Genomic DNA, 230,686 nt, shown 5'->3' on the forward strand with positions numbered 1-230,686 from the left:
ATCTTTTGATACAACTACAAAAGATGTGCCATTACTTTGATGTTCATGAGCGTATTTCAAAAATAGCAAAATATTTTTGTTAGAGGCATTAAATTGCTCTGAAATTACAAGAATCAGGTTTTTTCCTGTAAGAGTAACATATTCTTTTTCAAAGTTTTCTAAGAAATCTGTAAAGGAATTTTCATCAGAAGTTATTAATGTGTAATCTGTTTTTTGCTCTGCTTTCATGTTTACCTTTTTATTTGTTGTGCTAACAAATAAATTACTGCCATACGTACAGCAACTCCGTTTTCTACCTGATTTAAAATAATAGACTGGCTACTGTCGGCAACATCACTTGTTAGTTCTACACCACGGTTTATTGGTTCAGGGTGCATGATAACAATCTTTTTATCAAGGTTGTCTAAAATTTCTTTATTAATACCAAAAAGCTGTGTGTACTCTCTTGTTGATGGAAAATATTTAATATCCATACGTTCGTGCTGTACACGTAGTACATTGGCAACATCACACCACTCTAAAGCTTTTTTAAGATTGGTTTCTACTTCAACTCCTAAGCTAGAAATATAACGAGGAATTAAAGTGGTAGGCCCACAAACTTTTACCTTAGCACCTTGTAATTGTAGTGCAAAAATATTTGATAAGGCTACACGTGAGTGTAATACATCACCAACAATTAAAATCTTTTTACCTTTTAAATCGCTATTTAAAGCTTCACGCATTGAAAAACTATCTAACAAGGCTTGTGTTGGATGTTCATGCGTACCATCGCCAGCATTGATAATTTTAGCATCTACGTGTTTTGATAAGAAAATTCCAGCACCAACATTTGAATGACGCATCACAACAATATCAACTTTCATTGATAAAATGTTATTAACGGTATCAATTAGTGTTTCTCCTTTCTTTACAGATGATTGACCAGCAGAGAAATTAATAACATCTGCAGATAGACGTTTTTCAGCTAACTCAAAAGAAAGTTTTGTACGCGTACTATTTTCAAAAAATAAGTTGGCAATAGTAATATCGCGTAATGAAGGAACTTTTTTTATAGGTCTGTTAATGACTTCTTTAAAATGAGCAGCGGTTTCAAAAATAAGCTCAAGGTCATTTTTGTTAAGGTATTTAATTCCTAATAAATGTTCAACGCTTAACTGCTTCATCTTAGTTTGTTTTTTTAATCATAACTAATCAAGCTTTGAGGGCTTGGGTTCAAGGTAAATTGTATCTTCTTTATGAGTTTCTTGCCAACAAACAACTACTTTTTCTTCGTTGATGGCATCTACTTGTCTTCCACGGTAATTAGGTTGAATTGGTAAATGACGACTAAAACGGCGATCAATTAACACCAATAATTCGATGTTGTCAGGTCTTCCGTACGATTGTAATGCCGTTAAAGCACTTCGTACGCTTCTTCCTGAGTACAAAACATCGTCAATAATTACCACTTTTTTGTCTTCAATTAAAAAGTCTATTTGAGTTGAAGTGGCTTCTAATGGTTCTTGTCTTCTGCGAAAATCATCACGATAAAAAGTAATATCTAAAAGACCTAATTGTAAGTCCTTTATATTGTATTCCTCTCTTAATAATTTAGCTAATCGATTAGCTAAATAAGTACCTCTAGGCTGTAATCCTATTAAAACGGTATTAGAAAAATCGTTGTGATTCTCGATTAACTGACACGCTAATCGATGCAGAATGATTTCAATTTCTTTCGAAGTAAGTAGTGTTTTTCTGCTCATTTGTTGCTACCAAATTGGTTTGATAGTTCAACGTTCAAAATTACGGCAAAAAATTACGCTGACAAAATTAAACTTAATGAAACCCCTAATAAATTTTAATCGTAAAATAAGGAATTAATTAAGGTGTTCCATGTGACCTTTAAAGGAATAATTAATAATTAACACATGAAACGTAAAACTTGGTCTATAAAATTATTTTTACATTTGCCCACTTTTACTCACTAAGTGAGACTTGAAAGTTACTAGGTTTCTTTGTTTTATAAATAGGCTCTAGTGAACTTTCTTAAATGTAGCTTATAAAAGACGTTTAAAATTATGATGAAATACATTAAAGGTAAGAAGATTAACATTAAAGATGATTCGTTAGCAGGTATAACAGTGTCGTTAGCCATGATACCAGAAGTAGTGGCTTTTGCTTTCGTGGCTCAAATAAGCCCTATTGTAGCGTTGTTTGGTGCTTTTGTTATAGGAATCATTTCTGCAGTTTTTGGAGGTAGACCAGGGTTAATTTCTGGAGCAGCAGGAGCTGTAGCTGTAATTTTTGTTACGATGATACAAGAAGGACATGCAAAAGGGTTATTATTTGATACACCTGTTGAAAATATGGGGTATTTCTATTTATTAGCTGCTGTAGTTTTAATGGGAATCATTCAGGTTTTAGCAGGAGTATTTAAGTTAGGAAAGTTAGTTAGATTAATTCCACACCCTGTAATGATGGGGTTCGTAAACGGTTTAGCAATCGTTATTTTTATAGCGCAATTAGGAATGTTCAAAGAAAATAAGAAAGATATTTTCGGACAAAATATGCGTAAGACCGAATCGAAAGAATTGGTATATAAAGTAGCAGACAATGAAGTGCAAGATTTAGTATCTAATGCGGCTTTGTTTTCAATCAAAGGAAACTCAATTATCAACAATCAAACAAACCAAGAAGTCTTTGTAAAGTCAGATACACAGGTTTTTGATGCGAAAACTCAGAAAGTTGTTTATAACATAGAACAAGATGGATTCTATTCCGTAAAAGATAGTGGAGTGGTAAAATCTACTTTACAAGGAACAAAGTTGTATACTATGGTTGGACTAGTGTTGTTAACGATGTTAATTATATGGTTACTTCCTAAAGTAACAACGAAAGTACCAGCGGCATTAACGGCTATTTTAATTGTAACATTTGTGTCTATTATTGGAGGATTAGAGTCTATAAATGTTGGAGATTTTATTAGAGATGGTGGAGGAGCTGGTTTAAATGGTTTTGACGAAATTTCTAAGAAAATGAATTTAGCAGAGCTTTGGAGTCATTTACCATTCAATTTAGATACGCTGAAATTTATTGCACCATATGCCTTTTTAGCAGCTTCAGTTGGATTGATTGAAACCTTAATGACGATGAATTTAGTGGATGAATTAACAGATTCGAGAGGAGATGGTAATAAAGAATGTATAGCACAAGGAGCAGGAAACATGTTAAGCGGAATGTTTGGAGGAACTGGCGGTTGTGGTATGATTGGACAAACAGTAATTAACATTAATGCAGGCGGTAGAGGACGCTTATCAGGAGTTATGATGGCGGTTACTTTGTTAATTTTTATCCTTTTTGCTGATAAATACATTGAGCAAGTACCTATTGCTGCTTTAGTAGGAGTAATGTTTATGATGGTGATCGATACGTTTGCGTGGTCAAGTTTTAGAATTATGAATAAAATTCCAAAATCGGATGCGATTGTATTAATTACAGTGTCAGCAGTAACAGTAATTTTTGACTTGGCAATTGCTGTATTTATTGGAGTTATTATTTCAGCATTAGTTTTTGCATGGGAAAATGCCAAGAAAATTAGAGCGAGAAAACGTTATAAAGAAGATGGAACCAAGATTTATGAAATTTGGGGACCTTTATTCTTCGGAAGCATCACCGCTTTTAATGAAAAGTTTGATATAAAGAATGACCCAAAAAATATAGAGATTGATTTTGTTGAGTCTCGTATTTCAGATCACTCAGCTATTGAAGCTATTTTTATACTAGTTGAAAAATATCAAAAGGCAGGAAAAAAGGTAACGTTAAAACATTTAAGTGAAGATTGTAAGGTATTGCTGTATAAAGCAAGCCCGATTTTTGCAGATGTTATTGAAGAGGCGGTAGATGATCCTCGTTATCATTTAGCTGCAAATCCAGAAGATTTTCCAAAGCCTTTATCAGAATATAGTTTTTAAATAAAAAATCCCGCAATTGCGGGATTTTTTATTTTGTGTTTGTCTGTATTTTAGCAGCGAAGCGTTCTTTAGTCTTTTCTCTATAAGAAAACTAGTTTTTTTGAAGGGGACTTATAATTTCTACATCACTAAAAGCAATAGCACCTCTAATAACACTATCAATAGTGTTTTTTAAAGCTTCAATCAGTTGCATTTTTAATTGCGATTTATGATAAATTAAACTTACTTCACGTGCAGGAGGTGGAGTTTCAAATTCTCTTAAATGAGCTTTATCTCTATCATTTAAATCTAGGGTGTTTAAATAAGGAAGCAAGGTCATTCCCAATCCATCTTTAGATAATTTGATAAGTGTATCAAAGCTTCCGCTCTCTAGTTGAAAATGATGTGTAGCACTTCTTTTATTTGTTCTACAAAGGTTAATTACGCTATCTTTAAAACAGTGTCCATCTTCAAGTAATAATATATCGTCGACTTCTAAATCGTCTACCTTTAGTTTCTTTTGCTTGTATAAGCGATGTTCACTAGGAACTAAACCAACAAAAGGTTCATAATATAAAACACGTTCTTTAATAGCTTCATTTTCTAGCGGAGTGGCAGCAATGGCAGCATCGATATATCCATCCATTAACTTTCTAACTATTTCTTCAGTAGTTAACTCTTCAATAACTAACTGTACTTTAGGGTAGTTTTTACTAAAGGTTTTTAAGAACATAGGAAGTAAAGTAGGCATAATGGTAGGGATGATTCCTACTCTAAACTCTCCTCCAATATATCCTTTTTGTTGGTGAACGATATCTATAATTCGGTTACTTTCATCAACAATAACTTTGGCTTGCTCTACAATACGTTTTCCTAATTCTGTTAATTCTATAGGTTTTTTTGAACGATTAAAAATTTTAGCATCTAACTCTTCTTCTAACTTTTGAATTTGCATACTAAGTGTTGGTTGTGTTACAAAACAATGTTCAGCAGCAATCGTAAAGTTTTTATATTCAGCAACAGCAAGTGTATATTTTAATTGCGTTATAGTCATTTGTATAATAATTTTCGATAAAGATATTAAAACAATCAATAACCTTTATAGTCCAAGTGTGAAAAATTGCACTAAATTTGCTATAGAAAAAGTAAAAAACTTAAAATCAACATACTATGACAACTACAATTTTAGGGTTAGACAAGCAAAAAACGACAACATTAGTAAAAGAGTTAAATACGTTGTTAGCTAACTTTCAAGTATATTATCAAAACGCAAGAGGTTTACACTGGAATATTAAAGGGAAAAACTTTTTTGAGTTACACATGAAATTTGAAGAGTTTTATACCGATGCACAAGAAAAAGTAGATTTAATCGCAGAGCGAATTTTAACGTTACAGGGAACTCCTTTACATACTTTTGATGATTACACAAGTGTGTCTAAAGTTCCTGTAGGAAAAAACATTTCAAACGATGTTGAAGCAGTTAAACTAATTATTAGTTCATTGTCTGAATTATTAAAAATAGAACGTACAATTCTTGATTTGTCTGATGAAGCAGAAGACGAAGGAACAAACTCAATGATGAGCGATTTTATTGCTGAACAAGAGAAAACAATATGGATGATGAATGCTTGGTTAGGCTAAAATTAGCGTTACACAAGTAAATACTTCCATAAAATACGAATACTCACAAAGGCAATCAAAATAGCGGTTGCCTTTTTTAGTTGTGTAGGGGTAAAAAGTTGGTTACTCATTCTGCTACCAATTTGACCTCCAATAAAAACGGTGATTAATAAAATAGAAGTAAGTTTCCAGTCGATAGAAAACTCAGGGTTTGTGTACTGTCCCACTAAACCAGAAATTGAATTTACTAAAATGAAAAAACTTGCTGTAGCTGCTATTTTTTTAGGAGTGTCCCAATTGGTTAAATGAAGTAGCGGAGCTAAGAAAATACCACCACCAATACCTACCATTCCAGAGATAAAACCAATAACTCCGCCATAACCAGCATTTTTTGCAAGGTTTAAGTCGTTGGTGTTGTTGTTATTAGTAACTACTTTGTTAGAAATCCACATAGTAATAGCAGCAAAAAGTAATGTAAAACCTAAGAGAATAAAGAAAAACGTCTGACTTATTCGCAGATATCCCCCTAAAAAAGCTAAAGGAATACTAAATAAAGTAAGCGGAATAACCTTTTTCCAGTTGTATTGCTTTTGTTGTATGTATAGTAAAACATTTCCGGTAACGACCATAACATTACATAGTAAAGCAGTAGCTCTTATTTGTGTAAAAAGTAATCCTGTAAGCGCTAAAACAGCTAAATAACTTGAGCCTCCACCAAAACCAACGGAAGAGTATAGAACAGCTATAATAAAAAAAAGTAAGATTATGTACCAATTAGTACTTAAAATATCTAAAAAAAGCGTGATTACCATAGTAAACAAATGTAATGATAAAAGCTTCTTGAAAAAGAATAGAAGACTTATCCTTTTATAAAAGACTTTTTAAACTGCTGAGGAGTAATCATCTCCATTTTTTTAAACTGTCTGTTAAAATAGCTAATATTATTAAACCCTGATTTGTAGGCTATTTCAGAAATACGTAGGTTTTTAGATTGTTTTATAAGTTTTTTTGAAAATTTAATTTTTTCAGAATTGATATAGTCTATAGGAGAAATACCTAAGGTGTTTTTAAATTTTTTATGAAAATGAGAGGTACTCATACAAGCCTTTTCAGCTAAAAGCTCAACGGTAATATCTTTATTAGTAAGGTTGTTTTTTATAAATTTAATAACCATGCCTATACGCGTATCAGAAAACGTATCTGTAGGGTCATTTAAAATGAATGCTTTAGCTTTGGTCTGTAGTAGTCTAACAATCAGTTCTTGTATCATAAGATCAAGAAGAATGTCTTTAGATTTGTTTTGCTCAGTAAATGTATGAACTAAACGCCCTACTAAGTGATTAATATCTGTATTATGAACTAAGTGTGATGAAGTATCATTCAAATTCCAGTTATTATTTTCACGTTCTATAGCTACGTTGTGGTTGAACTTTTCAACAATTTCTTCTATTTTATGTGAATCGATACCTAGTGCTAAGCATTGAGTAGGGTTATTTTTATCTGCCAAAGGAAAATCAATAATCATTTCTTTGTTTTTAGGCATAACCACAGATTCTCCCGGGAAAAAATCAAAAGAATCCATTCCTTCTAGATGCATTATTTTTTTACCGGTTAGCATACTGGCAATAACAGGAAAGTCAAAAGTTAATGAAATTTGTTCAGCATGCTTATGAGTTTCAAAAATATTTAACTCCGCATATTCAGCATTATAGGTGGTTCTATTTTCAACCAAAGTAGTGAGTTTTCGGCTTTCCTTATGTCGACTTAGTAAATGATTCATAATCAATAGTACAAAATTCTATTTGTGTTTTTTGGGGAATAATAGATATGTGTTACAATTTAATAAATATGTTCAATGTATTGGATATATGATATTATAAATTTACAAAAATTACGAAATATTCATTTTTGCACATGATTAATTAAGGATGTGTTATTTCGTTAGCTAAATTCAAATAAAAACATAAAAATACAAAGTTTATGAGTTATACTAAACCAAAGTTTAAAGACACGTATGCTAATTTTATTAATGGAGAGTTTGTTGCTCCGTTAGGAGGAGAATACTTCGAAAACAGATCTCCAGTAGATAATAGTATCATAGCAAAATATCCAAGATCACAAAAAGAAGATATAGAACTAGCTTTAGATGCAGCCAATGCAGCGAAGGAAAGTTGGGGAAACACTTCAGTAGCAGAAAGAGCTTCTTTATTAAATAAAGTTGCGAATATTATTGAAGCGAATTTAGAAGAGTTTGCATTAGTAGAAACTTGTGATAATGGAAAACCAATACGAGAAACATTAAATGCAGATGTCCCTTTATCGGTAGATCATTGGCGCTATTTTGCGGCTGCCATTAGAGCAGAAGAAGGAAGTGCAACAGAGCTTGATCAAAATACCTTATCAATGAACATTAAAGAACCTTTGGGGGTTGTGGGGCAAATTATTCCTTGGAACTTTCCTCTTTTAATGTTATCGTGGAAGTTGCCACCAGCATTGGCAACAGGGAACTGTGTGGTGTTAAAACCAGCAGAACAAACTCCGTCATCAGCAACATTGTTAATGGAAAAAATAGCAGGTGTTTTTCCTCCAGGAGTTATTAATGTAGTTCATGGTTTTGGTCCAGAAGCAGGAAAACCATTGGCATCAAGCCCAAGAATAGATAAAGTAGCCTTTACAGGTGAAACTACTACAGGACAGTTGATTATGCAGTATGCTTCTAAAAACTTAAATCCTGTTACAATGGAGTTAGGAGGAAAATCTCCAAATATCTTCTTTAATAGTGTAATGGATGAAGATGATGCGTTTTTAGATAAAGCAATTGAAGGAGCTGTTTTATTTGCATTTAATCAAGGAGAAATTTGTACCTGTCCATCACGTATTTTAGTACAAGAAGATATTTACGATAAATTTATGGAACGTGTGGTAGCAAGAACAGAAGCTATTGTACAAAACAATCCGTATGATGTAAATACAATGGTTGGTGCACAGGCATCTAATGACCAATACGAAAAAATTCAAGCATATATAAAAATAGGAAAAGAAGAAGGAGCGAAAGTATTATGTGGTGGAGAAGCTAATAAGCTAGATGGAGATTTAGCAAATGGTTTTTACATCAAGCCAACTATTTTAGAAGGGCATAATAAGATGCGTGTGTTCCAAGAAGAGATTTTGGACCAGTCGTTTGTGTTACAAAGTTTAAAGATGAAGCAGAAGCTTTAGAAATAGCAAATGACACTATGTACGGATTAGGAGCAGGGGTTTGGACACGAGATGCGCATCAGTTATATCAAATTCCAAGAGCGATTAAAGCAGGTAGAGTTTGGGTAAATTGTTATCATGCTTATCCAGCGCACGCACCATTTGGAGGATATAAAAAATCAGGATTTGGTAGGGAGAACCACTTAATGATGATGGATTACTATCGTCAAACTAAAAACATGTTGATATCGTATGATAAAAATAAGTTAGGGTTCTTTTAGTTGTTTGAAAATACTGAGCTTTTTAAAGCTCAGTATTTTATAAAAAAATATAATATGCAAAGAGTAGCAATAACAGATGCAGCAAAAGAAATAGTTAAAAAACTAAAAAAACAACATGGAGATTTGATTTTTCATCAAAGTGGAGGTTGTTGTGATGGATCATCACCAATGATTTTTCCTAAAGATGAAATGTATTTAGATGAAAGTGATATTCTGTTAGGTGTATTAAATGAAGTCCCCTTTTATATGAATAAAGATCAATATGAATATTGGAAGCACACGCATTTAACAATAGATATAACAGAAGGTAGAGGTTCTAGTTTCTCATTAGAAATACCTTTAGGAGTTCGTTTTATTGTGCATTCTCGCTTATTGCAAAATGATGAAGATTAATTTATGTTTTAAGAAGAAGGAATTAATAAGTTGATAAACAATTAAAAATGATTTATTTTAGTGGCTTAAGCTAAAATAAAAAGGTGTATAAGAATGAGTAACTATCACGTAAAAACATTAGAAGAATATTTTCAATTATATAGAAAGTCAGTAAGAAATCCAGAATTATTTTGGGAAGAAATAGCAGAAGAGCACTTCGTTTGGAGGAAAAAATGGGATACAGTTGTAGAGTACGATTTTTCAAAACCAGAGTTTAAATGGTTTGAAGGAGCAAAACTAAATATTACGGAAAACTGTATAGATCGTCACATACATATTAGAGGAGATAAAACAGCTATTTTATTTGAACCTAATAATCCAGATGAAGAAGCAGAACATATTTCTTACAAGGAATTACACAAACGCGTATGTAAGTTTGCGAATGTGTTAAAAGAACAAGGAATAAAAAAAGGAGATAGAGTTTGTATTTATTTACCGATGATTCCTGAGTTAGCAATTTCTATTTTAGCTTGTGCTCGAATAGGAGCAGTACATTCTGTAGTATTTGCAGGATTCTCATCAACAGCGTTAGCTACCAGAATTAATGACTGTGGAGCAAAAATGGTGATTACTTCCGATGGCTCTTACAGAGGTGCGAAAACAATCGATTTAAAAAGTATTGTAGATGAAGCTTTAGAGAGTTGCCCGTCCATAGAAACAGTATTAGTAGCGAAACGAATTAATTCTGATATAGAATTAAAAGAAGGTCGTGATAAATGGTTATCACCTTTGTTAGAAGAAGCTTATCAAGACTGTGTTCCTGAAATTATGGATGCTGAAGATCCATTATTTATTTTATATACCTCTGGTTCAACAGGAAGCCCTAAAGGAATGTTACATACCACAGCAGGGTACATGGTGTACACAGCATATACGTTTAAAAATGTATTCAATTATAAAGAAAACGATATTTATTGGTGTACGGCAGATATTGGTTGGATTACTGGGCATAGTTACATTGTATACGGTCCATTAGCAAACGGAGCTACAACTGTAATGTTTGAAGGGGTTCCTAGTTATCCTGATTTTGGCCGTTTTTGGGAAATTATTGAAAAGCATAAAGTAACTCAGTTTTATACAGCACCTACAGCTATTAGAGCTTTAGCAAAAGAGAACTTAGATTTTGTAGATAGTCACGATTTATCGTCGTTAAAAGTATTAGGTACGGTAGGAGAACCAATTAATGAAGAAGCGTGGCACTGGTATAATGATAATGTAGGAAAAAAGAAAAACCCAATTGTAGATACTTGGTGGCAAACGGAAACAGGAGGAATCATGATTTCACCGTTACCATATTTAACACCAACCAAACCAACGTATGCAACGTTACCACTTCCAGGAATTCAATTAGCGTTAATTGATGAAAACGGAAAAGAGATTAAGGGAAATCAGGTAGATGGTCGTTTGTGTGTAAAATATCCTTGGCCTTCTATGGCAAGATCAATTTGGGGAAATCATCAACGTTATAAAGAAACTTATTTCTCTGCGTATGATAATATGTATTTTACAGGGGATGGAGCACTACGTGACGAAGTTGGGTATTATAGAATTACAGGTCGTGTAGATGATGTAATTATTGTTTCTGGTCATAATTTAGGAACTGCACCTATTGAAGATTCTGTAAATGAGCATCCAGCAGTAGCAGAAAGTGCTATTGTAGGTTTCCCTCACGATGTTAAAGGAAATGCGTTGTATGGTTATGTGATTTTAAAAGAAACCGGAGAAGAAAGAAATCAAGACAATCTTCGAAAGGAAATAAATCAAATAATAACTGAACATATTGGTCCGATAGCAAAATTAGATAAAATTCAGTTTGTTGAAGGATTGCCTAAAACACGTTCAGGAAAAATTATGAGACGTATTTTACGTAAAATAGCACACAACGAATTAAATAATTTAGGAGATGTTTCAACATTATTAAATCCAGAAGTTGTAGAAAACATCATAAAAGAAAGACTTTAGTTGTAGAAAATAAATACTGTATTAAAAATTGTAAAACCAACATATTCGTTAATGTGTTGGTTTTCTTTTGTTTAAGATTTTAGGGTTGAAATTGGTTAAAGATTTGTTAAAGCAGTTAACGTTTTGTTGAGGTAGATTTAAACTGGAGCTAAAATATTCTTAAAGTTAGTGTTGTTGATTTGCGCCTATAAAAACTAAATAAAATTTAACAATGAAAAATTTATTGAAATTAGGATTTTTAGGTGTTTGTACAGCAGTTACATTAACATCTTGTGATTCTGAAAGTGGGTCTAATACACCAGGAAGTGGAGAGTCAGTTGAGTTAAAAGCACACTCTAAAACCCCTAATTTTTTAAAATTAGAGTCTGAGTTTTCAGGAGTAAAAATTTACCCTTTATTATCTTCAGAAGATAAATTAGAAGAAACTCCAAACTTTGTATATGGTTCTATGGCAGATGGTGCTGGATTAATGAAGAATTCAGACGGAACATTTACATTAATCAACAATATTGAAGCGGATTACTCAATCGCTCGTATCAAATTAGATAAAACATTTAAGCCAGTTCATGGTGAATATATTTTAAATGCAAACGCAACTGCAAGTACAGCTCAATGTTCAGGTTCTTTAGTAACTATGGAAGAGCATGGTTTCGGACCATTATACTTATCAGGTGGTGAATGGGGAGGAGCATCTAAAGGTGTTTTCGCAACTGATCCTTTCAAAGAAGCTTCAGCAGCAGGTACTCCAAATATGTTAACTGCAATGGGACAATGGTCTACAGAAAATGCAGTAGTAATTGGTAAAGATGCTTATGCAGATAAAACAGTTTTATTTATTGGTGATGATCACTCTGATAACGAAGTTCCTTCAGGTCAATTAGGAATGTATGTTGGTGAAAGAGGAGATTTAAATGGAGGTAAATTATACGGATTAAAAGTTACTGACGAAGGAGTTACTTACGAAATGGACATGGCTGAAGGTCAAACTTACAACGCTACTTTTGTTGAGTTGAATGAAAAAGATATCGATTTATTAGATGCTGAAGCAAAAGAAAAAGGAGTAATGGGATTCTCTCGTTTAGAAGATATCGACTGGAGAAGAGGTTCTGCTAAGAACAACCGTGAAATCTATTTTTGTGTTACAGGTCGTAAAAAAGATGGTTTAATGGGAAAAGGAACTATTTACGGACGTGTGTATAAAGTAGAATTAAATGAAAATGATCCTACTGGAGCTGCTAAAATTACTTGTGTGTTAGATGGTGATAAATTAGACGGTAAAGCGAAAGATTTCCATAGTCCAGATAACATCGTAGTTACCGATAACTATGCGTATGTTCAAGAAGATCCTAACGGATATTTTGATGGAGATAAAAACCATGCTGCAAGTTTATATCAATATAACTTAAACACAGGTGAGGTTAAAAAAGTATTAGAATGTGATCAAGTAGCTGCTACGGCTGAAGGTTACGGAGCTTCTTATCAAGAAAGTGCTTGGGAAATTACAGGTATGATCGACATTTCTGAAACGATCGGAGTAAACGATACATTCTTATTAATTACTCAAAACCACGGATGGGTTCCTGCTGATGGTGGTGCGTTTACAGATGCTTTAGCAAACGACGCAGCTGAAACTGAAAAAGAAGGAAGTCAATTATATATTGTTCAAGGATTAAACAGATAATGACAAACAGTTTAAGTAAAATAAAAAAGGCACATGTTATCATGTGTCTTTTTCTAGTATCTATAGTTAGCTGTAAACAAGAAAAAACAGCTAGATATGCGAAGGTTGATAATCAAGCTTTGGTGTTGAAAATTCAAGAGTATTACACACAACACATCGATAGTTGTATTGGGTTATTAGAAGAATTAAATACTGTTGAAACAGTTTCAGAAAAAATAAAAAAATACAAATTAGCAAGGAGAGAATTCAAGTTAATAGAACCTATTTTGGCTTTTTCTGATAAAGAAAATTACAAGAGCTTAAACGCTCCTAATATTTTAAAGATTGATGAAGAAGATGCTACGGATGTTAAAATAAGAAACCCTTTCGGATTTCAAGTTATTGAAGAATTATTACACGAAGATGAGGTAGATGCTGCTGAAGTGAATAGCATTGTAAAAACTACAGCAAACAGACTTAAATTAATAGCAGGAAACAACACGCTGTATTTAAAAAAATACCATGCGTTGTGGTTGCTACGCGATCAAATTGCACGAATAGCTTTGGTAGGAATTACAGGTTTTGATTCGCCTGTGTTAGAGCAATCGTTAACTGAGGCTAAAACAAATTATGAAACCATACTTTTCATTATAAATACTTATAAAAATGAATTTTCAAATGAAAACTTATATACTGATTGGTTGAATGAAATAAAAGCTACTCAAAAAGTATTAGAAGAAGGAGAATTTGCTACGTTCAATCGTTTCGATTTTATTCAAAACCATGCGCATAAGCAATTAGAATTGTTAGCAAATACTGCGGAAGACTGGAAAGTAGAGTTTCCGTTAACTTTGGCGTTCAACAACAACATCACTTCGTTGTTTTCAAAAGAAACATTTAATGTGGATTTCTTTAACGATTACCATCAGTTAGAAAATGCAATGTCAGATGAAAAAATAGCGTTGGGGAAGAAGCTGTTCAACGATAAAAGTTTGTCAAAAGACGGAGTAATGAGTTGTGCTACTTGTCACATAAAAGACAAAGCATTTACTGACGGATTAGCAGCTTTCCCGAAGCAGTTAAGAAATACGCCAACATTACCGTATGCAGCCTACCAACAAACTTTTTTCCATGATGGAAGAGCGGGTAGTTTAGAAGGTCAGATTGTGGGCGTTGTTGAAAACAAAAATGAGTTTCATACGAACTTAAAAAATCTAACAGAAACGGTTGAAAAAGATAGTGCGTACACAAAATCGTTTACCGATTTATACGGAAAAGTAAGTGATTTTAACATCCGAAATGCGATGGCAAATTACATTAGAAGTTTAGGTGATTTTAGTTGTAAGTTTGATAAAAATATCAATAAAAAAGAAAACACGTTAACGGCTTCTGAGGTTAACGGATTTAACCTTTTTATGGGTAAAGCAAAATGTGCAACCTGTCATTTTCCACCAGTATTTAACGGAACGGTTCCTCCTAACTTCACAGAAACAGAAGTGGAGTCTATCGGTTTTCCTAATTTAACAGAAACGGAGTTGGATGGTGATTTAGGTGCATACAATGTGTTTAAAACTGAAGAAAGAAAATTCTTTTTTAAAACTACTACCGTTCGTAACATATCAAAAACAGCTCCGTATATGCATAATGGAGTTTATGAAACATTAGAGCAAGTTATTGATTTTTATAATAAAGGTGGTGGAGAAGGTTTAGGATATCACGTTCCAAACCAAACCTTACCTCCAGATGAATTGAATTTATCAGACAAAGAAATTCAAGACTTAATTGCTTTTATGGAAAGCTTAACGGATGAGTAAATTCATTCAGTTTTTATAGTTAACAAAAACGCTCAGAACACTCGTTTTAGAGCGTTTTTATTTCTAAACACAAAAGCAAAAAAAATGAAGATTTAGAAAAACATACCATTTTTTGTTTTTAAAATCTATAAATTGACAGCTCAAACGAATCTAATCAAACAAAGCATGGATAAAAAGTATATATGGAAAAAAGAATACACGGTTGTCTTGGTGGCTAACCTAATTTACATCGTGTTGTTTTACATAATTACTAACCTATATACAAAATAACCATGCAAGATATAGATTGGATTGTTCTTTCGCTTACCTTATTATTTATTGTTTTATACGGAGTTTGGAAAACCAGAGGAAGCAAAAATGTAGAGGATTATATAAAAGGAGGAAATGAAAGTAAATGGTGGACGATTGGTTTGTCAGTAATGGCAACACAAGCCAGTGCAATAACTTTTTTATCAACTCCAGGGCAAGCATTTCATAGCGGAATGGGGTTTGTACAGTTTTATTTCGGATTACCAATCGCAATGGTAATTATTTGCTTGGTGTTTATTCCTATTTACCACAAGTTAAAAGTTTATACAGCCTACGAATATTTAGAAGGAAGGTTTGATCAAAAAACACGAACCTTAACTGCTACTCTGTTTTTAATTCAACGCGGATTAGCAGCAGGAATTACCATTTTTGCCCCAGCTATTATTTTGTCAGCTGTTTTGGGTTGGGATTTAATTACTTTAAATATCATCATTGGGGTTTTGGTAATTATTTATACCGTTTCAGGAGGAACAAAGGCGGTAAGTGTTACACAAAAACAACAAATGGCGGTAATTTTTGCAGGAATGTTTGTTGCATTTTATTTGATATTACAGTATTTACCAGATGATATTACATTTACGAAAGCCTTGGAAATAGCAGGAGCTTCTAATAAAATGCAAGTACTAGATTTTTCTTGGGATTTGAATAATCGATATACTGTTTGGACAGGTGTTTTAGGAGGTACATTTTTAATGTTGTCATATTTTGGAACAGATCAAAGTCAGGTTCAACGTTATTTATCTGGAAAATCATTACGAGAAAGTCAATTAGGATTGATTTTTAACGGGCTGTTAAAAGTACCGATGCAGTTTTTTATTTTGTTAGTGGGAGTGATGGTTTTTGTGTTTTATCAGTTTAATCCGTCACCGTTAAATTTTAATCCAAAAGCAGGAGAAGCAATAGCAAACTCCAACCTTGAAACAATAGAACAATATGTAAAATTAGAAGAACAACATCGTTTTATTGAAGGAAGAAAAAAAGCATTGATTTTTGAAGGATTAACACCTGAGAATGTAGTACAGATTCAAGAGTTTAATGAACAAGATAAGGTACTAAAGGAAGAAGCGAAAAATATTATTTCAAAAGTAGATCCATTGGTAGAAACAAACGATAAAGACTATGTGTTTATTCATTTTATTCTGAATAATTTACCAAAGGGGTTGATAGGGTTATTGTTAGCAGTAATTTTATCTGCAGCAATGTCTTCAACAGCATCCGAATTAAATGCTTTGGGAGGTACTACCGCAATTGATTTATATAAACGAAATACCGCAATAGAATATAGTGAAGAGCATTATGTAAAAATGTCAAAATGGTTTACGTTGGGTTGGGGTATCATGGCAATTTTAGTCGCCTGTGTAGCTAATTTGTTTGATAATTTAATTCAATTGGTAAATATTATCGGCTCTATTTTTTACGGAAACGTGTTGGGAATTTTTTTGTTGGCCTTTTTTATAAAGTTTGTAAAAGGAAATGCAGTATTTATCGCCGCAATAATTACACAAATCATAATTATTGCTGTTTGGTATATTGATTGGTTGCCGTACCTATGGTTAAACGCTTTAGGCTGTGGATTAGTAATGTTGTTAGCAATACTAATCCAAGCATTTTCTAAAGAAAATTAATGTTTTTCTATACGTAAAGCGTCAATAATATCCGAAGCTATTAAAGAATTGTATCCTTTTTTACTAGCAGCTTCGTCTCCTGCTTTTCCGTGGAAATATACTCCTAATAAAGCAGCGTGTAAAGACGAATAATTTTGCGCTAATAAACCTGTGATAATTCCTGTAAGTACGTCGCCACTACCACCAGTTGCCATTCCTTGGTTCCCAGAAGTGTTGAAGTATAAATTTCCTTCAGGAGAAGAAATCACGGTATAGGCATTTTTTAAAACCACTACACATTGGTGTTTTGCAGAAAACTCAAGTTGTTTTTGAAAACGTTCTGTTGAGGTGTCAGATTTTCCTACCAATCTATCAAATTCTTTGATATGTGGAGTTAAAATAGAATTTTTAGGAAGTAACGATTTTAACTCTTCATTTTGTGCGATAATATTAATGGCATCAGCATCAATAACTAGTGGATTCTTACTTTCAGAAAGTAGTTTTTTTAGAACTTGTGCTGTTTTTTTATTGGTATCTAACCCAGGACCTATCGCGAGAATGTCGTATTTGAAAATTTCTGGTAGTTGGGTCACGAATTCTTCATTCTCGTCGGTTAGGCATATTGCTTCTGGAATGGAAGATTGCATAATTTGATACCCGCATTTTGGTACGTAACTAGTTAGCAGACCTACACCACTTCGCAAGCAAGCTTTTGAAGAAAGTACAGCAGCTCCCATTTTTCCATAAGAACCTGCAATTAATAAAGCGTGTCCGTAACTTCCTTTGTGTGATTGACGTAATCGGGGTGTTAAAATTTCAGTAATCTTTTCATTTAAAATAAAATAGTTGCTTTTCTGCTGTTGAATAAAATTTTCATCTAAACCAATATCAACTGTTTTCCAATTTTTTACATGGTTTCCGTTTTCAGGAAAAAAGAATGAAAGTTTTGGTCGTTGAAAGCTAACTACGGTGTCTGCTTGTACGATAGTTTCAGAATCAGGTAGTGTGTCGCAATACAATCCTGAAGGTACATCAACAGCATATACCGTTTTTTTAGCTTTGTTGATGTTTTCTATAACTTGTTTTGTAAAACCAGTAATAGGTCTTGAAAGTCCAAAGCCAAAAATACCATCAATAATTACATCATATTCCGAAAAACTAGGAATTTCGCTAGTTGAATTAATGATAATTGTATCGTGTAGTTTTTCATAATTAATAATACAATCGGGAGTGAGAGTCTCTTTAAATTGAACTAAAAAGGGCTGTATATTGTATTTTTTATTTCTTAAAATTCTGGCGATTGCAAATCCGTCACCTCCATTGTTTCCAACTCCTCCAACAATGGCAATTTTTTGTGAACGTTGTAGTAAAGGTTCAATAGCTTTAACAAAAGCAAGAGACGCTTGCCCCATAAGAGCAAAAGAAGAGATTTCTTCTTTTAAAATAGTGTGATTGTCTGCTTCTCGTGTTTGAGAAACATTAAGGATTTTTTCTAGTATTTTCATGTAGGTAATATACAATTTTATGCATAGTAACCAAAAAAGAACCTTGCAAAAATTTTGCACGGTTCAATGGTATTTTATGTTGTTTTGTGAGTGTTAAATTCTTGCGTTTACAAGACTCATAATACGTTCAAATTGTTCTTTAAGTCCCATGTCTGAATTGTCAAATTCAATAGCATCATTGGCTTTGATTAAAGGAGAATCTTCTCGGGTAGAATCAATTCTATCGCGTTCTTGTACGTTTCGTAAAATTTCTTCATATTTCACTTTATCACCACGATCTAACAATTCTTTGTAGCGACGAGTTGCACGTTTATCGGCAGATGCAGTCATGAATAATTTTAATTCAGCATTAGGAAAAACTACAGTTCCAATGTCACGACCATCCATTACAATTCCTTTGTTTTTTCCCATTTCTTGTTGCTCTTTTACTAACTTTTTACGTATCTCAGAAATGGTAGCAACTTTGCTCACTAGTTTAGAAACTTCAATAGTTCTAATTTCTTTTTCAACATTAGTCCCATTTAAAAACATTTCGGCAAAACCAAGTTGCTCGTTAAAGGTAAAAGATAAAGAAATATTGTCTAAATCAGCGATTAACTCGTTAGAGTTAAAAAAGGTTTCAGAAATATAGTTTTGTTGCATAGCGTACAGTGTAACAGCTCTATACATAGCGCCAGTGTCAACATAAATATATTCTAATTTTTTAGCCAATTGTTTAGCAATAGTGCTTTTTCCTGTTGATGAAAAACCGTCAATAGCGATAGTGATTTTCTTAGTCATAAATTGTAAAATGAATAACAAATATACGTCAGATTTTTAAGATAGTTGTAACGATTTGAATGTTGAAGTTAGAGGGGAAAATAACCTTTTTTTAAGGTGTTGTTAATTAGTTGTTTACGGATTTTATTAGGTGAAGAGAGCAAGGTTTTTTTAGAAGAGAAAAACTTTAGTTGGTCGTTAAAAATAGATTTTATATATTTCGATATTATTTTTGTTATAGAATATATAATTTTTGTTAGAAAAACTATAAATTTGACGACCCCTAAAAATCCCTTAAATGAAAAGAAAAACTAAAAGCATATTAATACTTTTAGCGATATTTCTGTTTTGTGCAACAAGTGCTGTATCTCAGACGCTGCTTAAGCCTGAGATTCAGTTTTCTAATGCTTGTAATGGTGCAGCTACAGATTTTAATGTGGTTTTTAAATACTCGGGTTCAGATTTTAACTCCAATAATGTATTTACGATAGAATTATCTGATGCAGATGGAAATTGGGGAAGTCCGATCAATGTAGGTACAGTAACCACTGAAAATTCTTCATATACTTTTTCTAGAACTTTTCAATTGCCTGATAATACTTACGGAACTAATTACAAGATACGTTTGGTTGCTAGTTCACCAGTAATGACCAGTCCAGATTCAGATTCGTTTGCAGCATATAAATTTTCAACAGATACTTTAGTTTTAAATAATTATGATGATGTTGTACTTTGTGATAGTGGATCAGCAGAACTTATATTAAATACTAATCAGAATGGTAATTACGAATGGTACAAAGATGATGTATTATTTACCACTACAACAGAACCTAAACTAGAGGTCACTTTATCTGGAAAGTATGAAGTGAAAATTGATTATGGAGCTTGTGGGTTTAGAGAGTCTACTATATCTAATGTAATTATCTTAGATAATACAGCCAAACAAATTAAAGGGCCTTCAACCGTAGAAATATGTGGAGATGAGTCACATACTTTTGAAGCTAACACAAATCGTTCAGGTTTAACCTATAATTGGTACTTAGACAATAAATTAGTACAATCATCTAATTCTTCAACCTATACAACACCAACAACAGGGCAGTTTGGAACGTATCATTTGGTAATTGATACAGGAACTTGTACTACCAAGTCAAACGATGTAGTGTTACAACAACAAACTACAGCAGGTTTTACAGTAACGAATGTTGGAGCCTTAGAAAGAATTATTTTGTTTGGTGAAAAAAAAGAATTGTGTATTACACATGATGCTGACCCCTCAGAAGTTACTATAGAATGGTATAGAGATGATGTAACTATGGGAACTGCCGTTAGGAATCAGTTATGCATAGATGCAGCTACAGCAGGGGTATATTATGCAAGAGTAACAAAGAGTACAGGTTCAGCTTGTGATGATATAGTTGATTCTGAAAAGTTTACATTGTTAAACGTGACATCATTTGAACCAACTATTAGAGTGGAAACGAGCTATGAGGAATGTAATACTAGAAGTACAGAGTTAAGTATAGTAGGGGTGAAGGCAGAGGCAGAAAATGGAGATATGTATGATCTAACATCAGATCAAATAGCTTTACTAAGTTTTGAATGGTATAAAAATAATGTATCAACAGGAGGAACAGTAAGCGAATACGAAGTTAATTCGTATTTAGATAATGGGACATATACATTAAAAGCAAGTTTTAATGGTGTAGAGGGGGTGTCTAATGAATTAGATGTTAAGTTGGCTGAAGTACCCGAAATAAGAAGCACATCAACTTCAAACTCACTTTGTGCTGGGTCTTCTATAACTTATACAATAAATAATGTAGTAGCAGGTTATACGTATCAATGGATTAAAGATGGTACGGATGATGTTACCCCAGCAGACCCACAAACATTAACAGTAACAGAGGTAGGCGAGTATGTATTGCGATACTCAGGTTTTGGTTGTGATAAAGAGTTGAACCCTATAACTGTAATTCCGTTTGATGATTCAGCGGTAACGATAACACCTTCAGAAAAAGTTATTATGGAAGAAGGAAGCTCAGCAGTAGTAGTTGCTGCAGGAGGAGAATCTTACGAATGGTATCAAGGTGAAGGTACGTCAGGAATGTTATTATCAACAACAGAAGAGTTAACAGTAACCACTTTAGGGTTTTATACAGTACTGGCTAAAGTAGGAAACTGTTCGGTAGAAAGAACAATAGAAGTAGTTGAACCAGACGATCAAATTATAGTGCCAAATACCTTAACCCCTAACGGAGATGGTAAAAATGACACATGGAAAATATCAAACAAATATGCGTTTCAGCCATTAGTCACCGTAATGTTGTACAACGCGAATGGTAAAGAAATTTTTAAAACAACCGAATACAGAAATGATTGGCCAACAGAAGATTTAGGAAATCAAAAAGTCTTTTATTACAAGATAATAAGAGAAGATAAATTGATTAAAGCTGGAACGATATCTGTTTTACACTAAAAAGTTAGCATGATTAGAAAAATTACCTTACTTATAATACTCGTACTAAATGTGTTTGCTGTGCAAGCGCAAACCTCTGGTAATGAACAGCAATACAATAGCTTCAGTTCTCGTAACTTTATGAAGTTTAATCGCTTTTTAACCGTTCCTACCTTTTCTGCATTGCGTGAAAATAAAACCTCACTTTCAGCTATTGTAAGAAATAGTAATGTAGATTTTGAAGACAATCCTCGTTTGTACGTGCTTGCTTATTCAGGAAAAATGAGAGAAAATGTTGGGGCAGGAGTAGCTGTTTATCAACAAGATGTAGGGTCCGTAAAAGATTTTGGTGCTTTAGCAAATTATGCACATCGTTTGCAATTAAATGAAACCATGGATTTAACCTTTGGTTTTAACTTTTTATACAGTAGAAGAAGTTTAAACTGGGGTAAAGTTTTGGTTGCTGATGATGACGATACTTTTTTAAGTAATTACCAAGATGATCCAGTGGTTAATTTTCAACCAGCGGTAACTTTATCTATTGGAAAATTTGATGTTGGAGTCTTCTTTGAAAATTTAGTAGATTTTAATCTTAAGAGAAGTGAAATGGCTACTTCTTTTGGAGAAAAAACATTTTCGGGGCACTTAATGTATTCTCACGAATTTACGTATGCGTCAGGACTTTTTGAAGGTGCTGATGTTCGATTTTTGGCAACCGCTAGAAAACCAGGAAATGATGATTTTGGTATAGGAGGAAGTGCTATAATAGACTTACCTAAAGCAGGTTGGATAAAAGCGGGTTATGATAATACGTATGGAATTTCTGCAGGAATGGGAATCAATTTATCAGAAAATTTAGCAATAGGAATCAGTTATGAAAAAAGTAGTTTTGCCGCAACAAATGAGGTAGGACTAATTTATAATTTTGGTAAAAAGTCATTTACAAGAGAACGTCCGACAAGAAGAACGGGTAATGTAAAAGTTAATTTACCAGAAAGAACTCCGAAAAAAGAAGTTGAATATAAAAATCCTGAGCATAACGACTTATCAGACGAAATTCAACAAGCGCAAGATTCTATCGATATCTTAAATAAAAAGATAGATGAAGTGTTGAGAATATTAAAAAATCAACCAGCACCAAAAACAATTACGAATACTGTAATTATTAAAGATAGTGCTGAGACAAAAGATACTTCATTACGAAGAAGATCAAACAAACCTTGGCGTAATAGTACCATAACACGTTCTGGTGGTGGAGGTACGATGTATTATGTTATTTCTGACCAGTTTAGAAGTAAGGAAAATGCAGAAGCATTGATAGATAAATGGAAACGTTTAGATATAGAAGCAAAATATGTGTTTGAACCAGAGAAAAAATTATACTACGTGTATTTAGATCGTTTTGCTAAAGAAGAAGATGCACAAGAAAAAGTAGATGATTTTAATGATAAAACACGTTTGTTTGAAAAGAACGATGACAAAAAAGATGACTCTACAATAAAAGTTAATAAAACAACCAAAGATCCTGTTTATGTTGTGAAAATCACTTTAGGTGGAGAGGTTAGGAATTATGAAGAGCCAAAGACTCAACCACCAGCGAGGGTTTATCCAATGCAGGCCGAAGGAGTTGAACCCGGATATTATTTACGAGTATACGTGAATTCTCAGAAAGCATTAGCTGATAGAAATGTAGATGAATTAAGAAACGATGACATAGATGCAGATTATTTTGTAGATCCAAAAACAGGATTTATGCATGTTTACATTTTTAAAACTACCGACAGAGAAGAAGCGATAAAAATGTACAATACAAATTTAAATGGTGCTTTTTATGATCGTAAAGCAATCATTCAAATTAAATAATATAATAAAAGAACTTGATTAATTAATCCCCCAATTGATATTATGAAGAGAATAATTACCCTATTAATTTTGCTGTTTACTATACAAAGTTTTTCACAAGAAGAACCAGAGTCATCTATACGACCAAATGAAGTTGTAGATGAAAGTGTAGGTTATGCAAAACTGAAAGCTTCCTTAATGCAAAGAGCTAATAAAGGAAGTGCCAAACCACCTACAACACAGTTTTCTCCACGAGTAATTAAACCAGACGGTACTACTGGTGGTATGAATATTAAAGGAGATATCACTTTTGTAGCGAATAATATTTTAAGTAGAGACAGAGGTAATCAATACGATCCTGAGTATCCTTATGATGGAGGTCAGCAAAATGGAGGGCTATATATGGATTATATAGATATTGACAATGATAATTCTACGTTCTCTTCAAGTTCTGACATTTTAAGTTTGCCTACTTGTTCAAGAATTGTTTATGCAGGGCTGTATTGGGCGGGGGTGTATCCTTTTGAAACTTGGAGATATGGAGGAAATAGAGCAGGAAATCCTAGTCAAATAAAATTTAAGTTACCAGGTGGGTCATATCAAGATATTGCTGCTGATGAAACCGTTTTTGATGATAATTTTAGTTATGTATACTACAAAAACATAACTACAGATATACAAAACCTAGCAATTGTAAATACAGATGGTCATAATGGTACGTATGTAGCAGCCAATATTAGAGCGGTTAGAGGAAATGACCCTAACAATCTAGGTGGTTCTGCAGGTTGGACTATGGTCATAATTTATGAAAACCAAACCTTGTCAAGCAAGAACATTGCTATTTTTGATGGGTATGCAAATATTGATGGAGACGATGATGTAGAGTTGTCATATTCAGGTTTTACAACAGTACCTGTAGGTCCTAATCCTGCTAGTCCAGCACCTGTAAGAGCAAAATTATTGGCAGCAACCTTAGAAGGAGATAGAGGGATACGAGGAGATAGGTTTCAAATTAACGACGCTGAGGATGGAAGTGGAAATTATATAGATCAATCTACACCAAATACAAATCCTGATAATAACTTTTTTAACGGTAGTATTACAAGGTACGATCAATATGTTACATCACGAACCCCTGATAGTGAAAACACCTTAGGCTTCGATGTAGACTTATATCAGTTAAGTAACCCTAATAACAGTGTTATTACCAACGGGCAAACCTCAGTTCATGTAAAATTTACTACGAGTGGAGATGTATATTGGCCTTTTTTAAATGCCCTAGCTGTTGAAATTATAGAGCCTAAAATACAACTAATAAAAACAATTGAAGATGCTAGCGGAAATGATATACAAGGTACACCTGTAGGTTTAGGGAGTGAATTATTTTATAATATAAGCTTTCAGAATGTAGGAACAGATGATGCTAGAAATACAATAATTACAGATAGATTACCAAAAAATGTAGATTTATTAACAACTACAGCACCAAATGGCTCTGTGGCTCCAGATGGAACACGTTTTGATATCGATTTGCCAACAGGGGTTTCTATAACTGCATATGATCCACCTAGTTCATCAAACGGTTTTAGAGCTGAATTGGAGCTGTCAGTGCCAGATAGTATGGTACTAGAAGGCGGAGCTTTGTACAATATTCGTATGCATGTTCAAGTGGTGACGGATTGTAGTCAGTTAAGAGATGTGTGTTCTAATGTTATTCAAAATCAGGCATTTGCAAGGTATGAAGGTGTTAGAGGAGGAGTTGTAGTTAATAATGAGCCAAGTTATGCAGGTATAGATGATTGTGATTTTGGTATAGTTGGTACTTCAAACTTTCTAGTTGATACAAGTGGGTGTTCTTTTGAAACGACACAAGTAATGTGTGGTTCTAGTATAACATTAACTGCTGGAGCAGGGTTTGAATCATACGAATGGAGAGATGCCTCAGGTACTTTATTAGGAACTACTACAGTACCATCTTTTGATGTAACTAATGAAGGAACTTACACAGTTAATAAGATAGCCTCAGCAGCATCAGGATGTATAAATGCTGAAGAAACCATACATGTTGTAGGATATAATTCAGAACCAAATCCATTGCAACCATTCGCAGACCAAGTATTAACTTGTGCAAGTAATGGAGAAGAGTTAGCTGAAGTTTACTTATGTGGTGATAGTGGTTCTAGAACTATTAATTTACCATTTGATACCTCTTCAGCTACAACAGTACAATGGTTTAAATTGGATGAATCTTCTTGTACCGATGTAACAGAATCAGGATGTCCTAATGTAAATACAGGGTGTACTTGGAATGAAATAGGAAGCGGAGAATTTTCTAGAAACTTTGCAGATGCTGGAGAATATCGTTTAGATGTTTTATATGATGGAAGATGTCCTAAAAGTTATTACTTCAATGTGTACAAAGCAACTTTAAATCCTACTTTTATTACACAGGATATTTTATGTGGTAACAATGGGTCTATTACTGTAAACAATATACCAGCAGGTTATCAATACAGTTTAACAGGTCCTGGAGGTTATAATGCTCCTTTTCAAAACAGTAATGTTTTTTCAAATTTAACAGCTGCAGGAAACTATAACCTTTCAATTCGTGTAAGTAGTGCGTCTGCTGCTTCATGTACATATACTTTTCCTCCTATTAATATTCAGGAAAATGACATAGATATAGACGTCATTACAACACCTATGCAGTGTTTTAATGATTCAGCACAAATAAGAGTTCAGGTAAATAATGTTCCTGGAGATTATACATATGAATTATTACAAGGTGGAAGTGTAGTAGGAACAGAACGAACCAACAGCTAATAACGATTTTACTTTTAATGTTACGGATGGTGGGGCTTACACAGTGAGAGTTACAACACCTCAGTGTACCGCTACAGAAATGATTGTTATTAATGAACCAGATGAGTTAGTACTTACAGCATTAAAAACTAAAGATATAACTTGCGAATCAGGAAGTTCAGATGGAATCATTCAGTTAACAGCAAGTGGAGGAACATTAGACACATCGTCAGGTAATAATTATAATTTTGCTGTATGGACAAGTCAAGGAACAGATTTATATACAAACCCATCAGATATTCCTAATACTGCGTTTTTAATACCAGCAACAAACCCATACACCTACAATGTGCCTGTTGGTAGTGAAGGAATATATAGATTTATTGTTATTGATGATAATAACTGTTATACAATTTCAGACCCAGTAGAAATTACTGTAGAGCCAGAATTAGCTTTTACTCATTCAGAAACAGATGTAACTTGTAACGGTTTAACAGATGGAACCATTAATGTTAGTGTTAATGGAGATAATTTAGGATATGCAGTAGAATATAGCATTGATAATGCTACATGGAACACTACAGGTGCTTTTGATAGTTTAGGTGATGGAACTTATACCATTTATATAAGGGCATCAAAAAATTCTTATCAGTGTTTATATGAAATTCCTAATGTAGTAATAAATGAGCCAGCACCACTTAATGGAGGAAGTGCAACAAAAACTGATTTAGAATGTAACACCCCTGGAGGAACTACCTTTGGTACTATAACCTATACAGCACCAACAGGAGGTACTCCTAATTATACATATTATTATAAGTTAAATAGTGAATCAACTTATACATTAGCAGCAAATAATCCAGTAACAGGGCTCCCTGCAGGAACATACAACACAAGAGCAATAGACGCAAGTGGATGTATAATAGATTTAAATAATGTAACTATAAATGGTTTACCATCAGCACCAAATGTAACAAGTACTGTGGTATATAATTGTGATGGTACAGGAAACGTAACAATAACAGCTACTCCTGCAGGAACATATACTTATACTTTAAATGGAAACTCAAATACTACGGGTGTATTTAATAATGTACCAGTAGGAGGGTATACCGCTGAAGTAACCTATGGAGGTAGTTGCGTAGAAGATATTAGAGTTAGGGTAAATGCAGGAAATGAATTTTCAGGAAGTATCGTAGGCTCTACAGATAGTGAGTGTTATGGTTCAGATAATGGGTCAATCACAATATCAGCAAATAACGTTATAGGAGGAAGTTTTGAGTATTCGACAGATGGTGGAGCAACTTGGTCAATGACAGCCGATAACCCTTATAGAGTTGTAGGTTTAGCAGCGGGAACATATAATGTGTTTATAAGAGAAGGTGATGCAGGAGTTGCAAGTTGTGTAATTGATTTAGGTAATGTTACAATAGGGCAACCAGAAGAATTAACCTTAGCAGCATCGGTAACTCAAGAAGTAACTTGTAATATTGCAACAGGAACTATTACAGCTACTGCTACAGGAGGAATCCCTCCATACGAATATAGTATTGATGGAGGTGCTAGTTGGCATAGTAGCAATGTATTTAATAACGTGCCACCAAGAGCTACGGACTATGTTGTAATGGTTAGAGATAGTAGAAATTGTAACGAATGTGGTTGTACAGCTAAACTATTCCAAAATGGAAGCTTTGAAAGACCAGCAGAAACAACAACAAGATTCAGATTTTATAATGAAGATGATATACCAGGTTGGGATTCTACTGCGTCTGATAATCAAATAGAGCTTTGGCACAATGGATTTAATGGTGTTACCGCTTATGAAGGAAACTCTTTTGCAGAACTAAATGCTAACAGAGTATCATCATTATATCAAGAATACTGTACTCAACCAGGAGATATAATTACTTGGTCTGTAGCGCATAGAGGAAGAAGTGGTTTAGATAGAGCAACAGTGAAAATAGGAGGTGATTTAGCCACAGCCGGAGTTGTTGAAACTATGGAAACAAATAACACCGCTTGGAAAGTTTATACAGGAAGTTATACCGTTCCAGTAGGGCAATCAACCACAATAATTGCTTTTGATGCATTATCAACAGCTGGAGGAAATAACACTGTAGGGAATTTTATAGACGACGTACAAATTAATATTGCGAGTACAACTTGTGTACCTGTAAGTGTACCTGTTATAGAACCAAATACAGTAGATTTTGATTTAACGCCTACATTATGTTATGATGGAAGTGGAAATGGCGAGATTCGTGTAGAAGTTACATCGGGTAATAATGATTACCAGTTTAGGATTGATGGAGGAATTTGGCAAAACCCAGATGTAGCTACACCAGATGAGTTTACTTTCACAGGGTTAACAGATGGTACTTACAGTATTGAAGTAAGAGACGGATTAGGCTGTACAATTCCAGCAAAAGAAGCAACTATTTTACCACAGTTAACAGCAACAATAACAGCAGTAAGTGCAACATGTAACGATGGTCAAATAGTAATTACACCAAACGGAGGAGACGGTAATTATGAATTTATAGTAGAAACAGGAGGGGTGCAAACCTCGTACACTTCTAGTCCAATTGCTGTACCAGCAGGAACTTATACGCTGTATGTAAGAGATAAAAATGGAGGAGCAAATTACTGTGAATATTCAGATACAGTAACAGTTAATCAAATAGCAGCACCAACCGTAAGCAGTACATCAACACAACCAAATTGTAGTACAGATACAGGAACCATTAATGTAACAGTAGGCAGCGGAACCTCACCATATACCGTAACAGTTACAGGACCAGGAATGTCCATTTGTACAAGGACCATCAGCAGATGTTAATTACAGTTTTACAGGATTAGGAGATGGTACTTATCAAATTACAGTAAGTGATGCAAACGGTTGTCCACCAGTAGCCACATCAACAGAAACGATTAATGTTCCAACAGCATTAGCAGGAGGCTCAGCAAGTAAAACAGACTTAATGTGTAGCCCTACAGGCACTATTTTAGGAACGATAAGTTTTACAGCACCAACAGGTGGAACAGCACCTTACATTTATTATTATAGATTAGTAGGAGGAGGAGCTTATACACAAATAGCAGGAACATCAGTATCTAATTTACCAGCAGGAGATTATGAGACAAAAGTAGAAGATTCAAATGGCTGTGAAAGAATTTTAAATACGGTAACAATAGCAGATTTACCAGCAGAACCAACGTTAACAAGTTCAATAACCTATAATTGTGATGGTACAGGAAATATTACGATTGATCCTTTAGATCCAAGTTACATTTATACGTTAGATGGAGATACAGCTAATTCACAAACAGGAAACAATGTATTTAACAATGTAGCAGTAGGTGCACATACTATTTCGGTTGAATACGGAAGTAGTTGTTCTACAGAAATAACAGTAAACGTAGAGCCTAATAATCAATTTACAGCATCGGTTACAGCACAAACAAACCCTAGATGTATTGGAAACTCTGATGGAACCATTACTATTGAAGGAGCGAATTTTACAGGAAATTTAGAATATTCTGTAAATGGAGGAGCTTTTATAGCGGTTGCTACAAATCTATTTACAATAAATAACTTAGGAGCAGGAACACATACAATTGAAGTTCGTCCAGTAGGAGGAATTGCAGCATGTGAGCAAACAGTAAGCGCAACCTTAACAGATCCAAGTGTAGTAACAGTAGTAGCACCCATAACAAAAGAGATTACTTGTAATCCTGCTACAGGAGCTACAATTACTCCAGATGCAAGTGGAGGTAACGGACCAACGTATACTTATGAATTATTAGATAGCTCAAACAATTCTATAGCATTTACAGATGTGCCAGAAGGGACTTACACAGTAGTAGCAACCGATAGGTTAGGATGTACAGGTTCTGTGACTGTGACAGTTGATCCAATAGAGACAGTAACTTTTACTGCTGAAGCTCAGTGTTATGATGGAACAAATGGAGAAATATTAGTAACTGTTTTAACTGGAAATGGGGATTATTCATACAGTTTAAATGGAGGCACAACTTTCACTCCAGTAAGCACAAATCCATTTACTATTTCAGGATTATCACCAGGTAACCATACTGTAAGAGTACAAGATGGAAAAGGTTGTTATTTGGATGATACGGTAACGATTACCCCTCAGTTGTTTGCAACAGCAACACCAACTGATGCTAGTTGTAATGATGGAGAAATTTTAATAAATGCAACGGGAGGAACTGGTGCAGGAACATACGTGTACTCAGTAGTAAACGACGGCTCTCCTGCAGGAACTTTTGATACAACAAACCCTGTTACAAGAGCAGCAGGAACTTATGATGTTTACGTAAGAGATAACAATGGAGTTGCACCGTATTGTGAATATCTTATTGAAGATGTAGTTATTAATACAATAACACCAGTTGATATTACCGCTACTGTGAATGAACCAACATGTAATGGAGACACAGGTAGTGTAGACGGTCAAATAGTAACAAACACAGGTCAAGCTCCTCACACTATTGTTATTAGAGACAGTTCTAATACAATTATTAACACAATTAATAATTTCTCGGGGACTAATTTTAGTTTTAACAATTTAATAGCAGATTCATATACAATTACAATCACAGATGATTTAGGATGTGAGGATACGTTTAGTTTTACATTAACTAATCCTCCTGCTTTGGTTGCAACAATAGTACCAGTAAGACCTATTTGTGGAACTCCTTTTACAGGTAATGAGACATTATTTGGTTATGATTTTACTGGCGTACCACCAGTATCCCCTTCTCAAAAAATTCAATATAGTGTTGATAATGGAGTTACTTGGCAAGATAGCCCTAGTTTTAGAGGTACAACAGGAAATCCAGATTTTAACTATGGTACTGTAAGTTTTCCAGCTATTAGAATAACTGATATAGCCACAGAATCAATAACTTATTGTTTAAATAACTTAGGTTCTTATACAATGCCATATGAGGTGAGCCCTTTAGTTGTAAATGTTACAACTAATTCAGCTGATTGTAGTACAGGTGCAGAAGCAGTAGTAAATGTGACGGGTGGTATTGGTCCATATGAATATACTTATAATACAATACAAAATGCACCAGGACCTGGTGGGTGGGTGCCTGTTGGAGGTACAGCTTCTACAACATATACATTTACTGGTTTAACCCCAGGAAGAACTTATTACTTCTTTGTAAGAGATCTAGGAGATGATGATTGTATTAAAGTTGACGATACTTTTATTATTGACATTGACGTAGTAATAACTCCTTCAATTCTAAGTCAGTCATGTAATGGAGGGGCAACTGGTAGCTTACAGTTTGATATTGATGATACAAAATCTAACTTATTAAATGGAGGTGTACCACCAATTAGTTGGGAACTTTTCAACCTTGACGTTACAACTGGTGCTTCTACTTCAATAGAAACAGGTTCTCAGAGTAATTTAGATCCTATTTTACCAACTTCAAATGGAACTTTAGCACCTGGAACTTATTATTTAGAGATTAAAAATAGTGCAGGAACCTGTACATTTGCTAGTCCAAATATAGAAATATTAGAAACTGCACCTATTAATGCGAATCTTACAGTAGTAGATGATACAATAACATGTAGTAGAAATGGAGTTATACGAGTAGACAATGTAACAGGTGGTACTGCACCATACACTTATTCAGTATCCTCTTCTACTAATTTTAATCCAGGAGATGCAACAATTATAGGAAATACTATTGAATTTGCTTATGGAGATGTAATAAACCCAGCATTAGATGTAACAGGTATTAATATAACTATAACCGATAGTAATGGTAATAGCTGTACAAGAACAGTACGAACCAGAAAGTTTAATGGTAAGTGAAAGACCAACTATAAATTCAGCAATTCCAACAAGTTGTGATGTAAATAAAACAATAGCTATTAATGTTAATAATGGTACAGCTCCATATAGTTATTCTGTAGATGGAGGAACTACATTTACTTCTCCAACGACTAATACGACTTATATAGCAGAAGGATTAACACCGGGTAGTTATGATGTTGTTGTAAGAGATGCAAATGGTTGTACTGACACTCTGAATGGAGTAATAGTTCATCCAGATATAGACTTTGACTTGAGACCAGCAGGAAACGCTACTTGTGTCCCTGGTAATGATGGACAAATAGAAATAAATATCACTTCTGGTACAGGAGGGAATTATGATTATTCATTTGATACTGGTACAACAGGAACTATCATTTCACCGGCAACAACTGTAAATGTAGGATCATTATCACCAGGAGTACATAATGTAACAGTTACTGATGTAACTTCAGGGTGTTCTGAGACGAAACAGATTACTGTAGAGAACCCTGTTATCCCTAGTTTCACGGCAACAGCTACAGTAACAGACATTTGCTTTGGAAGTTCAACAGGAGAAGTTACAGTTTCACCAGTAGATAACGGTATTTTACCATTGACGTATACCATTAGTCCTGATCCAAATGGTGATAGTGGAGTTTCTTCTATTACCAATGTAGTATTTAGTGATTTACCAGCAGGAACTTACACCATTACTGCTCAGGGAATAAATGGATGTACTTTTACGGTTAACAATATTGTAATAGATGAATACGCTCCAATAGTACCGAGTACACCAGTTGTAGATCAATTTGGATGTAGCGCAGGTAATACTGTAGATGTTGCTACGGTAACTATTCCAGCAGGAACAGTAGGAGGTTCAACAAATTATACACGTTATGTATTTGTTTATACCCCAGTAGATGGAAGCGGTCCAATAACCCAAGACGGTCCGAGTACAAGTTTTAGTACAACGAATACCTCAGGGGGTCCAGTACAAATTACTGTTTACGACGATAAAGGATGTTCAGGAGTAGAAAACACTACTATTGATGCTTATGTAGCAATTACAGGTGTAACAATTACCCCACAAAGAACTATTGATTGTAATGAAGGAGAAGATATAGAAGCTACCTATACTATAAATACAGGAGGAGCATTAGCAAATTTTGAATTTAGATTATATGATGATACGAATGCTCTTTTAGAAACTCGAACTAATACAGATGGAGATTTTACAACATTATTAGCAACAGGAACTTATAGAGTAGAGTTAGAAAATAGAGATACCAATTGTGTATATACAGAATATCACACAGTAGAAGCAGAACCTACCTTTGATATTTTAATTACCAATATAGATGATGTAGATTGTAAAGGAGATAATAATGGAAGTGCTGTATTAAGTTTTGTACCAAGTACACCACCATACACAAGTGGTTATAGTTATATTGTTTACGATGCTACTACAGGTACAGCAACGACAGTAACAGGAACAGGAATAGCAGGTACACCAGAAACAATCACAGGATTGGTAGCAGGAGAGTACTATGTACGAATAGATATGGGAACTAACAGTCCATTCTGTGAAGCACAAAGTGCAAACTTTACCATTTCAGAACCAGCAGATTCATTATCAGTAACAGGAGTTACTAATCCAGTAGTAAGCTGTTACAATGGTTCAGATGCTACTATTACAGCCACCGGATCAGGAGGTTGGGGAGATTATGTGTACCAATTAGAAGAAACAGCTACCCCAGGAGTTGCTTATGCAGGTAACACGTTTAGTTCAAACAATATCTTTACGAACTTACCAGCAGGAGATTATACAGTAGTAGTACGAGATAAAAATGGTGCTACAGGATTATATTGTGAGTCAACTGATCAAGTAATTATAGCAAATCCAGCAGCGGTAACATTTACAGTAACTGAGAATGACAATTCATGCGATTCTTCAATAGGAGGAAGTATATCAGTAACAGCAACAGGAGGTACAGGTACATATACTTATACATTATCTAACGGAAGTGGAGTAGTAGAAACGCAAATACTGAATGCTGCAAATTATACATTTACCAATTTAGCAGCAGATGCTTATACAGTAAATGTAGTAGATTCTAATGGATGTACAGAAGGTACCCCAACGAATGTTACAATAACACCAGATTTAGTATTTACATTAACAGAGACTAAGAAGTTAACATGTAATACACCAATGGCAGCAACTGTAGCATTAGAAGTAACTTCAGGATCAGGTAGTTATGCTTATGAAGTTGCAGGACCAAGTATTGCAGCAGGAAGAACGAATTTAGGAGGTACAACATTAACGCTGAATCCTACGGTAGCAGGAGTATATACCGTAACAGTTTACGATGCAGGAGCAACACCAGAATGTTCAGTAGTTAAAACTATTGAAATTCAAGATGCTGAAACTCCTAATTTCACAGCATTAGCCGAGGCTAGTTTATGTTCAGGAGATGATTCTGGTAGGATTACTTTAACAGCTGTAGATAATGGTATTTTACCATTAACGTATAGCATAGCTCCAGTAGCAGGAACGATTACAGGAAATGTGATAACAGATTTACCACCAGGAACATACTCAGTTACAGGAGAGGGAACAAATGGATGTACTTTTACGGTTACCAATATTGTAATAGATGAATATGCTCCAATAGTACCGAGTACACCAGTTGTAGAACAATTTGGATGTAGTACAGGTAACACTGTAGATGTTGCTACGGTAACTATTCCAGCAGGAACAGTAGGAGGTTCAACAAATTATACACGTTATGTATTTGTTTATACGCCAGCAGATGGAAGCGGCCCAATAACCCAAGACGGTCCGAGTACAAGTTTTAGTACAACGAATACCTCAGGTGGTCCAGTACAAATCACTGTTTACGACGATAAAGGATGTTCAGGAGTAGAAAACACTACTATTGATGCTTATGTAGCAATTACAGGTGTAACAATTACCCCACAAAGAACTATTGATTGTAATGAAGGAGAAGATATAGAAGCTACCTATACTATAAATACAGGAGGAGCATTAGCAAATTTTGAATTTAGATTGTATGATGATACGAATGCTCTATTAGAAACTAGAACTAATACAGATGGAGATTTTACAACATTATTAGCAACAGGAACTTATAGAGTAGAGTTAGAAAATAGAGATACCAATTGTATATATACAGAGTATCACACAGTAGAAGCAGAACCTACCTTTGATGTATTAGTAAGTAATATTCAAAGAGCTTGTTTTGGTGGTACAGGAAGTGCAACAATAGATCTTAGTGCAGCTGCAGCTACACCACCATACACAAGTGGTTATAGTTATATTGTTTACGATGCTACCACAGGTACAGCAATGGCAGTGTCAGGAACAGGAACAGCAGGTACACCAGAAACAATCACAGGATTGGTAGCAGGAGAGTACCATGTACGAATAGATATGGGAACTAACAGTCCATTCTGTGAAGCACAAAGTGAAAACTTTATAATTGAAGAACCAGCAACTGCCTTGGCATTAACTGGTACACCAATGTATATTAAATGTGGTTTTCCTAACTCTGGAGAAATCTTGTTAGAAGCTCAAGGAGGTTGGGCACCGTATGAGTATCAATTAGTAAATGATGCAGCACCAGCTACACCAGTTCAAAACTTTGATAGTAATAGAAGAATTACTGGGCTAGCAGCAGGTAGTTATACAGCAACAGTTAGAGATGTTACAGGGTGTGAAGATACATTTACATTTAGATTACAGCCAACTACAAATATGGCAGCAGATGTAACTGTTACTCCAAACTTATGTGAAGGAGAAAGAACAGCAACCATTGAAGTAACTAATGTAACAGGAGGTCAAACACAAGATGCAACTGTAAGTTATAGTTATATTTTAACCTATCCTGACGGAGTAACGCAAGTAGAACAGTTATCAAATACATTTAGCAATTTACCAGCGGGTACTAATTACACAGTAACTGTTAGGGATAATAAATATAGCTGTACGTATACAGAGCAGGTGGATATAATTGATCCTTCAGAAGTAGAAGCTTCGGCAAATATCACTGCAGATATAACTTGTAACAATGCTGCAACCGTAGTAGTGAGTGCAATAGGAGGTACAGGCGTTTATGAATATAGTAGCGATGGAGTGAATTTTGTTCCTAACAATACGTTTATAAACGTAAGTTCAGGTTCTCAAACATTCTATGTACGTGATGATAATAATTGTGAAGATACAGTTGTAGTAACGGTTAATGCATATGAACCTTTAGTACCAACTTTAGTAGTCGATTCAGGATTTGTTACCTGTAATGGAGATGCTAATGGAGTGTTATCAGCAACTGTAGCAGGCGGTTTCGGTAATTACGAATATCAATTGTTAGATGGTAGTAATAATCCAGTTGATGGAACATGGCAAACATCGAATAGTTTTGGAGGTTTAGATATTGGTACATATAAAATTAGAGTAAGAAGTACCAATAGATTTGGAGAAGTATGTACAGAAGACACTGCTTCAACGCACACAATTCAAGAACCACAACCTTTAGTAGTTGATGAAGATCATACAGATGTAAGTTGTTTTGGAGGAAACAATGGTACTATTACAGTATTAGCTTCTGGAGGTAACTTAACCGGATATGAGTACAACATTAGTACAGATCCACCAAGTAAATTTGTTACCGATAATGTGTTCAGAAACTTAACAGCAGGTACGTATACCATTACTGTTAAAGATAAGGTTGGATGTATTGATACTATTGATGTAGTTATTGATCAACCACAACAATTTACAGCAACATTGGTAGGAGTTACAGAGCAAGTATGTAGTACAGATCCAACACCAACAATCACGTTAGATGTTCAAGGAGGTACAAACCCTTATTATGTAAGTATTAACAATGTTGAGTTACCAAATGCTTACACAACAAACACAATTGTATTAGGAGCAGCTGAAAACATTCAAGGAGGTATGTCTTACTATATTACAGTAAGAGATGAAGCAGGATGTAATCCAGCAACACCTATAACTTTAACAACTCAAGAACCGGTAGATTTACAATTAACTGTAGATTTTGCGTATACCTGTGAGGTAGGAAATATTATCAAAGCAATTGTTGACGATAAGTATAAGAATTCGATGTCTTATACGTTATATGATGGTAACGGAACCCCAATAGCAACAAATAATGAAGGAGAGTTTTTTGATACACCAGCAGGAATAGGTTATTATGTAGCTGCTACCCATACAACAACAGGTTGTAATGAAAGTTCTATGAGTACACCTATTAGTATTGAAGATATTCAACCATTAACTATGACTATTGATGATTCGGTTAAAAACACCTTAATTGCTAATGCAGATTTCGGATTACCACCGTATGAGTATAGTGTAGATGGAGGTGATTTTGAACCAGATAATGAGTTTACAATTTTACAAACAAAAGACTATACCATAACAGTTAGAGATGCAAGAGGTTGTGAGGTTACGTTAACAGTAAGAGGAGAGTATATTTCTATCTTAATTCCTAACTTATTCTCACCAGATGGAGATGGAGACAATGATTATTGGTACCCTCGTGAAGTAGAAGATTATCATGATATTAAAGTATTTATTTATGATAGATATGCTCGTAAGATCATCAACTTCCAAGGAATCCAACAAGGATGGGATGGTACTTATGATGGTAGACCACTACCTTCAGGTGATTACTGGTACACTATTTATTTTAAAGAGTTATCAGGACAAGAGAAGAAAATAATGGGACACTTTACACTATATAGATAAGAAGAAAAATGAGAAAGATTTTAATAATTTTAGGTGTAGTATTTAGTAGTGTAAATATAGCTGCACAAGAGGTAGAAATGCCGCAGTATGTAAGTCATTTAGCAGATAATCCGTTTGTAATTTCACCAACCTATGCAGGTATTGGTACAGGATTACAGGTTAGATTAAACGGAGTAAGCCAATGGATAGGTGTAAAAGATGCACCAGATACACAATCATTAACTGTTGAAGCACGTATCGCAGATACTTTTGGTGGAGGTATTTCATTATTTAATGATAGTAATGGATTTACCACTCAAAAAGGAGCAAAATTATCGTTCGCAAGTCACTTAACACTAAGTGACTTTCACGATAGTTTCTTATCGTTTGCGTTGAGCTATAGTTTTATTCAATTTGGTCAAGACACTTCGCAAGACAATACGAATAGCGGTAAACCTTCAAGAGCCATAAATCACTCTAATTTTGATGTAGGTTTATTATACCGTTTTGAAAAGTTCAGTATTACAGCCAACGTAGTTAATTTATTGAATAGAGATGTAGAAAACTTTTTATCAGGAGAACCAGAAGAATTACGAAAATATGTAGTGTATTCTTCTTATATCTTATCAAGAATCAGTAGAGATTTTGAGTTAGAACCTTCTATTTTATATGAATATAGAGAAGCTACAGGGCGTTCTAAAACCGATGTAAACGTTAAAGCTAGAAAAGGTATTAGAGATGGATATGTTTGGGCAGGTTTAAGTTATACCTTCTTAAACGATCAGTTTTTTCAACCAAACGCTATTGCGCCGTTATTTGGTATAAAGAAAGATAATCTTTATTTGTCATACGGATTTAGTGTTAACATGAACAAAACACAAGATTTTAACTACGGTACACACATGATAACGCTAGGGTTTGATTATGAAAGAAGACAAAGTTTAGCACGTTGTACACAAAAAATGATGATGTTTTAAAAGATAAAAACTAAAACATACAAGGCAGTCTCGAGAGTAGGTCATTTCGAGCGAAGTCGAGAAATCTGATTCTCTTAATTCGTAAAATGACAATATTTAGTACTTTTGAGACTGTCTTTTTTTTGATTAAAATGGAAAACAATAACGATACATCAATAAATCTTAACAAGTACATTAGTAGTACAGGAATTTGTTCACGTCGTGAAGCAGAACGCTTTATTACTGAAGGTAGAGTAACGATAAACGGTAAACCTACTCAGTTAGGAAATAGAGTGCATGAAGGAGATGTGGTAAAAATTGATGGAAAACCATTAAAAGCAAAACCTAAAACCATATATATAGCTCTAAATAAGCCTGTAGGAATAGTTTGTACTACCGATAGCAAAGAGCGTAAAAATATCGTGAAATTTGTTGGGCATCCACAAAGATTATTTCCTATTGGACGTTTAGATAAACCTTCGGAAGGATTAATTTTTTTAACCAATGATGGTGATATCGTAAATAAGATTTTACGCGCAGGTAACAATCATGAAAAGGAATATATAGTTTCGGTAGATAAAACTTTTGATGAACGTTTTATGAAACGAATGAGTAACGGAATCCCAATTTTAGGAACAGTTACCAAAAAATGTAAAGTAGAGCGTATTAACAATACTACCTTTAAAATTGTTTTAGTACAAGGTTTAAATCGTCAAATTCGACGTATGTGTGAATACTTAGGGTACGAAGTAACAAAATTAAAACGCACACGTATTATGAATGTAACGTTAGGAAACCTAAAAGTAGGAGAATGGCGTGAGTTAACATCTAAAGAGATGGACGAGATTAACAAACTTGTATCAGCTTCCTCTAAAACACACAAAACATCAGAAAAAGAGAGTACTTCAACAGAAACGAAAGCCAAAATTTTTTCTAAAAAGAATACAACTTCTAATAAAAAAGGAGAATTTAAAAACAAGTTTGGAAGAAGGAGAAAGTAGTTTATTCTTAGTAGTCTGTAGTGAGTGGTGAGTAGTGAGTGGTTGTTTTTTTAATTGTGAAAAACTTGAAACAATAAACAAGAAACCAAATTTCAACTTTTACACTTTTTAACGAATACACTTTTTAACATTCAACTTACATGTGTATCTTTGCCACTTATGCAATTTGATTTAAAAATAACCGATCCTAAAAGTAAAGCACGAGCAGGTGTTATTACTACCGATCACGGAACCATAGAAACTCCAATATTTATGCCTGTAGGTACTGTAGCTACGGTAAAAGGAGTACATCAATCAGAATTAAAAGACGAGATAAATCCTGATATTATTTTAGGAAACACCTATCACCTATACTTACGTCCGAAGACTTCTATTTTAGAACAAGCAGGAGGTTTGCATAAGTTTATGAACTGGGATCGTAATATTTTAACTGATAGTGGAGGATACCAAGTATACTCGTTATCAGGAAGAAGAAAAATTAACGAAGAAGGAGTAAAGTTTAAAAGTCATATAGATGGATCAACTCATTTTTTTACTCCTGAAAATGTAATGGATACACAGCGTACCATAGGAGCAGATATAATTATGGCTTTTGATGAGTGTACACCATACCCATGTGATTATAACTACGCAAAACAATCGATGCACATGACACATCGTTGGTTAGATCGTTGTATAAAACACTTTAATAACACACCTCCAAAATACGGATACAATCAAACGTTATTTCCAATTGTACAAGGAAGTACCTACAAAGATTTACGTAAACAATCAGCAGAGTATATCGCAAATTCAGACGCTGAAGGAAATGCAATTGGAGGATTGTCAGTTGGAGAACCTGCAGAAGAAATGTACGCGATGACAGAGGTGGTAACAGCAATTTTACCAGAAGACAAGCCTCGTTATTTGATGGGAGTAGGTACACCAATCAACATTTTAGAAAATATTGCTTTAGGAGTAGATATGTTCGACTGTGTAATGCCAACACGTAATGCTCGTAACGGAATGTTATTTACGGCACATGGTAGCATTAACATTAAAAATAAGAAGTGGGAAAATGATTTTTCTCCTATTGATGAAATGGGAATTACTTGGGTAGATACTATGTACTCAAAAGCCTATTTACGTCACTTGTTTGCTTCCGGAGAAATGTTAGGAAAACAAATCGCTTCTATCCATAATTTAGGATTTTACTTGTGGTTGGTGCGTGAAGCACGTAAACATATCATAGCAGGAGATTTTGCTACATGGAAAGACAAAATGGTAAAACAAATGGATAAACGTTTGTAACTTGAAAAAACTAGATTGGTACATACTAAAGCGTTATCTGGTAACTTTTTTGTTTACCTTATTAATTCTAATACCTATTGCAGTAGCGATTGATATTGCTGAAAAGATAGATAAGTTTTTACGTCATGAAAACTTAACTTTTTTTGAGGTAGCAAACGATTATTACAAGAATTTTATCATTTATTACGCTAATACTTTCATGCCATTAGCGCTGTTTATCGCAGTAATTTTGTTTACGTCAAAATTGGCAAGTAATACCGAAATTATAGCCATAAATAGTTCTCAAGTATCATTTACTCGTTTTTTATATCCATATTTTATAGGAGCTACTATTGTTTGTTTAATAGCGCTTTCAATGAATCACTTTTTTGTGCCTACGAGTAGTAAAACAAGAAAAGCATTTGAAAAAGAGTACCTAAAAAAGCAAAAATATTCAGATACTTCAATACAAGAGTTTAGTTTACAATTGAATGATAGTACTTATGTATATCTTCAGCGATATGATCTAAAACGAAATTCAGGATATAACTTTTCAGTAGATTTATATGATGGTATCAAGCTAAAAAGTAAGTTGATGGCAGATAACATTAACTGGAATGAAAAGGACAGCACGTTTAAATTAAGCACATGGAAACTTCGAAAAATATATAAAGGTAGAGATAGTATTTTTTCAGGAAGAAGCTTGGACACAGCATTCACTTTTACTCCCACAGATTTCAACTACAAAAATATAATGGCACAAGAAATGAATTCACCAGAATTAATGAAATTCATAGACTTGTCTAGAAAAAGAGGAATCAAAAACTTAAATGCTTATTTAGTAGAACTGTATAAACGTACCAGTTTACCTATTGCTAGTTATATTTTAACCATGATTGCTGTAGCTTTAGCTCACAAAAAAACTCGCGGAGGTATTGGAGCTAATTTAGCGATAGGAATAGCAGTAATGTTTATTTACGTGTTCTTTTTAAAAGTAGCAGAAGTATTAGGAGCAGTAGCAGGCGCTAATGCTTTGTTAAATGTTTGGATGCCAAATATTGTTTTTGGTATATACGCTATTTACTTATACATAAATGCAAGGAGATAAATTACGAAACTACCTACACCTACATGTAATCGTTTTTATTTGGGGTTTTACAGCAATACTAGGAGCATTAATATCAATTGATGCTGTTCCGCTTGTTTGGTATCGAATGTTTTTAGCAGTTATTTTTATAGCTGTATATTTTCTAATCAGAAAAAAAACATTTAAAATAGAGAAGAAAGCTTTAGTAAAGTTCGCTATCTCAGGAATAATTATAGCAGTACACTGGATAACTTTTTTCAAGGCGATAAAAGTGTCGAATGTATCAGTAGCATTAGTTACGATGAGTACAGGAGCTTTTTTTGCTTCATTAATAGAACCTTTCTTTTTTAAGAGAAGAGTAAAGCTTATTGAAATTGTTTTAGGCTTACTTGTAATTGCAGGTTTGTACATCATATTCAATTTTGAAAGTCAATATACTTTAGGAATTGTTTATGCTTTGATATCGGCTTTTTTATCAGCATTATTTTCGGTATTAAACGGATTATTTATTCAAAAACATGATGCAAATACAATTTCTTTTTATCAGTTGTTATTTGGCGTTTTAGGAGTAACCTTATACATGTTATTTACACAACAATTTTCAATAGAGTTTTTCCAAATTAAAACAACCGATTGGATATATTTATTTGTGTTAAGTAGTATTTGTACAGCGTATGCTTTTATAGCTTCTGTTAAAGTGATGAAGTATTTAACTCCTTATACAGTAATGCTTACCATCAATTTAGAACCTATATATGCTATTATTTTGGCACTCATAATTTTTGGAGAAAAAGAACAAATGAATCCAGAGTTTTACTATGGAGCTTTTATTGTTTTGTTTGTAGTGTTGCTTAACGGAGTTTTAAAAAATGCCTCTTCCATAAAAAAGAAAATGATTAAAAAATAGTATTTTAAGAAAAACGATCAAGGTAAACTGTACAATTTTTTAGTATGTTTGCCTTTACAAACGACTAACTAGAAAATTAGAAAATCAAATTATATACAATAATGGAATATTTAGATTTTGAAATGCCAATTAAAGAACTACAAGATCAGTTGGCAAAATGTCAGATTATTGGAGAAGAAAGTGAAGTAGATGTAACGGAAACATGTAAAAAAATCGAAGAAAAATTAGAAAAAGCAAAGAAAGACATATATAAAAATTTAACTGCATGGCAACGTGTACAGTTATCTCGTCACCCAAATCGTCCGTATACATTAGATTATATCAAGGCGCTTTGTGGAGATACTTTTATGGAGTTGCATGGTGATCGTAGTGTAAAAGACGATAAGGCCATGATAGGTGGTTTAGGTAAAATAGGAGATCAGTCTTTTATGTTTATCGGTCAACAGAAAGGGTATAACACAAAAACGCGTCAATACCGTAACTTTGGTATGGCAAATCCAGAAGGATACCGTAAAGCATTACGTTTAATGCGTATGGCTGAAAAATTCGGAATCCCAGTTGTTACTTTTGTAGATACTCCAGGAGCTTACCCAGGATTAGAAGCAGAAGAACGTGGACAAGGAGAAGCAATTGCTCGTAATATTTTTGAAATGACTCATTTAAAAACTCCAATTATCACTATAATTATTGGTGAAGGAGCTTCTGGTGGAGCTTTAGGAATTGGAGTAGGAGACAGAGTATATATGTTAGAAAATTCATGGTATTCAGTTATTTCTCCTGAAAACTGTTCAACAATTTTATGGAGAAGCTGGGAGCAAAAAGAAAAAGCTGCTGAGGCATTAAAGTTAACAGCTAAAGATGGAATGAAATTGAATATCGTTGATGATATCATTAAAGAACCATTAGGAGGTGCTCATTCTGATAGATCTGCAACTTTTGAAGCCGTTAAAGAACAAATTTTAAAAGCTTACAAAGAGCTAAATGAGTTAACTGAAGCTAATTTAGTTGCTCAACGTATGGAAAAATATGCAAATATGGGAGTATTTAAAGAGTAGTCTTTAATATATTCTTACTACAAATTAAAACTCGCCAATCGGCGAGTTTTTTTTATTCAATAGTTTTCAAGTACCTTCGTAGTATCTCATTAAAAAGAGAAAGATAAACTTCATGAGTAAAGAAGAATTAGCTATAAAAACCACTTATTTTAGTATTTTAAGTAATACTAGCTTAGCAATTATTAAAGGATTGGCAGGTATTTTTGGAAATTCATATGCTTTAATAGCAGATGCAATTGAATCTACCACTGATATTTTTTCTTCTCTTTTAGTATTATTAGGGTTGAAATATGCCAAAAGACCCGCAGATAAAAACCATCCCTACGGACACGGAAAAATAGAACCTTTAATCACTTTTGTGGTAGTGGCCTTTTTAGTAACTTCTGCAACGATTATAGCCTATGAAAGTATACAGAACATACAAACACCTCATAAAACACCTAAAGCATGGACATTACTTGTTTTAGGAGCAATTATCGTATGGAAAGAAATATCTTTTCAAGTGGTTATTAGAAAAAGTAAAGAAACCAATAGCTCTTCTCTAAAAGCAGATGCGTGGCACCATAGAAGTGATGCGATTACTTCTATCATGGCATTCATAGGAATTTCGATAGCACTTATTTTTAAAGAAGGTTATGAAACAGCAGATGATTGGGCAGCTTTATTAGCCTCTTTCTTTATTTTATACAATAGTTACCTGATTTTTAGGCCAGCTTTGGGTGAAATAATGGATGAACATGTGTATGACGATTTAATAGAAGAAATAAGAGAAAAATCGTTGGAAGTAGCAGGTGTTTTAGGAACCGAAAAGTGCTTTGTACGTAAAGCAGGAATGAAATATCATGTAGATTTACACGCCATTGTAGATAGTACTATTACAGTAAAAGAAGGACATGATATTGCACATAAATTAAAAGACTATTTAAGAAAACAACTTCCAGATTTAGGTCATGTTTTAATTCATATAGAACCTAATGATTATTAAACTGAATAAGAATTAAAAGGGTAAGTTTAAATTTTAAGATTGATTAAAATGTTTTTTTCTAGCCTAGAAAAGAAAATACAAATTACTACTTGACCCTTGTAAAATAAAAAAGCTTTAAACATTATGTGTTTAAAGCTTTTTTATTATTTCTATTAGATATATTTCTTATTCGTGTAACTTAAAGTTAATAGGAATATAATATTCTACGTTAGCAGACTTTCCGTTATGTTTAGCTGGAACAAAAGTAGGAAGATTAGCTACCATTTTCTTAGCTTCTTGCTCTAATAACTGTCCGTTTTCAGGTCCTTTCATTTTAATGTTAGATACATCTCCGTTTTTATCGATAATAAAACGAACCCAAACTCTACCTTCAATATTTTGTTCAGCAGCTGCAGCAGGATAGTTAAAGTTTCTTTGAATATGACTAATCATTCTTTCATTAAAACAGTTTAACTTCTGCATGTCGGCAACTTTTGTACATGCTTTAAACTGAGGAATACTATGCACTTCAGCAAACTTTACAAAATCTGTAATTTCTTTTTCTTTAACAACTTTAGAAGTGTTGGCTACTGAAGTTCTGTTTACTTTAGAAGTATTAGTATTTGAAGCACCAGGAGCTTTAAAAGTAATAGGAACACCGTATTTTACTTTTACATTCTTTCCGTTGTGTTTACCAGGGATAAACTTAGGAAGGTTGTTAATAATTCTACTAGCTTCTTTCTCTAAAGATTCTCCTCCTTCAGGGCCACGCATTAATATGCTTTCTACATCTCCTTGCTCATTAATTGTAAACTGAACCAAAACTCTTCCTTGTACTCCTGCTTCTAAAGCTTCTTGAGGATAGTTAAAGTTTTTGATAATGTGTTTAGTCATGTTAGATTCAAAACACTTAGCTTGTTTAATTAATGGTACGTTGTTACACTTTTCAAATAAAGGAATTTCTTCAACTAAGTTAAAAGGTATTTTTTCAATAGTAGAAGAATTATCTTCAAGTTCTAATTTACCAACTAGTAAAGTATTCTTTTTAATATCAGCTACTTTTTGAGAAGAATTAATTCCTCCGATAGCAGATACTGCTTCTTTGTTTTTACGAACAACACGCCTTCTTGTTGATACTTCAATAGATAATTGTTTTCCTACGCCATTTTCAGCGTCTTCAACTGCACATTTGGTTATACTGTTTGGATCAGCTACCGTTTCGTCAGGAGTGGTACATACTTCTTGACCTACAGCTGCTAAAGAAAGTAACATAGCAGCCACTACTGAGGGGAGTTTTTTCATCATTGTGCTCTATTTTTAGGGTTTGGTAGGTTAATTTAATGTTAACTAACGCGGTAAAATTAACAAAAAAAAATAGTAAAAGCAAAATTATTTTGCTTTTACTGTAAAAGAATGATGATTTTAACTCTAAAAAAAAGAAGGTTTACCTTTTAGGAGTTTTAAAAATTATAGGTAGTGCATATTTTACATTTACCGTTTTTCCTTTGTGGGTTCCAGGAATAAATTTTGGTAAAGAAGAGATCAATCTGTGTGCTTCTTCTTCTAATATTTCACTGTTTTCTGGCCCTTTTTCTTTTATGTCAAAAACGTTACCTTCTTTATCAATTGTAAATTGAACAAGTACTTTTCCTTTAATTTTTTTTGAAATAGCTTCTTTAGGATAATCAAAATTTCGTACAATATGTTCAATCATTTCTTTTTCAAAGCATTTTGATTGTTGTAAAATAGGTTTTCTTCTACAATCTTTAAACAAAGGAATTTGCTCTACAAGGTGAAAAGGAACTTTTTCAAAAGTGGTTAAAATGTCTTCTTCTAAATTTAACTTTTCAACAAGTAACTTTTTGTTTTCAAGTTGATTAATTTCGTTAGGGTTTGTAGAAATGGTGTTAACCTTTCTTAGTTTTCTATGCCTTTTACGTCTAGTTGAAATTTTTTTAATCTCTTCTGATTCTAAAGCTTCTTTTACATCATCTATAGAACATTTAGTAATAGTAATGGCGTTTATATCTTGAATTTCATCTTTTGGTGTTTCACATTTTTCTTGTGAGTAAGAAAGAGAAATAAAGAAAAATAAGCAGGTAGCAAAAATAGGCTTCATAGTATATTTTATAAGGGTTTTTTGGGGCGGCAAAAATAAAAAAATAAAGAAATAAAGCGAGCTGCTTGTGTGTTAATTTAGTATTAGGTTTATAGGAAAAGAGTAGGTTACATCTACCGGGATTCCTTGTTCTTTACCTGCTGAAAATTGAGGTAGTTTATTAATGATTCGATTAACTTCATTTTCAATAACTTTGCTTGGTTTAGAGCTAGCTACTTGAATATTTTTAGGGTTTCCGTAAACATCAATTGTAAATTGAATTAAAATTCTACCGCGAATACCTTCTTGTGAAAAAACTTCTGGATAATAATTTTTTGAAAAATGCTTTTGTATATTATCCTTAAAGCATTTTTTAGCTTCTTGTCCTGCGCTAATTTCACAGTTAGGAAATAATGGAACTTCTTCTACAACTGAAAATAACACCTCTTTTGTTTGAGGTGTTAATGTATTTTTTAAGGTTAGGTCATTATCGGTTGTAATGATAGTTACATTAGAATTAGCATTAAGATTTGATTGGTTTTCTTGAACTTGTTTTCTTACTTTTTTAATTCTGTTTCTAGCAGTAAATGTTTTAGTTTCCTTTTGAGGTAACTTCTTAGTTTCATCGATAATGTCGCATTTGTCAATGCTAATTATATTCAAATCAATTGCATTGTCTTCTGGGGTAGTACAAACTTCTTGAGAAAAAATTGTTAAAGAAGCAGTAAAAAAAGCTATTAAAAGTAATGTTGTTTTCATAATTGATTAAGGAGTAGTTTTAGTACTGTAAAAGTCATTTTTTTTCACGGCTTTCTCCTTAAGGAATAATGATAAATACATTAAATAAAGTTCTTTTTAATGTTACGAATGTTAATTAAATATAAACACTTTTTGAAATAAAAAAGCCCCTTCAAAAGAAAGAAGAGGCTTAAAGTTTTGTTTAATAGACGTTTATTTTACGTTCATTAATTCAACATCAAAAATTAAGGTTGCATCAGGAGGAATAACACCACCAGCACCTTGTGAACCATATGCTAAGTCAGATGGAATTACCAAACGAGCTTTGTCACCTACTTTTAATAACTGAATTCCTTCATCCCAACCAGCAATTACTTGACCAACGCCGATAGCAAAATCGATAGGTTGCTTACGTTTGTATGAAGAATCAAATACTGTACCGTCTAATAATTGACCTTTATAGTGTACAGAAACCATAGCTCCTTTAGTAGCTTGTTTCCCGTCCCCGTTTTGTAAGATTTTATAACGTAATCCGCTTGGAGTTTCATCGTATCCAGCAGCTACTTGATCTAATAATTCTTTTTGACGTGCTTTCGCTTCTGCTTCACGTTTTTCACGAGCTCCTTCAAAAGTTCTAAAAGCTTCAACAGCATTCCATTTTTCAGCAGCATCACCAACACGGATAATTTCTACATCCATAGTATCTTCTTGCTCAACAGCATCAACAACGTCTTGTCCTTCAACAACACTACCAAAAACAGTGTGTTTACCGTCTAACCAAGGAGTAGCAACGTGTGTAATAAAGAATTGAGAACCGTTTGTTCCAGGTCCTGCGTTTGCCATTGATAATTTCCCTGGAGCATCGTGCTTTAATTCAGGGTGAATTTCGTCATCAAATTTATAACCAGGGTTTCCTGTTCCTGTTCCTTGAGGACATCCTCCTTGAATCATAAAATCAGCAATTACACGGTGAAATTTCAATCCGTTATAATAAGGAGTTCCTTGTGGTTTTGCTGAGTTTTCTAAGTTTCCTTCTGCTAAAGCAACAAAGTTACCTACAGTTCCAGGGGTTTTTTCGTATTCTAAGTTTACTAAAATATCACCTTTTGGAGTGGTGAACTTTGCATAAATTCCGTTATCCATTTTTCTCTTATTTATATATGAAACTTCTTTTTCCGAAGAAAAAGCAAAGTTAGTTCTTTACAGACAAAGTTGAAAGGTTAAAGCTTAAACCTATGTTAATATTGTTTGAGTTTACATTGCCGAAAGGAGAATAATACCTACCTCCAGAAGCAATTATAGAAACTTGATTTGTTACATCGTAACTTAATCCAAGAGTAGGGCGCGTAATGATTCCTTCGTCAGTATCTATACCAGCACCTCCGCCAGCACCTGCCATGACTTCTAAAAATCCACGCATTTTATCATTAAAAAAACGAGGACTGTAAATACCTCCACCTACTAATCCGTGAGCATAACCACCCGAACGACCATCATAAGCAAAACCTGCTTCACCGGCAATGTATAGCCATTTATTTACATCGTAGTTTATCTTTAAACCGATTAATTGTAAATCTATAGCGTATCTATTATCAGGTGGATCGAATTTAGCTACATCAAAGTAAGTTTGATTTTGTACTTCAAAACGTAAACCTTGTGTATGGTAAATGTTATTTTCTTCGGAAGAAGTTCCACCGTTCAATCCGAAATATTTCAGACCGAAACCGTAGGTGTAGGCTTCTAAATCACCAGCTATTGCACGATAATATCCACCATGACCACTAATAGCAATGTTTTTAAATAGTTTTAAATCGATTCCTGCGGAAGGGTAAATCATCAACCCACCTTCAGGAGCCACACGACCACCAGCTGCACCAACTCCTAATTTTCCGAAGATATTAATGTATTTTGATTGGTATGGGTGATACCCAGCACCGATGAATAAATCCATAAAACCAGCACGTAAGCCTTTGTAAATAGCATCGGTATGTGCAAATAAGAAGGAGTTTTCGTTCAAATATTTTTGATATTCAAAACCGATGACATATAATGTTTCATTAAGATCATCACCGTTATCTTTTTTTGAATTCCCGATAGGTTTAAAGAAATCAAAACGTACTTGTTGTGCATTTTTTACCGCAGGTTTACTCCAGAAATTATCAGAAGAAAGATTGTCTGTTACAAATTTTTGATGCGCTTTATCATAATCGGTAAAACGTAAAATACTAGGTATTTCTACAAAGAAAGAAACCGAATTACTCTTAATTTCTCCAGAATAAAAATTAACGTGACTGTATTGTATTCCGAAGGAGTAATCGTTCTTTTTATATTGCAATCCAATATTCGGATTGATAAATCCGCCATCATTTACCAAGTAACGATATCCGCCACCGCCACCAAAATGGAAGTTAGCATCTACGTATAAATTTTTATATAACTGCTTGTTGATTCCTAGTTCTGCACCTAAGGTAAACAAACCTCCTTGATCACCTGTTACTGCAAAATGAAATGCAGCACCACCATATAACCAATCGTTGAAAGGAATTTGATAATGCAAACCAGTTAATCCCATCGTTGGTTTTAAGTCAGGAAACTTATCCGTAGGCATTTCAACAGGAATAAAATTCAAACGAACTTTATTGTGTAACTCTTTTCCTTGTAAACTCGATAAATTCTCTTGACCGTATGTGAGAAAAGAGAATAGAGACAGGAGAAAGAGAGAAGAGACGTTGTATAAAATCTCTTTCTCGCTTCTTGTTTCTTGTTTCTCGTGTCTTTGATGTGTTTATGCAAACTCACTAGTGAAATGTAATTTTACAGATGGATATTTACTCTGAGTCATTTGAATAGTAAAAGGCGAATCGGCTAAAAATACTAACTGCCCTTGTTTATCTTTTGCTAAATAACGTTGCTTTACACGTTTAAACTCTTTGAATTCTTCATTTTTTGGATCTTCTGGTTGAACCCAACAAGCTTTATGTACAGCAATATTTTCATACGAACATTTTGCACCATATTCATGCTCTAAACGATATTGAATTACTTCGTACTGTAAAGCACCCACAGTTCCTACAATCTTACGTCCGTTCATTTCCATGGTAAATAACTGCGCAACTCCTTCATCCATTAACTGATCTAAACCTTTGTATAATTGTTTAGCTTTCATTGGATCGGCATTGTTTACATAGCGAAAATGCTCTGGAGAGAAACTAGGAATTCCTTTAAAGTTTAATTGCTCTCCTTCAGTTAATGTATCTCCAATTTTGAAGTTCCCTGTGTCGTGTAAACCAACAATGTCTCCTGGGAAAGATTCTTCAACAATTTCTTTCTTTTCAGCAAAAAAGGCATTCGGACTTGAGAATTTTACCTTTTTACCATTACGAACGTGTAGGTAAGGAGTGTTTCTTTTAAAAGTTCCTGACACAATCTTTACAAACGCTAAACGGTCTCGGTGTTTCGGATCCATGTTAGCGTGGATTTTAAATACAAATCCTGTTAGTTTTTCTTCTTTAGAATCAACCAAACGCTCTTCCGCTTGTTTTGGCTGTGGGTTTGGAGCAATATCAATAAAACAATCTAATAATTCTTTTACACCAAAATTATTTAAAGCAGAACCGAAAAACACAGGTTGGAGCGAACCGCTCAGGTAATCATTTTGATTAAAATCAGGGTACACTTCATTTACTAACTCTAGTTCTTCACGAAGTGTGTTTGCGGCTTTTTCTCCAACAATTTTATCTAGTTCAGGATTGTCGATGTCGTCAAATTCAACACCTTCAGAAATGGTTTGTTTATTGTCTCCAGAAAAGATGTTTAATTTCTTTCCCCAAATATTGTAGATTCCTTTAAAATCGTATCCCATTCCAATAGGGAAACTCAACGGAGTAACTTTTAATCCTAATTTTTGCTCAACTTCATCTAATAAATCAAAAGCATCTTTCCCTTCACGGTCTAATTTATTAATGAAAACGATCATCGGGATTTTTCGCATACGACAAACTTCTACTAACTTTTCGGTTTGTTCCTCAACCCCTTTTGCAACATCAATCACCACAATAACACTATCAACCGCAGTTAAAGTTCTAAAAGTATCTTCAGCGAAATCCTTGTGACCTGGGGTGTCAAGAATATTGATTTTTTTGTCTTTATAAATGAAAGCTAATACAGAGGTAGCAACCGAGATACCACGTTGGCGCTCAATTTCCATAAAATCGGAAGTAGCTCCTTTTTTAATTTTATTATTCTTAACAGCACCCGCTTCTTGAATAGCTCCACCAAAAAGTAATAATTTTTCAGTTAAGGTAGTTTTACCAGCATCAGGGTGTGATATAATTCCGAATGTACGTCTCTTCTGTATTTCTTCTAAAAAACTCATCTATAAATTTTAAGGTTGCAAAAATAAGATTTTAAAAAAGAAGAATAAAGAAAATGAAGTAAAGAAAAAGACCTTGTAGAGAGGTCTTTAAATTATTTTGTATAGGTTAAATATATGGTTCCTTTGAATTTGGTGTTTGTGACACCTAAGTTAACATCTTCTGGAGTAGAAATATTTTCTTCAAAGTTAGCCTTAAGTTCTAATTTATTTTCATCGAAATAAATAATTTGGGCTGACAATTGTCCCGTAAAAAAATCATTTTCAAAATTAAAAAACAACGTATTATCGCTTAAAGACCATTCGGTTTTAATGTTAGGGTCTGCAGTAACTATTTCTGTTTGAGTACCAGAAGATATTGCTGTTTTCACTTGAAGTTCCATATTAAAAGAACCACTGTCGTATGATTCATTTGGGTTTTGTGAAAAGGTAGTTGTTGCATTGTTAAAGTCTTTAGCCTTGGCTTCAAAGCTACCAGAAATATCTCCGTTACTTACTGTAGACATGGTGAATTTACCATCTTTAGAATAAAAGTCAACTAAATTCCAAGTGCCAACAATATCACTTTCAGTAGCTAAAGGTAAGTTAGAGCTTTCATTGTCGCTACAAGAAGTTAAGAAGAAGCTAAGAATAAAAATAACATAAATAAATTTTCTCATTGTATACAATTTTAGAAGTTATAGCAATAATAACAAAATATTAAGAGTTAATAAAACAATAATGCTAAATTTGCTTTTCGTATATTTTTAAGATGAAAGAACACGTTATTTTAGTTGATAAACAAGATAATCCGATAGGATTAATGGAAAAAATTGAAGCACATGAAAAAGCTTTGTTACACAGAGCATTTTCAGTATTTGTTTTTAATGAAAAGAATGAGTTGATGTTACAACAGCGAGCAGCTGAAAAGTATCATTCTCCTTTGTTATGGACAAATACGTGTTGCTCGCATCAGCGTGATGGGGAGTCGAATATTGAAGCTGGAAAACGTAGATTAAAAGAAGAAATGGGGTTTTCATGTGAATTAGAAGAACTATTTTCTTTCATTTACAAAGCTCCGTTTGATAATGGGTTAACAGAACATGAATTAGACCATGTAATGATTGGTAGATTTAACGACGAACCTATTATAAACCCAGAAGAAGTAGCGTCATATAAGTGGATGCCTTTGGAAGAGGTAAAAAACGACATAGAAAATCATCCAGAGAAATATACTGCTTGGTTCAAAATTATTTTTAAAGAATCGTATAACAAAATAGCTAAGTTTATTTAATATGCCAAAAATTACTGTACATAGAAAGGCACATTTTAATGCTGCACATCGCTTGTTCAATCCTAATTGGTCAGATGAAAAAAACTTTGAGGTATTTGGTAAGTGTAGCAACCCTAATTATCATGGCCATAATTATGAGTTAATAGTATCGTTAACTGGTGAAATTGATAAAGAAACAGGTTATGTGTACGATTTAGGAAAGCTTAAAGATTTGATAAAACTAAAAGTAGAAGACGTTTTAGATCATAAAAACTTAAATGTAGAAGTTGAGGAATTTAAAAATATTAATCCTACAGCAGAAAATATATCAGTAGTAATATATAATAAGTTACGTGTAAGTATTCCAGAACATTTAGATTTAGAAGTTACATTATACGAAACACCTAGAAATTATGTAACTTATAGAGGCGCTTAATTTATGATAGACCAATTACTGCGATTTACCCCAATTTTAAAACAAAAAATATGGGGAGGAAAAAAACTGAACCAGCTGCTTCATAAAGATACTACAGGTGATAATATAGGTGAAAGTTGGGAGATTTCTGATGTTGACGGAGATGAATCTGTCATAAGCAACGGTAGTTTAAAGGGTAAAACTCTAAGAGAAGTCTTAAAAGCATATAAGCACGACTTAGTCGGAAATTATGTTTACAAAACTTTTGGAGATGAGTTTCCTTTGTTAATAAAGTTTATTGATGCTAAAGAGGTGCTGAGTATTCAGGTACACCCTGATGATGATTTAGCAGGAATTCAAGATTCTTTTGGAAAAACCGAAATGTGGTATGTTGTTCAAGCAGATGAAGATGCGAATATTATTATCGGATTTAAAAATGACGCAACTAAACAAGAGTATTTACATCATTTAGAAAACAAATCGTTGCTTGATATTTTAAATGTAGATGAAGTAAGCAAAGGCGATGTGTATTTTGTTCCACCTGGAAGAGTACATGCTATCGGAGCAGGTTTGTTAATTGCAGAAATACAGCAAACTTCAGACATTACCTATCGTATTTATGATTGGGATAGAAAAGACATTGATGGTAATTACAGAGAACTACATACTGAAAAAGCATTGAAAACGATTGATTTTACTGCTAAAGATTCTTATAAAACACCTTATTTAAAAGAAAGTAATGTGTCGAATCAAGTAGTTACATGTCCGTATTTCACTACAAACATTCTTCCTATAAAAGGAAAGAAAGAAGTTTGTTTTTCTGAAAAAGATAGCTTTATAATTTATATGTGTGTAGAAGGAGAAGTTGTTTTTAATTATAAAAATCAACAAGAAATAGTAAGAAAGGGAGAAACTATTTTGGTGCCAGCATGCATTGATAAAGTAGAAATTGTATCAGAAAACTCTTCGGAGTTACTAGAAACGTTTATTCAATAAAAAATAAGCTTAAGGTAGCATTACCCTAAGCTTAGAACAAACCAGACTAACTTAATAATGGATTGATTTTAGAATCATCCAAATCATCAAGAAGCTTCTTTCACAGTATAGCTAAATACAGCTTTACAGATAATATCTTGTTTCTTTTCTTCTTTTTTTGATACTGTTATGTTTAAAACAACTTCAGTAGTACTCAATTTTTTTACATTGTTTTTAATGATAAGTTTATCATTTAAATAAGCATTTTCTAGAAGATCAAAATCAATGCTTTTAAAACTCAAATTAGATGAGTTTTTGTGTAAACTAAGTGAAGATTGAAGATTAGACTCAATCTTGTCAAATAAGATAGATGTCTTTAATACTTTGTTTTTGCTAACTTGTTTTTTGCTAACAATAAACTGATTTTTTATGTCTTGTGTAGTGTTTAATGATTTCATGATAATTATGGGTTAAGTATTAGTAATTCAGGATCTCTGTAAAACGGATTTTGTACTGAGTACATTACGGTTGAGGCTACGTGTTTTCTAATTGAATTTCGGTACTTAAAAGTGTTCATAATGATTAAAATTTAAAATATTAATAAATAAAAAAAGGTGCTTTTTGTAAAAAGCACCTTTGTAAGTTTATAGTAAAAATTGATTATTTAAAATCGATGTTTAAGTCTATTGTTTTGGGTGCTTTTGGTTACATATACGAATTGTTTACGCATGTGGGCTGTACACGAAATCGAATTGATCGTGTTAAAAATAAACGTATATGTGCGTAAAAGCGCCTTCATAATGAACCAAAAATAGTAAAACTTTTTAAAGATTACACAAAACAGCGAATTAATTACTGTTAAAGTTTTGTAAATCTAGTAATTGTAAACGTTTAGTTAGCGTAGTTTAAATATGTATCTTTGATGTATAATTTTATTATTTATGAATAACATTAAAGTAATATCTTTTGATGCAGACGATACGCTTTGGGTAAACGAAACCTATTTTCGTGATGCCGAAGATGATTTCGCAAAACTGTTGTCAGATTATGAAACTGAAAACAAAATCCATCAAGAATTATTTAAAAAAGAAATAGAAAACCTTAAAATTTACGGGTATGGTGTAAAAGGTTTTATGCTATCAATGGTTGAGTGCGCTTTAGAGATTTCTAACTATAAAATAGCTCCTAGAACTATGGAAGGAATTCTTGAAATAGGAAAAGAGATGCTAGAAAAGCCTATAGAATTACTAGATGGAGTAGAAGAAGTATTAGAAGAATTACACGGGAAGTATAAGTTAATTGTAGCTACCAAAGGTGATTTGTTAGATCAAGAACGCAAGTTGGCTAAATCAGGAATTTTAAAATATTTTCACCATACAGAAGTAATGAGTGAAAAGAAAAAAGCCGATTATAAAAAATTAGTAAAACGATTAGATATTAATCCGTCAGAGTTCTTAATGATAGGAAACTCATTAAAGTCAGATGTATTACCTTTAATAGAAATTGGAGCAACAGCAATCCATGTTCCGTTTCATACAACATGGGCACACGAAGAAGTGAGTGAAGAACAAAAATCAGATGATTACAAAACAGTATCTAGTATTACTGATGTATTAAAGTTTTTATAGATGAATTATTTAGATATAGAAAACTGGAACAGAAAACAGCTTTTTGAACATTTTAGAACTATGGCAGATCCAACTTTTGGATTGGTAGCTGATGTAGAAGTATCAAAAACATATCAATCAGCTAAAGAAAAAGGAGAATCATTTTTTGTTAGATACTTACATGCCTGTATGAAAGCTATAAATTCAGTTGAGAATTTAAAATATAGGATAGAAGATGATAAAATTGTTATTTATGATGTAATCAATGCATCAACAACAGTTGCAAGAGCAGATACAACATTTGCTTTTTCTTATTTTGATTATTCAGAAGATTTCAAAACTTTTAATCAAAATTATATAGAAGAAAAAGAACGAATACAAAACACAACAGATTTATTACCTCCAAGATATTCACCAGGTTGTATACATTCTTCGGCAATTCCTTGGGTTAGTTTTACAGGACATAAAGAACCTTTTTCTGGTAATAAGGATAATAGCGTTCCTCAGTTGGCGTTTGGAAAGATTAAAGAAGAAAATGGTAGAAAGCTACTACCAGTAGCGATTAACGTAAATCATGCTTTAGTAGATGGATATCATGTTGGGCAGTTTTTTGAAAAATTTCAGCAAGAATTAGATAAAATCGATTAATTTTGCACCAAAATTTATAATTATGTCAAGCGTAAAAAATTTAAAGAAAGATATCAACTATACATTAGGAGACATTATCAGTATCTGTCAAATAGCTACAGAGTTAAACCCTGAAGTTAAAAAAGAAGATGCTAATGCTATTGTTGATGAAGTTATCGTAACTTTTGATGAGTTAATAGCAAAAGTAAATGCAAAGAATGTTGAAAATAAAAAAGCTCATTACAAATCAGTAAGTGCTGAATTAGAGACTAGAGCAAACGCTTTAATAGAGAAAGTAAACAACTTATAAGAGGTTATTATAAGTGATGAATTTTGAAAGCGAGACAAGGGTCTCGCTTTTTTTTTGAGAAATTTTAACACCTCTAAAAAATATAATTTCGTAAATTACGTTCAGATATAAAACAACTTTAACCCCAATAAAGATATGGCAAGAGCTATGTATGAGTACACGAAAACTGTACTTCAAAAGGTTAGTTTTAACGCTGATTTATTTTGTAAAGAGCTAGAAAAAGCTTTAGGAAGATTACTTCCTTATGAAATAGATGAACTAACCATTTGGCTAAGACAATTTACAGCGAATAAACCTGATTTATACGTTTGTTTAGCTTTAGTAGATAAAAAGTAAAAAGGGAGGCAATTTTGCCTCCCTTTTTATTTTTTTGCTTCTTTGTTTTCACCTTTAAGCTTTCGTATAAGTTTGCGATGGAATTCGTATTCGGCAACTTCAAGACGAAGTATTTTCTTGTAAGGTAGAATTTTAATAAGTTTAGAATAAAACTCATTTTTTGTTTCGTATTGTTCTTTAGAAACCGCGTTGATTCTTTCGATTATTTGTTTAGATTCACTCTCAGATAAATTATCGATACCGCCATCGGCCATAATTCTTTTTTTAATACTGCGTCGTTCTTCTCTATGCAGTTGCATCATTTCTTTGTCGTACACATTGTATAAAGGCCAAAATTTTTCGGCTTCTTTTTCTGTTAAATCTAACTTTTCAGTAAGGAAAGCTACTTTGAATGCATGAATTTTTTCTGAATCTCCTTTTTTTGTTTGAGCTTGAGTAACCAAGCTACTTAAGAGTAAAAAAAAGAATAATAGTATGTTTTTTTTCATCTTATTCTATATCGTTTAAGGGTGTTGTAGTATCAAGTATGTAATTTTCTAGGCTTTCATCGCTAATAGAAGCGAATAAGTCTTCTTCAATATCAGAAGTATTTATAGCTGCAGCTAGTTCTTCTGTATAGGTTTCTCCATATCCATTTTCATACCAAGACTCGATATCGGTAATGGTAATATCATCAAAAGTTGTTTTTTGAGTATTAAAATAACTAATTCCGATAAAAAGCAAGACTGAAGCTGCCGCTGTCATAGGTATGTATTGTAAAAATCGTTTTTTAAGTGAAATAATTTTTACTTCTTTTGATTCTTCAATAGTTAATTTTGAAAGAATTGAATCGTCTACAGTTTCAAAATAATTACTAGGAGTTGCAAACGTTTTTTCTTTTGGTAAACTATCAATAAAAGCAGAAGCAGTAAGGTTTTCTTCCACTTCTTGAAAATAATTTTCAGGAGTAGAAAAACCAGTATTCTTACCTACTTTTTGGTTTAAAAAATCTATTGTATGTTTTAACTCTTTGTTCATTACTTCTGTAAGACTATGTTTTAGTTAAAAGGTTTAATTATAGTTTTTTATAAATTGTTCAATCTTTTTAACAGCGATGTGATATGAGGCTTTTAAAGCGCCCACAGAGGTTTCTAAAACATCAGAAATTTCTTCATATTTCATCTCTTCAAAATACTTCATATTAAAAACTAACTGTTGCTTTTGAGGTAGCGTAGCAATTGCTTTTTGTAAAATTAGTTGTACCTCGTCACCTGTAAATAATAGGTCACTGTCTAGGCTTGAAACCAGCAGTTGTTGATAGTCATTAATATCAATATTTTTTTCTTTCGCTTTTTTATTGATAAAAGTAATGGCTTCATTGGTTGCAATTCGATACATCCAAGAATATAGTTTACTATCTCTTTTGAAGTTGTCTATATTTTTAAAAATCTTAATAAAGGTGTTTTGTAATACATCATCGGCATCATCGTGAGAAATTACAATCTTTCGGATATGCCAATACAATCGCTCTTTATATTGCGATAGTAAGTGCCTAAAAGCAGCCTCTTTTGTTTTAGACTGCTGTAATTGATCTATAAGAGTAATTTCGTCAATCAACTAAGATAGTTTAGCTGTTAGACTTTAAAGATAGTAAAAGGTTTAAAAAGGTAACTAATTCGCTTAATCTTTTCTTTTAGTACAACCGAATAAACGTTTTTCCTTAATGGTTTCAGAAACGCCTTTAGGAAGCATTTCTTCCCATCCATCTTCATTGTTCTTAATCATTTTAAGTACTTTTCTAGAGAAAATATGTAAGATTTCAGGATCATATTCTTTAATATCAATAAGTCGACCATTGTTTTTAAAGAATTTATATAGCTCTTTCATTCTAGGATGTACCATTAAGTTTTCACTAGTAATGAATTCACCTGTATCTTTATCTTTATAAGGATACATATATACTTTAAGGTCGCGATAAAATAATTTACCAAAGGCTTCAAGAATACCTCCACTTAAATCACGGTAGTATTTCTCATCAAATATTTGAATAAGGTTGTTAACTCCCATGGCTAATCCCATACGTTCTTTGGTAAACTCACTAAAGTATTCTACTAATCTAAAATACTCTTGATAGTTTGTAATCATTACATTCAAACCTAAAGAACACAGTAACTCAGCTCTGTCTAAGAAATCACGTTCATTAATTTCTCCTTCAGCACGAAGGTTACTTAGTGTAATTTCAAAAATTATTTTTGTTTTTTCTGGATCTACTTTTTTCTCTTCGAAGAATAATTGTTTAGAGCGTTCAAACATATCCATGTTAACTTTAGTAACAGGACGGTAACTACCACGTAGAGCTAAAATATTCTTCTTGTAAAGTACTTGTGCAGGTAACATGTTGTTTCCGTCAGGACCAAACATAACGGCATTAGTCATTCCATTTTTAACAAGTTGTAAACTCATTAAACGATTGTCTACGTACATAAATCGAGGTCCAGAGAAATTAATCATGTCTATTTCTAAGCGATCCTTATCAATATTGTCGTAAAAAGACTTTAATAAATCTTTAGGATTATCGTTTAAGTAGTAAGCTCCATAAATAAGGTTAACACCTAACACACCAAGGGTTTCTTGTTGTTGACGAGCGTCAGTTTCTTTGAAACGAAGGTGTAAAACAATTTCATTATAATCCTCTAAAGGGTCTAATTGAAAACGAATTCCAACCCAACCATGACCTTTAAACTTTTTGGAGAAGTTAATGGTTGCTACTGTGTTGGCGTAACTAAAAAATAGTTTATCAGGATGTTTTTGACGGGTAAGACGCTCCTCAATTAAGTCCATTTCATGTTTTAACATCTTTTTTAATCGAGGTTCCGTAACATAACGGTTGTCTTTTTCTATACCGTAAATAGCATCAGAGAAATCTTTATCATACGCACTCATAGCTTTTGCTATGGTTCCTGAAGCACCACCAGCCCTAAAAAAGTTACGAACAGTTTCTTGACCAGCACCTATTTCAGCAAAAGTTCCATAAATATGAGCGTTTAAATTGATTTTTAACGCTTTCATTGTTGTAGTTGGTACCGTATTTATTTTTTGATCTCCTTTTAACGTAATTGCCATTTTCTAGTTTTTTGTTACGTATTACAAATGTACTGAAATTAGGAACGAACAGATAATTTTTGTCGTACTTTTGTAGGAGAAATGAAGAAAAATAATCAATTAAAAATTACTTTTTTAGGAACAGGAACTTCCACAGGAGTTCCGATGATTGCAAGCAAACATCCAGTAGCTTTATCTAGAAATCCAAAAGATAAAAGGTTACGATCATCTATTTTAGTATCTTGGAACGAGTTCAATTATGTAATTGATTGCGGGCCTGATTTTCGTCAGCAAATGATAAGAGAAGAAGTAGCGTCTATTAACGGAATTTTATTTACTCACGAACACGCCGATCATATTGCAGGATTGGATGAAATTCGTCCGTATTGTTTCCAAATGGGAGCTGTTCCAATTTATTTATTAGAACGAGTTTTAAATGTTTTAAAAAAGCGCTATGATTATGTTTTTGCTACTGAAAACAGGTACCCAAGTGCACCAAGTGTGGCGCCAACAATTATTTCACATCGAGAAAATTTTATGTTGGATGGAGTAGAGGTGATTCCTATTGAAGTGATGCATGGTGATTTACCAATTTTAGGATATCGTTTTAACGATTTAGCTTATATTACAGACATCAAAACAATTTCTGAAGAAGAAAAAAAGAAGTTAGAAAATTTAGATGTTTTAATTGTTACAGGTTTACGTAAAGAACCACACAATACACATTTTAATATAGAAGAGTCTTTACAGTTTATTGAAGAGATAAAACCTAAAAGAACTTATTTAACACATATTAGTGAGCTATTAGGTTTGCATGATGAGGTACAAAAAGAATTGCCTGAAAATGTATTTTTAGCTTATGATGGATTGAAAATTAATAGTTAAAAGACAATTTAATTTATCAATACCAGTATCAATATTAATTACTCAAAGTAATTGATGATTTTAAAATTGCTTCTTATTTTTACCCTAAATATTTATTGAATGAAGATTATTATTTCACCTGCCAAATCGTTAGACTTTGAAAACAAGGCAACGACAAATGTTTATACACAACCAAGATTTTTAGAGCAATCCGAAAAGTTAAATAAGAAACTAAAAACTATTTCTAGAAAAAAACTAGGAGAGTTAATGAAAATTTCTGATGATTTAGCAAGTTTGAATTATGATAGAAACCAAGAATGGCAACCACCTTTTACACTTGATAATGCAAAGCAAGCCGTTTTCTCTTTTACCGGTGAAGTGTATAGAGGTATTGATGTAAACTCTCTTTCAGAAGATAAAATTCCTGCATTGCAGGATAAATTAAGAATCTTATCAGGATTATACGGATTGTTAAAACCGTTGGATTTAATTCAGCCATATCGCTTAGAAATGGGAACTAAATTAAAAGTAGGAAGAGCGGACAATTTGTATAAATTTTGGGATACTGCTTTGGCAGAATCTTTAAATGAAGAATTGGCGGATAATGAACTGCTAATCAATTTAGCAAGTTCAGAATATTTTAAAGCACTTCCTAAAAAAGCGTTGAAAGTACCAATGATTACTCCAGTATTTAAAGATTTTAAAAACGGACAGTACAAAACCATCATGACCTTTGCTAAAAAAGCACGTGGATTAATGGTACGTTATATAATTGATAATAACATTGAAACATTAGAAGAATTAAAAGGTTTTGATGTAGATGGTTATGGATTTTCTCAAGAAATGTCTACCGAAACCGAATTGGTATTTACTAGGTAAATGAAACGAAAAAAAATTGCTAGGTTTTTTCTTATTGTAAGCTTGCTAATCATAGCTGTAATTTATTTTTCTAATAGTATTATAAAAAATAATACAGAAGGAAAATTATTTAATTCTACAGAAAATATACCTAAAAACAAAGTAGGATTGCTACTAGGAACAGTAAAGTATCTTTCTGATGGTAGAATAAATTTGTACTATCAATTTCGATTGGATGCAGCTGTAGAATTATATAAAGCAGGAAAAATTGACTTTATCCTAGTAAGTGGGGATAATGGCTCTAAGGGATATGATGAACCTACTGATTTTAAAAATGATTTGATTGAAGCAGGAATCCCTGAAAATAAAATCTATTTAGATTACGCTGGATTTAGAACGTTAGATTCGGTTGTGCGAGTTAAAGAAGTTTTCGAACAATCTTCAATAACAATCATTTCTCAACAATTTCACAACGAAAGAGCTTTGTACTTGGCTCAACATTTTGATATTGATGCAGTAGGTTTTAATGCTAAAGGAGTTTCAGGTAAAAAAGCTATAAAAGTTAAACTAAGAGAATACCTAGCTAGAGTAAAAGTATTTGTAGATATTCTCTTAGGTGTTGATCCTAAATTTTTAGGAGAACCAATTGAGATCGTGTAAGATTAACAATCTGCTAAACGTACCGTAACTGCTAAACCACCTTCAGAGGTTTCTTTGTAGTTTCGGTTCATGTCTTTAGCAGTTTCCCACATCGTATCAATAACTTTATCTAAAGGAACCTTAGATTCTTTTGGATTGGTTTCTAAAGCTAACTCAGCAGCATTAATCGCTTTAATAGCTCCCATAGCATTACGTTCAATACAAGGAATTTGTACTAATCCACCAATAGGGTCACAAGTAAGCCCTAAATGGTGTTCCATGGCTATTTCAGCAGCAACTAAGCATTGCGATGGCGTTCCTCCTAACAATTCGGTTAATGCAGCAGCAGCCATGGCAGAAGATACACCAATTTCTGCTTGACAACCACCCATAGCAGCTGATATTGTAGCGTTTTTCTTAAAAATACTTCCTATTTCTCCAGCGACTAATAAGAATTTTTTAACGTGTTCAAAATCTGCATCATGGTTTTCAATTACTAAATAGTACATTAAAACGGCAGGAATTACACCAGCACTTCCATTGGTTGGAGCGGTAACCACCCTTCCTAATGCGGCATTTACTTCGTTTACTGATAAAGCCAAACAACTTACCCATTTTAAAATTTCACGGAATTTAACTTCAGTACCTCGAATTGCAGTTATCCATTCTTGTTGATTCGTGTATTCAGCATCTTTAATTAGTTTTTGATGTGTTTCAAAAGCACGTCGCTTTACGTTCAATCCACCAGGTAAAGTACCTTGCGTATGACAACCAATGTACATGCACTCTAACATTGTATTCCAAATACGGTGTAGTTCTTTATCAATTTCTTCAGCAGAATTAATTACCAATTCGTTTTGATAAACAATGTCTGAAATATTTAAATTCTCTCTTTCACAATAGGCTTCAAGCTCAGTAGCTCTGTTTATTGGAAAAGGGAAGTTTTGTTTGTTAATTTCAATGTCTTCTGCTAAATGATCATCTTCTTGTACAATAAAACCACCACCAATAGAGTAGTAGGTTTCAGTAGAAATTTCTTCACCATGAGCATAACCTCTAAAGGTCATTCCGTTTGCATGAAAAGGGAGAAATTCTCGGTTGAATTTTACAGAATCTTTTAAAAATGGAATGTTTCTTTCGTTGTTGAAAAACAACTGTTCTTTATTTTGAATATCGCTAATAATAACGTCAATACTTTCAATAGGAACATATTCTGGGTCAGCACCACTTAATCCTAATAAAACAGCTAAGTCAGTCGCGTGTCCTTTTCCTGTTAAAGAAAGAGAACCGTACAAGTCTACTTTGACTTCTTCAATTAAAAGAAATTCATTTGTTTCTTTTAATTTTTGTATCCATTGTTGTGCTGCTCTCCAAGGGCCTAAAGTGTGAGAGCTAGAAGGTCCCACCCCAATTTTAAGCATGTCAAAAACGCTAATAAACTGCGACATAAGTATAAGTTGTTTGTTGTTGGCTAAAATAAAAAAATCCTGTATTCAAAAGTAAATACAGGATTTAAATTTTATTTAAAAAAGACGTATGTATTACATTCCGTAAACAGACTCTTTGTCAAATTTCTTAACTAACATGTAATACACTACTGCACGGTATTTGTTTCTTTCAGATCTTCCAATTCTTTCCATTACTTCATCAATGGCTTTGTCTAAAGCAGGACTATCGTCTAATCCTAACTTTTTCATTAAGAAGTTTTTCTTTACAGTTTCTAATTCTTTAGCGTCGGTACCAGATACAGTTTCTGCGTCTTTTTTGTAAATAGAAGGTCCTAAACCTTTAGTTACAGCAGTTAATAAATCGGTGTTTGAACGAATATCTCTATCGTCCATAAATTTCTTATAAAGAGCTACTTTTTCGTCAAATTTACTCATGATTTTTTGTTTAAAATTAGATGTTAAATTCTCTTGAATTTTTTAATTCTTTCAAATATAGAAAAATAATTGGTTCTTTCAAATATCTTAGAGTTAATAAGCAGTTAACGTATATTTTGTTAATTAAATTGTTGAAAACAATTACTTTTTTTGTTAAAAGGGTATTGTTCTTGTAGTAACTTTAATGTGAATTCAAATCTTTAGCCTATGTCATTATCAAAATTTGAATCTATGTTGAAAACCAATGAAGTATATTTTTTTGATGCAGTCGAGTTTGAAACAATCGTTGAGCATTATTTAAATATAGGTAAGCAATCATTGGCTAAAAAGGCAGTACAACTAGGGTTGGAACAGCATCCTTCTTCAATTCAATTAAAATTAATGAAAGTAGAAATTTTAATTTTTGAAGATAAATTGCCAGAAGCAATCAAGATGCTATCTAACATAGAAGCGGTAGAACCTCATAACGACGAGGTGTTTATTCAGAAGGCTATTATCTTATCTAAAAAGAAAAAACATACCGAAGCGATAGCAATTTTAAAAGAGTCTTTACAATATATTGAAGATCCTGCTGATATCTGGTCTATGATTGGTATGGAGTATTTGTATCTTGATGATTTTGAAAATGCACGTTTAAACTTTGCAAAATGTATTGAGGTAGATTATGAGGATTATTCTTCGTTATATAATATTGTGTATTGCTTTGATATGGAAGAGAACCATGAAGACGCAATAAAGTTTTTAAATGCATATATAGATAAAAATCCATATTGTGAAGTAGCGTGGCATCAATTAGGAAAGCAATATTTTGAACTAGGAATGTTTAAAGAAGCATTAACGGCTTTTGATTATGCAGTTTTGATTGATGATAGCTTTATAGGAGGATATTTAGAAAAAGCAAAAACCTTAGAAGAGTTAAAACGTTATGAAGAAGCTATAGAGAATTATTCGGTAACGTTAGAGCTAGATGATCCAACAGCGTATGCTTATGTAAGAATAGGTGAGTGTTACGAAAAGTTAGACAATATTAATGCAGCTATCAGTTTTTATAAAAAAGCAGTACATGAAGATCCGTTGTTAGATCGCGGTTGGATTTTGTTAACGAATGCTTGTTATAATCAAGAAAATTATCAAAAAGCGTTACACTACATTAATAAAGCAATTCAAATAGATGAAGGAAATGTATTGTATTGGAGACGCTATGGTGATATTAATTTAAAGCTAGGTTTTTATGAAGAAGCAGTAAAAGCTTTCAATACAAGTTTGGCTCTTGGTGATAGAGAAATTGAAATTTATGTAGCACTAGCAGATATTCTGTTATTTTTAGGTGAGTTTAATGAAGCTTTAAGTACTTTAATAAAAGCTAAAAAAACGTATAAAGAATTTGCTGAAATTGAGTACAGACTTTGTGGTTTGTTCATGATTTTAGGAAAAGAAGACTACAGTTTAACTCACTTGCAAAATGCTTTAGAAATCGATTTTGAGTATCATACCATTATAAAAGAGTTATATCCTACTGTTTTTGATAATGAAAAAGTACAAGAAGTTGTTTCTAAATACAATAAAGCAATACAGTAAATAAAGGGTATTTGTTTTTTAAAATATAAGAGTCGGTTTTTTAACTGGCTCTTTTTTATTGTAGTAAAAAAGATTACAGTTGATTTCGTTTGTTGATTAAAAGTAACCAAATAAAATGTAGCGTTAAGTTTCAATTAAAAAGCTACAATGAATTTCCTATTTTTAACTTAAAAATGACTAAAATTGAGTAAATTTGATATTCGTTTTATGAGAAAAATTAAAAAAATAGCAGTGATGACTTCTGGAGGAGATGCTCCAGGAATGAATGCCGCAATTCGATCAGTTGTGAGAACTTGTGCTTATTACCATACCGATTGTATGGGAATTTATAGAGGATATCAAGGATTGATTGAAGGTGATTTAGTAACACTAACGGCACGAAGTGTAAACAATATCATTCACAAAGGAGGAACGATTTTAAAATCGGCACGATCTAAAGATTTTAGAACCAAAGAAGGAAGACAAAAAGCCTATGAAAATTTACAAAAACACAATGTAGATGCTTTGGTAGTTATTGGAGGAGATGGTTCTTTTACTGGAGGAGTATTGTTTAACAAAGAGTTTAATTTTCCAATTATTGGAATTCCAGGTACTATTGATAACGATATTTCTGGAACAAGCCATACACTTGGTTACGACACCGCGTTAAATACAGCTGTTGAAGCTATAGATAAAATTAGAGATACAGCATCGTCTCATAACCGTCTTTTCTTTGTGGAAGTGATGGGGCGTGATGCAGGTTTTATAGCATTAAATGCAGGAGTTGGAGCAGGAGCAGAAGAAATTTTAATTCCTGAAGAAGATTTAGGGCTAGAAAGAATGTTAGAATCTCTTAAAAAGAGTAGAAGGTCAGGAAAGTCATCAAGTATAGTAGTGGTTTCCGAAGGAGATAAAACAGGAAAAAATGTATTTGAATTGGCCGATTATGTAGAGCAAAATTTACCAGAATATGAAGTAAGAGTTTCTGTGCTAGGACACATGCAGCGTGGAGGATCACCATCGTGTTTTGATAGAGTTTTAGCAAGTAGATTAGGGGTAAGTGCGGTAGAGTTGTTGTTAGATGGTAAAACGAACCTTATGGTTGGTTTGAAAGATAATAAAGTAATTGCGACAGATTTAGAAAAAGCAATTAAAGGAGCGCATAAAATAGACACTGAATTATTACGAGTGTCTGATATTATGACTACGTAAATGAGTATATAAAATTAAAAATAATGATAAAAATAGGAATTAACGGATTTGGAAGGATTGGTCGATTGGCATTCCGTTCTGCAATGAAAAGAGACAACGTTCAAGTTGTGGCTATTAACGATTTGTTAGATGTAGATTATTTAGCCTATTTATTGAAGTATGATTCTGTTCATGGTCGTTTTGATGGAAATGTTGAGGTAAAAGATGGAAATTTAGTTGTAAACGGACAAACGATTAGAATTACTGCCGAAAGGAATCCTGAAAATTTAAAATGGAACGAAGCTGGAGCTGAGTATGTAATTGAATCAACTGGTTTTTTTACCGATAAAGATAAAGCAGCAATGCATATTACTGGTGGAGCAAAAAAAGTAATTATTTCCGCTCCATCAAAAGATGCTAATATGTATGTGATGGGCGTAAATCATAAAGATTTAACTGCTGATGAAACTATTTTTTCAAACGCTTCGTGTACGACAAACTGTTTAGGACCTTTAACAAAAGTAATTCATGATAATTTTGGATTGAAAGAAGGACTAATGACTACAGTTCATGCGGCAACATCAACACAAAACACAGTTGATGGACCTAATAAAAAATGGCGTAGAGGACGTGCTGTGGTAAATAATATCATTCCTACTTCAACAGGAGCAGCGCAAGCAGTTACTAGAGTAATTCCAGAATTAGAAGGTAAGTTAACGGGAATGGCAGTTAGAGTTCCCGTAGCAGATGTTTCTTTGGTAGATTTAACGTTTAGAACAGAAAAAGCTACGTCATTAAAAGAAATTTTAAAAGCTTTAAAAGATGCTTCAGAAGGTGAATTAAAAGGAATTTTAGGATATACTGAAGAAGAGGTTGTATCGCAAGATTTTGTTTCTGAAACGAGAACCTCTGTAATTGATGCTGATGCTTGTTTAGAGTTAAACGAAAACTTTTTTAAAGTAATTTCTTGGTATGATAATGAGTATGGATATGCTACTAAGATTGTAGATTTGTTAGAGTATTCGGCTTCTTTATAAAAGCATAAAATATTGTATCCGTAGTGTATTTTGAAACAAAAACATTATAGATTGTCAGTTCGAGTGATTTTGAGGTACGAAAAATCGTATCGAGAACTAATTTAAAAATCAAAATTCTTTTTCTCGATACAAATTTCACTCATTACAATCGTGAAATTCACTCGAATTGACAGAATTTTATCAAAATGCACAATTGGTAATATTTTTTAAACACTATTTATGGAAATAGCAATTATAGCACATGATGGAATGAAAGCTGAAATGGTTCAGTTTTTAAACGAACACAAAGAAATTTTACATCAAAAAAGAATTCAACTGATTTCAACAGGAACAACTGGTGAAAAAGCAGAAAAAGCGGGTTTTGAAGTGATGAAATTTTTATCAGGACCTATAGGAGGCGATGCGCAAATTGCTGGTAGAGTAGCAGAAGGGAAATGTCAAATGGTATTATTTTTTAGAGATCCTTTAGCAAAACATCCGCATGAACCAGATATTTCAATGTTAATGCGTTTGTGTGATGTACACGATGTGCCGTTGGCTACAAATCCATCAACAGCGGAATTATTAATAAAAGCGATTTAAAAGAAAAAAGAGAAACATATAATTGTTTCTCTTTTTATTAGTGATTTATTGAAATGTTTCGCTATCAAGTTTGAGGATATGAGTTCGTTTTAATGGCTTATATCCACTGATAGCGAAGTTAGCTTTTTAAAGGTTAAGAATCAACCTAAATTTTAAAGCTATTTAACAGCAATCATACTAATTTCTACATTTACAAACTTAGGGAGGTTAGCAACTTCTACTGTTTCACGAGCAGGAGCTGTAGCGTCATTAAAATACTCACCGTAAACAGCATTAATTTTTGAAAAGTTATGCATATCTGAAATAAAAATAGAAGTTTTGATAACGTTTTCAAAAGTCATACCAGCAGCAGCTAATACTTCTTTCATGTTTTGCATTACTTGTTTGGTTTCTGCTTCAATAGAATCTAAAACTAATTCACTAGTTTCAGGGTTAATAGCTATTTGTCCAGAAGTGTATAAAGTATTTCCACTAAGTACAGCTTGGTTATATGGACCAATTGGAGCAGGAGCTTTAGAGGTAGTGATTATTTTTTTCATTTTTATGTAAGTTTCAAAGTTTCAAAAAAGTTACTTAAGCTAACAGCTTAAAAAAGTACTCTATCTGGTGGTTTGTTTTTATCCCACTTTAAGTCGCTTAACACAGAAGATTTTACTCCAATAAAGAAATTGTACGAAGAATTGATTCCGAAAGGAGTCCAGTTAAAATTGAATCGCCAACTATCTAAATCTCTAGAAAAGTTTAATCTAGTGTAGGTGAAAGCATTATCTTTAATGTCGTACCCAGAAGAAAAACCAACTTTCCATTTAGGCGAAAGCTCAACATCACCACTAAACATTAACGTATTGTTACCTATTTGACTTGTTAAACCGTTGTTCGTATACCCCATACTGTAGGCTAAATTAAGTGTCCAAGGTATTTTGGCTTTGTAAAGTTCGGTTTCTTTCGTTTCGTCTTCGCTGTTTTTATTGCTTCTATTGGTATCGTTAGGAAAACCATTGGTACGGACCTAGACTTTCTCCAAAAACATCTGGAGTGTCTTGAGCTCCATTTCCATTTTTATTGTCAGAATTATCTTTTCCGTCTTTATTTTTTTCAAAATCTTTACTAGAAATAGAATAGTTTGCTGTTACTCCTAGGTTAGTCATTCTAAGAAGACCACCGTTAAACTTATTTATTCTTTGCCCTTTGCTATTTACTTGATAAGGATCAAAAGTAGCGTTCATGTTTAAAGCAAGTTTATCTTTAAAAAGACGCGTACCAGCATTGGCTCTTACAGGAGCCCAACGTAAACTATCAGCAGCGATGTTGTAACTTGTGCTAAAGTTTAAGTTGTTAAGAAGGGTGATTTTTTTGTCTTCTTCATCGCTGTCAGGATCTTTCGGAGCAACTTTAGCTTCTAAAACGTTGTTAACAGAAATTCCAATAGAGTTTGAGATTCCGCTTCCAGGGGTTCCATAAATACCTCCTTCAAAAGGAGAATAGGTTAAAAGATCACTTGGATCCGAGCTTTGACGAACCGTTAAATTATAATCATCAGCAAAATTAGGACGATATCCGTATGAAATAGATGGTCTAATCGTATGACGAATGGCTTTTAAGCGTCCTTTTTTAAAGTTAAATGTACCATAGATGTTTGTAGATAATGAAACTCCAAAATTGTATTCATTATAACGGGTAAATCCGCTAATGGTGTCATTAACAACAGTACCTAAATTTCCATCGCTGTTAACAGCAGTAGGGTCGTAACGTTTTTTAATTTGATCAAAATACCAAACATCTTTATAGCTTACACTTGGTGATAAAGTAAAGTATTTAAAAGCTTTTAAACTGGTATTCGTACTTAAGTTGTGTTGTATTCCTTTTTTTGCAGTTTGAAACATTTTAGCAGTAAAAAACTCATCGTCAGTTGTGTTGATTTGATACTGTCCTTGCATGCTATAATTCAACCCCATTTTTTGAATAGGATTCTTTTTTACACCATTTTTACCAGCAAACGGATAAATACGATCCATGTTTAACTGCAAAGACGGTAAAGTCATAGTAATTGTTTCGGTATTGGTGTTCTGCGAATGAGTAGCAGTTACACTCAAGTTAAAAGGTGTACCTACAAATTTTGTATAGTAAGAAACAGATGAACTTAATGTATTATTTAAAAACTGCGAACTGTTAAATTCATTTAACGATTGACGGTAATATTTACTACTTCCTAAGTTAACAGAGGCAGAAAAACGAGAGTTTGGACTCGCTTTAGAATCCTGACTATGACTCCAACGGATATTAAAATTTGTTGATTTATTATAATCACTCAAACCACGAATTCCTCGTATAATATTTTCATAACGAACGCTAAAGTTTCCGCTAAATTTATAACGAACATAGTAATTAGAAGTAGCATTTACACCCCAGCTACCATTGGTGTACAAGTCGGCTAAGGTTGTTAGGTCGAAATAATCACTTACCGCAAAATAGTAACCTCCATTTTGTAAGAAAAAACCTTGGTTGTTGCTTTCTCCCCAAGAAGGGATAATAAAACCTGAAGTTCTCTTGTTAGTCATTGGAAAATAAGCAAAAGGTAAATAAATAGGGGTAGGTACATCTGCAAGTACTAAATTACTTCCTCCTACAATAATTTTTTTACCAGGAACCAACTTTGCTTTGTTTGTTTGTATGTAATAATCTGGAATTTCTTTTTGTGAAGTGGTAAAACGTAACCTACGCATGTAAATGGTAGAGTCGTTTATACGTTTTGTTTTTTCACCATAAGTTATAATTCCTGCCTGATTCGTTTTTACCCCGTAAACTAAGGCTTTTTTTGTCTTGAAGTTAAAGAGAATAGAATCTTGTTCTGATTCTTGTCCGCCTTGTTTAAATTGTGGTCTTTGGTGATAGCCTGTACTATCCTTAATTCCCTTAGCGTACACCATATTGTTTTTGTAGTCTAGGATAATAATTCCAGCTTTTAAATCAATATCAGTATAGGTAACATGAGCTTTATTGTAAAGAGTTACTGTTTTATTTTTTGCATCTTGTATGGTGTAGTCTTCTGCGTTATGAGTAATAATTCCATCAATAACTTCTTTAGGTTTTATAGAATCGGTAGTAATAGTGTCTCTTTTGTTAATGAGAGCATTATTTTTTAACGTGATTAAAGAGTCCTTTGGACTTAAAGAAATAGAATCTTTTTTAAGGTTGATAGAATTAATTTCTTTCTTGCCAAATTCTTGAGCAGAGCTTAATTGAAAATAAAAAAGACAGAAAGCTAAAAGTATGTAGGTTGAATTTGCTCGCAATATTATTAATACTATTTTTGTGTTATATTTAAAAACTTTGGCGTACTATTTGAACGCACTTATTTTAAAATCCAAAAATAGTTAAATTTTATTGATGCAATTCTTAAATTTCCGTAAATATAATATCTCGAAAATAAGCTTAATTATTCTAACCTCTCTAACTGTTTTGTGTGGAGGAATTTCTTCAGCCTTAGCTCAAAAAAAATATACAGTTGTGTTAGATGCAGGTCATGGAGGAAAAGATCCAGGTAACTTAGGAAATGGATTTAGAGAAAAACACATAGCTTTAAGAGTAGCTCTAGATGTAGGAAAAGAATTGTCAACTTCAAAAGATATTAATGTTGTTTACACTAGAAAAAATGATGTTTTTATAGAGTTACATAACCGAGCAAAAATTGCAAATGATAATAAAGCAGATTTATTTGTGTCAATTCACTGTGATGCTTTTAGAAAATCAGAACCTCATGGAGCAAGTACTTTCGTTTTAGGATTGAGTGGGAATAAAGAAAATTTAGAGATTGCAAAAAAGGAAAACTCTGTAATCTTGTTAGAGGACAACTACCAACAGAACTATGATTACGATCCTAATTCTCCTGAATCGGTAATTGGATTGTCAGTGCTTCAAGAAGAAAATTTAGAAAACAGTTTAGGAATAGCAGGGTTGGTGCAAAATAATTTTGTTGCTCTTAAAAGGAATAATAGAAAGGTAAAACAAGCTAACTTTTTAGTTTTGAGAGAAACTGTAATGCCTAGTGTTTTAATAGAATTAGGTTTTTTAACCAATAAAGCAGAAGGAAGTTTTCTTAATTCAAGAAAAGGGCAATTACAAATGGCAAAGTCAATAGCTCAGGCCATTGAAAAGTACTTTGAAAGGTTAAAACTGAATACAATTAGTGAAACTATTACCGTAAACGCTCCGTTAATCGAAAAGGAAGAACCAAAAACTGTGGTTAAGGAAGAAGTAGCTCAGACAAAAGTAAAAAAAGAAGACTCAATAAAAAAAGTAACTACAACACCAAAGAAAACATCTTCAGAAGTTGAATTTAAAATTCAAATAGCAGCATCTAGAAAAAAGTTGCCTACCAGTACGTTTAAAGGGGTAGAAGATGTAGAGTCTTTGTTTATAGATGGTTACTATAAATATTATTACGGAAACTCCTCTAGTCTTTCAGGTATAAAAAAGTTGTTGCCAGAAGTAAAAAGTAAGGGGTATAAAGATGCTTGGGTAGTCGCTTTTAAAAATGGAAAGCGAATTTCAATTAAAGAGGCACTGAAAAACCAATAATTTAGAGGTATTCTATATTTATACTCTCAAAATTATTATTATTTTCGCTCGTATAAATATATTCTATGTCTAAAGAACTAAAAACAGGAATTGTTGCTGTCGTTGTTATTGCGCTATTTATTTGGGGTTATAACTTCTTAAAAGGACAAGATTTGTTCAGTGCTAATGCAAGGCACTTTTTTGTAGAGTACAATAATATTAATGGTCTTAACGAAGCTAGCTCTGTTACCATTAACGGCTTGAAAGTAGGAAAAGTAGATGAAATTAGGTTCAATGATAATCCAGATAAAAAAGGAAACTTAATTGTTAAAATTTCATTAGATACCGACTTTAATTTCTCTAAAAATAGTATTGCTAAAATTTATTCAGCAAGCTTAATGGGAGGCCAGAATTTGGCAATTGTTCCTAAATATGATGGAGAAATAGCCAAGTCAGGAGATTATTTAAAAGGAGAAGTTGAGTCAGATATATTTTCTTCAGTAGGAGAAAAATTAAATCCTATTCAGGCGAAACTAGAAAATGTTTTAGTGGGAGCAGATTCTTTGTTAATAGGAATAAATCAAGTTTTAGACGAAAAATCTCGTAAAAGTTTAAATAGAAGTATTCAAGGTTTGGAAGGAACTATTTATGATGTTCGTAAAACATTAGCTTCTGTAAATACATTATTAGCAGATAATAAAGGAAACTTAAACGCTACTTTAGCAAACACCAAGAAAATAACAGATAATTTTTCAAAAGTTTCAGACGATTTAGCAAAGGCTAATTTAGGTGAGTCAGTAAAAAAGTTAGAAACAACTTTGACGAACGTAAATACGTTATTAGCTGATATGAAATCTGGAAAAGGAACATTAGGAAAGCTAATGACCGATGAAAAAATGTACACAAACTTAACCAATGCTTCAAAAGAAATGGAAGAATTGTTGCGAGAGATGAAGTTGAATCCTAAGAGATTTGTGCATTTTTCATTATTCGGAAAAAAAGCCAAACCATATAACGAAGAGAATAACGAGAAAAATGTAAGTAATCAATAAGCTTACATTTATAAAATCTAATAAAACTTAATAATTAAAGAACGATGGAGAAATACGTACCAAACATCTTTTTTGCACTTATTTTAATTGCAGGTATCGGGTATTTTGTAATGAATGTTCGTAAGTTGATACGCAACATTAAATTAGGAAAAGATATTGATAGAAGTGATAGAAAGCCAGAACGTTGGAAAAACATGGCGAAAATTGCTTTAGGACAATATAAAATGGTACGTCGACCAGTTTCTGGTATTTTACACATCGTTGTATATATTGGATTTATTTTAATCAATATCGAAATGTTAGAAATCGTTATTGATGGATTATTCGGTACACACCGAGTTTTTCAACCAATTTTAGGACCAGCTTTATACGGTTTCTTAATTGGTAGTTTCGAAGTATTAGCATTATTAGTTTTAGTTGCAGTTACAATCTTTTGGTTCCGTAGAAATATTGAAAAAGTAAAACGTTTCTGGAATAAAGAAATGGAAGGTTGGCCGAAAAATGACGGTAATATCATTTTATATTTTGAAATGGTATTAATGACCTTATTTTTAGTAATGAATGCTACAGACGTTGCTTTTCAAGAAGCAGGAGCAGGTAATGTAGTTTCTCAATTTGTAGCGCCTTGGTTTAATAGTTTTTCACCTGAAGCATTACATACTATTGAAAAATCTGCTTGGTGGTTGCATATTGTTGGTATTTTAATTTTCTTAAACTACTTATACTACTCTAAGCACTTACATATTTTATTAGCTTTCCCAAATACATTTTTTGCAAACTTAAATCCGAAGGGACAATTCGATAATTTAGAAGCGGTAACGAAGGAAGTAAAAATGATGATGGATCCTGATGCTGATCCGTATGCAATGCCAGAAGAAGGCGCAGAGGAAGGAGAGCCTGAAAAATTCGGAGCATCAGATGTTACTGATTTAAACTGGGTGCAGTTAATGAACGCATACACATGTACTGAATGTGGACGTTGTACATCATCTTGTCCTGCAAACCTAACAGGTAAAGAATTGTCACCACGTGCTATTATGATGAAAACACGAGACCGTTTAGAAGAAGTAGGAAAGAATATTGATGAAAATGGAGGTGAGTTTAAAGATGACGGAAAGCAATTATTAAACGATTATATTACTCCAGAAGAACTATGGGCATGTACAAGTTGTAATGCTTGTGTACAAGAATGTCCTGTAAATATTGATCCATTATCAATCATTATGGATATGCGTCGTTATTTGGTAATGGAAGAATCAGCAGCTCCACAAGAGTTGAATATGATGATGACCAATATTGAAAATAACGGAGCACCTTGGCAGTATAGTCAAATGGACAGATTAAACTGGAAAGACGAAGAATAGTTATTAATTATTCAATTCTCAAAAACTAAACAAAAAACAGTTCAACAATTAAACGATAAAGAATTATGAACGTACCAACAATGGCAGATATGATGGCTCAAGGAAAACAACCAGAAGTGTTGTTTTGGGTAGGAGCTGCAGGAAGTTATGATGATAGAGCAAAAAAAATAACAAGAGCATTTGTAAAAATATTACAACAAGCCAATGTAGATTTCGCTGTATTAGGTACTGAAGAAAGTTCAACAGGAGACGCAGCAAAGCGTGCAGGAAACGAGTTTTTATTCCAAATGCAAGCTGTTACTAATATTGAAGTTTTAAATGCTTACGAAATTAAAACAATTGTTACTTGCGATCCGCATTCATTTAATACATTAAAAAATGAATACCCTGGATTAGGAGGGAAGTATAAGGTATATCACCACACGCAATATATTAATAAACTAATTCAAGAAGGTCGTTTAACTATTGAAGATAAAAACTTAAATGGAAAACGTTTAACATATCACGACCCATGTTATTTAGGGCGTGCAAATGATGTATATGAAAGTCCACGTGAATTAATTCGTCGTTTAGGAGTAAAAATGACAGAAATGAAACGTCATAAGTCAACAGCACTATGTTGTGGAGCTGGTGGAGCTCAAATGTTTAAAGAACCTGAGAAAGGAGATAAAGACATTAATGTGTTAAGAACAGAAGATGCTTTAGAAACGAATCCACAGATTATTGCTACAGGTTGTCCTTATTGTAATACGATGATGACTGATGGCGTGAAATTCAAAGAAAAAGAAGCACAAATAGAAGTAAAAGATATTGCTGAATTAATTGCAGAAGCAAATAATTTGTAATAGTAAAAAATATAAATTGTGTTATTCCCGCGTAAGCGGGAATCTTATTTTTAAAGAATGATTAAAAACTACATAAAAGCAGCACGTTTACGTACGTTACCTCTTTCTGTTTCAGGAATTATTGTTGGAGCCTTTTTAGGGGCGAATGAATCTTTTTTGAAGACGTCTTTAGATTTATTTGACACAACTATAAATATAGGAAACAAAAACATATTTGAATCTCCAATCTTTTGGTTAGCCATTTTAACTACTATTGGTTTTCAAGTACTATCTAATTTTGCGAATGATTACGGAGATGGAGTAAAAGGTACGGATAATGAAAGGGAAGGAGAAGCACGAATGGTGGCTTCAGGAGCAATTACTCCAAAGCAAATGAAAAACGCAATGATTGTTACAGGAATCATTACGACTATTATTGCATTACTGCTAATTTATGTTTCCTTTGGCAAAGACAACTTTTTATATTCAGTAATTTTCTTCGGATTAGGAATTGCATCTATCATAGCTGCTATAAAATATACAGTAGGTAAATCTGCCTATGGTTACAGTGGATTTGGAGATGTTTTCGTTTTTATCTTTTTCGGATTGTTAGCAGTAGTTGGAACGTACTTTTTATACACTAAAGATCTAAACTTTATCATTTTCTTACCCGCAATAACTGTCGGATTGTTAAGTACAGCGGTGTTGAATTTAAATAACATGCGTGATAGAGAGAATGATGCAAAATCAGGAAAAAACACGTTGGTAGTGAAAATGGGATCTGAATCGGCAAAAATGTATCACTACTTTTTAATTATCGCATCATTTCTTTTTGCATTGTTATATGTGGTTATCAAGTATCACTCACCAACTCAATTTCTATTTATTGTAGCTTACATTCCTTTGGCAAAACATCTGCTTTTTGTGTACAAAAATAAAGAAGAAGCGTTGTTAGATGGAGAGCTAAAAAAAGTAGCTTTAAGTACCTTTTTATTTTCAATTTTATTTGGATTGGGGCAAATTTTGTAACTTCCCTGAAAAAATATGATGAAAAAAATTTTAAATCTTTTTGTAGTTGTTATTTTATTAACGGCTTGTAATGACGGAGGCAAAAACCTTGAGTCTTATGGTAATAATAAGGCTTTAGGGAATGTGGTAATTGATAAAGATATAAAAGAATCAGTAGAGTTAAAAGGAAATAATGAAGCTCCAGTAGTTGAAAGAAAACTGATTAAAACAGGAGATGTATCTTTTGAAACAAGTGATTTATCTGCAACAAGAAACCACATAGAACAAGTATTAAAAAAATACAACGGTTATATTTCTACCGATAATGAATACAAATCTTCACAAAGTATTACAACTAGTTTAACTGTTAGAATTCCTTCTAAAAATTTTGATGCTTTTTTGAATGAAATTTCTTCAAAAGTAACACGTTTTGATAACAAAAACATATCTGTAAATGATGTAACAGAGCAGTTTTTAGATGTTGAAGCTCGTTTAAAAGTAAAAAAAGAGTTAGAGCAGCGTTATAGTGAGATATTAAAAAAAGCATCTTCAGTAAAAGAAATTATAGAGGTAGAAAGGGAATTAAACAATGTAAGGTTAGAAATAGAATCGATGGAAGGTCGCCTGAAATATTTACAAAATCAAGTATCCTATTCAACCTTAACAATAAGATTTTATAAAAAAGAAGTAAGTAAAACTTATTCTAAAAGTTTTGGAAGACGTATAGCTGATGCTTTTGGTAATGGAATAGATAACATAAAGTGGTTCTTTATTGGTTTGGTAAATATTTGGCCATTTATATTGTTAATCACCTTACTAGTTATATTTATTAAAAAACGAATTAAACGAAAGAAAGAATAAAGCCTTTGTAATTAAAGGTGACATCTTATCATATTAAAACTAAAAACAAAAAGATGAAAATCACTTTTTATGGTCACGCATGTTTCGGTATTGAAATCGACGGAACCCACGTATTAATAGATCCTTTTATAACAGGAAACCCTTTAGCATCACATATTAATGTAGATGAAGTAAAAGCAGACTATATATTACTTACACATGCACACCAAGATCATGTGTTAGATGTTGAGCGTATCGCAGAAAGAACAGGAGCAACCATAGTTTCGAACTATGAGATCGTAATGTATTACGGAGCAAAGAATTTAAAAGGACACCCTGTAAATCATGGAGGTACTTATACAAACGACACATTTTCTGCTAAATATGTAAATGCTATTCATACTTCGTCTTTTGCAGATGGAAGCTATGGCGGTCAACCAGGTGGATTTGTAATTACAGCAGGAGAAAAGTCGCTATATGTTTCAGGTGATACTGCTGTTACAATGGATATGCAGTTAATACCGATGGCAACAAATCTTACAGCGTCAATTTTTCCAATAGGAGATAATTTCACTATGGGAGTAGATGATGCTATTATAGCGAGTGATTTGGTAATTTGTAATAAAGTAATTGGTTGCCATTTTAACACTTTTCCTCCAATAACAATTGATGTTGATGGTGCGAAAGAAAAGTTTACGCAAGCTAAAAAAGAATTAGTGATTTTAGAAATAGGAGAAACAATAACTATTTAAGAGGTTATTTTAGATTAGAAGTATGAAAAAAATCAAAATAATTTTAGGAATTATAACTGCTTTAATTCTTGCGTTTTTTTTAACAGGATTGGTTGTTCAAGAGGTCGTATACACGAATGAGATAACGGTTAACAAGCCAGTAAAAGAAGTTTTTGCCGACTTTCAAAATGTAGAATTGATGAAACAATGGATGCCAGAAGTAAAATCGATTGATGTATTAGAAGAAAAGCCAAATAAAGTAGGAAGTACATATAAAGTAGTAGTTGAAAACCAAGGAAAATTGGTGACTATGACTGAAGAAGTATTAGCTTTTGAAGAAAATGAAAGACTTACTTTTCATTTCGATGCAGAAAATATGCTAAAAACAGATGATTATGTATTTACTTCTGAAGGAAATATGACTAAGATAGTACAAACAACTACCTGTACAAGTGATTCGTACGTAATGAGTTGTTTGTTTCCGTATTTTAAAGGAGCATTGAAAAAAATGAGTCAACAATATTTAGACGAATTTAAAAAAGCATCTGAAGCTCATAACTAAAAAAATAAACAGTTGATTAAAGCAACCTATCATAAATATTTATTGAATTTTAAACAAGCTAGTGGAACTTCTCGTGGAATTTTAAGAACTAAAGAAACCTGGTTTTTAGTTTTAGAAAGAGAAGGAAAACAAGGCTTTGGTGAATGTGGTTTATTTCGTGGATTAAGTGTTGATGATAGACCTGATTATGAAGAGAAATTACAGTGGGTCTGTAACAATATTAATTTGGGTTTAGATGTTTTATTGACAGAATTGCTACACTTTCCGTCGATTCAGTTTGGGTTAGAACAAGCCTTTTTATCATTAGAAAGTGAAAACCCGTTTGAGTTATTTCCATCAGATTTTTCTAAAGGAAAAGAGCAAATTTCAATAAACGGATTGATTTGGATGGGGGACAAGCTCTTTATGCAACAACAAATAAAGGATAAGTTACAGCAAGGTTTTACAACAATAAAAATGAAGATTGGAGCTATTGATTTCGATACAGAAATAGCATTGTTACAGTCTATCAGAAAAGAGTTTTCAGCCAAAGAAATAGAGTTAAGAGTAGATGCAAATGGAGCATTTTTACCTGAAAATGCTTTAGAAAAACTACAAAGATTAGCCGAGTTGGAGTTGCATTCAATAGAACAACCTATCAAACAAGGTCAGTGGCAAGAAATGGCGAGATTGTGTGAGGAAACTCCGCTACCAATTGCGTTAGATGAAGAACTAATAGGCGTGTTTTCTTCCGAAGGAAAAGAAAATTGTATTAGTATAATTCAACCACAATACATCATTTTAAAGCCAAGTTTGGTTGGAGGTTTTCAAGGAAGCAACGAGTGGATTCAAATAGCAGCTAATCATAATACAGGAAACTGGATTACTTCGGCATTAGAAAGTAATATTGGCTTAAACGCAATAGCACAATGGACCTACACGTTGAACAACCCGTTACCGCAAGGATTAGGAACTGGAAGTTTGTTTACAAATAACATTGAGAGCCCGCTAGAAGTTACAAAGGGAAGCTTAGGTTATAACAAGAATAAACATTGGGACTTTAATATTTAAAAATGGATTTTATACAGCAAGCATATAAAGGCGAAAATAGTTGGTGGAGGTGGTTACTTACAATTGTAATAGTAATGTCTCCCTTTTTATTAAACTTCGCAATCTATTTTTTATTACCAGAAGTATATAAAGGCTTGATTGAAGATACAGCCAATTTTCAAGGAAACAAAAACATTTTCCTAATTGAAAATTTAATGCCATTTGCAGTGCTTTTAGTTTTGCTAATAGTATTTGTTAAGTTCGTGCATTTACGACCATTTACTTCTGTAGTAACAAGTAGGAGTAAAGTAGATTGGAGCCGCTTTTTTTATGGGTTTGTTTCTTGGTTTTTAATGACGGTATTTTTTCTTTTTATAGGTTATTTGTTAGCACCAGAAGAATTTGTGTGGAATTTTAAACCAGTCCCGTTTTTTCTATTATTAACGATTTGTATCATTTTAATTCCGATTCAAACATCGTTAGAGGAGTTGTTGTTTAGAGGTTATTTAATGCAAGGAATAGGAATTTTAACTAAGACCAGATGGGTTCCGCTAATCGTAACTTCAACATTGTTTGGTTTAATGCATATTTTAAATCCAGAAGTATCCAAATTAGGTTACGGAATTATGGGTTTTTATATTGGAACAGGTTTTTTATTCGGAATTATCACCTTGTTAGATGAAGGAGCAGAGTTAGCTTTAGGAATTCACGCAGCAAATAATATTGCAGCGGCTGTTTTAGTAGCTTCAAATTGGGCAGTTTTTCAAACTGACGCCTTATTTATTGATCATTCTGAGCCGAATTTAATATATCAAATGATTATTCCTGTGTTTTTTATTTATCCGTTATATATAATGTTTTTACAAAAAAAATATGGCTGGAAAAACTGGAAAGAAAAATTGTTTGGTAAGATTGAAAAACCAGTAATCACTAAAGAAATTTTATAGTATACTATCCTGAATATTGTGAAAAAAAACAGCTTTCATAAAAGCTTTCAGTTAAATGGAGAGTCTTTTTCTTCAGAAGAAGAACTCTTGAGTTTTTCTAAAACAATTAATAATTCTGTCTTTTCATTTTTGTCAGATTGGTTTAATGCTGAAGATTTTGTAGTAGTGCAAACTTCAGGGTCTACAGGAAAACCAAAACCAATTCCGTTGAAAAAAGAGTTTATGAAAAACTCAGCAGAGGCAACGGGAACTTTTTTCGAATTGAAAGAAAATACCACTGCTTTATTATGTCTTTCTACTGATTATATTGCAGGAAAAATGATGCTAGTCCGAGCTTTAACGTTAGGGTGGAAGCTTGATGTTGTAGAAGCAATTTCTAATCCATTGGAAGGAATAGATAAAATGTATGATTTTTCTGCAATGGTACCAATGCAGTTGCAAAACTCGTTAAAAGATTTGTATAAGGTTAAAAAACTAATCGTAGGTGGTGGAGTGGTATCTAATGACTTGATAGGAGAAATTCAGAACTTACCTACTCAGGTTTTTGCTACCTATGGAATGACTGAAACTATTACACATATTGCTATTAAGAAGTTAAATAATCTCATCCCTATCGATGGTAATAAATCTAACTATAAAACACTACCTGACGTAGATCTTTCACAAGACAATCGAAATTGCTTGATCATTGAAGCTCCTAAAGTATCAGAGGAAAGAATCGTTACAAATGATGTAGTGGATTTAATTTCTGAAACAGAATTTGAATGGTTAGGGCGCTACGATAATGTTATTAATTCAGGTGGAATTAAGCTACATCCAGAAAAAATAGAAGAAAAACTGTCTAAAATTATCTCGAATCGTTTTTTTGTTATTGGTGTTCCAGATAAGGTGTTAGGAGAAAAATTAGTGCTTGTCATAGAAGGGAAAGAATACAATGTTATCTTGAACGAAGCAAAGAATCTTACCAAATATGAAACTCCAAAAGATATTTACTTCGTAGATCAATTTGTAGAAACAGAGACCAAAAAAATCCAACGTAAGAAAACATTGGATTTGGTAAGGTTGTTATAATTTATAGGTTAGTATAAAACAGTCCATTTACCCATTACTTTTTTGTTAGGATAGTTCTTTGCTAGCCAATCTAATCTTTCTGGAAGTTGCTTTTTATAAAGTATTAAAACAGTAGGTTTTTCTACGATTCCATGTAAACTTTCTAACTCAGTAACATCTTTAAGGTTGATTAAGTGATTTTTCCAGTTTGTATCTGTTTCAAACTGAGTTTCTCTATTTAAAGATTCATGCCCATCGTATAAGGAAATAATAGATTTATTCAATCCAAAAGCAATGGATGACTTTCTAATATTGTAGACTAAAATATCTCTAGAATTAAGATTTTCATTAATAATGAAATCTGTCACAGGCTTCGAAGCATTGACTTTTAATTCGTTCTTAGCTAAGATTGTTGAAGCACTGATCAATAAAAACACCGTAACAACAAATGAGGTAAGTACTGGTTTAAATTTAACTTCTTCTTTAGATTTATAAAGGAAGAATACTATGATTGCAACAACAGCACTAGCAACAGCTAAATAATATGGAAAATTCATTCCAGTATTTATAAATGGAGCTACAATAAAAGTTAATAGAATTAAACTAGAAAAACCAAGAATAAAAGCATTAATGGTTTTGATTTTTTCTGTGTTAATTCGTGAAAACAAATCAGCTATTAAGATAGCAAGTAAACCATATAATGGTAAAATGTATAAAATTCGTTTTGAAGAAGAAATTGAAAAGAAAATCAAAGGAATTACAAACGCCATTAACATAGCGAAGTGAATTGTTTTTGTTTTCAATAATTCTTTTTGATCTTTCAGTAAATAAATAAATGCTAAAAACCATGGTAAACCAATTAGCGGAGCAAAAGCTAAGAAGTACCAAAATGGTTCTGTTCTTCCGAAGGCATTTTTTGAGAACCTATCTGCAGTTTGTTTTCCTAAGAAATAATCTAAAAAGGCAGGATTGCTGTAGCCTAAATAGACAAACCAAGATGCTGCAATAATTAAAAATAAAGTCCAAGCCGTAATATGATGAATAGAAAAATTTCTTTTTGCCTTTTCTGTACGGTTATAAAATAAAATGAAAATTACAGGAACAATAAATATTACAGGTCCTTTTGTTAAAAAACCTAACGCTAAACTTAGGGTAAAAGCATAGAGCCATTTTATAATTCCAGATTGGCGATATTTTACCCAACTATAAATACTTAGTAAAACAAAGGTAGCTAAAAAAGCATCGGTAGTTAAGTTTCGCGATGACATTAAGACCAACGGAAAGCTGAAATAGATAATAGCAGACCAAAGTGCCGTTTTTTTATTGTTGAATAATGAAATACTTAAGCGGTAGACCAATACAAGTTGAAGTAAAACAGCTAATTGTAAAAAGAAACGAGCTCCAAAAGCATTAATACCAAATATTTTGTAGCCTAAAGCTGTAATTTGATAGGTAAATGGAGGCTTATGATAGTGATGAACATCTAACAAGTTAGGATGCATATAATCACCAGAAACATGCATGGCTCTACCTATTTCGGCATATCTAGCGTCGCTACTTTCAATAACTCCGTACGAGCCTACATTAATAAGTAAGCTAATAGCAGCTATTACTAAAAATATATTAAAGGTTAGTTTGTTTTTCATTCTGAAAAAAGAATAAGTTTATGAGTTAGTTTTTAACACTTTATCTTGTTTTAATAAGATAAAAACGTTTCTGATATAAATAACAAAACCGAATAATTGTCCAATGAATAATACAGGGTCTTTTCTTATAATCGCATAGCTTAAAATCATAAGCGATCCTACAAGGCTTAACAACCAAAATCCTAAAGGTAACGAAGATTCTTTTTTACGCTCAGAATAAATCCATTGATAGATAAAACGCAGTGTGAAAATAATTTGACCAATACTTCCCCAGATTAATAAGTTAATAGGAATCTCTTCATTGCGGAACAATCGTTCAACATCAATTTGGTTATTCTTAAAGGAATATAGGGCAATTAAAAAAGGAAAAATAAGTAAAAAACCACGCAGAAATTTAGGTAGTTTTATCCACGAATCCTGTAATTGCATATTTCTAATATAGATATAGTAGGTTAACGATTGCCCTAACATAATAGCAAAATCGTCTCGTAACCATCCGTAAACAAAAAGCAAAAAGGAAGCAATTAAACTTAATTGCCAAAACAATTCAGGTGTTAGTACTCTTTTTACTTTTTCAGATTGAATCCATTGTAATAAAAGCCTTGCTGAAAATAAAATCTGAGCAGCAAAACCGATAATGTATACAAAAGATTTATATGAAAGCCAGTCGCTCATTAGCTAATTTTAGACTTTTCAATAGTATAATTTATATAGCTTTTTCGCATCCATCTGTAAGCAAAAGTATCACGTAATGCTTTTAAAGACCTATTGAAAATATTGAATTTTGAAGTACCCGCAATACGCTCAAAATGCTGCACTTTTAGTTGTTTTATTTTTCCATTTTGTAATAAAATTAAAGCAGGAATAAAACGGTGCATTCCTTTAAAGAAAGGAATCTTTTTAGCAACATCAGTACGAAGTACTTTTAACGGACAACCAGTATCAATAACTCCATCGTTAATTAAGCTACGGCGTATGCTGTTAGCAATTAACGATTGTATTTTTTTACTTAAAGTATCTTTTCTTTTTCCTCTATATCCAATTACAGCTTGGTAATTATCGATATCCTCTAATAAAATATCGAAATCGTAAGGAGTGGTTTGTAAATCGGCATCGATATATCCGATTAATTCGGTGTCGATATGGTCAATACCAGCTTTGATAGCTGCACTTAATCCGCAGTTTTCTTTAAATTTTAAGTATTCGAAGTCAGGGGTGTTTGTGCAGATTTCAGAAATTTTATTGAAACTATCATCGGTAGAACCATCATCAATAAATAAAACCTTGCTTTTAGTTTTGCTTTTAGAAAAGTAATCAGTAAACGTACTGTGTATTCTATCTAAGTTATCAATTTCATTAAAAACTGGAATGATGATAGTCATTCTGTAATTCATAGACTAGTTTGTTTTAGTATGACCGTGCGAAAGTACAAAAAATAAAAAAAACCAATGAGTTTATCATTGGATTTTAAATTCTTTAAGGGAAGTTATCTTACTCTTCCATAGAATGATATACATTGTTTACGTCATCATCTTCTTCTAATTTTTCTAAAAGTTTGTTTACTTCTTCTTTCTGCTCATCAGAAAGGGCAGTGGTTGTAGTTGGAATTCGTTCAAATTCAGAAGAAATAATTTCAATATTGTTTTCTTCTAAATATTTTTGAATAGATCCGAATTGACCGAATGGAGCATATAACATAACTGAGTTGTCTTCTTCATCAGTAAATACTTCTTCAACTTCAAAATCAATCATTTCCATTTCAAATTCTTCTAAATCCATCGTTAATGATTCTTCTTTTATTTTGAAGTTTACTACATGGTCAAATATAAAAGCTACAGAACCAGATGTACCTAAGTTTCCGTTACACTTGTTAAAAGCAGCACGAACATTAGCTACTGTACGATTGTTGTTGTTGGTAGCAGTTTCTACTAAAACAGCTACTCCGTGAGGTGCATATCCTTCAAATAATACCTCTTTATAATTTTCTGTGTTTTTATCAGATGCTTTTTTAATGGCACGCTCAACATTGTCTTTTGGCATGTTGGCAGCTTTTGCATTTTGAATAACTACACGTAAACGAGAGTTGGTTTCGGGGTTAGGATCTCCTTCTTTAACCGCCATAACGATATCTTTACCAATACGAGTAAAGGTTTTAGCCATAGCTGACCAACGTTTCATCTTTCTTGCTTTCCTAAATTCGAATGCTCTTCCCATGTGTATTCTGTTTTAATTTTGCTTGGCAAATGTAACTAATGCTATAAAATATTGCAATTAAAAATGTTTTTTGAAAATTACATTACCTGTTTGTTCATTATATGCTTTCCAAGTGCCACTTTGCTTATCTTTTTTGTACTGTCCTTTAACTTTTATGCTCCCGTTTTGATGATACGATTTGTAAGAACCATCTTTTAAACCATCGTTTAAATCAACTTCAAATTTTAGTTTTCCATTTTCATAAAATTCTTGATACGATTTAGCACTTAAATCTGACGGGTGTATAGGAGGAAGGTTGAAAAAGTTTTCTGAACTTTGAGTGTTTATAGAGTCTTTATAAGGAGTTAACTCTTCAAGTAATTTCTTTTTTAATTCCTCCTCTTTTTTAAGATGGATTTCAATTTCTTCTGGATGTTCATAAACAAAAGAAATATTGCTTTTAAATAAATCGTTTTCGGCAATAAGTTGCAAACCGACTTGAGAAAAACAAGTAATATAAGGTTTGTCTTTTTGAAGTTGAGTTCGAGTTTTGTTATCAACTAAACTTAAAAGGTCTTTGTACGAATTTGGTGTGTTAACATAAGCAAACACACTAGATTTCTTTTCGAAATTATAGTTGAAATCATCGAAACTTTCAGAGTTTTCAAGTGTGTAACCTATTAAATGATTGTTGATAATTTCTTTAATAGTGTTCGGACTTGTACTAAAAACAACGAAATCATCAATAATAGTAAAGTAAGGCTTATCCATTTTAGAAAACACATTACCAGCTAGCATTTTAAAGAACCCTTTTAGATCAAAAAAATTAATAGGATAGCCTCTATAATCGATTTGCTTATATTTTAAAGGTGTATTTTCTTTAATTTTTGATAGAATTAATTGAAGGTTTTCTTTAGCGTCATCAATATCATCAGCTTTAATAATAGCAGCGATATCTTTTTTGTTTTTTGAAAGCTCAGTGTTAAAATGAACTAAAGCTATTTCATTCCCAATCCAGCTGTATACATGTTCAGAAACATTTATATCTAACTTATCCTCAATCATTGCAAGTTGATCAGAATACATTTTAAAATCGGCTGGATTTTCTTGTTGAAGTTTTTCTAAGTTACTATTAAAGGTTTTAAAATCATCAAAAGCAAAACTAAGGTATAAAGAAGTGTTTTTCGGAGCTATTTTAGCTACACTACGTTTACCAACTCCTGAATTTTGTAAAACTTTTAAATAGGTTTGTGAATTGCTATCAACATTTGTGTAACCAGTAGCTTGTACTATAACTCCTTCAACTATAGAAATATCTAATCCTGTATAAAAGAAAGCTTGTTTGTTACTATTTAAAAACTCTAAACTAGCAGAGTTTGTAAAACAACTTAAATAATCTTTTAAATATTTGTGTTGAAGATAGATATTAAAAAAGCCATCATTATCTGTTTTCTCTTTTATTTCTACAAAATTTACATCACGGCCAATAACAGGGTTTAAGTATTGGTCTATTGATTTCTCAACGAGAGTATGAGTGTAGGAAGCTATTACCTGATTTTTAATAAATGAAAGATGCAAGGTTTCCCGTGTCTCTTTATTGTAAAGCTCAATAATTTCATGTTCTTTATATACTCGTTTAGTAACTCTATAACCTTCACCAGCTAAATTACTAATTGCCCTTTTTAGGAAAATAAGTTTGGAGAATTTTTGTAGATCAGCAATATATAATAACCCGTATTTTTTAGGACTGTATACATGTATAGAGATAACTAAGTTACGCTCTCCAATAAAGTCAAAAATTTCTTTTTTAGCTTTAAAAGTATCATCTAAACTATTAAGACCTTCCGAAAGTTTATTAATTTGTGGATTTGTTTGAAGATGTGCCCAAATTTCACTTGAGCTTATTTCATCCCAAGTGTCAATTGGTCTTTCAGTATCAACAATAAAAACAGCATCATCAGGAACTAAGTAAATAGGTTTAATGTTGTCATTTTCTGATAAGGTGAAAATATAAACCTGATAGATTGCAAATCCAATTACAAGGGCAATAAAACCCCAAAATACTTTTCTTTTCATGCTGTTTTTAGAGTTTTAGACTTGTAAAACGCCTAAATTAAATGGTTTTTCAATAGGAGCGTGGTTTGCTGCTTCTATTCCCATAGAAATCCATGTTCTGGTATCTAGAGGATTAATCACAGCATCTGTCCAAATTCTTGCAGCAGCGTAATATGGAGATATTTGATTATCGTATCTCGATTTAATTTTATCGAATAATTCTGCTTCTTTTTCTGGAGTAATTTCTTCTCCTTTATTTTTAAGAGCAGCTGTTTCAATTTGTAATAATACTTTAGCAGCAGAAGCACCGCTCATTACAGCTAATTCTGCACTAGGCCATGCGAAAATAAGGCGTGGATCGTAGGCTTTACCACACATTGCGTAATTTCCAGCTCCGTAAGAGTTACCAATAACTACTGTAAATTTAGGTACTACAGAGTTACTCACAGCATTTACCATTTTAGCTCCATCTTTAATAATTCCGCTATGCTCAGATTTACTTCCTACCATAAATCCAGTAACATCTTGTAAGAAAACTAACGGAATTTTCTTTTGATTACAGTTGGCAATAAATCGTGTAGCTTTATCAGCAGAGTCGTTATAAATTACTCCTCCAAATTGCATTTCGCTAGGTTTGCTTTTAGCCCCTTTCGATTTTACAATTTTACGTTGGTTAGCAACGATACCTACTGCCCATCCATCAATACGAGCATATCCTGTAATGATAGTTTGACCGAAGCCTGCCTTGTATTCTTCAAATTCAGAATTATCTACCAAACGTTTAATGATTTCCATCATATCGTATTGCTCGTTACGAGCTTTTGGTAAAATCCCGAAAATATCATCTTCGTTTTCTTTTGGAGGGAAAGCTTCTTTACGATTAAAACCAGCTTTGTCATAATCTCCAATTTTATCCATTAAGTTTTTAATGGTATCTAAAGCATCTTTATCATCTTTTGCTTTGTAATCGGTCACACCAGATACTTCACAGTGCGTGGTTGCTCCACCCAACGTTTCATTATCAATAGTTTCACCAATAGCAGCTTTTACTAAATAACTACCCGCTAAGAAAATACTTCCTGTTTTATCTACGATAAGTGCTTCATCACTCATAATAGGTAGGTAAGCACCACCAGCAACACAGCTTCCCATAACAGCAGCGATTTGGGTAATTCCCATGCTACTCATTACCGCATTATTTCTGAAAATTCTTCCGAAGTGTTCTTTATCAGGAAAAATTTCATCTTGCATAGGTAAATAAACCCCCGCAGAATCAACTAAGTAGATGATAGGTAATTTATTTTCAATAGCAATTTCTTGAGCTCTTAAATTCTTTTTACCAGTAATAGGGAACCAAGCACCAGCTTTTACTGTAGCGTCATTAGCTACAACAATACATTGCTTACCACTAACATATCCCATTTTAACAACTACACCTCCTGAAGGACATCCACCGTGTTCTTGATACATGTCTTCTCCTGCAAAAGCAGCGATTTCGATAGATTTAGATTTGTCGTCTAATAAATAGTCGATACGTTCACGAGCAGTCATTTTTCCTTTTTCGTGATGTTTATCAATACGCTTTTGCCCGCCTCCTAATTTAACTTTGGCTAAGCGTCTGCGTAAATCTGATACTAAAAGTTTATTGTGGTCTTCGTTTTTATTGAAGTTAAGATCCATGGTAAGTTATTTGTTTGCGTGTGCTAAAATAAGAAAATCAATGTATAAAACAAGGTGTTTAGGTATGCGATTGAATGATGTTTTCTACGATTTTTTCTATTTCTTTATTTCTTGATTGTTTTATTAAAACGCTAGGTTCAGCTACTCTTTCTTTACAGTTTTGTACAGCGCAAGTTTCGCAGGTAACCCCAACAGTTCTTTTAATAAACATATCTTCATTAAAAAATTGAAGTTTACGCTTTAAGTGAGGAGAAAGTAGCATTCCAATACTCACACTTCTGTTGATGTTTTCTTTGAAAGGATCAGCTGTGGCAGCAGATAATACTAAATATTCGTTGTCGGAATTTTCGTAGGATGATATTTGAATTCCATAAGCAGATTTTTTCTCTTTGGAAGCTTCTAAATCTTGAATAGTTTTAATCGCAACCCATCTTCTACAGTAATGCTCATTATTGCGATTTGCATGTGGACTTTGTTGCTGTGTAATATGTAGTTCCTTAGAAAGCCTATAAATAGGAGAGTCTTCTTTGTGTGTAAAGCGTAAAAAGAACAAGTTTTTAATACTAAAATATTTAGGTAGAATATTAGTCAAGCGCTGATAAAAAGTTTCGTCTGAACAATTATAACTTCGGATGATTTTGTGTAATTGCAACGGTTGCCACGTTTGTAAAGAAAATAAATGGGTTAACTTTTTAGTTAAATCATCTTTTGGAATAATTAAAGCTCCTGCAAAATAGGAAGCTATGAAGTTATTCAAGACTTGATCAAAGCTTTCAAATTTTATCCAAGGGAAGGTGTATAAGCGATTTTCTATATCAAGATAGTTATAGGCTAATTCTTTTGCGTAAATAAATGTTTTTTGAGCTTCACTTATATCATTATATAATAAGAGTGTTTTAGTTTTTGGAATAAAGATGTTTCTTAACTCAGATAATTTTTGATGTTGAGATAATTCTTCAGTGTCAATAGTATATCCGTATTCTTCGACTAAAACATCTTCTAAATCTTTAGAGTTAATTGGTTCGTCTAATTTTATATGATACGCTTTAGCAAAGTCGATGACCTTATTTTCAATATCTTCAAAATAATTATTGTGTGCTTCTTGGTAAGAACGTAAAGCAGCAAGAAAAAAGCTCTCTCTTGTTAAGTTGTAATTTTGAGCAATTTTAATAATGGTGCTAATAAACGCATTTACTTTTGCAGGGGCGTTGGCAATAATATCAATTAAATTGTTTTCCTGAATACCAAATAGGTCAAGCGGTATTTCTTTTAAAATTTTCGATTGTAAAATCTCACCAATAGGAGCTAAGTTTTTATCCAGTTTTAAGGAAACCAAATGGTCGTAGGGCACTTCTAACTTCTCTGAAAGGATAACTATTTTGTCTGTTTTTGGGTATTTTTTTCCCTTTTCAATTTCATTTAAATATGATTTAGATAAGCCTGTTAGTTTCGCTAATCCAAAGAGTGATAGGTTTTTATCGGTGCGTATTTGTTTCAGTTTTAAACCAAAAACAAGTCTGATGTATTCTTCTTCCAAAGTGTTTTATTAAAAGATTCGTAATTCAAAGGTATAAAAATTAGCGAATTAATAAAAATTAGTAAAATTTATATTTTTAGCGAACGTTCGCTTTTTTGTTTCGGTTCTTTTTTTTAATATTGAAGTATCAATTAATAAAAATAAAATAGGATGAATCAAGATGTTTTAGTAAAAGAAGTTCAATGTATAGGTTTTGATGCTAGTAAGTATGAAAGTGTTTTGACAGAAGAAGCAAAAGCATTTTTGATACAACTACACGAAAAATTCAATCAGCAAAGACTCCAGTTATTAGAAGAAAGAGAAATAGAACAAGCGTATTTTGATGCTGGAAACTTTCCTTCTTTTCCTTCTGAAACCAAAGAAATAAGAGAAAGTAATTGGGTTTGTGCTGAGTTACCAGAAGATTTATTAGATAGAAGGGTAGAGATTACTGAACCTGTGGATCGAAAAATGGTTATCAATGCTTTGAATTCAGGGGCAAAAATGTTTATGGCAGATTTTGAAGATAGTAATGCACCTACGATTCAGAATATTTTAGATGGACAAGTAAATTTAAGAGATGCTGTAAACAAAACAATTTCATTTTACAATGCGTCAAAAAATAAAACGTATAAATTAAATGAGAAAGTAGCTACGTTATTAGTACGCCCAAGAGGTTTGCATTTAAACGAAAAACATTTGTTGGTAGAAGGTGTAGAAATGTCTGGTTCTCTGGTAGATTTCGGTTTGTTCTTCTTTCATAACATCAAAAATTTGTTAGCGAAAGGAAGTGCTACTTATTTTTACCTACCTAAACTAGAACATTATAAAGAAGCTCGATGGTGGAATGATGTTTTTGTATTTGCACAAGACTATATTGGAGTTCCTCAAAAAACTATTAAAGCAACGGTATTGATTGAAACGATTACGGCAAGTTTTCAGTTAGATGAAATTATTTATGAGTTAAAAGATCACATGGCAGGTTTAAACTGTGGGCGTTGGGATTATATCTTCTCATATATTAAAAAGTTCAGGAATCATACCAACTTTTTTGTGCCAAACAGAGCACAAATAACGATGGAAACCCCATTTATGGAAGCCTATTCGTTACGTGTTATTCAAACTTGTCATAAACGTGGAGTACATGCCATGGGCGGAATGGCAGCACAAATCCCCGTTAAGAATGATGAAGCAGCCAACAAAGTAGCTTTTGATAAAGTAAGAACAGGAAAGCAGAGAGAAGTAATGAATGGGCATGATGGCACTTGGGTGGCGCATCCTGGATTGGTGTCGTTGGCGATGGAAGTGTTCGATGCACACATGAAAACACCTAATCAGATAGATAAATTAAGAGAAGATGTTCATATAACAGAAGAAGCTTTGGTACAACAACCATTGGGAACTATTACAGAAGAAGGAATTAGAGAAAATATCAATGTAGGTATTTTGTATATAGAATCTTGGTTGATGGGGCAGGGAGCAGCAGCTTTATATAATTTAATGGAAGACGCAGCAACTGCCGAAATTTCTAGAACACAAGTGTGGTTGTGGTTACAGAATAATGAGTTGTTAGAAGATGGTCGAACATTCACAGAAGGAATGTATGAGCAATTCAAAAAAGAAGAACTCAAAAAAATAAAAAGTTATGTAGGTAAAGATAGGTACAGCAAAGGAAAGTTTGAATTAGCGGTTCAATTATTTGATGAGTTAATTTTAAATAAAGAATTTGTTGAGTTTTTAACCCTACCAGCATATAAATATTTGTAGAGAAAAGCAATTAAACTTAAAATATTTAAATCTCGATTATCGAGAAAAAGCCCCCAAAAATGCGGCAACATTTAAGAGGGCAAGCTATCAATAAAAATTAATAACCTTATCAATTACAAAATTATGAAAAATTTAGCACACGCTAATTATAGTTCTGCTTTACAAACTGTAAAAGAATTAAAGAAAAAGTACGGAGCAACTTGGAACTCAGTTTCTCCTGAAAATGCTGCTAGAATGGTGGCGCAAAACCGTTTTAAAACAGGTTTAGATATCGCTAGATATACTGCTGCTATCATGCGAAAAGATATGGCAGATTACGATGCAGATTCGTCTAATTATACACAATCTTTAGGATGTTGGCACGGATTTGTAGCGCAACAAAAAATGATTGCGGTAAAAAAACATCACAAAACAACGAGTAAACGATATTTATATCTTTCAGGATGGATGGTTGCTGCATTACGCTCTGAATTCGGACCGTTACCAGACCAATCGATGCATGAAAAGACAGTGGTTCCAGCTTTGATTGAAGAAATTTATGACTTTTTACGTCAAGCGGATGCAGTTGAGTTAAATGATTTATTTAGAAGATTAGAAAACGGAGAAGATGTGCAAGACGAAATCGATAATTTTGAAACACATGTGGTACCTATCATAGCTGATATTGATGCTGGTTTTGGAAATGAAGAAGCTACTTATTTGTTAGCTAAAAAAATGATTCAAGCGGGTGCTTGTGCTATCCAGATAGAAAACCAAGTTTCTGATGCCAAACAATGCGGACATCAAGATGGAAAAGTAACAGTGCCACACGAAGATTTTATAGCGAAGTTAAACGCGATTCGATATGCTTTTTTAGAATTGGGAGTAGAAGATGGGGTTATTGTTGCTAGAACCGATTCGGAAGGAGCAGGATTAACTCAAAAATTACCAGTAAGTCAAGAGCCAGGAGATTTAGCTTCTCAATATTTAGCATTTGTAGAAGCTGAAGAAATTACAATTGATGAAGCAAAAGAAGATGATGTATTATTAAAACGTGATGGAAAGCTAGTGCGTCCTGTACGTTTGGCTAATGGTTTGTATAAGTTTAGAGAAGGAACGAATATTGATAGGGTAGTGCTAGATTGTATTACTAGTTTACAAAACGGAGCTGATTTATTATGGATTGAAACGCCAACACCTCATGTAGGCCAAATTGCACATATGGTAAATAGAGTACGAGAAGTAGTTCCTAATGCAAAGTTGGTGTATAACAATTCGCCATCGTTTAACTGGACGTTGAATTTCCGTAATCAAGCATATGATGAAATGGTTGCAGAAGGAGAAAATATGACGGGATACGACAGAAACAATTTAATGAATGCAGCTTACGACGGAACAGAATTGTGTCATAGGGCTGATGAGAAAATCCGTACTTTCCAAATAGATAGTGCAAGAGAAGCAGGAATTTTCCATCATTTAATTACGTTACCAACCTATCATACAACAGCATTACACATGAACGATTTAACCGAAGGTTATTTTGGTAATGAAGGAATGTTAGCCTATGTAAGAGGAGTACAACGACAAGAAATTAGAAAAGGAGTGTCGTGTGTAAAGCATCAACGAATGGCAGGTTCTGATTTAGGAGATGATCATAAAACATTTTTTGCAGGAGAAAATGCTTTAAAAGCAGGAGGAGAAAAGAATACATCTAATCAGTTTGAAACTTCTTCAAAAAATAAAGAAGTTGTAGAAGAGGTAGCATAAATACTTTAATAGTTAGTGTATAAATAATTTTAGTTGTCTGTAAATTTCCCGTTTATGTTTAGTTTGTTTCAGTTGTTTGTTTGCATAACGGGAAATTTTATCAAGTGCTAAAAAATAAAAAAGTTATAAACTTATAATTAGCAGTTGTAAATTTTATTTTGAAGTTTACTCTCTTACTTTTAAGGGAGTTTTGTTTTTAGCTCCATTTTAATATTACATCGTTCGTACGGACAATTTTCTTCTACAGCAATTTCTGCAAAACCATATTTTTTATAGATATAAATAGCATTTTCTAAAACAGTGTTTGAATATAAAACAAGCTTGTCAAAGTCGTTTTTTTGAGCAAAATTAATGCAGTGTTGCATCAGTTTCTGTCCTATTTTGTGTCCTCTATGATTAGGTGAAACAGCCATTTTTGTTAGCTCATAAACATTTGGTTCACTCATAGGCATTAAGGCAACTGTGCCTACAATTTCATTATTTAATTTGGCAAAGAAAATATATCCGCCTTTATCAATGATGTATTTATTAGGATTGCTTAAAACTTCTTCATCGTAAGGTTCTACGTAGAAAAAAGTTCGTAGCCATTCAATATTCAAATTGTAAAAACTTGAAGCGTATTCTTCTTTATAATCAATTATTTCCATCAGTTTAGTTTATTCCTATAAATATATAAAGATAATTTAAAAACCAATTAATTACCGTGTTTTTATATTCCATGGTATATATTTGGTTGTTTTTCATACATTTGTAAAGAATTTAAAAACAAACAAAATGAAAAAAGACAAAATTATTTTTTATGTAGCTACCAGTTTATTAACCTTGTTAATGTTTTTCTCGTCAGGAATGTACTTTTTTAATTATGAAGAAGTAGCTAAAATGTTTGAAGCATTTGGGTATCCAACTTACATTATTTACCCGTATGCAGTAGTTAAATTGTTAGGATTGGTAGCGCTATGGTTTTTTAGAGGTAAGTTTTTAAATGAATGGGCGTATGCAGGGTATTTCTTTGCGTTTATTTTGGCATTTTTTGCTCATTTTATGATTGGAGATGGTGAGCAAATGGGAGCTATAATTGCTATGATTCTATTAATAGTTTCATATATTTATAGTAAAAAAATATAATGAGCAACAATCCAACAGCAACAGTTACTTTAACTGACCGAAATTACTTAGCAGAAGGCAAAATGAGAAATCATTTTGCTGTTATTGATGAACCTTTAGATAAAGGTGGAGATGATAACGGACCAACTCCAGTAGAATATTTATTAACTGCAATAGGTGGTTGTGTTTCTATCACTTTGCGTATGTATGCAGAGCGTAAAGGTTGGGATTTAGGAAAAATCACGGTAAATGTGAGTCAAAAAGAACAACTAACTCCCGAAGGAATAAAAAAATCATTGATTGAAGAAATTTCTTTTGAAAAAGAAGTTACAGAAGAACAACGTACCAAGTTGTTAGAAATAGCAGGTAAATGTCCTGTAGCTAAAATGGTAAAAGGAGAAACAGAAATTAATTCAAAAATAACGACTTAAATGAAGAAAATTATTGCATTTGCAGGTAGTAACAGCAAAAAATCCATAAACAAACAATTGGTGGTATATGCCTCTATTTTATTAAATGACTTTGAGGTAGAAGTTTTAGATTTGAATGATTACCCACTGCCAATTTATGGGGTTGATGAAGAAATGGAGAATGGATTTCCTGCGAATGTAATAATCTTTTTAAACAAGATTAAAGACGCTGATGGTATTATGTTATCATTAGCTGAACATAACGGAAATTTTACCGTGGCTTTTAAGAATATTGTAGACTGGATGTCGCGCATAGAGCAAAAACTTTGGAATAACAAACCAATGTTGCTGTTATCTACATCACCTGGGGGAAGAGGAGGAGCTTCTTCTATGGCGATTGCTAAAAACGGATTTCCGCACATGGGAGCAAATATCATAACCGATTTTTCTTTACCAAAATTTTATGATAACTTTAAAGACGGAAGTGTTGTAAATGAGGAATTTAATGAAGATTTGATAAGAGCAGTGAAGACTTTCGAGAAAGAGGTATAATTCTTAAAACATAAAGTCATGTCAGGAGCTAAAGAAATTATTAAAAAGTACAGTAATGATGATATTACTGTAGTTTGGCAACCCAATAAGTGTATCCATTCTAAAAAATGTTGGAAAGGATTAATACAAGTATTCAATCCGCAGAGTAAACCTTGGGTCAATATGGACGGAGCTTCTACAGATAAGATAAAAAAGCAAGTAGAAGAATGCCCGTCAGGAGCACTATCCTGTATGTCTAGAAAGGAAGGAAGTCAAGCAGCTGCACATACTGAAACAAAAGTAGAAGCCTTAGAAGATGGCCCGTTATTAATTTACGGAACATTACATGTTACCAATTCTGATGGAAAGGTTGAAAAGAAAAGTAAAACAACAGCCTTTTGTAGGTGCGGTGCTTCTCAAAATAAACCCTATTGTGATGGAGCTCATGTAAAAGTTGAATTTAAAGGATAATACTCCCAATAGAAAAAGTATAGTAAAAAATATTCCATTTAATTATTTGAAATAGATTTATTTTCCTTGGTAAATAATTAAGGGTTGTTGTATTTTTGCAAAAAAGAAAGGAGATTAAAATGAAGATAGTTTTATACGGAAGAAAAGGACATGCGCATACTGTAGCTTATAAGAACTTTTTAAATTCTGCAGAAGTACCTTTTGTATACAAAGATGTATCTACAGATGAAGAAGCTAGAGAGCATAGTAAAGAGTTGTATGAAGGGCAAGTAAAGTATCCAACCTTATTTATTGATGATGAAGTGTACTTAACACCAACATCAGATACGTTTAACAAATTAATGCAAGATTTAAAATTAAGAGGGTAGTTAGCAGTAGCTAGCACATTTGTTATTAATTAACAGCTAAGAGCAAACAGCCAATAACCAAAGCTATGGGCGATATTTCAAAAGACATCAATTCCAAATTTCCAAATGATAGAATTAAAGCGTTTATCAATATAAAATACACTGCGAATTGGGTAAGTAGTAAAGAGAATGAGTTTTTTAAACAATACAGTATCTCTTCGCAACAATTTAATATCCTACGTATTTTAAGAGGAGCTAAAGAAGCAATTAAAGTGCAAACAATTAAGGATAGAATGATTGAACGCGCGCCAAACGCTACAAGATTAATGGATAAACTTTATGAAAAAGGCTTAATTAATCGCGTGCGTTGCGAACATGATAGAAGAGTAGTTTACATAAATATAACTAAGAAAGGTGAGGAGTTGTTGGAAGAAATTGATAAAAATTTACATTTAGATTTTGTTGATAACCTTACGGAAGAGGAAGCAACACAGCTTAGTAATTTGTTAGATAAAATAAGACAGTAACCACCGTTTTTTACTCCTTTTTTATGGCTATAATTGAGGTTGTAATTTAAAAGTTGTATCTTTAAAAGTGAGTTTAAAAGATTACAATTATGTACACATACGACACACTTTCAGAAGCCTTAAATGATTTACAAAAAAGAGGCTTTACGCATGATTTTAACCTCACTTATACACAAATAGAAAGTAAAACAACCAAAGAAGTTTATTCACCAGAAGTTTTTGAAGTCGTTGAAGTATATCGTTTTGAAGGTATGAGTAGTGCAGGTGATAATTCGGTTGTATATGCTATTGAAACTTCACAAGGAATTAAAGGTGTTTTAGTTGATGCTTACGGAATGTATTCAGATTCTCTTTCTTCTGAAATGATTCAAAAACTCCATTTTAGTAGATAATAAAATATAGACCTCGAAGATGTAAACTTCGAGTTTTTTGTTTTCTAAAAAATCGTATCTTGCCATTTATTATGCATGCATAATATTTTAATACTAGAAAAATGAAGTACAAACATATTTTTGAACCTTTAGATTTAGGATTTACAACCTTGAAGAATAGAATCTTAATGGGGTCTATGCATACAGGTTTAGAGGAAGAAAAAAACGGAATAGAGCGTATTGCTGCTTATTATGCTGAACGTGCTAAAGGTGGAGTAGGGTTGATTGTTACAGGAGGAATTTCGCCTAATATTCAGGGGTGGACAGCACCTTTTTCTGCTCGTATGAGTACGAAAAAACATGCACGTGAGCATAAAGTAATCACAGAAGCAGTGCATAAAGAAGGCGGGAAAATATGTATGCAAATTTTGCATTCAGGTCGCTATGGATATCATCCGTTTAATGTAGCTCCTTCAAAAATTCAATCGCCAATCACACCGTTTAAACCATTTGCGTTAAAACAATCAGGAATACGAAGAACAGTAAAAGATTTTGTTAACTGCGCGAAGTTATCGCAAGAAGCAGGGTATGATGGAGTAGAAATCATGGGGTCTGAAGGTTATTTAATCAATCAATTTATTGTTACAAGAACCAATAAAAGAACTGATGAGTACGGAGGAGAATATGAAAATAGAATCCGTTTAGCTGTTGAATTGGTACGTAAAATTAGAGAAGCAGTAGGTGGAAATTTTATCATCATCTATCGTTTGTCAATGTTAGATTTGGTTGAGCAAGGAAGTTCTTGGGAAGAAGTAGTACAATTAGGAAAAGAAATAGAAAAAGCAGGGGCTACTATTATCAATACAGGCATTGGTTGGCATGAAGCGAGAATACCAACTATAGCAACATCGGTTCCTAGAGCAGCATTTACTTGGGTTACCAAAAAAATGAAAGAGGAGTTATCTATTCCATTAGTTACTTCCAACAGAATTAACATGCCAGAAACTGCTGAAAAAGTGTTAGCAGAAGGTCATGCAGATATAATTTCTATGGCTCGTCCATTTTTAGCGGATCCAGAATGGGTAAACAAAGCAAAAGAAGAAAGAGTAGATGAAATAAATACTTGTATAGCTTGTAACCAAGCTTGTTTAGATCATGCTTTTCAGAAGAAAGTGGCAAGCTGTTTAGTAAATCCAAGAGCATGTCATGAAACGGAATTGAACTATAATCCGACTTCAAAAAAGAAAAAAATAGCAGTAGTAGGAGCAGGTTCAGCAGGGTTAGCAGCTTCAACTGTAGCAGCACAAAGAGGACATCAAGTAACTTTGTTTGATGCTGATTCAGAAACCGGAGGGCAATTCAATATTGCTAAGCAAATTCCAGGGAAAGAAGAATTTTACGAAACAATTAGATATTTTAACAAGCAGCTAGAATTACACAACGTAAATGTAAAGTTAAACACACGAGTTACTGCTGAAGATTTATACAATGCAAATTTTGATGAGGTTATTCTAGCTACTGGAATTACGCCAAGAACTCCTAGAATTGAAGGAATCGATCACGAAAAAGTATTGAGTTATATAGATGTTGTAAAATTAAAGAAACCCGTTGGTAAACGTGTTGCAGTTATTGGAGCAGGAGGAATTGGTTTTGACGTTTCAGAATACTTAGCCCACGAAGGAGAAAGTACTTCTCAAAATATAGATGCATGGTTAGAAGAATGGGGAATTGATAAAAAGTTAGCAGCACGTGCAGGAATAGAAGGTGTAATACCTAAAATTCATCCTTCTCCTAGAGAAATATTTATGTTTAAACGTAGTTCAGGAAAGTTTGGTGGTAACTTAGGAAAAACTACAGGATGGATTCATCGCTCTGTATTAAAAAAGAAAAAAGTACAGTTTATTAATGAAGTACAATACACAAAAATTGATGATGAGGGCTTACACTATACACAAAACAAAGAGCAAAAAGTATTACCAGTAGATAATGTAATTATTTGTGCAGGTCAGGTTCCGTTTAAAGAATTGTTAGAGCCTTTACAAGCAAAAGGAATGAAAGTACATGTAATAGGTGGAGCAGACCTAGCAGCAGAATTAGATGCAAAGAGAGCGATAAATCAAGGAAGTAGATTAGCTGCTGAAATTTAGCTTTATATAAATTTAAAATCACTAAAAAAGTCTTGCTTTCGCAGGACTTTTTTTATGCGTATTATAAACATGAATAAGTGTAAATAATTACCGATATTTGTGGCTCACAATTTTTTTGAAAAAAGTAAATTATGGCAATGAACAAAAACACTGTCCTAGGTTGGGCAACGCTTATAATGATTTTAATGGGAATATTACTTATTGGATTAGCAATATTCAAGTATGATGAAATAGCTGGATATGGCTTTGGTGCTGTAGGTTTAGGTTTTTTTGCAAATGCATGGGTGTTTAATGCCCTAAAAGGTAGAGTTTAAAATAAGTTTATGGTTTGTAGTTTTTTGTTAATACGTTCTTGCTAAATTTCAAAATAATAAAGCTATAAAACTAAATTATGGGAAAGATTGAAAAGTTTGAAGATTTAGAAGTTTGGCAAAGAGGAAGGTTAATTTGTCAATATGTTGAAGAACTTTTTCAAAAATCTAATTTATCAAAGAATCATAGCTTGAAAGATCAGATAGAAAGAAGTTCGGGTTCAATAATGGATAATATAGCAGAAGGTTTTGATAGAGATGGAAATCGTGAATTTCATAACTTTTTAAGTTATGCTAAAGGTTCTGCAGGAGAACTAAAATCTCAAACTTATAGAGCTTTTGATAAAAAATTGATTACAAAAGAACAATTTGAAAAATTATCTGAAATGTGTGAAATTGAAAAGAATAAAATAGGAGCTTTCATGTATTATCTAAGAAATTCAGATATCAGAGGACAAAAATTCAACAGAAAACCCTAAACCACAAACAATAAATTATAAACAACAAAACAAATGAGCGACGATAAAAAAGTCATTTTTTCAATGAATAAGGTCTCTAAGACCTACCAAAGTACAGGAAAACAAGTTTTAAAAGATATCTATTTAAGTTTCTTTTATGGGGCTAAGATTGGTATTTTAGGTTTAAATGGTTCGGGTAAATCTACCTTGTTAAAGATTATTGCTGGGGTAGAAAAGAACTATCAGGGAGATGTTACTTTTTCTCCAGGATATAAGGTTGGATACTTAGAGCAAGAACCGCAATTAGATGAAGAAAAAACTGTTTTAGAGGTTGTTAAAGAAGGAGTAGCAGAAACGGTTGCTATCTTGGATGAGTATAACAAAATAAACGACATGTTTGGATTAGAAGAAGTGTATTCTGATCCAGATAAAATGGATAAGTTAATGGCGCGTCAAGCGGAGTTACAAGATAAGATTGACGCTTCTAACGCTTGGGAATTAGATACCAAGTTAGAAATAGCTATGGATGCGTTACGTACGCCGGAAGGAGACAAAAAGATCGGAGTATTATCAGGTGGAGAGCGTCGTCGTGTTGCTTTATGTCGTTTGTTATTACAAGAACCAGAAATTTTATTGTTAGATGAGCCTACCAACCACTTAGATGCTGAGTCGGTACACTGGTTAGAGCATCATTTAGCACAATATAAAGGAACGGTAATTGCGGTAACGCACGACCGTTATTTCTTAGATAACGTTGCAGGATGGATTTTAGAATTGGATAGAGGTGAAGGTATTCCTTGGAAAGGAAACTACTCTTCTTGGTTAGATCAAAAATCTCAACGTTTAGCACAAGAAAGTAAAACTGCTTCTAAGCGTCAAAAGACCCTAGAACGAGAGTTAGAATGGGTTCGTCAAGGAGCAAAAGGTCGTCAAACTAAACAAAAAGCACGTTTGAAGAACTATGAAAAGTTAATGAGCCAAGACCAAAAGCAAACGGAAGAAAAATTAGAAATCTACATTCCGAATGGTCCACGTTTGGGAACCAATGTAATAGAAGCTACAGGTGTTTCTAAAGCATATGGAGATAAATTATTATACGAAAACTTAGAGTTCAATCTTCCACAAGCAGGAATTGTTGGAATTATTGGTCCGAACGGAGCAGGTAAAACTACTATTTTCAGAATGATCATGGGAGAAGAAACTCCTGATGCTGGAAACTTTTCTGTTGGAGAAACAGCTAAAATAGCCTATGTAGATCAGTCGCATTCAAATATTGATCCTGAAAAAACTATTTGGGAAAACTTCTCAGAAGGTCAGGATTTAGTAATGATGGGAGGAAAGCAAGTAAATTCTAGAGCATACTTAAGTCGTTTTAATTTCTCAGGAAATGAGCAAAATAAAAAAGTATCTACATTATCAGGGGGAGAGCGTAACCGCTTACATTTAGCAATGACGTTAAAGGAAGAAGGAAACGTACTTTTATTAGATGAGCCAACAAACGATTTAGATGTAAATACCTTACGAGCGTTAGAAGAAGGTTTAGAAAATTTTGCAGGATGTGCCGTAGTAATTAGTCACGATCGTTGGTTCTTAGATCGTATTTGTACACATATTTTAGCTTTTGAAGGAGATAGCCAAGTGTATTTCTTTGAAGGTTCTTTCTCTGATTATGAAGAGAACAAAAAGAAACGTTTAGGAGGTGATTTAATGCCAAAACGTATCAAATACAAGAAGTTAATTAGATAATAATTAGTTATCATAAATTAGATAAAACAAAACTCGAAGTTAGCAGCTTCGAGTTTTTTCATTTTCTATAACAATTATCCCCCCAATGTTAAACTGTTTTGTAGATAGTTTTTCATAGTAATGGTATTGTGTTAATGTTTTAAAATTTAACAATAATCATTCCGAAAATCTATTCTTTTTGTTTAATTATTGCTTTAACTGTAATTTATAATGGTTTTAATTAAGGTTTTTTAAAAATGTAATTATTAAAATAACAAAAGCTCACCAATTGGTGAGCTTTGTATATCTTAAGGTTGAGAACCTAATATTTAAACCTGATAAATAAATGGAGATTAAATAGTCCTCTAGTTATGTACTTCCTTTTTTACTGATGATAAGCAGCGTTATGAGCTAAATCCCCATTACAACTGTTACATTTTCCAGCAGCATCTCCACCACCAGCACAACCATTAGCACAGGTATAATGATATTGTCCAGAAGCATTTGGTCCACTAGAAGTAGTTGGAGCTATAGGTGTCGATATTGGTGTGTTTGAGTTCGTGTTTTGAGAATTGTGAAACGCTTGGTTATGCGCAAGAGGAGTTTTACAAACAGGACAAGCGGTGCCTTGTATACTTGATGTACCTCCTTCACATTTTTTAGGACATATATAATGTGCTCCTCCAATAATATTAACAGTACTATTGTTAGCATTTGGAAGTTGAGGAGTTGGACGTTCGTTAAAAGGAACTGTTAACGGGTTTACAGGTGCTTTCTTTTCCTCTGTTTTACAAGAATAAAAACAGCATAATAAAACGAATAGTGTGAATATTTTTTTCATATTTCAAATATAAAAAAAACCTCACCATTTTGGTGAGGTTTGTCAATCTTTATGTGTTTTCTAAAATTTAGAAATTGAATAATCTGAAATCTATATTTTATAAGTGAATTACTTCATCATAAGCATCAGCTACAGCTTCCATAACCGCTTCACTCATTGTTGGGTGAGGGTGGATAGCTTTTAATACTTCGTGACCAGTAGTTTCTAGTTTACGACCTAATACAGCTTCAGCAATCATATCAGTTACACCAGCACCAATCATGTGGCATCCTAACCATTCACCGTATTTAGCATCGAAAATAACTTTTACAAATCCGTCAGGAGTACCCGCTGCTTTTGCTTTACCAGAGGCAGAGAATGGGAATTTACCAACTTTTAATTCGTAACCTTTTTCCTTTGCTTGCTCTTCTGTTAAACCAACAGAAGCAATTTCAGGAGTAGCATAGGTACAACCAGGAATATTTCCATAGTCAATAGCTTCAGTATGTAAACCAGCGATTTTTTCTACACAAGTAATTCCTTCCGCAGAAGCAACGTGTGCTAATGCTGAACCAGGAGTTACATCTCCAATCGCATAGTATCCTGGGATGTTCGTTTGATACCAGTCGTTTACTAAGATTTTATCTCTATCAGTAATAATTCCAACATCTTCTAAACCGATGTTTTCAATATTTGTTTTAATTCCAACAGCAGATAATACGATGTCTGCTTCTAAAATTTCTTCTCCTTTTTTAGTTTTTACAGTTGCTTTTACTCCATCACCAGAAGTGTCAACAGACTCAACAGAAGAACTAGTCATTACTTTAATTCCCGCTTTCTTGAAAGAACGCTCCATTTGTTTAGAAACATCTTTGTCTTCTACAGGAACAATATTTGGCATAAATTCAACCACAGTTACATCAGTTCCCATTGAGTTATAAAAGTGAGCAAACTCAACACCAATAGCACCCGAACCTACTACAATCATCGATTTTGGTTGTGTTGGTAAGCTCATCGCTTCACGGTAACCAATTACTTTTTTACCGTCTTGAGGTAAACTCGGTAACTCACGAGAACGAGCTCCAGTAGCAATGATAATATTGTCTGCAGAATACTCAGTTACTTTACCATCTTTATCAGTAACATCTACTTTTTTTCCAGCTTTCACTTTACCAAATCCGTCGATGATATCAATTTTATTTTTCTTCATTAAGAACTGAACACCTTTGCTCATTCCTTCAGCAACACCACGACTACGTTTAATCACAGCTTCGAAATCTTTATCGATAGCTTCTGCTTTTAAACCGTACTCATCAACATGTTTTAAATAATCATACACTTGAGCAGATTTTAATAAAGCTTTGGTAGGAATACACCCCCAGTTTAAGCAAATTCCACCTAAGTTTTCTTTCTCTACTACAGCGGTTTTAAACCCTAATTGAGATGCTCTAATTGCAGTTACATAACCTCCAGGACCACTTCCGATTATTAGTACGTCGTATTTCATGTTTCGTTATTTAAAGATTTAAAATTAAAAGATTAAAGCTCATTTTAATTACAGAATCATTCAATCTTTTAGTTGTTTTTATTTTTTCGATTGAATTTTTTAATCGTTCAACCTTTTAATTTTTTTATGAATTAGGGCGTTCGAGCGGGCTTTCACTACTCGCTTTTTTTAATTGGTGTTTCGACTACGCTCAACAACCAAAGAAAAAGAGCTCAAACAAACCGTTCAATCCCTAACGCAAGCCATTAATGAACTTTATCAGTAGTTAACTTTCTCATTACCTCATTAAATCATTAACTCATTAAATCATTGCTTCATTGATTACTACATTCTTTCAGGAACCTGAATTCCTAATAATTTGAATGCAGATTTTATGGTATCAGCTACTTTTTTAGATAACTGAACTCTAAATACTTTTTTATCTTGATTTTCTTCTCCTAAAATAGATACGTTTTGATAGAATGAGTTGAACTCTTTTACCAAATCATAAGTGTAATTAGCTATCACAGCTGGTGAATAATTACTCGCCGCTTGCTGAATTACTTCAGGGTACAATTCTAATTGCTTGATTAATTCTTTCTCTTTCTCGTGTAATTCTACTGATACCGAAGAAGAATAATCAAAGTTAGCTTTACGTAAGATTGATTGAATTCTTGCATAGGTATACTGAACAAAAGGTGCCTGTATTTCCTTGGAAATCAACCGATGCTTGCGGATCAAACAAAATTCTCTTTTTAGGGTCAACTTTTAAAATAAAGTATTTTAAAGCTCCTAATCCGATAGTTTTATATAATTCCTCTTTTTCTTCAGTAGAGTAGCCTTCTAACTTTCCTAATTCTTGTGAAATTTCACGAGCTGTATTCGTCATTTCATCCATTAAATCATCGGCATCAACAACAGTTCCTTCACGAGATTTCATTTTCCCAGAAGGTAAATCCACCATTCCGTAACTTAAGTGGAATAATTGTTTCGCCCAAGAATATCCCAGTTTTTGTAAGATTAAAAACAATACTTTAAAGTGATAATCTTGTTCGTTACCTACGGTATATACCATTCCGTTTACATCAGGGAAATCTTTAGAGCGTTGTACAGCTGTACCAATATCTTGGGTCATATATACTGCAGTTCCGTCTGAACGTAATACTAGTTTTTCATCTAACCCTTCGTCGGTTAAATCACACCAAACAGAACCATCTTCTTTTTTGAAGAAAACACCATTTAGTAATCCTTCTTCAATAATATCTTTTCCTAATAAATAGGTGTTACTTTCGTAGTATAATTTGTCAAAGTTAACTCCGATGTTTTCATAAGTAACGTCGAAACCTTTGTATACCCATCCGTTCATCATTTCCCAAAGAGTAACTACTTCCTTATCTCCAGCTTCCCATTTACGAAGCATTTCTTGAGCTTCAACAAATAAAGGGGCTTGTTTTTTAGCATCGTCTTCAGAAATTCCTTTAGCAACTAACTCAGAAATTTCTTTTTTATACTCTTGATCGAATTTTACGTAGTAATTACCAACTAATTTATCTCCTTTTGACCCGGTTGATTCAGGAGTTTCTCCTTTTCCAAATTTTTTCCAAGCCAACATTGACTTACAAATATGGATACCACGATCGTTGATAATTTGTGTTTTGTAAACTTTATGTCCAGCAGCTTTTAAAATCTCAGCAACCGAATATCCTAACAATACATTACGAACATGTCCTAAGTGCAAAGGTTTGTTCGTGTTAGGAGATGAGTACTCTACCATACGTGCATCTGTTTCGTCTTCTTTTACGAAGCCATAAGTTGCATCAGTAGCTATTTGATTAAAAAAGTTTACATAGAAAGAATCATCAACTACTAAGTTTAAAAAACCTTTAACTACATTGTAGCTAGTAATTTCGTTGATGTTTTCAACTAAGTATTTACCTAAATCTTCACCAATTTGAACAGGGTTTCCTTTTTTGTACCGTAGCAATGGGAAGACAACAACAGTAACGTCTCCTTCAAAATCTTTACGGGTTGCTTGAAATTCTACATTTGGAATTTCTACATTATACAAGGCTAAAAATCCTTCTTTTACTTTCGCTTCAATTAACGATTGAATATTCATTGGTTCTTTTTAGATTATCGGACAAAATTAGTGTTTTTAATTTTTTATTCCCACGATTTCACTCATGATTTTTTGAAGCACTTCTATAGCAGACTTCAATACTGCTTTTGTACCTTTGCGGTATGGATAAAGACCTAGAAAACTTATCGAAATTAGCGAATGACGCTTTACAAGAAAATAAGAAGTATTTTCAAAAGTTAAAAAAGCGTACACCAAAACGTTTAGATTTATTAATGCAAGAGTTGCATGATGAAGAATTTGAGCGTACTGATTGTTTAGCATGTGCTAATTGTTGTAAAACGACATCACCTATTTTTACAGAAAAAGATATAGAGCGCATTGCAAAGCACTTAAAAATGAAGGTGGTTGATTTTACTAAGCAGTATTTAAGAAGAGATGAAGACAATTTTATGGTATTACAATCTGCTCCTTGTACTTTTTTAGACGAGTCTGATAATACTTGTTTTATTTATGATGTACGTCCGAAAGCCTGCTCAGAATACCCACATACCAATCGTAAAAAATTTATTCAGTTAGCTGATTTAACGATTAAAAACACAGAGGTTTGTCCTGCTACTTATAGGATTGTAGAAGAACTTAAAAAAAGGTTGCCTCAGTAGGGATTGAAGAGAAGGAAATCATATATTTTTTCTATTTTTAGAGAAAATATATCATTGTGGAAACCCTTATACACTATTTTGAAACCATTCCTTCTAGTCATAGAAGTATTATTTTAGTAGGTGGAATTGCTTTTTTTTGGCTACTAGAAGGAGCTGTACCGTTATTCAATTTTAAATATAATAAATGGAAGCATGCATGGCCTAATCTATTTTTTACTGCAACTACGGTAATTGTCAATTTCGTTTTGGCTTTTTTATTACTAAAAACTGCCGATTGGGTACAAGCAACTGATTTTGGATTGATTAATTGGTTGCCAGAAATGCCATTGTGGTTGTATGTGTTATTAGGCGTATTGTTTTTAGATTTCTTCGGAGCTTATTTGGCACATTTGGTAGAGCATAAAGTAAAACCTTTGTGGATGGTACACTTGGTACATCATTCAGATCATAAGGTAGACACTACCACAGCGAATAGACATCACCCGATAGAGAGTGTTATCCGTTTTACATTTACTTTACTAGGCGTTTTTTTAGTCGGAACCCCAATAGGTATCATTATGTTATATCAATCAATGTCTTTGGTATTTACGCAATTAACACATGCTAATATTAAGATGCCTAAAAAATTAGATAAAGTATTAAGTTATGTAATTGTATCACCAGATATGCACAAAGTGCATCACCATAACTTATTACCCTATACCGATTCTAACTATGGAAATATTTTTTCTATTTGGGATCGTTTATTAGGAACGTACATGGAGTTAGATAGAGAAAAAATAGTGTATGGAGTCGATACATTTCCTGATGAAGAAAAAAACTCTAGTTTAAAAGAGCTATTAAAGCAACCTTTTCAAGGGTACAGAAAACCTACGAATTTGAATGAGTAAGATTAAGATTTACTCTTTTCAATAAAAACTAAAACCTTTTTACCTCTCGCAGCACAACCTTTACTTTCATGAATCACTTTAGTACGAATAACATGTTCCAGTTCAGGATGCACCCAATCTTTTTGTAAACCAAATAAGTATAAAGTATTCATGGTATAAGCTTTAACTGCTATTTTCTGATTGGTAATTAACCAGTCAAATCCAGTTTCAATAATTAAATCTATATGTTTTTGGGTGAGTTGTTGCTGAGCTTTATTTGCTGTTTTAGAAGTATATGCAATAGCTATGTGTTCACAAATTTTAGCACAAGGTCTTATAGCACTATCAAAATGTACTTTGGAAATGTTTTGAGTAAAAATTTCTAAATAAGGAAGAATATGCTCTATTCCGTGGTGGGTACAAATCCACTCCAATACCCAAGCAGCTTTGATAGATAGTTTATTATCGATATCAAAAGTAAATTCTACTAAGTTTTTTACAAGTATTGGGTTTTGTAATAAAATATTTGAAGCTTTTTCTCTGTTTATTCTAGCAGCAGTATCAACATCATTTAAAACAGAAATTAAAAAATCAGCATTCATATTGGTATGGTTTATGTAAATTTGAATTGTAAAAGAAATAATAGCATGATAAATATAAACAGGATATTTTCAACAGCACTTCTATTGTCAGCATTTTTTATAAGCACTGCGCAAGCACAAAAAATAAATCAGTTAGATGCTAACGGGAAGAGAGATGGAGTTTGGAAAAAATATTATGACGAAGATAAAAACGATGTTCGATATACAGGACAGTTCAAAAACGGTAAAGAAATAGGAACTTTTAAGTTTTATGAACCAAATTCTTATGGAGTTCCGTCTATGACTAAAGAGTTTTCAACAAAATCTGATAGTGCTTTTGTTCAATTTTTCACACCAAAAGGAAAAGTGAAAACAGAAGGCTGGATGATAGGGAAAAAGCGAGTAGGTAAATGGACGTATTATTTTACTGATGGAAAATTATTTTCAGAAGAAGAATATGTGGATGGTAAGTTAGATGGAGTAGTAAAAAATTATTACAGAAACGGAAAACTAACCGAAGAAACCTATTATGAAGAAGGAAAAAAAAGCGGAATGTCTAAAATATTTACCGATTCAGGTATTATGATTGAGGAGGTAAATTATGTAGAAGGAAAACTTGAAGGTGAAGGAAAATATTACGATTTAAAAGGAAACCTAAAAGAAAAAGGGATGTATAAAAACGGAAAAAGAGACGGTAAATGGGAGTTTTATATGGATGGAGAAGTCGTTACCGATAAAAGAAAAAGAACCGTACATTCAATACCCAAAAATTAACAGCTAGAGATAGTAAATACAAAATTAAGTTTATAATATATGATGATGGACTCAGGTATACTTGAGTCCATCAATTTTTATAATGATGCCATCAAATATTTCCATAATAAAAACATTTATTATTTCGTAAATTTGCAGCTTCAAAAGTACAAAATGAAAAGAGTAGTAGTAGGACTTTCAGGAGGTGTAGATAGTAGTGTAACAGCTTATTTACTAAAAGAACAAGGATATGAAGTTATTGGGCTGTTTATGAAAAACTGGCATGATGATTCAGTAACTATTTCCGATGAATGTCCGTGGTTAGAAGATAGTAACGACGCAATGATTGTTGCAGAAAAATTAGGAATTCCTTTTCAAACGGTTGATTTAAGTGAGCAATACAAAGAACGTATCGTTGATTATATGTTTAACGAATACGAAAAAGGACGTACTCCAAACCCTGATGTATTATGTAATCGCGAAATTAAGTTTGACGTGTTTATGAATATTGCACTAAGCTTAGGAGCTGATTATGTAGCAACAGGGCATTATTGTAGAAAAGCAGAAGAACTTATTGATGGAAAGCCTGTATATAAATTATTAGCAGGAAAAGATACCAATAAAGACCAGTCGTACTTTCTATGTCAGTTATCACAAGAACAATTGTCAAAAGCGTTGTTTCCTATTGGAGAGTTGACAAAACCAGAAGTTCGTGAAATAGCAAAAGAAGCCGATTTAATTACTGCCGATAAAAAAGATAGCCAAGGATTATGTTTTATAGGTAAAGTAAGACTTCCTGATTTCTTACAGCAAAAATTACAACCTAAAGAAGGAGAAATAATTCAAATTCCAACAGATTTTGAACAATACAATCGTACAACTCCTCAATTTGAAAATAAAGAAGCTGAGTTAGCTTATTTTTCTACAAAGTTTTCTTACAATAAAGAAGACGGAAAAGTAGTAGGTAAGCATCAAGGAGCGCATTATTTTACCAAAGGGCAACGTAAAGGCTTAGCGGTTGGTGGTACTAAAGAACCACTATTTGTTATCGAAACAGATGTTGATACCAATATCATTTATACAGGAGAAGGAAAGGATCACCAAGGTTTGTATCGTAATATCTTGTTTGTTTCTAATGAAGAATTGCACTGGGTACGAGAAGATTTAGCATTGCAAACTGGTGAAACGATGGAAGTAGAGGCACGTATTCGTTATCGTCAACCTTTAGAAAGAGCAACGCTACATAAAGTAGAAAACGGATTGTATGTTGAGTTCGAAAATGCTCAATCAGCGATTCAAGAAGGACAATTTGTGGCTTGGTATAAAAATGAAGAATTGTTAGGCTCGGGAGTCATTTCGTAGAAAAAGAAAAATATAAATTATGAAAAAAATATTGCTATTGATTGTAGTATTCATTTGTGCTAATGGATACTCTCAAAAAGATTCTATTACAAGTTATTTAGATAGAGAATTAAAAATAACGACTAATAAAAATGATGCTAAATATATTGAGACCATTGTAAAAAAAGATTCTCTTTGGGAGTTTGCACTCTATTATAGAGATGGTAAAATTTTTAAGAAAAGGTTCTCAAAAAATAATGTAGGAAAGAAATATGTAGGAAAATCTCTAGAGTTTCACCGAAATGGAAAACTATCAAAAAGATCTTTTTATAATGTAGGGGGTGAATTAGAAGGAAAAATACTTACATTATTTGATAATGGAAATAAAAATTACACAGGGTTTCATAAAAACGGAGTTCCTTCAGGTTTATGGAAGTATTATCACTACAATGGTAATTTAGCAGCAAAATTTTATCATGATGCAAATGGAGATATAGAAAAATATATCTTGTTTAATGAAAAAGGAGAAGAGCTTAAAGATGATGTTTATACAAAATTTAGAAAGCCTGTTTTTAAAAAAGGAGAAGAAGAGTTTAGTTCAAAAATAAATTACTTAATGGATAACCTAAGCTATGCTATTAATACTAAAATTGATATAAATTTTATTATTGATGTTGATGGTAGCATTCGAGATGTATGGGTAGCAAATACGATTCCAGATAAATTAGGAGAAGAGATAAGTAACTTTTTTGAATCGATTAAAGGATGGGAGCCTGCTGAAGAAATGAATAGAAAAATACCATATGTTTACAGTATTGCTCTTAATATAAAAACAAGAGTTATTGATTAGATAGCTTAATAATAAATAAAATAAGACCTCGATTTTCTCGAGGTTTTTTTGTGCTTCCTAGCTAATGATTGTACATTTACGAGATGCAAAATAAAATTACTAAACTATTTAATATACAGTATCCAATCGTTCAAGGTGGAATGATTTGGGTTTCAGGATGGAGACTAGCTTCAGCAGTGTCAAATGCAGGCGGATTAGGATTAATTGGAGCAGGTTCTATGTATCCTGATGTATTACGAGAACATATTCAAAAATGTAAAAAAGCAACCGATAAACCTTTCGGAGTAAACGTACCAATGTTATATCCTGATATTGAAAAAATCATGGATATCATTGTTGAAGAAGGAGTGAAGATTGTATTTACTTCTGCTGGAAATCCGAAAACTTGGACATCTTTTTTAAAGGAAAAAGGAATTACTGTAGTGCATGTAGTAAGTTCTGTGAAATTTGCTTTAAAAGCGGAAGCTGCTGGAGTTGACGCCGTAGTTTGTGAAGGTTTTGAAGCAGGAGGTCATAACGGACGTGAAGAAACCACTACGTTTACGTTAATTCCGATGGTAAAAGAACAAGTGAAAATTCCAGTAATTGCTGCAGGGGGAATTGGATCGGGTAGAGGCATGTTAGCGGCGATGGTACTTGGTGCTGATGGAGTACAAATAGGAAGTCGTTTTGCTGCAACTGTAGAATCGTCAGCACATGAAAACTTCAAGAAAACAATTGTAGATGTAAAAGATGGTGACACGCATTTAACATTGAAAGAATTAGCGCCTGTTCGTTTGGTGAAAAATAAATTCTATCAAGAAGTGCAAGAATTATATCAACAAAATCCAACGATAGAAGATTTAAAAGAGTTGTTAGGACGTGCTCGTGCTAAACGAGGAATGTTTGAAGGAAATTTAGATGATGGAGAGTTAGAAATTGGTCAAGTAGCAGGATTGATTCACGAAATTAAACCAGCGAAAGAAGTGTTGGAAGCTATAATTGCTGAATATGAGCAAGTAAAAAAAGAGCAATTGTTTTAATCGCAGGACGATTGCCAAAAAAATACTGAAAAACGTCATTCCGAACGAGGTATGAGGAGGAACCTTTTTAAATGAAGTAACTCATTTTCTTAAGATTTCTCTCTTCGTTCCAAATGACAATTTTTTATGAATTACTTTTCGCCTTTATAAAATCAGAAATTAGATAGCTGATATATTTTCCTACTTGTCCGTTAGCAATTTCATCTTTAACTACTGCGGGAGCACCTTCACAAACATGTAGATATGAGGCATTTTGTAACTTTCCAAAATAATGTGTAAACCTACGTGCTTGTTGTGGTGTAAATCCACTTGGAGTCATGGCACTACTTGGGAAATGTTGAATACAATCTAAGTCTATTTCAATACCAAAAGGTTGCTCTTGAATAAAGTTTTTAGCGCGTTGTAACTCTCCATCAAAAGAAGTAGATTGATAGACTTCTAGTTCCTCAAAAGTGTTGTATTCTAGGTTTAAACTGTCATGAATCATCTCAAAAATATACTGAGGTGTATAGTTTTCATGCAATCCAAACATAAAGTAATGGTTGATAAAACCTTCTTGTAAGGCGTACGAAAATCCGTTACCGCTATGACGTTCTTCTAAACGACGTAAATCGGTATGTGCATCTAAGTTAATTACATTAACAGGTTTTTCTTTGGCTTGTGAAAGTCCCTTAATATTTCCGTAAGCATTGTTATGTCCGCCACCAATAATAATGGGAGTTTTACCACTTTCAACAATTGTTTTGATAAGGCTTGAAAGTTCTTTATCAATAGCTTTTACTAATAAATCACCCTTTTCTCTATCAGAAACATCAAAATCATATACATCATCTAAACAGTCTAAATATCCTAAAACAAGAATATCATTTCCATCGATAAATTGATTTTGTTGGGTGTTTAAAAAAGACTTTAAAGTTGGAATAAAAGCAGTGTGTGCGCCACCATTTCCACCATTCATACGAACACCAATATCTTCAGGAACACCTAAAATTACAAAGGAAGCATCAGAATTTTCAAGTGCTGATTGCAATTCTTTTTTAGGATTGATAAGGTCAACGCATTCTCCTAATTTTGTTTCTCCTTCACGAGGAGCTACAAATTGCTGTATGTCTTTTTCGTTAAATATTGTTAGCATAAGCTTAAATCTCTTTTCCGTTGATGAACACTGAATCAATTAAGTTACTTCCGAAGGAATATGGTAAAAATCCATACGAAGGAATTTCTTTGGTAAGAATTAAATTTGCTTTTTTTCCTTTGGTAATACTTCCAACTTCATCAGATAAGTTCATTGCATAGGCTCCGTTAATGGTTGCTGCATTAATCGCTTCTTCTGGGGTCATTTTCATTTTAATACACGCTGTTGCTACCACAAAATTCATATTTCCTGATGGGGTAGATCCTGGGTTGTAATCGGTAGCTAGTGCTAACGGTAATCCTGCTTTGATAATATCACGAGCAGGTGTGTATGGAATACTTAAAAAGTACGAACACGATGGTAAGGCAACAGGCATGGTTTGCGTTCCTTTCAATGCTTCAATATCTTCAGGATTCATTATTTCTAAATGATCAACAGACAGCGCATTGTGTTTTATACTTACCTGAACTCCACCAATGGTAGTAAACTGATTTACATGTACCTTTGGCGTTAATCCGTATTGTTGCGCAGCGGTTAAAATTCTATCAGTATCTTCTACCGAGAAATAACCCGTTTCACAGAAAGCATCTACAAAATCCGCTAGATTTTCCTCAGCAACTTTAGGTAGCATTTCATCAATAATTAAATTGATGTATCCTTCTTTGTTGTTTTTATATTCAGTAGGGAAGGCATGTGCTCCTAAAAAAGTAGCTTTGATAGGAATATTGTAGTTTTCGCGTAGTTTTTTAATAACACGTAACATTTTTAACTCAGCATCAACAGTTAAACCATATCCTGATTTTATTTCAACCGCTCCCGTGCCTAAAGCAATCACTTCCTCTAATCGTTTTGCCGATTGTTGGTATAGTTCTTCTTCTGAAGTTTCTTGTAATTTCTTGGCAGAATTTACAATACCACCACCACGATTGGCAATTTCTTCATAACTCAAACCGTTAATTCTATCCACAAACTCTTGTTCACGATTGCCTGCATATACAATGTGAGTATGCGAATCGCACCAAGTAGGTAACATCATTTTACCTGTACAATCCACCGTTTTATCAGCAGAAGTAGGGGCTTTTTTCATGCTACCATAATCGATAATAACATCGTTTTTAACCAATAAAAAAGCGTTTTTTATGGTAGGTAAAATGTTCATCGCAACTCCTGATACTTTTTTGGTATCTGTTTCTCTGATTTGGATTAATTCTTTGATGTTTATGAATAAAGTTGTCATGTTAAATACTTAAATTTGTTATACAAACTTACGGTAAAAACTACAATTTATGGTACATTTTTTAGGAGTGATTTGTGTTTTAATTCTCTTTTTTATCTCGTTAATTCACGTTTATTGGGCTTTTGGTGGAACTTTATGGGTAAATGCTGTAATACCAACCAAAACAGCAAATGAAAAAGCAATGAACCCGCCTAAAATATTAACGTTTTTGGTAGCTATGATTATCAGTGGTTTTGCTGTTGTGTATGCAGATAAAATACAACTATTTACGTTAGGTTCAATGCCCACATGGTTACAAGATTATGGACTTTATGTAGTGGCTAGTATTTTTCTTATTAGAGCTATAGGTGATTTTAGCTATGTCGGTTTTTTTAAGAAAGTTACAACTACAGAGTTTGCTATAAACGATACTAAGTATTTTTCTCCACTGTGTTTATTTTTAGGCGTGGTTGGGTTGTTGATAGCATTTTTGGGATAATTTAGTTTGCTAACGACTTGTAATAAGTTAGTAAAACAAGCTTTTGCAATAATAAAAAGTGGTTTGCCTTATGATGCAAATTATAAAAGTACTTTGGTTTAAAAAAGTATAAAATTTACTTGTTTTTTACCTCAGTTCTTTGTTGCCTTCTGCCTTTTTTTCTTTTCATTCAGTTAGCGTTGGCGTGAAAGCTCTTTGCAACCGCAGGAACGAGGATTGCAATGTGCTTGAACTTTGCGTAGGATTTAAATCAAACTGTATGTTTCACTTGGTGGAAATAATAATTCAATTCCTTTAGGTTTAATTTTAAATAAAGGTTCGTTTTTCAACCACTTTTCCTTTTGAATTTCGTTTTATTAAATGGTCAAGTGTTATAATTCCTTGTTCAATTAATAAATCAAATTGAGATGTAATTGGTTTTTTCGTGTGTTCAACCAATTTGTACTGAAAATGTTCTCGATTATCTATTTTAATACTTTCTGCTTCAACCCAAAAAGTTTCTTTGTGTTTTGATTTAAGTCTATTATGTAGCTTGTCCAGAGTCCAAACCACAAAATCTCCGATTTCAGGTTTATCAGAGTTTTCAATCAATTGCTTTATATCGCTATCAATTCTCATATTTAACCCTTGTGAGTTTCTTGTAATTGCCGAAACTGTACAATACAGTTTAAAGTCATCTTCACGTTCGTAGCCAAAAGCATCTAAAATTTCTGCTGAACTTTTGAACTTACTTAATTTCCAGTCAGGAACTTGAGCGAACAAATTTTTTCTGTTTGTTCTACTGTTTCTGAAAGACTTTAGTTCAATACCTTTATAATCTATCTGTTTAGAAGAATTAATATCTATTCCTAAGCAGTTTCAAGCGTTAGACCAACAGACGTGTCAGCATCTACCATTGAAGGATATTTGGGCGTTACCTAAAGGTCGGGCTATCCGCTACAAGTCCTCGCTCGTACCTCGCTGTGGGCTTTCCACTTCTATCCCTAACGCAAAAAAGGTTAGAAGTTTTTAAACCAGTCTTCATCAATTGTAACCTCTTCTCTATATTCAATGGAAACCCCAAGTCCAAGTTCTTTTAGTTTTTCAACCAATAAATCTCCGTCAATTAAGTCTATTACTGGTGCACCATCTCTTGATGCTTCGGCAATAGCATCTCTTGTGAACATACCAGTAGTTATAAATAAACCTTTATCTGTTCTACCAACCATAGCACCACGAAAATCTCGCATATCTTTGGCGCCAACTTTTCCTTTATACCTTTTACATTGAAAAATTATATGAAAGCTTAAAATTCCATTAATTTTTGCAATTCCAACTCCATCAATTCCACCATCTCCAGTTCTGCCAGTTACCTCAACTTGAGAAAACCCTTTTTCCCTCAAAATTCTCTGAACTAAACGTTCAAAAGCGTTTGGGGACATATTATCAGAAATTACATTAAGTAATTTTTCTTTCCATTTTTCATCATCTGTTATTTCTTCATCAACCTTTTTAGCCTCACTTTTATCAAAGTTAATTTTAAATTTAGGAAGTGTAATCTCTTGATTAGGTTTTATTGCCCATACACCTCTTTTAGAATTTTCAATTAATCCTTGGTTTTTCAACATTGTTCTAACCCAAGCCATTTGATACTCAAACTCCGTTTGGTTAGTATTCTTGTGCATTTTATTCAATAATTCTTCAGGTAATTGAAGAATATCTATTACTTTATTATTTATCTCATCATTTGACCCAGAGCCACCTAATTCAGTTAAAGCCTGTATCGTATAATTAAAAAAATATTCTCTTTTTGGAAATGTTTTCATATTTTGCAAGATACAATTTTAACAAAAATGTTGGTAAAAAATTTAGAACATCTTAAAAGTCTTGCATATAATAAAAACGGTGATTTTGAAGATTTTTATATTCTCTTGGCAAAAGGTTTAGCAAAAAGCAGTAAAAGAATCTTATACCATCCTAATTTAGACGAATTTTCATTAATAAACGAAATAGACGAATCTTATCAAGAATTTTCTACTTCTGAAATAGAAATAAAAACTAATCTTATGGATGCAATAAACGCCAAAGCTCTTTTTAAAGATTAAATGTTTTTAAGAATTTTTCTGGCTACAGCTCTTGCTAAAAGTGGTGGTGTCGCATTAACAACTATTTCATTTATAGATAGTCTTTCTCCTTTTAACCTTCCAATTTTATTAGTGCCTTGAAAAACAAAAGAGTCATCAAATGACTGTAAACGAGCCATTTCCCTAACAGTTAACGCTCTTGGTCTGTTATAATGAATGTAATCATCAGGAATTGTCATAACTGTTGGACTTTGCTCATCTGGTTTTAAAACATTGTAGTTTCGTTTTTTGGAAGTTAAACCGCATTTGTCCAATTCTAATTGTGCATCTTTATAACTGCCATTCTTCAGAATAACATCCAAACGCTTAATTACAGTTTCACTTTGATTGCTAGTTTTATGATTGTTCAGTAAGTCAAAGTATTTTTCTCCTGCTTCAAGTGCTTCCGAATTTTTCACGTAAAACGGTTTGGTTTTTGGTTGAAAACGTTCAATTAATCGACCATTTTTTGACCATTCAGAATACGATTTTCCTCCTTTTGAAATCGGTTTGCCATCAATACTTCTTTTCTTAAGAAGGCTCGCCATTTTTTTTGCTGTTCCGTTATATTGTTTTGAAATATCTACCAATTCATAGCGGTGTGCTTCTTGGTTATTTCCTATAAAATCTAAATCATAAAGTGCTTCAAAAATGGTTACTTTTTCATTTTCTGAAACTGTTGAAGGAATTTCTGAAATGAATTTTTGGTCTTTACGGCAACCGATAAAAAGAACTCGCTCTCTGTTTTGAGGAACACCGTAATTTGAAGCATTGGCAACAAATGGCTTTTCTATTTTGTACAGTCGAATTTTTTCTAAAATAGAATTCAATTCTTTTTTTTGAGAGGTATTGCAACTCGATTTCAATATGTTGATGGATTCATCAAAAGAGGTTGCATAAATTTTTAATGCAGTAATTATATCGTTGCAATCTTTTTTGAAAGTTGCTGGAATTTTTAATGATTTAAAGGATGTTTCAATTCTTGAAATAATTTTTTCAGGACTAATTTCGGTTAGGAAATCTGTAAACGCATCTGTAAAATCATCGCTATCAATGTTGCAATAGTCTTTTTCTCTGATGATGTCACGTTTTAATTTATCCCATTGTTTAGTTCTTGACAATAGTTTAAAACCGTGTCGAATTGTATTGATGTTTACGTCAGTTTTACTCGTTTTGTAATCTGCAATTTTTGGCGTTATTTTTCTAAAACGGTTATCAATAAAGTTGATGTATTCCTCTCTTCCAGAATCTTTGTCTTTTTCGAGCAACTTTTCAAGTTCTACTTTTTTAATTAAGCAATCGTATATAAACGAATTCGATTCTGTTTTGTTTTTCTTGATAAATGTTATTAAAAGAGGGATTTCATTAATATCAATGATTGAATTGATTTCATTAATAATCAATTCTTTTATTTTACCTCCTTCTTTTGTTAGAATACCCTTTACGTTTTCCATTACAAAGTATTTTGGTTGTAATACTTTTATAACTTCTAAATAGTGTGAAAACAGGTCGTCTTTTTTGTCAAATTTTTTACGCTTTCCTGCTAAACTGAAACTTTGACAAGGTGGACCTCCACAAACAACATCAATAGTTTTTCCCTCAATTTTTTCCAGTAAATTATCTAAAAAATCAGGTTCGGTGATATCTTGTGTTAAAAATTTAGCATCTAAACCTAATTGATGGTTATATCTAACTACGTGAGTTAATTCGCAATTTTCATTAATGTCATTTGCTACAATAAAATCGAAAAACTTGTCATTATATTCTGCTTGTAAAAAGCCTTCACTAAAACCTCCTGCACCTGCAAATAAATCTACGAATGTAATTGGTTTTCCATACAGAGATATTTGCTCTTTGACCAAATTGACATTGTTGTTTTCTTTGTAGTTTTCTATATGCTCGTTTAAAAGAGTTTTTACTTCATTTTTATCAAATACTTTTTTATTTGAATGATGCAAAATTTCGTCTGCTCTTTCGTTTAGAAAGTTTAAGTAGTGATTTATTTCACGAGTTTCGTAGCTAGTTCCCGTTGCTCGCTGTTTGGTTTTATTGAAATTCTTTGATTTTATTTTTTGGCCAGTCGCTAACTTCACTTGATTTCCATTGCAGTTAATTCTCAAATGGATAGGTGAAAGTCCTTTTTTGTCGGGTTTATCTAAATAGAAATTTATTGTTGCCATAATTTTTAACGGACGTTTTTACGTACACGGACAAATTTACGGACATTTTTGGAAATTCCTATTATTATCATTAAAATGTTGGTGGGAAAAGACAAGCTCTTTTTATTTTGTGAGGCACGAGCAAAATGAAATATGCTTGACTGTGCGGCTAGATTCAGCTTGTAGGTAACGTGTTATATGTCAAACTTTGTTTGTTTTATCCCGACAATAACATGGGATATAATGAAGTTTAGCAATTTTTATTCTTTCAAATATAAAAAAATAAATAGAAGAAAGAAGGTGATTTTTATTGAGGAGAAATCCTAAGTTTAAAGTGAGTGATATAAATGAATAAAAGTGTTTACTACTTTACTAAAAATAGTAGTTTAAAAAAATCCCCTTGTAAAAATACAAAGGGAATTTACTTTTTAATATTCTATTTTATCTTCTTTCTCAGACCATTTCTGAAAAGGTTCTAAGGCTATATTACGTCCAATTTGCTCAAACGGAATGCTTCTTTTTTCGTATGATAACGGAATTTCTTTGTATAAAAATTCATCATCAAAACCAATATTAGCAGCATCTTGCTGGTTACTTCCGTAAAAAACTTTATCAGGACGTGCCCAATAAATAGCGCCTAAACACATAGGACAAGGTTCGCAAGAGGTATATACAATACATCCATCTAATTGAAAAGAACCTATATTTTTACAAGCATCACGAATGGCTGTTACTTCTGCGTGTGCAGTTGGGTCGTTGGTAGAAGTAACCTTATTGTTTCCTCTTCCGATGATTTTTCCATCTTTAACAACAATACAACCAAAAGGCCCTCCTTCGTTGTTCTGCATTCCTTTTAAAGCAGCTTTTACTGCTTCACTCATATATTCTTCGTGTGTATTCATATTTCTTAATTTTATTCTCGATACTAATTTTACTCATAAAAATGAGTAAAATTCACTCGAATTGACAAATTTTTATCAAATTACTAACAGATTTTATTAGCTAAAAAAAGCCACAATTAAGTGGCTTTTATGGTTTTATAACAAAAATACGTTTTTACTTTAAACTTCCAATCATGTCTTCTGGTTTAACCCATTCGTCATATTGTTCTGGAGTTACATATCCTAAACGTACTGCTTCTTCTTTTAAAGTAGTTCCGTTTGCGTGTGCTGTATTTGCAATTTCAGCAGCTTTGTAATATCCAATTTTAGTATTTAATGCCGTAACTAACATTAATGAGTTGTTTAATAACTCAGTAATTCTTGTTTGGTTTGGTTCAATACCAGCAGCACAGTTTACATCAAACGACACACAAGCATCTCCAATTAATTGAGCTGATTGTAATACGTTAGCAGCCATCATAGGTTTGAATACGTTTAATTCGTAGTGACCTTGTGTACCACCAACGGTTACAGCAACGTCGTTACCCATAACTTGTGCACAAACCATAGTCATAGCTTCTGCTTGTGTAGGGTTTACTTTTCCTGGCATGATAGAAGATCCTGGTTCGTTAGCAGGAATGATGATTTCACCAATTCCAGAACGTGGTCCAGATGCCATTAAACGAATGTCGTTGGCTATTTTATTTAATGAAACCGCTAATTGTTTTAACGCTCCGTGTGTTTCAACTAAAGCATCGTGAGCTGCTAAAGCTTCAAATTTATTTTCAGCAGTTACAAATGGTAATCCTGTAAACTCAGCAATATATTTAGCAACTAACACATCGTAACCAGCAGGAGTGTTTAATCCAGTTCCTACCGCAGTTCCTCCTAAAGCTAATTGCGCTAAATGCGCTAAGGTGTTTTTTAAAGCGTTTAATCCGAAGTTTAATTGCGCTACATATCCAGAAAACTCTTGTCCTAAGGTTAGGGGAGTAGCATCCATTAAGTGCGTACGTCCAATTTTTACAACATCTTTAAAAGCTTCTGCTTTTGCTTGTAAGGTATCACGTAATTGCTCAACACCCGGAATGGTTACTTCTACAACTTTTTTGTAAGCAGCAATGTGCATACCTGTTGGGAAGGTATCGTTAGACGATTGCGATTTGTTTACATCATCGTTTGGTTGGATAGTTTTTTCACCTTCACCAATTACTTTTCCAGCAATTTCATGAGCACGGTTTGCAATAACTTCGTTAACGTTCATGTTACTTTGTGTACCAGAACCTGTTTGCCAAATTACTAGAGGGAATTGATCATCATGCTTTCCTTCTAAAATTTCATCACATACTTGTGCAATTAAATCACGTTTTTCAGTAGCTAACACACCTAACTCAGCGTTAGTGTAAGCAGCAGCTTTTTTTAAGTATGCAAATCCGTATACTACTTCTAAAGGCATAGAGGCAGCAGGACCAATTTTAAAATTGTTACGAGAACGCTCAGTTTGTGCTCCCCAATATTTATCAGCAGGTACTTCTACCTGTCCCATAGTGTCTTTCTCAATTCTATATTTTGTCATTATGAAATGATTTAAAATGCTAAAAATTAATGATGTCCAAAATTACAAATTCTAATAGTTTTTACGAGTTATTTTTATTAGATTTTATTGGAAGAAAAGAAAAATAGTTATAATTTTGTGGCATAACAATTATTAACAAGAAACAAATGTTAGATTTTTCAGAATTCTCAGGATTAGTATTATTCATGTTTATTTTTACAGCTGGATTTTGGCTGTTAATTTTCTTATTAACATTTGTAGTTCCTTACTGGATTGGTGGAACTATCTGGGAAAACATGAAATTAAAAAGAGAAGCTAAAAGAGCTGCCGAAGAAGGTAAGTAATCTTTAGATATCATAAAAAATATTCAAACCACGTTATTTGCGTGGTTTTTTTGTGCCTTTATTTAACTAGAAATAAGTTTGTCAACCTAAGTTTTTAAAACAAAAAAGAGAGCTGATTGTTCAGCTCTCTTTTTATTATTGTATTTGAATGAAGTATTAAAACCCTTCACCACCACCATCAAAATCTCCGTTTCGTTCAGGACGTTCACGTTTTTTCTTTTGGTTGAAACGATACGTGAAGCTTAAAGATATTTGGCGTTCTCTCCACTGAAATTCTTGGTATGATCTTACATCTTCAGTATTGGTGTAGCCTTTTCTTTTACGTTCGTTAAACAAGTCGCTAACATTTAATACTACAGAAGCCTTTTCTTTAAAAATGTCTTTGCTAAAAGCTAAGTTTGTTACAAAAATACCTTCTGTACTTCCTTGTGCATCATCTTGAGGACCACGATACATTAATCGTGTTTGCCAATCGATTTTTGCAGGTAAGGTAATTCTAGAATTAAAACGAGCAAACCAACTACTACTATTAACTTCGGGTAATGTTTTTGTTTCTGTTACTGTATTACCAGTATCAGCATCTATATAAGAAAAAGAGTAATCGAAAGCATCAGTATTAAACTTAAAATAGTTAAAGGTTGCTGATAAACGTGCCCATTTAACAGGATTATAGTTAGTTGTTAATTCGAAACCGTAACGATTTTCATCATTTAAGTTTAAGAATTGACGAACAAACACGTTTCCGTTATCTCTAGTTTCTACTCTTGATACAGGTCTAATTAAATCTGTTGAAAATTGATAATATAAAGATGAGTTTAAAGTAATTTTACTAACTCGTGTAGTATATCCTAAATCAAAAGAACTAGTGTAAGCAGGATTTAAATCAGGGTTTCCTTTAAAAACATTAGTGCTAGAACTTCTGGTTTCAAAAGGATTTAAAAACCAGTGGCGTGGTCTTTGTAATCTACGTGCATACCCTAAAGTTAAATTATCAGTTTCGTTAAATTCATATCCTAAATTAACGGTTGGAAACCATTCAGTGTAGTTTTTGTCAGAAAAGTCTCCAGTATTTAAAACTTTTAAATCTATATCTGTGTATTCAGCACGTAACCCTAAAAGGTAAGAGAATTTATCTATTTTGCTACCATATTGAGCATAGTAGGCATAAATATATTGTTTAAAATCAATAGCATTTGAAGGATCAAACTCAAAAGGTTGCCCATTTGCATCACGTACTTTAAAATCAGAAGTTAGGTCTTGTAAATCAGCTTTATGTCCTAATTCTAACTGGCTTTTTTCACCAAAAGGTAATACATAATCTATTTGTAATAATCTGTTCTTAGATTTAGTGATTTGATTATTTCTTTCAGTTAAAACAGAATTGTTTGTAATGTTAGCATATTCATCTTCTTCGTTTTCGCTATACTGTAAGTCGATGATTAATTTTTGACCTTTGTCGTCTATATTGTTCGTATAGTTTAATGAATATTGGGTATCGACATCATCTTCTGTTTCAAACTCAATTCTTTCAGAACTCCTGATAAGAGATTCATCTGGAGCAAAAGTACGGGTGTTGTTGGTTGCGATATCTTCTCCATCATTATTTCTATAGAAAACAGTACCTGTAATAGAGCTTTTATCATTTAAGTAGTATTCTAGTCCAAAAGAACCGTTAAAGTTTTTATTTTTTCTATCAAAAACTCTTTTTTCTGTACTTAAACTATCGATTACACCATCAGATAAATAAGTGAAGTCACTAAAAGAATTTCCTGAACCTTTTCTGTATGAATACCCTAGGTTAGAAAAGATATTAATTTTTTTTGTACGGTAGTTTAAGTTACTACTTACTTGATATAAGTCAGGATCTCCTACTGAGAAGTTTACAGATCCGTTAAATCCTGTAATTTTTCCTTTTCTAAGAATAATATTTAAAATACCTGCAGTACCCTCAGCATCATATCGAGCAGAAGGAGAGGTGATTACTTCTACCTTTTCAATAGCATCAGCAGGGAGGTTTCTTAAGGCGTCTGTACCTGTTAATCCTACTAAGGCAGAAGGTTTACCATCAATTAAAATACGAACGTTTTCGTTGCCACGTAAGCTTACAGCTCCCTCAGCATCTACGTTTACAGAAGGTACGTTATCTAGCACATCAGAAGCGTTTCCTCCTTTAACAGTCATATCTTTACCAACATTGTAAATCTTTTTGTCTAATCGTATTTCTACGGTCGACTTTTCTGCAATAATTTCAATTTCGTCTAAAGTTTCAGTGTCTTCTGAAAGAGAAATTACACCTAAGTTTTTATTTTCGGTTAGTGTGTGGTTTCCTAAGTTCTTAGATTTAAAACCAATAAATTCAACTTTTACATCATAAGTACCCGATGAAGCATCTATAGAAAAGTTTCCTTTAGCATCAGTTACTCCTCCAACAACTTGTTGAGTGCTGGTGTTTGTAAGTACTAATGTTGCGTATTCTAATGGTTGTTTTGAGTTGGTTTCAACAACTTTTCCTGTTAAAGTAATTTTTGAACCACGTTGGGCAAAAGTTGTAAAACTAATTAGTAAAATAATAAGTAAGGTAAATTTCTTCATTACGTTGATTTATAAAACATGTTTGACTGCAAATTTCCCGAAAGGTTTAATGGTGTTTAGTTAAAAGAATGTTAAATAAGAAATGGAAGTGAAAAAGAAGAAATTAACAACGAAAAATAGAAAGGGTAAAAATGAAAAACCAACTTTTTCATCGAGTAGAAAAAGTTGGTTTTTTAAAATTGAATTACCTAAGGGTAGGTAATTTATTTTTTCTTACCACGTTGTTGTGCAGCTTGTTGTTCTTGAGCCTGCTTCATTGCAGCGTCTAAACGCTCACGGAATTTACTTTTTTTAACAGGCTTCTTTTTGTTTTCTTCTATCTGAGCGTGAATTTTATCTTCATCAATTACGTAGTTTTTAATAATAAACATAATTGCAATAGTTAACAAGTTAGAAATGAAATAGTATAAACTTAATCCACTTGCATAGTTGTTAAAGAAGAATAACATCATGATAGGAGAGAAGTAAATCATCCATTTCATCATTTTGCTCATATCTGGCATTCCTTCTTGCGTAGGTGCTTGCATGTTAGCTTGTTGACTTTGGTTCATTTTCATATAAAAGAAAATCGCCACAGATGCTAAAATTGGGAATAAACTTACGTGATCTCCATAAAATGGAATCTTAAAAGGAAGTTGAAAAACCGTATCATAAGAAGATAAGTCAGTAGCCCATAAGAATCCTTTTTGTCTAAAATCGATATTTGTAGGGAAGAATTTGAATAAAGCAAAGAATACTGGCATTTGCATTAATGCAGGGACACAACCCGACATCATGTTAACTCCAGCTTTTCGTTGAACAGCCATTATTTCTTGCTGACGCTTCATAGCGTTTTCTTTACCAGGGAATTTCTTGTTGATTTCTTCCATTTCTGGACGAATCACCTTCATCTTTGCACTAGATAAATACGATTTGTATAATACAGGAGACATTAGTATACGAACAACAATCGTCATTAAAATGATGATTAATCCGTAGTTGCCAATAAATCCTTTTAACATGTTAAAAACAGGGTAAAATATTGTACGGTTTAAGAAACCGAAGATTCCCCAACCTAAATCGGCAATTTCGTCAAGGCTAGTACCTTTATATGATTTTAATAAATTATAATCTGTTGGTCCGTAAAACCATTGCATGTTATAATTTAATTCTCCGTTAGTTAAAGCTAAAGGAGCTTTTATTCCGTAGGTTTTTGTATAAACGCTATCTACATCTTCACCTGCAAAATCAACAGATTTTAACGTAGCATTGTTTAAAGGAGTTTCTGAGGTTAATACAGAAGAGAAGAAGTGTTGTTTAAACGCAACCCAGTCAATATCATTAACCACTTCATTATCGTCCATTTGTAAGTAATCTACTTCATCATCAGCTTTGTAATAGTAGTAAGAGTACATGTTTTCGGTTTGTAAACTCTTTTCGTGTCTAAAACCTTTTAAGTTCCAATCTAAGTTGATTTCTTGAGAACTGTTGATAACATTACTTAAACCTTGTGAACGAATAGCGAAACCGACACGGTAATCACCTTCTTTCATTTCATAACGGTACTCTAAGAATTTATCTTCAGCAACCTTTAACTTCATAGAAAGTACTTGCGCCTCTCCATTTTTAGTAAGGGTAGGAGTAAATAGTAAGTCTTTGGTGTTTAAAATTCGGTTGTCAGTAGTACCGAAGTTGATATTGAACGATGCGTTTTTGTCTTTAACTAAGTATAAAGGTAACGAATCGTACGTTTTATAGTTTTTAATTAAGGCTTCAATGATTTGCCCACCTTTGTTATCTACCGTTAACTTAACAAGGTCGTTTTCAATAGTAGTACTACCTTCTTTAGTTGTTGAAGCACCATAAGCAAAGGCTCCAAACTTATTTTGTAAAGCAATTTGCTGTAACGAATCGTTTAAAACGGTGTTTTCAGTTAAGTTGTTCTGAACGTTTTCGGTAGCGTTAGTGGTTTGTTCTGTTTGAGTAGTGGCTTCAGGAGTTTCGTCTGGTCTTTGGGTATTCATCCACCAAAGCATAATTCCTCCTAATAAAAGCATTCCTATAAAGGAATTTAAATCAAATTTTTTTTGTTCCATTGATATATGTTAAAATGTCAACTTGTCACTTAAAGTTTTCCTAGTTGTCTGAAAAACCCGACAAAGGTAGTAAAACCCCAAAGATTATTAGAGGATTTACAATGAATAATTTTGTTAAGAATAGTAGTTCAAACAGTATTCCAAATTTATTGAGAAATAAAAAATCCTGTAAAGTTACTACAGGATTTTTGAATTTATTTTTTTGAGTGTTTCAAAGCGGCTTTGATGAAATTCACAAATAAAGGATGTGGATTTAACACCGTACTCTTATATTCTGGGTGATACTGTACACCAACAAACCATGGGTGAGAAGGTATTTCAACAATTTCTACCAGTCCAGTTTTAGGATTGATACCCGCAGTTTTCATTCCTGCAGCTTCTAATTGCTCTTTATAATCGTTGTTGTATTCGTATCTGTGACGATGACGCTCGCTAATCAATTCTTTTTTATAGGCTTCAAAAACTTTTGAATCTTGTGCTAATTGACAATCCCAAGCCCCTAAACGCATAGTTCCTCCTTTATCGGTAATTTCTTTTTGCTCTTCCATTAAATTGATAACAGGATGGGCAACTTTAGCGTCCATTTCGGTAGAGTTAGCGTCTTTTAAGTTTAATACGTTACGAGCAAACTCAATAACTGCCATTTGCATACCTAAACAAATTCCTAAAAACGGAATGTTATTTTCACGTACGTATTGTACTGCTGCAATCTTTCCTTCGATACCTCTATCACCAAATCCAGGAGCTACTAAAACACCATCTACACCTTCTAATTGCTGTATCGCGCTTTCTGGTGTTAATTCTTCAGAGTGAATCCAACGAACATTCACTTTTGTTTTATTGGCAGCACCTGCATGAATAAAAGCTTCAGTAATTGATTTATAAGAATCGTGTAATTCTACATATTTTCCTACTAAACCAATTTCAATAGTAGAAGTAGGGTTTTTATGACGCTCTAAGAACTTGTTCCAAGTTTTTAAGTTAGGTTGTTTACGTGTAGATAAACGTAATTTATCTAAAACAACGTAATCTAATCCTTCTTTAAACATTAAGTTAGGAACATCGTAAATAGTTTCAGCATCTAACGATTGAATTACGTTTTGTTTTTTAACATTACAGAATAAAGCTAGTTTACGCTTAATGTCATCAGAGATTTCATGTTCTGAACGACATACTAATATATCAGGACTCACACCACTTTGCATTAAAGTTTTTACAGAGTGTTGTGTAGGTTTTGTTTTCAATTCACCAGCAGCAGCCAAATAAGGTACTAAGGTTAAGTGAACAACTACAGCATTGTCTTCACCTAAATCCCATTGTAATTGACGAACAGCTTCTATATAAGGTAAAGATTCAATATCTCCCACAGTTCCTCCAATTTCAGTAATAACGATGTCAAAATCACCAGTATTTCCTAAAATTTGAACTCTGTTCTTAATTTCATCTGTAATATGAGGAATTACCTGTACAGTTTTTCCTAAAAATTCTCCTTTGCGTTCTTTATTAATTACAGATTGATAAATTCTACCAGTAGTTACGTTGTTTGCTTGTGAAGTAGGAATGTTTAAGTAACGCTCGTAGTGTCCTAAATCTAAATCGGTTTCGGCACCATCATCAGTAACATAACATTCTCCATGTTCGTAAGGATTTAATGTTCCTGGGTCAATATTAATATATGGATCTAATTTTTGAATAGTTACAGAATATCCTCTTTCTTGTAATAATTTAGCTAAAGAAGCGGCTATAATTCCTTTTCCTAGTGATGAAGTTACGCCTCCAGTTACAAAAACGTATTTTGTGTTGTTCATGGTGTTGTTAGGTTTGCGCAAAAGTAAGAAGTCTGGCAATTACAGCAAATAAAAAAAGAGAAAAAAGATTGTTTAAGTTTTAGTACTTTTGCAAAACCTACTTTTTTTGAAAAAAAATAAAAATAGGGTTTGCCAGACTGAAAAACTGTTGTATATTTGCCCACGCTTTTAGCAGACGGAATTTCACAAAAAGCAAAACATTATTTAAAGAAGATATTTAAGATATACTGTAATGAGTAAAAGAACGTACCAACCATCGAAAAGAAAAAGAAGAAACAAACACGGTTTCCGCGAAAGAATGGCTTCTGCTAATGGACGTAAAGTATTAGCTAGAAGAAGAGCAAAGGGAAGAAAAAAGTTGTCTGTTTCATCTGAATCAAGACCAAAGAAATAATGATTAACTATTGTTAATATTTAAAGGCGTTACTAATAAGTATCGCCTTTTTTTATAACCAAACAATTTTTATTTTTACACCACAACACAACACGAACTAAAATGCCTAAAAGACAAGACCTTAAATCGATTTTAATTATTGGATCAGGACCAATTGTTATTGGTCAAGCATGTGAATTTGACTATTCAGGATCGCAAGCATTAAGATCGTTAAGAGAAGACGGAATTGAAACTATCTTAATTAATTCGAACCCTGCAACGATTATGACAGACCCATCAATGGCTGATCATGTATACTTGTTGCCACTTAATACAAAGTCGATTGTTCAAATTTTAAAAGAACATCCACAAATTGATGCTGTTTTACCTACAATGGGAGGGCAAACAGCCTTAAACCTTTGTATTGAAGCTGATGAAAAAGGAATTTGGAAAGATTTTGATGTAGAGATTATTGGAGTAGATATTGATGCAATTAATATTACCGAAGATAGAGATAAGTTCCGTTTATTAATGGAAGAAATAGGTGTGCCTATGGCGCCTCAAGCTACAGCTACTTCATTCTTAAAAGGAAAAGAAATAGCACAAGAGTTTGGTTTTCCATTATGTATTAGAGCTTCGTTTACTTTAGGAGGAGCAGGAGCTTCTATCGTTTATAATGAAGAAGAGTTTGAAGAATTATTATCAAGAGGATTAGAGATTTCTCCAATCCATGAGGTAATGATTGATAAAGCAATGATGGGGTGGAAAGAGTACGAGTTAGAGTTATTACGTGATGATAATGATAATGTTGTAATTATCTGTTCTATTGAAAACATGGATCCTATGGGAATCCATACAGGAGATTCTATTACAGTAGCTCCAGCCATGACGCTTTCGGATAAAACATTCCAAAAAATGCGTGACATGGCAATTAAAATGATGCGTTCTATTGGTGAGTTTGCAGGTGGTTGTAACGTACAATTCGCTGTTTCACCAGATGAAAAAGAAGATATCATTGCGATTGAAATCAACCCACGTGTATCTCGTTCATCTGCATTAGCATCAAAAGCAACTGGATATCCAATTGCAAAAATCGCAGCTAAACTAGCTACAGGATATACATTAGATGAGTTAGATAACCAAATTACAAAGTCAACTTCAGCTTTATTTGAACCAACATTAGACTATGTAATCGTGAAAATTCCTCGTTGGAACTTCGATAAATTTGAAGGATCTGACAGAACATTAGGATTACAAATGAAAGCGGTTGGAGAAGTAATGGGTATTGGACGTTCGTTCCAAGAAGCGTTACACAAAGCAACACAATCGTTAGAAATTAAACGTAACGGAATAGGAGCTGACGGTAAAAGTTATAAAGATTACAACCAAATTAAAGACAAGTTAAAATATGCTTCTTGGGATCGTGTATTTGCTATTTATGACGCTATTCAAATAGGAATGCCGTTGAGTAAAATTCACGAAATCACTAAGATTGACATGTGGTACTTACGTCAATATGAAGAGTTGTATATGTTAGAAAAAGAAATTTCTACCTATACAATTGATACACTTGATAGAGAATTGTTATTGGAAGCTAAACAAAAAGGATATGGTGATCGTCAAATCGCTCACATGTTAGGTTGTTTAGAAAGTGAAGTGTATAAAAAACGTGAAGAATTAAAAATAAAGCGTGTATATAAGTTAGTAGATACTTGTGCTGCTGAGTTTAAAGCACAAACTCCTTATTACTATTCTACTTTTGAAAGTGAAATTGAAACTGCTAACGGAGAAGTTTCAGTATCAAACGAAAGTGTGGTTTCTGACAAGAAAAAAGTTATCGTTTTAGGATCAGGACCTAACCGAATTGGACAAGGAATTGAGTTTGATTACTGTTGTGTTCACGGGGTATATGCAGCAAAAGAATGTGGTTACGAAACCATTATGATTAACTGTAACCCAGAAACAGTGTCTACTGATTTTGATACGGCTGATAAGTTATACTTCGAGCCAGTTTTCTGGGAACATATCTACGATATAATCAAGCATGAAAAGCCAGAAGGAGTTATTGTTCAATTAGGTGGACAAACAGCTTTAAAGTTAGCAGAGAAACTAGAGCGTTACGGGATTCCAATTTTAGGAACAAGCTATAAAGCATTAGATTTAGCTGAAGATAGAGGAAGTTTTTCAACTTTATTAAAAGAAAATAACATTCCTTATCCTGAGTTTGGAGTTGCAGAAAATGCAGACGAAGCTTTAGCGTTAGCAGATGAGTTAGATTTCCCAATCTTAGTACGTCCATCTTATGTATTAGGAGGTCAAGGAATGAAAATTGTAATCAATAAAGAGGAGTTATTAGAGCATGTAGTAGATTTATTACGTAAGATTCCTAATAACAAATTATTATTAGATCACTACTTAGAAGGAGCTATTGAAGCAGAAGCAGATGCTATTTGTGACGGTGAAAATGTGTACATCATCGGAATTATGGAGCACATTGAGCCTTGTGGAATTCACTCAGGAGATTCAAATGCAACTTTACCTGCGTTTAACTTAGGAGAGTTAGTGTTAGAACAAATTAGAGAGTACACAAAAACGATTGCTTTAGCATTGGATACAGTTGGATTAATCAACATTCAGTTTGCTATTAAAGATGATAAAGTATATATCATCGAAGCTAACCCACGTGCATCTCGTACAGTTCCATTTATAGCAAAAGCATATAAAGAACCTTACGTAAACTACGCAACTAAGGTGATGTTAGGAGAGAAAAAAGTAACTGATTTTGATTTCAATCCACAATTAGAAGGATTTGCAATTAAGCAACCAGTCTTCTCTTTCAATAAATTCCCGAATGTAAATAAGAAATTAGGACCAGAGATGAAGTCGACAGGAGAAAGTATCTTATTTATTGAAAGTTTAAGAGACGATCAGTTCTACGATTTATACGCAAGACGTAAAATGTATTTGAGTAAATAATTCTTTTTAGATAAGAGAACTGAGAGAATAGAAAATAGACAAAAAATCCGAAGTAAAATTTACTTCGGATTTTTTTTATAACTCTATTTTTACATTGTATTTTTCTAGATCTTCAATGTAATCTTCAGCAACAAAATTATCGCTATTAAATTCTTCTTGTCGTTTCTTTTTCATTTCTAAACGTTTTATAGCTTCTAAAAAACGACGCATTTCTTTTTCATTGTTAATAATGATTCCAGGAACAGTTACTTGTTTGTTTTCATCACTTTTAGCAACCATAGTAAAGTAAGAAGAGTTACAGTGTTTAACCTTACCAGTTTGTATGTTTTGTGATTCAACACGAATACCTACTACCATAGAGGTTCTTCCTACATAATTGATAGAAGCTTTCATGGTAACTAATTCACCAACATCTATCGGGTTTAAAAAATCAACTGTATCTACTGATGCTGTAACACAATAGGTTCCAGAGTGTTTTGATGCACAAGCAAAAGCTATTTGATCCATTAGTTTTAAAATGTATCCACCGTGAATTTTACCACTAAAATTGGCATGAGATGGAAGCATTAGCTCAGAAATGCTAATGCGAGTGTCTTCTATATTTCTAAAAATATTATTCATTATCATTGTTTAAACCTCTAAAATGAGGAGATTGTTCTTCTTCAACATGTGTGATGAAATATTTGGTATCACCAAGCCAAAAGAACTTACCAAAACGTTCTTTGTAAGTAACTTTTACATAGCGACCTTGGTATTTTTGAAGTTTATCAATAACTTCTTTTTGATTATCTTCAACTGAAAAAGCAAAAATTTGAGCACCAGAAATTCCTTGGCTAATTTCTCCTTCCCAAGTTTTTACAACTACACCTTTATAACTAATTTTTATGAGCTCTCCTGAGCGAACTCCTTCGCTATAAGGAACAAAATAAATAAAAGCATAGTATGACGCCGCGATAAGAGCAATACCAATTAAAATTAGGCCTAAAATTTTTTTCATAGTGTTTAATTGAAGAATGTATAATAACAAAAGTAAGATTTATATTTTGACTTGTAAAATGAATTGAAAGTGGTAAGTTTGTGTTGCTTCAAAAAATGATAATTATGAATTATATTTTATTTGATGGTGATGTGCGTACTGCTTTATTGCCATTTACATATACAAGACCCGTAGCAGATATAAGAGTCGGAATTTTAACCATTAGAGAAAAGTGGGAAAAATACTTGGGTTTAACAACAACCACGGTAACCGAAGAATATTTAGAAGAGAAATATCCAATGGTTGAAATGGAAGAAAATGTATTGTTAAATGCTTCTTTTTTACCAACAAAACCTTTGGTTGAAATGGTAAAGAATTTACAAGAAAATCAAGCGATATTTAAAGGAGAAGATGTTATAGCTTTTTTTACTTCAGATAATCAAGAAGAAGTAGACTTTTCTTCTTACGAGCATATAGAGTTTGAAGATGAGATTATTCAAATTAAAAATACATGGGATATTTTTTCTTTAAATGATAAGGCTATTCGTGCTGATTTTGATTTAATTACTGAAGGAAGAAAATCGCAACCAATTCCTGAAACAGTTAATTGTATTAATAGAGATGATATTTTTGTAGAGAAAGGAGCAAAGTTAACTTTTGCTACTTTAAATGCTTCAACAGGTCCTATTTATATTGGTAAGAATGCTGAAATTATGGAAGGTGTTGTTGTACGCGGAGCGTTAGCAATGTGTGAACATTCAGTGTTAAAATTAGGAGCGAAAATATACGGAGCAACTACTCTTGGTTAGTCATAGTAAAGTAGGAGGAGAGGTGAATAATTCTGTGTTATTTGGATATTCTAACAAAGGGCATGATGGGTTTTTAGGAAATTCAGTTTTAGGAGAATGGTGTAATATCGGAGCTGATAGTAATAATTCGAATTTGAAAAACAATTATGCTGAAGTTCGTTTATGGAATTACGAAACGGGTCGTTTTTCTAAAACAGGATTACAATTTTGTGGTTTAATGATGGGAGATCATTCAAAATGCGGAATCAACACCATGTTTAATACTGGTACTGTTGTAGGTGTTTCAGCTAATATTTTTGGTAGTGGATTTCCAAGAAACTTTGTTCCGTCGTTTAGTTGGGGAGGAGCATCAGGTTTTACAGAATATAAAACGAATAAAGTTTTTGAAGTAGCCGAAGTGGTGATGGAAAGACGTGGTATTGTGTTTGATGATCAAGAAAAACAGATTTTAGAACACGTTTTTGAAGAAACAAAACAATATAGAAATTATTAACATCAAAGGTCTTACTTTTTAGTAGGGCCTTTTTTATTAAAAGCTAACGCGAAAAACAATATTAGGTGTCATTCCTAAAGAAACTTTGTCAACTTGTTCTTGTTGGTATTCAATCTCATTATCTGAATTTATAATAGGAATGGCATTATAAGTTCTACTTAAGATATTTTTTTGATTATAAATATTTAAAACAGATACTCCTAATTTACCTTTCCATTTTTCAGAAAAATTAAACGTGTAAGTCATAGAAGCGTCTAAACGATGGTAATTAGGGAGTCTTAGAGCGTTAATATTATCTGTATCTATATAAACAACCGGAAAACCATTATCGGTTACATAAAAATCTCTTAAAGCAGTATAAGGATTTCCTGTTCTGTAAATCCAACCTAAAGAAAATTCATAAGCGTTTAATGTATAGGCATGAGACCATGAAAAATAATTTGTGATATCATGATTGGCAGGAAAATACTTGTTTTCTAAATCTAAAAATTTAAACCTGTTTTTGGTGTATGAATAGTTAACCCAAGTTCTGTAATTATTAATTTTTTTATTGATTAATATATCAATACCATATATTTTACCTATTCCGTCAGAAAAATCGTCGGTCTGATCGTTATAACCGCTCGTTAGCGAGGTCATACCAGTAACTTTTTTGTAGTAAGGTTCAATATCTATTTTCCAATTATCTTTATTAAAAAGAATACCAGAAGAAAATTGTAAACTTTTTTGAAGAGGAATATCGTCGTTGTTTACCTGCGCCCAAATTTGGTTTTCCAAGTCAAATCCTAAACTAGAGGATTGGAACTCTATAATTTGACTAAGTGTTTGATGTTTTTGTTCAAAAGAGGCTTTAAAGCTAAAGTTGGTGTTTAATTTTTTTTCAAGATATATTCTAGGTTCTACAACGAATTTATTAATTTTTGAAAAGTAGTTGAAACGTACACCAGTATTTATGTTCCAATTATCAGAGTCGTATAGGTATTCTCCAAAAATAGAATGAGTATCGTTAGAGCTTTTATCATCTTGTTGAGAGCGATATTGATTTTCTCCTTGTAGGCTGTATGAGTATTTTAAATCATATTCGGCATCTGTAGAGGTATAATCATATCCTAAAAGTATATTAGTTTTATTGTTAAGAGAGTAGTTTACATTATAAGAAACTCCCACATCATTTAAAGTATTGCTTTTACTTGAAAATTCAACAAGGAAATCTTCGTAGTAGCTATAATTGGCATTGTAGTCTAATGTAAAAGTAGAAAAATACCCTTTTACGTTATGAGTTGTTGTTTCGCTAGTTTTCTTTTTCCAATTAGCGCTCATGCCAGTGTTCTTAATGTTTATTTGGTCATTGTACTTGTCTTCATAATCAGGAACACTAAAATCATTGTACATTTTATTTTTAGTATGTAAAAAACTAAACGTTAACGATTCTTTTTCAGAAGGATTAGTGATGAATTTTGCGGTGTAATCTGAAAAATTAAACTCATTATCTCTACTAAACTTTATGTTTTTATCAATAATATAATTTTCTTGATTGTTATTATATGTTTGAAATACTCTTGTAGATAATTTATTAAAAGTAAAAGTCTTTAAAATATTAGAATATGAGCTTCGAGCGGAAAAAGATAAAGCAGTTTGCTTTGATAAAGGAACGTTAATAAAAGCATCAGCATGTGTCATATTTAAGCCAAAGCTTCCAGTAATTTTTTCAGGAATTTCTTCAGAAGTTTTTATATCGATTACTCCAGAAACTCTATTTCCATATCTAGCACTTGTACCACTTTTAGACAGCATAACTTCTTTGGTAGTGTATGGATTAAAAGCAGAAATCATTCCGAAAAAATGACCTAAATAGTACGTTTTTATACCATCCCAAAGTACTAAGTTTTGATTAGGAGTTCCTCCTCTAATATAGATTCCTGCTGCAGTTTCATCAGGACTTTGAACTCCAGGAATAATTTTTAAGCTTTCTAAAACATCAGGTTCGGTTAAACCAGGCAGTACTCCAAGCTGCTTAGGTAAAAGAGAAATAGCTCCATTTTTCTTTTTGTTAATTCCAGAGGTTATATAGTTGGTAACAAGAATTTCGTTAAGAAGCGTATAATTTTCTTCACTAAGAGTCGTATTTTTTGTAATATAATAGTAGCGCTCGTTTATTTTTTTAAAAACAAAGGAAGTTTGACGCTCAATTTCCCCCAAGAGATATACTAATTCACAGTTTTTTTGTGAAAACGAAAAAATATCTTTTTGAATTATTTCAGGGTTATACGAAAATTTAACCCTAAAATTAGCTTCCGTTTGTTTTAGAACGTCTAATAAAGGAGTGTTTATAAAAGAAATGTCTATCTTTTCCTGAGAAAAAATAGACATTGCTAAGCATATAAAAAGTATACTTAATTTTATATTCATTAATTATATGTCAATATAACAGTACTATTTTTTGCTAATTTATAAGAAATTTTCATAGGAGCAAAAACAGTTTGTAATGCTATATTAACATCTTCATGTGTATAAGTACCTGTAAATCGTTTTTCGGTATCTATTTTTGAAGAATCAAACTTTAAGTTGAATTGGTTTTCTAATGCTTTAATTACTTGGTATAAGGGAACATTAGTGAAAGAACTTTCGCCTTTTAACCAAGAAGGGCTATCTGAATTAAAAGTCCATTTTTCAGCTTTTTCATTATAATTTCTGTAAGCTTTTCCTAAGGTTAAAATAGTTTCATCATTGCTTTTAGAAGTAACTTTTACTTTTCCTTCGTAGCATAGAACTTCAAAATAATTTTCAGAAGTATTAACTGTAAATTTAGTTCCTAAAACTGTAACGTTACCCTCTGAAGTGTTTACAGTAAAAGATTTACCTTTTTCAACTTCAAAAAAAGCTTTACCTTTTAAAGATAACTCTCTATTACTATCCCACATGTATTTTTTGTAGCTAACAGTAGAGTTAGGAGAAAGATGTACAGTTGAATTATCTGGTAAAGTTATAGTTGAATACTCTCCGTAACTTGTAGAGATGTCATTTGTACTATAATTAAAGTAAAAAAAGCTAAGTAGCAAAGCTATAGTAGCAACAGCGCCGTACATCCAATTAGGAATTAATTTCACGACTTTTTTATTTGCCTCTTTAGGCTGTAGTTTGTTTTGAATTTGGATAAGCGCTTCTTTCTGATTATAATCAGGAGTTTTTAACAACTGAGAAGAATCATCAATGGCTTTAAATTGATGATAAACGTCAGATTGTTGAAATTCTTCCAGCTCTTTAGAGGAAAGCTCATTGGCTATCCATCTAGCTAAAAAAGTCTCATCTTTATAATTTATTTTCATTTCCTATTATTCGTGCTATTTGTATTAAAAACAATTAAAAAACTAATTACCCTACTACAAAAAGTATTTTTTATTACACTTTACCTATTTGTTCTTTTAAAGTAAGTAATGCCTTACTCATTCTTTTCTCTACAGCCTTAACAGAAACACCAACTATTTCAGCAATTTCACTGTATTTTTTCTTATCTATTCTGCTTAGTAAAAAAACTTCTCGCTGCCTTTCAGGAAGGTCGGCAATCGCTTTTTTTAATTTTTTATGAAACTCTTCTTCTTCCAATAAATACAGAGGAGTCTCTATAGTTGTATTATTGGTGACATTTTGCTTTTGATATTCCAATACTACTTTTTTATGAGCCACTTCATTTAAAAAGTGATTGTTTGCCACGGTATATAAAAAAGATTTAGCTTTTTCAAAAATTACTTTAGCGCAATTGTTCCACAATTTTATATAGGCTTCCTGCACGATATCTTCAGCTTGCTGAGTATCGCCACATTTATAGTAGATATAATTTCGTAAGGTTTGTGAATGTTTATTGAAGACTTCTTCAAAATTCTGTTGTTCACAAACAGATTTTAAGGGCTCTTTATTCATTAGATTAATTTCCTAATCAATAACAAAAATATAAAAATGTTACAAAGAGGTTTGCTAATTGTTAATATAACTTAAAAATAGGTAGTTTTTTATGAGCTTTTTCATAGTGTGGAGTTTTGGTGTAAATCCAATACAGTTGCGTTTGTGGATTTTTGGCAAAACTCTCATCTGTGCTTAGCTTTTCTTCAAACTGTTTTTTTATTGAAGGATTTTCTTGTAAAAAAACTTCAGCAATATCTTCAAAAACATAGGCAGAATAGCCTTCTTTTTGTAGTAAAATAGTATCGAAGAAATTCCAGTTGAAGAAAGAATCTACAGCTTCGGCTTCTAAGGTTTCTAAAATATAGCGAATACCTGTTTGATTGGTAGGAATATAAATATCTCCTTTGTTAAAATTAATTTGTTGATTCTCTGTTTTGATAACTTCAGTATTGTAATGTAAATAATGACCTTCGTAAGCAGTCTTTCGAGTTTCAAAATTTTTGATGTGCTGTATTTCTACCGTTAAAACAGTATCATTCTTAAAACGAGTAAATTCAATATTGTTATTTTGTAATCGTTCCACAACTTTGTGCCAACCTTGTTCTAAAATATAAGCTTTAGGTATCTTTACTTCTTTTGTTGGGATATAATTGTTGTAATATGAAATTTCTTTAGTGTAAGGCTTTGTTCTGTCATAAAATAAACGCTTTCCGTTAGTAACCTTACTGTCTATAAAAGTTCCTTCATATCCTTTAAAATTAAGTGTAGATGGATTCTCTTTATCAACTGTAAAAGCAATTGGATATGTTTTTTTATTGATAATTTCCTGTACAGCATTTTTACGTAACTCTTTTATCTTATTACTGTTTTCTTCGGAAAAATCTAATGTTGAAAATAGTAGTTCATAAGTTTGTTTTACACGTGTTTTATAAGGTTTAAGCATGTGTGTTTCTACCATTAAACCTAAGGTGTTGAATAGGCTAGTGTACCCAGTAGAATATCTTGGAGAATCAAAAAATTGAGACCAACCACTTTCAGGAGTTGTTCCCCAAACATTTACATACGGGGTTATGATAATATTTTTTTGAGCTAACGATTGTTCAATCTCAGGGCGCATTTTGGTTTCAATGAACTCTCCTAATTTTCCACCTAATTGATTGTGTTGTGTAAATAGATGGGTAATAGCATATTGATAGTCGGCGCCATTGCTTACATGATTATCAATAAAAACATCTGGATTTACAGTGTGAAATATTTCAGCAAAGGTTGCTGCATTCTTAGTATCTTGTTTAATAAAATCACGATTTAGGTCATAGTTACGCGCATTTCCTCTAAAACCATACTCTTTAGGACCATTTTGATTGGCTCTAGTATGTGAGTTTCTATTTAAAGCTCCACCAATATTATACACAGGAATAACACAAATCAAAGAGTTTTTATACTTGCTTTTTAAGGAGTCATTCTGAACAATATCTCGTAATAATAGCATTGAAGCATCTATCCCGTCAGATTCTCCAGGGTGAATTCCGTTATTAATTAAAACTCTGTTTTTTGAAGAGTTCTTAATTTGATTGATGTTTGTTTTTCCACCTGTATTAAAAACAGCTAAGTGTAAAGGTTTACCAATATCTGTGGTGCCAATTTCAAATAAAGAAATTTCAGAATACGTCTCAGCCAAATTTTTATAGTAAGAAATTACCTCTTGATAAGTAGGGGTTTCTGTTCCGTTTGATGTTTCAAAAAGTGTTGTAAAATCTTTTGTTTCTTTTTTAGACTCTTGTTTACAAGCAACAATAATTAGTAGTAATAATAATACAGCTAGCTTTTTCAATGGATAATATTTTAAGTGTTTAGAGGAAACCTAGGTAATTAAACCTTTGGCTATCGCCCTGCGATTAAATTCTAACAGCATCAGGAACCAGACCTGTGTAATCTCCTTCGTTTCGGATAACGTCACGAACAATAGAAGATGAAATGTAACTTTTACCAGAAGAAGTCAGTAAGAAAACAGTTTCAATTTCTGAGAGTTTTCTATTGGTATGGGCAATTGCCTTTTCAAACTCAAAATCTGCTGGATTTCGTAAACCTCTTAAAATAAATTGAGCATTTTGCTCTATACAAAAGTTTACGGTAAGTCCGCTGTAAGTTAGTACCTTTATTTTAGGTTCATGCTTAAAAGTTTCTTCAATAAAGCGTTTACGTTCTTCTAAAGAAAACATATATTTTTTATCAGCATTTACACCAATAGCGATGATTAGTTCATCAAAAAGTGTAACACCACGTTCAATAATATCTACATGTCCTAAAGTGATTGGGTCGAAAGATCCTGGAAAAATTGCTCTTTTCATTTTTAATTAGTTGTTTAAAGCCATTTCAATAGCATTTCCAAATAACTCAGTTAAAGAAATACCAGCATGATTGGCTTGTTGTGGTAAAATACTTGCTTCTGTTAATCCAGGAACAGTATTCATTTCTAAGAAATGAGGAACGTCATTTACCAGAATATATTCAGAACGTGAAAATCCACTCATATTTAAAATTTCGTACACACGCTTAGCAATATCATTCACACTTTTTTCTTGAGCTTCTGTTAAACGCGCTGGAGTAATTTCTTGCGATTCTCCTTCATATTTTGCTTTGTAATCAAAGAAATCATTATCAGAAACAATTTCAGTAATTGGTAATACTTTGGTTTCTCCTTTGTACTGAATTACACCCACAGAAACTTCAGTTCCATCTAAAAAACTTTCAATTAATATTTCTGAATCTTCCTCGTAGGCTTTTTCAATAGCAGGAACTAATTCTTCTTGTGTATATACTTTAGAGATTCCGAAGCTAGATCCCGCACCGTTAGGTTTTACAAAACAAGGTAATTCTACTTTTTCAATAATAGCATTGGTGTTAATTTCATCTCCTTTATTTAAATAAACAGAAGTCGCAGCCGGAATTCCATATTCTTTTACTACGCTTAATGTGTCTCGTTTATTAAAAGTTAATGCCATTTGATAGAATGGGGCAGAAGTATGTTTTAATCCGATAAGGTTAAAATATGCTAAGATGACTCCGTTTTCACCAGGAGTACCATGAATGGCATTAAAAACAGCATCAAAAGTGATTTTAGTTCCATCAATTTCAGCAGAAAAATCATGTTTATTAATAGGGTGTTCATTTTCATTATCATCAACCATAACCCATTTATCTTTTAAAATATGAACTCTATACGGATTGTATTTTTCTTTATTAAGATGTTTGTAAACTACATTACCACTTTTTAAAGATATACCTACTTCTGAGGAATATCCTCCCATAATAATAGCGATGTTTTTTTTCACTTTATTTATATTTCAATTACTGTTTTGTTGTTGTTTTCTTAAAATCCCAATGTAGGATTATACAAACTTACCAAAAAAACTCGTTTAAGACTTGTTGATTTGAAAATAGTACTATTTTTACTGTACATTTGTGCGATCTTACAAAAAAATGATATGAGTAATTTAACAGAAAAGTCTGGAGGTTTATTTCAATTTATTAAAAGTAAATCTTTTTTAACAAACGTAATTATAGCAGTTGTAGCAATATTTATATTCGTATTCGGACTACAATGGTGGCTTGGAGTAACGACAAACCACAACCAAAAAATACAAGTGCCAAACTTGCACAAAATGTCTTTAGATGAAGTAACACAAAAGCTAGATGAATTGAACTTAGATTTTGTAGTGATTGATAGTGCTAGTTATAATCCTGAATATCCTAAAAAATCGATTATTGAGCAAGATCCAGAAGCGGGAGATTTTGTAAAAGAAAAACGTAAAATATATTTAACACTAAATCCGTCTAAGTATCGAGATGTTGTAATACCTGACTTAAATGGACGCACAAGACGTCAAGCAACTACACATTTACGTTCTATAGGATTCAAAGTAGGAAGTAATGTTACTTGGGTGCACGATATAGGAAAAGATGTAGTTCGTGGATTAAAACATAACGGACAAAAAATAGAACCAGGAACAAAATTACCAAAACAAACAACCATCGATTTAATTTTAGGAGATGGTAACGGAAACTAATTTTAATATTGATTGATGCAGGAAGAGACGACTCCAGATTTTGAGAATGATGATTTATACGAACACCATCGGTTTGTAGCTACTGATGGTCAAGTACCCTTACGAGTAGATAAGTTTTTAATGAATTTTATTGAAAATGCTACTCGAAATAAAATACAACAAGCAGCTAAAGCAGGAAATGTGTTGGTAAATGATGTTGTAGTAAAACCAAATTACAAAGTAAAACCAAAAGATGTGGTTAGAGTGGTGTTAACCTATCCACCACATGAAAATTTATTGGTTGCTGAAGATATTCCGATTGATATCGTGTATGAAGATGACGAGGTAATTGTAGTAAACAAGCCACCAGGAATGGTTGTACACCCAGGTCATGGAAATTATTCAGGAACGTTAGTAAATGGGTTAATTCACCATATAGAAAACTTACCTAAAAACTCGAATGAACGTCCAGGTTTGGTGCATCGTATTGATAAAGATACTAGCGGATTGTTAGTTGTTGCAAAAACTGAATATGCGATGGCACATTTATCTAAGCAATTTTTTGACCGTACAACCGAACGTTTGTACTATGCTTTAGTCTGGGGAAATATAGAGGAAGATCAAGGTACTATAGAAGGTAATATAGGGCGTAGTTTAAAAAATCGCTTACAAATGGATGTTTTTCCTGATGGAGAACACGGAAAACATGCAGTGACACATTATAAAGTTATAGAGCGATTAACGTATGTAACTTTGGTACAATGTAAGTTAGAAACGGGTAGAACACATCAAATTAGAGCTCACTTTAAACATATAGGACACACCTTATTTAACGATGAGCGTTATGGAGGTGATATTATTTTAAAAGGAACTACATTTACTAAGTATAAACAATTTGTAGATAACTGCTTCAAGGTTTTACCAAGACAAGCGTTACATGCAAAAACGCTAGGGTTTACGCATCCAACTACAGGAGAGTTTTTACAATTTAACTCTGAAATCCCTGAGGATATTGAAGCATGTTTGGCAAAATGGCGTACCTATTCTGAAAACTCTAAATTAGAAGAGTAAAACAGTAAGATTAATTATTTTTTTTCAACAAATTCTTAGGGTTGTGTTTTCTAACCTTAATCTTAACATGCTTAGAAGCTGGCATGTTACTTCCTGCGACTACATTATGAATAGATACTAATACATTAGTTTCAGGGAAATACGTAACTGTATTTTTTTCGGGAATAGGGTATTCAATAATAATGAAAAGTGGAGCAACGCGCTCGGTATTATTGTCATAGTTGAATAAATCTACTTTATCGCCTGCTTTAAATCCAGCTTTTTCTATATCTTTTTTATTCATAAAAATTACACGACGCTCGTTATATACTCCGCGGTAGCGATCATCTAATCCGTAAATAGTGGTGTTAAACTGATCGTGTGTTCTTACAGTAGCCATTAAATATTCATCGTCGGCAAGTGTGTTTTGAGGTAATTCAGTTATAGAAAACGGAACACGGTCTCCAAATTCTTTTGTTTTAAAGCTTCCTTCACGAGCACCGTTAGGTAGGTAGAATCCACCTTTTTGTTTTACACGAACATTGTAGTTTTCAAAACCAGGAATACATTTTTCAATATCATCTCTTACAGCATCATAACTGTTCATGTAACGATTCCAATCAACCACACTTTTGTTTCCTAAAGTAGCTTTTGCCATTTTACATACGATATGCGTTTCGTTGATTAGTTTATCCGAAATTGGCTGTAACATTCCTCTTGACCATTCTACAATTCCCATTGCATTTTCGGTACTTACATGTTGTAATTCACCATTTATAATATCTGTTTCACTTCGGGAAATTGTAGGTAAAATTATAGATTCTTTACCGTGAATTAAATGGGTTCTATTAAGTTTAGTAGAAACAGAAACAGATAAGTCCAGTTGTCTTAATCCGTTTGCTGTATAGGTAGTGTCAGGAGTAGCTGATAAGAAATTTCCACCCATGCTAAAGTGTACTTTTATTTTTCCTTCATTCATTGCTTTTATGGTGTCAACCACATCATAACCGTTTTCTCTTGGCGGATTAAAACCAAAAACTTCTTCAAGTTTATCTAGTTGTTCTTGCGAAGGGTGATTATTGATCAACATTGTTCTGTTTCCTTGCACGTTACTATGTCCGCGAACAGGACAAGAACCGGCTCCAGGTTTACCGATACTTCCTTTTAAGAATAATAGGTTTAAAACTTCTTTTAAAATATCAACTCCGTTAGGTTGTTGGGTAAGTCCCATTCCCCAGCAAATAATGATTCTATTTTTATAAGCTAACATTTCTGCAGCTTTACGGATATCTTCTAATGAAACACCAGAAGCTTTTGCTAGCTCTTCAAGGTTATAGTTTTCTATTTGTTTGATTAGTTCTTCATAACCAACCGTTTTATTTTTAATAAAATCTTGATCAAAAACTTTTCCAGGGGTTTCCTTTTCAAAACATAATAGTAATTGTTCAATTGCTTTTAGAAGGGCTAAATCTCCGTTGATTTTTACAGGAAGATACAAATCTGCGAGTTGAACCCCTTTTCCTAAAATACCATTTACTTTTTGAGGATCTTTAAAGCCCATTAAACCAGCTTCAGGAAGCGGATTAACAGCGATGATTTTAGCTCCGTTCTTTTTCCCTTTTTCAAGAGCACTCAACATTCGTGGTGAGTTTGTTCCAGGGTTTTGCCCGATAATTATTACAATATCAGTATCGTAAAAATCGTTTAAAGTAGCAGTTCCTTTTCCAATACCTGTTGTTTGAGCTAAGGCAAAACCAGAGGTTTCATGGCACATGTTAGAGCAATCAGGAAAGTTGTTGGTTCCGAATTCGCGAACAAAAAGTTGATAAACAAATGAAGCTTCATTACTTGTTCTTCCTGAGGTATAAAAAGCTGCGTTATTAGGAGATTCTAATTTGTTTAAGTGTTCGGCAATTTTGCTAAAAGCATTATCCCAAGTTATAGGCTCGTAGTGGGTACCGCCTTTAGGAAGGTACATAGGTTCAGAAAGGCGACCTAAGTGTCCGATTTCATAATCAGTTAGTTGAGATAAATCATGCACAGAATTTTGTTTGAAAAAATCTGCAGTAATTCTTTTACTAGTGGCTTCTTCAGCTAAAGCTTTGGCACCGTTTTCACAGTATTCAGCAATAGGAGAACGTTCATCATCAGGATCAGGCCAAGCGCAACTAGGACAATCAAAACCATCAAATTGATTCATTTTAAACAAGGCTTTTCCACCTCTAATCAATGCTTTATCGTTTATTAAGCTTTTTATAGCGTTCGTAACTCCAGGAATACCAGCAGCCCAATCTTTTGGTTTACCAGTTCTTAGACTTAATAACTTATACGGTGGTTCAGCAGCAGAAGCTTGTTTTTTAGGTTTATTCTCCATGATTTCTCTGTTATCTCAAAAAGATAAAGTTAAGAAAAAATAAAGGAGACTGTAGTAGGTTGAGTGATTTTGTAGTTAGTTTGGATAATATAACCTAATAATAGAATTAACTTTTAAGAACTACTTTTTTAAGCAGTTTCTTTTTCTTTTTTGAGGTTTTTAAAAGTCGGATAAGATTGTTTATTCCAATAACAACTAAGATAGAAATACAAGCAGCTGTTCCTAATGCACCTCCATAACCATTAAAAAAATCAGGACTAACCGTATATATGAATCCGAAAACTATTCCAGCGAAAATAATTGAAATATAGTTTCGAGTAAGCTTTCCAGAGGTCATTCCAACAAAAGAAGCACCAAAAAATACCCAAGGAATTTGGTTGGTTATATCTTTTGGAAATAACTCAGGAAAAAGGAAGCATACACCAGCAACAATAAGTGTTAATAGGGCAGAGGCTCTAACTGAACCTTGTTTGTATTTTGTGCTTACTAAAAAGGTTAAAAAAGCTCCGAGTATGCTTGTTAAATATATTGATATAGTAGTTAGCATTATGATAGAATTAACAATAATAATGATGAGATAACAACGCTACCAAAAGCAAGAGTACCTAGTTTACCACCAACTCCATGAAACAGATTTTTTGAAAACATATAAAAGATACCAGCTATCATACCTGCAATGAGTATAAAACTATAATCGATTGCAACGTGTTTTTGTGACATTCCTACAAAACAACCACAGTACATGGCATTAGGAATATTTTGTAAAACCTTAGATTTTTTATTCAAATTGGGTAAAAAAGAAGCGATTGTTCCAATAAGTGCTGCAGCTAAAACAGAATTTAAAGGAGTGAAAAGGTGCAAATAACTTGTAAGTAGCGCACCAGCGATAACAAAAATCATTACATAGAAAGGCTCAAAATTTACTTCTTTAATTTTAAAGAATTTTATGTAGGTGTAAATTATGAGTGCTGTAATAAGTGTTGTTAACGATATTACCGTAAAAACATTTTTATGTTCTAGCAATAACGCAGTAATAAATGCGAATTGAGTAAGAACTAAAAAGATGATTGAAAAAAAGTGAAAATATTTTTGTCTCAAACCTGAGTAACGCTGCTTTTAAAATAGAGTTGCAAATTTACGACATATACAGCGATTTCTCAATTAATTTCCTTGAATTCTAACCCAAAGATCATTTACAAGTTCTTTAGCTTTTTCTATGTTTCTAGGAGCTTCATCAATAACCACTTTATTATCTTCTTCAGTTATTTTAAAACTAAAAGCAAATTGTTGAAAATTCGGAGCTACACTAAGCAGTCCGAAGCGTAAATCATTTAAATAAAGCGCATTGTTTTTTTCTGAAATAGTATACCAACCTTTGGTGATTTTTATAAGTCGTTTTACAGAAACATCATCTTTATAATCACCCAGTAAATGATGATTTTTAGGGTAGGAGTAAAACTCAATCGGTTTGGTGTCAAAAAAAGAATAATAGCCAATCAGATATGCATCGTCAGTTTCTACATTTGCAGACCATAAAACAGTGTTAAAAGGTGTAGGTTTGGTTTCTATTTCTTTATAAACTATTCCTTGTTCTTTTAAAGCATGCGCAAATTTAGTAAAGGTAATTCCTTTGATAACAATAGTGATTGCCATGTAAGAACTACTAATTATAAGTCCCAGGTTGTTATACTTTCTCCTTTTTGCTGTTCCTTTCCGTTGAAACATTGCCATTAACAGGAACACTAAGAAAGGTAATGTGTATAGAGGATCAATTACAAAAATGTTTTTAAAAGCCAATCGTATGTCGAGAGGCCAAAAAAGTTGAGTTCCCCAAGTGGTATGTGCATCTAGAATTGGGTGCGTAATAAATCCCCAAAACATAAGTAGTGCCCACTCTTTTGTGGAGGCTTTTTTCTCATACAAGGAAATAAGCCAACCGAAAATCCACCCAAAAATGATTGCAAAAAAAACAGAATGTGTAAAACCTCTGTGTATTTCTAGAGCAGTAACAGTATCGAAAAGTTTTCCAATATATACATCTAAATCAGGAATTGTACCAGCAATAGCACCATAAAACATTGCTTTATTACCAACTTTTTTTCCTAATACAGCCTCTCCAACTGCAGCACCCAAAACAATTTGCGTAAGTGAATCCATAAAGCAAAAATACTTATAAAATTATTAGTAAATAGAGCTATAATATTCATCAACCCATTCCTTAGAATATTTATTATATAGGTCGTTAAGAAGTAGTTTATTTGCTTCGGAAGTTTTAAAGTCTTTATAAAAACTACCAAGAACCCAAACAGTTTCTCTAGGTAAATCGGTTTTATGATACTCTAAAAGAACTTGTTTTGAAGTTTTTGAAGAGTCAACCAATAGTAGAACCAAGGCTCCAGCAGTTTCAAAATTGAATTTATTAAAGAAAGAAGTCATTTTTTGAGCCCTTTTTAAAAGTATAGGATTTTCTAAGAAAAGAGAAGCTTTTAACTTTCTTCGTAAACTAGGATAACTCGTATAAGAGTTAACTTTGATAACAAAATTTAAATTTTCTAAAAACTCATTATACTTTGTGTTGTATAGGTTTTCTGTGTCATTTAGTGAGTTCACACCAAAGAGTAAATATACCGTACTAGGTCTTAAAACATTAATATTATATCCCTCACCAAGAGATGATAGTGTTTTTTCAATTCCTTTTAAGAAAAGGGGGTAATTGTCTTCTCTTACTTTTACTATAATTCCCAACGTAGAGGCGTGAAAATAAACATCAATTATTTTTTGTCTGTCAATTCCCTTTAGGGCTTTTGTTAATGTTGCGTTGATATCATAATGACGAGAAGGATAAAATTGACCTTGAAATTTATGGTGTAAAGCTTCATTTTCACTTTCGATAAAAAGATCAATAATTTTACTTGTAGTAAGTTTTCCTACGGATTGATATTTTTTTTCTTGTAATTTTATTTTTTTGTCTTTTTTCATGAATATAAATTGAGTCTAGGACTAGTAAAATTATAAACTCCGTCGAAATGATAATAATCTGTTTTATAAGCGTAGTTAACCGCTATAAATTTGAAGATTTAAGCTAAATTGAAGTTGTAATCAAAACAAGGAGTTTGCTTAAAACTCCTTGTTGAGGTAATAGATTTTTAGATTTAAAGCTGCTCGAAAGGAGTTACTTTTAAAATTTCAACTTTTTTATTTCCTTTTTTAAAAGGCCAGTCAATAATATCACCTTCTTTATAGCCAACAGTGGCTAAAGCCATATCTGAAAGGATTGAAAACTTTCTTTTTTGAAGTTTAGTTTTATTTGTAGAAACAAAAATGTATTCTTTTTCTTGTTGGTCTGAATGGTCTAAAATTAAGACTCTTCTGTTTACGGTAACTACATCCTCAGGAAGTTCTCTTCGTCTTACTTGTTTAGCGCCTTTTAGTTCTGCTAGTAAGCGGTTTTCTTCTTCAAGAGTTACTTTTTTTCTTCTAACGTGGTCTTTTTTATAAGATCGTATATACCTGTGGTTACTATAATATTTTTTGTCATTATTTTATAATTATTGATGAATAGAAATAAACCATCGCTAGGTATTAAAAAACACCTAGGATTTAGTTTAAATTAATTAAAACTAAAGTTGTCCCTACCTTTAAAATGGGTAGGGCTTAAATAATAAACTCTTTAGAATTTTTTAAAAATATATCATCAAGCAGGTAGCGCAAAGAAGCAATTAGCTTTTGCGCAAAGTTTTTTTGAAATGTAAATATTGCAGTCATGTATCATTTACACTTAGAGAATACAAATTTACTGCTTATTTATTGAATTAAAAAGTGGTATTCAAACTCCCTAATTTTCTTTGTTTTTAAAGAGAATGTGAGGTTGTTTAAAAAGAGATGATTTTTATAAAACTGAAAACAGCTGTCTTTTTAATTAAAGGAAAATAAATTTTACTTCCCGATACAGAAATTCCCAAAAATATGACCTAAGATATCTTTATCTACATCATATTCACCAGTAATATTTCCTAAATGACGTAAGCACTCACGAATATCAATGGCAAATAAGTCAGAAGAGATATCTAAATCAATTCCATTTTTAACGGAGTTGATACTTTCCAAAGCTAAAGTCAACGCTTCAAAATGACGAGAATTGGTAACAATCGTTTCGTTATTGCTTAAAGCACCAGTATTTACTAACGAAATAAGCTCTTGTTTTAATTCATTAATACCGATATTTTGTTTAGCAGAAAGTAAAATTAGGTTTTCAATCTCTGATTGTAAAATAGAAGAATCATGACAAGACAACGTATCTATTTTATTAGCAATAACCAATAAACGTTTGTTAGGAAAACGCTGTTGTATGGTTTCAATTTCTTCTAAAAATAAGTCTTTAGAGTGTATATACTTATTGGAGTCAATTAAAAATATGATTAGTTGCGCATTTTCAGCTTTTTCATACGCTTTTTTAATACCAATGTTTTCAACTATATCTTCAGTTTCTCTAATACCCGCAGTGTCAATAAAACGGAAAACAACACCATCAATAATTAGTTCATCTTCAATCGCATCACGAGTAGTACCTGCAATATCAGAAACAATTGCTCTTTCCTCATTTAAAAGTGCATTTAGTAAAGTTGATTTACCAACGTTTGGCTCTCCTATAATAGCAACAGGAATTCCATTTTTCATGGCGTTTCCAAAAGCAAAAGAATCGATTAAGCGTTTTAAAACTGATGAAATTTTAGCGACTAATTCTTTGAATTTAGTTCTATCAGCAAACTCTACATCTTCACCTGAAAAATCAAGTTCTAATTCAATTAAAGCGGCAAAATCTAATAATTGAGCACGTAATTCTTTTAATTCATTGGTAATTCCACCACGCATTTGCTGAATTGCCATTTGATGCGAAGCAGCGGAGTTTGAAGCAATCACGTCAGCTACAGCTTCCGCTTGCGATAAATCCATTTTACCATTTAAAAAAGCACGCATGGTAAATTCACCGTTATCAGCCATTCTACAACCATTTCGTAAAAAAAGTTGAATAATTTCTTGCTGAATAAAGCTTGAACCGTGACAAGAAATTTCTACAACATCCTCACCTGTATACGAATGTGGGTTCTTAAAAATAGATACTAAAACTTGATCAATAACAGTTTCATTATTTACTATATGACCTAAATGTAGTGTATGAGATTTTTGGTCGCTTAGCGACTTATGGTGTTTAATAGATTTAAAATATGAGTCAACTATTTTTATTGAATTTTCTCCAGAAAGTCTAATAACAGCAATAGCACCAACACCTGCAGGTGTAGCTAAAGCAATAATTGTATCGTTTTGTATCATGTTACAAAATTACCTAATTATAAAAGAAGTTTGTTAAAATATTTTAGTTCTGTTTTTTTCCTTTACTGCTTAAGGTAAACCCCCCTTTTTTTAATTTGGGTTTTTTGAATCTAAAAATTAACACTACTTTTATCCTAAAGTTTTTAGAACTTTAAAAACGTTAATCCCTCAAAATAATACAATTCCCAATCAGTATTATTTTATTTTCCTCAAAATTTTTATTGTATACCCATTGTGTATTATTGATGTATTACATTCTTGTAATACTCAGAAATGCGTACCTCTTAATTACCCCCACTTTAGATTAGATATACAATCTTTGATTGTTTGTATTAGTAATAATTAAAAACAAGTGATATGAAAAAAAATACTATTCAAAAATTATTGTATTTATTCTTTTTATTCAGTGGTTTAACCCTATGGTCACAAGGTTTAACTGAACTTTCAGTAATTTCTCATAGTGAAAAACCAGACTATGAAAGAGTACACATACATAAATTAAAAATTAAGAATAATAGCTCAGTAGAAAAAAGGTATCGTTTTTCTATAAATAACATACCTTGTAAAAATCAAAAGAATATAGAAACTGTATTAGAGTACTCATTACTGGATGAAAAAAAGAAACCTATTACAGGAGCATTTAAAGTACTACCTAAAAGAAGTAAAGCACTTTATTTAAAAATTACTAAACCTTACAATATCAACTTAGGAAGTTGGAATTGTGTAGAGTTTCTAGTAAATGACCTTCAAGAGCAAATGTCAATGCAAAAAGCAGCAGTCTCTAGTAAAATTATTATAAAAACATACATACCCAATCAAAGTAATGACAATTAGACTATTTAGATAAGATTGTTATTATTAAAAACTTAGAGAACATGAAAAAAATTACTAGTTTTATTCTACTTTTTATAGTGGTTTTTCTAGTTGCTGGAGGAAGATTAGAAGCTCAAATAAAAAAAGGGTTTCAACCAAGATTTTCAGAAGCAGTTAAAGGAAATGTAACATTAATAGCGAATAACGTTTTATCAAGAAATAAAACAACAAGCTATACAGGAAATGATGGAAACCATGACTTTAGTAATAACGTTTTTGTTGATATAGATAACGATGCAAGTACATTCAATTCAAGTAGTGCAAATTTATCTAATCCAGAGCCAACAGTTAGTTGTTTAAGTATAAAGAAAGCATATTTATACTGGGCAGCAGCTGATAAAGAAGAGAACGATCCTTCTGATGAACCAAACTGGGATTACAATAAAATAAAATTGCAATTACCAGGAAGTTTAGGTTATACAACTATAACAGCTGATGATGTTATTTATAGAGGAAGAGACGATGTAGGTCACTTTGTTAATGACCCATATATTTGTTTTAAAGACATCACAAATGAAGTAAAAGCTTTGGCAACACCCTATGGGACTTATCAAGTAGCTAATGTTAAGGCAAAGGAAGGGAGTTTGACCTCACATGGTGGAGGAAATACAGGAACTTCTGGAGGTTGGCAAATAGTATTTGTATATGAAAGCCCCACTTTACCAGCAAAAAATATATCGCTTTTTGATGGTTACGCCCATGTTACAAGTAGTGTTAATAATTTTGAAATAGGATTTAGTGGTTTTCAAACAGTACCAACAGGAGATGTAGATGTAGATGTAGTAATAGGTGCCCTAGAAGGAGATAGAGATTTATCAGGAGACAGGTTACAAATAAAAAATACTAGTAACAATTGGGTAGATTTATCATATAGTTTAAGGAGTTCAAGTAATTTTTTTAATAGTAGAATAGCTAAAAATGGAAGTAACTTTATAGATAGAAATCCAGCTAGTACTAATACTTTAGGATTTGATGCAGATGTATTTGCTCTTAGTAATCCAGGAAACAGTATAATAGCTAACAATCAAACTTCTGCGACAATAAGATTAACATCAAACCAAGAAACATACGGACTCTTTTTAATAGGTTTATCTGTTGATGTTTGGAAACCAGATTTAGCACCATTAATATTATCAAGCTCAACAAATACTAGTAGTGTAGAAGACACTGTTAGTTTTTCAGTCAATATAGAAAACAATGGTAATGACAATGTAAAAGACTTAAAAATAGAAACAACAATACCTCAAGAAGTAGATTTAATAGAACCAATAACAGGGTTACCTTTTGGAGTTACTTATAGCTATAATACGACAACTAGATTATTAACCTTTAATGCTATTGATGGAATTACAGATGTAGGAGATACACCATATAGTTTAAGTTTTCAGGTGAAAGTAAAAGAACAATGTTATTTTCTAGAAGAAATGTGTTCCGATAAATTTCAAATGCAATTAGTAGCAACTTATGCAGGAGAAGAAAATAATAGTACACAAACTACTTTAAGTTCTAAATCAGTTGATTCTTGTGGTATAGGAGATAATTTACCTAATGAGATAAGTATTAACCAACCTGACGAGGCTAATTGGACAACTACAGTCGGTTCATTAGATAGAACAGTGTCTTGTGACGACGGTGCTGCCCTAGCTGCAGCACAATTACTTAAGCCAGAGGCTAGTTGTGATTTAACAATAACCAAAATACCTGGAAGTTTTGAGGCTTCAACAACTAATTGTCCTGTTATAGGAACATATACTAATACTTGGACATTTACAGATAGTTGTGGAAGAACAAGTGGACAATTTACCCAAACCATCACAGTAGCAGACACCACAGATCCAGTATGGGTAAATGAGCCAATGGACATGACAAGCGTAGAGTGTGATCCATCGACCAATGCACAAGCATTTACAGATTGGTTAGCGAGCTTTAGTGGAGAAGACGGATGTGGAACAGCTACGGTAACACATAACAGTACAGGTTTAAGTGATTTATGTGGCGGCACAGGTTCAGAAACAGTAACTTTTACCTTAACAGATGAGTGTGGAAATGATATTACGAAAGAAGCAACCTTCACCATAGTAGACACCACAGATCCGGTATGGGTAAATGAGCCAACGGATATGATAAGTGAAGAGTGTGATCCATCGACCAATGCACAAGCATTTACAGATTGGTTAGCGAGCTTTAGTGGAGAAGACGGATGTGGAACAGCTACGGTAACACATAACAGTACAGGTTTAAGTGATTTATGTGGCGGCACAGGTTCAGAAACAGTAACTTTTACCTTAACAGATGAGTGTGGAAATGATATTACGAAAGAAGCAACCTTCACCATAGTAGACACCACAGATCCGGTATGGGTAAATGAGCCAACGGATATGATAAGTGAAGAGTGTGATCCATCGACCAATGCACAAGCATTTACAGATTGGTTAGCGAGCTTTAGTGGAGAAGACGGATGTGGAACAGCTACGGTAACACATAACAGTACAGGTTTAAGTGATTTATGTGGCGGCACAGGTTCAGAAACAGTAACTTTTACCTTAACAGATGAGTGTGGAAATGATATTACGAAAGAAGCAACCTTCACCATAGTAGACACCACAGATCCGGTATGGGTAAATGAGCCAACGGATATGATAAGTGAAGAGTGTGATCCATCGACCAATGCACAAGCATTTACAGATTGGTTAGCGAGCTTTAGTGGAGAAGACGGATGTGGAACAGCTACGGTAACACATAACAGTACAGGTTTAAGTGATTTATGTGGCGGCACAGGTTCAGAAACAGTAACTTTTACCTTAACAGATGAGTGTGGAAATGATATTACGAAAGAAGCAACCTTCACCATAGTAGACACCACAGATCCGGTATGGGTAAATGAGCCAACGGATATGATAAGTGAAGAGTGTGATCCATCGACCAATGCACAAGCATTTACAGATTGGTTAGCGAGCTTTAGTGGAGAAGACGGATGTGGAACAGCTACAGTAACACATAACAGTACAGGTTTAAGTGATTTATGTGGCGGCACAGGTTCAGAAACAGTAACTTTTACCTTAACAGATGAGTGTGGAAATGATATTACGAAAGAAGCAACCTTCACCATAGTAGATACCACAGATCCGGTATGGGTAAATGAGCCAACGGATATGATAAGTGTAGAGTGTGATCCATCGACCAATGCACAAGCATTTACAGATTGGTTAGCGAGCTTTAGTGGAGAAGACGGATGTGGAACAGCTACGGTAACACATAACAGTACAGGTTTAAGTGATTTATGTGGCGGTACAGGCTCAGAAACTGTAACTTTTACGTTAACAGATGAGTGTGGAAATGATATTACGAAAGAAGCAACCTTCACCATAGTAGACACCACAGATCCGGTATGGGTAAATGAGCCAACGGATATGATAAGCGTAGAGTGTGATCCATCGACCAATGCACAAGCATTTACAGATTGGTTAGCGAGCTTTAGTGGAGAAGACGGATGTGGAACAGCTACGGTAACACATAACAGTACAGGTTTAAGTGATTTATGTGGCGGCACAGGCTCAGAAACAGTAACTTTTACGTTAACAGATGAGTGTGGAAATGATATTACGAAAGAAGCAACCTTCACCATAGTAGACACCACAGATCCGGTATGGGTAAATGAGCCAACGGATATGATAAGTGAAGAGTGTGATCCATCGACCAATGCACAAGCATTTACAGATTGGTTAGCGAGCTTTAGTGGAAAAGACGGGTGTGGAACAGCTACAGTAACACATAACAGTACAGGTTTAAGTGATTTATGTGGCGGTACAGGCTCAGAAACCGTAACTTTTACGTTAACAGATGAGTGTGGAAATGATATTACGAAAGAAGCAACCTTCACCATAGTAGATACCACAGATCCGGTATGGGTAAATGAGCCAACGGATATGATAAGTGAAGAGTGTGATCCATCGACCAATGCACAAGCATTTACAGATTGGTTAGCGAGCTTTAGTGGAGAAGACGGATGTGGAACAGCTATAGTAACACATAACAGTACAGGTTTAAGCGATTTATGTGGAGGCACAGGTTCAGAAACAGTAACTTTTACCTTAACAGATGAGTGTGGAAATGATATTACGAAAGAAGCAACCTTCACCATAGTAGACACCACAGATCCAACATGGGTAAATGAGCCAACGGATATGATAAGTGAAGAGTGTGATCCATCGACCAATGCACAAGCATTTACAGATTGGTTAGCGAGCTTTAGTGGAAAAGACGGATGTGGAACAGCTACAGTAACACATAACAGTACAGGTTTAAGCGATTTATGTGGAGGCACAGGCTCAGAAACAGTAACTTTTACGTTAACAGATGAGTGTGGAAATGATATTACGAAAGAAGCAACCTTCACCATAGTAGATACCACAGATCCGGTATGGGTAAATGAGCCAACGGATATGATAAGTGAAGAGTGTGATCCATCGACCAATGCACAAGCATTTACAGATTGGTTAGCGAGCTTTAGTGGAAAAGACGGATGTGGAACAGCTATAGTAACACATAACAGTACAGGTTTAAGTGATTTATGTGGCGGTACAGGCTCAGAAACAGTAACTTTTACGTTAACAGATGAGTGTGGAAATGATATTACGAAAGAAGCAACCTTCACCATAGTAGACACCACAGATCCGGTATGGGTAAATGAGCCAACGGGTATGATAAGTGAAGAGTGTGATCCATCGACCAATGCACAAGCATTTACAGATTGGTTAGCGAGCTTTAGTGGAGAAGACGGATGTGGAACAGCTATAGTAACACATAACAGTACAGGTTTAAGCGATTTATGTGGAGGCACAGGTTCAGAAACCGTAACCTTTACCTTAACGGATGAGTGTGGAAATGATATTACGAAAGAAGCAACCTTCACCATAGTAGACACAACAGATCCGGTATGGGTAAATGAGCCAACGGATATGATAAGTGAAGAGTGTGATCCATCGACCAATGCACAAGCATTTACAGATTGGTTAGCGAGCTTTAGTGGAGAAGACGGATGTGGAACAGCTATAGTAACACATAACAGTACAGGTTTAAGCGATTTATGTGGAGGCACAGGCTCAGAAACAGTAACTTTTACGTTAACAGATGAGTGTGGAAATGATATTACGAAAGAAGCAACCTTCACCATAGTAGATACAACAGCACCAATTATTGATGAAACAAGCAAAAATAATATTGATATAGAATGTGGAGTAGGAGATACAGGAGTTACTTTACAAGATTGGTTAAATAATAATGCAGGAGCGACAGCTACAGATAGCTGTGGTAATGTAACATGGACAAACAATTATGGAGATGATACTTCAGTAAAATGTGATGGAAGTTATATTACAGTAATATTTACAGCTACAGATGATTGTGGAAACTTTAGTACCACAACGGCAGGATATTTAATTAAAGATGAAACACCACCAACAATAACTCAGCAACCATCAGACAAAGTTGTTGAATGTGATGGCTCAGGTAATACAACAGAATTAAACGATTGGTTAGCAAGTAATGGAGGAGCAACAGCAACGGATGATTGTAGTGTAGTATCTTGGAGTAATAATTATACTGATTTAACGTATACATGTAGTTTTACAGGAGAAGTGGAAGTAATTTTTACAGCAAAAGATGCTTGTGGAAATACTGTAGATACAAATAGTGCTAAATTTATTATAAATGACACAGTAGCACCAGAGTTTGTAGAAGAGTTGCCAGTAGCAGAGATTACAGTAAGTTGTGATAATATTCCAGTAATGGAAACCTTGACAGCGACAGACAATTGTGATCCATCTGTAACCGTAATTCCAAGTGAAGTAACAAGTGGAGATGATGATGCTTGTGGATCGGAATACTTAATTACAAGAAAATGGACTGTATCAGATTGTTCAGGAAACACGACTACTCATATTCAAGTAATCACAGTAGAAGACACAGTAGCACCAGAATTTGTAGAAGAGTTACCAGCAGAAGAAATCACAGTAAGTTGTGACAATATTCCAGTAATGGAAACTTTGACAGCGACAGACAATTGTGATGCATCTGTAACCGTAATTCCAAGTGAAGTAACAAGTGGAGATGATGATGCTTGTGGATCTGAATACTTAATTACAAGAAAATGGACTGTATCAGATTGTTCAGGAAACACGACTACTCATATTCAAGTAATCACAGTAGAAGACACAGTAGCACCAGAGTTTGTAGAAGAGTTGCCAGTAGCAGAGATTACAGTAAGTTGTGATAATATTCCAGTAATGGAAACCTTGACAGCGACTGATAATTGTGATGCATCTGTAACCGTAATTCCAAGTGAAGTAACAAGTGGAGATGATGATGCTTGTGGATCGGAATACTTAATTACAAGAAAATGGACTGTATCAGATTGTTCAGGAAACACAACTACTCATATTCAAGTAATCACAGTAGAAGACACAGTGGTACCAGAGTTTGTAGAGGAGTTACCAGCAGCAGAGATTACAGTAAGTTGTGATAATATCCCAGTGATGGAAACACTAACAGCAACAGATAACTGTGATCCATCAGTAACCGTAATTCCAAGTGAAGTAACAAGTGGAGATGATGATGCTTGTGGATCGGAATACTTAATTACAAGAAAATGGACTGTATCAGATTGTTCAGGAAACACAACTACTCATATTCAAGTAATCACAGTAGAAAACACAGTGGCACCAGAGTTTGTAGAGGAGTTACCAGCAGCAGAAATTACAGTAAGTTGTGATAATATTCCAGTGATGGAAACACTAACAGCAACAGATAACTGTGATCCGTCAGTAACCGTAATTCCAAGTGAAGTAACAAGTGGAGATGATGATGCTTGTGGATCAGAATACTTAATTACAAGAAAATGGACTGTATCAGATTGTTCAGGAAACACAACTACTCATATTCAAGTAATCACAGTAGAAGACACAGTGGCACCAGAGTTTGTAGAGGAGTTACCAGCAGCAGAGATTACAGTAAGTTGTGATAATATCCCAGTGATGGAAACACTAACAGCAACAGATAACTGTGATCCATCAGTAACCGTAATTCCAAGTGAAGTAACAAGTGGAGATGATGATGCCTGTGGATCAGAATACTTAATTACAAGAAAATGGACTGTATCAGATTGTTCAGGAAACACAACTACTCATATTCAAGTAATCACAGTAGAAGACACAGTGGCACCAGAGTTTGTAGAGGAGTTACCAGCAGCAGAAATTACAGTAAGTTGTGATAATATTCCAGTGATGGAAACACTAACAGCGACAGACAATTGTGATCCATCAGTAACCGTAATTCCAAGTGAAGTAAAAAGTGGAGATGACGATGCTTGTGGATCGGAATACTTAATTACAAGAAAATGGACGGTATCAGATTGTTCAGGAAACACGACTACTCATATTCAAGTAATCACAGTAGAAGACACAGTAGCACCCGAGTTTGTGGAGGAGTTACCAGCAGCAGAAATAACTGTAAGTTGTGATGCCATTCCAGCAGCAGTAGTATTAACAGCGACAGACAATTGTAGTTCATCAGTTACAGTAAATTATTCAGAAGAGTTTGCAGGACAAGATGATGACTGTGTAACAGAATATACAATTACCAGAACATGGACAGTTCAAGATTGTGCAGGAAATGAAACTTCACACTCTCAAGTAGTAACAGTAGAAGATACGGTAGCTCCAGAGTTTGTAGAAGAATTACCTGCGGATGTAACGATAAGTTGTGATACAATTCCTGAAGCAGCGGTATTAACAGCGACAGATAATTGTAGTTCATCAGTTACAGTAAATTATTCAGAAGAGTTTGCAGGACAAGATGATGACTGTGTAACAGAATATACAATTACTAGAACATGGACAGTTCAAGATTGTGCAGGAAATGAAACTTCACACTCTCAAGTAGTAACAGTAGAAGATACGGTAGCTCCAGAGTTTGTAGAAGAATTACCTGCGGATGTAACGATAAGTTGTGATACAATTCCTGAAGCAGCGGTATTAACAGCGACAGATAATTGTAGTTCATCAGTTACAGTAAATTATTCAGAAGAGTTTGCAGGACAAGATGATGACTGTGTAACAGAATATACAATTACCAGAACATGGACAGTTCAAGATTGTGCAGGAAATGAAACTTCACACTCTCAAGTAGTAACAGTAGAAGATACGGTAGCTCCAGAGTTTGTGGAAGAATTACCTGCGGATGTAACAGTAAGTTGTGATACAATTCCTGAAGCAGCGGTATTAACAGCGACAGATAATTGTAGTTCATCAGTTACAGTAAATTATTCAGAAGAGTTTGCAGGACAAGATGATGACTGTGCAACAGAATATACAATTACCAGAACATGGACAGTTCAAGATTGTGCAGGAAATGAAACTTCACATTCTCAAGTAGTAACAGTAGAAGATACAGTAGCACCAGAGTTTGTAGAAGAATTACCAGCGAATGTAACGGTAAGTTGCGATACAATTCCAGAAGCAGCGGTATTAACAGTGACAGATAATTGTAGTTCATCAGTTACAGTAAATTATTCAGAAGAAATTACTAGAGAAGAAGAAGCATGTGCTTCGGCATATTCAATTACTCGAATTTGGACAGCAGAAGATTGTGCAGGGAATACAGTTTCACATACTCAAGTAATTAATGTTGAAGATACTGAAGCACCAGAATTAGTTTCTACTTTAGAAGATATTACAGTTGAATGTGACAATGTTCCAGAGGTTCCAACTTTAGAGTTTACTGATAATTGTTCAGCAAACGTAACTCAAACAAATTTTGAAGAGACAAGTACGTTTGATGGAACTGATAGTAATTATATGATTACAAGAACATGGACAGTTTCTGATGATTGTGGAAACGTAGCTGAATTTACACAAACCATTACAGTAACAGTCAATACATCGGTAACAGAAATAGCTGATTCTAAATGTATAGACGATGGAGAAATTAATTTGAATGATTATGTAGCTAACCCAAGTGAAGAAGGTAGTTGGGAAGTTACACAAGGAAATGTAGTATTATCGGACGATGCAAGTTTTGATCCATCAGGTTTAAGTTTAGGAGACTATGTATTCACTTATACTGAACCAAATAATGGATGTTTAAGGTCAATAAAAGTTACGATTAATTTAAACGATGACTGTATTGTATTACCATGTGGACAAGAAGATGTGGTAATATCAAAAGCAGTAACCCCTAATGGAGATTCATGGAATGAATTCTTTGAAGTAACAGGAGTAGAATCTTGTGGATTTATAGTAAATGTGAAAATATTTAACCGTTGGGGAGCACAAGTCTTTGAGTCTAACAATTATGCCAATAATTGGAATGGAGTTTCTGATGGAACTAAGTTTGGAGGGGCTAAAAGATTACCAGCAGGTACATATTACTACATTGTAATATTAGAAAATAGTGGTTTAAAACCATTTACAGGAGCAATTTATTTAGGAACCAAATAATATTATAAGCTATGAACCATAATTACAGAATATTACAAGCAATTGTTGTGTTACTATTTGCAGGTATTTTTACCGTACAATCGCAACAGTTACCACAATTTACCCAGTACATGTACAACACTATTTCCATAAACCCTGCTTATGCAGGTAGTAGAGAAGTGTTGAGTATAGTTGGGTTGCATAGAAGCCAGTGGGCAGGATTAGATAGAGCGCCTGAAACGCAAACTTTATCTGTTCACTCACCTCTAAGGAATGATAAAATCGGTCTAGGTTTATCGTTTATTAACGATAAGCTTGGATACGAAAAGTTCACCTATTTATATGGAGATTTTTCTTACACGATTAAACTTAACAGTACTATAAAATTAGCCTTTGGTCTTAAAGCAGGTTTTACTCAATATAATATTGATGATGCTTTAATAGCTGCAGAACCATCTGATCCAGGTATCTCAGGAATTCAAAATAGATGGGAGCCTAATATAGGTAGTGGGGTATTAATGCACACCAATAAATGGTATGTAGGATTGTCGGCTCCGAGGCTATTAAATATAGACCATAATGATTTACAAGTTAATGGAATTAATTACGGAGTTGTAGATAAGGTGAGTTATTACTTAACAGGAGGTTATGTATTTGATTTAAGTGATAATGTAAAATTTAAGCCAGCAACTTTAATTAAAGCAACCAACGGAGCACCTTTATCGTATGATATTACAGCAAACTTTTTGTTTAATGAAAAGCTTTGGTTAGGTGGGTCTTACAGAATTAACGAGTATACAGGAGCATTAGGAGCTTTGGTAGATTTTCAAGTTTCTCGTCAGTTTAGAATAGGATATGCTTACGAACATCCATTATCTGATATTAATCAATATTCAAATGGTACTCACGAGGTATTATTGATGTTTGAATTGCTTCCTAAAGCATATAGAACAAAATCACCTAGATACTTTTAAAAAGCACAGTTATGAAAACAAAAATTACATTTATATTACTTTTTTTATCATGTTTTGCTTTTTCACAAAGAAAAGTAGCTGATAAATTTTATAAAGAATACTCCTACATAAAGGCTGCTGAATTCTATAAAAAAGCGATTTACGCAGGTGATGATGGAGTAGAAATGGTAACAAAATTAGCCGATTGTTATTATAACAATTCTAACTCTAAACAAGCAGCTTACTGGTATGGGGTGGCTTCCAATAGAGATGAAGGTTTAAGTGATGAAGCTATATATAAATATGTACAATCACTTAGAAGTCTTGGTGAATACGAAAAAGCAGATAAATGGCTGCAAAAAATACCTGATGTAGTCACCAAAATAGGAATTGTAGATTATGATAAGCTAAAAACACTAAATAAAGATTCTGTAGAAATAGCAAATTTAAAAATCAATACTAAAAATTCAGAATTTGGTTCTTACGTGCAAGGTGAAAAGTTATATTTTGCTTCTACAAGAAACGATAAAGGTGAAATTTATGAATGGAACAATCAGCCGTATCTAGATATATATCAAGCAAAAATTATAACTAAAGATGATGAGTTTGATTTAGAGGATGTTATGCCAATTGTTTCTTCCAAGATTAATACAGGTTTCCACGAATCGAATGTCGCTATTACCAAAGATGGAAAGACATTGTACTTTACTAGGAATAATCTAGATGAAAAAGAAAAGCTTGAGTATGATAAAAAAGGTACGTCGAACTTAAAAATTTTCAAAGCAACTTTGGTGAATGGTCAATGGGATGATGTTGAAGAACTACCTTTTAATGACAAAGTTTATTCTAGTGGGCATCCAGCATTAAGTCCAGATGAAAAAACATTGTATTTTACATCTGATAGACCTGGAGGTTTTGGAGCAACCGATATTTACAAAGTAGCAATTTTACCTGATGGAGGCTATGGAAAAGTCACAAATTTAGGAGAGAAAATTAATACAGCTGATAGAGAAATGTTTCCGTTTGTAGCAAAAGATTACACCTTATATTTTTCTTCAGATGGATATCAAAATCTAGGTCTTTTAGATATTTATAAATCAGATTTGTTAAAAAACAACTCTTCTGAAGTAATAAATATAGGAGCTCCGTTTAATAGCGGTTATGATGATTTTGCCTTTTTTTATAATGAAGATGGAAAAACAGGATATTTTTCTTCGAATAGACCAGAAGGTAAAGGAGAAGATGATATTTATGAGTTCAGAACTTTTAAGTGTAAACAATTTATAAAAGGTAAAACATTCGATAAAAGAACAAAAGAATTGTTGCCAAATACTTTAGTAGAATTAATAGATGCCGAAGGTAAGGTAATACAAAGGTTTGTTACTCAAGAAGACGCTTCTTATATTTTTGAAGTAGAATGCGAGAAGAAATTTAGATTAAGAGGTACAAAACTAGATTATAAAGATGATTTTATTGATAATGTTGAAACCACTGATAGAAGAGGTGTTGAAATAGAACGCAATTTATATTTAACACCATTAATTATAGGTAATGAGATTGTAATTGACCCAATATTCTTTGATTTTAATAAATGGAATATTCGTCCTGATGCTGCTTACGAGTTAGAGCATATAGTAAGAGTGTTAAAAAATAATCCGAAAATGATTATAAAAATTGAAGCACATACAGACAGCAGAGGAAGTGACCGATACAATGAAATTTTATCTGATAGAAGAGCAAAATCTACTAGAGATTATATTTATTCACGTGATATAGCCAAACACAGAATTCAAAGTGCTATTGGTTATGGAGAAAAACAATTGATAAATAAGTGTTCTAACGGTGTTAAATGTACCGAAGAAGAACATCAAGAAAACAGACGATCAAAATTTATAATCACGAATGATTATAAAGGTGAAAATAAGTAATTAGTCTCCCGTAGAGTAGTTTTCTTTGCCCCGGTTCAATCTCGCACATTGAATTGGGTTTTTTTTTATTTATTTCACTTTTGTTTTAATGATTATAAAAGTGAAAACAAGTAATTAGCCTTCGTAGAGTAGTTTTCTTTTGCCCTGATTCAATCTCGCACATTGAATTGAGGTTTTATTTTCTTCACTATTGTCTTACAAAGATGTTGGTAAAATACCATTTACCATCAGCACTTTTTTCAGCGGTAATGTCAAAATGAGTAAAGTCACCTTCAATATTTTTCTTGTGACCATCACTTTTAACCCATGCATTAACAACAGATTCAGCTGTAGAATAACCATAAGCTACATTTTCTGCAACACTTACAGCGTTAGCATTTTGCGTTAAGTACTCTTTGCGTTGGTAAAAAAAGTCATGAGAAACCTCATTCTTTTCAATCATATAGTTTGTATGATTGTTTGTTTGCGATTTAATGACTTCTAATTTACTTAGTGAAGAAAAACCATTATTAACTCTATAATTATTAATAAGGGTCAAAATGTCCGATTCTATTGATTTTTCACTTACTGTAATTGACATTTCAGGGTTGTTGTCAACTATTTCAGTTTCACTAGACGAACAAGACGTTAATATTAGTGCACAACAAAGCACTAATAACTTGAGGGGATAGTTATTCATGATTGGGGGTTAAGGGGTTAATCAAAAAACGTTGTAAAGATATAACGAAAACTTAATGCGAAACAAGTTAATTGTATGTTTTTGAGGTAAAAAGGGGCTTTTTCCTGTGACTAGATAGCCTGTTTTATAAAATCTTCATATTCATAAAAAAACAGCTCAAACTGTGTCATAGTTTCAACATAAAACTCATAGCAATCTCGCCAAGTATCTTTATTATGTATGCTGAATTTTTTATCAAAAGGAACATAAATTCTTCGGATAATTTTATGATTATCCAATTCAAAAGTATCATCGTAAATTACTTCTGGTAAATATTCAGTTTCTAGTATTTTTTTTAAAGAAAGTAATTGATCGTAAAGTAGTTCATTAGCAACATCTTCAGGGTGTTCGAAATCTAAACACACAGAAGCTTTTTTCTATCAGCTTGAAATTTAAAAGCAAATCCTTTTATTTTAGTATTATACAACAGCCATTTTCTTGGAAAAGATTTTCCAAAGCTTGTCCAAAATTCTTTACGTAATCGAGCTGATTCTTCTTTACTAAACACTTACTTAATATATTTAATTTAAAATTGTTTGCAGTGTATTTATTATCCGTGAACCCTTGCTTCCTTACCTCTTTCGCGCATCATTTTAGCTTCAAAAGCTAACAAACTGCTCCATTTTTCGTCAACAAGATCACGATCCATATATTGACGAGCATAACCTAAAAATAAGGTGTAGTGATTTGCTTCTGAAACCATTAAATCTAAATAAAACTTAGAAAGCTCTTCATCTTCCATATTATCTGCAAAAACCTTAAAACGTTCACAACTACGAGCTTCAATTAATGCTGCAACTAACAAACGTTGTATTAGGGCTTCAGTTCTGTCTTTAGTATGTGGAAAAAACTTTTGCAGTCGTTGAGCGTAATCATTTTTACTTGCTTGCCCTAAAACCATTCCTCGTTCTACCATTAAATTATGTACCATTCTAAAATGTTCCATTTCTTCAATGGCAATATCACTCATATCTTTAACAAGTTCGGTTTCTTCAGAATAGTTGATGATAATTGACACAGCATTCGAAGCAGCTTTTTGTTCAGCAAAAGCATGATCGGTTAATAATTGTTCTAAGCCGTTTTTAGCAACTTCAACCCATGAAGTTTCTGTGTCAAATTGTAGTCCAAGCATAATGTGTAATTGAGGTTGTAAAAGTAAAAAATATAAAAACGAATAGAGTAATAAATAGCTTAAAAATAGTTAGCTTTGTTCGTAAAAAAATCTCTTAAAAAATTGCTGATAAATACCGATTCTAATTACGGATACTAAACAAATTGCTACAAATTCTAAATAGATCATCTATAAAAAAGATTTTTCAGTAGTTTTATAAAGAATAGAGAAAGATAAAACTTCCAAAAAAATGAAATTACAGTTACTAAAAGAAATGAGAAAAATTTTAGGTTCTCTTGCATTAATCTGTTTAATGCTTATGGCTAATTCGTGTAAAAAATCAGTTACTACAGAAAGTAATGTTAACGAATTTAGTGAGTATATTAGTGTGTTTCCAGATAAGTTAATATCGGTAACACCAAATTTAAAGTTTGTATTAAAAAAGAAAGCCACTACAAATTTTGATGCAAATGAAATTATAACAGTTTCACCAGAGATTAAAGGTGAAGTAGCTGTAAACGAGAATGAAATTGCTTTTATACCAGCAGAAAAATTAAAAAGTAATCAAGAATATTTGGTAACTCTTCATTTATCAAACTTGTATGAAGATATTGATGAAGAGTTAAAAGACTTTACAGTTAAGTTAAAAACTAAAGAATTACTTTTCAATGTATCACTACAATCACCAAGTGTTTATACTAAAGATTTATATGCTGTAGAAGGTGAAATTATAGCGAGTGATGTTATTGAAACAGCTAAATTAACCCATTTAGTAAAAGCAACTTATAACGGTAAGTCGAAGAGAATAAAGTTTAGTGAAGTTGGTGAACTTAGCTCAAAAATATATTTTAAAGTAGACAGTATTCAACGTTATGATAACGATAAATCATTATCAGTAACTTGGAATGGGAGCTCTATTCAGTCAGAATCAAAAGGTAAAAGAGAACTGATTATTATAGGAAAAAATAACTTTAAAGTATTAGATATTGATGTTATAGATACGGATAAACAACATATAGAAATAAGTTTTTCAGATCCGTTACAAAAATCTCAAAATTTAAAAGGACTTATTCAGTTTTTAAATACTCAAAAAAGAGAATTTACTTATAAGATAAATAACAATAAAGTTACTTTATACCCAAAAGCATCTTATACAGAAAAGATAGATATAGAGGTTTTTAAAGGAATTAAAAGTGCAGATGGATACACTTTAAAAGAAAACATTATTAAAACAGTATATTTTGAAGAGTTAAAACCTACTGTTAGCTTTATTAAAAGTGGATCAATTTTACCAAACTCAAGCAATTTAAAAATCAATTTTAAAGCAGTTAACTTAAAGGCAGTTGATGCAACTATCTATAAAATTTATAAGGATAATGTATTACAATTTTTACAATACAATAATTTAAGCAACCAAGGTAATTTACGTTATGTAGGTCGTCCAATTGCAAAATATACGATGAATCTTGGTAATCAAGGACTCGATTTAAGTAAGGAAAATGCTTTTGCTATTGATTTAGCTGAAATTGTAACTGTGGAAGATGGAGCGATGTATAGAGTAGAATTTTCGTTCAATAAAGATTATTCTACTTATTCATGTACTGAAGGATCAGAAACCAAAACAATTGTTTTTGGAAAAAAAGAGATAAATACAAAAAGTTATGATAATCCTCATTATTATGAAGATTATTACGACGATTATAGTTGGAGAGATAGAGATAATCCATGTACTAACTCTTACTATTACGACAAGCAAATTAGCACTAATATTTTGGCTACAAATATTGGTATAATCGTAAAGAAAGGAAACAATAGTAAGACTTTAGTAGCGGTAACAGATATACTTACTACAAACGCAATTGAAGCTGCAAATGTGACGCTGTATAATTTACAAATGCAACCTATAGAATCGGCTTCTACTAATAAAGAAGGAATTGCTACTTTCAATAATGTTTCTAACGCATTTTTTGCTGTAGTTACGAAAAATAAAAATACAACATACATTAAGTTAAACGACGGTGAAGCATTGTCTATGAGTAAGTTTGATGTATCAGGTGTGAAATTGCAAGAAGGAATTAAAGGTTATATCTATGGAGAACGTGGTGTTTGGAGACCAGGAGATCAATTATTCTTAACCTTTGTATTAAACGATAATGCGAATCCAATTCCAGATGATCATCCAATAAAGTTTGAGTTAATCAATCCGCAGGGAAAAATAATTGACCGAACAATTCTTCCGAAGAAATCAAACAATGTATATGGTTATGCGCCAACAACAAACCCTGAAGCAATTACTGGAAACTGGAAATTACGCGTAAGTGTAGGTGGAGCGGTTTTTAACAAAGACTTAAAAATTGAAACCATTAAACCTAACCGATTAAAAATAAAACTTAACACCACAGAAAAGTTTATCAAAGCTAATTCTGAAATTACAGGAAATGTAGAGGTTAAGTGGTTACATGGTGCTATTGCGAGAGGTTTAAAATTAGATATTAACGGAAAATTTTCGCAAACAACTACTGAGTTTTCAAAATTCAAAAACTATAATTTTGATGATGTTACACGTCGTTTTGGAACTGAGGAGTTTAAAGTATTAAAAGGTAGTTTAAATAATGAAGGTACAACCAATTTCTCTGTAAAACCAAAACTAGATAGTAAAGCTCCAGGAATGCTAAAAGCGAGTTTTATAACTAAGGTTTATGAGAACGGAGGAGATTTTAGTACTGATGTGTTTTCTAATAAAGTATCGCCTTATACTTCGTATGCAGGATTACAAGATGCAGAAGAACCTCAATCTAAAAATTATTTGTTTACTGATGAAGAATATATGTTTAATGTTGCTTCTGTAAATCAAGAAGGAGTAGGAGTAGCGAATAATTTAGAAGTAAATGTGTATAAGTTATCATGGCGTTGGTGGTGGAATACCTCTGACAATGGATTGTCTAGTTATGATGGAACGCGTTATCATGAACCTTATAAAAAGTTAACAATTGGTACAAATACAGGAGGTAAAGGAACTTTCAAATTAAAAGTTGATGAAAACGATTGGGGACGCTATTTAATTAAAGTAACCGATTTAAAAAGTAAGCACGTAACTTCTAACGTAGTGTATTTTGATTGGCCTTCTTGGTATGCAAAGAAAAAAGGAAATCAAGATAAGAGCAATGCTACCATGTTAGTATTTACTACCGATAAAGAATCGTATGAAGTAAATGAAACAGCAACAGTTAAGTTTCCTTCTTCGGAAGGAGGAAAAGCTTTTATTACTATTGAAAATGGAACTGAGGTGTTAGATCATTTTTGGGCACCAACGCAAGCCCAACAAACATCGTTTAGTTTTCCAGTAAAAGCGAGCTATACACCTAATGTTTTTGTGAATATTTCTTTATTACAAAAGCACAGCCAAACGGTAAACGATTTACCAATTCGTATGTATGGCTCTATCCCGATGTTGGTAAATAATCCTGATACTAAACTAGCACCTAAAATTCAATTAGCTGACGAGTTAAGACCAGAGTCTACTGCTACCATTCGTGTAAAAGAAGAAAAAGGTAGACCAATGACGTATACCATTGCGCTAGTAGATGAAGGCTTGTTAGATTTAACACGTTTTAAAACTCCAAATCCTTGGGGTGTTTTCTACGCACGTCAATCGTTAGGAGTAAGAACATGGGATATTTTTGATGATGTTATTGGAGCTTATGGAGGAAAAGCAAATCAAATATTAAGTATTGGAGGTGACGAATCGGAAGCAGGAAGTAAAAACCGTAAAGCTAACCGATTCAAACCAATGGTTACCTATTTAGGTCCTTTCGATTTAGAAATGGGAGATATTAAAGAACACAAGATTAAAATCCCTAAATATGTAGGGTCTGTTCGTGCTATGGTTGTCGCTACAGATACTAAAAAAGATGCGTATGGTAGCGATGAAAAAACAGCTTTTGTACGTAAACCTGTTATGATTTTAGCATCACTACCTCGTAAGATTACACCTCAAGAAACCGTAACACTACCAGTTACTGTTTTTGCAATGAAACCAAACATTAAGAACGTAAAAGTAACTGTGCAACCTGATGAATCTTATACGATAGTTGGAGACCGAACACAAACAGTTTCGTTTGATCAACCAGATGAGAAAATGGCGTATTTCACCTTAAAAGTAAACGATTTCAAGGGAATTGGTAAAGTGAAAATAGATGCAAGTTCAGGAAGTGAAAAAGCATCTTACGAAGTAGAGATTGATGTCTTAAATCCGAATCCAGTTACGACCGAGGTAAAAGATTTAGTGTTAAAGTCGAACGAACAAGGCGAACTAAATTTCACTAGTTTTGGAACTAGAGGAACTAATGGCGCTACGTTAGAGTTATCTACTTTACCTCCAATGAACTTTACAAAGCGTTTAGGGTATTTAATTAGTTATCCACACGGTTGTGTAGAGCAAACCACTTCTGGGGCTTTTCCACAGTTATACTTACCTGAACTATTTGAATTATCAAAAGATAAGGTAGCTTCAACAGAAAGAAATATAAAAGCAGCTATTCAACGATTGTCAGATTTCCAGTTGTCTAACGGAGGACTTTCTTATTGGCAAGGAAATAGTACTGCAGATAGTTGGGGAACATCGTATGCTGGTCATTTTATGATAGAAGCAGAGAAGAAAGGATATGTGTTGCCTATTGGATTTAAATCAAAATGGATAGGATATCAAAAACAACAAGCACGTAATTGGAGAAATACTTCAAGCTATTATAACAATTCTCTTTCGCAAGCATATCGATTGTATACATTGTGTTTAGCGAATAGCCCAGATTTAGCTTCAATGAACCGTTTACGTGAATCAATGGGAGTTTCAGATGAAGCTAAAACAAGATTGGCAAGTGCGTATGCTTTAATCGGTAAAAAATCGATAGCACAATCTATTTTAAAAGGATTAACAGGGTATAGTTCTACTAAGAGATATTATTCAAATTATGGTTCAGAAACCAGAAACAAAGCAATGGCTTTAGAAACGTATACTTTGTTAGATAATGAAACTAAGGCAATAAAGTTAGCTAAAGAAGTTGCTGAAGATTTGTCTAGTAACAATTGGATGAGTACGCAAACTACAGCGTATAGTTTGTTAGCAATGAGTCAGTATGCTTTAAAAAATGGTGGAGTTGATGGAATTAACACCAACTATATTTTCAATAAGGTTTCAGGAGAAGCAAGCACAACCAAATCATTATTAGCAAAAGATTTAGTAGCACTTCAACAAGAGAACTCTTTAAAAATAACCAATAAAAACAACGGAGTAGTATATGTACGAGTACTAAATAAAGGAATTTTACCAGTAGGTGAAGAAAAAGTATTCCAAAAGAACTTAGAAGCATCTATTGTATATAAAACAAAAGATGGTGCTCGTATTGAACCTGATAATTTATCACAAGGAACCAATTTTATAGCTGAGATAAAAATTAAAAACTCAACTAGTGAAACACTAGAAAATGTGGCCTTAACGCAATTTATACCTTCAGGTTGGGAAATTGTAAATACTCGTTTTACCGATTTTGGAAATAATACAACATCTTCTAATGTAGATTATACCGATATACGAGATGCGAGTATTAGTAACTACTTTACATTGAAAAAGTATGAAACTAAAACGTTTAATGTATTATTAAATGCATCGTATTTAGGAGAGTATTATTTACCAGGAGTACAAGTTGAAGCAATGTACGACAACGATTATATTGCACGTACTCAAGGAAGATGGATTAAAGTTGTGAAATAATTATTACATGAAATAGAAATTAAAAAGGAGCTATAATTAGCTCCTTTTTTTGTTTATTATTCATTTTTATTAACATAATATTAAGATTATTAAGGTGTGGGAGAGAGAATCAAAAAAAGTATCTTTGTTATCGAGTGAGAACAACTGCTATAATATTATCTATTGTAATGCTTTTTCAAAGTTTAAATATTACGTGTACTAATATTTTAAACTTAGATAAGTTAATTGAGCATGCACAGTTTCATAAAGAAACCTATAGTGATAATTTTATTACTTTCTTATCTAAACACTACGGAGAGTTAAAAGTAGCTCATTCAGAGAAACATCAAGAGGAAAAAGAAGAACATGAGAAACTTCCGTTTCAATTTGAGTATCACGTAGTAGATTTCCATAAAGTTACATTTGAAGACATAGAGGTTCCTTTACCCTCAATATTGGCTTTTGTAGAAAGAAAGCAACTTTTTCATTATCAAAATTTTTATAACTCACCAGACGCATTAGGGGTGTTTCAACCGCCTAGGTATATGTAATTCACATACAGTTAGTAATTAAAATTATCGATTTACTTCATAAATAATCGGTATAAAACATCTAATTATTTAAATGATGAATTATGTTATCAAAAATTATAGAATTAACTATAAAGAATAAATTTATAGTCCTACTATTTACAAGTTTTATTGTAGGCTTCGGAATTTATTCGTTATCACAACTCCCAATCGGGGCTGTACCTGATGTGACCAATAACCAGGTACAAGTAATCACTACATCACGAAATCTTTCAACACAAGATATCGAACAATTTATAACTTATCCTGTAGAACTTGAAATGGCAAATCTACCAGGGGTAAAAGAAATCAGATCCATTTCTAAATTTGGTTTATCGGTGGTAACCATCGTTTTTGAAGAATCGATGGGAACTTATTTGCCAAGGCAGTTAATAGCCGAAAAAATAAAAGCCGCTTCAGAAAAAATACCTGAAGGCTTTGGAAGTCCAGAAATGGGGCCTATTACTACTGGGTTGGGAGAAATATACCAATACATACTAGATGTAAAACCAGAGTTTAAAGATCGCTATAGCACCACAGATTTACGAACCATTCAAGATTGGATAGTTAAAAGACAATTGTCAGGTATACCTGGAGTTGTTGAGGTTAATACTTGGGGAGGTCATTTAAAGCAGTATGAAGTAGCCATTAATACTCAAAAACTAAATGCGATGAATATTTCAGCAAAAGAAGTATTTACAGCTTTAGAAAATAATAATAGTGTTGCAGGAGGTGGATATATAGAAAAAGTAAATCAATCTTATTTTATACGCGGAGAAGGATTGGCTAAAAACCTTGAAGACATAAAAAATATTGTTGTAACCAATAAAGAGGGAATGCCTATTTATGTTAAAGATGTTGCAACAGTAGGTTACGGTAGTGCTACACGATTTGGAGCTATAACAGCAAATGGAGAAGGAGAGAAGGTTTTAGGGCAAGTAATGATGTTAAAAGATGCGAGCTCAAAAGATGTAATTGAAGCAGTAAAAGAAAGAGTAGCAAGTATTGAAAAATCTCTACCTGAAGGAGTATTTATAAACGCCTTTTTAGAACGAAGTGAACTTATAGGAAAAACCACGTTTACAATTACCGAAAACTTAGTAATAGGATGCTTAATTGTAATTTTTGTAGTAGTTCTTTTATTAGGAAATATTCGCTCTGGATTAGTAGTCGCTTCTGTAATTCCTTTATGTCTCTTGTTTGCCTTATCATTAATGTACATTTTTGGTATCGATGCAAACTTAATGAGCTTAGGAGCGATAGATTTCGGAATTATAATAGATGGAGCTGTAATTATTGTTGAATACATTACTTTTAAAATCACCCAGCAAAAAGGCACTTTCGTTACATTAAATAAGAAAGAACAACAACAAGTTAAAGACTCCGTAAGTTATGAAGGAGCTTCAAAAATGATGAGTTCTGCGGTATTTGGGCAATTAATAATATTAATTGTTTTCATTCCTATTTTATCTTTAAGTGGTGTTGAAGGAAAAATGTTTAAACCTATGGCTTTGGTATTCAGTTTTGCACTTGTAGGAGCTATTTTACTGTGTTTAACCTATGTTCCTGTAATGGCTTCTATATTTTTAAAACCATCAAACATTACAGATAAAAATGTTTCAGTAAGACTTATTAAAAAACTGAACGAGTGGTATGCACCAGTAATCAATTGGGCATTGCGTCGTAAAAAGTTAGTATTAGGAATTGCATCATCTATGTTAGTTCTTACAGTTTTTATTTATAGCAAAATGGGAGGAGAGTTTGTTCCTACATTAGATGAAGGAGACTTTGTAATTCAACCCGTTTTAAAAACAGGAACAACATTAAGTAATACGATTGAGACCACTACTAAAATTGAAAAAATACTAAAGGATAACTTCCCTGAGGTGAAACAAGTAGTATCACGTATTGGAGCAGCAGAAGTGCCAACAGATCCTATGAGTATGGAGGAAAGTGACGTCATGATTACGTTACGACCTAAAGGAGAGTGGACATCAGCTGAGAGCAAAGATGAGTTGGCAGATAAATTTAAAGAAGCACTAGCGGTAATTCCAGGAATGGAAGTAGAGTTTACACAGCCAATCGAAATGCGTTTCAATGAGTTAATTACGGGTGTAAGAGCCGATATAGCAATCAAGATTTTTGGCGAAGATTTGTCGGTTTTAGCTCAAAAAGGAAGTGAAATTAAAAGACTAGTAGAAAATGTAGAAGGAGCTTCTGATATTATCGTTGAAAAAATTGAAGGTTTACCTCAAATGAATGTTGCTTACGACAGAGCTAAAATTGCAAGATACGGTCTTAACATAAAAGAAGTTAATGAAATGGTGTCTATGGCGTTTGCCGGAAAAGAAGCAGGAAATGTTTTTGAAGGAGAAAAACGTTTCGACCTAGTTGTGAGATTAGACAAGACCAATCGCACTGATATTAGCAACTTAAAAGAGTTGTATATAGATTTACCTAATGGAGGAAAAGTTCCGTTAGATGAGCTAGCAACTATAACGTATCAAAAAGGAGCTGCAAAAATATCAAGGGATGATACCAAACGTAGATTAGTAGTAGGAATTAACGTTCGTAACAGAGATTTACAATCTGTTGTAGATGATGTTCAACAATTGATAAATACAAATGTAAAGCTTCCTACGGGATATACAATTACATATGGTGGACAGTTCGAGAACTTACAGAGTGCTTCAAAACGTTTAATGATAGCAGTTCCTATAGCGTTAATCTTAATATTTATCATGCTGTATTTTGCTTTTAAATCAGTAAAAGAAGCGTTGATTATTTACTCAGCAATACCATTTGCAGCTATTGGAGGAGTGTTATTATTGTGGATGCGCGATTTACCGTTTAGTATATCAGCAGGAGTTGGCTTTATTGCTCTTTTTGGAATAGCAGTACTCAACGGAATTGTATTAATTGAACATTTTAAAGAGTTAAAACATAAAGGGTTTTCTACTATTGAAGAACTGGTGAAACAAGGAGCAGCAGACCGTTTAAGAGCTGTACTACTAACGGCATCGGCAGCCGCATTAGGGTTCTTACCTATGGCAATATCAACCAATGCTGGGGCTGAGGTACAACGTCCTTTAGCAACAGTAGTAATTGGTGGATTGATAACTTCTACTATTTTAACATTGGTAGTGTTACCTGTGTTGTACACAATTTTTGATAATCCGAAGAAATTAAAAATCAATAAAAAAGTAGCGAGTTTAGGTGTTGTACTTCTTATGGGATTGTCTACTGTTCAAGCACAAGAAACTCCTCAAAATTTACAGAACTTATTAGATTTAGCTGTTGAGAATAACAAAGGCTTGCAAGCGCAACAATTAAAAGTAGAAAAAGCCAAAGCAGCTATAACCTCGGCTTATACTTTTGATAAAACAGAGGTTTATTATAATCGAGATGAAAATAATACAGTAGAAGATCATCCTTTAGATATTTTCGGTATTCAACAAACCTTTGCATTTCCAACAGTTTACGGAGCGAATAAGAGAGTGCAAAAGTCAGCTTATAACATAGAAAGTAATCAATATGAAACAGCTAAAAAGAAATTGATGAAATCGGTTGTAACCGCTTATTACAGGTATCAATACACGAAAGCACAAGAGAATATTTATAAGAGTTTAGATAGTTTGTATAATAAGTTCTCTTATGCTGCAAAACGACGTTTTGAGTTGGGAGAAACTAATTATTTAGAAAAGATAACAGCAAAAGCAAAACAGAAACAAGTAAAGAATGATTATCGAAATACTGTAGTTGCTTCTCGCATAGCGTATCAAAAAATAAAAGCGTTAGTTCAGGTAGAAGATAGTTTAGTAATTGAAGAAGCAGCTACTATTAAACCAATACAAGTTCAAGATGTTAATTTAAGTGAAATTACAGAAGTTCAAGGTTATTATGAAAGAGAGCAATTAGCAAAAAGACAGTTGTCTCAACAAAAACAACAGTTGTTACCAGATTTGTCTTTAGAAGTATTTAAAGGAAGTAATCAATATGTAACTCAAGACTTTTACGGATACCAAGTAGGAATAAAAATTCCATTGTTGTTTAGTGGAGAGTCTTCTAAGATAAAGCAATCAAAAATAGCGAAAGAGATTGCTGAGTATGAAACTTCAAACTATCAAAAACAGTTAGAAACTTACTATACAAATCTTAAAAATAAGCTACAAGAGCAAACAGTGTCTTTAGCTTATTATCAAGAAGAAGGAATGCCCTTAGCAGATGAAATTCTGAAAACAGCCAATATGAGTTTTAAACACGGTGAGATTGACTTTTTTCAATATATCCAAAGTGTTGAAAATGCTTTTCAACTAAAATTAGCTTATGTAACGAGTATAGAGTCGTACAACAATATTGTGATAGATATTAACTACTTAACGTATTAAAAAAATAAAGATGAAATATATAATTTATAGTATCCTATTTATAACTGTAATAGGATGTAAATCAAAAGAAGCTGAGAGTACTACTGAAGAATCAACAGTAGTTACTGACGATAGAGTTTTTATAACAAATGAACAATGGGAAAAAAACAGTATGAAATTAGTTACTGTTGAAAAACAAGATTTTCCAACTACAATTAAAGTGGTAGGAAAAATAGATGTACCTCCTACAAATAAAGTTGTGGTAACCGCTAAAATGGGGGGATTTATTAAAAGTATTCCATTATTAGTTGGAGATAAAGTCAAAAAAGGGCAACGTTTGGTAACAATAGAAAACCAAGAGTTTGTGGCAATGCAACAAAAGTATTTGGAAACAAAACAAGAAATAGCTTTTTTAAAATCTGAATTTGAAAGACAAAAAGCATTATTCGATGAAAAAATAACTTCGGAAAGAAATTATTTAAAGGCTAAGAGAGATTTTGAAGTAGCACAAACTACATTAGTAAGCTTAGAGAAACAGCTACAAATGATTAATATATCGGCAAGTAAACTAAATAGTAGTTCAATAACTTCTGTTACGGGTATTTATGCACCTATTTCAGGAAATATTACCAAAATCAAAGCGGTTTCAGGTTCGTATATTTCTCCTGCTGATGAGATTTTAGAAATTATAGACAACAAGCATTTACATTTAGAGCTTTCAGTTTTTGAAAAAGATGCTTTAAAGTTAAAAGTAGGTCAAGAAATTAGTTTTAGGGTTCCAGAATTATCATCAGAAGTTTATAAAGCGAAAGTTCATTTAATAGGAAAAAGCATCAATGAAAATAGAACGGTAGATGTACATGCACATATTGAGGAGGAACAAAAAAGAAATTTTTTATCAGGAATGTTTGCAGAAGCGGTAATACAAACGAACAGTAGTAAAGTTAATTCATTGCCCGAAACCTCGGTAGCTGAGGTAGAAGGAGAAATGTATGGGTTAGTTTTAGATGAAAACTCAAAAGATGGTTATTTCTTTAAAAAGCAAAAGGTAGTAATCGGAAATACTTTTGAGAATAATGTAGAATTGAAAACCTCAGAAATTAAAAAAGAAGCAAAATTTTTAGAAAAAGGTGTGTTTAATTTGTTAACAGAGTAACTAAATATGAAGTAAATTAAAACTTTTATAATTTTTTTATAATAAAAAAGCAAAGAAATGTATGGAAATATATATTTCTTTGCTTTTTGTTTAAAGAAGAAAAATGATTCAGACTAAGAAAAAGAAAATAGTTTTGATTTTGACTTTTATAGGAGTCATTTTCTATTATTTCTGTCTGCCTAAAAAATTATTTGACAATCCAACATCAACAGTAGTTACCTCAAAAAACAACGAATTATTAGGAGCTGTTATTGCTGATGATGGTCAATGGCGATTTCCAGAATTAGATTCTGTTCCAACAAAGTTTGAACATTGTATTTTACAGTTTGAAGACGCTTATTTCTATAAACATTTCGGATTCAATCCTATTTCTATAGGGAAAGCAATGGTAGAAAATATCAAAGCAAAAAGAGTTGTACGAGGCGGAAGTACGTTAACGCAGCAAGTAATCCGTTTATCAAGAAAAAATAAAGAACGTTCCTATTTTGAAAAATTTCAAGAGTTAATATTAGCCACTCGATTAGAATTTCGTCACTCAAAAAAAGAAATTCTAAACCTCTATGCATCTCATGCTCCTTATGGAGGTAATGTTGTTGGGTTAGAAATGGCTTCGTGGCGTTATTTTGGTTTAAAACCACATCAATTGTCATGGGCGGAAACAGCAACTTTAGCTGTATTACCAAATGCTCCGTCGTTGATTTATCCGGGGAAAAATCAACAAAAATTAAAAATCAAGAGAAACAGGCTATTACAAAAACTGCATGAAGAAGGTATAATTGATCAAATTACGTATGATTTAGCTATTGAAGAAGAGTTACCACAAAAACCATATCCGTTACCTACAGTCGCACCACATTTTGTACAAGAAGTAACGAAACAGTATAGAGGAAAACGCGTAAAAAGCTCTGTTGATATCCATTTGCAAAGACAAGTAAATAATTTAGTAAAGCAACATTATTTCCGTCAAAAACAAAATGAAGTTTATAACATGGCGGTATTAGTTTTGGATGTTGAAACTAGAAAAGTATTGTCTTATGTAGGGAATTCACCAACTGATAAAGCGCATCAGAAAGATGTAGATAATATTGTAGCCCCAAGAAGTACAGGAAGTGTTTTAAAGCCGTTTTTGTATGCTCAAATGTTACAATCAGGTGATTTATTACCTACGCAGTTAGTTGCAGATGTACCAACTGAAATAGCAGGGTATTCTCCAAAAAACTTCAATTTAACTTTTGATGGAGCAGTACCCGCAAATGAAGCATTAACACGTTCGTTAAATATTCCTTCGGTGCGTATGTTACAACGTTATGGATTGGAAAAGTTTAGAGAAGATATTAAAGCGTATCATATCAATGATATTGATAGATCAGCAGATTATTATGGACTTTCATTGATTTTAGGTGGAGCAGAAGCAAGTTTGTGGGATTTATGTAAAACTTTTGCAGGATATGCAGGTATTGTAAATGACTATGAAGAATTAAAGCATAAGTATTATCAAAAGGAATTTATAGAACCTAGTTTTTTATTTGATGAAGCTCCAGATTTTGGAAAGGTTCAAAAAGACTATACAACTTTAGATGCTGGATCCACATTTTTAACACTAAACACTTTGTTAGAAGTAAATAGACCTTATACAGATCAAGCTTGGAAATATTACGATTCATCTCAAAAAATAGCGTGGAAAACAGGAACCAGTTTTGGTAATAAAGATGCTTGGTCTATTGGTGTAACGCCTAAATATGTTGTAGGTGTATGGATAGGAAATTCTGATGGAGAAGGGCGCCCAGATCTTACAGGAGTAGGAAGCGCTGCTCCGTTAATGTTTGACGTTTTTGATGTGCTACCAAAATCAAATTGGTTTTTAGAACCTTATGAAGATTTGATAGAAGCCGCTATTTGTGAGATAAGTGGCTTTTTAGCTAAGCCTATTTGTCCGTCCATTACAAAAAGAGTTCAAAAAAGTGCGATGAAAGCGGAATCATGTCCGTACCATCAACAAATAATGGTTGATAAGCTTGAAAAATTCAGAGTAAATTCGAACTGTGAATCCATTTCAAACATGAAATCCCAATCTTGGTTTGTTTTACCTCCGTTAATGGCTCATTATTACCAACAAAACAATGCTGACTATAGACCATTACCCAATTATAGATCTGATTGTAATCGATTAGAAAGTAATTTAATGGGCTTCGTTTTTCCTTCAAAAAGTATAACAAAAGTTTCGTTAACAAAAGGAGAAGATAATCAGTTAAATCCTATTGTTTTAAAGTTAACACACAGTAATTCAGAAGCTAAAGTTTACTGGTATTTAAACGAACAATTTATAGGGATTACACAGCAATATCACGAACAAGCAATTTTACCCAAAGAAGGGACTCATATTATTACCGTAATTGATGATTTTGGTAATGAGTTGAAGAAGGTTTTAGAGGTAAAAAAATAAGTAAATGTAAAAGCAGTTTAATTAAAAACTGTATTTTTAGTTTTTTAAAAATAAACTATGTTAGAACTAGCGGGGATAATTATATTAGGAATTTTAGCTCAATGGGTAGCGTGGAGATTTAAAATTCCAGCAATTTTACCTTTAATTTTAATTGGACTACTTGTAGGACCAATCGCAGCAGAATTTTTTAATGAAGATGGAAGTAAATGGATAGAACCTGTTTGGAATGGAGAAAAAGGATTGTTTCCTGGAGACGGTCTCTATTATTTTGTTTCGTTATCAATTAGTATCATTCTTTTTGAAGGAGGTTTAACCTTACGAAGAGGAGAAATTAAAAATATAGGCCCCGTAATTACCAAATTAATAACCTTAGGTGCTGCAGTTACTTTTTTTGGTGCTGCCATTATTGCTCATTATGTATTTGGTTTAGGCTGGGAATTATCTTTTTTATTTTCAGGATTGATTATAGTAACAGGACCAACCGTTATAACACCGATTTTAAGAAATATTCCGCTGAAAAAAGATGTTTCAGCAGTTTTAAAGTGGGAAGGTATTTTAATTGACCCTATCGGAGCTTTAGTAGCGGTACTTGTTTTTGAATTTATTAGTGTTGGAGGAGATGCAGGTTTTACTGGAACAGCTTTATTAGAATTCTTAAAAATCATTTTATTCGGAACTACTTTTGGGTTCACCTTTGCGCATGCTTTAATTTTCGTTATTAATAAAAAGTGGGTGCCACATTACTTATTAAATGTAGTGTCATTATCTACTGTTTTATTAGTATTTGTAGAATCTGAATTATTTGCCCATGAATCAGGATTATTAGCAGTTGTGGTTATGGGAATGGTATTAGGAAATAGTAAGTTGAAGAATTTAAAAGAGATTTTATACTTTAAAGAATCACTTAGTGTATTACTAATTTCAATACTGTTTATCTTATTGTCAGCCAACATCGATTATAAAGAATTAATGCTTTTATACGATTGGAAAACATTATTATTATTTGCATTAATTGTTTTTGTCATACGTCCTTTAGGAGTGTTTTTAAGTACGTCGAAGTCTAACTTAAAAACCAATGAAAAACTATTTATTAGTTGGGTAGGACCAAGAGGTATTGTTGCAGCAGGTATTGCTTCTTTATTCGGAAGTAAACTATTAAAACAAGGAGTTGAAGGAGCAGAATACATTACGCCGTTAGTATTTATGATTGTGTTAGGAACCGTATTGTTAAACGCAACCACAGCACGATTGTTTGCAAAAATAGTAGGTGTGTTTTTAGAACGATCTAACGCTATTATGATTGTAGGAGCCTCTGATGTAGCGAGATTGATAGCCAAATACTTAAAGGATAACAAACGTAGAGTGGTTTTAATCGATTCTAACTCAGAAAATGTAGAAAAAGCTAAAGCAGAAGGATTAGAATCAATCGAAGTAAGTATTTATGATGATGAGTTAACAGATAATATTGAATTAAATGATGTTGGATATTTAATTGCAATGACAGGAAGTGACTCAATAAACAAATTTGTAATCTCTAATTTTGCCTCAATTTTTGGTGAGCAAGGTGCTTATCGTTTAGCTACATCACAAGAAGTAATTACCAAAGATTACGATGATGAAGATCATTTGTTTACAATTGAAGATGATTATATTAATATAATGGAAGCTGTAAGAGAGTTTCCAGAAATTCATGAAACTCCAGTAAACTCAGTTCAAGAGTACAAAACTAAAATAGAGAAAATACACGACGAAATTAAGTCTATTCCAATTTTAGTTAAGAATAAAAATACCAATGAAATTTTATTAATTTCTGAGTTTGAGCACGATGTAAAGAAAATTGAAGGTTGGATAGTTGTTTATTTAGGAAAAAACCTAAACATCTAAACCAAAAGTACTTTTCAACTTTTCAAGTAACGGATTTTTTTCTTTGAGTTTGTCATACTTCTCTTGAGGAGTATAGGCAAACTTTTTTTCTATCGTTTCGTTAACCTTTACATTTATTTGTATTCCGTAATTATTAAGTTTTTCACGTAAGAATCGTAATAATTTTGGCTTTCCTTTTTCCAACTGCGATTTCATTAAATCACTAGGTACAGAAAAGACGATGGTAAAATCTTCTTGTAATTGAGGTTCGTCAGAGGCTATAATTGCAGCCATACTCTGTTCTCCTATACGTTGCAATTGAAAATAGTACTTTTTCCAAGCATCTTTCAATTCATCTAAAGAAAAAGGAGTTTTAGGATGATTATCATAGTTTTCTTCTTCGTCTAAATTTACTTTAACATCTTTCTTTTGATGCAAGCTTTTTAAAGATAAAGCTGAAGTACGACGCTTAATATTTTTTAAAGTTGGTTTAGGAACCTCACTGGTAGCAACAATTGGTTTTTCTTGAACCTTTTGCGGAGTATTAACAGCGGTAGCAACAGGTTTTACTTCAGTTTTTTTAACTGAAGGAGACAAAGAGGTAAAAAAAGTAGCAGGAATTATGTAGTTGCTAGATTTTTTTTTTGCTCCATCAAAAGTGATAGAGGCAATTTGCATTAAAGTAAGTTCTACCAATAAGCGTTGGTTTTTACTTCCTCGATATTTTAAATCACAATCATTTGCCTTATCTATCGCAGGCATTAAAAACTGCATGCTTGCTTTGGTAGCTTGTTCTAAGTATCGTTTTTTAGTATTGTCTCCAACTTCCAATAAAGCAATAGTTGCTTGGTCTTTGGCTACTAACAAATCTCTAAAGTGAGAAGCTAAACCATTAATAAAGTGATGTCCTTCAAAACCTTTGCTTAATACGTCATTAAAAGCCATTAAGACTTCTGGAATTTTATTTTCAAGGAGTAAATCGGTAATGTTAAAATACACATCGTAGTCTAACACATTAAGGTTTTGCGTAACCGCTTCGCGTGTTAAGTTATTGCCAGAAAAACTTACGACACGATCAAAGATAGAAAGTGCATCACGCATGGCTCCGTCAGCTTTTTGAGCAATTACATGCAAAGCATCATCTTCTGCAGTAATGTTTTCTTTAGCGCAAATCGTTTTTAAATACTCTTTGGCATCTAAAACACCAATACGCTTAAAATCGAAAATTTGACAGCGAGATAAAATCGTTGGTATAATTTTATGTTTTTCGGTAGTTGCTAAAATAAAAATAGCATGAGCTGGTGGTTCTTCTAATGTCTTTAAAAAAGCATTAAAAGCAGCTTGTGAAAGCATGTGAACCTCGTCAATAATATATACTTTATATTTACCAGTTTGAGGTGGGATTCGAACTTGATCGGTCAGGTTACGAATGTCATCAACCGAGTTGTTTGAAGCAGCATCTAATTCAAAAATATTAAAAGCAAAATCTTCATCAGCATTGGTAGCATCTTCTTGGTTAATTCGCTTAGCTAAAATACGAGCGCACGAAGTTTTACCAACCCCACGAGGTCCTGTAAACAATAAAGCTTGAGCCAAATGGTTGTTTTGTATTGCATTTTCTAACGTATTGGTGATAGCTTGTTGCCCTACCACATCCGCAAAATTTTGAGGACGATATTTACGTGCTGATACTATAAAATGCTCCATTAAAACTTAATCTTTATCTGAACAAAAATAGAAAACGCAACGGCAACACGCAAACAAATTTCTTAAGGAAATATTAAAGTTGTAAACAATTGTAAAAAAGATAATTTTAATACGACAAAGACGTTATAAATGATAAACTTATGAAGATAGCTAAGCTAGCAACAATACTGATAGGTCTTTTCTTATTGACTGTTTTATGGAGTTTTTCTTCGGAAAAAGAAAATCGAAAGACTTCTGATATAAAACAAATGTCGAAAAAAACGAAAGTAGCGTATTTTGCCAGTGGCTGTTTTTGGTGTGTAGAGGCAGTTTTTGAAAGTGTAAGAGGAGTAGAAGAAGCAGTATCTGGTTATGCTGGAGGACATACAAAAAATCCTACGTATAAAACTATTGGAACAGGCAAAACAGGACATGCAGAATCGGTAGCGGTATATTATAATCCGAAGGAAGTAAGTTTTCAAACATTGGTAACGGTATTTTTCGGTTCGCATGATCCAACAACGAAAAACGGACAACATCCAGACTATGGTTCGCAATACAGATCGATCGCGTTTTATCAAACACCACAAGAAAAAGAAATTATAGAAAATACGATAAGAAAACTAAACAAAGAAGTATATAAAGGGAAGATAGTTACTGAAGTTACAAAGCTAGAAAAGTTTTATCCAGCAGAAGAATATCATCAAAACTATGAACGATTGCATCCGGAGAATCCGTATGTACAACGAGTTTCAATTCCTCGATTGAATCGCTTTAAAAAGAAGTTCCCTGAATTGCTAAAGAAAAGAAAAGACGGATAACTTTATTAAGTTAAAGTTTGTTTATATAAAAAGCTCCCCAGTAATAGTATTACCGGGGAGTTATTTTTTTGGTTAAATAGTGAAATTTATTCCTAAAACAATATTTCTACCTGGATTAAAAATAGTATCTGGTTTTAATCTTGATAAGTGATTGATATACTTCTTATCAAATAAATTATTAACAGTTAACGATGTAGTAAAGGTATATTTACTAATCATTATGTCGCCACCTACACCTAAATTAACTAAGTTATAAGCAGGAGTTGCTGTTTCAAACTCACTAATATTATCCTGTTTAAAGTAGGAATGTAAGCTTACAGATGCATATCCGTTTGGCAACCATCTTTCGTTAGAAAATTCAGTTCTAAGCGTATTTTTTAAAGTATTAGCAGGAATTAACGGTAAATAGTTACCATTATCTTGCTTTCCAATAACCATTTCAAAACTACTTTCTAAATGTAACCAATCTAAAGGGTGAGGATGCAAATGAAAACCAAATTCACCACCGTATAATTTAGCATTTTCTTGTAAATAGGTGTAAACAGGAGCTCCGTCTTCAACTTCTCCAGTAGGAGATAAATAAATATAATCGCTTAAGGTATTGTAAAATCCGTTTGCGAATAATTCAAAGTGTTCTGAATTGTAATCTAAAGATAAGTCAAACTGTAAATTTTTCTCATTTACTAGGTTGTTATTTCCTACTTCGAAACGGTTGGTACCGTGATGCACTCCATTAGAAGTTAATTCAGCAAGGTTTGGAGCTCTAAATCCACTAGCAAGATTAAAACGAGAAGTTATGCTATTAAAAAGCAAAGTTTTTGCTCCAAAAGAAGCAGTAAAACTATTGTAAGATTTATCTATAGCTTCAAAAACATGAATTTCATCTTCATGAGCTACTTCGTGTCGTTCTGTAGTAATTCCTCTATTATCGTAACGAATACCGGCTTGTAAAGAAGTATTATCATTCCACTCAAAGTTAGCAGTAGTAAATACTCCAAAATCGTTCACAGTAGCATTCGGAATTAACAATTCTTCACCAAAGTTAGTATTGGTTTGATGCAAACCTTGTGCACCTACTAAAACTTCAAATTTCCCGAATTTTGGAAGGTGATATTTCGTATTATAACTAAAAGTTTTTAGCTTCATATCTAAGGCAGCCTCACCTTCTTCATGCTCTTCGTGCTCTTCTTCAGTTTCACCTTCTGCATGATCGTGATGCTCTTCAAACTCTTGACGGTTATTAATCGTGTACCCTAAATCGATGTCTAATTTTGAGTTCTTAAAGAAAACATGATTGTGTAAGCTGATAATATGATTATCGATATCTTGATAAGGAGTTTCTAAATGCGTTTCTTTGGTTTGCTCACCAATTCCTTCAGTTAATCCTAATTTAGAATTGTTGAAGTTGTAACGCAATTCAGAAGAAAAGTTTTTCTCGTGGAAACCAATACCTAATTTTAAATCTTTTTCTTTAAAACGAGTATTCGTAACTCTATAATCAGGTGTTTTATAATCTGCGTGTTGTGCATAAGTTCCTCTAGCTAAAAATTGCCAATTTTTTAAAGAAGATTTAAAACCAAGAGAAGTATTTGTACCTAAGGTGTTGCTAAAATAACGTTGACTAACATTCAGTTTTGTAGTGTTTTCAGGAACAAATTTTTCAGGTTGAATGTATAAAACGCCACCCAAAGCATCAGAACCGTATAAAAGAGATGCAGGCCCTTTAATAACTTCAACACCGGCAACACCAGCATCGTTAATTCCTAATCCATGCTCACCACCAAATTGTTGGTTTTCTAAACGGATTCCTTGTGTGTACACCAATACTCTGTTTCCGCTTAAACCTCTAATAACAGGTTTTCCGATAGATGCTCCTGTAGAAATTTGAGAAACTCCGGCAATATTGGTAATTCCTTCAGAAAGTGTTGTCGCTCCGGTTTTTTGAATTGCTCTTGCCGAAAGGCGTTCAACTTTCATTACGTTTTCAGACTGTAATTTGTTGAAAGGAGTAGAGATGATAACTTCATCAATCTTAAAAACTGATTCTTCTAATTGTACATCAAAAGAAATATTTTCACTGTTAAAATGAAATTCTTTTGAGATAGTTTTAAATCCTAAAAAAGAAAAGTTGAAAGTTACTTTTCCGTTAGGAATGTTTTGTAGGTTATAAGTACCATCTTCATTGGTAATGGTTCCCTTATGTAATTGGTCAGAGTATATTTCAACTCCTAAAAGTGGTTGGTTATTAGTGTCTGTAATTTTTCCTGATAGGCTGTTTTGTGCATATACAGCAGATATTCCTACAAGAAATAGGAAATTAATAATTGTCTTCATTAAAAATGAATTTTACTGTTTTAACGATAATTTTGTTGGTTGCTTATTGCAAACGTTTAAGATACAGTAAAATAAGGTGGTGCTCTTGAAGATTTTTTATCAGCAAATACAAATGAGATTAACTGCGGTTGTGTGTTGTAATCTAACTTGTAAAAATGTTGTGGAATTACCGTATAGTTTTCAACGGTTTGGTATGTAAATGAGTTAAATTGAAAATGAGCCAGAGAACAATCAAACTCTTGAGCGTGATAGTGTTGTTCATCAGTAGAAGTACATACAATGTGCTCGTGATTTTCAAATAAGTGAACTGTTGCTATTACGGTAGGTAATAACAACATGAATATACTGAGTACAGCAATATGTTTTTTCAATTTAATCACTAGCGGCAAAAATAGAAAAAATAAAAAAACCGATAGCTTTCTTACTACCGGTTTTTGTTTTATATAGTCTTAATGTTTTCTTAACCTTTTTTAGAATTGCCTCGCATTTTCATGTTTAGCATTTCTACAAGTAGCGAAAAAGTAATAGCAAAATATAAATATCCTTTAGGAATTGCCCCGACTGATTGCCCGAAAACAACTGTGTGTGATAAATGGGCGCTTTCAGTAACTAGCATAAATCCAATTAAAATTAAAAAGGATAAAGCTAACATTTGAATTGTAGGATGTTTGTTAACAAAGTTACTAATAGGAGTAGCAAACATTAACATGATTAATATTGAAACAATAACAGCGATAATCATTATGATTAAAGCTCCTTGTATACCGTTTGTCATACCTACAGCTGTTAACACAGAATCAAAAGAGAAAACAATATCAATTAATACTATTTGAGTTACAACATTTAGTAAAGTAGCTCTCTTTTTAGGATTGTTAGACGTATGTGTTTCATCTCGTCCTTCAACTTTATGGTGAATTTCACTAGTACTTTTGTATAGTAAAAATATACCTCCAGCAAATAAAATTAAACTTTGACCTGTAACGCCTGCTTGCAACCAAGATAAATCAATATTCCAAATAGGATCTTTCATACTAATTAAATAAGAAACTCCTAGTAAAAGAAGAATTCTAAAAATCATGGCTAATAGAAGACCTATTCGAGTAGCTTTTTTTTGCTGATTTTCTGGTAACTTGTTAGATGCAATAGAAATAAAGATAATATTATCAATACCCAATACAACTTCTAAAAAAGTTAAGGTTAATAAGGCAACCCAGGTATCAGCTTGCAAGAAAATTTCCATAGTTATTTTACTTTATATACCGTACCGTCTTGTTTAAAGTTAGAATACCCAACTCTTGCAGTAAAACTATACGAACTATCAGTTACTTTAGTAATTTGAACAAATATAGGATCTTTATCTAAATCTGTTTTCGGACTTTTCATTCGCAAAGTGTATGCAAAATTATTTTTCCATTTGATGTAGAGTGTATCTATATGTTTTATCTCCTTTTCGGTAACCGAACTGTCTGTAGAAATACTTACTTTTTTAGTGTATTCTTCAATTTGTAAACTATCTTTTCTTACAATAGTTGTTTTTCCGTAGTTATCACCAGCAGGAATTTCAAACGTTCCGTGAACAAAACGTGTTGGATCTCCTTTTTTTTCAGGAGTACACGAAATGACTAAAAATAAAACTAAAAAAGTAAGTAAATATCTCATTATATACCAGTGTAATTAGATGGTGTAATTTGTTTTAATTCGTTTTTAATCGCCTCTGAAACTTCTAAAGTATCAATAAAATTAGCGATAGAATCTTTATTGATTTTTTCGTTGGTACGGGTTAATCCTTTTAACGCTTCGTATGGATTAGGGTACGCTTCACGACGTAAAATTGTTTGAATAGCCTCAGCAACTACTGCCCAGTTATTCTCTAAATCTTCAGCAAATTTAGCTTCGTTTAATAATAACTTGTTCAATCCTTTTAACGTAGAAGCAAAACCAATTAACGTATGCCCAAAAGGAACTCCAACGTTACGTAATACCGTACTATCCGTTAAATCACGTTGTAATCTTGAAACTGGTAACTTAGAAGATAAATGCTCGAAAATAGCATTGGCAATACCTAAATTTCCTTCAGAGTTTTCAAAATCGATAGGATTTACTTTATGTGGCATTGCAGATGAACCTACTTCACCTTTTTTAATTTTTTGTTTGAAATAGTCGTTAGAAACATAGGTTCCAAACATCACGATCTAAATCAATTAAAATCGTGTTTACACGCTTTAATCCGTCGTATAAAGCCGCCATGTGGTCGTAGTGCTCAATCTGCGTAGTAGGGAAGGAGTGGTGTAAACCTAATACTTCTTCAACGAAATGAGTCCCGAAGTTTTTCCAGTCGATATCTGGGTACGCTACTTTGTGTGCATTGTAATTACCTGTAGCTCCACCAAACTTAGCAGCATGTGGTGTATGTTGAATGTGAATAACCTGATTGTTAATACGCTCTACAAACACAAAAAACTCTTTTCCTAAACGAGTAGGAGAGGCTGGTTGCCCGTGAGTTCTTGCTAACATTGGTACGTTTTCCCATTCTTCAGATAAATCAGCTAATTTGCAAACTAAAGTATCTAAGGTTGGGTAATACACTTCTTCCATCGCATCTTTAATAGATAATGGAATAGCGGTATTGTTAATATCTTGAGATGTTAATCCGAAATGGATAAACTCCTTATATTTCTGTAAGTTTAATGCGTCAAACTTTTCTTTGATAAAGTACTCAACAGCTTTTACATCGTGATTGGTAACGCTTTCAATTTCTTTAATTTTTAAAGCATCTTCAGCAGAAAAATCCTCATAAATTTTACGTAAATCAGCATATAAATCTTTGTTGAAATCTGCTAATTGAGGTAATGGAATTTCGCATAAAGCAATGAAATATTCAATTTCTACTTTTACGCGGTATTTTATTAAAGCTTCTTCTGAAAAATAGTTCGCTAAGCTTGCTACTTTGTTACGGTATCTACCATCAATAGGAGAGATGGCGTTTAATTCTGTTAAGTTCATGTTTTGTTGTTGTGTTGAAAGGCACAAAAATAGAAAATACTTCCCTTTTTTTAGAGATAAACCGAAGGAATTTTAGTACTAACAAAAAGCAATAATATTTAGGCACAAAGAAGTATGCCGTAATATCAGCGAGCTTCGTCGGTCTTTCCTTACAGATACGTGAAAATAATAAAGCGTAGAGAGAATTTTATAAACGAATTGTAGTTAACGTTTAATATAAGAATAGTAAGGGATTAAAAAGCACTAACTTTCAGTTTAGCACTTAGCTCTTATTATTTTTTTACATCTTAAGTTAGCAATTGGCTTTTTTCATTCAGTTTTTCAGTCAGCGTTGGCAAAGACATACTCTTTTGCAATTTTTGGTTGCAGCGTAGCGTAGGCTTGTGCGAATTGCAAATGTGTATGGCTTTAACGTTTGGCTCTTTTCTCAATTAGTTTAATTATTTCCTTAAATTCTTTTTTGTTCGATTCGTTTAAACCGTCCATAAATTTTTCAATCCGTTCTTTGGTTTCAAAGTCTAAGTTTAGTCTATTAAACAGGTCAACATCCTTTTCAATACTACCTGTAAATAAATCCGCTTTCTTTTCTTCCTCAATGCTTAAAAGCTTTGCAAATCTGCAAAACTGACCAATTTCAAATTCAACATCTAGTATTAAATTGTACTTTCCTTTGGTTAAAGTCTTCTGCCTGTCAATGGATTTTATTTTGCCTTCTCCTAGTGTTCTTAGAAATACACTTTGGTTTATCTCAAATATGTCTTTATCAATTTCTGCAATGGGAGAAAAATCACTTTTCTCCTTTTTAGTTTTAAAGTGTGCTCGACTTTCAGATATTTCGAGTAATCGGGTTGACATTGCATCTAAGTAGGCAATATCCTGAACAGATTTCCATTTAGATGGTATTATTGATTGTCCGTGCAAAGCTCCGATTAATCCGCCTGTAAATGCTGCAATGCTGTCAGTGTCAGTTCCAATTGAATTAACAGCCTGTTCGATTCCTTTTAATGGCTCGTTTGAGTATTTGCAAGTCAAATAGATACCTGCAATTACCGTTGATGTTCCTGAACCTTTTGTCTCATTTTTATAACACCCAAGTTTGGTTAAAGCGTCAAAATCAGATGTATTATTCATTAAAAGCTTATAAGTGACTCTAAGGTACTCTTGGGTTTCTTCAATTATTTCATTGAATAAATCTCTAAATGGCTTTAATGTTCCTTTATTCCATTCTGATTCCCAGCTTGAAAACTTTTGACTAGATAAAAAGTCAATTGAGAACTTTTGTCTCATATCCTTACCCAATTCGGTCAAGAATGATGTGGAATTGAAATTTTCTGAATTAAATCTCAAAATCGTATCAATAGAATAGCCATACAGCATTGCCCCTAAAATAGCACGTGGATGTCCGTGAGTTATGATGCTATTGCCAAATATTTCTTCTTTGATTTTATCAGGCTCTCCAAAATTTGCTAAGGCTATTGGCAAAATTCTCATAGCTGCACCATTTGCGCCACTCTCACGATAGTCAATTGTCGTTTTTCCTGCTTTGAAAGTAAAAAAGTTCTTATTCCATTTAGCAGATTTTCTTTCGATTTTGCGTGCAGCATTCTTTATTGTTCTACCTGCTCCTCTTGAATAGAGTAACCATTCTGGTAGTTCCTCTTTGGCAAAATACTGTTGGTCAACAAGGCCGTCTGATTTAATAGACCGAGCAACTGAAAGTAGTAACTGTGTGTCATCTGAATAAGACCCTGCTTTTAATTTGTCCACATATCCGTGAAACCTGCCACCAACATTCTTTTCCCAATCGTGAAACGTATTTATGTAGTCTGTACCAAACTTTTTGCGAAGTGTATCTTTTGACTTCTCAAATTCAGTCATCCAACCTAAAGCGTCACCAATAGCAGCTAATTTTAAACTTCCTTTGTATTTTGTTTCTGCTTTCATTTCGAACGATTTGGTGAAAAGATTTCTTTATCAACTACAAAATTGCTAGTGTCAAACTCAAAAAGTGATGCTTTGGCTTCTGCAAGTTCTGTATCTGACTCAAAGCACACTTGGATTATATTGTCTAATGGAATGAAATCTTTAACAAGTACTTCAGCTTGCACGTTAGTTGGATATTTTGAATGTATATTATTGTTTCTTGTGCCATAAGGAATAGGTATGTTTGTGGCAAACATCATTTTGAATTTATTCAAGTCGGTTGATATTCCAACTGTATTTGCTGCATTAGATGCTGCATTTGTAACAGAGAATTTGGTATTTAACTCATAAATTAAATCAGCTTTAATTTTAAGAACACACCATTTTATCAAATAATCATCTTTTGTTTTCTCTCTGAATTTTGAAAATAAAAATGTATTTGGACCTGAAATGGAAAGATTAATATAACTGTCATCATCAAATCTCAAACTATCTGGGAATTTAACATAGTCAATTATATCAATCTGTTCTGTATCGGCTGATTTTATTGCTCTTCGACTAATTAATTTTTGGTGTTCATATATTCCATATAAATTGATTGTCGGTGTAAAGTGAACCAAGTACTCGATGCCACGTTCCGCAATTTCATTTTTAAAGTCTATATGGTCAGGTTTAACACTCATATCAGGAATTAAAATGGTAAATCATCATCATAGGTGGATGATGCGATTGAGTTAGATTTCGGGCTTATATCATCTAAAAGGTCATAATCAATTTCTTTTAGGTAACGTGAAGGGTTGTCCTTATCACTTGAAAAAAGGAATAACTTATTTCTAGCCCTTGTCATACAGGTGTATAGTAATCTCCGTTCTGTAGAAATATGAAATTCATCGTCTTCTTCGATGAAACCTGGTGGATATGGTATTATATCATCGCTTAGGTCAAGAATAAAGACATTGTTGAACTCCAATCCTTTTATTGACGACATAGTACAAATCTTAACGCTATCACTACCATAATTAACTGGCTGACTTGATTTGACTAGTTCAGTTGAAAATCCGTTACTGTCAAGAAAACTTTTGATTTGTGAAACTCCATTTCTAGAACGATGAAGTACAACTGTACTCTGAATATTGTCGCTGTTTCTTAAATCAGTTAGTTGGTCGTCAAGATGCGAAAGCTGTTCATCGAAGTTAGAATAGTAAGCTATCTTAGGTTTTTCTCCACCTTTTAAGGCAGTTTCGACATTTGTAAATTCTGACTTGTCAATTTCTTTGTCTAAAAGTGATAATGCTGCTCTGGCTATATGAACTGAGTTTCTGTAGTTCTTTTTAAATTCAATTGTTCTACCACCACGAACATTAATACCTACTTCGCTCCAAACAAAACCACTTTTAAAAATGCGTTGTGCTGCATCTGCTATTATAGAAAGACTATTGGTTTCACTATCGACTAATTTTGATATAACAAGGATTTGAGCTTTGTTAAGGTCCTGTGCTTCATCAATTATGATGTGAGTATAAGGCTGAACAAAATTTGACTTTCTATTTATAATGTCTAATGCCATTATTGCGTAATCATCAAAATCTACTTTATCAATAGACTTGAGCTTTGCATTATAATCTTGGAATATTTTCCATATTACTTCTTTATCTTCTTTTGTGACACGGTCAGAAGTTCCCCTGCCTGTTCTTTTTGCCTCAATATATTCATCTCTTGTTCTGAAGTTTTTACCTTTCATCCAAGAAATTTCTTCCTGAAAAAATTCGGTTGACTTTGAAGCGATATTTTCAGTGCTAAATTTTCTTTTTAATGATGCAATTAAATCTGTTTGAGCACTACCACTTATCGTTTTCCAAGTTATTTTTCTTTGTCCATTTTCAAAAGTTTCTTTTCTAAGTGGAATGCCGTTCTGTTCAATGAAAGAAAATGCCCATTTGTGAAAATTGGTGATTTGTACATTCAGTCCATCAGCTGTTTTAGGTTTAATCTCATCGCTGTCTTTTTGATAACCTCCATTAATGTATGGCTTTATAGCTTCAATATATGCTGCTAAAGTTTTGTTGTAAGTAAATATTACAATCTTAGTCTCTTTAAAAAGATTTGCCTGAGTTTCTAAAAGGTGTTTTGCTCTGTAAAGTGCAACCGTTGTTTTTCCGCTTCCTGCAACTCCTTTAATCTGAATCGGGTTGGTTGGTGGTAAGAACAGTACTTTTTTCTGTTCGCCTTTGAGTGTAATTTTTTTTAGCATATCTATTCTCTTTTCTTGTGCTATATTTAATCAAATGACATTGATTTCCTTGGAACCCATTTATCTTTACTTTTATCGAATAGTAGTATTTCAAATTCCTGTGGGATGATGGATTTACATTTTATCTCAACTAAGCCTACTTTTTCAGATTCTATTGTTAGTATTTTATTACTTGATAAAAAAGGTTTTCGAACATTAAACTTGAAGTTCTCTCCAGTGTCAGAAAGTTTCTTCATTTGAGTTGACGACTTACAAATGATAGTTCCTGAATAACGTTCCAATGGCGCCCATCTTCCCTTATCCCCATACCAACCGCCTGAAATCACTTCAACCTTTGAAGGTAGCTCTTGATATTTTATTGGGTCGGTTACATAAATGCTAACGCCCCTACCTTCAACTAGATAATGCAGTCGGATGTTTTTTCCTTCTTCTACTATCTTGTAAATAAAAAACTGAGGTTCCTCCTTGAAATTTAATACCCAAGGAATGTTTTTGTTTTCAATATATTTTGGTTAGTTTAAACTCATACTATTTCTTTCTAAACGCTGGAAAAAACAGCTCTTTTGGTTTTTCAACGTTGGCTTTTATGTCGGCAAAAACAAATGTGCTGTTTGTGCGGTCGGCTTTTTTCAGCTTGTGGCCAATGGTTCGGGCTATGATGCGCTGCGTTAGAATCAGCCGCATCGGCTGAGCCGCGAGTTTGATTTGTCAGCTAAAGGTAATGATTCTTTTGAGAGAAAATTAATCTTGTTAACTCACTTATAGCAATGCCATTATAGCATCCATGAAAAAGCAGTAAGACGAGTATCTTTAAAGTTCACAAAAACATAAAGATATGAATACTCAAATTACTGCCGACACTAAATTATATATAGGAATTGACATACACAAGCGCAGCTGGAAAGTTCATTGTTCAACAGATCTATTTTCTGGCAAAAGTTTTAGTATGCCACCAGACCCTTTGCAATTGAAAGCTTATGTTGATAGACATTTTTCGGGATATGATGTAAGTACAGCTTATGAGGCAGGATGTTGTGGCTATTATGCCCATCGTTGTTTTGAGAGTTATGGCTGGCGCTCTTTAGTAGTTAATCCTGCCGATATCCATCGTAAGGGGAAAGAGCGTTTTACAAAGACCGATCGTATAGATGCACAGTTGATTAGTAGAGAATTGAAAGATGGTCGATTAAGTAGTATTTATGTGCCCGATGAGCATCGTGAAGCTTTGCGTAGTTTATTTCGTAGGCGTAATGATTTGGTAAAGGATTTTAGACGTATCAAGAGTTACATAAAAATGCAGTTGCTCTACTTTGGAATAAAAGTTCCAGAACAGTACGATAATGACCATTGGAGTCATGGTTTTCGGGGGTGGTTAGATGATATAATATTTGAATATGCAATAGCAAAAGCAAGCTTAGAGAGTAGGATGCGTTATTTTCGATTTGTAGATGAAGATTTACGTTTAGTTAGTAATCAGTTAAGAGCTTATTGTCGTAAGCATTTTAAGAAAGATTATTATTTGCTTAGAAGCATACCGGGTATTGGTGGAATTGTAGCTTGTGGAATTATTAGTGAATTAGGAGATTTACGCAGGTTTAATAGCATAAAACACTTGGCAGGTTATGTAGGGTTAGCTCCAGGTATTTATCAGAGTGGTGATAATTATAAAACGATAGGTATAACGCCACGAGCACATCGATTAATGCGATCATATTTTATAGAAGCCTCATGGCAGGCGATTCGAACAGACCCAGTGATGCAGCATTATTACCGAAAGCATTATGGTAAGGATACTAAGAAGATAATCATAAAGATAGCTCGTAAGTTACTTAGTAGAACTTTGGCCGTTATCAAAACAGAGACTCCTTATGAGATAGGAGTTATAGAATAGTATATAAATCAATAACAAAGCTCAGAAAAGAAGTATTTAGAGTCCATATCACAAAACAACGTGGGTGACTTCAAAATTAACCCGAAGATCACATTTTTATAGCAAGTGGCTGGACTTATTATAACTTATAATCATACAGATGCTGGTGACGACCAATAGAGTTGATCACATATAGGATGCGGAGCAAGTTATAAGGTATTGAAGTATTGATAATCCTTCGGAATTATCAACAATTCAACACCCTAAAATTATTATTATGTAAGAATTAAAAATAAATATAGTAACTTTGAAAAACTAGACTAGTGCTTTTCATAGGACACATTGTTAGCTACAGTTTTTTTATTCAAAAATGTCTTCTTTGTCGAGATTGTTTATTGAGTTTTTTCTAGCCCAGAGGAAGAAAACAAAGTGAATGAGAAGAAATATTCCCCAATAAATCGCAACCATAATAGATACATTCAAATTTTCATATTTCGAGCCAAATCCAAGTCCAATCCATAAAAGCGATATTCCGTTGTGAATTAAATAAGTTGTTAGATGGAATCTGAATCCAACATCATATATTGGTAAATATTCTCCGTCTTTTCGTCCAAAATACCAACCCGATGCAAACATTAGTAGTCCGTAAGTTACTGCTGAAATTGTAATTATGATCCCAAATTGATTTTCAATTCCATAACTCAAGAAATATCTGAAAATTATGGTCAGTACAGTTGCAGTCAATGTAAATTTTAATAAATATGGTGTAATTGTTTTCATTGTTCGTTTAATTTTAGAATATTTTTAATTTCGGTTGAGTAAAATAATTTGATATTTCTATTGACAAATTGATTGAAAAGTTCTTGACCAAGATTTGTCAAATAATAATATTTTCTGTCTGGACCTTTATTTCCTTCTTTCAAGTCGTAAGTCAAAACATCAATATGCTCGTATTTTCTTAATGCTCTGTATAGACTTTGCTCTTCACAACTAATTGTTCCGTCCGATTTCTTTTCAATGAAATTTTTAATTTCATCAACATACTTTTTGCTTTCTTGAAGAGCCATAAAAATCCAAAGTGTCAATTGACCTTTTTTATATGTGTTTTCCCAAGAAAGCAATAATTCATTTAGTTTTTTGTCATTTTTCATTATTACTTTATTTGTATTAAACAACTTGAATAATACAAATGTAACAATATTTTTAATTATGACAAATTAACTTCTAAATTTCAGGAAATTAAGGTTGAGGGTTGGGCAAAATTGTAGCTAACGGTCTCGGCTATGAGTAGTTGCGTGGGTAAGTTACAAACTTTGAAAGTACACACCAAACTGAAAATCCGCAAGGATTTTCAGAAGTAGGCGAGAACAAGCAATTACTTATAGCCATTGTTGTGTGTAGTGCTTTTTTATTCAGTTGCTAAATCCATTTTTTGGTTCAGCAATTCCACGTTGAAATTAATTTTTGCGTTTAATGCTTTGAATACTTTTAAAATCGTCTCGAACCTTGCGTCTGTCAGATTATTCTCGATTTTGGAAATCTGTGCTTTTTTTACTCCGATTAATTCTCCGAGTTGGGTTTGTGTCAGTTTTCTTTCTTTTCGAGCTTGCTTAATTGCTTCTCCGATTAAGTCAAGTCGCAATTCGTTTTCATAAGCATCTCTTTCCGCTGTACCTTTTTTACCAAGGTATTTGTCTTTTACTTCGTCAAGTGTGTATGTTTTCATTACTTCTTGTTTTTGCTTTCAAAATACTTGTTCATTAATTCGGTCGCTTTGTCAATTTCCTTTTTCGGTGTTTTTTGAGTTTTTTTGACAATTCCGTGAGTAGCAATTACTATAGTCACTTTATTATCCGTTTTGTCCCAAAATGCGAAAAGTCGGTATTGTTTTTTGTTGTACAAAGTCCGAAATTCCCAAATATCTGAAGTCAGTTTTTTAAAGAGCGTATTGTCGGTTTTAACTTTTGCTCTGTCAATATTGAAAAGTATTTTCTTTCGAGCCTTTTCATCGAGTGTATCCAAGAATTCAAAAACTTCTTTCAGGAACTCAACTTTAAATTTTTCCGTCATTCAGATATTGGTTTGCTACAAAGATAAAAGTTTCCTTTTTAGTAAACAAATTTTATTCCAAAAACGATTTTCTCGCATTACACACAACGGTCTCGTATAACCGTCAGTTACGGGTTAAAGTACGCAAATTTTTCGGTTAAGCACAGACGTTAGCAATTCCGAGTGGATTCGGACATAGTCGAATCCGCCGTAATTGCGGTTATACATTGTTGTGGTGTCGTTATTTTTCATTCGCAAATTTATCCTTAATTGCTTTTTCAACTCGAATCAATAAAAATACGACCATTAATATCATTAATCCTAGTCCTAAAAACATTCCGATTTTAGCATCAGGTTTAAATATTAATCCAAAAATCGAACTCAAAGTCAAAAGTGCACCAAGTTTAATCATTTCAAAAGAAGAGTATTTTTGAGAAAAATCCCATCTCTCTTGATTTTTCATTGAGCTTGAAGTTCTATATCCATAAAGTCCATTTATTTTTTTCGGTGGAAACTTTAGCATTAAAAACCCTGCAAGCATAAAAATTATTCCAGACGATGACGGAATTAAAAATAAGGGATTGTCAAATGGCAAATTCATTATTAATTTTCGATTTTATATTTCTTCGAGTTTGATTTAATCAACAAATATGGTATTCCGATAATCATTGAAGTCCAAAAGGCATAGTTTTGAATACTTTGGTTTTCAGTCAATTTAGCAATTAAGTAACCCAAAATGGTAATTATAGCCATTCTGAACATTACATTTCCGAATAAATTTACTATCCCTTTAATGTTGTATTTTTCTTTTTCTTCTTTTGGCATTGTATTGTAGCCAGCAACCAGCCAATACATTTTTCCGTATTTTATTAAAATTCCAAGAACTATAAAAATTATTGCTGCTACTATCATTCTAAAATATTTTAAGTTTTCCGTTGTTTTCTATACGTTCGGTCATAATGCACCACAACGGTTTTGTGTATGAGTAGTAGCGGATTAAAATGCTATTACTTTTTCGGATAGCAAGATATATAATAAATGCAATAACGCTTCAAGTTTGTACTTAAACCGCTATTACTTATACACCGTGTTGGTAGCCGTTGTGTTTTCTACCATCATATCTTTTTCAATAAATTCAACATTTTCTCCGTTTTGATTGCTCGTATTTTCAAAACGAATAATTAAAGATTTACCAAAAAAGAAATTTTTATTATTCATTACTTGAAAATGCAAATGAGGTTCAGTTGAACGCCCAGAATTCCCACATAGTGCAATTTCCTGACCTTTTTCCACTATATCACTGACCTTAACTATTATCGAGTCTTTTTTTAAATGAGCATAAAAACTATATTCATTATTCTGATGTTCAATTATAATATAATTTCCTGCTATATTGTTAGTCTTCCAATCAACTGAAAAATCTCCTACTTTATTGTAATCTCTAGTTTTATTATTTATAGCTACTACTTTACCTTTAGAAGAAGCAATTATTGGACTACCAAAACAAAAATAGTTTTGAATATTATTTTTGTTTTTTAAATATGTTTTCTCTTTTTCATTCTGAATAACAAAGTCATAAGCATATCGTTGAGTAATCAATTCCCAAGAATGTGAATTTTCTTTATTGGTACCACCGTTTGCTACAAGCCATTTTTCCTTAAATGGTAGTATATACTTATTAGCTGTTTGAACTTTATTTGTTTTTATTACTCTTAGGTATAATTCTCCGAAAATTTGTTTTATAACTTGAACTAAAATAAATGGATTAAAATTTGACAAAAAATCTGTCTTATAAAACTCCTTGTATTTTTTATCTTTTTGTTTATTGTTCCTATGTGAGAATGCCAATAAAAAAAATAAAGTTAATAATAAAAACCAAGGACTATACTTTCTCAATACAATGCCTAACACACCAATCCAAGAAAAAACACTAACATCAATTTTTCTCATAATATAAATTTTTCTCTAATATTTTTACTAGGTACAGAGCAATTATTTTTAATAATATTCTTTCTGAAATTTGAAATTATACTATAAAAATAATCTCTTATCTTTTTGGGGATAAGTTTAAGTATTTTACCAATTATCCTATATTTTGGCAGAGCTAATAAAATTTTAATAAAAGCTTCAGATTTATCATAAAAGTATTGACGGTCAATTAAAAGAATAGTCTCGTTTGCTTTTAATGGATTAATATTAAAATTCTCTAAAATTTTTAATCCAAATTTGGATTGATTGGAAACTAACTTAAATTTATTTTCAGTGTCGTTGTTTGCTATAAAAATCATAGTATGATTACAAAAACCACAATCCCCATCAAAAATTATGTATTTATAGTTTGACTTTTCCATTTTAATATTCGTTTTGTTTTTAAGAAAATATTATCCCAGTCTTCATTTGTTAGGAAAAACCCATAAATCATAATAAATAGAATTTCAAAATCATAAATCATCATAAAGAAGTATATACCTAAATGCAAAAAAATACCTGAAAATAATAGTGGATTTCTAAACTTCTTATTCCAAATCAAGATTGGGAATAGTAATTCAAATGCAAGTGTGAAATAAGTTGAAAAAGCTATGAAGAAGGAATTTTTAGAAAAAAGATAATTAAAAGGGCTGTTATATCTTTCAAGATTTAAAATATAATAATTTGCAACACCATTGTACCACATATCTGAATGGATTTTATGAATAAATGACACAAAATATACTAAGCATAAATGAATCATAATTGAGTAAACTGCTAGATTACTTATAAAGTTTGATAGTTTATTTAAGTTAATGTTTTTATATTTTAGTTTTTTAAAAGAAAGAAAATCGTATGAATTTGTGAAAATTAAATACAAACATAAATACGTGAGTAAATTATCGCCTCCATTACTGTAGAGATAAATTAATTCCCCATTGAAATAAATACAAATAAATAATAAAAAAACAGTCAACCTCTTACCTATACCAAATGCAAAAAGCAAAGATAAAATAACAGTTAAAATTATTATTATAGGAATATTACCTATCGAATAATCTAAAAAAGGAAATATTTGAAGTATAGGGCTTTTAGCATCAATTAAATCTCCATAGATTAAGGAGATTGAGCCCCAACCTAAATATGTCTTTTTGATAATGTGAAAACATATATAAACTCTGAATAAGGGCAAATAATTAGAGAAATAATTTTTCTCGCTCAAATAATCAATTATTCTTGAAACTTTTCCCATTTGTTTGTTTTTAAATTGTAGTAATTACTCTTAAAGAAAGGGTACTCTTTTCTTACCAAATCTTTTTTATATCTATCTTTAAATTTTGGAAGGTCTTTTGCACCCAATATTATTTGAACTTTTGTATCTGTCAATTCTTTTAAACTGGCAAATATTTTTGCGTGTTTAATTAGTGTTGATAGGTTTGGCGAAGTATTAAAGTCATCTCTCACATTATCGATGTATTTTTGAAAACAATCAGAATAATCAGGTATAGTATCACAATTTCCTTTTATTTTATATATATCGTAACTTTCTCTTATTAAATCTCCAATTGGACTTGATAGATTATGAAGGATATAATCTAAGTTTGATAATTCATCATCAAAAGGGTATTGTATTTTTCTTTTTTTATGAATATTTTCAAATACCTCATATACAGTTATTTTAGTAGAATCTTTTAGGTCAGTATATACATAATATAATCTGTCATCATAATCTGGTGGTGGTGCGAAAAAACCCCATCTTTGATAAAATATACCATCCCATTTTTTATAAAGGTCGTAATTCTGTACAATAGGCAAACTACTGTCGGGCAAGTTAAAAAAGAAATTAGCGCCCCACCATAAAGTAAATACTCCTAGTATTATTAGTTTTATCATTTTCATAATAAATTCAGAATAAAAAGTTGCCCCATTATTCAATAAATGGAGCAACTTAATTAATAATTACAGTTGGGCAAGTTTACTTTCTTGAATAAGATTATTATCTATTTCAAGGTTAACTAAATTATCTTTAGCTCTTGTTAAAGGCCAAAGTGCAACAGCAGCATATACAGCTTCTCTACTTGATTTTTGCCAAGCTTTTACAGCTAAACGCCCTGCTGCTCTCGCTAATCCAGTAACTGCTTGTTTATCTGGTTGGTCAATATTGGAATTAATTTGCATCTGATTGAAATTTTCCAAATTTGACAACTGCTTTTCATTTGTTTCAATACTTTTAAAAGAAAACAAAGAAAAACATAACATACAAGCTAGAGTTAGTAAACTCCCTTTTTTAATTAAAGACATAATATTAAAATTTAGATTTACCTTCATTATCGTATTCAGGTATTACGCCTACTTCTTGATAAGGTGGTTTCGGTTCCCCACCTTCGGCAACCATTGAAAGAATCTAAATCAGTCTATTTTTAATATCCAAAGAGTGGATTTCTCTGACCGTTAGTTTGTTTAAATGGCTACCAACTAGTTTATATACGTATATTTTTGCTTTATAGCTTCCTTTTTTGGAAGGATATGCGGAATAATAATTGTTTTTTATACGACTATGATTCAGCAATTTTTAAAAGCAATTTTTTCATTTAAACCAAAAATAATATAAAATTTATAAATTTTCAAAAGGATTTTTAATATTTGATAATTTCTTGCTAGAAACATGCGTGTAAATCATCGTGGTTTTCGGACTACTATGCCCTAACAACTCTTGAATATAGCGAATATCAGTGCCGTTTTCTAACAAATGTGTAGCAAAACTATGACGTAAAGTATGTAAAGTAACAGGTTTATGAATTCCTGCTAAGTATAAGCTCTTTTTTAATACTTTTTGCGAGCTCGTAGCCGAATACATCAACCCATTTTTTCCTTCAAATAAAAAATGGGTAGGTTTGTATTGCTTATAATATGTTCGTAACAATGTTAAAAATGAAGGAGCCAATAATGTGTATCGATCTTTTTTACCTTTTGCATTTTTAATATGAATAAGCATTCTTTTACTATCAATATCCTTTAACGTTAATTGTAAGGCTTCACCAATTCGCAATCCGCCAGAATACAATAAGCTAAGCAGGGTTTTGTGTTTTAAATTATGAGTGTTGTCTAATAACAACTTAACTTCCGAAAGACTTAAAACCACAGGTAATTTCTTTTCTTTTTTAGGACGTTGAATAGCTAAGCTCTCTATTTCTAAGTTTTTATATTCTAAATATTTTTTAATACCGTTAATACATTGATTTTGGTAAGAAATAGATCGGTTTTTTCGTACAATAAAATCGTAATTAAATTGCTCTATTAGCCTTTTGTTATAGTCAAAGTTGTTTTTTAAAACACAATATTTAATAAAAAAGTGAGCTACTTCAATATAAGTATTTACAGTATTTTCACTATACCTTTTTTCTTGAAGCCAACGTTTAAATCGTTTTATATCAGTCAATTTTTCATAAGGAATAATAACCGTGTGTATATCATTTTTTTGAGGAAGAGAATTTATGACGCTCCAATTGTTGTTTTTTATATGTTGAAGAAGTTTCTCTTCATTTTTTAATGAATAAGGAATGTAAAAAGTTTTATGAGTTTTACTCCATTTTACCGTTTCAATAGATTTTATAGATGTCTTTATATCATCATGATAGCCAAATTTAATAGCAATTTGTAAATGTCCTTTATGATTAAATTGGCATAAGGTAATTTCTTTGGATAACTTTTTCATACTGCAACTATTACACTATCAAAAATAGCAAAAAAATATTTTATTTGATAATAAGGACTTTATAAGCACAATTGTTAAAACTCTCGTTGTCGTTTGGCTTCAAAAGTTAAGATAGCTGCAGCAACCGATACATTCATGGAATCAATTTCACCTTGCATTGGGATGTTAATATTTTGAGTAGCCTCGTCTCGCCAAATTTGTGTTAAGCCTGTAGCTTCGGTACCTACTACCAAAGCCGTAGCTTTTGTGTAGTCGTTTTTATGGTATTCGTTTGAGTTTTGTAGCGTAGCACTATAAATATGGATGTTGTGCTTTTGTAAAAAAGCAATAATTTCTTCAGAAGAACCTACACCAATTTGATTGGTAAACACACAGCCTACACTAGAGCGAATGATGTTGGGATTGAATATATCCGATTTAGGATTTGCAATAAAAACAGCATCTACATTCGCAGCATCGGCAGTACGTAACATAGCACCAATATTTCCTGGTTTTTCAATACCTTCCATAACCAACACGAGTGGGGTAGTGGTGTTGAATTCAATAGCGTCTAAATCAAAACTTTTAGATTTAACCACAGCAATAATGCCTTCTGTAGTATCACGATAGGCAAGTTTTTGATATACTTCTTTTGTAATTTCGATGCAATTAGCCGTTTGATTTTTTATTTCAGTTAGATTTTCTTCTGAGAAAAGTTCAGGTACAAAAAGTACAGTGTCAATTTTATATCCACCTTTGAGTACTAACGAAATTTCGCGTTGTCCTTCAACTAAAAAAAGTCCTTTTTTCTTACGTTCACGCGATTTTTCTTGAAGCTTTAAAAGCTCTTTTATATAGGCGTTTTGTGTACTGCTAATCTGTTTCATTCTTGCAAAAATACGAATATAGACTTAATCAATTACCTAGAGAGAAATACATGAGTATAGAAAAGAAATGATTTAAAGTCAAGTTGCAGGAAATTAACTGTTTGGCTGTAGTTTTAGAATAAAAAAAGCTCGGTTGCCCGAGCTTTTTTGAGAAAAAATTATTGTCATTTCAAACATAAGTGAAATGGAAGGAGAAATCTTAAGTTCCAATAGTGTTTAATCTTAAGAAAAAAACTTACTCATTTTAATGAGATTTCTCACTATCGTTCGAAATGACTAAGTCAATTTAGAAAGATGTTTTATTGATTCTTATACTTATCAGAATAACGTTTCCATAATTTGGTTTGGTGCGATTCTAAACTAATCTTTCTTCCTTGAATAAAAGCTTCGTTTAAAATATTTGTACGCATATCTAAAGCATCTCCTTCAGAAATAAATAGGGTAGCATCTTTACCAACTTCTAAAGTACCTACTTTATCATCAATTCCTAATATCTTGGCATTATTACCTGTAATTAGCTGAACTGCTTTTTCTTTATCTAATCCGTAAGCAGCGTAAGTACCTGCATAAAAAGGAAGGTTACGTGTACTCATACGTTCCATTTCTCCTTCCATACCTAAACCTACTAAGATACCTGCATCAGCTAATATTTTAGCAGCACGATAAGGTCTGTCATAATCAGTATCTTCACTATTAGGTAAACGGTGCGCACGTTCTAAAATAACAGGAATGTTGTTAGTGTTTAATAAATCGGCTACTTTTTCAGCCTCTTGTCCGCGAACAATAACGATGTTTTTAATACCTAATTCTTTACAAGTATTAACCGCATCGGTAATTCCTTTTTTACCAGATACGTGTACAAACATTTTTTGAGAACCGTTTAAAACACCTTGTAAAGACTCATAAGGTAAGTTTTTAGTAGACTTATTGCTAGCTAAATAACTTTTTGCGTTGGCAAAAAAGTCTTTAAATTCCTCAATGTTTTTTTGATAGTCTTTATTTGGTTTTAAACCAGGATCTTCTCCCATCCACCAACGACCACGGCTAAAAGCATTAGGCCAATTCATGTGAATTCCGTCATCAGTTTTGATAGAAGCGTCTTCCCAATTCCAAGCATCTAGTTGAACGATAGAAGAGGTACCAGAGATAACTCCGCCACGGGGCGCTACTTGTGCCATTAACACTCCGTTAGGACGCATCGTTTCTACTACTTTGCTTTCGGTATTGTAAGCTATAATACTACGGATGTGAGGCAACATGGTACCAACTTCGTCAACATCTCTTGTAGCACGAACGGCATCTATTTCAGCTAATCCTAAAGAGGTGTTTGCAGCAATAAATCCTGGATATACATGTTTTCCTTTTGCATCAATAACGGTACCCATGCGGGCAATTTTCATTTTAGCACTTCCTACAAACTTAATTTTTCCGTTAGAGAACATAATTAAAGAGTTTTCAATCACTTCTCCATTACCTAAATGTGCCGTAGCACCTTCAATAGAATAATCTTGAGTTTGCTTAGGTGCTGGTGTTTGTTGGGCTAGTATGTTTCCTAAGAATAAGAAACATACCAAACTATATATTAATTTAATTTTCATGTTTTGTATTTTTAAGTTCTTATTCTGTATCACAGTGAAATAATTTTTGAGTTTTTTTCTTAGGAGCTTGTGTTTTACCACCTTTTAACTTCTCTTGTAACATCATGTTGATCAATTTAGCACGTTCTGCTTTGATAGCTTTACGTTTTTCTAAATCTTTTTCAATATCGAAGTACATTGCTCCATCAATAATTGTTTTCTCTGCTTTTGAGTACACAGATAAAGGGTTTCCGCTCCATAGAACTACATCGGCATCTTTACCTACTTTAATACTGCCTGTACGATCGTTTAAGTGTAATAATTTTGCAGGATTGATAGTTACTGTAGCCCAAGCTTCTTGTTCGCTCATTCCACCGTACTTTATCAATTTAGCAGCTTCTTGGTTTAATCTACGAGACATTTCAGCATCATCAGAATTAATAGCAACGGTAACTCCTTGGTTGTGCATAATTGCCGCGTTGTAAGGAATAGCGTCGTTTACTTCATATTTGTATGCCCACCAGTCAGAGAAAGTAGAACCACCAGCTCCGTGTTCTTTCATTTTATCAGCAAGTTTATATCCTTCTAAAATATGAGTAAATGTGTTGATGTTAAAGTTGAATTGTTCAGCTACCTTCATCAACATATTAATTTCTGATTGAACGTAAGAGTGACATGAAATGAAACGCTCTTTGTTAATGATTTCTGCTAAGGTTTCTAACTCAATATCTTTACGATATGGTTGTCCACTTTTCTTTTTAGCATCGTATTCTTTAGCTCTTTGGAAGTAATCGATATATACTTGCTCAACTCCCATACGAGTTTGTGGGAAACGAATGGTGTTAGAATCTCCCCAGTTAGATTGTTTTACGTTTTCACCTAAAGCAAACTTGATAAATTTAGGGGTATTGTTGTATAATAATCCGTCAGCATTTTCTCCCCATTTTAGTTTAATGATAGCAGAGCGTCCTCCAATAGGATTGGCTGAACCATGTAAAATTTGAATAGAAGTAACACCACCAGCGATGTTTCTATAAATATTAATATCGTTAGGATTAATCACATCTTCAATAGTTACTTCAGCAGAAGAATTATGACCTGATTCGTTAATTGCTGACGCAGCAATATGTGAGTGTTCATCAATAATACCAGCGGTAAGGTACTTACCTGTTCCGTCAATTACTTTTGTACCTCTACTAGATAAATTTGATCCTATTTTTGAAATTTTTCCGTCTTTGATTAACACGTCAGTATTGTTCAATACTTCGTTGTTTTCAGAAGTCCAAACAGTAGCATTTTTAATTAAAATAGTTTCGTTTTGAGGCTTAGCAGCGTTACCATAACCTACATTAGGGAAAGAAACAGCAAAAACTTCAGGTGTTTTGTCGTCTTTTTTCTTGTCTTTCTTTTTCTCGTCTACTTTTGAATTATAAGTAGCTGACCATTTACTTTCGTTTCCGTTATTATCAATAGCGGTACCTTTAATTTGTTTATTGTCTAATTGACCAGTTAAGCGTGTAAAATTATCACCTTCTCTTAAAGTAATGTTTATCCAATCATTAGCAAATGAAAAGTTTGAGTTGATTTTCTCTTCACCTTTTTTAATTTCTGCAGTTTGTTTAGCTCCTGAACCTGTAATTGCCATGGTATACGTTGAACCATTAACATTTAAGGCATAATTACCCGTAATATCTTTGATATCCATTGGATTGATAACATTCTTAGCTCCTTGAACCCAGTTTTCAAATAGGGTAGTTTTTGAATCAAAAATATCTCCAGAAGTAATTAAAAAGTTAGCATAGCTTCCAGCTTTTAAGTTTCCTATTTTAGTATTATTTAAAATGTTAGCAGGAACCGTTGTCAATGCTTCTAAAGCAGTAGTTTTATCTAGCCCGTGAGCAATAGCTTTTTGTAAGTTAGTGCTAAAATCTTTTACATTTTTTAAATCGTGTGTAGTTAAAGCAAAAGGAATTTTATTTTGAGCAAAAACAGCAGGATTTGAAGGCTCTTGATTCCAAGCGCGCATATCACTCAACGCAATTTTATCCGTTAAAAATGGGTTAGATACATCGTAAGCTTTTCTAAAATTAATAGGAAGGATATAAGTAGCATTGGTTGCTTTTATATCATTAATTCTTTCGTACTCATTTCCTCCACCTAAGATAGTGTATTGAATACCGAATTCATCTCCAATTTTATCAGCTCGTAAATTATCTAAATAACCACCTGCATTAAAAATTTGTGGTAAGTTTTTGTTATTATTTAAAGCTTCTAAAGCTAAGTCAGTATTTTTAGCATTTCCATTAGCATACCAATCAGCATCTAAATAGGTTTGGCGCAGTAAAGCCATAGCTCCCATACGTGAAGTTGGGTAACTTTGACGTGATTTTACACTTTTAGAAAACGACAAGTAGTTCCCTGATTTTTTATCTAGAATTCGATACGCGTCAGTATTGTTAGGATTTAAGGCAACTAGCATTCCGTTACCTCGCATTATACCGTCTGCTACGTGTGTATTAACAGCACCGAAACCAGCAGCTAATAATTCTTTAGCTTTTTTAGCGTCAAATTTGAATTCTGAAGCAGGATCTATATCAGGACGAATATGATCGTTCCAATAATATCCTTTTCTGCCAGCATCGTATTGAGGTCCTTGTCCGCGACCACCTTCTCTTTTTGGTTTTTCAATACCAAAAGTGGTATAAACATCTACAAAAGAAGGATAAATAGATTTGCCATCAAGATCGATAGATTGTGCTTCGTTAGGAATGGAAACAGATTTTCCTACAGAAACCACTTTTCCGTCTTTTACAAGTAATGTTCCTTTTTTTATTACTTGATTAGGAGTAACATAAATGGTAGCATTGGTAAATGCATACACATTGTTTTTAGATGACTTTACCCCAGTATTGGTAGGAAAGTACTCTTGCGCAAAAGAACTACTAATACACAAGGATAAGAGTAAGAATAGTATTTTTTTCATTGATTATTGAGTTGATTAGTTCATAAAAGTATACAGTAAAAAAGAAATAAAACTCCTTTTAACAAAACATTAAGAATTAGTTAAGGATTAATTTTCCAATTTTTTCGTGACCTGATAACCAAGCAGTATTGCTGTCTACAAATTGAATTGAATAGTATCCTTCTTTACTAACATTCGTCCAAGTGTGTCCACCATCATTAGAAAATGAAACGCCAGTTTTTCCAACCGCAAAAACTTCTTTACCGTTAGTATTAGGTACATATTGCACACAGCTTTTATAATTAGGATTTTGATTGTTAGCTACAAGTGTCCATGTTTTTCCTCCATCAGAAGTAACAGCTTTGTTAGCAAGATTATCTTCAGGTTTTGAATAGTTTCCTCCAATGGCGATTCCGTCGTTTTCATCGTAAAAATCGATTGAGTAAATTCCTTGTGAACCATCTCCCTGAACTATTGGTGTGTCAAAAATCTCCCAAGTGTTTCCAAAGTCGGTAGATTTTAAAATACGTGCTTTTGTTCCACCAGATCCAATCCAAACCATGTTGTTTACTATCGAAATGTTGGTGTTACTAGCGGCAAAAAACGCTTCACCTTCTTCAAAAGTTGGTAATTGTGTGCATGGTAGTTTAGTCCAAGTATTTCCTCCATCCGAAGTAAGAATAATAGATGGACAATCTTCAGTAGGGTCACCAACTGCAATTCCGTGCTTTCCATCAGCAAAGAATTTCATACTGTCGTAAAATACTTTTTCATTTTTTTCAATATAAACCAATTGAAGTTCCTCTTGACTTTTTTTGTATAGAAGAGCCGGATTAGCTACCGATAATACAAAAATATCCTTATCGTTTTGAGTAATACTTCTAAAATGTGGAATGATTGAATCATTGTATTTCAGTTTTTGAGTGCTCCAAGTTTTACCTCCATCTTCAGTAGTTGTAATATCTCCTATAGAACCAGCATAGGTTAGTTTATTGGCATCAATAGCTAGTATAGCTCTAATGCTAGTGCTGTCTCGCTTTATTTCTGTAATCGTAACAGAGTTAATAGTTCTTGGGGTGTATTGTTTTTCAGTTTTACAAGAAATTAACACGCAAAAGAGAAAGAAAAGTACAGATAGTTGTTTCATGTGTTTGGTTGCTTTTTTTTGATATTTTTACAGAACTAAAAATAGATAAATCAAACTTAATTCAATGAAAAAAGCCTTGGTAATTTCTGGAGGAGGAAGTAAAGGAGCGTTTGCAGGTGGAGTTGCACAATACTTAATGAAGCATAAAAATAAAGATTATGACATGCTTTTAGGTACTTCTACAGGTAGTTTAATGGTATCGCATTTGGCTTTAGGTATGGTTGATGAATTGAAAGAGGTATATACTTCGGTAGATCAAAAAGCTATTTTTAGTAACAGTCCGTTCAGAGTAAAATCAGTACATGGTGAAAAGGTGGTGTCAATACGACATAGAAACACGTTTTGGAACTTTTTAAATGGAAGTAAAACCTTTGGTGAGAGTAAAAATTTACGTAAGCTCATAAAAAATAGCATAACCAAAGAAATGTATGATGAGATTAGAAGGTTAAATAAAGAAGTAGTAGTAACAGTTTCTAATTTAACAGCGAATCAAATTGAATACAAGTCGATTTTAGAGTGCGAATATGAAGATTTTTGCGATTGGATTTGGGGTTCGTGTAACTATGTGCCGTTTATGAGTTTGTTAGAAAAAGATCACTGTCAGTATGCAGATGGAGGTTTTGGAAGTTTAATACCTATACGAGAGGCAATTTCTAGAGGAGCTACAGAGGTAGATGCAGTAATTTTAGCTACCGAGGTAACACAAATGAATAGATTGCCAGCAAAGAACCCATTTTCATTGATGATGGACACGTTTGATTTCATGTTAGAAAATGTAGAGCGACATAATATTACCATAGGAAAGCTATCAGCAAAACACCATAATGTGAAGTTAAATTTATACTATACACCAACGGTTTTAACTACAAATTCTCTAGTATTTGATAAAGAGAAAATGAAACAATGGTGGAAGTCAGGATATAATTATGCTAAAAAGCTAAATGATGATAGAATGACAGAGTTTAGACCAGAAATGGTAGATAATCAGGAAATTGAAGAAGGAATAGAAAACAATTAAGTATGAAGTTTGGAAAGGTAGAACACCCTGAGTTAATAGATTTTGCATTACCTGAAACTCACCCTAAAACAATGGAGTTGTTAAGTTCTTATGAAAAGAGTGATAAACCAAGTGTTTTTGTAGGATGTGCTAAGTGGAACAAAGCCGATTTAAAAGGGTTTTATCCGAGAGGCACAAAAGATGAATTAGAATATTATTCGAAGCAATTCAATTCTATCGAATTAAACGCTACTTTTTATCGTCAATTTTCTGCGGAACAATTTGCTAAATGGAAAGAAAAGACTCCAAAAGGGTTTAAGTTTTTTCCAAAGTTAGGGCAGGAGATAAGCCATTGGAAACGACTAGAAAGTGTTCAAGATGCGGTGAATATTTATTTAGATAATGCTTCAAATTTAGAAGAAAAATTAGGAACGATCTTTTTACAATTACATTCTAATTTTGGACCTAAAAACTTTGATAAACTACAAAATTTTGCTGTGAGTTGGCCTAATGGAATTCCGCTTGCCATAGAAGTTCGTCACCCTGATTGGTTTGAAGATAGAGAAGTGTTTGATGAATTCACTCAGTTGTTAGAAGAAAATAATATAGCTAATGTATTGGTTGATACGGCAGGTAGACGGGATATGGTACACATGAGACTGACCAATAATGAGGCTTTTGTGCGTTATGTGGGAGCAAATCATCCAACAGATTATTCACGTTTAGATGAGTGGGTAGAAAGACTAAAACAGTGGAGCGATTTAGGATTACAAAATATTAACTTTTTCATTCATCAAAATTTAGAAGTAGAATCTCCTTTGTTAGCAGCTTATTTTATTAAAAAGTTGAATAAGGAACTAGGGATTGATTTAAAGATTCCTAATGAAGATAATAATCAACAAATGAGTTTGTTGTAATAAAAGAAAGAGAACTCAGTCATTCCGAACGAGGTACGAGGAGGAATCTGCAAGTATTCAAAAGATTTCTCCTTTGGTCGAAATGACGTTTAATTGTTTTTCAAAAAAATAAAAAATCCAGCCAAGTAGCTGGATTTTTATTTTATAGTGTTTTGATTGCTTTATTTCAAGTCAATATACATGTTGTTATAGTCAGGATTTGCCATAGAAGAATTCCAGTTTGGAGAAATTTGAGAACCTTTTCGCAATGTTGGTAGTCCCTTCGCTCCTGTCGTAATGTATTGAATAGTTCTTTCTAATAAAGGCTCTGTAGAATCACCCAAGACACCTAAATTCCCAGGATCTTCATCTATAAGAATATCAGGAGTAAATCCTTCAGGAGAATTTTCTCCATCAACATTTTGAATTTCAGAAACAATAGGCTGTAGAGCCCAAGTATGACTTTTTAAATTATCTCCATATCGAGTATAATCGTCAGAATCGTATAAAGTTATCGAACCAACATGCTTTCCATAAGTTTGAGCTCCTACTAGTTTAACATCAATATATGGTTTTAGAGAATTGATTACGACTTCAGAAGCTGAGGCAGAATTACCAGAAACAATAAAATATACCGTTGTTAAATTCAAACTGTTAATAGCTTCTTCTAACACAATAGTTCCTTGCGAATTTGTGTTTTTAATTTGATTCGTAAAATTGTTGATGAATGATTCAGCAGGGCGAGAATTCATTACTTTTTGATTCCATAGTTGTTTCGCAAACAACTCATCAGTAAATTGTCCAGTAATCATACTACCTAAATAGGTAGCTGTTTGTAGAGAACCACCACCATTGTAACGTAAATCGATAATTAAATCGGTAATTCCGGCAGCTTTAAAGTTGGCAAATTCGGCATTTAAATCTCCATCGAAATCTTTAGAGAATTGATTGTAGAGTAAATAACCAATTGTATGACCTCCATTTGTAATTACATTGCTTATCTTAACAGGGTTTTCAGTTACTTGTGATTTGTTAACCGTGATAGTTGTTCCATTACTAATAGGATTTCCTCCGTTATAATCCGCCAAATGAATGGTAAATGTTTCATTGGCAAATAAATCATTTACATTAGCCCTAGTTAAAGTTGTTCCGTTAACTTCAGTAATAATCATACCTCTAGTTACTCCTTGCATTTCAGCATCTGAACCATTAACAACATCGTATACGTACACATAATAACCACCAGAACCGTCAGAAAAATCAGCACCTATAGCCTTCATACCACTTGTTAATCGTGTACCTGCAAAAGCCTGTTCAAGGGCAATATAGTCGTCTACAATCCAAGAATAAGTTTTATTTGGATCTTGTGGATATTCATTATCCATATACAATAAGCTATAAAAAAGATCTACTGGGTCATCATAGCCCGATAAATAACTATATATTTCGTTATCGTTACTAAAACGTCTGTCATCTAAATCAGGAACTAAATCTTGCCATAAGTAGTATGCATTTAAACCTCTCCAAACAAAATGTTGAACTTCTATGTTTTTAGGGGCATTATCTTTTTCACTACAAGAAACAATAAGTATAGAAAATAAGAGAATAAGGGCTGTTTTTACTATTTTCATCTATTTTAGATTTTTGTAATTGTTTGTTTTATTAATGATTTAATCAAGTTACGTGAGTGTGGTATACCTAAATGCCCATTATGGACTTTTATAAGGAATGTGCTAACTGTAATACCAACGCAATTTAACGAATAATATTATTTTTTTTATTATTGATGTAACAAACTTGAAACTGCTTCGTCGTAGTTATGTAAGCCTGATAAATAAGAAGTGTTTATTTTAAAGGATTACGCAATTAATCAACTAAACAATGAACCAGACAGACTTTTTAAAAGTTGTATTACCATTTAAAGACAAAGTCTTTCGTTTAGCGAAAAGGTTGTTGGTTTCTACAGAAGAAGCTGAAGACGCTACGCAAGAATTGTTTTTTAAATTGTGGAGGAATCGGGAAAAACTGTCCGACTACAAAAATGTAGAGGCATTTGCGATGACGATGACAAAAAATTATTGTTATGATCGATTAAAATCGAAGCAAGCAAGTAATTTAACATTAGTACATAGCAACTATAAAGAAAAAGAAACATCGCTAGAAAAGAAAGTAGAACATAACGATAGTGTAAACCAAGTACATCAGCTCATTGAAAAATTACCAGAACAGCAAAAAATAATCATTCAGTTACGTGATATCGAACAGTATGATTTTGATGAAATATGCAAAATGGTAGATATGAAACCTACCGCTGTAAGGGTAGCGTTATCAAGAGCGAGAAAAACAATAAGAGAAGAACTCATTAAAAAACATAACTATGGAGTTAGCTAACATAGAGAAGTTATTAGAAAAATATCTAGACGCAGAAACAACGTTGCAAGAAGAAAAGGTGCTACAAGAGTATTTTACCTCAAATAATGTGGCACCTCATTTGCAAGAGTACAGTATGATGTTTGGTTATTTTAAACAAAGTAAAGATGAAACCTTTACCCAAACCATTCAGTTAAAACCTGAGAAAACTAAGAAGAACTGGAAATGGTTGTCGGTAGCAGCGTCAGTAGTCTTACTATTTAGTGTATTTATAGGTAACGAAGAATACCAAAAGCATCAACAACGTAAACAGTTTGCGCAAATTAAAGAAGCGTTACAACTAGTTTCAGTCAATTTAAACAAAGGAAACGAAGCTATATATGCCGTTTCAAACAACCTAAAAAAGGGAAGTGATGCAATTGAACATTTAGAAACCTATGAAGAAACAGTAAATAAAGTAATAAACACTGTAAATTAATTAAGAAAGTAAAACCAAGTACTTATAAACAAAAGAAATCATGAAAAAAGTAATAGTATTATTAGCATTAGCATTTGTATCTAACTTAAGTTTCGGACAATCAATTTTTGATAAGTTAGAAGGTATTGATGAAGTTTCATCAGTTGTTGTAAACAAAGATGCTTTTGAAATTTTATCAAAATTTAAAGTAGAGTCTGAAGACAATGAAGCAATAGAAGTTTTTAAGATGATTCAAGACTTACAAGAATTAAAAGTTTTTTCTACTGAAAATGCTGACGTAGCAGCTCAAATGGAAAATATGGTAAAATCAGCCGTAGGAAAAAGTAACTTAATTGAGTTAATGCGAGTAAAAGACAAAGATTCTCGTGTAAAGATTTATGTTAAGGCAACTAAAAACAAAGATTTTGTAAGTGAAGTGTTAATGTTTGTAAAAGACAAAGATTCTAAAAACGGATCACCAGAGTCAGTAATTGTTTCTTTAACAGGAAATATAGATATTAACAAAATGTCTAAACTAGCAGAAACGTTTTCTAAAGACGGAAAAAAAGATAAATAAAACAAACAGAGCAGCGTTAATTCGTTAACGCTGCTTTTTAATCAAAACTAACAGATGAAAAAACTAGTTATATATTCAATGTTACTAATAGCATTTGTAACAGTTTCTTGTAAAACAGAATCGTTACAAAGTTATTTGGTAGAAAGTCAAGACAAAGAAGGTTTTATGTCGTTTGACTTACCAGCAAGTGCACTTCAATTAAGTATGGATAAAGCTTCTGAAGAAGATAAAAAGGCCTACGAAAGCATAAAAAAAATAAATGTTACAGGTGTTCCGTATAAAAACTTAGATGAGGCAAGTTATGAAGTTGAAAAAGAGAGATTAAAATCTATTTTAAAGAAATCTAACTACAAAGAGTTGATGAAGTTTAAAAAAGACGGAGCCAATGCAGCAATTTATTATTTAGGAGAAGCAGATGCTATCGACGAAATAGTAGCTTTTGGTTATGGAAAAGGAATGGGAGTAGGTGTAGCACGTGTTTTAGGAGAAAACATGGATGTTAACAAAATTATGGGAATGATGCAGAAAGCTAATTTCGATGCAGGAAATGTTGATCTAAAACAATTTAAAATGATTTTAGGAGATAGTGATGTAGTCTCAGATAAAGCAGACTAACCGTCATTAATAAAAATATAAAAAAGGCCATCAGATTTCTGATGGCTTTTTCTTTTTAACGGGGCATTAACAAGCCTACCAATAGATTTTCCTATTTTTGAAGTCTAAACAAAAAAATATGAAGTTTCAAAAACTCCTTGTTGTCGTTGTTACTCTTTTTACAGTAACATTATTTTCTCAATCTGATAAAACCTACAGAGCAGAAAGAGACAAAGTTCATAGTTTAATTCATACGAAGTTAAAAGTAGATTTTAACTTTCAAGAACAAGAAATGAATGGAGAAGAATGGGTAACACTAAAACCACATTTTTACGAAACGGATAAAGTTACTTTAGATGCTAAGGCAATGGAAATTCATAAAGTAACGATGAATAACCAACCATTAGATTTTAATTATGACGATTTTGAGTTGATTATCAATTTACCTCGCAAATACAATCGAAACGAAGAGTTTACGCTGTATATTAAATACACTGCACGTCCTGAAAGAGTAAAACAAAAAGGAAGTGCTGCAATAACTTCAGCAAAAGGATTGTATTTTATCAATCCGAAAAGCTTAGATAAAAACAAACCGACCCAAATTTGGACGCAAGGTGAAACTGAAGCGAGTAGTTGTTGGTTTCCAACGATTGATGCACCGAACCAAAAGACGTCACAGGAAATTTACATGACGGTTCCGCAAAAGTATGTAACACTTTCTAACGGAAAATTAGAAAAGCAAACAACAAATGCAGATGGAACTCGCACCGATTATTGGAATTTTACTCAAAAACACGCTCCGTATTTATTCTTTATGGGAGTAGGAGAGTATGAGATTATTAAAGACAAATACAAAGATATTCCAGTTGATTATTATGTAGAAAAGGAATATGCTCCGTATGCAAAAGATATTTTTGGAAATACGCCTGAAATGTTAGCTTTTTTCTCAAAAATTACAGGAATTGAGTATCCTTGGAATAAGTATGCACAAATAGTTGGTCGCGATTACGTAAGTGGAGCTATGGAAAATACCACAGCGGTAATTCATGGAGAAAACGCATACCAAAGACCAGGACAGTTAATTGATGAAAACGTACAAGAAAATACCATTGCGCACGAAGTTTTTCATCATTGGTTTGGTGATTTAGTAACTACTGAAAGCTGGAGTAACTTAACTGTAAATGAGAGTTTTGCGAATTATAGCGAATATTTATGGTTAGAGCATAAATACGGAAAAGATGAAGCAGATGCGCATTTGTTTGAAGACAGTGAAGCCTATAAGCAAGGGCAAAATTATGACAAGCATTTAGTTCGTTTTTATTACGATGATAAAGAAGATATGTTTGATGCGGTGAGTTACAACAAAGGAGGCGCTATTTTGCACATGTTGCGTAACTATTTAGGTGATGATGCTTTTTATACGACATTAAACACCTATTTAACCGATTATAAATACGGAACAGCAGAAGCACATCAGTTACGTTTGGCTTTTGAAAAAGTTACTGGAAAAGATTTAAACTGGTTTTTCAATCAGTGGTATTTTAACAGCGGTCACCCGAAGTTGTCTATTTCGTACGATTATAATAAGTTACGTAAAACGGTAACTGTAAACATCATGCAAACTCAAATGAATGAGTTTAAATTCCCATTTGCAATTGATGTTTTTGAAGGCGGTAAACGCACACGTCATAATGTTTTTGTGGATGGTAGAGATGCTTCGTTTACCTTTCCTTTTACCAAACAACCAGATTTAATTCAAGTAAATGCAGACGGAGTATTGCTGTGTGATATTTCAGAGAATAAAGTGTTGAGTGATTATATCCATCAATTAAAATATGCTCAAAACTACGCTCATAAAAGAGAAGCGTTGTTAGAAGTTGCAAAGCATCAAGATGATAAAAATGCGTTTAATGCAGTTGCTGGAGCGATGAATGACGATTTTTATAAAATCAGAATTTTAGCGTTGGAAAACATCAATCTAATTAATAAAAATTCAAAGAGAAATGTGATTGATAAAATTATGAAAATGGCTAATAACGATTCTAAAACATTAGTACAAGCGGCTGCTATTGAAACCTTAGGAAAGTTAACTGACCCTGCATTAAAATCGGTATTTGATAAAGGTTTACAAAGTAAATCATACTCAGTATTGGGTAAATCATTGGTAGCAATGTATTATATCGACAAACAGTTGGCAATTCAAAAATCAAAAACCTTACCGCTAGAAGTAAAAAAGATTGTGGCTACTCCGTTAACACGTATTTATTTAGAAGAAAATGACGATACAGAGTTAAGTTTTATTGCGGGTAATGTAATGGCAGGAATGTTTTTAAGTCCGAATAAGAAAATTCAATCTTTATACAAAGAAGCGTTTGATAAAATTGGAAAAAGTAACAATACAGAAGCCATTCAAAATTTAGCGGATGATATTGTAGCGAAAGGACTTCAATACAAGCAATATAATTTTGACAAAGTAGGAATTAACTTGTTACGTCAATTAGTAGAAATGCAAAAGGCTAACAATCCTTCAAACATTGATAATAACTTACGAGTTATACAAATTGCAACAGCAAAATTGTTAGAGTAAACAAAATTAAACTCTTAGCACATATTATATAAAATCATAAAGTTTAAGTTAAAAAGAATACTTAGTTTTGGCACAGAAATTGAAATTTCTAGCGAAACTTAAGCTTTATGATTAAAAAAACTACCCTACTATCTATTTTTTCAGTGCTAGTATTAGCGTCTTGTAGTAGTGTTAAAACTACCGAAAAAGCGATTAATTCTGGTGATTACGAAAAAGCTATTTCTTTATCAATAGAAAATTTAGCAAAGAACAAAACCAAAGAGAAAAATCAGCCATATGTGTTGATGCTTCAAGAAGCTTTTGCTAAAGCGACTCAAAGAGATTTAGACCGTATTTCATTTTTAGAAAAAGAGCAAAATCCGTCGAATTTAGAATCTATTTATAATTTATACCAACGATTAATCAATCGTCAGGAAAGAATTAAACCATTATTACCGTTACGAATTTTATCATCAGGAAGAGATGCTAAATTCAAAATGGTTAGTTATGCTGATAGAATTATAGAAGCTAAAGAAAACTATGCCGATTATTTATACGAAAATGGAGTAGCCTTGTTGAATGACGGAAAGCGTAATAAAATTAATTACCGACATGCTTTTGAAGAACTAAGACATTTAGATAAAATCAACCCGAATTATAAAGATACAAGAGCGTTAATTGAAGAAGCTCATGAGTTGGGGACAGATTTTGTACATGTATCGGTAAGAAATAAAACCAATCAGATAATTCCTAAAAGATTAGAAAGAGATTTATTGGCGATTGATACCTACGGATTAAATGATTTATGGACCGTATATCATGCAAATAAAGACAGAAAAATTCGTTATGATTTTGATTTGGAATTAGATTTTAGAAATATTGAAATTTCTCCTGAACAAGTTCGCGAAAAAGAAATCATTAAAGAAAAAAGAATTAAAGATGGCTATAAGTATTTGTTAGATAACAACGGTAACTATGTAAAGGATAGTTTAGGAAATAAAATAAAGGTAGATAAGTACAAAGTAATTCGTTGTAAATTATATCAATTTACACAATTTAAAAGCAGTAGAGTTAGTGGAGTTGTAAAGTATATTGATAACAGAACGAATCAATTAGTACAAAAGTTTCCTATTCAAAGTGAGTTTGTATTTGAGCACGTATATGCCGATTATGATGGTGACAAAAGAGCGTTAGAGACTTCTCTGTTAGATTTATTGAATGAAAGAGTAGTGAGTTTTCCATCTAACGAACAAATGGTATACGATACGGGTACCGACCTAAAACAGAAACTAAAACATATTATCACACGAAATAAGTTTAGAAATTAAAGAAAAGCTCCTGTAATCTACAGGTGTTTTTTAATTTTATAGCGATGGACTTATTCTCACAATTTAACGATGCTCCTAAAAACTTACTTCCGAAAGATGGAACGGTAAACTACTACGGAATTGTTTTGTCTAAGGAATTAGCAGACCATTATTACGAGGCTTTATTAAATTCCATTGAATGGCGTAACGATGAAGCTATTATTTTTGGTAAACGCATGGTAACCAAACGAAAAGTAGCTTGGTACGCAGAACAACCTTTTGAATATTCCTATTCTAACATTACGAAAACAGCCTTACCATTTACGAAAGAACTATTAGCGTTAAAAGAATTAGTTGAAAAAGAAACTGGCGAAACCTATAACTCTTGTTTATTGAATTTATACCACGATGGTTCTGAAGGAATGGCGTGGCATAGTGACGGAGAAAAAGATTTAAAAAAGAACGGAGCGATTGCTTCGCTGAGCTTTGGAGCAGAAAGACGTTTTGGTTTTAAACACAAACAAAGCAAAGAAACGGTGTATAAAGTGTTAGAACACGGTTCGTTATTGGTAATGAAAGACGAAACCCAAACCCATTGGTTGCACCGATTACCACTTACAAAAAAAGTCCACCGACCACGGGTGAACTTAACGTTTAGAACGATTGTGAGGTAGGGGTAGTTATTCTTCTTCTTCAAATCTTACGTCTGGATTAGCTATTGGTTTTAAATACTCTAATCTATCTTTAATATTATCCAAGTCAGTATATAATTCTTCAATTTCTCCTTTTATATTATATTCTTTATGAAATGAAAAAAGGTATTCAAGATAGTAGTTAATGTGGTAATGTTCTAAGTTAAGAGGAGGGTGAGAATTTATATAGCTTTTGAAACTTTTAGGTAAGTCACTTTGAATAAGGTGTTTTAAAATCTCTTTTTGAATAATATGCTCTTCATTAAAGTCATATTTTTGTGACATAAAAATTTTAAAAGCTTTTGATTGATAAGATATTTCATAAGTGAATATTCTCAATCTATGGCATTCATCTCTTACAATTTGATAGTATTCTTTACAAAATTTACCGATAGTTTTTCCTACAAATTTTTTAATGCGATAATCATTAGAAGAGCACCCTATCATTTCTGTTGAAATTTCAATATTAAGAAATTTTTCAATGAACTTTATTAAATCATGTTTTGCTTGATTAGGTTGATATACACTTTGCATTTGATACATTTCATACCTTGAGCTTTTGTAAAATTTTGTAAGTAAAGAAAGTAGTTCTTTATGAGGTTTTCCTAGGTTTATGTTTTTGTGTTTCTCTATTCGATTATTTAAATCATTATGATTATGAGAAATAAGGCTTTCTTCAAACTTTTCTTGATCAGTATTTTCGTTGTGCTCTAATAATACAATACATATTTTTTGAAGTCTTTCAATTCCAACAGAAATATTATATAAAAATTCAAAAGCTTCATCTTCATAATAGAAATGTTGCATTAAATCAAAACTATAAAGTCCATTATATATGAAGTTTCCAGAAATACTTAGTTCTGTTCCAAGTCTAAAGTTTTTCCAAAATTCTATAGGTGTAAAGTTCATAGCGTATAATATAAAAAGTAAAATCCAAATAAAATTTACTCTACCACTTTATAAAAAGTCAATTCATATTCTGGTAACAAATTAGGGTGCGTAATTTTTATCAAATCTTTTAACACCAAATCTGGTCGTACAGGAGAGAGTTCAAAGTAAATTAAACCACCTGTTTCTCCTTTGTTATGCCCAATAGAAAATATCTTATTATTGTTAAATGCATCAAACTCTTTGTAGTGAATGTTTGCAGTAGTTAACTGTTCTTTGGTAACATACAAGCCACAGTTAAACCAAAAATCAGCGTGCTGTCCTTTTTCCAATACACTTTCAAAATTAAGTTGTAAGCTACCCGTTCCGCTAGTTTCTTTCCATAGGTAATTAAGGTTTGCATCGTTAAAAAAGGTAGCAATGAAACTTTCACCAGCAGGAACATTCCAAACATCTTTAAACATACTTCCAGATAAAACCGTAGGTTGTTTATCACTGTTTTTAGCAATTTCTTTTGCTTTTAAGTACTCTGTTTCTATGTTGGTAAAAATACTGTCTGCTTTTTTTTCTTTTCCGTATAAAGCTCCGAAGAATTTAATCCATTCCGCTCTTCCTAAAGGCGTTTCTTCTAACCAATCACCATTAAAAATCACAGGAACTCCCGTTTTTTTGATGTTTTGGTACAGTTTTGTGTTTGGATGCAAAGCAAAACCAATAACTAACTCAGGCTCTAAATCAATTAGTTTTTCGGTATTCATATCTTGTTCCAAACCTAATTCAACAATATTACCTTGGTCAATTCTTTTTCTTGTTCTTTTTGAAGAAACATATTTGGTATGCGGAAAACCAACAATAGTGTTTTCAGCATTCAAAAGTTCCAACATTGGAACGTGCGTAGTGCTGGTAACCACCATTTTTTCTACAGGAACTTTAATTTTATTTTTAGAAAGATCGGTTTTATCGGTAAGCGTATAAGAATATAGGTCGTGCGAGCTTTGAAAAGCCTTTTTGATCACTAATTTTTTTACTCCGTTTTCTGAAATAATATCAAACCCCTTGGCATATTTTACAGTACTTTTAGCAGGTATTTTTTCGGTAGTTTTTTTAGTTTCTTGCTTACATTGTGTAAAGAATACAAATAAGGAAAGAATAAATAAATAACGTTTCATAGTAATTTTTTTTATAGGTGGAAAGTTAACGTATCTCCGTAGTTTAGTTTTAATTCAAATGATTTTTCCAACGGAATTTCATTCATATAAGCCCAAAGACTTCTCATTACTCCCGCATGGGTAACGAGCACAACTTTTTGATGGTTTTTGGTTTTTAATTCGGTTAAAAAATCGGTAGTTCTATTGTGTAAATCGATATAAGATTCTCCGTTTTTAGCAGGAGTTTTTACAAAATTGTTCATCCAAATATCGAGTTCTTTTTTATCAATATCGTTCCATTTTTGGAGTTCCCAATCACCAAAATCAAGTTCTTTCAATCGGTTGTCAAAAATTACGTTAGCTGAAAGTTTTTCAGCCAAAAGCTTACAACGTTGTAAGGGACTGCTGTAATACGTTACATCAGCATCGTTAACAGGAACTTTTTTTAGAATACTGCTCACTTCTTCTTCAAAATTAGTTGTTACGTCAATATCTGCTTGACCATAGCATATACCTTTGGCAATATCAGGTGTGGTATGTCGTACTAAAATAACTTCCATAAGGCGAGTAGGCTTAGATAAAAAACAATTTCAGCTACTTGTTGCAAAGCACCCGCGCAATCTCCTGTTTGACCTCCAATCCATTTTTTAAAAAAGTGTCCCATGTACAAATAGGTGAGTAATAAGGGAAGTAATACTAAAAATATCATTGGTTTTTGAAAGAAAAATAAGGGAACTATTCCGAAAATACCTGATATGAGTAGCGATTTACTACTCATTTGTTGGGTGGTTGGTTTTATTTTAGAACTGTCAATATCTCTTACATAGTCATGTGTATATAATAAAACCGTAGCGATAAATCGGCTAATACTGTGTCCTGAAATAATTACTAAAATTAAATTAACGGATAGATTTTGTAAATGATACAAAGCTAAAAACTTTATAGCTAGGATAAAGAGCAAACCGCTTACTCCGAAAGTTCCTAGTCTGGAATCTTTCATAATGGTTAAAATCTTTTCTTTGGTCCATCCGCCACCAAAACCATCACATACATCGGCAAATCCATCTTCATGAAAAGCTCCTGTAATCCAAATAGAACTAATCATACTGATTACAATAGCAATATCCGTAGGAAAAATGTAAGAAGAAGCGAAATAAGTTAGTGCAGCAATGCTTCCGACTACAATTCCTACTAAAGAAAAATAACGACTGCTTTTGTTGAGTATTTCAGGGGAATGATCTACCCATTTAGGACACGGAATTCGTGTGAAAAATAATACAGCAGTTAAAAAATAATGGATTTGTCTTTTTATCATAACTAGGCTTCGCTAACATTGGCACTTTTAAAAGTAGCCATTTCGTTTAAAAAGTTTACACTCGATTGAATAATAGGAAATGCAACCGCACAACCTGTGCCTTCACCTAAACGTAAGCCTAAATTTAAAAGAGGTTCAGCATTTAAGAATTCTAACATTTTTTGATGCCCTTGTTCTCCTGAATTATGACAGAAAACACAATAATCTAAAATATCAGATTCCATTGCATGAGCCGCTAATAGGGCAGCAGTAACAATAAAACCATCAATAAGCAAGGTCATTTTTAAGGAAGCAGCTTCTAACATAGCACCACACATCATTACAATTTCAAATCCACCAAAAGCAGCCAAGGCTTCCATAGGTGTTGAAATAGAATCGGCGTGTAACTTATAGACTTCACATAACGTGTCGATTTTTGTTTGTAGTCCTTTATCATCCACTCCAGTACCTCTACCAACACATTTTTCAATAGGTCTATTGGTAAAATAACTCATTAATAAAGCTCCAGATGAAGTGTTGCTAATTCCCATTTCACCAAAACCAATAACATTACAACCTTCACTATACACCTTTCTTACCAATTGTCTTCCTTTTTCTAAAGCTTCTTGGCATTGTTCTGAGGTCATAGCTTTAGTAGTGCTATAATCTTGTGTCCCTTTTGCTACTTTAGCATCGGTAAGTTGAGGATGTGCTTCAAAATCAGCATTTACACCAGCATCTATAATGTTTAAAAGAATGTTATTCTGTTTACAAAATACATTAATAGCAGCACCTCCTTGCAAAAAGTTAAACACCATTTGTTGCGTAACCTCTTGTGGGTATGGACTCACTTTTCCTGTGGTAGCAATTCCATGATCTCCTGCAAAAACCATAATTGTAGGTTTTGATAACACAGGGGTAGTGGTATTTTGAATTAACCCCACTTGCATGGCAATTTTTTCTAAAGTACCTAAAGCACCAATTGGTTTGGTTTTGAAGTTGATTTCTTCTTGAAGTTCGCTCTGTAAATCTTTTGATAAGGGAGTTATTGTTGTTATCATGTTTTATTTTAAAGATAAAGGAAGTCCAGATACCATAAAAATGGCTTTATCAGCTAGTTTAGCTATGTGTTGATTCGTCCAGCCTTGTAGTTGTGTGAATTTTCTTCCAGATTCAGAATTGGCATGTAGTCCCATACCAATTTCATTAGAAATGATGATAATATTAGCATCAATTTCCACCAACTTGTTGATTTCTTCTTTAGCAATTTTTAGTACCTTTTCAACATCATATTTTGTATCTACAAAGAAGTTTGTTAGCCATAGTGTAACACAATCAACAACTACGGTTTGTTTTTCAGAAATTACTTTACTTAACCATTTTTCTTCTTCAATAGTGGTCCAATGTTCGTCTCTATCAGAAACATGCCTGTCTACTCGTTGTTGAAAGTCTTCATCCCAAATACGAGAAGTAGCTAGGTAAATAGGAGTGTCAGATAAAGATTCGGCTAGCTTTTGAGCATAGCTACTTTTACCTGAGCGTTCACCTCCTGAGATATAATATATCATGAAATAGCATTTTATATTGACACAAAGATTGGAAAGATTTTTAATAAAAAACAAATTAAAATAGAGAACTGTTTATTTTTGCTTAACTAAAACCACGAATTATGACAGTATCTTCTTTTATGCCAGCAGTAACTCAGATGATTTATGACATGGGGTTACAAGATTATTTAAACGGAATTACTTTTGAGTGTCCAGAAGTAGCTTTACAAGAAAAAGAAGTAGCTGTTCGATATAAGTTAGAAGGAAAAGTGTTAACGAGTAAAGAAATAACGGCTATTTTTTCTAAAACCAAGGCAGAAGGGAAGACCTTGTATTATGTAGATGAACCTGTTTTAGAAAGTATAGCTCCTGATATTGTTTTTACACAAGATGTATGTGATGTTTGCCAGATAGATACAGAATCTGTGGCAAAATCAGTTTATAAATTACCTAAGGTTCCTGAATTAATTTCGATAACTCCCAACTCGTTAGAAGATGTTTTTGAGAATGCATTAACCATTGCAAAAGCTATGAAGCAGGAAGCAATAGGAGAGGCGTATGTAAGTGGATTGAAAAAGCGTATTTATGACATTGTAGATGTGCAACGTGAACACAGAATCCAATCGAAAAGTGTAATGTTATTAGAGTGGATTGATCCGTTGTTTAATTGCGGACACTGGATTCCTCATCAAATAGGGTATGCAGGTGGAATTGATTTGTTATCGCACCCATCAGGAGATAGTATTGTAATTTCTTGGGATAAAATTGTAAAATACGATCCAGAGGTATTGATTATCGCTCCATGTGGATACGGAATTGAGAGAACACTTGAAGATATGAAGTTTTTAGAAGAGAGAGAAGAATGGGCGTCTTTAAGAGCTGTAAAAAACAAACAAGTATATATTGCTGACTTTGCCATGTTTACACAATCTTCTGCAGGGACTTTAGTAGAAGGAATTGAATGTTTAGCAAAAATGATTCATCCAACTTATTATACACTACCAGAGAACTTAAAAACAAAATTCGCAAAATATCATGATTTGATGGTTGCTAATTTGTAAGAATACTATACATTTGCCGTGATTTTTGGTTTTTCTTTAATCATCTATTAAAGAGAATTAAAAGGGAATTCGGTGCAAAACCGAAGCTGTTCCCGCAACTGTAAGCTATTAAGCTTGTAACAATTACTCAAACCACTGTTTTTTAAATGGGAAGGTATGTTACAAGACGCAAGCCAGGAGACCTGCCAATTATTTTAATTTAATTAAAACTTTCGGGATAAAAGTTTGGTAGAATATGGCTAAAAAAGTATTTACATTTTTTTCTTTTTTTTATGTGCTTGTTCTGGTAGGACAAAATGATACAATTTCTTATCGATTAGATGAAGTTATTATCAATGCTACAAAAAAATTAAAAGAAAACTCTATAGGTCAGCATGTGGTTAGTCTTTCAGATTCTGTGTTGACAAGAAATATTGAGTCTTTTACTGATTTAATAAGATACAATTCATCAATTTATTTAAAGGAGTACGGAAAAGGAGGTACAAGTTCTGTAAGCTTTAGAGGTACAAGTGCTTCCAATACAGCTGTTGTATGGAACGGAATCAATATAAATTCTATAAATAATGGTCAAACAGGATTTAATTCTTTAACAGTAAGCTTAAATGACGCAATTGATGTAAGAAAAGGAGGAGGAAGTATAGAATATGGTTCAGGAGCAATAGGAGGAACGGTGCATTTAAATGATGTTTTAAATTATACAGAAGAGTTTAAAGTAAATAATCAATTTGTACTAACAGGAGGGAGTTACAATACATTCAATTCTCTTTTTAAGTCAAAAATCTCCAATTCAAAGTATAGTATAGGAGTGGGAGTTTCTAGAAATTCTTCAGAAAACGATTTTAAATTGTTCGATTCTAAGTACAGAAATACCAATGGAGCTTATGAAAACTATGGAATTAACTTAGGTTTCGGTTATAAATTCAATAATCAATCTGAATTAAAATTTTATAGTACAAGTTTTTCTGGCGAGCGTCATTTCTCAGGAACATTACCTAATCCAACTTCAGCAAGAGAAAAATATATAGACTCTAACCAAAGAAACTTATTGGTGTATGGTTTTAAAAAAGGAAAGTTAGAGCAAGAAATTAAGCTAGCATATTTAACACAGAAGTATCAATATTTCTCTAATAAATTTTCTGATAATTTTAATTATGGAAAATCGAGAAGAGTAATAGCATCGTACAACCTGAACTATAAACTTCCTAGAATTAAAGCAAAGATTTCGTCTTTTTCAGAGTATGAATCTGCTTTTGGTAGTACAGATGTAATTAAAGAGAAAAATAGAGAACAGTTTTCTCAGTATCTTGTTTATACACAAGATATACATAAAAAAATCTCTTTTAA

Annotated in this window: 189 protein-coding genes, 6 pseudogenes and 1 riboswitch (2 of these 196 only partly in view); of the genes and pseudogenes, 96 read left to right on the top strand and 99 right to left on the bottom strand. The window is 32.8% G+C overall.

What is annotated here, in order from left to right; all coding sequences use genetic code 11:
* The 3 genes in view from AC3VI6_RS10625 to pyrR are tightly spaced (at most 24 nt apart) and all read right to left on the bottom strand, a layout consistent with a single transcriptional unit that may run on beyond the window.
* Positions 1–228: the 5' portion of a hypothetical protein gene (locus AC3VI6_RS10625; protein ID WP_299002019.1), read on the bottom strand. It extends 105 nt beyond the left edge of the window; the window shows 228 of its 333 coding nt (coding positions 1–228); its start codon is at positions 226–228; its stop codon lies off the left edge, out of view.
* 2 nt (positions 229–230) lie between these two features.
* Positions 231–1,163, bottom strand: coding sequence for an aspartate carbamoyltransferase catalytic subunit (locus tag AC3VI6_RS10630; protein WP_497706146.1), 933 nt, complete (start codon positions 1,161–1,163; stop codon positions 231–233).
* Between the two features lie 24 nt (positions 1,164–1,187).
* Positions 1,188–1,742 (bottom strand): bifunctional pyr operon transcriptional regulator/uracil phosphoribosyltransferase PyrR, encoded by a 555-nt coding sequence (gene pyrR, locus AC3VI6_RS10635; protein WP_274634339.1) that lies wholly within the window; start codon positions 1,740–1,742, stop codon positions 1,188–1,190.
* 315 nt (positions 1,743–2,057) lie between these two features.
* Here pyrR and AC3VI6_RS10640 point away from each other — a divergent pair, with 315 nt between their 5' ends.
* Positions 2,058–3,950: a SulP family inorganic anion transporter gene (locus AC3VI6_RS10640; protein ID WP_497706147.1), complete on the top strand. Its 1,893-nt coding sequence runs from the start codon at positions 2,058–2,060 to the stop codon at positions 3,948–3,950.
* Positions 3,951–4,041: 91 nt separating this feature from the next.
* Here the strand turns inward: AC3VI6_RS10640 and AC3VI6_RS10645 are convergent, their stop codons facing one another.
* Complete coding sequence (locus AC3VI6_RS10645; protein WP_497706148.1) at positions 4,042–4,983, bottom strand: hydrogen peroxide-inducible genes activator; 942 nt, start codon at positions 4,981–4,983, stop codon at positions 4,042–4,044.
* A gap of 116 nt (positions 4,984–5,099) precedes the next feature.
* Here AC3VI6_RS10645 and AC3VI6_RS10650 point away from each other — a divergent pair, with 116 nt between their 5' ends.
* Positions 5,100–5,570 carry a Dps family protein gene (locus tag AC3VI6_RS10650; RefSeq protein WP_274634336.1) on the top strand — a complete coding sequence of 157 codons (471 nt, stop codon included), beginning with the start codon at positions 5,100–5,102 and terminating at the stop codon, positions 5,568–5,570.
* Between the two features lie 8 nt (positions 5,571–5,578).
* On the opposite strand, the gene AC3VI6_RS10655 is transcribed toward AC3VI6_RS10650, so the two are convergent.
* Positions 5,579–6,361: a sulfite exporter TauE/SafE family protein gene (locus AC3VI6_RS10655; RefSeq protein WP_497706149.1), complete on the bottom strand. Its 783-nt coding sequence runs from the start codon at positions 6,359–6,361 to the stop codon at positions 5,579–5,581.
* 47 nt (positions 6,362–6,408) lie between these two features.
* On the bottom strand, positions 6,409–7,329 hold the full coding sequence (locus AC3VI6_RS10660; protein WP_497706150.1) for an AraC family transcriptional regulator: 921 nt from the start codon (positions 7,327–7,329) through the stop codon (positions 6,409–6,411).
* Positions 7,330–7,529: 200 nt separating this feature from the next.
* On the opposite strand from AC3VI6_RS10660, the pseudogene AC3VI6_RS10665 reads away from it, so the two are divergent.
* The 6 genes and pseudogenes from AC3VI6_RS10665 (at position 7,530) to AC3VI6_RS10690 (ending at position 16,830) form a co-directional block, all read left to right on the top strand.
* A pseudogene (locus tag AC3VI6_RS10665) lies at positions 7,530–9,028 on the top strand (aldehyde dehydrogenase family protein).
* Between the two features lie 54 nt (positions 9,029–9,082).
* Positions 9,083–9,421, top strand: a complete 339-nt coding sequence (locus AC3VI6_RS10670) for a DUF779 domain-containing protein (protein WP_497706151.1) — start codon at positions 9,083–9,085, stop codon at positions 9,419–9,421.
* Positions 9,422–9,514: 93 nt separating this feature from the next.
* A complete protein-coding gene (gene acs, locus AC3VI6_RS10675) occupies positions 9,515–11,422 on the top strand; it encodes an acetate--CoA ligase (RefSeq protein WP_497706152.1) in 1,908 nt (635 codons plus the stop codon).
* Positions 11,423–11,633: 211 nt separating this feature from the next.
* Entirely contained in the window at positions 11,634–13,103 is a 1,470-nt protein-coding gene (locus tag AC3VI6_RS10680; protein ID WP_497706153.1) for an alkaline phosphatase PhoX, read from the top strand.
* Between the two features lie 41 nt (positions 13,104–13,144).
* On the top strand, positions 13,145–14,896 hold the full coding sequence (locus AC3VI6_RS10685; RefSeq protein ID WP_497706154.1) for a cytochrome-c peroxidase: 1,752 nt from the start codon (positions 13,145–13,147) through the stop codon (positions 14,894–14,896).
* Positions 14,897–15,168: 272 nt separating this feature from the next.
* Positions 15,169–16,830 (top strand): sodium:solute symporter family protein, encoded by a 1,662-nt coding sequence (locus AC3VI6_RS10690; protein ID WP_497706155.1) that lies wholly within the window; start codon positions 15,169–15,171, stop codon positions 16,828–16,830.
* On the opposite strand, the gene AC3VI6_RS10695 is transcribed toward AC3VI6_RS10690, so the two are convergent.
* Together AC3VI6_RS10695 and cmk are read right to left on the bottom strand one after the other, a co-directional pair.
* The gene (locus tag AC3VI6_RS10695; protein ID WP_497706156.1) at positions 16,827–18,314 is read right to left on the bottom strand and encodes an NAD(P)H-hydrate dehydratase; all 1,488 of its coding nucleotides are present in this window, start codon (positions 18,312–18,314) and stop codon (positions 16,827–16,829) included. The genes AC3VI6_RS10690 and AC3VI6_RS10695 overlap by 4 nt on opposite strands.
* 93 nt (positions 18,315–18,407) lie before the next feature.
* On the bottom strand, positions 18,408–19,094 hold the full coding sequence (gene cmk, locus AC3VI6_RS10700; protein WP_497706157.1) for a (d)CMP kinase: 687 nt from the start codon (positions 19,092–19,094) through the stop codon (positions 18,408–18,410).
* 277 nt (positions 19,095–19,371) lie between these two features.
* Here cmk and AC3VI6_RS10705 point away from each other — a divergent pair, with 277 nt between their 5' ends.
* From AC3VI6_RS10705 to AC3VI6_RS10720, 4 genes are read left to right on the top strand one after another with little or no spacing between them, the layout of a single operon-like run.
* Positions 19,372–21,552, top strand: a complete 2,181-nt coding sequence (locus tag AC3VI6_RS10705) for a T9SS type B sorting domain-containing protein (protein WP_497706158.1) — start codon at positions 19,372–19,374, stop codon at positions 21,550–21,552.
* A gap of 9 nt (positions 21,553–21,561) precedes the next feature.
* Positions 21,562–23,394, top strand: coding sequence for a PorP/SprF family type IX secretion system membrane protein (locus AC3VI6_RS10710; RefSeq protein WP_497706159.1), 1,833 nt, complete (start codon positions 21,562–21,564; stop codon positions 23,392–23,394).
* Positions 23,395–23,436: 42 nt separating this feature from the next.
* Positions 23,437–26,196 carry a hypothetical protein gene (locus AC3VI6_RS10715; protein ID WP_497706160.1) on the top strand — a complete coding sequence of 920 codons (2,760 nt, stop codon included), beginning with the start codon at positions 23,437–23,439 and terminating at the stop codon, positions 26,194–26,196.
* 43 nt (positions 26,197–26,239) lie between these two features.
* Entirely contained in the window at positions 26,240–29,014 is a 2,775-nt protein-coding gene (locus AC3VI6_RS10720) for a hypothetical protein (RefSeq protein WP_497706161.1), read from the top strand.
* 33 nt (positions 29,015–29,047) lie between these two features.
* Here AC3VI6_RS10720 and AC3VI6_RS10725 read toward each other — a convergent pair whose 3' ends face one another.
* Entirely contained in the window at positions 29,048–29,176 is a 129-nt protein-coding gene (locus AC3VI6_RS10725; RefSeq protein WP_497652032.1) for a hypothetical protein, read from the bottom strand.
* Between AC3VI6_RS10725 and AC3VI6_RS10730 the strand changes: the two genes are divergently transcribed.
* From AC3VI6_RS10730 to AC3VI6_RS10770, 9 genes are all read left to right on the top strand, one after another.
* Positions 29,157–32,033, top strand: coding sequence for a hypothetical protein (locus tag AC3VI6_RS10730; RefSeq protein ID WP_497706162.1), 2,877 nt, complete (start codon positions 29,157–29,159; stop codon positions 32,031–32,033). The genes AC3VI6_RS10725 and AC3VI6_RS10730 overlap by 20 nt on opposite strands.
* Positions 31,981–37,809 (top strand): T9SS type B sorting domain-containing protein, encoded by a 5,829-nt coding sequence (locus AC3VI6_RS10735; RefSeq protein WP_497706163.1) that lies wholly within the window; start codon positions 31,981–31,983, stop codon positions 37,807–37,809. The genes AC3VI6_RS10730 and AC3VI6_RS10735 overlap by 53 nt, the downstream gene beginning before the upstream one ends.
* 8 nt (positions 37,810–37,817) lie before the next feature.
* Complete coding sequence (locus AC3VI6_RS10740) at positions 37,818–38,765, top strand: PorP/SprF family type IX secretion system membrane protein (protein WP_497706164.1); 948 nt, start codon at positions 37,818–37,820, stop codon at positions 38,763–38,765.
* Between the two features lie 131 nt (positions 38,766–38,896).
* A complete protein-coding gene (gene rluF, locus AC3VI6_RS10745) occupies positions 38,897–39,745 on the top strand; it encodes a 23S rRNA pseudouridine(2604) synthase RluF (protein WP_497706165.1) in 849 nt (282 codons plus the stop codon).
* A 159-nt stretch (positions 39,746–39,904) separates the two neighbouring features.
* A complete protein-coding gene (gene tgt / locus AC3VI6_RS10750) occupies positions 39,905–41,035 on the top strand; it encodes a tRNA guanosine(34) transglycosylase Tgt (protein ID WP_497706166.1) in 1,131 nt (376 codons plus the stop codon).
* A gap of 1 nt (position 41,036) precedes the next feature.
* Complete coding sequence (locus AC3VI6_RS10755) at positions 41,037–42,122, top strand: LptF/LptG family permease (RefSeq protein ID WP_497706167.1); 1,086 nt, start codon at positions 41,037–41,039, stop codon at positions 42,120–42,122.
* Positions 42,109–43,008 (top strand): DMT family transporter, encoded by a 900-nt coding sequence (locus AC3VI6_RS10760; RefSeq protein ID WP_274633454.1) that lies wholly within the window; start codon positions 42,109–42,111, stop codon positions 43,006–43,008. Before AC3VI6_RS10755 ends, AC3VI6_RS10760 begins: the two co-directional genes overlap by 14 nt.
* Before the next feature lie 101 nt (positions 43,009–43,109).
* Positions 43,110–44,063, top strand: coding sequence for an acetyl-CoA carboxylase carboxyltransferase subunit alpha (locus tag AC3VI6_RS10765; protein WP_274633455.1), 954 nt, complete (start codon positions 43,110–43,112; stop codon positions 44,061–44,063).
* A gap of 112 nt (positions 44,064–44,175) precedes the next feature.
* Complete coding sequence (locus AC3VI6_RS10770) at positions 44,176–45,048, top strand: cation diffusion facilitator family transporter (protein WP_497706168.1); 873 nt, start codon at positions 44,176–44,178, stop codon at positions 45,046–45,048.
* A gap of 165 nt (positions 45,049–45,213) precedes the next feature.
* Here the strand turns inward: AC3VI6_RS10770 and AC3VI6_RS10775 are convergent, their stop codons facing one another.
* The 7 genes from AC3VI6_RS10775 to AC3VI6_RS10805 form a co-directional block, all read right to left on the bottom strand.
* Positions 45,214–46,332, bottom strand: coding sequence for an energy transducer TonB (locus AC3VI6_RS10775; RefSeq protein WP_497706169.1), 1,119 nt, complete (start codon positions 46,330–46,332; stop codon positions 45,214–45,216).
* A 139-nt stretch (positions 46,333–46,471) separates the two neighbouring features.
* Positions 46,472–47,146 (bottom strand): energy transducer TonB, encoded by a 675-nt coding sequence (locus tag AC3VI6_RS10780; RefSeq protein WP_497706170.1) that lies wholly within the window; start codon positions 47,144–47,146, stop codon positions 46,472–46,474.
* Between the two features lie 72 nt (positions 47,147–47,218).
* Positions 47,219–47,884, bottom strand: coding sequence for an energy transducer TonB (locus AC3VI6_RS10785; RefSeq protein WP_497706171.1), 666 nt, complete (start codon positions 47,882–47,884; stop codon positions 47,219–47,221).
* Between the two features lie 192 nt (positions 47,885–48,076).
* On the bottom strand, positions 48,077–49,006 hold the full coding sequence (locus AC3VI6_RS10790; protein ID WP_497706172.1) for a peptidylprolyl isomerase: 930 nt from the start codon (positions 49,004–49,006) through the stop codon (positions 48,077–48,079).
* A 49-nt stretch (positions 49,007–49,055) separates the two neighbouring features.
* Entirely contained in the window at positions 49,056–50,492 is a 1,437-nt protein-coding gene (locus AC3VI6_RS10795; protein WP_497706173.1) for a hypothetical protein, read from the bottom strand.
* Positions 50,493–50,648: 156 nt separating this feature from the next.
* Positions 50,649–52,238, bottom strand: coding sequence for a peptide chain release factor 3 (locus tag AC3VI6_RS10800; protein ID WP_497706174.1), 1,590 nt, complete (start codon positions 52,236–52,238; stop codon positions 50,649–50,651).
* Positions 52,239–52,330: 92 nt separating this feature from the next.
* Positions 52,331–52,894 (bottom strand): hypothetical protein, encoded by a 564-nt coding sequence (locus AC3VI6_RS10805; RefSeq protein ID WP_497706175.1) that lies wholly within the window; start codon positions 52,892–52,894, stop codon positions 52,331–52,333.
* 92 nt (positions 52,895–52,986) lie between these two features.
* Here AC3VI6_RS10805 and idi point away from each other — a divergent pair, with 92 nt between their 5' ends.
* Genes idi through AC3VI6_RS10820 form a run of 3 tightly spaced genes read left to right on the top strand, consistent with a single transcriptional unit; the run spans position 52,987 to position 54,898 of the window.
* Positions 52,987–53,508, top strand: a complete 522-nt coding sequence (idi, locus tag AC3VI6_RS10810) for an isopentenyl-diphosphate Delta-isomerase (RefSeq protein ID WP_497706176.1) — start codon at positions 52,987–52,989, stop codon at positions 53,506–53,508.
* Position 53,509: 1 nt separating this feature from the next.
* Positions 53,510–53,923, top strand: a complete 414-nt coding sequence (locus tag AC3VI6_RS10815) for a 6-pyruvoyl trahydropterin synthase family protein (protein WP_497706177.1) — start codon at positions 53,510–53,512, stop codon at positions 53,921–53,923.
* A 3-nt stretch (positions 53,924–53,926) separates the two neighbouring features.
* Entirely contained in the window at positions 53,927–54,898 is a 972-nt protein-coding gene (locus AC3VI6_RS10820) for a type I phosphomannose isomerase catalytic subunit (RefSeq protein ID WP_497706178.1), read from the top strand.
* A gap of 86 nt (positions 54,899–54,984) precedes the next feature.
* Here AC3VI6_RS10820 and AC3VI6_RS10825 read toward each other — a convergent pair whose 3' ends face one another.
* Positions 54,985–55,335, bottom strand: coding sequence for a hypothetical protein (locus tag AC3VI6_RS10825; protein WP_497706179.1), 351 nt, complete (start codon positions 55,333–55,335; stop codon positions 54,985–54,987).
* Between the two features lie 483 nt (positions 55,336–55,818).
* Here AC3VI6_RS10825 and AC3VI6_RS10830 point away from each other — a divergent pair, with 483 nt between their 5' ends.
* From AC3VI6_RS10830 to AC3VI6_RS10845, 4 genes are all read left to right on the top strand, one after another.
* Positions 55,819–56,505 (top strand): HAD family hydrolase, encoded by a 687-nt coding sequence (locus AC3VI6_RS10830; protein ID WP_497706180.1) that lies wholly within the window; start codon positions 55,819–55,821, stop codon positions 56,503–56,505.
* Entirely contained in the window at positions 56,506–57,132 is a 627-nt protein-coding gene (locus AC3VI6_RS10835; RefSeq protein ID WP_497706181.1) for a CatA-like O-acetyltransferase, read from the top strand.
* Between the two features lie 22 nt (positions 57,133–57,154).
* Positions 57,155–57,421, top strand: coding sequence for a hypothetical protein (locus AC3VI6_RS10840; RefSeq protein ID WP_497706182.1), 267 nt, complete (start codon positions 57,155–57,157; stop codon positions 57,419–57,421).
* Positions 57,422–57,556: 135 nt separating this feature from the next.
* On the top strand, positions 57,557–57,757 hold the full coding sequence (locus tag AC3VI6_RS10845; RefSeq protein ID WP_028891033.1) for a hypothetical protein: 201 nt from the start codon (positions 57,557–57,559) through the stop codon (positions 57,755–57,757).
* 26 nt (positions 57,758–57,783) lie between these two features.
* Here the strand turns inward: AC3VI6_RS10845 and AC3VI6_RS10850 are convergent, their stop codons facing one another.
* The 4 genes from AC3VI6_RS10850 to AC3VI6_RS10865 all read right to left on the bottom strand — a co-directional run bounded on the left by AC3VI6_RS10850 (position 57,784) and on the right by AC3VI6_RS10865 (position 60,859).
* Complete coding sequence (locus AC3VI6_RS10850; RefSeq protein WP_497706183.1) at positions 57,784–58,245, bottom strand: sensor of ECF-type sigma factor; 462 nt, start codon at positions 58,243–58,245, stop codon at positions 57,784–57,786.
* Position 58,246: 1 nt separating this feature from the next.
* Positions 58,247–58,774, bottom strand: a complete 528-nt coding sequence (locus tag AC3VI6_RS10855) for a hypothetical protein (RefSeq protein WP_435254629.1) — start codon at positions 58,772–58,774, stop codon at positions 58,247–58,249.
* 33 nt (positions 58,775–58,807) lie between these two features.
* The gene (locus AC3VI6_RS10860) at positions 58,808–59,353 is read right to left on the bottom strand and encodes an RNA polymerase sigma factor (RefSeq protein ID WP_497706184.1); all 546 of its coding nucleotides are present in this window, start codon (positions 59,351–59,353) and stop codon (positions 58,808–58,810) included.
* 63 nt (positions 59,354–59,416) lie between these two features.
* Entirely contained in the window at positions 59,417–60,859 is a 1,443-nt protein-coding gene (locus tag AC3VI6_RS10865) for a TonB-dependent receptor (protein ID WP_435254631.1), read from the bottom strand.
* A gap of 81 nt (positions 60,860–60,940) precedes the next feature.
* Between AC3VI6_RS10865 and AC3VI6_RS10870 the strand changes: the two genes are divergently transcribed.
* The 3 genes from AC3VI6_RS10870 to AC3VI6_RS10880 all read left to right on the top strand — a co-directional run bounded on the left by AC3VI6_RS10870 (position 60,941) and on the right by AC3VI6_RS10880 (position 63,220).
* Entirely contained in the window at positions 60,941–61,723 is a 783-nt protein-coding gene (locus AC3VI6_RS10870; RefSeq protein WP_497706185.1) for an MBL fold metallo-hydrolase, read from the top strand.
* Between the two features lie 99 nt (positions 61,724–61,822).
* Positions 61,823–62,581, top strand: a complete 759-nt coding sequence (gene yaaA, locus AC3VI6_RS10875; protein WP_497706186.1) for a peroxide stress protein YaaA — start codon at positions 61,823–61,825, stop codon at positions 62,579–62,581.
* A complete protein-coding gene (locus AC3VI6_RS10880) occupies positions 62,582–63,220 on the top strand; it encodes a SanA/YdcF family protein (RefSeq protein WP_497706187.1) in 639 nt (212 codons plus the stop codon).
* Between the two features lie 2 nt (positions 63,221–63,222).
* Here the strand turns inward: AC3VI6_RS10880 and AC3VI6_RS10885 are convergent, their stop codons facing one another.
* Together AC3VI6_RS10885 and AC3VI6_RS10890 are read right to left on the bottom strand one after the other, a co-directional pair.
* Positions 63,223–64,647 (bottom strand): L-serine ammonia-lyase, encoded by a 1,425-nt coding sequence (locus AC3VI6_RS10885; protein WP_497706188.1) that lies wholly within the window; start codon positions 64,645–64,647, stop codon positions 63,223–63,225.
* A gap of 93 nt (positions 64,648–64,740) precedes the next feature.
* Positions 64,741–65,082, bottom strand: coding sequence for a DUF2853 family protein (locus AC3VI6_RS10890; protein ID WP_274633477.1), 342 nt, complete (start codon positions 65,080–65,082; stop codon positions 64,741–64,743).
* Positions 65,083–65,289: 207 nt separating this feature from the next.
* Here AC3VI6_RS10890 and AC3VI6_RS10895 point away from each other — a divergent pair, with 207 nt between their 5' ends.
* The 4 genes from AC3VI6_RS10895 to AC3VI6_RS10910 all read left to right on the top strand — a co-directional run bounded on the left by AC3VI6_RS10895 (position 65,290) and on the right by AC3VI6_RS10910 (position 69,449).
* Complete coding sequence (locus tag AC3VI6_RS10895; protein ID WP_299002097.1) at positions 65,290–66,660, top strand: tetratricopeptide repeat protein; 1,371 nt, start codon at positions 65,290–65,292, stop codon at positions 66,658–66,660.
* A gap of 207 nt (positions 66,661–66,867) precedes the next feature.
* The gene (pfkA, locus tag AC3VI6_RS10900) at positions 66,868–67,851 is read left to right on the top strand and encodes a 6-phosphofructokinase (protein ID WP_497706189.1); all 984 of its coding nucleotides are present in this window, start codon (positions 66,868–66,870) and stop codon (positions 67,849–67,851) included.
* Positions 67,852–67,874: 23 nt separating this feature from the next.
* A complete protein-coding gene (gene gap, locus AC3VI6_RS10905) occupies positions 67,875–68,867 on the top strand; it encodes a type I glyceraldehyde-3-phosphate dehydrogenase (protein WP_497706190.1) in 993 nt (330 codons plus the stop codon).
* Positions 68,868–69,086: 219 nt separating this feature from the next.
* Entirely contained in the window at positions 69,087–69,449 is a 363-nt protein-coding gene (locus AC3VI6_RS10910; protein ID WP_299002104.1) for a methylglyoxal synthase, read from the top strand.
* Between the two features lie 158 nt (positions 69,450–69,607).
* Here the strand turns inward: AC3VI6_RS10910 and AC3VI6_RS10915 are convergent, their stop codons facing one another.
* From AC3VI6_RS10915 to AC3VI6_RS10925, 3 genes are all read right to left on the bottom strand, one after another.
* A complete protein-coding gene (locus AC3VI6_RS10915; RefSeq protein WP_497706191.1) occupies positions 69,608–69,988 on the bottom strand; it encodes a Rid family detoxifying hydrolase in 381 nt (126 codons plus the stop codon).
* 47 nt (positions 69,989–70,035) lie between these two features.
* Positions 70,036–70,338 (bottom strand): hypothetical protein, encoded by a 303-nt coding sequence (locus tag AC3VI6_RS10920; protein WP_497706192.1) that lies wholly within the window; start codon positions 70,336–70,338, stop codon positions 70,036–70,038.
* Positions 70,339–70,435: 97 nt separating this feature from the next.
* Positions 70,436–72,742, bottom strand: coding sequence for a putative LPS assembly protein LptD (locus AC3VI6_RS10925; protein ID WP_497706193.1), 2,307 nt, complete (start codon positions 72,740–72,742; stop codon positions 70,436–70,438).
* Positions 72,743–72,836: 94 nt separating this feature from the next.
* Between AC3VI6_RS10925 and AC3VI6_RS10930 the strand changes: the two genes are divergently transcribed.
* The 11 genes from AC3VI6_RS10930 to AC3VI6_RS10980 all read left to right on the top strand — a co-directional run bounded on the left by AC3VI6_RS10930 (position 72,837) and on the right by AC3VI6_RS10980 (position 83,434).
* Complete coding sequence (locus AC3VI6_RS10930) at positions 72,837–74,027, top strand: N-acetylmuramoyl-L-alanine amidase family protein (protein WP_497706194.1); 1,191 nt, start codon at positions 72,837–72,839, stop codon at positions 74,025–74,027.
* Positions 74,028–74,092: 65 nt separating this feature from the next.
* The gene (locus AC3VI6_RS10935) at positions 74,093–75,058 is read left to right on the top strand and encodes an MlaD family protein (protein WP_497706195.1); all 966 of its coding nucleotides are present in this window, start codon (positions 74,093–74,095) and stop codon (positions 75,056–75,058) included.
* A 44-nt stretch (positions 75,059–75,102) separates the two neighbouring features.
* Positions 75,103–76,422 carry a 4Fe-4S dicluster domain-containing protein gene (locus AC3VI6_RS10940; RefSeq protein ID WP_497706196.1) on the top strand — a complete coding sequence of 440 codons (1,320 nt, stop codon included), beginning with the start codon at positions 75,103–75,105 and terminating at the stop codon, positions 76,420–76,422.
* A 65-nt stretch (positions 76,423–76,487) separates the two neighbouring features.
* Positions 76,488–77,267 carry a (Fe-S)-binding protein gene (locus AC3VI6_RS10945; RefSeq protein ID WP_497706197.1) on the top strand — a complete coding sequence of 260 codons (780 nt, stop codon included), beginning with the start codon at positions 76,488–76,490 and terminating at the stop codon, positions 77,265–77,267.
* A gap of 57 nt (positions 77,268–77,324) precedes the next feature.
* Positions 77,325–78,275 (top strand): 1,4-dihydroxy-2-naphthoate octaprenyltransferase, encoded by a 951-nt coding sequence (gene menA / locus AC3VI6_RS10950; protein WP_497706198.1) that lies wholly within the window; start codon positions 77,325–77,327, stop codon positions 78,273–78,275.
* 15 nt (positions 78,276–78,290) lie between these two features.
* A complete protein-coding gene (locus AC3VI6_RS10955; protein ID WP_497706199.1) occupies positions 78,291–79,115 on the top strand; it encodes a DUF4349 domain-containing protein in 825 nt (274 codons plus the stop codon).
* 53 nt (positions 79,116–79,168) lie between these two features.
* On the top strand, positions 79,169–79,846 hold the full coding sequence (locus AC3VI6_RS10960) for a metal-dependent hydrolase (RefSeq protein WP_497706200.1): 678 nt from the start codon (positions 79,169–79,171) through the stop codon (positions 79,844–79,846).
* A gap of 22 nt (positions 79,847–79,868) precedes the next feature.
* Entirely contained in the window at positions 79,869–80,387 is a 519-nt protein-coding gene (locus AC3VI6_RS10965) for an SRPBCC family protein (protein ID WP_497706201.1), read from the top strand.
* A gap of 12 nt (positions 80,388–80,399) precedes the next feature.
* The gene (locus tag AC3VI6_RS10970; protein ID WP_497706202.1) at positions 80,400–81,437 is read left to right on the top strand and encodes an o-succinylbenzoate synthase; all 1,038 of its coding nucleotides are present in this window, start codon (positions 80,400–80,402) and stop codon (positions 81,435–81,437) included.
* Positions 81,438–81,439: 2 nt separating this feature from the next.
* Entirely contained in the window at positions 81,440–82,363 is a 924-nt protein-coding gene (locus tag AC3VI6_RS10975) for a CPBP family intramembrane glutamic endopeptidase (protein WP_299007780.1), read from the top strand.
* Positions 82,364–82,381: 18 nt separating this feature from the next.
* Entirely contained in the window at positions 82,382–83,434 is a 1,053-nt protein-coding gene (locus AC3VI6_RS10980) for an AMP-binding protein (RefSeq protein ID WP_497706203.1), read from the top strand.
* Positions 83,435–83,442: 8 nt separating this feature from the next.
* Here AC3VI6_RS10980 and AC3VI6_RS10985 read toward each other — a convergent pair whose 3' ends face one another.
* From AC3VI6_RS10985 to AC3VI6_RS11015, 7 genes are all read right to left on the bottom strand, one after another.
* Positions 83,443–85,059, bottom strand: coding sequence for an ArnT family glycosyltransferase (locus tag AC3VI6_RS10985; RefSeq protein WP_497706204.1), 1,617 nt, complete (start codon positions 85,057–85,059; stop codon positions 83,443–83,445).
* An 18-nt stretch (positions 85,060–85,077) separates the two neighbouring features.
* On the bottom strand, positions 85,078–85,734 hold the full coding sequence (locus tag AC3VI6_RS10990; protein WP_435254650.1) for a lipid-A-disaccharide synthase N-terminal domain-containing protein: 657 nt from the start codon (positions 85,732–85,734) through the stop codon (positions 85,078–85,080).
* Positions 85,734–86,453 carry a glycosyltransferase family 2 protein gene (locus AC3VI6_RS10995; protein ID WP_497706205.1) on the bottom strand — a complete coding sequence of 240 codons (720 nt, stop codon included), beginning with the start codon at positions 86,451–86,453 and terminating at the stop codon, positions 85,734–85,736. Before AC3VI6_RS10995 ends, AC3VI6_RS10990 begins: the two co-directional genes overlap by 1 nt.
* Before the next feature lie 97 nt (positions 86,454–86,550).
* Positions 86,551–87,273: a YebC/PmpR family DNA-binding transcriptional regulator gene (locus AC3VI6_RS11000; protein WP_497706206.1), complete on the bottom strand. Its 723-nt coding sequence runs from the start codon at positions 87,271–87,273 to the stop codon at positions 86,551–86,553.
* A 57-nt stretch (positions 87,274–87,330) separates the two neighbouring features.
* The gene (locus AC3VI6_RS11005; RefSeq protein ID WP_497706207.1) at positions 87,331–89,328 is read right to left on the bottom strand and encodes a DUF3352 domain-containing protein; all 1,998 of its coding nucleotides are present in this window, start codon (positions 89,326–89,328) and stop codon (positions 87,331–87,333) included.
* A gap of 15 nt (positions 89,329–89,343) precedes the next feature.
* Positions 89,344–90,987, bottom strand: a complete 1,644-nt coding sequence (locus AC3VI6_RS11010; protein ID WP_497706208.1) for an acyl-CoA carboxylase subunit beta — start codon at positions 90,985–90,987, stop codon at positions 89,344–89,346.
* A gap of 58 nt (positions 90,988–91,045) precedes the next feature.
* Complete coding sequence (locus AC3VI6_RS11015) at positions 91,046–92,524, bottom strand: helix-turn-helix domain-containing protein (RefSeq protein ID WP_497706209.1); 1,479 nt, start codon at positions 92,522–92,524, stop codon at positions 91,046–91,048.
* A 150-nt stretch (positions 92,525–92,674) separates the two neighbouring features.
* On the opposite strand from AC3VI6_RS11015, the gene aceB reads away from it, so the two are divergent.
* Both aceB and AC3VI6_RS11025 read left to right on the top strand, forming a co-directional pair.
* Complete coding sequence (aceB, locus tag AC3VI6_RS11020) at positions 92,675–94,270, top strand: malate synthase A (protein ID WP_497706210.1); 1,596 nt, start codon at positions 92,675–92,677, stop codon at positions 94,268–94,270.
* A gap of 123 nt (positions 94,271–94,393) precedes the next feature.
* Positions 94,394–96,016 (top strand): isocitrate lyase, encoded by a 1,623-nt coding sequence (locus tag AC3VI6_RS11025; protein WP_497706211.1) that lies wholly within the window; start codon positions 94,394–94,396, stop codon positions 96,014–96,016.
* A 179-nt stretch (positions 96,017–96,195) separates the two neighbouring features.
* Here AC3VI6_RS11025 and AC3VI6_RS11030 read toward each other — a convergent pair whose 3' ends face one another.
* Positions 96,196–96,663, bottom strand: a complete 468-nt coding sequence (locus AC3VI6_RS11030) for a GNAT family N-acetyltransferase (protein WP_497706212.1) — start codon at positions 96,661–96,663, stop codon at positions 96,196–96,198.
* 127 nt (positions 96,664–96,790) lie between these two features.
* Between AC3VI6_RS11030 and AC3VI6_RS11035 the strand changes: the two genes are divergently transcribed.
* The 11 genes from AC3VI6_RS11035 (at position 96,791) to ettA (ending at position 104,439) form a co-directional block, all read left to right on the top strand.
* Positions 96,791–97,141 (top strand): DoxX family protein, encoded by a 351-nt coding sequence (locus AC3VI6_RS11035; protein WP_274633507.1) that lies wholly within the window; start codon positions 96,791–96,793, stop codon positions 97,139–97,141.
* Positions 97,141–97,551, top strand: coding sequence for an OsmC family protein (locus tag AC3VI6_RS11040; protein WP_497706213.1), 411 nt, complete (start codon positions 97,141–97,143; stop codon positions 97,549–97,551). Before AC3VI6_RS11035 ends, AC3VI6_RS11040 begins: the two co-directional genes overlap by 1 nt.
* Positions 97,552–98,082: an NADPH-dependent FMN reductase gene (locus AC3VI6_RS11045; protein ID WP_497706214.1), complete on the top strand. Its 531-nt coding sequence runs from the start codon at positions 97,552–97,554 to the stop codon at positions 98,080–98,082.
* A gap of 18 nt (positions 98,083–98,100) precedes the next feature.
* Positions 98,101–98,532: a (4Fe-4S)-binding protein gene (locus AC3VI6_RS11050; protein WP_497706215.1), complete on the top strand. Its 432-nt coding sequence runs from the start codon at positions 98,101–98,103 to the stop codon at positions 98,530–98,532.
* 119 nt (positions 98,533–98,651) lie between these two features.
* On the top strand, positions 98,652–98,900 hold the full coding sequence (locus AC3VI6_RS11055; protein WP_497706216.1) for a glutaredoxin family protein: 249 nt from the start codon (positions 98,652–98,654) through the stop codon (positions 98,898–98,900).
* A 65-nt stretch (positions 98,901–98,965) separates the two neighbouring features.
* A complete protein-coding gene (locus tag AC3VI6_RS11060) occupies positions 98,966–99,406 on the top strand; it encodes a MarR family winged helix-turn-helix transcriptional regulator (protein ID WP_497706217.1) in 441 nt (146 codons plus the stop codon).
* 89 nt (positions 99,407–99,495) lie between these two features.
* Positions 99,496–99,798, top strand: a complete 303-nt coding sequence (locus tag AC3VI6_RS11065; RefSeq protein WP_497706218.1) for a phosphoribosylpyrophosphate synthetase — start codon at positions 99,496–99,498, stop codon at positions 99,796–99,798.
* A 101-nt stretch (positions 99,799–99,899) separates the two neighbouring features.
* Positions 99,900–101,924 carry an oxidoreductase gene (locus AC3VI6_RS11070; RefSeq protein ID WP_497706219.1) on the top strand — a complete coding sequence of 675 codons (2,025 nt, stop codon included), beginning with the start codon at positions 99,900–99,902 and terminating at the stop codon, positions 101,922–101,924.
* Between the two features lie 137 nt (positions 101,925–102,061).
* Positions 102,062–102,238: a CAL67264 family membrane protein gene (locus tag AC3VI6_RS11075; protein ID WP_231517298.1), complete on the top strand. Its 177-nt coding sequence runs from the start codon at positions 102,062–102,064 to the stop codon at positions 102,236–102,238.
* Positions 102,239–102,315: 77 nt separating this feature from the next.
* Positions 102,316–102,714 carry a four helix bundle protein gene (locus AC3VI6_RS11080; RefSeq protein ID WP_497706220.1) on the top strand — a complete coding sequence of 133 codons (399 nt, stop codon included), beginning with the start codon at positions 102,316–102,318 and terminating at the stop codon, positions 102,712–102,714.
* A 33-nt stretch (positions 102,715–102,747) separates the two neighbouring features.
* Positions 102,748–104,439: an energy-dependent translational throttle protein EttA gene (gene ettA / locus AC3VI6_RS11085; RefSeq protein ID WP_299002582.1), complete on the top strand. Its 1,692-nt coding sequence runs from the start codon at positions 102,748–102,750 to the stop codon at positions 104,437–104,439.
* Positions 104,440–104,803: 364 nt separating this feature from the next.
* Here the strand turns inward: ettA and AC3VI6_RS11090 are convergent, their stop codons facing one another.
* The 3 genes and pseudogenes from AC3VI6_RS11090 to argS form a co-directional block, all read right to left on the bottom strand.
* Positions 104,804–105,259 carry a hypothetical protein gene (locus AC3VI6_RS11090; protein WP_497706221.1) on the bottom strand — a complete coding sequence of 152 codons (456 nt, stop codon included), beginning with the start codon at positions 105,257–105,259 and terminating at the stop codon, positions 104,804–104,806.
* A gap of 97 nt (positions 105,260–105,356) precedes the next feature.
* Positions 105,357–106,745: a dihydrolipoyl dehydrogenase gene (gene lpdA, locus AC3VI6_RS11095; RefSeq protein ID WP_497706222.1), complete on the bottom strand. Its 1,389-nt coding sequence runs from the start codon at positions 106,743–106,745 to the stop codon at positions 105,357–105,359.
* Between the two features lie 324 nt (positions 106,746–107,069).
* A pseudogene (gene argS, locus AC3VI6_RS11100) lies at positions 107,070–108,843 on the bottom strand (arginine--tRNA ligase).
* Positions 108,844–108,965: 122 nt separating this feature from the next.
* On the opposite strand from argS, the gene AC3VI6_RS11105 reads away from it, so the two are divergent.
* Together AC3VI6_RS11105 and AC3VI6_RS11110 are read left to right on the top strand one after the other, a co-directional pair.
* Entirely contained in the window at positions 108,966–109,463 is a 498-nt protein-coding gene (locus tag AC3VI6_RS11105; RefSeq protein ID WP_299002587.1) for a YkgJ family cysteine cluster protein, read from the top strand.
* Between the two features lie 56 nt (positions 109,464–109,519).
* On the top strand, positions 109,520–110,353 hold the full coding sequence (locus AC3VI6_RS11110) for a sterol desaturase family protein (RefSeq protein ID WP_497706223.1): 834 nt from the start codon (positions 109,520–109,522) through the stop codon (positions 110,351–110,353).
* 2 nt (positions 110,354–110,355) lie between these two features.
* Here AC3VI6_RS11110 and AC3VI6_RS11115 read toward each other — a convergent pair whose 3' ends face one another.
* Entirely contained in the window at positions 110,356–110,934 is a 579-nt protein-coding gene (locus AC3VI6_RS11115) for an adenylosuccinate lyase (RefSeq protein ID WP_497706224.1), read from the bottom strand.
* A gap of 45 nt (positions 110,935–110,979) precedes the next feature.
* Between AC3VI6_RS11115 and AC3VI6_RS11120 the strand changes: the two genes are divergently transcribed.
* The 4 genes from AC3VI6_RS11120 (at position 110,980) to AC3VI6_RS11135 (ending at position 114,879) form a co-directional block, all read left to right on the top strand.
* Positions 110,980–111,687: a toxin-antitoxin system YwqK family antitoxin gene (locus AC3VI6_RS11120; RefSeq protein WP_497706225.1), complete on the top strand. Its 708-nt coding sequence runs from the start codon at positions 110,980–110,982 to the stop codon at positions 111,685–111,687.
* 153 nt (positions 111,688–111,840) lie between these two features.
* Positions 111,841–113,028: a tRNA 2-thiouridine(34) synthase MnmA gene (gene mnmA, locus AC3VI6_RS11125; protein WP_497706226.1), complete on the top strand. Its 1,188-nt coding sequence runs from the start codon at positions 111,841–111,843 to the stop codon at positions 113,026–113,028.
* 19 nt (positions 113,029–113,047) lie between these two features.
* Entirely contained in the window at positions 113,048–113,857 is an 810-nt protein-coding gene (locus AC3VI6_RS11130; protein ID WP_497706227.1) for a toxin-antitoxin system YwqK family antitoxin, read from the top strand.
* 83 nt (positions 113,858–113,940) lie between these two features.
* Complete coding sequence (locus AC3VI6_RS11135; protein ID WP_497706228.1) at positions 113,941–114,879, top strand: NAD(P)H-dependent flavin oxidoreductase; 939 nt, start codon at positions 113,941–113,943, stop codon at positions 114,877–114,879.
* A gap of 124 nt (positions 114,880–115,003) precedes the next feature.
* Here the strand turns inward: AC3VI6_RS11135 and AC3VI6_RS11140 are convergent, their stop codons facing one another.
* Entirely contained in the window at positions 115,004–116,014 is a 1,011-nt protein-coding gene (locus AC3VI6_RS11140; RefSeq protein WP_497706229.1) for a formimidoylglutamase, read from the bottom strand.
* A 4-nt stretch (positions 116,015–116,018) separates the two neighbouring features.
* Positions 116,019–117,251, bottom strand: a complete 1,233-nt coding sequence (gene hutI, locus AC3VI6_RS11145) for an imidazolonepropionase (protein ID WP_497706230.1) — start codon at positions 117,249–117,251, stop codon at positions 116,019–116,021.
* A gap of 49 nt (positions 117,252–117,300) precedes the next feature.
* Here hutI and AC3VI6_RS11150 point away from each other — a divergent pair, with 49 nt between their 5' ends.
* Positions 117,301–117,729, top strand: coding sequence for a DUF3995 domain-containing protein (locus AC3VI6_RS11150; RefSeq protein WP_497706231.1), 429 nt, complete (start codon positions 117,301–117,303; stop codon positions 117,727–117,729).
* Positions 117,730–118,035: 306 nt separating this feature from the next.
* Here the strand turns inward: AC3VI6_RS11150 and AC3VI6_RS11155 are convergent, their stop codons facing one another.
* Together AC3VI6_RS11155 and AC3VI6_RS11160 are read right to left on the bottom strand one after the other, a co-directional pair.
* Positions 118,036–118,575 (bottom strand): MvaI/BcnI family restriction endonuclease, encoded by a 540-nt coding sequence (locus tag AC3VI6_RS11155; RefSeq protein WP_497706590.1) that lies wholly within the window; start codon positions 118,573–118,575, stop codon positions 118,036–118,038.
* Between the two features lie 152 nt (positions 118,576–118,727).
* Positions 118,728–119,534: a restriction endonuclease gene (locus AC3VI6_RS11160; protein ID WP_497706232.1), complete on the bottom strand. Its 807-nt coding sequence runs from the start codon at positions 119,532–119,534 to the stop codon at positions 118,728–118,730.
* Between the two features lie 3 nt (positions 119,535–119,537).
* Here AC3VI6_RS11160 and AC3VI6_RS11165 point away from each other — a divergent pair, with 3 nt between their 5' ends.
* Positions 119,538–119,813 (top strand): hypothetical protein, encoded by a 276-nt coding sequence (locus AC3VI6_RS11165; protein WP_497706233.1) that lies wholly within the window; start codon positions 119,538–119,540, stop codon positions 119,811–119,813.
* Here AC3VI6_RS11165 and AC3VI6_RS11170 read toward each other — a convergent pair.
* The 3 genes from AC3VI6_RS11170 to fumC form a co-directional block, all read right to left on the bottom strand.
* Positions 119,810–122,011 (bottom strand): DNA cytosine methyltransferase, encoded by a 2,202-nt coding sequence (locus tag AC3VI6_RS11170; protein ID WP_497706234.1) that lies wholly within the window; start codon positions 122,009–122,011, stop codon positions 119,810–119,812. The genes AC3VI6_RS11165 and AC3VI6_RS11170 overlap by 4 nt on opposite strands.
* Positions 122,012–122,418: 407 nt before the next feature.
* Positions 122,419–122,892, bottom strand: a complete 474-nt coding sequence (locus AC3VI6_RS11175) for a nucleoside deaminase (protein WP_497706235.1) — start codon at positions 122,890–122,892, stop codon at positions 122,419–122,421.
* Between the two features lie 154 nt (positions 122,893–123,046).
* Positions 123,047–124,447, bottom strand: coding sequence for a class II fumarate hydratase (fumC, locus tag AC3VI6_RS11180; protein ID WP_497706236.1), 1,401 nt, complete (start codon positions 124,445–124,447; stop codon positions 123,047–123,049).
* A gap of 146 nt (positions 124,448–124,593) precedes the next feature.
* Here fumC and AC3VI6_RS11185 point away from each other — a divergent pair, with 146 nt between their 5' ends.
* Positions 124,594–124,770, top strand: coding sequence for a hypothetical protein (locus AC3VI6_RS11185; protein WP_028891109.1), 177 nt, complete (start codon positions 124,594–124,596; stop codon positions 124,768–124,770).
* A 156-nt stretch (positions 124,771–124,926) separates the two neighbouring features.
* Here the strand turns inward: AC3VI6_RS11185 and AC3VI6_RS11190 are convergent, their stop codons facing one another.
* The 3 genes from AC3VI6_RS11190 to pyrG all read right to left on the bottom strand — a co-directional run bounded on the left by AC3VI6_RS11190 (position 124,927) and on the right by pyrG (position 131,245).
* Positions 124,927–127,362 carry a TonB-dependent receptor gene (locus tag AC3VI6_RS11190; RefSeq protein ID WP_497706237.1) on the bottom strand — a complete coding sequence of 812 codons (2,436 nt, stop codon included), beginning with the start codon at positions 127,360–127,362 and terminating at the stop codon, positions 124,927–124,929.
* 203 nt (positions 127,363–127,565) lie between these two features.
* Positions 127,566–129,437, bottom strand: a complete 1,872-nt coding sequence (gene yidC / locus AC3VI6_RS11195; RefSeq protein ID WP_497706238.1) for a membrane protein insertase YidC — start codon at positions 129,435–129,437, stop codon at positions 127,566–127,568.
* Positions 129,438–129,631: 194 nt separating this feature from the next.
* Positions 129,632–131,245: a CTP synthase gene (gene pyrG, locus AC3VI6_RS11200; protein ID WP_497706239.1), complete on the bottom strand. Its 1,614-nt coding sequence runs from the start codon at positions 131,243–131,245 to the stop codon at positions 129,632–129,634.
* A 232-nt stretch (positions 131,246–131,477) separates the two neighbouring features.
* Here pyrG and rpmH point away from each other — a divergent pair, with 232 nt between their 5' ends.
* Both rpmH and carB read left to right on the top strand, forming a co-directional pair.
* Entirely contained in the window at positions 131,478–131,639 is a 162-nt protein-coding gene (gene rpmH / locus AC3VI6_RS11205) for a 50S ribosomal protein L34 (RefSeq protein ID WP_028891113.1), read from the top strand.
* A 102-nt stretch (positions 131,640–131,741) separates the two neighbouring features.
* Complete coding sequence (gene carB / locus AC3VI6_RS11210) at positions 131,742–134,594, top strand: carbamoyl-phosphate synthase large subunit (protein WP_497706240.1); 2,853 nt, start codon at positions 131,742–131,744, stop codon at positions 134,592–134,594.
* Positions 134,595–134,669: 75 nt separating this feature from the next.
* Here carB and AC3VI6_RS11215 read toward each other — a convergent pair whose 3' ends face one another.
* A complete protein-coding gene (locus AC3VI6_RS11215) occupies positions 134,670–135,215 on the bottom strand; it encodes an acyl-CoA thioesterase (protein WP_299002282.1) in 546 nt (181 codons plus the stop codon).
* Entirely contained in the window at positions 135,208–135,591 is a 384-nt protein-coding gene (locus tag AC3VI6_RS11220; RefSeq protein ID WP_497706241.1) for a DUF8785 domain-containing protein, read from the bottom strand. The genes AC3VI6_RS11215 and AC3VI6_RS11220 overlap by 8 nt, the downstream gene beginning before the upstream one ends.
* A gap of 104 nt (positions 135,592–135,695) precedes the next feature.
* Here AC3VI6_RS11220 and AC3VI6_RS11225 point away from each other — a divergent pair.
* Positions 135,696–136,872 (top strand): annotated as a pseudogene (locus AC3VI6_RS11225) (GlmU family protein).
* Positions 136,873–136,908: 36 nt separating this feature from the next.
* Here AC3VI6_RS11225 and AC3VI6_RS11230 read toward each other — a convergent pair.
* The 6 genes from AC3VI6_RS11230 to AC3VI6_RS11255 all read right to left on the bottom strand — a co-directional run bounded on the left by AC3VI6_RS11230 (position 136,909) and on the right by AC3VI6_RS11255 (position 144,104).
* A complete protein-coding gene (locus AC3VI6_RS11230) occupies positions 136,909–139,281 on the bottom strand; it encodes a TonB-dependent receptor plug domain-containing protein (RefSeq protein ID WP_497706242.1) in 2,373 nt (790 codons plus the stop codon).
* The gene (locus AC3VI6_RS11235) at positions 139,281–140,198 is read right to left on the bottom strand and encodes a FecR family protein (RefSeq protein ID WP_497706243.1); all 918 of its coding nucleotides are present in this window, start codon (positions 140,196–140,198) and stop codon (positions 139,281–139,283) included. The genes AC3VI6_RS11230 and AC3VI6_RS11235 overlap by 1 nt, the downstream gene beginning before the upstream one ends.
* 73 nt (positions 140,199–140,271) lie before the next feature.
* Complete coding sequence (locus AC3VI6_RS11240) at positions 140,272–140,790, bottom strand: RNA polymerase sigma factor (RefSeq protein ID WP_497706244.1); 519 nt, start codon at positions 140,788–140,790, stop codon at positions 140,272–140,274.
* Positions 140,791–140,851: 61 nt separating this feature from the next.
* Positions 140,852–142,603: a M14 family metallopeptidase gene (locus AC3VI6_RS11245; protein WP_497706245.1), complete on the bottom strand. Its 1,752-nt coding sequence runs from the start codon at positions 142,601–142,603 to the stop codon at positions 140,852–140,854.
* Between the two features lie 64 nt (positions 142,604–142,667).
* A complete protein-coding gene (gene coaD, locus AC3VI6_RS11250) occupies positions 142,668–143,120 on the bottom strand; it encodes a pantetheine-phosphate adenylyltransferase (protein WP_274634514.1) in 453 nt (150 codons plus the stop codon).
* Between the two features lie 6 nt (positions 143,121–143,126).
* On the bottom strand, positions 143,127–144,104 hold the full coding sequence (locus AC3VI6_RS11255) for a D-alanine--D-alanine ligase (protein ID WP_497706246.1): 978 nt from the start codon (positions 144,102–144,104) through the stop codon (positions 143,127–143,129).
* A 153-nt stretch (positions 144,105–144,257) separates the two neighbouring features.
* Between AC3VI6_RS11255 and AC3VI6_RS11260 the strand changes: the two genes are divergently transcribed.
* Positions 144,258–144,839: a PASTA domain-containing protein gene (locus tag AC3VI6_RS11260; protein ID WP_299002262.1), complete on the top strand. Its 582-nt coding sequence runs from the start codon at positions 144,258–144,260 to the stop codon at positions 144,837–144,839.
* 15 nt (positions 144,840–144,854) lie between these two features.
* Positions 144,855–145,889 carry an RluA family pseudouridine synthase gene (locus AC3VI6_RS11265; protein WP_497706247.1) on the top strand — a complete coding sequence of 345 codons (1,035 nt, stop codon included), beginning with the start codon at positions 144,855–144,857 and terminating at the stop codon, positions 145,887–145,889.
* Positions 145,890–145,899: 10 nt separating this feature from the next.
* Here the strand turns inward: AC3VI6_RS11265 and AC3VI6_RS11270 are convergent, their stop codons facing one another.
* The 7 genes and pseudogenes from AC3VI6_RS11270 to mnmE all read right to left on the bottom strand — a co-directional run bounded on the left by AC3VI6_RS11270 (position 145,900) and on the right by mnmE (position 153,573).
* A complete protein-coding gene (locus tag AC3VI6_RS11270) occupies positions 145,900–148,242 on the bottom strand; it encodes an FdhF/YdeP family oxidoreductase (protein ID WP_497706248.1) in 2,343 nt (780 codons plus the stop codon).
* Between the two features lie 106 nt (positions 148,243–148,348).
* Positions 148,349–148,789, bottom strand: coding sequence for a hypothetical protein (locus AC3VI6_RS11275; RefSeq protein WP_497706249.1), 441 nt, complete (start codon positions 148,787–148,789; stop codon positions 148,349–148,351).
* A complete protein-coding gene (locus tag AC3VI6_RS11280; RefSeq protein ID WP_497706250.1) occupies positions 148,789–149,265 on the bottom strand; it encodes a hypothetical protein in 477 nt (158 codons plus the stop codon). The genes AC3VI6_RS11275 and AC3VI6_RS11280 overlap by 1 nt, the downstream gene beginning before the upstream one ends.
* A gap of 138 nt (positions 149,266–149,403) precedes the next feature.
* The gene (locus AC3VI6_RS11285; RefSeq protein WP_497706251.1) at positions 149,404–150,399 is read right to left on the bottom strand and encodes a metal-dependent hydrolase; all 996 of its coding nucleotides are present in this window, start codon (positions 150,397–150,399) and stop codon (positions 149,404–149,406) included.
* Between the two features lie 24 nt (positions 150,400–150,423).
* Positions 150,424–151,221: a hypothetical protein gene (locus AC3VI6_RS11290; RefSeq protein ID WP_497706252.1), complete on the bottom strand. Its 798-nt coding sequence runs from the start codon at positions 151,219–151,221 to the stop codon at positions 150,424–150,426.
* Positions 151,222–151,394: 173 nt separating this feature from the next.
* A pseudogene (locus AC3VI6_RS11295) lies at positions 151,395–151,780 on the bottom strand (GreA/GreB family elongation factor).
* A gap of 398 nt (positions 151,781–152,178) precedes the next feature.
* Positions 152,179–153,573 (bottom strand): tRNA uridine-5-carboxymethylaminomethyl(34) synthesis GTPase MnmE, encoded by a 1,395-nt coding sequence (gene mnmE, locus AC3VI6_RS11300; RefSeq protein ID WP_497706253.1) that lies wholly within the window; start codon positions 153,571–153,573, stop codon positions 152,179–152,181.
* Positions 153,574–153,930: 357 nt separating this feature from the next.
* On the opposite strand from mnmE, the gene AC3VI6_RS11305 reads away from it, so the two are divergent.
* Genes AC3VI6_RS11305 through AC3VI6_RS11320 form a run of 4 tightly spaced genes read left to right on the top strand, consistent with a single transcriptional unit; the run spans position 153,931 to position 166,800 of the window.
* Positions 153,931–154,407 (top strand): hypothetical protein, encoded by a 477-nt coding sequence (locus tag AC3VI6_RS11305; RefSeq protein ID WP_274634525.1) that lies wholly within the window; start codon positions 153,931–153,933, stop codon positions 154,405–154,407.
* 41 nt (positions 154,408–154,448) lie between these two features.
* Entirely contained in the window at positions 154,449–163,940 is a 9,492-nt protein-coding gene (locus tag AC3VI6_RS11310; protein WP_497706254.1) for a T9SS type B sorting domain-containing protein, read from the top strand.
* Between the two features lie 11 nt (positions 163,941–163,951).
* Positions 163,952–164,893 (top strand): PorP/SprF family type IX secretion system membrane protein, encoded by a 942-nt coding sequence (locus AC3VI6_RS11315; protein WP_435254712.1) that lies wholly within the window; start codon positions 163,952–163,954, stop codon positions 164,891–164,893.
* A gap of 11 nt (positions 164,894–164,904) precedes the next feature.
* The gene (locus tag AC3VI6_RS11320) at positions 164,905–166,800 is read left to right on the top strand and encodes an OmpA family protein (RefSeq protein ID WP_497706255.1); all 1,896 of its coding nucleotides are present in this window, start codon (positions 164,905–164,907) and stop codon (positions 166,798–166,800) included.
* A 187-nt stretch (positions 166,801–166,987) separates the two neighbouring features.
* Here the strand turns inward: AC3VI6_RS11320 and AC3VI6_RS11325 are convergent, their stop codons facing one another.
* The 3 genes and pseudogenes from AC3VI6_RS11325 to AC3VI6_RS11335 all read right to left on the bottom strand — a co-directional run bounded on the left by AC3VI6_RS11325 (position 166,988) and on the right by AC3VI6_RS11335 (position 168,650).
* Entirely contained in the window at positions 166,988–167,479 is a 492-nt protein-coding gene (locus AC3VI6_RS11325) for a CAP domain-containing protein (RefSeq protein WP_497706256.1), read from the bottom strand.
* A 110-nt stretch (positions 167,480–167,589) separates the two neighbouring features.
* Positions 167,590–168,026, bottom strand: a pseudogene (locus tag AC3VI6_RS11330) (DUF4268 domain-containing protein).
* A gap of 42 nt (positions 168,027–168,068) precedes the next feature.
* The gene (locus AC3VI6_RS11335) at positions 168,069–168,650 is read right to left on the bottom strand and encodes a MiaE family protein (protein ID WP_497706257.1); all 582 of its coding nucleotides are present in this window, start codon (positions 168,648–168,650) and stop codon (positions 168,069–168,071) included.
* A 229-nt stretch (positions 168,651–168,879) separates the two neighbouring features.
* Here AC3VI6_RS11335 and AC3VI6_RS11340 point away from each other — a divergent pair, with 229 nt between their 5' ends.
* The 6 genes from AC3VI6_RS11340 (at position 168,880) to AC3VI6_RS11365 (ending at position 184,797) form a co-directional block, all read left to right on the top strand.
* Positions 168,880–174,399: an alpha-2-macroglobulin family protein gene (locus AC3VI6_RS11340; protein ID WP_497706258.1), complete on the top strand. Its 5,520-nt coding sequence runs from the start codon at positions 168,880–168,882 to the stop codon at positions 174,397–174,399.
* Positions 174,400–174,533: 134 nt separating this feature from the next.
* The gene (locus tag AC3VI6_RS11345; RefSeq protein WP_520436250.1) at positions 174,534–174,929 is read left to right on the top strand and encodes a hypothetical protein; all 396 of its coding nucleotides are present in this window, start codon (positions 174,534–174,536) and stop codon (positions 174,927–174,929) included.
* An 83-nt stretch (positions 174,930–175,012) separates the two neighbouring features.
* Entirely contained in the window at positions 175,013–179,335 is a 4,323-nt protein-coding gene (locus AC3VI6_RS11350; protein ID WP_497706260.1) for a CusA/CzcA family heavy metal efflux RND transporter, read from the top strand.
* Between the two features lie 10 nt (positions 179,336–179,345).
* On the top strand, positions 179,346–180,470 hold the full coding sequence (locus AC3VI6_RS11355; RefSeq protein ID WP_497706261.1) for an efflux RND transporter periplasmic adaptor subunit: 1,125 nt from the start codon (positions 179,346–179,348) through the stop codon (positions 180,468–180,470).
* Positions 180,471–180,609: 139 nt separating this feature from the next.
* A complete protein-coding gene (gene pbpC, locus AC3VI6_RS11360; RefSeq protein ID WP_520436252.1) occupies positions 180,610–182,913 on the top strand; it encodes a penicillin-binding protein 1C in 2,304 nt (767 codons plus the stop codon).
* Between the two features lie 57 nt (positions 182,914–182,970).
* Positions 182,971–184,797 carry a cation:proton antiporter gene (locus AC3VI6_RS11365; RefSeq protein ID WP_497706263.1) on the top strand — a complete coding sequence of 609 codons (1,827 nt, stop codon included), beginning with the start codon at positions 182,971–182,973 and terminating at the stop codon, positions 184,795–184,797.
* Here AC3VI6_RS11365 and dnaX read toward each other — a convergent pair.
* Positions 184,786–186,483 carry a DNA polymerase III subunit gamma/tau gene (dnaX, locus tag AC3VI6_RS11370; RefSeq protein ID WP_497706264.1) on the bottom strand — a complete coding sequence of 566 codons (1,698 nt, stop codon included), beginning with the start codon at positions 186,481–186,483 and terminating at the stop codon, positions 184,786–184,788. The genes AC3VI6_RS11365 and dnaX overlap by 12 nt on opposite strands.
* Before the next feature lie 140 nt (positions 186,484–186,623).
* Between dnaX and msrA the strand changes: the two genes are divergently transcribed.
* Entirely contained in the window at positions 186,624–187,283 is a 660-nt protein-coding gene (msrA, locus tag AC3VI6_RS11375) for a peptide-methionine (S)-S-oxide reductase MsrA (RefSeq protein ID WP_435254723.1), read from the top strand.
* Between the two features lie 72 nt (positions 187,284–187,355).
* Here msrA and AC3VI6_RS11380 read toward each other — a convergent pair whose 3' ends face one another.
* From AC3VI6_RS11380 to AC3VI6_RS11420, 9 genes and pseudogenes are all read right to left on the bottom strand, one after another.
* Entirely contained in the window at positions 187,356–189,617 is a 2,262-nt protein-coding gene (locus AC3VI6_RS11380; protein ID WP_497706265.1) for a TonB-dependent receptor, read from the bottom strand.
* A 56-nt stretch (positions 189,618–189,673) separates the two neighbouring features.
* On the bottom strand, positions 189,674–189,988 hold the full coding sequence (locus AC3VI6_RS11385; RefSeq protein WP_497706266.1) for a hypothetical protein: 315 nt from the start codon (positions 189,986–189,988) through the stop codon (positions 189,674–189,676).
* Between the two features lie 89 nt (positions 189,989–190,077).
* Entirely contained in the window at positions 190,078–190,857 is a 780-nt protein-coding gene (locus tag AC3VI6_RS11390; protein WP_497706267.1) for a TerC family protein, read from the bottom strand.
* A gap of 2 nt (positions 190,858–190,859) precedes the next feature.
* A complete protein-coding gene (locus AC3VI6_RS11395; protein ID WP_497706268.1) occupies positions 190,860–191,276 on the bottom strand; it encodes a hypothetical protein in 417 nt (138 codons plus the stop codon).
* Positions 191,276–192,620, bottom strand: a pseudogene (gene purB, locus AC3VI6_RS11400) (adenylosuccinate lyase). The gene AC3VI6_RS11395 and the pseudogene purB overlap by 1 nt, the downstream one beginning before the upstream one ends.
* Positions 192,621–193,028: 408 nt before the next feature.
* Complete coding sequence (locus tag AC3VI6_RS11405) at positions 193,029–194,564, bottom strand: ADP-ribosylglycohydrolase family protein (protein ID WP_497706269.1); 1,536 nt, start codon at positions 194,562–194,564, stop codon at positions 193,029–193,031.
* Positions 194,561–195,226 (bottom strand): DarT ssDNA thymidine ADP-ribosyltransferase family protein, encoded by a 666-nt coding sequence (locus tag AC3VI6_RS11410; RefSeq protein WP_497706270.1) that lies wholly within the window; start codon positions 195,224–195,226, stop codon positions 194,561–194,563. The genes AC3VI6_RS11405 and AC3VI6_RS11410 overlap by 4 nt, the downstream gene beginning before the upstream one ends.
* Positions 195,227–195,234: 8 nt before the next feature.
* Positions 195,235–196,794 carry a UvrD-helicase domain-containing protein gene (locus AC3VI6_RS11415; protein ID WP_497706271.1) on the bottom strand — a complete coding sequence of 520 codons (1,560 nt, stop codon included), beginning with the start codon at positions 196,792–196,794 and terminating at the stop codon, positions 195,235–195,237.
* A gap of 26 nt (positions 196,795–196,820) precedes the next feature.
* A complete protein-coding gene (locus AC3VI6_RS11420; protein ID WP_497706272.1) occupies positions 196,821–197,030 on the bottom strand; it encodes a hypothetical protein in 210 nt (69 codons plus the stop codon).
* Between the two features lie 599 nt (positions 197,031–197,629).
* Between AC3VI6_RS11420 and AC3VI6_RS11425 the strand changes: the two genes are divergently transcribed.
* A complete protein-coding gene (locus tag AC3VI6_RS11425) occupies positions 197,630–198,685 on the top strand; it encodes an IS110 family RNA-guided transposase (RefSeq protein ID WP_497704953.1) in 1,056 nt (351 codons plus the stop codon).
* Positions 198,686–199,024: 339 nt separating this feature from the next.
* Here AC3VI6_RS11425 and AC3VI6_RS11430 read toward each other — a convergent pair whose 3' ends face one another.
* The 16 genes from AC3VI6_RS11430 to AC3VI6_RS11505 form a co-directional block, all read right to left on the bottom strand.
* A complete protein-coding gene (locus AC3VI6_RS11430) occupies positions 199,025–199,444 on the bottom strand; it encodes a hypothetical protein (protein WP_110476674.1) in 420 nt (139 codons plus the stop codon).
* Complete coding sequence (locus AC3VI6_RS11435) at positions 199,441–199,815, bottom strand: PadR family transcriptional regulator (RefSeq protein WP_497706273.1); 375 nt, start codon at positions 199,813–199,815, stop codon at positions 199,441–199,443. Before AC3VI6_RS11435 ends, AC3VI6_RS11430 begins: the two co-directional genes overlap by 4 nt.
* 257 nt (positions 199,816–200,072) lie before the next feature.
* Positions 200,073–200,390: a type II toxin-antitoxin system RelB family anti-toxin gene (gene relB / locus AC3VI6_RS11440; RefSeq protein ID WP_497706274.1), complete on the bottom strand. Its 318-nt coding sequence runs from the start codon at positions 200,388–200,390 to the stop codon at positions 200,073–200,075.
* Positions 200,390–200,734: a type II toxin-antitoxin system RelE/ParE family toxin gene (locus tag AC3VI6_RS11445; RefSeq protein ID WP_497706275.1), complete on the bottom strand. Its 345-nt coding sequence runs from the start codon at positions 200,732–200,734 to the stop codon at positions 200,390–200,392. The genes relB and AC3VI6_RS11445 overlap by 1 nt, the downstream gene beginning before the upstream one ends.
* A gap of 220 nt (positions 200,735–200,954) precedes the next feature.
* Positions 200,955–201,314, bottom strand: a complete 360-nt coding sequence (locus AC3VI6_RS11450) for an SdpI family protein (protein WP_497706276.1) — start codon at positions 201,312–201,314, stop codon at positions 200,955–200,957.
* 2 nt (positions 201,315–201,316) lie between these two features.
* On the bottom strand, positions 201,317–201,625 hold the full coding sequence (locus tag AC3VI6_RS11455; protein ID WP_497706277.1) for a DUF3784 domain-containing protein: 309 nt from the start codon (positions 201,623–201,625) through the stop codon (positions 201,317–201,319).
* A 162-nt stretch (positions 201,626–201,787) separates the two neighbouring features.
* Positions 201,788–202,663 carry a M23 family metallopeptidase gene (locus AC3VI6_RS11460; protein ID WP_497706278.1) on the bottom strand — a complete coding sequence of 292 codons (876 nt, stop codon included), beginning with the start codon at positions 202,661–202,663 and terminating at the stop codon, positions 201,788–201,790.
* Entirely contained in the window at positions 202,660–203,064 is a 405-nt protein-coding gene (locus AC3VI6_RS11465; protein WP_497706279.1) for a thiol-disulfide oxidoreductase DCC family protein, read from the bottom strand. Before AC3VI6_RS11465 ends, AC3VI6_RS11460 begins: the two co-directional genes overlap by 4 nt.
* On the bottom strand, positions 203,037–203,933 hold the full coding sequence (locus tag AC3VI6_RS11470; protein WP_497706280.1) for an HTTM domain-containing protein: 897 nt from the start codon (positions 203,931–203,933) through the stop codon (positions 203,037–203,039). Before AC3VI6_RS11470 ends, AC3VI6_RS11465 begins: the two co-directional genes overlap by 28 nt.
* Positions 203,912–204,574: a hypothetical protein gene (locus AC3VI6_RS11475; protein WP_497706281.1), complete on the bottom strand. Its 663-nt coding sequence runs from the start codon at positions 204,572–204,574 to the stop codon at positions 203,912–203,914. The genes AC3VI6_RS11470 and AC3VI6_RS11475 overlap by 22 nt, the downstream gene beginning before the upstream one ends.
* A 66-nt stretch (positions 204,575–204,640) precedes the next feature.
* Positions 204,641–204,982 (bottom strand): hypothetical protein, encoded by a 342-nt coding sequence (locus tag AC3VI6_RS11480; RefSeq protein ID WP_497706282.1) that lies wholly within the window; start codon positions 204,980–204,982, stop codon positions 204,641–204,643.
* 313 nt (positions 204,983–205,295) lie between these two features.
* Positions 205,296–206,396, bottom strand: a complete 1,101-nt coding sequence (locus AC3VI6_RS11485; protein ID WP_299033464.1) for a tyrosine-type recombinase/integrase — start codon at positions 206,394–206,396, stop codon at positions 205,296–205,298.
* Positions 206,397–206,470: 74 nt separating this feature from the next.
* Complete coding sequence (locus AC3VI6_RS11490) at positions 206,471–207,262, bottom strand: TrmH family RNA methyltransferase (protein ID WP_497706283.1); 792 nt, start codon at positions 207,260–207,262, stop codon at positions 206,471–206,473.
* A 299-nt stretch (positions 207,263–207,561) separates the two neighbouring features.
* Entirely contained in the window at positions 207,562–208,860 is a 1,299-nt protein-coding gene (locus tag AC3VI6_RS11495) for an amidohydrolase family protein (protein WP_497706284.1), read from the bottom strand.
* Between the two features lie 19 nt (positions 208,861–208,879).
* Positions 208,880–211,822, bottom strand: a complete 2,943-nt coding sequence (locus tag AC3VI6_RS11500) for an amidohydrolase family protein (protein ID WP_497706285.1) — start codon at positions 211,820–211,822, stop codon at positions 208,880–208,882.
* A gap of 76 nt (positions 211,823–211,898) precedes the next feature.
* Positions 211,899–212,948: a WD40/YVTN/BNR-like repeat-containing protein gene (locus AC3VI6_RS11505; RefSeq protein WP_497706286.1), complete on the bottom strand. Its 1,050-nt coding sequence runs from the start codon at positions 212,946–212,948 to the stop codon at positions 211,899–211,901.
* 64 nt (positions 212,949–213,012) lie between these two features.
* On the opposite strand from AC3VI6_RS11505, the gene AC3VI6_RS11510 reads away from it, so the two are divergent.
* Positions 213,013–213,966, top strand: a complete 954-nt coding sequence (locus AC3VI6_RS11510; protein WP_497706287.1) for a patatin-like phospholipase family protein — start codon at positions 213,013–213,015, stop codon at positions 213,964–213,966.
* Between the two features lie 2 nt (positions 213,967–213,968).
* Positions 213,969–214,862: a DUF72 domain-containing protein gene (locus tag AC3VI6_RS11515; RefSeq protein WP_497706288.1), complete on the top strand. Its 894-nt coding sequence runs from the start codon at positions 213,969–213,971 to the stop codon at positions 214,860–214,862.
* A gap of 161 nt (positions 214,863–215,023) precedes the next feature.
* Here AC3VI6_RS11515 and AC3VI6_RS11520 read toward each other — a convergent pair whose 3' ends face one another.
* Positions 215,024–216,472 carry a GFO_1087 family putative carboxy terminal peptidase gene (locus AC3VI6_RS11520; protein ID WP_497706289.1) on the bottom strand — a complete coding sequence of 483 codons (1,449 nt, stop codon included), beginning with the start codon at positions 216,470–216,472 and terminating at the stop codon, positions 215,024–215,026.
* Between the two features lie 250 nt (positions 216,473–216,722).
* Between AC3VI6_RS11520 and AC3VI6_RS11525 the strand changes: the two genes are divergently transcribed.
* The 7 genes from AC3VI6_RS11525 (at position 216,723) to AC3VI6_RS11555 (ending at position 223,386) form a co-directional block, all read left to right on the top strand.
* A complete protein-coding gene (locus tag AC3VI6_RS11525; RefSeq protein ID WP_497706290.1) occupies positions 216,723–217,232 on the top strand; it encodes a GFO_1088 family ECF-type sigma factor in 510 nt (169 codons plus the stop codon).
* On the top strand, positions 217,219–217,689 hold the full coding sequence (locus tag AC3VI6_RS11530) for a PG0215 family putative anti-sigma factor (protein WP_497706291.1): 471 nt from the start codon (positions 217,219–217,221) through the stop codon (positions 217,687–217,689). Before AC3VI6_RS11525 ends, AC3VI6_RS11530 begins: the two co-directional genes overlap by 14 nt.
* Positions 217,690–217,729: 40 nt before the next feature.
* The gene (locus AC3VI6_RS11535; protein ID WP_497706292.1) at positions 217,730–218,245 is read left to right on the top strand and encodes a GFO_1090 family protein; all 516 of its coding nucleotides are present in this window, start codon (positions 217,730–217,732) and stop codon (positions 218,243–218,245) included.
* Positions 218,246–218,299: 54 nt separating this feature from the next.
* Positions 218,300–218,860, top strand: coding sequence for a GFO_1091 family lipoprotein (locus tag AC3VI6_RS11540; RefSeq protein WP_497706293.1), 561 nt, complete (start codon positions 218,300–218,302; stop codon positions 218,858–218,860).
* A gap of 118 nt (positions 218,861–218,978) precedes the next feature.
* The gene (locus tag AC3VI6_RS11545) at positions 218,979–221,426 is read left to right on the top strand and encodes a M1 family aminopeptidase (protein WP_497706294.1); all 2,448 of its coding nucleotides are present in this window, start codon (positions 218,979–218,981) and stop codon (positions 221,424–221,426) included.
* 107 nt (positions 221,427–221,533) lie between these two features.
* A complete protein-coding gene (locus AC3VI6_RS11550) occupies positions 221,534–222,733 on the top strand; it encodes a tetratricopeptide repeat protein (RefSeq protein ID WP_497706295.1) in 1,200 nt (399 codons plus the stop codon).
* A gap of 44 nt (positions 222,734–222,777) precedes the next feature.
* On the top strand, positions 222,778–223,386 hold the full coding sequence (locus AC3VI6_RS11555; protein WP_497706296.1) for an alpha-ketoglutarate-dependent dioxygenase AlkB family protein: 609 nt from the start codon (positions 222,778–222,780) through the stop codon (positions 223,384–223,386).
* A gap of 6 nt (positions 223,387–223,392) precedes the next feature.
* On the opposite strand, the gene AC3VI6_RS11560 is transcribed toward AC3VI6_RS11555, so the two are convergent.
* From AC3VI6_RS11560 to AC3VI6_RS11585, 6 genes are read right to left on the bottom strand one after another with little or no spacing between them, the layout of a single operon-like run.
* The gene (locus AC3VI6_RS11560; protein ID WP_497706297.1) at positions 223,393–224,313 is read right to left on the bottom strand and encodes a hypothetical protein; all 921 of its coding nucleotides are present in this window, start codon (positions 224,311–224,313) and stop codon (positions 223,393–223,395) included.
* Between the two features lie 35 nt (positions 224,314–224,348).
* Positions 224,349–225,461, bottom strand: a complete 1,113-nt coding sequence (locus AC3VI6_RS11565; RefSeq protein WP_497706298.1) for an ABC transporter substrate-binding protein — start codon at positions 225,459–225,461, stop codon at positions 224,349–224,351.
* An 11-nt stretch (positions 225,462–225,472) separates the two neighbouring features.
* A complete protein-coding gene (gene cobC, locus AC3VI6_RS11570; RefSeq protein ID WP_497706299.1) occupies positions 225,473–226,000 on the bottom strand; it encodes an alpha-ribazole phosphatase in 528 nt (175 codons plus the stop codon).
* A complete protein-coding gene (locus AC3VI6_RS11575; protein WP_497706300.1) occupies positions 225,985–226,755 on the bottom strand; it encodes an adenosylcobinamide-GDP ribazoletransferase in 771 nt (256 codons plus the stop codon). Before AC3VI6_RS11575 ends, cobC begins: the two co-directional genes overlap by 16 nt.
* A gap of 2 nt (positions 226,756–226,757) precedes the next feature.
* A complete protein-coding gene (gene cobT, locus AC3VI6_RS11580; RefSeq protein WP_497706301.1) occupies positions 226,758–227,795 on the bottom strand; it encodes a nicotinate-nucleotide--dimethylbenzimidazole phosphoribosyltransferase in 1,038 nt (345 codons plus the stop codon).
* A 3-nt stretch (positions 227,796–227,798) separates the two neighbouring features.
* Positions 227,799–228,302, bottom strand: coding sequence for a bifunctional adenosylcobinamide kinase/adenosylcobinamide-phosphate guanylyltransferase (locus AC3VI6_RS11585; RefSeq protein ID WP_497706302.1), 504 nt, complete (start codon positions 228,300–228,302; stop codon positions 227,799–227,801).
* A gap of 101 nt (positions 228,303–228,403) precedes the next feature.
* On the opposite strand from AC3VI6_RS11585, the gene AC3VI6_RS11590 reads away from it, so the two are divergent.
* The gene (locus AC3VI6_RS11590) at positions 228,404–229,342 is read left to right on the top strand and encodes an ABC transporter substrate-binding protein (protein ID WP_497706303.1); all 939 of its coding nucleotides are present in this window, start codon (positions 228,404–228,406) and stop codon (positions 229,340–229,342) included.
* A 9-nt stretch (positions 229,343–229,351) separates the two neighbouring features.
* Positions 229,352–229,546: riboswitch (cobalamin riboswitch) on the top strand.
* A 31-nt stretch (positions 229,547–229,577) separates the two neighbouring features.
* Positions 229,578–230,686 carry the 5' portion of a TonB-dependent receptor plug domain-containing protein gene (locus tag AC3VI6_RS11595; RefSeq protein WP_497706304.1) on the top strand. Its footprint extends 763 nt past the window's final position, so the window shows 1,109 of its 1,872 coding nt (coding positions 1–1,109); its start codon is at positions 229,578–229,580; the stop codon falls past the right edge of the window.

This window comes from Tenacibaculum sp. TB-56 (assembly GCF_059716275.2).

Coding starts and splice junctions, on each gene's coding strand:
- acs (WP_497706152.1), top strand. CDS start 9,515: ATGAGTAACTATCACGTAAAAACATTAGAAGAATATTTTCAATTATAT.
- mnmE (WP_497706253.1), bottom strand. CDS start 153,573: ATGATACAAAACGATACAATTATTGCTTTAGCTACACCTGCAGGTGTT.
- AC3VI6_RS10685 (WP_497706154.1), top strand. CDS start 13,145: ATGTGTCTTTTTCTAGTATCTATAGTTAGCTGTAAACAAGAAAAAACA.
- yaaA (WP_497706186.1), top strand. CDS start 61,823: ATGAAGATTATTATTTCACCTGCCAAATCGTTAGACTTTGAAAACAAG.
- AC3VI6_RS10690 (WP_497706155.1), top strand. CDS start 15,169: ATGCAAGATATAGATTGGATTGTTCTTTCGCTTACCTTATTATTTATT.
- AC3VI6_RS11335 (WP_497706257.1), bottom strand. CDS start 168,650: ATGCTTGGACTACAATTTGACACAGAAACTTCATGGGTTGAAGTTGCT.
- AC3VI6_RS11040 (WP_497706213.1), top strand. CDS start 97,141: ATGAGCAACAATCCAACAGCAACAGTTACTTTAACTGACCGAAATTAC.
- AC3VI6_RS10865 (WP_435254631.1), bottom strand. CDS start 60,859: ATGGCAATTACGTTAAAAGGAGATCAAAAAATAAATACGGTACCAACT.
- AC3VI6_RS11215 (WP_299002282.1), bottom strand. CDS start 135,215: ATGAATAATATTTTTAGAAATATAGAAGACACTCGCATTAGCATTTCT.
- AC3VI6_RS10730 (WP_497706162.1), top strand. CDS start 29,157: ATGTGTAGCCCTACAGGCACTATTTTAGGAACGATAAGTTTTACAGCA.
- msrA (WP_435254723.1), top strand. CDS start 186,624: ATGAAGATAGCTAAGCTAGCAACAATACTGATAGGTCTTTTCTTATTG.
- AC3VI6_RS10965 (WP_497706201.1), top strand. CDS start 79,869: ATGAAAAAAATCAAAATAATTTTAGGAATTATAACTGCTTTAATTCTT.
- pyrG (WP_497706239.1), bottom strand. CDS start 131,245: ATGAACAACACAAAATACGTTTTTGTAACTGGAGGCGTAACTTCATCA.
- AC3VI6_RS11260 (WP_299002262.1), top strand. CDS start 144,258: ATGAGTAATTTAACAGAAAAGTCTGGAGGTTTATTTCAATTTATTAAA.
- AC3VI6_RS10830 (WP_497706180.1), top strand. CDS start 55,819: ATGAATAACATTAAAGTAATATCTTTTGATGCAGACGATACGCTTTGG.
- relB (WP_497706274.1), bottom strand. CDS start 200,390: ATGAAAACATACACACTTGACGAAGTAAAAGACAAATACCTTGGTAAA.
- AC3VI6_RS11025 (WP_497706211.1), top strand. CDS start 94,394: ATGAAAAATTTAGCACACGCTAATTATAGTTCTGCTTTACAAACTGTA.
- AC3VI6_RS11290 (WP_497706252.1), bottom strand. CDS start 151,221: ATGAAAAAAGACAAAAAAATAAAATTACAAGAAAAAAAATATCAATCC.
- menA (WP_497706198.1), top strand. CDS start 77,325: ATGATTAAAAACTACATAAAAGCAGCACGTTTACGTACGTTACCTCTT.
- AC3VI6_RS10680 (WP_497706153.1), top strand. CDS start 11,634: ATGAAAAATTTATTGAAATTAGGATTTTTAGGTGTTTGTACAGCAGTT.
- AC3VI6_RS11380 (WP_497706265.1), bottom strand. CDS start 189,617: ATGAAGACAATTATTAATTTCCTATTTCTTGTAGGAATATCTGCTGTA.
- hutI (WP_497706230.1), bottom strand. CDS start 117,251: ATGACAACTTTATTCATAAACATCAAAGAATTAATCCAAATCAGAGAA.
- AC3VI6_RS11275 (WP_497706249.1), bottom strand. CDS start 148,789: ATGCTAACTACTATATCAATATATTTAACAAGCATACTCGGAGCTTTT.
- AC3VI6_RS10920 (WP_497706192.1), bottom strand. CDS start 70,338: ATGGGGTATACGAACAACGGTTTAACAAGTCAAATAGGTAACAATACG.
- AC3VI6_RS10650 (WP_274634336.1), top strand. CDS start 5,100: ATGACAACTACAATTTTAGGGTTAGACAAGCAAAAAACGACAACATTA.
- AC3VI6_RS11530 (WP_497706291.1), top strand. CDS start 217,219: ATGGAGTTAGCTAACATAGAGAAGTTATTAGAAAAATATCTAGACGCA.
- AC3VI6_RS11170 (WP_497706234.1), bottom strand. CDS start 122,011: ATGGCAACAATAAATTTCTATTTAGATAAACCCGACAAAAAAGGACTT.
- AC3VI6_RS10735 (WP_497706163.1), top strand. CDS start 31,981: ATGGTAATAGCTGTACAAGAACAGTACGAACCAGAAAGTTTAATGGTA.
- AC3VI6_RS10890 (WP_274633477.1), bottom strand. CDS start 65,082: ATGAGTAAATTTGACGAAAAAGTAGCTCTTTATAAGAAATTTATGGAC.
- AC3VI6_RS10820 (WP_497706178.1), top strand. CDS start 53,927: ATGATAGACCAATTACTGCGATTTACCCCAATTTTAAAACAAAAAATA.
- AC3VI6_RS11240 (WP_497706244.1), bottom strand. CDS start 140,790: ATGAATAAAGAGCCCTTAAAATCTGTTTGTGAACAACAGAATTTTGAA.
- AC3VI6_RS11130 (WP_497706227.1), top strand. CDS start 113,048: ATGAAAAAAATATTGCTATTGATTGTAGTATTCATTTGTGCTAATGGA.
- AC3VI6_RS10710 (WP_497706159.1), top strand. CDS start 21,562: ATGATTAGAAAAATTACCTTACTTATAATACTCGTACTAAATGTGTTT.
- AC3VI6_RS11565 (WP_497706298.1), bottom strand. CDS start 225,461: ATGAAACGTTATTTATTTATTCTTTCCTTATTTGTATTCTTTACACAA.
- AC3VI6_RS11490 (WP_497706283.1), bottom strand. CDS start 207,262: ATGAAACAGATTAGCAGTACACAAAACGCCTATATAAAAGAGCTTTTA.
- AC3VI6_RS11520 (WP_497706289.1), bottom strand. CDS start 216,472: ATGAAAATAGTAAAAACAGCCCTTATTCTCTTATTTTCTATACTTATT.
- AC3VI6_RS10915 (WP_497706191.1), bottom strand. CDS start 69,988: ATGAAAAAAATAATCACTACCTCTAAAGCTCCTGCTCCAATTGGTCCA.
- dnaX (WP_497706264.1), bottom strand. CDS start 186,483: ATGGAGCATTTTATAGTATCAGCACGTAAATATCGTCCTCAAAATTTT.
- AC3VI6_RS11090 (WP_497706221.1), bottom strand. CDS start 105,259: ATGAAAAAAATATTCACACTATTCGTTTTATTATGCTGTTTTTATTCT.
- ettA (WP_299002582.1), top strand. CDS start 102,748: ATGAGCGACGATAAAAAAGTCATTTTTTCAATGAATAAGGTCTCTAAG.
- AC3VI6_RS10785 (WP_497706171.1), bottom strand. CDS start 47,884: ATGAAAACAACATTACTTTTAATAGCTTTTTTTACTGCTTCTTTAACA.
- AC3VI6_RS11465 (WP_497706279.1), bottom strand. CDS start 203,064: ATGGAAAAGTCAAACTATAAATACATAATTTTTGATGGGGATTGTGGT.
- AC3VI6_RS11150 (WP_497706231.1), top strand. CDS start 117,301: ATGGTACATTTTTTAGGAGTGATTTGTGTTTTAATTCTCTTTTTTATC.
- coaD (WP_274634514.1), bottom strand. CDS start 143,120: ATGAAAAGAGCAATTTTTCCAGGATCTTTCGACCCAATCACTTTAGGA.
- AC3VI6_RS11075 (WP_231517298.1), top strand. CDS start 102,062: ATGAACAAAAACACTGTCCTAGGTTGGGCAACGCTTATAATGATTTTA.
- AC3VI6_RS10960 (WP_497706200.1), top strand. CDS start 79,169: ATGAAAATCACTTTTTATGGTCACGCATGTTTCGGTATTGAAATCGAC.
- AC3VI6_RS10845 (WP_028891033.1), top strand. CDS start 57,557: ATGGCAAGAGCTATGTATGAGTACACGAAAACTGTACTTCAAAAGGTT.
- AC3VI6_RS11555 (WP_497706296.1), top strand. CDS start 222,778: ATGGACTTATTCTCACAATTTAACGATGCTCCTAAAAACTTACTTCCG.
- rpmH (WP_028891113.1), top strand. CDS start 131,478: ATGAGTAAAAGAACGTACCAACCATCGAAAAGAAAAAGAAGAAACAAA.
- AC3VI6_RS11560 (WP_497706297.1), bottom strand. CDS start 224,313: ATGAACTTTACACCTATAGAATTTTGGAAAAACTTTAGACTTGGAACA.
- AC3VI6_RS10945 (WP_497706197.1), top strand. CDS start 76,488: ATGAACGTACCAACAATGGCAGATATGATGGCTCAAGGAAAACAACCA.
- AC3VI6_RS11405 (WP_497706269.1), bottom strand. CDS start 194,564: ATGAAAGCAGAAACAAAATACAAAGGAAGTTTAAAATTAGCTGCTATT.
- idi (WP_497706176.1), top strand. CDS start 52,987: ATGAAAGAACACGTTATTTTAGTTGATAAACAAGATAATCCGATAGGA.
- AC3VI6_RS11060 (WP_497706217.1), top strand. CDS start 98,966: ATGGGCGATATTTCAAAAGACATCAATTCCAAATTTCCAAATGATAGA.
- AC3VI6_RS10770 (WP_497706168.1), top strand. CDS start 44,176: ATGAGTAAAGAAGAATTAGCTATAAAAACCACTTATTTTAGTATTTTA.
- AC3VI6_RS11435 (WP_497706273.1), bottom strand. CDS start 199,815: ATGAAAAATGACAAAAAACTAAATGAATTATTGCTTTCTTGGGAAAAC.
- AC3VI6_RS10840 (WP_497706182.1), top strand. CDS start 57,155: ATGTCAAGCGTAAAAAATTTAAAGAAAGATATCAACTATACATTAGGA.
- AC3VI6_RS11525 (WP_497706290.1), top strand. CDS start 216,723: ATGAACCAGACAGACTTTTTAAAAGTTGTATTACCATTTAAAGACAAA.
- AC3VI6_RS11585 (WP_497706302.1), bottom strand. CDS start 228,302: ATGATATATTATATCTCAGGAGGTGAACGCTCAGGTAAAAGTAGCTAT.
- AC3VI6_RS11515 (WP_497706288.1), top strand. CDS start 213,969: ATGAAGTTTGGAAAGGTAGAACACCCTGAGTTAATAGATTTTGCATTA.
- AC3VI6_RS10895 (WP_299002097.1), top strand. CDS start 65,290: ATGTCATTATCAAAATTTGAATCTATGTTGAAAACCAATGAAGTATAT.
- AC3VI6_RS11545 (WP_497706294.1), top strand. CDS start 218,979: ATGAAGTTTCAAAAACTCCTTGTTGTCGTTGTTACTCTTTTTACAGTA.
- AC3VI6_RS10740 (WP_497706164.1), top strand. CDS start 37,818: ATGAGAAAGATTTTAATAATTTTAGGTGTAGTATTTAGTAGTGTAAAT.
- AC3VI6_RS11395 (WP_497706268.1), bottom strand. CDS start 191,276: ATGAGATATTTACTTACTTTTTTAGTTTTATTTTTAGTCATTTCGTGT.
- AC3VI6_RS11030 (WP_497706212.1), bottom strand. CDS start 96,663: ATGGAAATAATTGATTATAAAGAAGAATACGCTTCAAGTTTTTACAAT.
- lpdA (WP_497706222.1), bottom strand. CDS start 106,745: ATGAAATACGACGTACTAATAATCGGAAGTGGTCCTGGAGGTTATGTA.
- AC3VI6_RS11455 (WP_497706277.1), bottom strand. CDS start 201,625: ATGATAGTAGCAGCAATAATTTTTATAGTTCTTGGAATTTTAATAAAA.
- AC3VI6_RS11355 (WP_497706261.1), top strand. CDS start 179,346: ATGAAATATATAATTTATAGTATCCTATTTATAACTGTAATAGGATGT.
- mnmA (WP_497706226.1), top strand. CDS start 111,841: ATGAAAAGAGTAGTAGTAGGACTTTCAGGAGGTGTAGATAGTAGTGTA.
- AC3VI6_RS10850 (WP_497706183.1), bottom strand. CDS start 58,245: ATGAAAAAAAACATACTATTATTCTTTTTTTTACTCTTAAGTAGCTTG.
- AC3VI6_RS10805 (WP_497706175.1), bottom strand. CDS start 52,894: ATGAGAAAATTTATTTATGTTATTTTTATTCTTAGCTTCTTCTTAACT.
- AC3VI6_RS10780 (WP_497706170.1), bottom strand. CDS start 47,146: ATGAAGCCTATTTTTGCTACCTGCTTATTTTTCTTTATTTCTCTTTCT.
- AC3VI6_RS11480 (WP_497706282.1), bottom strand. CDS start 204,982: ATGTCTTTAATTAAAAAAGGGAGTTTACTAACTCTAGCTTGTATGTTA.
- AC3VI6_RS10985 (WP_497706204.1), bottom strand. CDS start 85,059: ATGAAAAACAAACTAACCTTTAATATATTTTTAGTAATAGCTGCTATT.
- AC3VI6_RS11500 (WP_497706285.1), bottom strand. CDS start 211,822: ATGAAAAAAATACTATTCTTACTCTTATCCTTGTGTATTAGTAGTTCT.
- AC3VI6_RS11235 (WP_497706243.1), bottom strand. CDS start 140,198: ATGAAAATAAATTATAAAGATGAGACTTTTTTAGCTAGATGGATAGCC.
- yidC (WP_497706238.1), bottom strand. CDS start 129,437: ATGGAACAAAAAAAATTTGATTTAAATTCCTTTATAGGAATGCTTTTA.
- AC3VI6_RS10640 (WP_497706147.1), top strand. CDS start 2,058: ATGATGAAATACATTAAAGGTAAGAAGATTAACATTAAAGATGATTCG.
- AC3VI6_RS10880 (WP_497706187.1), top strand. CDS start 62,582: ATGAAACGAAAAAAAATTGCTAGGTTTTTTCTTATTGTAAGCTTGCTA.
- AC3VI6_RS10910 (WP_299002104.1), top strand. CDS start 69,087: ATGGAAATAGCAATTATAGCACATGATGGAATGAAAGCTGAAATGGTT.
- AC3VI6_RS11310 (WP_497706254.1), top strand. CDS start 154,449: ATGAAAAAAATTACTAGTTTTATTCTACTTTTTATAGTGGTTTTTCTA.
- AC3VI6_RS11220 (WP_497706241.1), bottom strand. CDS start 135,591: ATGAAAAAAATTTTAGGCCTAATTTTAATTGGTATTGCTCTTATCGCG.
- AC3VI6_RS11010 (WP_497706208.1), bottom strand. CDS start 90,987: ATGGATCTTAACTTCAATAAAAACGAAGACCACAATAAACTTTTAGTA.
- AC3VI6_RS11575 (WP_497706300.1), bottom strand. CDS start 226,755: ATGATAAAAAGACAAATCCATTATTTTTTAACTGCTGTATTATTTTTC.
- AC3VI6_RS10855 (WP_435254629.1), bottom strand. CDS start 58,774: ATGAACAAAGAGTTAAAACATACAATAGATTTTTTAAACCAAAAAGTA.
- cobT (WP_497706301.1), bottom strand. CDS start 227,795: ATGATAACAACAATAACTCCCTTATCAAAAGATTTACAGAGCGAACTT.
- AC3VI6_RS11070 (WP_497706219.1), top strand. CDS start 99,900: ATGAAGTACAAACATATTTTTGAACCTTTAGATTTAGGATTTACAACC.
- AC3VI6_RS10775 (WP_497706169.1), bottom strand. CDS start 46,332: ATGATGAAAAAACTCCCCTCAGTAGTGGCTGCTATGTTACTTTCTTTA.
- AC3VI6_RS11365 (WP_497706263.1), top strand. CDS start 182,971: ATGTTAGAACTAGCGGGGATAATTATATTAGGAATTTTAGCTCAATGG.
- AC3VI6_RS11510 (WP_497706287.1), top strand. CDS start 213,013: ATGAAAAAAGCCTTGGTAATTTCTGGAGGAGGAAGTAAAGGAGCGTTT.
- AC3VI6_RS11285 (WP_497706251.1), bottom strand. CDS start 150,399: ATGGATTCACTTACGCAAATTGTTTTGGGTGCTGCAGTTGGAGAGGCT.
- AC3VI6_RS10790 (WP_497706172.1), bottom strand. CDS start 49,006: ATGGATAACGGAATTTATGCAAAGTTCACCACTCCAAAAGGTGATATT.
- AC3VI6_RS11505 (WP_497706286.1), bottom strand. CDS start 212,948: ATGAAACAACTATCTGTACTTTTCTTTCTCTTTTGCGTGTTAATTTCT.
- AC3VI6_RS10705 (WP_497706158.1), top strand. CDS start 19,372: ATGAAAAGAAAAACTAAAAGCATATTAATACTTTTAGCGATATTTCTG.
- AC3VI6_RS11115 (WP_497706224.1), bottom strand. CDS start 110,934: ATGAATGCTGATTTTTTAATTTCTGTTTTAAATGATGTTGATACTGCT.
- AC3VI6_RS11415 (WP_497706271.1), bottom strand. CDS start 196,794: ATGCTAAAAAAAATTACACTCAAAGGCGAACAGAAAAAAGTACTGTTC.
- AC3VI6_RS11390 (WP_497706267.1), bottom strand. CDS start 190,857: ATGGAAATTTTCTTGCAAGCTGATACCTGGGTTGCCTTATTAACCTTA.
- AC3VI6_RS10940 (WP_497706196.1), top strand. CDS start 75,103: ATGGAGAAATACGTACCAAACATCTTTTTTGCACTTATTTTAATTGCA.
- rluF (WP_497706165.1), top strand. CDS start 38,897: ATGGAAAACAATAACGATACATCAATAAATCTTAACAAGTACATTAGT.
- AC3VI6_RS11185 (WP_028891109.1), top strand. CDS start 124,594: ATGTTAGATTTTTCAGAATTCTCAGGATTAGTATTATTCATGTTTATT.
- aceB (WP_497706210.1), top strand. CDS start 92,675: ATGAATCAAGATGTTTTAGTAAAAGAAGTTCAATGTATAGGTTTTGAT.
- AC3VI6_RS10760 (WP_274633454.1), top strand. CDS start 42,109: ATGCAAGGAGATAAATTACGAAACTACCTACACCTACATGTAATCGTT.
- AC3VI6_RS11420 (WP_497706272.1), bottom strand. CDS start 197,030: ATGAAGAAACTTTCTGACACTGGAGAGAACTTCAAGTTTAATGTTCGA.
- fumC (WP_497706236.1), bottom strand. CDS start 124,447: ATGACAAAATATAGAATTGAGAAAGACACTATGGGACAGGTAGAAGTA.
- AC3VI6_RS10660 (WP_497706150.1), bottom strand. CDS start 7,329: ATGAATCATTTACTAAGTCGACATAAGGAAAGCCGAAAACTCACTACT.
- AC3VI6_RS11495 (WP_497706284.1), bottom strand. CDS start 208,860: ATGAAAATTAAATTAATATATAGTTTGGTATGTTTCTTATTCTTAGGA.
- AC3VI6_RS11445 (WP_497706275.1), bottom strand. CDS start 200,734: ATGACGGAAAAATTTAAAGTTGAGTTCCTGAAAGAAGTTTTTGAATTC.
- AC3VI6_RS11270 (WP_497706248.1), bottom strand. CDS start 148,242: ATGGAGAATAAACCTAAAAAACAAGCTTCTGCTGCTGAACCACCGTAT.
- AC3VI6_RS10715 (WP_497706160.1), top strand. CDS start 23,437: ATGAAGAGAATAATTACCCTATTAATTTTGCTGTTTACTATACAAAGT.
- AC3VI6_RS11410 (WP_497706270.1), bottom strand. CDS start 195,226: ATGAGTGTTAAACCTGACCATATAGACTTTAAAAATGAAATTGCGGAA.
- AC3VI6_RS11470 (WP_497706280.1), bottom strand. CDS start 203,933: ATGGGAAAAGTTTCAAGAATAATTGATTATTTGAGCGAGAAAAATTAT.
- AC3VI6_RS11065 (WP_497706218.1), top strand. CDS start 99,496: ATGTACACATACGACACACTTTCAGAAGCCTTAAATGATTTACAAAAA.
- AC3VI6_RS11035 (WP_274633507.1), top strand. CDS start 96,791: ATGAAAAAAGACAAAATTATTTTTTATGTAGCTACCAGTTTATTAACC.
- AC3VI6_RS10630 (WP_497706146.1), bottom strand. CDS start 1,163: ATGAAGCAGTTAAGCGTTGAACATTTATTAGGAATTAAATACCTTAAC.
- AC3VI6_RS11325 (WP_497706256.1), bottom strand. CDS start 167,479: ATGAATAACTATCCCCTCAAGTTATTAGTGCTTTGTTGTGCACTAATA.
- AC3VI6_RS11000 (WP_497706206.1), bottom strand. CDS start 87,273: ATGGGAAGAGCATTCGAATTTAGGAAAGCAAGAAAGATGAAACGTTGG.
- AC3VI6_RS11425 (WP_497704953.1), top strand. CDS start 197,630: ATGAATACTCAAATTACTGCCGACACTAAATTATATATAGGAATTGAC.
- AC3VI6_RS11265 (WP_497706247.1), top strand. CDS start 144,855: ATGCAGGAAGAGACGACTCCAGATTTTGAGAATGATGATTTATACGAA.
- AC3VI6_RS11590 (WP_497706303.1), top strand. CDS start 228,404: ATGACAGTATCTTCTTTTATGCCAGCAGTAACTCAGATGATTTATGAC.
- AC3VI6_RS10695 (WP_497706156.1), bottom strand. CDS start 18,314: ATGAAAATACTAGAAAAAATCCTTAATGTTTCTCAAACACGAGAAGCA.
- AC3VI6_RS11320 (WP_497706255.1), top strand. CDS start 164,905: ATGAAAACAAAAATTACATTTATATTACTTTTTTTATCATGTTTTGCT.
- AC3VI6_RS11160 (WP_497706232.1), bottom strand. CDS start 119,534: ATGAAAACATTTCCAAAAAGAGAATATTTTTTTAATTATACGATACAG.
- cobC (WP_497706299.1), bottom strand. CDS start 226,000: ATGGAAGTTATTTTAGTACGACATACCACACCTGATATTGCCAAAGGT.
- AC3VI6_RS11120 (WP_497706225.1), top strand. CDS start 110,980: ATGATAAATATAAACAGGATATTTTCAACAGCACTTCTATTGTCAGCA.
- AC3VI6_RS10645 (WP_497706148.1), bottom strand. CDS start 4,983: ATGACTATAACGCAATTAAAATATACACTTGCTGTTGCTGAATATAAA.
- AC3VI6_RS11340 (WP_497706258.1), top strand. CDS start 168,880: ATGAAATTACAGTTACTAAAAGAAATGAGAAAAATTTTAGGTTCTCTT.
- AC3VI6_RS10975 (WP_299007780.1), top strand. CDS start 81,440: ATGGATTTTATACAGCAAGCATATAAAGGCGAAAATAGTTGGTGGAGG.
- tgt (WP_497706166.1), top strand. CDS start 39,905: ATGCAATTTGATTTAAAAATAACCGATCCTAAAAGTAAAGCACGAGCA.
- AC3VI6_RS11550 (WP_497706295.1), top strand. CDS start 221,534: ATGATTAAAAAAACTACCCTACTATCTATTTTTTCAGTGCTAGTATTA.
- AC3VI6_RS10825 (WP_497706179.1), bottom strand. CDS start 55,335: ATGAAATCATTAAACACTACACAAGACATAAAAAATCAGTTTATTGTT.
- AC3VI6_RS11485 (WP_299033464.1), bottom strand. CDS start 206,396: ATGAAAAAGTTATCCAAAGAAATTACCTTATGCCAATTTAATCATAAA.
- AC3VI6_RS11460 (WP_497706278.1), bottom strand. CDS start 202,663: ATGAGAAAAATTGATGTTAGTGTTTTTTCTTGGATTGGTGTGTTAGGC.
- carB (WP_497706240.1), top strand. CDS start 131,742: ATGCCTAAAAGACAAGACCTTAAATCGATTTTAATTATTGGATCAGGA.
- AC3VI6_RS11230 (WP_497706242.1), bottom strand. CDS start 139,281: ATGAATATAAAATTAAGTATACTTTTTATATGCTTAGCAATGTCTATT.
- AC3VI6_RS11105 (WP_299002587.1), top strand. CDS start 108,966: ATGGATAAAGACCTAGAAAACTTATCGAAATTAGCGAATGACGCTTTA.
- AC3VI6_RS11135 (WP_497706228.1), top strand. CDS start 113,941: ATGCAAAATAAAATTACTAAACTATTTAATATACAGTATCCAATCGTT.
- AC3VI6_RS11535 (WP_497706292.1), top strand. CDS start 217,730: ATGAAAAAAGTAATAGTATTATTAGCATTAGCATTTGTATCTAACTTA.
- AC3VI6_RS11430 (WP_110476674.1), bottom strand. CDS start 199,444: ATGAAAACAATTACACCATATTTATTAAAATTTACATTGACTGCAACT.
- AC3VI6_RS10995 (WP_497706205.1), bottom strand. CDS start 86,453: ATGAATTACAGAATGACTATCATCATTCCAGTTTTTAATGAAATTGAT.
- AC3VI6_RS10870 (WP_497706185.1), top strand. CDS start 60,941: ATGAAGAAAAATAATCAATTAAAAATTACTTTTTTAGGAACAGGAACT.
- AC3VI6_RS10930 (WP_497706194.1), top strand. CDS start 72,837: ATGCAATTCTTAAATTTCCGTAAATATAATATCTCGAAAATAAGCTTA.
- AC3VI6_RS11190 (WP_497706237.1), bottom strand. CDS start 127,362: ATGAAGAAATTTACCTTACTTATTATTTTACTAATTAGTTTTACAACT.
- AC3VI6_RS11450 (WP_497706276.1), bottom strand. CDS start 201,314: ATGAATTTGCCATTTGACAATCCCTTATTTTTAATTCCGTCATCGTCT.
- pfkA (WP_497706189.1), top strand. CDS start 66,868: ATGAGAAAAATTAAAAAAATAGCAGTGATGACTTCTGGAGGAGATGCT.
- AC3VI6_RS11315 (WP_435254712.1), top strand. CDS start 163,952: ATGAACCATAATTACAGAATATTACAAGCAATTGTTGTGTTACTATTT.
- AC3VI6_RS10765 (WP_274633455.1), top strand. CDS start 43,110: ATGGAATATTTAGATTTTGAAATGCCAATTAAAGAACTACAAGATCAG.
- AC3VI6_RS10815 (WP_497706177.1), top strand. CDS start 53,510: ATGCCAAAAATTACTGTACATAGAAAGGCACATTTTAATGCTGCACAT.
- AC3VI6_RS11540 (WP_497706293.1), top strand. CDS start 218,300: ATGAAAAAACTAGTTATATATTCAATGTTACTAATAGCATTTGTAACA.
- AC3VI6_RS10955 (WP_497706199.1), top strand. CDS start 78,291: ATGATGAAAAAAATTTTAAATCTTTTTGTAGTTGTTATTTTATTAACG.
- AC3VI6_RS11050 (WP_497706215.1), top strand. CDS start 98,101: ATGTCAGGAGCTAAAGAAATTATTAAAAAGTACAGTAATGATGATATT.
- AC3VI6_RS11045 (WP_497706214.1), top strand. CDS start 97,552: ATGAAGAAAATTATTGCATTTGCAGGTAGTAACAGCAAAAAATCCATA.
- AC3VI6_RS10935 (WP_497706195.1), top strand. CDS start 74,093: ATGTCTAAAGAACTAAAAACAGGAATTGTTGCTGTCGTTGTTATTGCG.
- AC3VI6_RS10990 (WP_435254650.1), bottom strand. CDS start 85,734: ATGAGCGACTGGCTTTCATATAAATCTTTTGTATACATTATCGGTTTT.
- gap (WP_497706190.1), top strand. CDS start 67,875: ATGATAAAAATAGGAATTAACGGATTTGGAAGGATTGGTCGATTGGCA.
- AC3VI6_RS10835 (WP_497706181.1), top strand. CDS start 56,506: ATGAATTATTTAGATATAGAAAACTGGAACAGAAAACAGCTTTTTGAA.
- AC3VI6_RS11475 (WP_497706281.1), bottom strand. CDS start 204,574: ATGATAAAACTAATAATACTAGGAGTATTTACTTTATGGTGGGGCGCT.
- AC3VI6_RS11005 (WP_497706207.1), bottom strand. CDS start 89,328: ATGAAAAGAAAAGTATTTTGGGGTTTTATTGCCCTTGTAATTGGATTT.
- AC3VI6_RS11140 (WP_497706229.1), bottom strand. CDS start 116,014: ATGCTAACAATATTTAACGAAAAAGACATACAGCAATTTGTAGCTCCT.
- AC3VI6_RS11055 (WP_497706216.1), top strand. CDS start 98,652: ATGAAGATAGTTTTATACGGAAGAAAAGGACATGCGCATACTGTAGCT.
- AC3VI6_RS11305 (WP_274634525.1), top strand. CDS start 153,931: ATGAAAAAAAATACTATTCAAAAATTATTGTATTTATTCTTTTTATTC.
- AC3VI6_RS10885 (WP_497706188.1), bottom strand. CDS start 64,647: ATGTCGCAGTTTATTAGCGTTTTTGACATGCTTAAAATTGGGGTGGGA.
- AC3VI6_RS10800 (WP_497706174.1), bottom strand. CDS start 52,238: ATGAGTTTTTTAGAAGAAATACAGAAGAGACGTACATTCGGAATTATA.
- cmk (WP_497706157.1), bottom strand. CDS start 19,094: ATGACTAAGAAAATCACTATCGCTATTGACGGTTTTTCATCAACAGGA.
- AC3VI6_RS11350 (WP_497706260.1), top strand. CDS start 175,013: ATGTTATCAAAAATTATAGAATTAACTATAAAGAATAAATTTATAGTC.
- AC3VI6_RS10655 (WP_497706149.1), bottom strand. CDS start 6,361: ATGGTAATCACGCTTTTTTTAGATATTTTAAGTACTAATTGGTACATA.
- pyrR (WP_274634339.1), bottom strand. CDS start 1,742: ATGAGCAGAAAAACACTACTTACTTCGAAAGAAATTGAAATCATTCTG.
- AC3VI6_RS11080 (WP_497706220.1), top strand. CDS start 102,316: ATGGGAAAGATTGAAAAGTTTGAAGATTTAGAAGTTTGGCAAAGAGGA.
- AC3VI6_RS11175 (WP_497706235.1), bottom strand. CDS start 122,892: ATGAATACACACGAAGAATATATGAGTGAAGCAGTAAAAGCTGCTTTA.
- AC3VI6_RS10670 (WP_497706151.1), top strand. CDS start 9,083: ATGCAAAGAGTAGCAATAACAGATGCAGCAAAAGAAATAGTTAAAAAA.